The organism is Bradyrhizobium canariense, from assembly GCF_018130465.1.
Taxonomy (GTDB): Bacteria; Pseudomonadota; Alphaproteobacteria; order Rhizobiales; family Xanthobacteraceae; genus Bradyrhizobium; species Bradyrhizobium canariense_C.
In genome coordinates this window covers 1-188,350 of record NZ_JAFCKJ010000016.1, presented here as the reverse complement: position 1 = coordinate 188,350, position 188,350 = coordinate 1, and the positions used below count along the sequence as shown (strand labels likewise).

The window sequence follows — 188,350 nt, the reverse complement described above, 5'->3', positions numbered from 1 at the left end:
ATGTTTCCTCCGGTTGGCTCTATTAGAATTAGGACCATCGCTTTCCATATCGGACTAGTCGTAGTTTCAGGCGCCCTAGAGTTCAGGGCACCTGACCGTTGATGATCCATTAGTTGGGTTTCAGAAGGACTTTCCCGCCTTTTTGCGCATGCGCCATGGCCTGAGTTGCCTGCTCGAGCGAATAAACGCCGGCGACCGGAACGTGCAGTTTGCCTTCGGCGATCAGTCGCTCGGCTGTCCGAGTATGAGCCGCAAGCTTTTCGTGTGCACCTCGAAAGCGCGGATATCCCAGCCAAAACCCTTCCAGGGTCACCTGCTTGAAAATAATGATCAGAGGACTCATGGCCGCGGGCTTTCCGCTGATGCCGCCATAGGCAACCATCTTGGCGTTCGACGTTAGGCAAGACGCAACCGAGTGCGAGGAGTCGCCACCCACGCCGTCGATGCCCAGCTTGATTCCAGCCTTGCCGGTCGCCGCTGCGACCTGCTTCGCAACGTCCGGTCCATCGACAAGCACGATGTCAGCTCCGGCTGACTTGAGCTCATCCACGAGTTCGGATCTGCGCACGAGGCTTACCGAGCGCAGTCCGAACTCCCGTGCAAACGCAATGACGCTGCGCCCCACACCGGAATTGCCGGCGTTCTGGATGATCCAGTCGTCCTTGCCGAGTTCGACATACTCGGTTAAGAGCAATGCCGCTGTCAGCGGATTGATCCGAAGCATTGACAGCTGTTGGGGATCGGCTTGCTCAGACAAGACGATGAGATCGGCGGCCGCGACCGTTATGGCCTGCCTCCACACGGGAAGTCCGGTCGGAATGGCGACACGATCGCCAGTCTTTACATTTTTAACCGAGGCTCCAACGGCGACAACGCGTCCAATAGCTTCGTTGCCGAGCGGCGCCGGCGGCTGTGGCCTGATCCCATACCTGCCACGGATCATCAGAAGTTCAGCGGGACCGATCGCTGAGTATTCGACTGCGACCGTGGCTTCATTTGCTGCGGGCGGTGGGGGTGGATCGCTTTCGACAACTTCAACCACCTCTGTGGGATTGCCAAACTTCGCCATTTGCAAAAACTTCATTGTTCCTCCGCGAGAGCCGTATGGCTTATTCCGCCAATTATTCTCATGGGTTCGCCGACGGCTCGACACAAAACCATGCTAGGTTCGTAATGAACTGTCGGAAATGGTTGGCGCTTGCGTTCGGTAACTCTAATAATAAGAGTGGCAAAAAGACAAGTGAATTCTTGCATGAAGTCCTGGTCGGGCCGTTGGATAGCGGGCCATGCGATTTTACTCTAGTAATAAGAGTTATTCGGAGGTCCACGCAGATGCGCTCGAAGAGTTTTGAGGGAATGGCTTGTTCGATCGCCGGGGTGCTCGATGCCGTCGGCGATCGCTGGGCAATTCTGATCCTGCGCGACCTGTCGCTGGGTTTGAGCAAATACGAGGATTTGAGAAAGTCGACTGATGTTACCCATGCCACCTTGTCCGACCGCCTCAAGCACCTTGAGGAAAATGAACTGATCGAGCGGCGGCAGTATCAGTCGGGTCCCGATCGTTACGAGTACCTCCTGACCCAAAAGGGCAGGGACGTCATCCTAGTCGTTCGGGCGCTTGCCCAGGTCGGGGACAAATGGGGAATTACCGGGGACGCCGGCCCCCCTCTCAAGTTCATCAACAAGAACAGCGGACGCCAAGTGAAGCTGGCGCTCGTGGATGAGAAGTCAGGGGAGGTGGTCCGTATGAGGGATGTTCGGCCTCAGGCCGGCCCAGGCGCCGACGATCTGGTGAGGTGGCGACTGACCAAGTTCGATCAACGATGATTTCTTTCCCACTGCATGGGAAAAGCGCGACGAGGTATGAGGGGGCCCTCTCCCGGCTACAGCCATCAGGACGGGAACTTAGGTCAATTCTAGTTGGAATTGATTTTCTCGAGGATCGACTTCTTGGTTCGGGGTGTTAGCACCGGCGAGAACGCCAACCGATATCTTGTCCAAAGTGACTGCTGACATTGAGCGGGTTCTGTAGAGCCCGAGCGTACGAAAAAGCTTCAAAGTGACAGGCGCGGAAGTAGGTACACGGTGCGGTCCGGATTTCGGATTATTCATGAAGCATGAAAATGAAAAGTGGGGAGACGTAACAAGAGCCCTGGCGCGGCAATCATAGAGTAGACGACGCAAGTCACCTGCCTGGCCGATGTCGATGTTCTCTGCCACAAGTGGCGAGCAGGGCATGTCCACACGCGATTGGATGCGAGGGCTTCGGCGGTTGGCAGGCCGAATTCGGGCTCCCTCACTGCCGCCGGTCAAAGTCGTTTTCAGGGGCGCTGTCTGGCCCGATCGATTGTTCGAGCCCGATGTGCGGGCGGGCGGAGGGTCATTGCCGTCGCTTCCGCATCCTTGATTCGGCCTGTTGAGGCGGGCCGGAGATCGTTGTGACGCGATTGGGGAGAGCATATTGCGTTAGGAATAAGCGCTCCAGAGGCCGTGCATCTTTCCTAAAGATGCTCCGACCAGGAGTCGGTGATCCATGGCTCGAGCCGTTCAGGCTGCAAGTCCAGTCCCGTTCCAGAGGCTTCCGGTATCGCGAGCATGCCATGCCGGCTGACGTACGGTGTGCCGGCAAGGCGCAGGAGCGGGTTGTCCATCATGTCGCACTCTACAAATGGATACGCGGCGCAGGCTCCGCCACGGCGCGGTTCAAGCACCGCCGACATTTGAAGCGAGGCGTGGAAGTTCACAGTCGTGCCAAACACATGGGGCATGATGGGCAGGTCATAGGCCTGCGCGAGCGCCCAAATTTGGCGAAAGCCGCTGTAGCCTCCGCATATCGAAAGGTCGGGTTGAAGAATATCGAGGGTGCCTGCGGCGAGAAAATCGCGAAAGGCGCGCACGCTTCCGAGCGCTTCTCCTCCAGCCGTTGCGACCTTGGCGGCCCGCACAAAGGTTTGATAGCCCGGGAGGTCCTCCGGCTGTACTGGTTCTTCAATCCAGAGCAGGTCGGCATCTTCCATGAACTTGGCCGCGCGGATGGCGGCGGCCGCGGTATAGCTCTGGTTGATATCGACCATGATACCGATGTCAGGGCCCACCTGCTTGCGAAGCGCGTTTGCCATGATGCCGTCGGCTCTCGGCTCAACGCCACCCCGGGGCTTTATGGCTTTGAAGTTAAGCGAAAGATACTGATCGACCTCGCGCTGATACTCCCGGTAGGGATCAGGCTGCATTCGCACGAAGGGTCCGCTTGCGTAAGCAAACACTTCGTTGCGCACCGCTCCACCCATCAGTGCTGCTACGCTGATTCCATGCATTTGCGCAGCAAGATCGTGCAAGGCCATGTCGACGGCCGATATCGCCATCATCGCCGCGCCGCGCCGATCATACCCGACCGAGCCGCACATCGATTGAAAATGGCGGCCATACTCGGCGGGCGACTTGCCCAGGATGAGTCCAGCCAACCGGGCGCGGATGAACGCGCCGGCGGCGTGCGGGGAGTTGCCTGCCTCTCCCCAGCCGGAAAGCCCGCTATCTGTGCGTATCTGGATAAGCAACGCGTCCCGCTTGCGGAACACGTTGAGTGCGTTTCCCATGGGCTCGGCCAGCGGAAAGCTAAGATTGAAACCATGAATTTCGATGATTTTCATAGCGGATCACTGGGTGCAAGCGAGGGCAGGGGTCAGCCCGGCTGAATATTTCCGTTCTCGACGATACGGGCCCATTTGGCGATCTCGTCATCGATGCGTGCTGCAAATTCCGACGGCGAGCTGCCAACGGAAATAAAGCCGAGTTCCGTCATCCTGAGCCGCAGTGCCTCACCCTTGAAGGCCTTCCCGGCAACCTCCGCAAGCTTGTCGATGATGACAGGCGGCAGCGCGGCCGGTCCGACCAGGCCGAAGATTGGCGTGGCGTCGACGGCCGGCAAGCCGGCCTCGGCCATCGTGGGGACGTCCGGCAACTGTGCGACGCGGCCGTCTCCTGTAACGGCCAGGGCACGGACCACGCCCTGACGGACCTGCTGTCCAATCGCTGCAACGGTGGCAAACGTCATTTGGACCTGACCGCCAATCAGATCGGTAATGGCCGGTGCTCCGCCTCGATAGGGCACATGAAGAATATCGATCTCGGCGGCTTGTCGCAGTTGCTCTCCGGCCAAATGAATGGCGGTTCCAAGCCCCGCCGAGGCGAAGTTGATCTTGCCCGGCTGAGCTTTGGCGAGCGCGACAAACTCCCGCAGGCTATTGGCGGCCACAGAGGGATGTACGACGAGAACGAGTGGGGAAGCTGCCAGGAGCGAGATCGGCGCAAAGTCGCTCTTGGTGTTGTAGGGAAGCTTCGCGCGAAACAGCCCGGGGTTAATGACAAAGGCGCTATCGATCATTCCGATCGTCTGGCCGTCGGGGGAGGCGGTCGCGACCGCCTGCGTGCCGACCATGCTGGCGCCGCCACCGCGATTATCGACAATGAAGGGCTGGCCCAGGGCACGTTCCATTTCCGATGAAATCAGCCGCGCGATGATGTCCGAGGCACCTCCCGCGGCATAGGGGACGATGAGTTTCACGGGTCGTTGCGGGTAAGTCTGCGCCTTGGCTGCTCGCAGCAACGGCGAAGCAGAAAGCGCGGTTGCCAGCCCCGACCCGACGATCGTTCTTCGCGTCAATGAGGACATGGCTCAATCGTTGAATTTGAAACCGGGCAAGGGCTCGCCGACCGGCCCTGGATCGGCAATCGAAGCGCAATTGGACTGCATCGGCTTCCCCGCCAGGGCGGCCTGAACGAATGCAAGCTCGTCAGCATAGGCTGCGTGCACCGTTCCGTTATGGCTCACGCCGGCATAGGTCTTCCAAACCACATGGCTCCTTGCAGCGCACAGTGCGACAACCGCAGCATATTGGCGCTGTGGTAGGATCGACTTGTCGGCTAGGCCTGTCGCGAGAAAGACCGGTACCGGCATTTGCACCGGGCTCATGTCTATCACGGCGCTGAGACGGTCCGTGATCTCCGGATCCTTCAGGCTGTTTGCCAGAGTGAGGCCATTGTTGCGAACGACCTGAGCAAGCTCCGCGTTACATCCCTCTCGGGCGGCTTGCAGCAGGGGCTTCCCCGGCTCAGTCACGAGGTCGTCCGGCTTCTTTGCATCGTCCCCAAGAGCGCCGCCGATCATCATGAGAAGGCTGAGTTGCGGCGGAACGGTACGTGCAAAACTTGGCTCGCCTGAAGGCTTCTGGTCTGCCGCGGGAAACCGAGAAACGATGCCGGTTGCGATCGATGCCTTGATGTTGAGCTCTGGCGCGTATGAAGGTGCGAGGCGCGTTGCCCCGAGGGAGGCACCGGAGCCCTGCGACTGACCCGTGATGATGATGGTGTTGGCGATCTGACCGTTCCCTTGCTCGAGCGCGGCCCTTGAGGCATCGAGCACCGAGCGTCCTTCTGCCTCCCAGTTCAGATAAGGATGCGGGCCGGGTCCGCCGAGACCTTGATAGTCGGTCGCAACGACGGCGAACCCTTGTTCCAGCCAGTTGTTGATGTACTCGCCGTCCCTCGGTCGATGCCTGCTCCAGGACGGGGCACACCTGTCGGAGGCGCCGAGCGTGCCATGCGCCCAGGCAATAAGCGGCCATCCGCCCTGTGGCGCGGCTCGCTTTGGAAGATAAAGCGTGCCGCTAACTGGAATGATGCCGGATCGCCACCTTGCGTCCGTCGAGGTGTACAGGATTCTCTTCGCCGTTGCGGCCGCAACGATCTCAGACTGATCGGGTATGCCCTCCTCGCGTAGCATGACACCTGGCTTCTCCGGCAAAGCACCGCTCCAGCGGTAGAACGGCGACAGATCCTGGTCACCAACGAGCGGTCCCTGAGGTAACGACTCCGCTGCGGCGTGAAGCACGCCCGCATAAGGCGTGGCGTGGAGAGCGAGTACGGCGACGCTCATTCTTGCAAGTGCTTTCATTGCTTTCCTTCCTACGTTTTTTTTGCGCAGCTCCCGAAGCAGCGTTCGTTTGTGACCCATCGCATTCATTTGCTACGGCGCGGTCCTGCCGACGTCGCGAGGTAGGCGTGTTTCCGCACTCGAAAGCCGCGATGGCAGCCAATCGAGAATCCTATTCAACCTGCAGCCCGATCCGACGGATGACATCTCCCCACTTCTCCGATTCCGCGCTCAGCAGCGCAGCCGCTTGATCCGGGCTCGTAGCCCGCGGCTCGAGGCCAACCTTGGCGAACTGAGCCACCGCGTCGGGCTCCTGCAGCACAGCATTGAGTGCCGTGTTGATCTTGCCGATGGTTTCGTCCGAAATCGCTGCCGGACCATAGAGCGCGAACCATGTTTCGACTTGATAGTTGGGCAAGCCTGCCTCGGCCGAACTCGGCACGTCCGGCAGCAGCCGCGTACGATGCTGCGATGGGACGACCAAGGGTCGCAATTTTCCCTCGGCGATGTAGGGCGACGAGTTGCCGACAGCGTCGATCATCACCTGCAGTCTTCCGCCGAGCACATCTGTCAGCGCCGGTCCGTTGCCGCTATAGGGAACATGCAACATCTCGAAGCCGGCCATGTTCTTCAGCAACTCGCCGGCGAGATGCAGGATGACGCCGGTCGCAGAACCGTAGGCGAGCTTGGTCGGGTTCGCTTTGCCATAGGCGATCAGTTCCTGCAGGCTGTTCACGGGCATGCCAGGATTGACCGAGACCACCAGAGGTCCGGTGCCGATCAGCCCCAGCGAAGTGAAGTCGTTGATCCCGTCATAGGGGAGGAGCTTACGCAGATGCGGATTCACCGCGTGGGTGGATACGCCGCCGAGCAGCAGCGTGTAGCCGTCGGATACGGATTTTGCGACGAATTGCGACCCGATGATCGCGCCCGCGCCAGGCCGGTTCTCGATAACGATCGACTGCCTCAGCCGCTCGCGCATGCGCTCTGCGATGAAACGCGCGACCACGTCGCTGCTCCCGCCAGCCGCGTAGGGCACGATGAGCTTGATGATCCGGTTGGGATAATCGCTCTGCGCGCGGGCCAGCCAGGGAGTTGCGAGCGCGCCGAGCAGGCCTAGGCTAACCCGCCGCGTCAGCCCTCTCGCCCTTGTCATCCTGTCTCTCCCGCTCTTTCGGCGGCCGCAAGCCGCGCGGCGTTATTTTTCTGCCTTCGAGCATGCCCGCTGTTTCTGCCTTGAGCAGGCCGAAACCGCCCGCGATCGACCACCACATGTGATCGGCGCGATGGACGATCAGGCATTCGAGGCTGCGCTGCATCAGGTCGCCCTCGTAGGAATGGCCGAGTGCGATGTGCACGATTTCTTCTGGTAGCCCCACCGCAATGCAGACGTGGGCGCCGTAGACCGGATGCCGCAGTGCGGGCGAGCCGGCCTGCGACTTGTCTGCCTCCCATCGCCTTCGGTTGGCGGGATCGAACTCCCAGGCTTTGCCGACATCGTGCAGCAGTGCACCCGCAAGAACGATGTCGCGGTCGACAACGGCTTCGGGGAATTCCTGGGCAAACTCGTCTGCGATCGCCATCGAGATTCGGGCCACGCTGCGCAGATGCACCGCCTGGCTGCCCCGCTTCAGCGCGAAGACCCCCGGCGTCGCCTCTCCGGGAATGGCGGTGAGCCGCGGAAAATCGGTTTCGGCCAATGCATAGGCCCAAGCCTCGATGGCCTTGTGGCGCAGTTCTTCATCCCGAATGTGCGCAAGTTCCGGCAGGTCTTCGAGCACCGTCGCGCGCAGGGCGTCTGTGATAGGGCGGGGCGGGCGTCGATCAAGGAAATACATGGAGAACCACTATTCGTCTCGATCCATGTTGCCGCCGCCCATAACATAGTTTCAAATACCGATTTGATCATAATTCATGCTCTGGAGTTATATATGGCAATCAGCGTACGCGAGATGGACGTGTTCCGATGCGTGATGCAATCAGGCTCGGTGACCAACGCGGCCATCACCTTGAATATTTCGCAGCCGGCGGTCAGCCGCATGCTGCAGCAGGCGGAGGAGCGTCTCGGCTTCAGGCTGTTCGTACGCCAGAAGAAGCGACTGAAACCGACGAGCGAGGCGCAGAGCCTTTTCGCAGAGGTTATGAACGTGTTCGCGGCGATCGAGCACACCCAACGGCTGGCGCTTGAGCTTCGCGACGGTCGGGCGGGGCTCCTGACGGTTGCGACCGTGACCGGCTTCGGTCACACCATTGTGCCGCAAGCGGTCCGGCGCTTTCGCGCCGAACGGCCGGACGTCTCGGTTGTCATTCAAACGATGACAGGGCCGGAGGTCGTCACCCGCGTCGCCCAAGGGCGAGCTGATCTCGGCCTGACCGTCGGCCCGATCGGTGATCCGTCCCTTGAGAGCACTATTCTCTGCACGACGAACCTCGGCTGCGTGCTGCCGGTCGGCCACCGGCTTTCAGCTAAAGATGCATTGAGTGCGCCCGATCTTGCCGACGAGCCGGTGATCTGTCCTGGTCCGCATTTGTCGATCGGGGCTGCAATCGTTATTGCCTTTGCCGAGGCGAATCTACGCTTACGCATCGCCGTGGAGGCGTCGCAGTCGAATATCGCCTGCGAGCTGGTCCGTGCCGGTGCTGGCATCGCGATCCTGGACGGGCTCGGGCTGCTCGGTGCCAGAACCAATGATCTCGTCACGCGTCCGTTCGCGCCAAGCCTGCAAAGTGTCGCGCGGTTGCTGAAAGGAACAAAACGGCCGGCTTCTCGTCTCGTGGAAGAGTTTTCCGGCGTGGTGCAGAGGGTTACGGCTGACAGCGGTTTGACATGAGCGTTCGCATCCTCGGTTCTTGATCGAACCCGCGGCGCATTATACTGACGCGGCCAATCGCGCAAAGCGGGTGCGGTGAGCCAAGGCGGACCCGTACTGGTTTGCAACCGCAAGCGCTTTGCGCACGAACAGACCGATATCACATTCGTCGGCCCAGCCGATCGCCCCATGCATTTGCAAGGCTTCCCGCGTCATTGGGAGGGCTGTGTCGCTTGCTCTTGCTTTGGCCCGCGAGACCGCCAGGATGCGCGTCATCGGGTCGGAGCTTCGCTTTGCTTGAATTGGCGCACCCTCGATGCTGACCCGGGTCAGGGCAAGTTGGATCATCAGGGCGGCTGCCCGATGCTGCAAGGCCTGGTACGCCGCAAGCGGCTGGCCGACTGCTGCCTTTGTTTGAGGTAATCGAGGGTGATCTCGAAGGCTCGCTGTGCGAGCCCGAGCAGATACGCGGCAGTGGCCAGGGCAGCTTCATCAAGCGCCTGCATCAGTCCGTCCTTCACGTTGCCTGACACCACGCGGCCGCGACCCACGGGAATTTGAACAGCCGCAACTGTCGTTCCATCCTGTTGCAGGTGTGGAAGGATAGACAGTTCGTTCGGATTGAACAGCAGGAGATGAATACCACCTTTTTGGGCGACCGGGACGAGGTAGAGCTCCGCGGCCCCGGTCATAGGAGCGAATAGCCTGGAGTGTGCAATCCCGTCGCCCAGCCCCGGTCCGTCCGGCACTTCTTGCCAAGCGAGCGCCAGCAAGTGTCGCCTGCGGTGACTCGCTCCAGCAGCCGATGTTCGTTAGTGAGAGCCAGCGCCTGAGCTGCCAGGCTCCCGGCGATCAGGGATTCGGCAACGGGCCCCCGGCCGAGCTCCTCGTGTAGCGCGACGCTCTCCATCAGGCCCATTCCGACTCCACCCTGGCTTTCAGGAATGCGGAGCCCAATCCAGCCCATTCAGCCATCCGTCTCCAGACCGCGGGGTCGAAGCCAAGTGGCGCAAAGCGCAATTTACACACACGCTCAAGTGTACCCTCGCGAGCCACCGCGGCCGCACTCTCGCGGATCGCTTGTACTTGCTCCAGTCTGTGTTCATCCATCGCGAGTCAACTCTGGTCTATTTCTCAGATGAGCCCAGCCAATCGGGCAGAACGTTCCGGGTATACTCGCCAAGGGATGGCAGCAGACGATCGTACTGGGCCGGCGTTTCGGAGAGACGCACGGGGGTTGGCAATGAAGCGGAACGCGCCGACCTCCGGATCCGGATTCTCACGGACCATCTCTCGGTGCAGGACTTGCGGATCCGAGAGCGCCGAGTACGCGAACGTCCTCGAAGAATATCTCCGCGAACTCGTCGTGCATGTCGAGATTGGTGATGCCGCGAACCGCAAGACCGGCGCTGTCAACGGGCACAAGGAGGAAATGAGATACCCTCTTGCTTCTTGCCCTCGTTGCTGGTGCGGGCGAGCACAAAAGCCCAGTTCGCGTCCGATCCCAGCGTGATCCAGGTCTTTTGCCCATTGAGCACCCGATGGTCCCAGTGATCGCTGGCGGCGAGGCGCAACGAGGCGAGATCCGATCCGGCGCCGGCTCGGAATATGCCTGCGCCCAGACGTGCTCTCCGGACAGAATTCGCGGCAGGAAAAACCTCTTCTGTTCGTCGCTCCCATTTTGGATCAGCAGCGGGCTAAGCATGACGAGACCCTGATCGTTGACGCGCCCCGCGCCGAAACGCTCCATTTCCTCGATCATGATGAGCTGGCGCGTGCCCGACAGCCCCATGCCGCCATGCTCACGTGGCCAACTCGGCGCCAATCCAGCCCTTTGCCGACAACCGCACGAACCATTCGCGGTTCTCGCGCCAGAACAGGCGCCGCGAGGGATAGCGGACCATCCCGGGCGGATAATTGGCCTCGATCCAGTCGCGCAGCTCGAGCCGGAAGGCCTCGTCGCTCAAGGCTTCGAGGCGATCCAGCTCTCGCGCCTTCGTATCCTGCGGCATGATCTCACCGGCCCTTGAAGACCGGCTTTCGCTTTTCGCGGAACGCCGCCAGCGCCTCCTTGGTGTCCTCGGTTTCCGCCAAAGCGGCGGTCTGGCCCTGCTCATAACGATAGCCATCGCGGAGCGGCATTTCCTCGGTAAGGCCGAACGAGCGTTTCGCGGCAATCACGGCGAGCGGAACCTTGTCGGCAATGGTCCGTGCAATGGAGCTGGCTTCTTCGAGCAGCTTCGCCCTCGGCGCGCACAGGGATGCAGCGTTCATTCGCAGCAGCTCCGGTCCGTAGACGCGCTTGGCCGTGTAGATCATCAGGCGTGCATCGGAAGGGCTGAAGGCGCGCAGCACGTGACGGACGCCGCCGGCAAGACCGTAGTCGACCTCGGTCATGGACAAGAACGCCTCCTCGGCGACGACGAGGATGTCGCACACGAGCGCAAGGACGCAGCCCGCGCCGATCGCGGCGCCGTTGACCGCGGCAATCACCGGCTTCGGACATTCAAGCACGCAATCAAAAGACGCACGAACCAGCCGGTTGTGCCGCGAGTACCCGCCGGGCTCGGCCAGGATTCCGGGGCGCTCGGAAAGATCCGCACCTGCGGAAAATGTCTTGCCGTCGCCCGTCAGGACGATTGCGCGGACGTCAACGTCAGCTCCGAGCACGTCAAAGACGCGAATGCATTCCTCGCGGAAACGACGGTCCTGCGCATTCACCGGTGGCGCGGTGATCGTGACGGTCGCAACATGAGCCTCGACCGCGATACGAAAACGCTCGATATCTTCTAACCCTCTCATGCTTTTTCCTCCTCATTGAAGTCGTAGAGTTTGGCCGGGTTCGCGACCAGGATGCGCCGGATGAGCTCGTCGTCTTGGACCCAATCCTGAGCGACGTCGGCGAGATATCCGGCGTCCGGCGTGGGCTGGATGCGGACATAGGGCCAGTCGGAGCCCCACACGAGCCGGTGCGGGGCGCGCTCGACAAGGCGATCGTGAAGGGGCCGGATGCGCGCGTAGTCCGATCCGCCGGCAGAGAGCCGGCAGATCACCAGCTTCATCCACAGCGCGCCGTCCGCGAGCAGATCGACAATCCCAGCAAAGGCCGGCCCGTCCGGACCTTGCCGCGGATCCGGGCACCCCATGTGGTCGATCACGAGCGGCACGCCAAGCCGAAGCAATGCGGGCAAATGCTCCGCGAGCTGAGATGCGCTGGCCCAGAGCTGGGCATGCATGCCGATCTCGCGCATACGCGGCGCGAGGGCTTCAAGCGCCGCAAAGCCGACGCTGCCGGGATAGCGTTCGCCGGACGGCGTGCGCATTTCGGTGAAGCGCAATCCGACTATGCCGCCCGTGCGCCAGCGCTCCAGCGTCGAATCGTCGACGGAGGCGTCCGTCACCGCGACTCCACGCAAGGCCCTCGGGGCGCCGGCGATGGCCGCCAGCATGGCGTTTGGATCGTTGGCATAGGGCGCCGGTTGCGTCAGCACGCCGCGCGCCACACCGAGCGTGTTGCGAACGGCGAAATGAATCTCGGGCGCTGCCTCCGGAAGCGCGTAAACGGACCGTTCGATCGGCGGAAAGCGATCGAAAGGTCCGAAGACGTGGCTATGTGCGTCGCAGGCTCCCGGGGGAAGGGCGCGTGAGGGCGCAGAGGCGAGCGGGGCAGGGATGGTCATGACCGACCTGCCGGTCACGACGCCGCTCCGAGCCGTCCCGGTGGAAGGATAACGAGATCGCTTTCCAATGGCAGCTCATCGATGCCCTCGGGCAGCGGCAATCGGTGTGCGTTCAGCGTGATCGAGACCATCGTGTAGTAGCCGATCACGGCGGTCAGCTCGACCACGCCGCGGGTGGCCCAGCGTCGCTGAATTGCGTTGTATGTCTCCTGTCCGACTTGACCGGTCTGCTGCAGCATCCGCGCAAATTCGTAAACCTCAAGATCCGCCTCTTCGGTGAAGACGGGCGCGCGTTTGGCGCCGATTGCTTCGATCACCGTTTCAGGCATTCCGGCCGTAGCGCAGGCTCGGGCATGCACCCACCATTCGACCTGACTGGTCCAGCGTCGCGCGGTGACGAGGATGGCAAGCTCGTTCAATCGCGGCGGCAGACATGTGCGGTAGCGCAGAAACTCTCCGAATTCGGACCAGAGCGCGGCGAGCTCCGGACTGTGGATTGCGGCACGGAGCGGACCGATCATCTGGCCGCGTGGTCCCGACACCACCTGATCATAGATCTGCCGCTGCGCGGGACTCATCTCGCCGACGCTGAGGAGCGGAATGCGCGCCTCGTCGCAGGACGCTCTCTTGCTGCCGATGCTCATACAATGCCCTCGGCCGCGAGCGCCGCGATCTCGGTTTCGCTGAGACCGATCTCTGCGAGGACCGACCGTGTATGCTGACCGAGGATAGGAGGCGCACGGTCGAAGCGGAGTGAAGCGTCCTGCATCCGGATCGGGCTGACGATCTGGGGCAAGCTTCCGGCGATGGGGTGAGACAGCTGCTGAAGCATCCCTCTGTGCCGGATCTGGTCGTCGGCCAGGACCTGGTCGACCGTATTGATTGGCGCCGCGGGGACGCCGGCCTCGTCGAGAGCGGTGACGATCTCACGTCGTGTGCGCCCGGCGAACTGCGCGCCGAGCAATTCGGTCAGTACGGCGTTGTTCGTGACGCGCGCGGCGTTGGTTCTGAACCGCGGATCGTTGGCCCATTCGGGATTGCCGAGAACCGAACAAAGCTTGGCAAACTGGCCGTCATTGCCGACCGCGAGGACGAACGTCCCGTCCGCGCACGCAAACACGTCTTGCGGCTGGATATTCGGGTGCTGGTTGCCGCCGCGCGTCGGAATCCGGCCGGTGAGCAGATGGTTCATCGCCTGGTTTGCGAGGATCGCGGCCGAAACGTCCAGCATCGCAAGATCGATGGTTTCGCCCTGGCGCGTCTCCGCGGCGCGCGTCAATGCGGCCAGGATCGCGACCGCCGCGTACATGCCTGTCATGAGATCGATGATGGGGATGCCCACCTTCTGCGGACCCGATCCCGGGCGGCCGTCGCGCTCTCCGGTAATGCTCATGAGCCCGCCCATCGCCTGGATAGCGAAGTCATAGGCGGCCTGATCGCGGCGCGGTCCGTCCTGACCGAAGCCCGTCACCGAGCAGTAGATCAGCGCGGGATTGAGCGCACGAAGCGAACTCGCATCCAATCCGTAGCGAGCGAGCGCGCCGGTCTTGAAGTTCTCGATGACGACGTCGGCCGTCGCCGCGAGCTGCCGCACGATCGCCTGTCCCTTCGGCTGCGAGATGTCCACGGTTATCGACCGCTTGCCGCGATTGACCGCGAGGAAGTAGCCGGCATCCTTGGTGGTCCGGCCCTCCGGGTCTTTCAGGAAGGGTGGGCCCCAACTGCGCGTATCGTCGCCGCACTCCGGCCGCTCGACCTTGATCACGTCCGCACCGAGATCGGCCAGAATCTGCGTGGCCCAGGGCGCAGCCATGATGCGGCTGAGATCCAGCACGCGGATATGGCTGAGCGGCCCGGTGCGTTCGGCCGGTCGAGTGTCGTCAGCCATCGACGGCCTCCGTGGCTTGCGCGGACGGACGGATGGCGAAGCTTTCATGCCATCTGGAAAGATGCGGACGTCCGGCTCGCCAATCGAGCTCGGCAAAACGGAAGTCGGCGTAAGACAACGCGCAGCCGAGCGCGATCTCTCCGATACCGAAACTCGACGTCGGGGTATCCGCGGCCTGCTGTTCGAACCGATCGAATGTCGCGTTGACTTTGGTCGCGAACGCTTCGAGCCACGCCTCTGTCTGTCGCTCCGCCGGTTTGGTGCGCTCGTTTCGCCACAGGATCAGCAGGTCGAGCAGGCCGTCCGCGAGGGCCTGCCGGCTGAGAGCGCGCCAGCGCGCTGGCCCTTCAAGCGGCACCAGCACGCCCGGTCCTGCCAAACTGTCCAGATATTCGACGATCGTCCGCGAATCGAGCAGGACATCTCCGTTATCCAGGATCAGGGTCGGGATCTTGCTCAGGGGATTGTCCGCCATGATGATAGGATTGGGCGTCGGCAGGGCTGCAACGCTGCGCACACAGGTAATGCGCTCGGCGAGTCCGAGCTCATGTGCGGCAACCATCACCTTGCGGACGTAGGGCGAACGAGGCGACCAATGAAGCTTCACGGCCGGCCTCGTCGGAAATGGACATGAGACACACGAGCGTTTCCTGTCTTGCAGCGTTATGATGCCTCTCGCCTTAGAAGGAAAAAGATCATATGTCTAGTTTATTGATCATTGCTGTCTCGCAGTCCTGTCATGCCTAATCGCACCATGTCCCTGGCCAAGCCGGACCTCTCACGCAGCAATGTTGCCCGCTACGTCCAGCTGGCGACACTGTTTCGCCGTCACATCGAGTCCGGCCATTGGCCGGCAGGTGGTCAGATCCCGACCGTCGACGAATTGGCTGCGCAACATGGCGTGGCGCGCGCCACCATTCGCCAGGCGCTCGGCATCCTGGAAAGCGATGCCCTCATCAGCCGCTTCAGGGCGAAGGGGACTTTCGTCAACGCGCAGAAGCGTCAACATCTTTGGCTCGACATGACCACGGATTGGCGCGGGCTTCTCAATGCGCGAGAGGGCGCCGTCATCGAGGTGCTGGAAGAGGAGGATGTAAGCCATTTACCGCTGCGTTTTCATGATATCGGCACGCCGACATCACGATATCGCCGGCTGAGACGGCGTCATTCGCGCGAGGGGCAGATATTCCTGGTGGCCGACGTGTTCATCGATGCGGAGTTCTTTCCCCTCATCCCCCGCGAAGCTCTGAGCAGTACGACGGCGATGCGTCTGGCGACTTTCTTTCCACGTAACATCAGCCACGCCCATCAGACGATCGTCATCAGCGCCGCCGATCTCGAAATGTCCGCGCTGCTCGAGCTTCCGCTGAACGCGCCGGTCTGCCTCGTCGATCGATCGGCCGTTGATGATCGCGAACGCCTCATTCTCCTGTCCAAGGGCGTCTATCGGGGGGACCTCGTTCGTCTGGACATGCGTCTGTAACAACGCGCCGCTAGACAAGCTTAGCCCTATAATCCATATTTATGTCACAACGATATAACGGCGCGCCATGAGCGCGGCCGAACGGGAGGGCGCGGGTGACCGACAGAACCATCGATATGCCGGATCGCCAGGAGGTCGATGCGACGTTTCGCAAAGTGGCCTGGCGCCTCGTTCCGATCCTGATGCTGGCCTATGTGCTTGCCTTCATCGATCGCGGCAATGTCGGGTTCGCGAAGCTGCAGTTCATGGGTGATCTGCATTTCAGCGAGGCGACGTTCGGACTTGGCGGCGGCCTTTTCTATCTCGGCTACAGCGTCTTCGAGATACCCAGCAATCTGTGGCTCGCCCGCATCGGAGCGCGGACCACGCTGCTGCGCATCATGATCTGCTGGGGGCTTTGCTCGGCGGCGCTGGCCTTCATGACTGCGCCTTCTCATTACTACATTCTTCGTTTTCTGCTGGGTGCAGCTGAGGCCGGCCTGTTTCCAGGGGTGCTGTTCTATCTCACCACGTGGATTCCTCCGTCGCGCCGCAGCCAGTTCACCGCGCTGTTCATGTCTGCGATTGCCATCTCCGGCATCGTCAGCGGGCCCTTGTCAGGCGCGATTCTCGGCGCGACCGACGGCCTGCTCGGCCTGAAGGGCTGGCAATGGCTGTTCCTCATCGAGGGGCTGCCGTCGGCCCTGACGGGCATCGTCATCTACCTCGTGCTCGCTGACAGCCCTCAGACGGCGAAGTGGCTCTCCGCACGCGAGCTTGGGATCATCACTGGAGAATTGCAGAGCGAAGCGAATACAGGCCAGCAACAGCGCCAGCATCATTTTGCGGCGGCTCTGCGCGACAAGCGCCTCTATCTCCTTGCCGGCATGTCGGTCGGTCTGATCGCCGGCGGTGCCGGCATTCCACTCTGGCTTCCGACCATTCTCCGGGGGACCGGAATTCGCGACTCGTTCACAATCGGTCTGCTCTCTGCCATCCCCTACATCATCGCCGTGGTCGTGCAGCAACTCGTTGCGCGAAGCTCAGACCGCTTGCGCGAGCGCCGCTGGCACGCCGCGGTGCCGACACTGCTTTGCGCGTTCTGCTGGATGTTGCTTCCGCAGGCGATGAGCCATCCCTGGATGGCCGTAAGTTTGCTCACGGTGATGACAGCCGGATATCTCGGTGCGACCGGTCCGTTCTGGACGATGCCCAGCCTCTATCTGTCAGGGTCGGCGGCGGCCGGCGGAATCGCCTTGATCACGACCTGCGGCGGTATCGGCGCGTTCTTCGCGCCGACGCTGGTCGGCTGGATGACCACGGCGACGGGGTCGTTGACTTACGGATTATACGCCTACGGAGCGATCATGGCGCTCGGCGCCGTGGTGATGCTCGTGGGAACGAGACCGAACGGATCTGCGACCGCGACGGCGCAGCCTCACGAGGGCGAGCTTCGATTGGCCGCAAAGCAGCGCGTTGACGTCTGACGGAGTCCCGTATGACCAGAGCTGTTCTCGGCTGCGTTGGGATCGCGATGGGTCTTGTTCTTCATCTCACCATCACATCCGCGGCCGAAGGCCCATCGCGGCATGTCGTCGACGTCGGCGGAGCCAGGATCGAGATAATCGCCGAGGGGCAGGGACCTCTGATCGTCCTGCTCCCATCCACCGGTCGCGGTCCGGACGACTTCGACGTGCTCGCTGGAGGACTCGCGCAGGCGGGGTTCCGGGTGCTACGCCCTCAACCGCGCGGCATCGGCGGCAGTGTCGGGCCGATGACGGGCGTCAGCTTCCACGATTTCGCCAAGGACATCGCAGGGATCATCAGGCACGAAGGCGGTGGTCCGGCCGTCATTGCGGGCCACGCCTACGGCAATTGGATCGCCCGCACGATGGCAAGCGACCATCCGCAGCTTGTCCGCGGAGTCGTGTTGATGGCGGCGGGTGCGAAGACTTGGCCGCGCGAGCTCAGCGATGCCATCACCACGATCAACGATCGCAGCCAGCCAAGGGCATTACGGTTGAAGGCGTTGGAATTGGCCTTCTTCGCTCCGGGTAACGATGCGTCGCCCTGGCTCGAAGGGTGGTACAAGGATGTCACCGAGAGCCAGCGGGCCGCGGGCCTCAACACCAAACGAGAATCCTGGTGGGCGGGCGGCATGGCGCCGATACTCGATCTGCAAGCGGCAGATGACCCATTTCGGCCGCGTGACACGACTGACGAATTGAAGAACGATTTCGGCGACCGCGTGAGCGTGGTCGTGTTGCCAAACGCCAGCCACGCTCTTCCCTGTGAACAGCCCGCGGCCGTCGTTCAGGCCATCGTTGCGTGGGCGCGGAGCCACTAAAGCGTGGCACTTCGACCAAGCGGTGTCGGGCTTGAAGGCGAGGCGACCGCGCGACGCTGTGGCCGCAGCGCATTGGTTCGATGGTTCTTTAAGACCAGGTAGCGAGACTAGCCATACCGACTTGTTCAGGCGGAGCTAGGCGTGCATCCAGCGTGGTGCTGAACGCGCGTGCGGAAATCGGATGATGGCGTAAAAATGGGACAGGTCGAACACAAGGCGCGGAAGAATTGAGGTGGTCGACCGGGGCCTTTGCGGCTCGAACGAAATCAATGGCTCGTTGGCGATTCGCAACACGGCTACCTGCTTTCATCCGGTATCGCAGTCAGCGCTGCGTCGAGTTCGTCGACCATTTGGGGAGAGAGCCGATTTTACGGGGGATTTGTTCAGGGCAATGGTGGCGATGCCATTCTCGAGGGAATGCGTCAGGTGCGGCATAAATTCTCTTTCTTCAGGCCAGATGCTCTTTGAACCAGGCGAGCGCAGCGGCGCTCGATTTTGAAAACTGGCCGAGATAGGGGTCGAAGTGACCGCCGGGGATCGTGACCAGCCGCTTCGGCTCCAGCGCCCGCTCATAGGCCGTCAGCGCCAAATCGGTGACAGTGATCGCGTCGTTTAGCGCGACGATCATCAACAACGGCGTCGGAGAAATTCTGGGAACCCAGGCGCCGGGTACATGCGCGCGGCCCGTGTGGAGCGGACCGTGACGCTGTTCTGCCAGACCCCTTCGGGGATCGGCTGGAGGTAGAAGTCGATCGCGTCCTTGGACCGATAGGACGCCGGCGCCGACTGGTCCGCGCTCACGATCGCCTGGCGGCGAGGTGCTTCGCCGCGAAGCTGCGCGCGTTCGTCCTCCGAAAAGGCGTTCTCGATTCCCGCCACCGCATCGGGTGGAATTCGCCGCAGCCCTTGCTCGTATCCGCTGATCGTTGGCACCTGGGCGACGACGGCGCGAACGCGCCGGTCGGTCGCGCCGAGGACGAGGACATGGCCTCCCGCGTAGCTCGTGCCCCAGGTGCCGATCCGCGACGCGTCCACTTCCGGCTGGCTCTCGAGGAACGAAATGGCACGGCGCCAATCGGCGATCCGCCGCCACGGATCGACATCCTGGCGCAGGGCGCCGTCGCTGGTGCCAAAGTTGGGGTGATCGTGCAGGAGCACCACGAAACTTGAATCGGCAAAGGCTTTGGCGAAAGGCTCGATGCCATGCTCCTTAACGCCGGCATATCCATGGGCCATCGATATGGCGGGCTTCGGACCGTCGGCACCCGCCGCCGGAACGTATAGGCGGTTGGCGAGCAATTGAAGAAAAATCCGAATGCCGATTTTTTCTCCGTAATGACCGAAGCCGCGCTTCGAGCTAACGGTGTGTACGAGAGAGCGCAGAGAGCGACAACGTCTGTTGCTACGTTCACCGTCCAGCCTTCGAACAGCAAACCCTTCGCCGTCGAAGTGACTGATACATCGCTACCCGGAGAGTAACATGGGCTTACGCCAAAGCCGTCTGCAATGAACTCTACTGTCCTTCTGCTATCGTCGGGGACACACGACGCCATGATTCATAGCTGCTGACAGCCCGCTAGTGTCCCCAGAGCCGAAGGGAAAATAATACCTTCGCCAGAAAATGTATCGCTGTTGGAAAGAACCTCTATCGAAAGGCTCTCGGCATGCCGCAACATCAGCAATGTCGCCGTCACGATCATCTACAAAGCCGACATCGATCAGCGTGCCGTGCCGCTGAGGTGGCGGTCTCTATGCGCCGGCACTGACGGTCCCGGTCATCAGGCTCGGCTCTTGCCTCGCTAAGGCAGGCTGCCCTTGCATAACAACGGAGATACCCATTTGTTTGCGTGCTTCCTGCCGTCTCAATGCTTTTCTTAAGTCAAGGTTATTGCAGAGATATCAATACCGACGAGGACAGATTCAGTATTTAGAGTTCCGTCCGGGTTTCTCCTGAACGCGCCGTTTGGTTTGCATCATAATCCCTTGAATGTTCTTGTACTCGGACACGTAGTGCGCGGCTGGAGCGCCACCTGCCACCAGCGCGGTATAATCCAAACGAGCGATGAGCCCGTTTTCATCGACGTGGAATATCTGGTCCGGACAGTGAGTCCCGACCTTCTCGGGAAAAGTGATCTTCAGCCGCCGGCGTAGCGTGCCTTGGTCGGACGCCGGGTCTATTTCTTCCGCTTTGGCACTCTCAGTGACAAACATAAATGGAGTATTCAGATAATTCCAGAGTGCATACCCGGTAAAGTAAGCCAGATGGAGCCTATCCCACGTAGTCTGAAGGGTGTGTCCTTCAAACGCTTTTCTTGGATGTACGCGCTCCTCAATAAGCTTCCCGTCGATTGTCTCTAGCCGAACACGATCCGGCTCGTAGATACTTTGCACGCCTTGTTCGGTAAAGTGCGCATAGCAAGTTCGCTGTTCTTTCGTTTGCGCCTTCAATTGAACATTTTTGAAGACACCGTCCCATCCCTTCTAGTCCAGTGCGAACCATGTATTGAAAGGTTCACATCGATCGCGTTGAATTTTCGCCATCGTTCAAGAGTTCCGTGAGACTCAAGCACCAGATCTAAAAGAGCAGTTATGTTTCCTCCGGTTGGCTCTATTAGAATTAGGACCATCGCTTTCCATATCGGACTAGTCGTAGTTTCAGGCGCCCTAGAGTTCAGGGCACCTGACCGTTGATGATCCATTAGTTGGGTTTCAGAAGGACTTTCCAGCCTTTTTGCGCATGCGCCATGGCCTGAGTTGCCTGCTCGAGCGAATACACCCCGGCGACCGGAACATGCAGTTTGCCTTCGGTCGGAGCGGGTCGGGTTGCGGAGACGGGCGAGCGCGGCTGGTAGATCGATAGCCAGCTCGGTAATCGTGGGCCGATTAGCCGTTACCCAAATCTCAATGCGATCAGCTGCCCGTCGCTGAGGTCATGGTCCTTTCCGAGGTCGCAAGCGCCTCATCGTTTGCAACGGTGTGCAGGTGAGCCGCCGCCAGCCGATTGACCGAGGTCACCACGACCACGCATCGCCCTCAGATGCTGGCGTGCCAACTACAATAATGCACGACCACACCCGCAACTCGGGTGGAAGACGCCATCCGAGTTAGCCGCAACCTGCAATCCGCGCCGGGATCTGGCGCTGCGCTACGCCGAAGGCTCCGCGCCAGCTCCCGCCGCCCACACGGGCACATCCAACAGCCCGAACGAACTCAGGCGTGGATAAAACTTGGGGGCAAGGTCAGTGAAGACGTTTCAAGGCATTTAGCGGCGTACAGGCGCTCGCCGCCGCACTTCACGATGAAGACGCAGCAGGCGTTCAAAATATCTGCCTGTGCGTTACTGGCTCGTCCAAGTTCATGCCCGATCGAGTTTCGCGCGGTTGGCATCGAACTTGGATATGCTGGTATCAGCGGCGAACGGCGCGAACGCCTTCTGGAACGCTTTCGTGCCGATTTCTTGGTCCAGTTTCTGGACGATGATTCCAAATCCTCCGCATCCAAGGACTAGGCCGACCAGTGCCGCAAAGAGCAAGGGCACGACGAAATCGCCGGTCAAGGAGACGAGAAAGCCAGTCAAAAGCGGGGCGAGCGCCCCGCCGATGTTGCCGCCGAAGTTCTGGATCGACACGCATGACGAAACCAGATGCGCCGGTGCGACATCGATCGGCATGGCGTTGGCAGATGACGTCGTCATGCTGATGGATGACAAGGCGAGAGTGAAGGCCACAACTGCAATCCATGCGACCGGCGCAAAGGCCGCCACGACCGTGAAGATCGTCGCGCCCAGCATGCCGCCGACAGCGAACGATTTGCGCACAGCCGAAACGCTGTATCCCTTTGCGATGCATCGATCGGCTGCCCAACCGCCGAACAGCGTGAACGCGATGCCGGAAATGAAGGGAAGCATCGAAAGAATGCCCGTGCGCATGATTGGAAGATCGTACCGAAGCGTAAGATAGCCGGGAAGCCAACTGGCGAAGACGTAGTAGACGTAGAGATAACCGGCTTGCCCAAGTACCATTCCCCAAACGGAACGGACCTTCAGCAGGGTCGACCATCGGACATTGGACGTCTTCTCCGTTGGTGCGGCCGCCGTCGCGGCCTCGGACTTGCGATAAACGAGGAGCCAGGCCGCAACCCAGATGGCTCCCAGCAATCCGGTCGCATAGAATACGGCAGGTCGGCCGAACTCGCTCAGCAGAAATGCTGACAACGGAATACCGACCGCGAGACCGATCTTCGTGCCGGAAAACTGGCAACTGACGGCAAAACCACGCTCCGTCTTCTCGAACGCCTGCTTGATGATTTGGGACCCTGAAGGGATATTAGGGGACTCGCCGATGCCAACCAAGGCACGCAAGAACGCCAAGGGCAAAAATGCGGAAGTGAGGGCACACATGGCGGTGAACGCGGACCAAGCTCCGACCGCAACAGGAAAGACGATGCGAGCGCCGAGACGATCGGTCAACGGACCGGCAACGATGATCGCCGCAACATAGGAAAAGTTCAGGATCGACATCAGGAGCCCCGCGAGGGTCGCAGAGTACGAATGATCCTTAATCAGCTCCGGCAAAACGACCGAAAGATTGACTCTGTCGATAAAGCTGAGGCTCTGAGACGCCGCCAGCAGCAGCAATAACCCAATTTTGTATCCGCTGAGCTTCTTCAAGTTGCTCCCTCCGCGTCCGCTTGATTTTTTGTTGCGCGCAAGCTTCGCGGATAAGCTGCGGAGGAAGTATAAGCTTCCGTAGTCAGGCGCTTCCAATAAAGTCGCAGTGCCAAATAAATAAGGATGGCTTATAAACGTCATCCAATAGCGTCGACGCATAAGTGCGCGGCAGTCGGAAGTGAAGCGGATGGTATCTTCTCCATCTGAAAACGACCCGGGGGACATGACCAATGGACTTGAAGCGGCTCAAATCAATGACAGTCCTGGCAGAGGAGCTGCACTTTGGCCGCGCTGCAGAGCGACTTGGGATTGCCCAGCCGGCCTTGACGCAGCAGATTCAATCTCTCGAGCGGGAGATCGGTGTGCAATTATTCTCCCGAACAAAGCGGTCGGTAAGGCTTACCATTTCGGGTCAGGTCATGCTGGGCGAAGCCGTGCGGACCTTGCAACAGGTCGAGCGAACCGTGCTGGTGGTCAAGCAGGCCGGGCGAGGTCAACTTGGTCACATCGAAATCGGATTTGTGGGATCGGCTGTATTTGCCGGCGTTCTCTCGCGTGCGATCGCGCGCTACCGCGCGGCCAATCCCCTGGTCGAGTTCCGGTTGAACGAGCTGGGAATCCTGCCGCAGCTTCAGGACGTTGCAAGCGGCCGGCTGGACATAGGCATCATACGCTTGCCAGTGAAATCGCTGGTACCTGAGCTGGCAGTTACCGCCATTTATCGAGATCCGATCATCCTGGCGATACCCGCACGGCATCCGTTGGCGAAACTGAAGGCCGTGCCTGCCGGTCGGCTCCGGAGCGAGCCGTTTGTCGCCGTTCAAATTCAGGAGGGGGTTGGATTCAACGCACAGGTTGCCGAACTTTGCGCGATAGCTGGATTAACGCCGCAGATCACCCAGCGGGCAGGACAGTTCACGGCTCTTGCCGGCATGGTGGCCGGCGGACTTGGACTGGCGTTCGTTCCTAGCTCCGTGAAGAACCTGAAGATCCCCGATGTTGTCTATCGCCCGGTAGCTAACTCCGATCATAAATCAGACCTGGCTATGGTTCACAGGAAGTCCGAGCGGGCGCCTGTCCTGCTTTCATTCATCAAGGAATTGAAGCACGCCGCGCGTCCCGGCTGATGAGTTGTTGGCGCGGAGATCCCTGATACGCGCGGCTTATTAATAACGTGAAATTATGTATTGGAGACCCTGCATAACCGACGAGTAATATCTTGCAAGACGTCCCCCCTGAGCGGGAGGGAATTTGCGGGAGCCTCGTTATGTCGCCTTCAAGCCAAGCGTTACGATCGGAAGTCACCAAATTTACCTGGCCGCCACAAGGCGTGACGCGCGCGCCCTATCAGCTCTTTACGGACCCGGAAATCTACAAGCTCGAACAGGAGCGGATCTTCAGAGGCAAGACGTGGAATTTCCTGTGTCTCGATATCGAGATCAAGAACGCCGGCGATTATCGGACGACGACCGTCGGCGAAACGCCGATCATCGTTACGCGAGACCGGGACGGCAGCGTTCATGCGATGGTCAACCGCTGCGCTCACAAGGGCGCGTTGGTTTGTCTGAAGAAGAAAGACAATGTTCCGAGCCTGACCTGTGTCTATCACGCGTGGAATTACGAGCTCGACGGCAAGCTGAAAGGCGTGGCATTCCGCAACGGCCTGCGCGGCCATGGCGGTATGCCAGATGATTTCGACCCGACGCAGCATCGGCTGCAGCCGCTCAGGGTCGAGTCGTTTTGCGGCATGATCTTTGGAACGTTCTCGGACGAAGTTGAGGACGTCGAAACCTATCTGGGCCCCGAGATGGCGTCGTTCATCAAGCGCAATCTGGGACGGCCGTTGCGCGTTCTCGGAACGCACAGCCAGATGATCCACAACAACTGGAAACTCTATGCCGAGAATTTGCGTGACTCCTATCACGCAACACTGCTGCACACGTTCTACACCACCTTCAAGGTCAATCGTCTCGACATGGATGGCGGCATCACGCTGTCGGAGCGCAAATGGCATCACCTGAGCTACGCTCGCCGCGCGAAGATAGACGAGGCCGCGGAATACGCCGAGGCAAAGGTGCATTCCGCCAATTATGAATCCGCGCTCGACGGACCGGGTCTGCTCGAGGCCTGGGAAGAGTTCGACGACGGCATTACCCATAGCATCCAGACCGTGTTTCCCAACATGTGTGTTCAGTTCACGCTGAATTCACTGGCCATTCGCTTCTTCGCCCCGCGCGGCGTCGATCAGACCGAACTGTTCTGGATCTACCTCGGCTATGAGCGGGACACCGAGGAACAGGCGAAAATGCGCGTCATGCAAAGCAATCTGACGGGGGCGGCGGGTCTGGTTTCCCTGGAAGACGGCTGCATCAACGAGTTTGTCCAGCGCGGGACGCGGGCGGATCCCGGTCAGGCCTCTTTCATGGAAATGGGGGGGCGCCAGGTCGAGTCCGAGCGAAACTCCCGTGCGACCGAAACCGCGGTTCGCGGCTTCTGGTATGGCTATCGCAACATCATGGGCTTTTAGGCAGACGACGATGCATAATATTCTCGAAAAGCCCGCCAAGAGCATGGACGCGCCCGCCCACGATCTGGCTGCAGAGTTGGTCGCCGCCTATGCGCACGCGCTCGATGATATGCAGATGGACGCGTGGCCGGAATTTTTCACGGCCGACGCACTGTATCATGTGACGACGCGTGAAAACCATGAAGCGGGCCTTCCGATTGGAATCGTCCGTTGTCTGGGCAGGGGTATGATGACGGATCGGGTGAAGGCATTCCATTCCGCCAACATCTTCGAACCTCATGTCTATAACCACGTCATCGGCCGTCCGGCCTTTTCGGACACGCAGTCGCCCGGTGTTCTGTCCGTCCGTTCCAATTTCCAGATCGTTCGGACCATGGAAAGCGGGCGGATGGACCTATTCGCCGTCGGCAAATACCTTGACGAGGTCGTGCTGGATGAGGGTCGCGCACGCTTCCAGAAGCGCGTCGTTGTTCTCGACTCGCGCTATGTCGACATCCTCATCGTCATTCCGTTGTGAAGCCCATGGAAGCAGAGATTTCGCCGGGGCAGGCCTGGGATATGCTGGGAAGCGACAAGAGCGCACAGCTCGTCGATGTGCGGACGGAGCCCGAATGGCTTTATGTCGGCGAGCCGCTTCTCGCTGACATGGGTAAGGAACTCGTCAAGATCTCCTGGCACGTCTTTCCCGAGATGAACGTCAATGTGGAGTTCGTGCCGGAACTGCGGTCAGCGATGAGGCTCGAACATCCCGTCATCTTCATCTGCCGCAGCGGCGGGCGGAGTCTTGCGGCCGCAAAGGCGGCGTTCAATGCCGGCTTTGACCGATCATACAGTCTTGCCGATGGTTTCGAAGGCGGAGTCGACCGGCAGGGGCATCGCGGTACCACGACCGGTTGGAAAGCCGAGGGGCTGCCCTGGAAGCAGCCGTGAGCATCGTTTTCGGAACACGCGGAAGCGGATTTTCAGATCGAGGCGACAAGAAGAACGAGGATGACGGTTCAAGACATCGTAGTTGGCCGTGAAGCGGGATGGATCGAGATCAGGATCAACCGGCCAGACAAACTCAATTCGCTGCGCGAGCAAACCGCTGAGGAGATACTCGGCGTTCTAGCAGAAGCCGAGCACGACAGGGACGTGCGAGCGGTGATTCTGAGCGGGAGTGAAAAGGCCTTTTGTACCGGAATCGATACCAGCGAATTTCAGGTAGCCGAAGGCGGCTACTTCGATTTCTATCGTTTTCGCAAGCGATCGCGAATGGTGAACCGTCTGTTCAAGGACGTGCTCGGCTACACCAAACCCGTGATTTCGGCAGTCGAAGGCTTCGCGCTCGGCGGTGGGCTGGAGCTGGCTCTCGCGGGCGATATTCTCATTGCTGGCGAGAAAGCAAGTTTCGGCCTGCCGGAAATCAAGCTTGGCATTATGCCGGGTGGCGGTGGCACGCAGACGTTGCCGCGCCTGATCGGAAAGCCTCTGGCGAAAGAACTGATGTGGACCGGCCGCCGGATCGGCGCGACCGATGCTGAGCGCTATCGGCTGGTCAACCACATCGTGCCGGCTGGCGAAGCCCTGACCAAGGCTCGGGAGGTCGCCGGGAGTATTGCCGGCAATGCGCCCATCCCTGTCATGATGTCCAAATCAGTCATTGATCGCGGTGTCGACATGTCGCTTGCCGACGGCTTCGAGGCGGAGGGGGATGCATCCTTCCTGCTCTATTTCACGACGGATCGCGAAGAGGGCCTCAAGGCCTTCCGCGAAAAGCGGCAACCGCAGTTTCGAGGAGAGTGAGATTGTCGAAGAAGCGTGACATCGTCATTGCGGGCTATTCGGAAACGCCTGTCGTCTTCAAGTCAGGCCGCAGCGCCTATGATTTCGGGGGTGAAGCCTTCGCAAAACTGCTGCAGTCGACTGGCGTGCCGAAGTCTGAGATTGACGGGATGGCTGTTGCAGCACCACTCAGTGAGTGCACGAACCCATTCTTTCCGGTTTACATGGCCGAGGCGCTCGGCCTCTCACCAAAATGGCTGAACTATAGCGGCACGGGTGGATGTTCGGCGACCGGCGGCGTCGCGCGCGCCGCTTCTGCGATCCGCGATGGGCAGTGCGAAGTCGCGGTCGTGCTTTCTGCCGACTCACCCAGTACGGCATGGCGGGCAAATTACGGAGCCTACCGGAGCGAATTCCAGGATCCGGTCGGCGTGCAGGGTCCGCCCGCGACGTTCGGCTTGCTGATGAGCCGATATCATCATCAATATGGAATCAAGCCCGAGGCGCTCGGCAAGATCGCGATCACCCAGCGCGAACACACGTTGCACAATGAAAACGCGCTCGCCAAGTTCAAGACGCCGCTCACGATGGACGACTATATGAAGTCGCGCGTGATTGCTGATCCGCTTCGGCTGTTGGATTGCGTCATGTTCTGCGACGGCGCCAATGCGTTCCTGGTGACCTCGGAAAAGCGTAGCCGGGAACTGGGCCTGACCAAGATGGTCCATCCCACGGCCTACGCGGAAATCACTAATCTCCATGGGGATCAATCATGCCCCGATATCACGGAGACCGGCTTCTCGGCGGTCGCTCCGTTGATCTACAAACATTCCGGCCTGAGAGCAAAGGACATCAAGATGTTCCAGCCTTACGACGACTTCACCATTGCGGTTATGATGCAGTTCGAGGATTTCGGATTCTGCGAGCGCGGACAGGGCGGCGATTTTACGCTTGGAACTGACCTTTCTTTCAAGGGCTCGCTGCCTTTGAATACCGGGGGCGGCCAGATTTCTGCTGGACAACCGGGACTGGCGAGTGGCGGTCTCAATCTGGCGGAAGCTGTGCGGCAGATGTTCGGCGAGGGCGGGGAGCGCCAAGTGAAAGACGCGAGCAACGCGCTGGTCACAGGCATCGGCGTAATTCCCTTTGCGCGCAATTGGGGCACGAGTGCCGCCCTGATCCTAGAGGCATGACGATGAGCGAGCAAAAGAGCACGCGTTCTATCCCCAGCGCTTCGGTTTATGTCGATACCACGCCGTTCTGGGACGCGGCGAGGCAGGGAAAGCTCGTCCTTCAGTTCTGCAAGGACACCAACCAGTTCCAGCATTATCCGCGTCCGGTCAGCATTTTCACCGGAAGCCGTAATCTGGAGTGGCGCGAGGTGTCCGGGCGAGGCGTGGTCTATGCCTGCACGGTTATACGCGTGCCTGGACCTGGCCTCGATGAGCGCCTGCCACTTTCCGTCGTCACCGTCGAACTCGACGAAGGCGTGCGCATCCTTGGCAACGTCGTGAATGTCGAGGCCGACAAGGTCGTGATCGGCCAGCGCGTCGAATTGGCGTGGGATCGCCTCTCCGACGACGTTCAGTACCCGTCATTCCGGACTGTCTGAGGACGCCGATGCGGCTCGATACTGTTTTCCGGGCGCAAGCCGTTCGATATCCCGAGAAGACCGCCGTGGTCTGCGGGAGCGACCGCATCACCTATGGTGAGCTCGATACGCGCGTGCGGCGCGTTGCCGAAGGATTGATGCGGCTCGGGGCGCAGCCGGGGGACAGGATCGTCGTCTATTTGGGAAATGGAGCCGAGCTGGTAGAGCTTCTCTATGCGGCCTTCTCGATAGGGGCGATCGTCGTTCCCGTATCCACCCGCCTCACGCTTCCCGAACTGCAGCATATCTGCCGGGACAGCCAGCCATTTGCCATTGCCCTGGCGGGTGATCCCGCAACCTGTGCGGCGCTCGCAAAGGACCTCCCTCGGGCTCTGTTCATCACGACGGAAGCGCGGGAAGGACGCTCGGTCGACTTCACCGAACTGCGGTCAACCGAAGCCGGGATCCTGGGCGCACTGCCGACCGACGACGATGCGCTCGTCATGTACACTTCGGGCACGACCGGAGCTCCCAAAGGAGCGATCATCACCCATTCGAATATGGTTGTGCAGAATTACTTCGTGCATGCGGTCGAATGGGGAATCTCGAACGAGGACCGCTATCTGGTAACGACGCCGCTGGCGCACCGCGCGGGGCTCGCCCGGCTGGTGAATGCACTGAGCCTCGGCGGCACGCTTGTGATCATGAAGTCGTTCGATGCGAAAGTTGCGGTCAAAACCGTGGAGACGGAAGGAATAACGGTCGCCGGAATGGTCCCGACTGTTTGCCGCATGATGCTGCCCGCGATCCAGGAAGATCCATCCCGATGTGCATCGCTAAAGTGCATCGTCGTCACGGGTGAAGCGTTTCCCGTCGAACTCAAGCGCAAGTTCATGGCGCTTCTTCCTGATGTGCGGCTCGTGTCGTTCTTTGCCATGACGGAAGCCGGCGCCGTGACCTCGCTCTCCCACGAAGAGCAGTTTGTTCACCCGGACTCCATCGGGCGCCCGACGCCGGGTGTCGAGATCAGGATTGTCGATGACCGCGGCATCGCGGTGGCGCCGGGCGAACCCGGTGAGTTGCTGGTCCGCGCCGGCGAACCTGGCCGTTTCACGGTAATGCGCGGTTACTACAATCGACCGGACGAAACCGCGAAGGTATTGCGCGACGGTTGGCTTTGCACCGGTGACATCGCGAAGGCCGACGCGCACGGATATCTCTACATCGTCGATCGCAAGAAGGACGTGGTTCTGAGCGGTGGACTGAATATCTACACCAAAGAGGTCGAGCAGGCGCTGCTAGCTCATCCAGGTGTCAGGGACGCGGCGGTGATCGGCGTACCTGATGAGATCTTCGGTGAGTCCGTCGTTGCGTTCATCGAACGTCAGGACACGATGCTCTTGACCGCTGCCGACTTGATCGCCAGCGTTCAAGAACGGATCGCCGGCTACAAGAAACCCAAACATGTTTTCATCGTGGACAGCTTGCCAAGAAACGGCACCGGCAAGGTTCTGAAGCAGGAATTGCGGACGCGTGCCCTGCAATCGCTCCAGCAATCTTCCGGAACGGTGCCTGTCTGACGACGGTCAGACCACGTAAAGGGGAATATGTGGTGATTTGCAAAATTCGGCTCTATGAGCCGCCTGCCGGCAAAGCAGAAGGGATGCGCGAGCGTTTCAAGGCACCCGTCGCTCCGCGGCTTGCTCGACATGGGATCGAGCTGATCGGCGTTTTCGAGCCGACCAAAAACGATGGAAACCTCACTTACATCTCGCGATTTCATGGCAAAGAGCAGCGCGGTAAGGGATGAGCTTCGTTCGGTGCAGATCGGGAATGGCGCGCCATCGAGGCCGCGTCGGAAGCCGAGGGTCCGTTGCTAGGCCCAGGCCGTCTCGGTCCTGTCGACGGCGCTGGCGGGTGGCCTTCTCAAATAAAAATAAGCGATTGAAGGTGCGGCAATGCAAAACCCAAGGAGAAACTTGATGCCTGGACCGTTGAATGGCGTGCGCGTCGTCGATTTGACGAGCGTGGTTTCGGGTCCGTTCGCGACCATGTTCCTCGCCGATCAGGGGGCGGATGTCATCAAGATTGAGCCGATCGGTGGAGATATTACCCGCCGGAGCCGCGCCACGATCGACAAGGCTGGAGAGTTTTCCGCGCTCTTCATTTCCTCAAATCGGGGCAAGCGCTCACTGTCCATCGATATCAAAGACGATGCCGGCCGCGACATCTTGGGACGTCTGCTCGACCGGGCCGACGTCGTGGTTCAGAACTTTCGTCCCGGCACGATGGAGCGGCTCGGATTTGGCCCTGACGAAATGCGTGCCAGGAACCCAAGGCTGATTTTCGTGTCTATCAGCGGCGTCGGCGATAGCGGTCCCTACGTCAAGAAGCGCGTTTACGATCCGATTGTTCAGGGACTGTCAGGGTTCGCCGACATCCAATCCCAGCCGGTGACCAACAGGCCGCAAATGATCCGAACCATCGTGGCGGACAAGACCACGGCCGTCTTCACCGCTCAGGCGGTGGCTGCCGCCCTTTATGCACGAGAGAAAACCGGTCTCGGTGATCATATTCACGTCGCGATGCTTGATGCCATGATCTCCTATCTTTGGCCAGAAGGCATGATGCAATACACGGTCGTCGGGAAGGAAGATGCGGTCAGCGACCCGAACGATCGGCCCGATCTCGTCTTTAAGACGCAGGATGGCTATCTCACCTGCGGTACCATCTCCGACTCCGAATGGCAGGGATTTTGCCGGGCAAGCGGTGATCCCGAACTCGGCAGCGACGAGCGATTCGCCACGCCCGGTGGCCGGTTCATCAATGCGACCGCACGCATCAACAAGATGCAGGAATATATCGGTCAGCATACGACGGCCGTCTGGCTTGAAAGGCTCGATGCGGCAGATGTGCCCTGCGCACCGATCTTGCGACGCGGCGAAGTCATCAACAACGAGCAGGTCGTGGCGCGCGGCCTGATCGAAGAATTGGAGCAACCGACCGTCGGGACGGTGCGGCAGCCGACACCGGCCGCGAAATTCAAGGTCAACCAAGCGAGGATCGCCGGGCCCGCGCCCCGCGTCGGAGAGCACTCACGCGAGATCCTCCGGGAAATCGGCTACGCCGATGCCTCGATCAACGACATGATCGCCAGGAAAGCCGTTCGGGTCGTTTCAACTTGATGGTCGAAAGGAAGTGATCGTGAGCGCAGATCCCGGAGTTGCCTTGCTGGTCGGAGCAGGAGACGCAATCGGAGCCGCTGTTGTGCGCCGATTTGCAGCAGAAAAGTACAAGGTATGTATAGCACGAAGAGATGCATCGAGATCTACGGCGCTGGTCGATGAACTCACGAACATCGGCCAACGTGTCTGTGCAAAGAGCATGGATGTCCGAAAGGAGAACGAAGTTCAAGCGCTGTTTGCGAGTGTTGAGGCGGAGCTCGGTCCGATCGAACTCTGTCTGTTCAATGCCGGAGCCAATGTCGCGAAGCCGGTGCTCGAGACGAGCGAGAAGTTGTTCTTCAAGGCCTGGGAACTTGCCTGCTACGGAGGCTTTCTGGTGGGTCGGGAGGCCGCGAAATACATGGTGCCCCGCGAACGCGGCACGATTCTATTCACGGGCGCAACCGCCAGCCTAAGGGGCAGCAAAAACTTTACCGCATTCGCGTCTGCGAAATTTGGTCTGAGAGCCGTCGCCCAATCGGCTGCGCGCGAACTGGGACCGAAAAACATTCATGTCGCCCACCTGATCATCGATGGCGGCATCAATAGCCCAGAAATACACCGGCGGCTCAAGGAGAGGGGTGTCGATGCCGAAGGTCTGCCTGCCGGTTCGCTGGCCGAGCCATCCTCTATCGCGAACGCGTACTGGTTTCTCCATCGGCAGGCTCGTGACGCCTGGACTCACGAACTTGACTTGCGGCCGTCGGTTGAGACCTGGTGATGAACTCCGAACTCACTCTATGGGGCGTTGGGACCAGCCGGACAATCCGGCCGCATTGGGCGTTGCATGAGCTCGGACTCGCATACGGGTGCAAGCCAATTCTGGCGCGATCGGGCGAAACCAAGACCCCCGAATATACCGTACTGAATCCCAGACAGAAAATTCCGCTACTCCAGGATGGAGCATTCACGATCGGAGAGAGCGCGGCCATCGTGGCCTATCTGGCTCGCAAATACGGCGGAGCAAGCCATCTCATTCCGGTCGATGACGCTGGACATGCCAGGTGGCTGGAATGGTGCTTTTTCATTGTGACTGAACTCGATGCGACGAGTCTCTATGTCATGCGCCGGCATAGTACGGGCAAAGGTCTCGCGCACATTTATGGCGAATCGCCATCGGTCGTTGCCAAGGCCGGTGAATACTTCATGGTGCAGCTCAAACATGTCGAGCTCGCATTGACCGACGATCGCAGATATCTTTTGGGCGATCAGTTTACCACAGCGGACATCCTGCTGACGACTTGCCTCACCTGGGCGCTGGATTATCGATTAAACCTTCCCGATGGATTGATGCAGTACCTCGGCCGGACGACCAGCAGAGACGGCTACCGAGTGGCCCGGGAAGCCAACAGGCAACAAGCATTTCAGATTGCCTCGCAGGCATGCATGAGCTAGTTCGCAATAACGCGAGGTTACAAAGGGTCGCGTCCTGGACCCCCGCCGGCGTCGACTTGCGATGCGAGACAGCACTTCGCGAAATCATCTGCGAGGGCGACGACATCGTCGTAAATGCCGCCAAGTGGTGACGCCGCGGCCCCTCTCTAGTGACGGCAAGACCGCGGTTGGACAGGTCGATTACTTCGCTCAAGATCGGGGCCTGGTGCGCAACTGCCATGGCGGCGGCGACGGCGGCGTCATCATGAAAGGTGAGGGGGTAGCGACGAGATCGATTCCCGCAACGAAGCTGCTGTTGTCAGGTGTGACGAGTTGAGGCGGTAGTGTGCGTTACACTTCCGGACCGATGTCGACCGCACCCACCTTGCGGTCCCACGGGAAATGGAGAATGTTTACCTTTTCGGAGACAGGCGTCGAAGACCGGTGCGATCCCGACTGGCGCGGGTGGCTGCGGCGGAGTTTGCTACCTCTGTTCAGTCAGCAAGCGGCCAAATCGGCATCGGGCCTAATTCAGCGTTGATCAGCTCGGCTTACATGACGATTCGGTATAACCCGGTTATGTCGCCAGAGGGACCGTTATCCCTACGAAAGCCCTCGAGGTCTCCGGCACGGCGAGCGCGATCCGTTTATGGCCGCCCATCGCGAGCAACGGTTTTGGAAAATCCAAAAATCGCATGCGGCGGGCCGAGCATCAGGATCCTAGACTGCGCTTGCCGGCTCACCATTGTCCCGGAGCAAATTGCCGATTTGTTGAAACGGGGGGCGCGAAGGGAGGTAAGATCTTGCGGGCGGAGATGTAAAAAGCTTCCGCAATAGAGGAGATCCGTCTATGATGCGCCACCTTTGGTTGTTCATTAAGCGCATCATCCATCCTCGTCCAACTTCGGATGAAGCTTCAGAAGCAGTCTCCGAAGGTGCGCGATCGCAGCGTGGGGTAGGTCACTGACGCTGAAACCGCTAACGACATTCCTATCTGGAAATGTTTGACTGATCAGTAAGTTAAACCTATAACCTTTTGCGTGCGAGTTGCCGAATATACGTTTGTGGGCATGAAGAAGCGCAAGAAACGCCTGACAAACTCCGAACATCGCGAACTAAGCATGGCTGCAGTTCTGGCTGCCGCCGAGTTTCTTTTTGTAACTCAAGGTTACACTGGCACAACGACCGAGAGAATCGGTGAATTCGCGGGTCTGACGAAAGGCAGCGTGTATTTCTACTATGGCACCAAGGAGGGGGTTCTCCTTGCTTTGCTCAATCGGGTCCAGGCCAACGTTCTGATCCCATACGTCCAGCTGCTGCGAGACGAAAGTTGCACCCCGGTAGAGCGCATGAGAAGGCTGCTGGAAAGAACCGGTAAGATTGCCCTTGAACATCCGGGCTCGATGCTACTGCCGATCGTCGTGTCGCTTGAGGCTGAAGCCGGATCCGAACCTGCGCGCAGAGTCGCCGCTGGTTATAACCGGCTCGCAGAGGAGATCCGGAAGGTTTTGGAGCTTGGGCAGGCTTCCGGCGCATTCCGCTCCGACTTGAGCAGTGGTGATATGGCCGGGATTATCATCGCGTCTGCCGACGGAATGATGCTCGAATGTCTGCGTCAGAATCACCGTATGGGCGTCCACCGCCTCGTTCGTGCCCTGCAGGCGGTCATTATTTCTGGTCTGCAATTCGCATCGGAGTCCCCTCGAGACATTGAAGTCGCGGAGGGGCCATCGGTCATTGAAGTCTTGCGCAGCAATCTAAAGAACCACAAATAACCGCTCAGATGTAAACCGGGGTCACGAAGGAACGATGCCGGTCCCCGCACCAATCAGATCCGATTCCAGAAGATTTCCGATCTCCGGCGGACGGCATCATAAAGTCGGATGCCGAATAGCTGGACCTCTTCCGCCGCATTATTGCGCGCATTGAGCTCATCGAAGATTCGTCCGCGCGCCTGAGTGCAATCATGTGGTCGGCAGAGCTCGTCTTAAAAAGCGCCAGAGGGTTGCCACATGATCGGGTCAACCACCTGAGGTTCCAGGCTGCCGAATAACTTCGTTGCGCCGAGGGTACTCCAAAATTGATCGCCACAATCGGCCCAAGATGGAAATAACGAGATCAATACGCCAAAGTTGGGGTTGAGCTCGCAGCCGAGGCGCTCAGTGCGATCTTCGGCATGCAATCGAGGAGGGCGCCCCCTCGCCGGTGGCCACTATCAGTCCCATGACGCCTATTGGCCAGATGATGGTCGCCGACGCGTCTGCCTCAAGCTGCTCGAGTTGCGATTGGGGGACTTAGCTGTATGGGATTCCGAAGTCGAATAGAGTTCAGTTTCCTTACTCGTCCTTGATCCTTTCGCGGCAGCGGACCGCGCGCGACCTTGGGATTTTTCATCGAGCGCGCGCTTACGCGAGGTGGTGCCTTCGTATATGTCGCTGATATCTAGAATAAAAATGACGTTTCTCCATCCGTTAACAAAGATATTGACTGGACAGTAAGTTATTTGTAGGTTGCCTCTCAGTCAACTAAATGTCCGATGGCGTCTTGCGAAAATCCGAAATTAATCACCGCCTTTCGTTCAGCGAGGTGGCGCGGGTTTCGGCTTTTGAGAAGGTTTAGAGCATTGCTCTCGAGTGTTTGGGAGGGGACGTTCTTCTCCTGACATGAATGTCGTGGGTGTCTCTCCACACTCGCTCTCGAGTGGGAAGAGGGTTGGCATAACGTGTCGCGATTGTAACGGCAGAGGATCAACCATGGGTCAAACGGCGCTCGCGCGTGAGAGCACGGAAGAGGCAAACGAGATTGCCTTGCAAACGAGAGTCAAAGCTGGCGGAACTCTGGAAGATGTCAGCGAGATGACGCCTCGCTATCGGAGCGTGCTCGTCGACACCATGAGGATCGCCGCCGATCTGGAAATCATGACGTTGCCTCTCGATTTTCCTGCAATAATGATGGCGCCTGGTCTCAACGATCGAATCGCCATCACATCTGCTCTTCAGGATGAAATGGGGCATGCCCAGGTTATGTTTCGCATGCTCGGGGACTTCGGTATCGATGCCTATCAGGCAGTGTTCGAGCGCGAGCCAGAAAAATTCAAGACCTTCTTCATGCTGGAATTCGCGCCCCAGGATGCGATCGACACGGGAATGGCGCACCTGTGTGGCGATCAGGCAGGATACATCACGACCTGCGATCTAGAGGCGAACTGCTCGTTCGGGCCATACAGCCGCTCGTTGCGAAAGGTGAACTTCGAGGAGAATTTTCACGTCAAGCGCGGCGAGTACATGATTCGCCACTATATGCAGCAAGGACCGGAAATAAGAGCTCGAGTTCAGGAAGCTCTGGACTTCTGGTTTCCGCTGGCCGCTGAATGGTTCGGGACGACGGACAACGTAAAGTCGAGGACGGATCAGCTCCACTATCGCATCCGCGGAAGCAGCAATGATCAGCTTAGGCAGATCTGGATGCAGCGCCTCGTGCCCTTCTGTGAGCAGCTTGGATTGAAGGTGCCGGCTCATTTCGACCGCGAAAAGGGCATCTACGTCCTGGATTACGAAATGCCCATTCTGCTCAACCTGGAAACCATGAAGTGGGATTACCGCACGGTGACGTGGGAGGAGAAGCTCGCGCAATGGAAGAAGGGCGGGCCGATCAAACTGCCAGGTCTCCGGCGCATGCAGACGGAGCTCTGGGGGCAAGATCTATGGTAACCGAGGAGGAAGTCCGCGAGGCGCTCCTCGCAGTGAACGACCCGCATATTCCCACAAGCATCGAAAGCATGGGGATGTTGCGCGGCATTGAAATCTCAGAAACCGGTGTAGTTGATGTCGAGCTTGCAATTCCGTGCCTGGCTTGCCCAGGGGTGTCGATGTTGAAGCAATCGATCAACGACGCAGTTGGTAGGCTGGAAGGGGTCCGCAAGGTCAACATCCTTGAAGGATGGCATCATGAATGGACGACAGAAGCTATCGACCCGGGTGCACGCCAGCTCATGCGCCGCTTCGGAATACAAGTCTAGAGGTGCGACAATGAAGAAGGTTATCGATAGACAAGTGGAGCTCGGCGGAGACAAGCTCGACTTATACGAAGTATTTGCACGCCGCAACTCGGAAGAACCGCTCACTCACATCGGTTCGATCGACGCCCCCAATGCAGAACTCGCGGAAGCCCGCGCCTGGTTCGTTTACGATCACGATACCTGGAAGGAAATGTGCATCGTTCCGCTCTCGGCCATCGTTACGATTACCGAACGCGGAAGCAATGCAAAGGTCAAGGTGGTGTAATGATGACCATTACCATTCCGACCGGTTCTCTCTCTGAAGCCGACCAATTCCTGAGGGACGAGCTGTACTGCATCGCAGACGCCAAGGTCGTCCTGGCAGGCTGGTACATGTTGGTGCTGCAGAACGGCCGCTCGATCTCCGACTTTACATCCATTTGCGCAATGATGCAGGGCCAATACGGGCATGCCCGCGCGATCTATCAACATCTCGCTCGCTTTGGTGTTACTCGCGAAGAGGCCGAGTGGACGCGTGGTGCAAAGGATATTCGTTCGCCCAAGCTGCTCGACCGGCCGCCGCAGTCGTGGTCCGACTTCATCGCGACGTTATTCATGGCTGAACAAGCCATCTCAACTCAATTGAGCGCCTACAGGACAAACGCGGCGGACAGGACGTTGGCTCGCCTGGCCGACAAGATACTGAAGGAATCGCGATTCCATCTCAGTTATTCCATCGGCTGGATCAAGGCGCTCCGCAAGAGTCCCGAGTCGACGGTCGATGAAGATGCCCGTCGGCGCTTGGTCGAGGCCTTGGATTGGTGGGGTGATTTTGAACAGTCCGACATACTCTTTTCGAGTGGTTGCCGTGATACGTCGGAATCGGAGCTCCGCAAGCGCTTCCTCGCGGCGGTCAGCGAGACCTTCGACGCTTCAGACGTGATCGTCAGTTCCGCAAAGTCATGGAAGCGAGCCATTCGTCGCGGCGGCAGTCCGGGAATTCCGGAGAAGCTATTCGAGCAAATCCGCTTCAAGAACCGCGAACTGGCGCTTCCGTGAAGCCGACCGAGCCAAGTTTCGAGCTGCCGCTTGATGCCTCCAACGTCACTTGCCCGCATTGTGACAGCCGCAACGTGAAGGTCGACTCGCCGTTTGGCGGCAGCGTTTCGGAGGTACTTTTCCGATGCGGGCAATGCAAGTCGTTCTTTCACTGGGTGAAGTGGCAGCCTGAGCTGCCACCGCGTTGAACCAACAAATTAAGAACAGCATAAGCTGCAATAACCGAAATATAGGGGAGGTTATCGTGCTGGATCGCGCTATTTCCGTTTCAGATATCCTGCGGGCTACGTCGCGTGCGATGCCGCAAAGGAAGGCGATCGTAGATGAAGCGGGCTCACTGAGCTACCTCGAGCTCGACGCGGACGTAGATCGCTTTTCTCGTGCACTGTGCAGACTCGGAATCGGAGAGGGGGACAGAGTTGCCTATCTTCTCTGGAATCAGCGAGAGCTCCTTATCTCCTACTTCGCGATCGTGCGGATCGGTGCTCTGACTGTTTCTCTGAACTTTCGCCTGACCCCCGAGGAGCTAGCGTATCAGTTTGCGGAGGCGGACTGCAAAGCGATCATCGTCGACAAAGATCTCGCCGAACTGGCCTCCAAAGCGATTTCAATCTCCGATCTCCCCATTCTACAAATCGTGGTCGGGGGAGAGGCCGTGCCTGGTCAGCTTGCCTTCGCCGACACGATGCGACCCCAGGCCGACGACATCGTGAACCTTCCAGCGGTCAGCGCCGATGCCGATAGCGGCATTTGGTTCACCTCTGGCACAACGGGCCGGCCAAAAGGCGCGGTAGTTAAGCATCGATCGGCGGTTGCCTCTGCGATGCTCTGCAATATTGTATTCGGCTTCCCCGACGGAATCAGAGCGTTGGGGGCTGCTCCTCTCTTTCATCGCGCAGCGGTCGAAAATTTTGCGCTGCCTGTTATCATGCGCGGCGGAACGAATTTTCTCTTCAAGAAGCTCAACGCGGCCCAAACGTTGGCGCACCTGGAAGAGTACAGGATCAATTGCGCGTTCATCGTTCCCACTCTGGCTTGGCAGCTTATCCAAGAGCCATTCGTCGGAAGAAAGCCGTTACCGCACCTCACGCACTGGGTTTCCGCTTCGGCACCTCTGCCGCCGGTTCTTTCAGAACGCATCCAGCAACGGTTCGACCTGCCAAATGGTGTCATAAATGCCTATGGCATTACGGAGATGTTGCTTGTCTCGTCGTGCCCGCCAGCGATGCTGGCCAAAAAGCCCGGTACCGTCGGGCTGCCCGCGCCGCAGACGCAGGTGATCATCCATGACGAAGCACGTGGCGTGCTTCCGGTCGGTGAAGCAGGCGAAATTCTGATCAGCGGACCGACGGCGTTCTCTCGCTATTTGAATAACGAACAAGCGAGCCGCGAAGCGATCGTCAATCTGAACGGAACTGCCTGGTACCGAAGCGGCGATATCGGGCTTATCGACGCCGACGGATATCTCGCGATAAAGGACCGCAAGAAAGATATGATCATTTCTGGCGGCGAGAACATCTATTGCGCCGAGGTCGAACAGGCGCTGATTGAGAATCCCGCGATCCGAGAAGTTGCAGTCTTAGGAATGCCTGATGAGAAATGGGGCGAAATCGTTGTCGCCGCCATCGTCGGCAACTCTAATGGCGTCGTTGATTTGGACGCCATCATAAAAGGTTGCGGAGCGCTCGCAAGCTACAAGCGGCCCCGTGAAATTGTTGTTCTCGATCAGCTGCCGCGAAACTCCTTCGGCAAGGTTCAAAAGGACGCGCTTCGCGCACTCGTACGAGAGAAACTCGAACTGATCCGAGGACAACAACGGCAAGAGGCCTAGCCTCTCGCTGTTCGCACAAGTGAAATACTTACTTGCGGCCGAGCGATCGGCGCGCGGCATCTTGACTGCTGCTCGAAGGGAGTTTCAGAATGAGTATTTGGCGCCCGCTGCGAACCCACCGCACTGCAATCGTGGCAGCTGTTTCAGCATCTTGTTTGGCTATTGCAACGCCCAGTTTGAGCGGCGAAATCGTAGTTGGCAATACCGCCCCATACAGCGGCCCAGCGTCAGGCTACGCCATGGTCGGAAAGTCTCTCGCTGCCTATTTCGACATGCTCAATGCGAACGGCGGAGTTGGCGGTCGCACGATCAAATTCCTTTCCTATGATGACTCATACAGTCCGCCCAAGACCGTCGAGCAGGTTCGCCGTTTGGTGGAATCCGACGAAGTCGAGCTTGTGTTGGGGCTTCTTGGAACTCCAACGAACGCTGCCGTTCAAAAGTATCTAAACGCGAAAAAGGTCCCGCAACTGTTCTCGGTCGCTGCGAGCGGGAAGTTCAGTAATCCAGGAAAATATCCTTGGACCATGGGATGGATTCCCACCAACGTACTCGAGGCCAAGATCTTCGGCAAATACATCCTGGACACGAAGCCGAACGCAAAGATCGGGGTGCTTTATCAGAACGATGATTTTGGGCGCGACGCTCTCGAAACTCTAAAGTCCTCTCTTGGTGCCCGGGCCGGTGAGATGATCGTGTCGGCCCAAAAGTACGAGGTTACCGATCCGACGGTCGATTCCCAGGTGGTTTCGATGAAGTCGGCCGGAGCCGACGTCTTCTACAATGCCGCGACCGTCAAGTTTGCCGCTCAGGCCATCAAGACGGCCCATGCTATCGGCTGGAAGCCTCTTCAGCTTCTGACCTCACCTTCATCGAGCATAAATACTGTCCTCAAGCCAGCCGGCATCGACGCGTCGAAAGACGTCGTCTCTGCGCTTTATCTGAAGGAGCCGTCCGATCCGCAGTGGTCCAACGATCCGGCTATGGGCGAGTATCGGGCTTGGATGAAGAAGTACTACGCCAATGGCGACCCCGACAATTTCTTCAACGTTGTTGGCTACAGCGTTGGTCAATCCTTCCGAGCCGTTTTGGAGGCATGCGGAAATGACGTCTCGAGGGCCAATATTATGGCAAAAGCCTCGGCGCTCAATGTCGAACTGCCAATGCTTCTACCGGGAATAAAGCTCAAGACTTCAAAGACCGATTACTTTCCAATTCAGCAGCTGCAGCTTGCCCGATTCAACGGTGAGCGGTGGATTCTATTCGGTGAAATCATCCAGGACGAGTCCGAAGATGTCTCGGCCAAGGATTGAACGATCGCGTTGAATGATCCTCGACTCATAAGTCATGCGGACGCCTTAACCGTGGCGGGAAGCAGATCGTTCTCGTAGAGGACATCAAACCGCGAGACGATCGGCGAGAACGACGAAACTCTACCTTCCTCAAGAGGGGAGGGCATAGAAAAGGAGAAAACCAATGCCGGAGGCATTTATCTACGATCACGTCCGCACGCCGCGCGGCAAAGGCAAGTCCGACGGCGCCCTGCATGAGGTCACGGCGCTGGCGCTGGCAACGGCGCCCCTGAAGGTCCTCAGGGAACGCAATGATCTGGCCCCTGACAGCATTGACGACGTGGTCCTCGGTGTTGTCGACCCGGTCGGCGAGGCCGGTGGCGACATCGCGCGCTTCGCGGCCCTGAACTCGGGTTTCGACACCTCGGTCCCAGGAATTCAGATCAATCGCTTTTGCGCGTCGGGCCTCGATGCTGTTAACTTCGCCGCGGCGCAGGTGATCTCCGGCCAGCACGAGCTCACCATCGGTGGCGGAGCGGAATCCATGAGCCGAGTCGGCATCCTATCGTCGGGTACGCCCTGGCCGATGGATCCCTCTGTTGCGCTGCCATTGTACTTCATGCCGCAGGGTGTGGCGGCGGATCTGATCGCTACGAAGTACGGCTTCTCCCGCGACAAAGTCGACGCCTACGCGGTTCAGAGCCAGCAGCGCGCCGCAAGGGCTTGGGACGAAGGCCGCTTCGACAAGTCCGTGATCCCAGTGAAAGACGTCAACGGAATCACCATTCTCGACAAGGATGAACACATCCGCCCCGGGACAACGATGCAGTCGCTCGCACAGTTGCAACCGTCATTTGCCGCCATGAGTGCGATGGGCGGGTTCGATGGGGTCGCGGTGCAATCGCATCCTGAAATCGAGGCTTTGAACTACGTGCATCATGCGGGGAACTCATCTGGCATCGTAGACGGCGCGGGCGCCGTTCTGCTGGGCAGTGCGGAAGCCGGAAAGAAGCGCGGTCTCAAGCCGCGAGCGAAGATCCGGGCTTTCGCTAATATCGGCTCGGAGCCCGCAATGATGCTCACTGGTCCTGTCGACGTGACGAAGAAGGTGCTTGATCGGTCCGGCATGAATTTGGAAGACATCGATCTTTTCGAGCTGAACGAGGCGTTCGCTTCGGTGGTGTTGCGCTACATTCAGGCGTTCGAACTCGATGAAGCCAAGATCAACGTCAATGGTGGCGCTATCGCGATGGGCCACCCACTCGGCGCCACGGGCGCGATGATTCTCGGCACGGTGCTCGACGAACTCGAACGCACCGCCAAATCGACCGCTCTCGTCACGCTGTGCATCGGTGGCGGCATGGGCACTGCGACCATCATCGAGCGGGTTTGAGCTTCACGTTCGCGTTGCTGGCGGGATGAAGCAGACGAACCAGGGTTGCCGACCCCTTAGGGGCACGGCGGAGCGTTGGAGACACCATGGCCTATAAAAACTTTAAAGTTGAAACCGACATCGACGGGATCGTCCTGGTGACGTGGGACATTCCCGGAAGGTCTATGAACGTGCTGGACGAGACTACGGGTACCGAACTCGCCGCGATCGTGGAGGCGACAGCGAAGGATTCCGCGGTGAAGGGGGTCGTCATCACCTCCGGTAAGGACGCATTCTCCGGCGGGGCTGATCTCACCATGCTCGAGCGCATCAATCGCGCGCACAGCGAGTTGCTGATGAGCAAGGGCGAGGAAGTTGCCAACAAGCACGTCTTCGACGAGGTCCGCAAGCTGTCGCAGACGCTCCGCGAAATCGAAATCAGCGGGAAGCCCTGGGTCGCCGCGATCAACGGGCTCGCGCTCGGAGGTGCATTCGAAATCACGTTGGCGTGTCATCACCGGGTCGCATCCGACAATCCGAAAACACGTCTTGGCTTGCCTGAGGTAAAGGTGGGGGTCTTCCCCGGCGGTGGCGGTACGCAACGTCTTTCGCGCATGCTTCAGCCGAAGGATGCGATGCGGATGTTGCTGAAGGGCGATGCGATCGATCTGAAGCAGGCGGTGGCTTGGGGCATCGTCGCCGCAGTGGTGCCGCCGGCGGATCTGATCAATAGCGCGAAGGATTGGATTAAGGCAGGCGGCAAGCCCGTTGCGCCGTGGGATGAGAAGGGCTTCAAGCTGCCCGGCGGCCCCGTATATTCGAAAGCGGGCACGCAGTTCTTCCCGCCGACAAACGCGTTCTTGCGGCGAGATACCTACGACAACTATCCGGCCGCGCGCGCGATCGTACAATGCGTTTATGAGGGCCTCCAGCTCCCGATAGACGCAGCGCTGCGCGTCGAGTCGCGCTACTTCGCAAAGATCCTGCGCTCAAAGGAGGCGGCCGCGATGATCCGGTCACTCTTCTTATCGATCCAGGATTTGAACAAGGGCGCACGTCGTCCGAAAACGGTACCGCCCACGAAGGTCAAGAAGCTGGCCGTCATCGGCGCTGGCTTCATGGGGGCGAGCGTCGGCTTCGTCTCGGCCCAAGCCGGCATCGACGTAGTGTTGATCGATCTCGATCAGGAGAGCGCCGATAAAGGCAAGGCTTACACCAAGGCGGCCATCGATGCGGCAGTTTCCAAGAACCGGATGATGGCTTCCGATGGCGAAAGCATCCTGTCGCGCATCACCGCCACAGCCGATTACGCCATGATTGGAGATTGCGACCTCGTCATCGAAGCGGTGTTTGAGGACCGAGCGGTCAAGGCGCAGACCTATGCCAAGGCGAAGCCGTTCGTTCGTGATGGTGCAATATTCGCCTCGAATACGTCGACGCTGCCCATAACTTCCTTGGCAGAAGAATGGAAAGATCACTCGAATTTCATCGGAATTCACTTCTTCTCGCCTGTCGAAAAGATGATGCTGGTGGAGATCATCGTCGGGAAGAACACGGGCGAGACAGCTCTGGCCACCGCTTTCGACTACGTACGCCAGATAAAAAAGACACCCATCGTCGTCAACGATTCGCGCGGCTTCTACGCCAACCGTTGTGTCATGCTTTATCTCTTCGAGGCGTACGAGATGCTTCTGGAAGGCATACCGCCGGTGATGATCGAGAATGTCGGCAAGATGGCCGGCATGCCGGTCGGACCGCTGGCGCTTAGCGACGAGGCTGCCATCGATCTTGCGCTGAAGATCCTAAAGGCGGCCGAGGCCGACCTGGGTCCGCAAGCTGTAAATCAAGAACACAAGAAGCTGTTGGTCGAGATGGTTGAGAAGCGTGGACGCTTCGGCCGCAAGAACGGCAAGGGCTTCTACGATTATCCCGAGAATGGTAAGGGCCAGAAGAAGCTGTGGCCCGACCTGTCAATGCTGCAGCCGAAGCATCTCGATCCGGATACGCTGGATGTCGAGGAGTTGAAGCAACGATTTCTCGTCGTGCAGGCGGTAGAAGCGGCGCGTACTGTGGAGGATCAGGTGATCACCGATCCGCGCGAGGCGGACGTCGGATCTATACTCGGGTTCGGCTTCGCGCCCTTCACCGGCGGTACGCTGTCCTACATCGACTTCATGGGCACGAAGAACTTCGTTGATCTCTGTCTGAAGCTCGAAAAAAGCTTCGGCTCGCGGTTCACCCCGCCGAAGCTGTTGATCGAGATGGCGGCGAAGAACGAGACGTTTTACGGTCGCTTCCCACCGATGAAGGTGGCTGCGGCTTAGCAGGAGATCTGATGATGAACAGTCGGCGATCGTGTCAAATAAGTTCCGGGGTAGCGCATTGTTACGTGGGCCGGCCTCCCGCATCGATGGAGGGAGAACATGGCACGCGATAGCGCCTGCGATCTGGTTGTCTTTGGCGCCAGCGGCTTCACCGGGCGGCTCGTGGCCGAATACATCGCAGCGAAGTACGGAAACAAGATAAAATGGGGGATGGCGGGCCGCAATCTCGAGAAGCTCGCCGCTATCCGCGCCGAAATCTCAGCGCCCAACGATACACTGCTGATCGAAGCTGACTCTGGCGACGATGCCTCCCTGCAACGGCTGGCTCGGACGACACGCACCGTTATCTCTACGGTCGGCCCGTTCCAGCTTTTCGGATCGAAGTTGGTGGAGGCGTGTGCTCGCGCAGGAACGGACTACCTCGACTTGAGCGGGGAGGCCGTGTGGATGAGGAGCATGATCGACGCTCACGAGCAGGACGCACGATCCAGCGGAGCGCGTATCATCTTCTCGTGCGGCTTCGATTCCGTCCCGTTCGAACTCGGCGTGTTCTTCCTGCAGAACGCTGCGCGAAAGGCATGGGGAGGAACGGCGGCTACGCACGTAAAGGGCAGGGTCCGGCTGATGAAGGGCACGTTTTCCGGCGGAACTGCCGCCAGTTCACGGGCGACCATTGCCGCCGCAAGCGATCCGCAGGTGCTCGATCAGCTGAAGAACCCCTTTCTTCTGACTCCCGGTTTTGCTGGTCCAAAGCAGCCACACGGTATGAAGATTGAGTTCGACGAGGACCTTGGCGCCTGGGTGGCACCTTTCATCATGTCGCCGATAAACACACGCAACGTCCATCGATCCAACGCGCTTATGGGTCACCCCTACGGGACCGACTTCGTCTACGACGAGATGATTGTAGCGGGACGGGACAAGCAGGGTGAGATTGCGGCCGCCAAGATTGTGGAAGAAAACAGATCATTCGGCGGCGAAGGCAGCCCGAAGCCGGGGGAAGGACCATCGAAGGCCGAGCGCGAGGCCGGTTGTTACGACATTCTGTTCATCGGGAGCAGCAAGGACCACGGCAAGATTTCGGTAGCGGTGAGAGGTGACAGGGACCCCGGTTACGGATCGACGTCCAAAATAGTCACCGAATGCGCGATCTGCCTGCTTCAGGACGCGAGCGACGTTGCTGCAGGCATCTGGACCCCCGGCGCGGCCATGGGCGAGAAGCTGATTTCGCGGCTGGTTCGAAACGCCGGGCTCACATTCGAGATCGAACGTTGAGGGGCGCAAGTGCAGGAAAATCGTCTCTGAGAAAAGACGCGCATGGCCGTAGAATCGGATGGGCATGGAATGCGCTCTACTAGCGATCGAGTTCGTTCCAGATATAACTCCCACGAAGTCAGATGAGGTCAGCTCCTCGCGCCGACGTTCGAGTTGCATTTGCAATCATCGTCTAGCCCGTTCTTTGGATTGCACTGACGGGTGCGAACCTCCCAGACTGGTCCGGGATCTCCGATCTCGGGCCGCTTTTTTGCGGATTGCCCAATTAGCATGTGAGGCTTGCATCAGAGCCGTAACCGTCACGTCGGACGCAGGTGAACGACGACAGCCGCTTGTGCTCAATAAAACAGCTTGATGCAAACCATAGTGAACACCGCTATGAAAACGGAGGCAAGTAAGCCAAGCAGCGCGGGACGAAAGCCGCGGCTTCCCAGTTTGGACAGGTCGGTATGCATTCCCATTGCGGCAAGCGCGGCCGTCAGCAGGAAGGTCGTCAGCCATGCCAAATTCGATTTCATCTCTGCCGGGATGGTGACGATGCTGTTGATGCAGGTAGCTGCGATGAAGCCAAAGACGAACCATGGGGCCGTCGGTACGCGTCCTGCCGGTTCTTTCCCTTCTTCGTCGCGGCCACGCGAAAGCAGACCCATCGCAAGTACGAGCGGGGCGAGCATCATGACCCGAGACAATTTTGAGATCGTGCCCGTTTCGCCGGCGATCTGCCCGTATTGAAACGAAGCCGCAACTACCTGAGCAACCTCGTGAACGGAAGCGCCGGTCCAAAGCCCGAACTCCCGTGCATTCAGATGGAGAAGCTCAGGCAGCAACGGAAAAAGGAACATGGCGACTGTCCCGAAGATGGTGACGCATGCGACCGCATAGGTCACGTCCTCTTCCGTTCCGCGCAAGACGGCGTTCGCCGCGACCACGGCTGACGCGCCGCATACGCACGTGCCCGCGGCTATCAGCTTGGCGACCTTTTCTTCGACGCGCAATAATCGTGCAGCGCACACGGTGAAGACGAAGGTCGACGCCAGTGCTGCAACCAGAATGGCTAAGCCCGTTGGGCCCAACCTCGATATCTCGGCGAAAGTGAGCTGAAGCCCGAGCAGTACGATGGCGATCCGGAGTAACCGCCGCTGACTGAACAGAATGCCGTCTCTAAGCCAGGCTGGTTGGCCTGCGACATTGCCGAGGATTATCCCTATCAGCATCGCCAACATCATAGGGCTGACGACGGACAAGTACGGCAGCGTCCGCAAGTAACCAGCCAAGACCGAAATCACAGACGCAGCCACCAAGCCTGGCGCCAGAACGGCGGTTCGGACGAGCCATGACCTAATTGCCGAAGATTTGGCTATCCAAAACGATAAGCGCCGGCTCCCATTCGTCTGTCTTGTGTACAGCAATAAGCCCCCGCTGAAATGCAAACAAATCTGTTAGAGGATCGACGCCGCCTGCCAACCTTCGGGGGCTCTATGCGTCTCGTAATCCGCGTGTCCCGGGGATCGTATTATCTTCGGCCACTTGGTCGCTGGCCGGCGCTCTGACGTCGTCGGCAGCTGAAGAGCCGGACGAGTCGAACAATACGGGCACACGTCCGGCGTCTTTGGTCCAGGGTCTATTGAGAGATGAAACGATCGAAGGGGTTCACCATTTCTCGCCGTAGGGGCGGAGTTCGTAATTGAACGACCATGCGGAGCGAGGCTGATGGCATATATGCCAAATCTCATCCGCAATCGTTGCCGGCTGAGCAAAGAACTCTTCCGGCTTGTCCTGGAACATCTTGCGGGCCCATGGCACGTTGATGACTGCGTCGATCATCAGAAAGGCGACATGGACGCCCTTTGGCCCTAGATGCCGCGCCATCGATTCGGCCAGGATGCGTTCCGCGGCCTTCGACGGCGCAAAAGCGGCGTAGCTTTCGACTCCCCGATAGGCGGAGGTGTTGCCAGTCGCGACGATGGCACCTTTTTGCGCTTTGATCATCGCGGGAGCGACCGCTCTGGCGAGGTAAAGCAGCCCCATCGTGTTCACTTTGAAGTTCGTCTCGAGAGCCGCCGGATCCACTTCCAGAAAATTACCAAAGGTCCCGCCTACTGCATTGTGGATGGCGATCGCGGGCGCACCGTAGTCGCGAGTGATTTTAGCGACGGTTTCGCTCACCTGATATTCCTGCGTGACGTCGCAGATATATGCGGATGCGTCCGGCAGCTCAGCCTGCAGCTTCGGAATGCGCTTCTCGGAGCGCGCCAGAAGAGCGACATGATAGTCGCCTCCAGAAAAGCGACGCGCGAGTGCGCTGCCCGTACCTGGACCAACGCCGGTGATAACACAAACTGGCTTTGTCATGGTCATGCCTGCGTCTTTGCTGCGGCTTCGACGAATGAGAGCCGATCGTTGCCGAAGAAAATCTCCTCTCCAACCCGAAACGTAGGCGTGCCGAACAGACCGGCATCTTCGGCGGCCTTGTTGCGAGCCTTGAGTTCATCGAAAATCTCTGGCCGCGCCATCATCTCGATGATGTTGTCTGCGGGAAGCTCGTTCTTGTTCAGGAAGTCCGTGAGGATTCCGACATCACCGAGATCGAGCGCTTGAGCGTAAAGACCGTCGAACACTTTCGATACGAAGTGGGCGCCCACCCCTAGCTTGATCGCCGCGATCGCTCCGCGAAGCAGAAAGTTGAGGTCTATGTGCCGGAAGTTGTGGTTGGGCTCCCAACCGATGCCGTACTTCTTCACCCAGCGCTGCAGATCGTTCTTGGCGTATTTCCTCTTCGACTTGCACTCAAGCGTCGTGGGCGTGTTTCCCGTCGCCTTCATCAATTCCAGGACGTTTATTGGCATGTAGACGATGGTGGCCTTCGTATCTGCCGCCAGTTTGTTGAACTGCGTCTGTGCGAGGTAGCTGTAGGGGCTACCGAAGTCGAAATAGAACTCAATTTGCTTGCTCATCTTCGCTTTCTCCCCACGGCGGTCGGTCGCGTCCATCAGTCAGCTCCGATAGCCGCCGAACACAGGAGCGCATCCTATAATAGATATTGACTGGTCAGTAAGTTAAATGCGGTATCCTACCATGTCAAGCGGCGTCCGAAATGCAATGCAAGGGCTCGTGCCGCCTGTTCCCCACCTTGCCGGGAGGGCGAATGCGCGTTGCGAATGCGCGTTGCGAATGCGCGAGCAAGCGCGAGCGAACACCTCATGGAGCATTTCGCTGATGACGCGGAAGCAGGTTGGGGACGAAAAGCTGGCGAGGCTCCTGCGGACGCATTGGCAGGCAGCGGCCGAGGTTCAACGAGCCTCGGGCGGGGAAACTCACGAGATAGCAAAAGCTTTGGATTGACTATGGAAGGCCGGTTACTTGGATCGAGATGCGGCCTTCACATGTCGCGTTTCGAGCAGGACTGCCTCGAGCCCCGCTTGTCTCAAGCCAGCATGCAGCCATTGCGACAGCGGCGCCGCTGCCAGCCCAATTTACTTCAGCCTCCATGCAAGTCAGGATCTGTCCGGCGATCTTGCCGCCGCCGATGGCATCGAAGGCCAATGTTGCTCCGGTCGCGGTCAAGGCTTCCGTAAGATCGGAGAAAAAGCTCGGCAGCGTAGAATCGCAGATATAGCTCGCGCCGATTGATTTCAGCAACTTCGCCTGTTTCCGGTTGCGAACGATATTGACCAGGCCGATGCCGTCGCGCATGCAGATCCTGTTGAGCATTTGTCCGAGATTGGATGCCGCGGCGGTGTGCACGAGCGCCGTGCGCCCTTCGCTTCGCATCGTTTCGGCCATGCCAAGTGCGGTCAAGGAATTGATGTGGGCCGATGCTCCATCCTCCTCTGGCGCTCCGTCAGAAAGCGCAACGCCGACGCGCGCAGCAAGCGCGCGCATGGCGGGCGGTGATATCGGGGCGGCGACTGCGGGTTGACCAGAAATCCCGCTTTGTGTTGCCGAGCTCAAGTCGGCAGCTCCAAACAGAAGGCCGACGTCGGATGGATTGATGGGGGTTGCGTTGATGCGCACAACGACGTCGTCGGCATCGGGTTTCCGAACAGGCTCCGAGGCCAGCAACAGTTCAAGCTCGCGGTCCGTTTGATCAGTGATTGCAGCTGTGAGGTCGCGTCCGCATAACGCTTTATCTCTCATATCAAATAGATAGTCGGCATCGTTGCCATGCAATACAGCCGTGATTGACAACATACTGAATAGTACGTAACTAAATAAATTGAATCCGACTGCCCTGAACCTGAATCGGGGCAGAGCACTGCCAGTGAAACCGCAAGGAGGAGGCATGGGTAGCTTACGGACTGCATTTGATCTGAGCGGCAGGACCGTGCTCGTCACCGGAGGATCGCGCGGATTGGGACTTCAGATTGCGGAGGCTCTCGGTGAATATGGCGCGAAGGTCATCATCTCGTCGCGCAAAGCCGCCGATCTCGAGAAGGCGCAAGCTCACCTTGCGAATGCTGGAATCCAGTCAGACTGGATTGCCGCAGACAACGCAAAGGACGAGGACGTCAAGCGGCTGGCGGACGAAGCCATGGCAAGGCACGGGCGTGTGGACATTCTTGTCAACAATGCTGGTGCGACTTGGGGAGCGCTTACCGAAGATCATCCGATGGAGGCTTGGGACAAGGTGATGAATCTGAACGTGCGTGCGCTGTTTCTACTCAGCCAGCAGATCGGCAAACGATCCATGATTCCGAACCGATATGGCCGCATCATCAACCTTGCATCAATAGCCGGACTGCGCGGCAGTGTCGGAGCGATGCAGACGATTGCCTATAATACCAGCAAAGGTGCCGTCGTGAATTTTACTCGCGCGCTGGCGGGAAGCTGGGGCCGTCACGGCATCACGGTCAATGCACTTGCTCCGGGATTCTTTCCATCCAAGATGACCAACGGTACGCTGGAATCGGTTGGAATGGAAAAACTAATCTCGGGCGTTCCGCTCCAGCGGATCGGCGACGACGATGATCTGAAAGGTGCCGCGCTGCTTTTCGCAAGCGACGCGGGGAAGCATATCACGGGTCAGATACTTGCCGTGGACGGTGGCACTACCGCCGTCATGCCTTCAGCCTAAGGTGGTGGTGTTTACGCGTCGGCGCCGCGGGTCAGCACTGAATTCCGGGCCGGCATTCCAGCTCCGCGCAATCAGGCTTGCCGGTTTACCGCCGCATTTGCCGACGCCGAGCGTCGTGCCAGCGAAGCGCTCGGCTTGCTAGCTCCATCCGGCCGTGAGCATTGAGCATGATAAGCAACGAGACCCGATCGCGAATTGGATATCCCCTTGCGGGGGCAGTTATCATCGTCGCCACCTGGGCGATGCTGTGTGTGCTGTTCAAGATTCCTGAGGCGGTGCTGCCGTCGCCCGACGCGGTGATCGTTGCGTTCGCCGACAGCTTCGGACTTTTGCTGCGTGAAGGGTGGGTGACACTGACGGAAACTTTGCTCGGCTTCGCGCTTGCGATGGCCGTTGGGCTGCCGCTGGCTGTGGCGATAGCCAACTCGCGACCGCTCAATCTGATGTTCTATCCCCTTCTGGTGGCGCTACAGTCCGTACCCAAGGTCGCGTTGGCCGCTATCGTTTTGGTTTGGCTCGGTACCGGGCTGGAATCGAAGCTCGCTATCGTCTGGCTGGTCGCGTTCTTTCCGATCATCATCGACACGGCCGCCGGGCTGCGCTCAACGCCGCCGCAACTGATCGACCTGGCACGCAGTCTTAAGGCATCGCCGTGGCAAACCTTCTATAAAGTGTAGTTTCCTGCCGCATTGCCCTTTGTGCTGACGGGGGCGAAAGTGGCAGTCACACTCGCCGTTATCGGCGCAGTGATCGGTGAGTTCATGGGCTCGAGCAAAGGCCTTGGCTATCTGCTGCTCAGTGCAACTTCGCAACTCAACACGCCGCTCGCCTTTGCAGCCTTGTTTGCACTCTCATTTCTCGGTCTGGGCGTCTACGCGGCAGTCGAGCTGGCCGAAGTTGCGCTCACGCGTTGGCTGCCGCTACGCCGGACCAGCCATTGAGGGTCATTGCTTTGCCGGCTCTTCGAGCACACGTTGCGTCGTGTCAGGGGGAGTGACCTCGATTGTCGCCAGGACTTACGACGATGGGTCCTCGCGGTATGTCGTCAGTAGCCTCGATGAAATTCTGGCGGTGAAGCTCCGCTCGGTAATGCGGGCAATGCGACACCGTCGGAGCCGCTGATTGGCGTTGGATATGACGAAGATCGGCTGATCTCGAAGATATTGGTGCTACCTTGAAAGTCATCGAAAATATCTTCCAAGAATTCGTGGATGCGATTCAGACCGCGACTGACGCGGAAGCATTTGAACGTGTCGGAATGCGATTAACCCAGCGGCTCGGCTTTCAGCGTTTTGCCTATCTGCGCCTGAACGGCGATACGTCGATGCTGATCTCGTCCTACCCGAAATCCTGGACCGGCGAAGCCTACCAGTTCGACTGGAGCCACGAGGTGGTCTTGCTGAGCGGCACCACGGTGATGGAGGAAAAGCTTTGCTATCTTTTTGTTGGCCGCGCTGCGTACAAGGGCAGGGACTCGCTCAACCCTCAACCTTGGCAACTCCCCTCGGTATTCGTGATTAGGTTTGCCGCAAGCAGGCTTGATCGTCTAAGAGGCAGCTAACGTCGCCATGAATTCTTCCATCGACGGCTGCTGGGCGTACTGCAGCTTGATAAGATCTTCGACTTTGAGGTTGGTATAGCGCTGGAGCTGCCGCCAATCCTTGTGGCCGGTGACCAGTGCCACCTTTTCGATTGGAAGTCCCGCTTCGAACAGACGGCTCGTCCCCTCGTGACGTAGATCGTGGAAGTGCAGATCTTCGATCTTGAGTTCATCGCACGCCCGGGTGAATGCCGCACTTACGGATCTATGGTTATGGGGAAAGACTCGCCCATACCCTCGAGTCACAATTCGCTGCTGAAGCACGACTTCCCACGCGTCATAGCCCGTTAGGTTGAGCAAAGGCACTTTCTGGTCATTTCCATCCTTATTCCTCGGGTCCTTTCTGTCCTGAATGACCACCAGCCGCTTTTTCATGTCGACCAGCGGCCACTCGGGCTTGCAAATCTCTTCCTGGCGCAATGTCGTTGCGACGGCAAATCTGACGATCCGCCCCATCGGTATGAATTGCCGACGGTTCGTCTCAAAGTATTCAATTAGCTCGTCGAGCTCGTCTTGCGTGGGCCGTCGGTCACGCTCCTTGCTCTTTCCGACCAAATTGAGGTGGCTTAACGCGACGCGCGCGAGGCGGGCTTCCTCGGCTGAAACCTCGATGCCATGGACCGCAGCGGCATGCGTTATGATTGTCCGGATGAACGACAAATCGATTGCCAACGTTGCGGGACCAGCGCCTTGTTTGGCGCGCTTCCTTCCGAACTCGATCAGCCGCTCTCGATTGAGCGCGGGAAGTTTCACACTGCCGAGCTCGGCCTTGAGCGACGCCATCACAGCAGCTTTTGAACGGCGAGGGGGCTTTCCAACTTCGTGCATGTCGTCGTCATGTACGTCGATGAGGTCGCCAAACGTGCGAACGTTCCGTGCGGCGCGTGGCTTAGCCGAACCGTTGCGGTCGATGTTGCGCTCCATTTCGAGGGCCCACTCTTCGCCATCCTTGCGTCTCCGGAACGTCTCGGCCACATAGCGGGTCTTGCGGCGGACCTGGACGCGCCAATTTCCGGATGCCATTTGTGTGAAGGTCGCCACGCGTGTGCACTCCGACTTTCGTGTGCACTATGTGTGCACTGAGAGGTCAAAACGGGTACAAACGTGTGCAATTTCGTCTAGTTTGGAGTGCACACGTTCGCTGTTCATCCCATTGAAGAGTAAGATAAACTGTTGAAATATCAAGACTATCGCTTTTCCGTGGCGCCCATGATGGATTGGACCGACCGGCATTGCCGGGTGTTCCACCGTCACCTGACGAGGCGGGCGCTGCTCTATACGGAGATGCTGACCCCGGGTGCCATCATTCATGGTGACCGGAAGCGGCTGCTTGGGTTCGACGTGGTCGAGCACCCGGTGGCGCTTCAGCTCGGCGGGTCGGGTCCGGGCGAGCTCGCGCTGGCGGCGCGGATCGGCGAGGAGTTCGGTTATGACGAGATCAACCTCAATGTCGGCTGCCCCTCCGACCGCGTGAAGGACGGCCGTTTCGGGGCTTGCCTCATGGCAGAGCCTGATCTCGTGGCGAGGTGCGTCGAGGCGATGAAGCGTGCGGTTGCCGTGCCCGTCACCGTGAAGTGCCGCATCGGCATCGACGACCAGGATCCGGAAGTCGCGCTCGACAAGCTTGCGCGCGCGGTCGTCGCCTCCGGCTGCGATGCGCTTATCGTTCATGCCCGGAAAGCATGGCTCAACGGTTTGTCACCGAAGGAGAATCGCGACATCCCGCCGCTCGACTATGATCGCGTCTATCGCCTCAAGCGCGCGATGCCCGATGTGCCTGTCATCATCAACGGCGGCATCCCCGGCATTGACGAGGCAAAAGCACATCTCGATCACGTCGACGGCGCGATGCTCGGACGGGCCGCCTATCAGGAGCCATGGCGGCTGCTCTCGGTCGATACCGACATTTTCGGCGATGCGGCGCCGCATGCCTCGATGCAGGATGCGCTCGAGGCGATGATGCCCTATATCGAACAGCAACTCGCGCGCGGCACGCGGTTGCACTCCATGACGAGGCATTTCGTCGGCGCATTCCACGCCGTGCCCGGCGCGCGCGCCTTCCGCCGCCATCTTGCCGAGCAGGGGGTGAAGCCGGGCGCCGGCCTCGAAGTGCTGCGCGATGCGATTGCGCATGTCGGTGCGCGCGCGCCGGCGGAGGCGGCGGCCTAGCCGTAGCCGCATGAAGAGCCGGATTGCAAAAATCCGGCTCGTCCGCGATCCGCCTCAGCGGAACAGATCGAAATGATAGTTCACGCCGACGCGGAAGGTGTGGAACTTGGCAGCGTTCCAGTCCGGCAAATCGTCGTGTTTGAACTCGGTGTAGAGATACTCGGCCTTGGCCGACCATTTCGGCAGGAATGCCCATTCGACGCCGCCGCCCGCGGCCCAGCCCATCTTCATCTTGTTGATCGGGCCATCCTTCAACTCACCAGCGGCAAGACCCGCGGTCCCGAAAAACAGCAGGCGTGAATCCATCGTCGCGATGCCGGCGCGGGCGCGGCCGGTCATGTACCAGGGCAGACTCACCGCGGCGCTGTTGAGCGCATCGTGATTTTTGATGTCTCCGCCTTCGAAGTCGTTCTCGATGCCGACCACGAACATCGGCGAGAGCTGGTAGTTGTAGCCGACCTGCGCGCCGCCGAAGGCGCCCTTGACCTTGCCGCCGCTCGTGCCGTCGAGATTGTTGAAAGCGTCGTCGCCGCTCTCGGCATAGCCGGCGTTCAGGCCGGCATAGAGGCCGGTCCAGGAATAGACTGGCTGCGGTGCCGTGTAGGTGGAGGAGGGCGCTGCGTAGCGCGGTGACAGGTCCGCAGCGCAAGCGTCGCCTGCGGCGAACGCCGCGGCAAAGGGCAGGGCACGCATCGTGCAGCGTAAGGCGGCTCTGGCAATCATGATTCTCAGTCTCCCACTTGGCCACCTCCCTCAAGGGAGCAGCGCTCGTCCAAACCCGATCCGGGAATGGATCGGTTATAAACCGACCGGTTGGTTTGTAAATAGCGCGAATGCCACACCTGCGCGCTTTCGCAGCGCGCCGCCTGATGTTGAGGCCGTGATGGATGGCAGCCCGCGTGATCGCGTCTGTCGGCCGTGGCGGCGGAGCTCTCGTGAGGAGTCTAGTCGACTGCCAGGCGCGGGCGGCGGCGACTGGTCTGGAGCTCCGGATAACCGGTGAGCATCAGCCTGTCGGCGCGCACGCCCCAGCTCTCCAGGCGGTCCAGGAAGCTCATGCCGAGCAGGTTGGTCTTCATCTGCCCGCGCTGCACGACGAGGGCCGGCACCGATTTCTCGACGAGGTGGCCGACGGAGAGGCGGTCGATCGTGAGGCGGGCCGCCTTGGTGTGGCCGCCCGCGGTTTCGAGATCGACGTCGTATTCGAGCATCTCGAGCGGCAGCCCGATCGCTTTCGCGGTTTCCCAGGTTAGCACCACCGAGGTCGCGCCGGTGTCGATGACCATCGGTGCGGCCACGCCGTTGATCTTCGCGCGCAGCGCGAATTCGCCGCCCTGGCCGCGCGGGATCTGCACGGCGGGGGCGGGCGATGCGGTCTGTGTGCGAAAGATATGCGAGACCTTGCTGCTCGCGCGCGCGATCTGGTCGGAATCGCCATAGGCGACGACGGCACCTGCCGTGCAGGCAAGCATGATGAGAACGAGCAGGAAGCGGATCATTGCGCATCTCCAGATGCGCGCCGACCGGTCAGGCGCGTTTCGGCGATCCTGCGATGGGCGCAAGTCCAGCCTGATTCATGCGCGCCGGCAACAGCGCCATGACCGCCAGTCGTTCCGCGCTCTCCATGGCGTGCCAGCGCGCGATCTCCGGCAATGTGCGTCCGCAGCCGAAGCACAGCCTGGTCTTGGGATCGATCATGCAGACGGCCACGCACGGCGTTTCTTTGTTCATTAGGGCATAGTGGCGGATGGTCGGGCATGTCTGCAAGCATCTCGTTACGAGCCCGTACCTGCGCTCATGATCGGCTTGCGACGGGGCCGGCGCTTTTCGTCTGCTACCGCGGAACTCTCGGGCTGGAGCGGCGGAGAATCATCCGACATCGGCGCCAGCGCGCTCATCACGCGCTCCGGCGGGAAGGTGACGATCACTTCGGTGCCGATGCGCAGCTTCGATTTCAGCGTGAACGTACCGCCATGCAGGTCGATCAGATTCTTGGCGATCGGCAGGCCGAGACCGGCGCCCTGTTCGGCCGACTTGATCGAGTTGGAGCCTTGGCCGAACGAGGCGAGCACGATCGGGATCTCGTCCTCGGGGATTCCAGAGCCGGAATCCTTCACCGAGAAATATTGTCCGCCTGAGGCCGTCCAGCCGGCCTTGAGCCAGATCTCGCCGCCCTGCGGGGTAAACTTGATCGAGTTGGAAAGCAGATTGAGCACGACCTGGCGGATCGCGCGCTCGTCGGCCCAGAGCCGCGGCATTGCCTGCTCGAACACTTCGTGGATGGTGATGCCGCGGCTCGAGGCGCGCAACTTCATCAAATGATGGCAGTCGGCGACAATGCCGACCAGCGAGACCGCTTCCTCGTTGAGCTCGTAACGGCCGGCCTCGATCCGCGACAGATCGAGGATCTCGTTGATGAGGTTGAGCAGGTGGACGCCGGAATTGTGGATGTCCCCGGAGTACTCCTTGTAGACCGGAACGGCATGCGCGCCGAAAATCTCGCTCTTCATCACCTCGGAGAAGCCGAGAATCGCGTTCAGCGGCGTACGCAGTTCGTGGCTCATCTGCGCGAGAAAGCGCGACTTGGCGACGTTGGCGGATTCGGCGCGGTGGCGCGCTTCGTCCGAGATCGCCTTGGCCTGTTCCAGCTCGCCGATCAGCGCGTCCTTCTCGGCGCGTGCCTCGAGCGTGGCGAAGGTCGAAGAGTGCAGGCGGTGCGCCAGCAGCACGAAATAGCCTTCGGCGGCGAGCGCGAGCGCGGCCAGGATGTAATTGTCCAGCGAGCCGGTCATTACAAAGCTCAGCGCCATCGCGACCGCGACCGGCGCGGTGGCGGCAAGGGCGGCGATCGGCAGATTGGCCGCCAGCATGCTCGATACTGCGATCACCAGCAGCATCAGGAACATCATCAGCGTTTCCGTGATCATGTCGAGCACGGGATGGATCAGGATCGCCATCCAGCAAAGGCCATAGAGCAGGTCGAGCACGACGAAGCGCGTCTGCCATGCGCGCGTTGCCGCGGGCGAGGCGGGCTCGGCCAGGAAGCGGTGGCAGCTGCGGATCATCGCGGCATGGATGCAGAGCATGCCGGCGGTCCAGGCCGCGGCCGGGATCGGCTGCATCCACAGCCCGAACAGCACGCCGGTCGCGACCACCAGCAGCATCACGACATAGGAGGCCGACAGCCGCGTCTGGGCATATTGGCGCAGCATTTCGGCGTCGAAAGCCGGCCGGGTTCCGCTGGTCGACGTTAACTTGTCGCGCGCCTCGCGCACCCGCTGCGCCGCAGCCCTTCGGCTGCTCGCCGACGGCGCGCTCACCGGCTCGGCCGGAAGCTGCACAACCTCGGGCTTTTCAGCGGGTTTACTCATCGCACAACAACAATTCCTGCCCGCGCGAGACGGGCCTTCTGCATTGTCTATCTCTGGCAAGAAATCCTTAAGAGGTGACTTAAGGAGCTAAAGAATTACGTTAACCCGGCGTTAATTTTGGTCCCGTCCGCGCCGTTCATTGCAGCGCCGCGTGCTGCGCGATGTACGCCACTGCTCCGGCCAGATAGCCGGCCAGCGCCGGGACGGCGATGCGGCGGGCGTACCAGAGGAACTCGATGCGCTCGAGCCCCATGGCGGCGACGCCTGCGGCCGAGCCGATGATCAGGATCGAGCCGCCGGTGCCGGCGCAATAGGCGATGAACTCCCAGATGAAGCTGTCGGCCGGATAATGCGCCAGGTCGTACATGCCCATGGTCGCGGCGACCAGCGGCACGTTGTCGATGACGGCGCTGAGCAGCCCGAGCACGATCACGATGATGTCTTGGCGGCCAATCGCGGTGTCCAGCCATTTGGCCAGCATGGAGAGCAGGCCGGCATGTTCGAGGCTGGCGACCGCGAGCAGGATGCCAAGGAAGAACACGATCGAGCCCATGTCGATCCGCGTCAGCGCATTCGCAAGCGTGAGCGGACCACGGACATGCTCATCCTTGTCGCGATGAACGATCTCGCCGACCAACCACACGATGCCGAGCCCGAGCAGGACGCCCATGAAGGGCGGCAGGTGCGTGACCGTCTTGAAGGCGGGCACCGCGATCAGGACGCCGAGTCCGAGATAGAACATCACGTTCCGCTCGAACGGATCGACGCCCTGCAATCCGTCCTCTTTCGGCGGCGGTGCGATGGTCTTGCCCTTGAGCGAAAAGCTGATGAAAGCGAGCGGCACCAGCAGGTTGAGCAGCGAGGGCAGGAACACCGCGCCCATGATTTTCAGGGGTGAAATCTGTCCGCCGATCCACAGCATGGTCGTGGTGACGTCGCCGATTACGGTCCATGCACCGCCGGCATTTGCGGCGATGACGATGAGGGAGGCGAACAGCAGGCGGTCGTCGCGCTTGGCGATCAGCCGCTGGATCAGCGAGATCATGACGATGGTGGTGGTCAGATTGTCGAGGATCGCACTGAGGAAGAAGGTCACGAAGCCAATCAGCCATATCAGGCGGACCTGGCTGGTCGTGCTGATGCGGGAGGTGATGACTTCGAAACCGTCATGGGCGTCGATGACCTCGACGATGGTCATCGCGCCGATCAGGAAGAACACGATCTGCGCGGTGGAGGCGACGGACTCATCAAGCTGACGGCCGACCAGCGTGTGGTCGCCGGTCGCGAGCGCGTAGATGGTCCAAAGCACGCCCGCGCCGAGTAGCGCAGACGCGCTCTTGTTCACCCCGATCGGATGCTCAAGCGCGATCGCCGCATAGGCGAGGACGAAGATTGCGGCGAGTGCGGTCAGCAAGGCAGGATCACTTCGTCAGGTGTCAGCGATTAAGGCGCGCGAGCAGGCTCGACGTATCCCAGCGCTTCCCGCCCATCTTCTCGACCTCGGAGTAGAACTGGTCGACCAGCGCGGTCACCGGCAGGTTGGCGCCATTGCGGCGGGCTTCGGCCAGCGAGATCGAGAGATCCTTGCGCATCCATTCGACCGCAAAGCCGAAATCGTATTTGTCGTCGTTCATGGTCTTGTAGCGGTTCTCCATCTGCCAGGACTGCGCAGCGCCCTTTGAGATGGTTTCGATCACGGCCGCGACGTCAAGGCCACTTTTCTTGGCGAAGTGAATACCCTCGGAGAGGCCCTGGACAAGGCCGGCGATGCAGATCTGGTTGACCATTTTGGTCAGCTGGCCGGAGCCGGCGGGCCCCAGCAATTTGCACATCCGCGCATAGGCGCCTGTGATGATCGGCTCGGCGCCGGCATAGGCGTCCTGCGCGCCGCCGCACATCACGGTCAGCACGCCGTTCTCGGCGCCGGCCTGGCCGCCGGAGACCGGGGCGTCGATGAATTTGAAGCCGGCCTTGGTGGCGGCCGCATCGAGTTCACGCGCGACCTCGGCGGAAGCGGTGGTGTGGTCGACGAAGGTCGCACCCTTCTTCATGCCGGCAAACGCGCCGTCGGCACCGATCGTGACCGCGCGCAGATCGTTGTCGTTGCCGACGCAGCACATCACGAAGTCCTGGCCCTCGGCTGCAGCCTTCGGGGTTGCCGCGCTCTTGCCGCCGAACTTGTCCGCCCACTCCTTCGCCTTGGCCGCGGTGCGGTTGTAGACGGTGACCTCATGGCCCCCTTTTTTCACGAGGTGTCCGGCCATGGGGAAGCCCATCACGCCGAGACCGAGGAAAGCGACTTTAGCCATCTGTGGTACCTTGTCCGTAGTTTGGGTTTTACGGTTCTTGCCCGGCGGGGGGCGCCGGGTTCCGCCATTGCGGCAGATCGGGCGCACCATAAACCCTTGAGGCCGGAGGGCAACGGCTTCGTTTGGCCCCCGCCTGTGCTAGGGTGGCTGACCTAAGGACTTCAAAAAAAGGGAGCGAAGGCATGGGCGGGATAAGCGTGGGCGTGCTCGATCATTTCAACATCCGGACCCGGAATCTGGCCGAGACGGTCCGCTTCTACGAGGACGTGCTGGGCCTGAAAAATGGCGCCCGGCCGAATTTCGCCTTCCCCGGCGCCTGGATGTACAGCGAGGGCAAGCCGGTGGTGCACCTCGTCGATATTTCTCCGACTGCCGAGCCACAAAAGCCGGATTCCGGCGTTGTCCACCACGTCGCCTTCGCCAGCCACGGGTTTGACGGCATGAAGCAGCGGCTGGCCTCAAAGGGGATGAAGTTCGACTCCCGCCAGGTGCCCGGCGGCGAACTCTGGCAGATCTTCGTCCACGACCCCAACGGGGTCATGATCGAGCTGAATTACGAGGCAGCCCGGGAGCAGGGGGCGGCGCCCGCCGAGATGGCTGACGATATCGGCAGGCAGTAGCCTTTTGGGCGTTTCCGCTCTAATGGGGCATCCTAACGCCTTGAGCATGATCTGGTCGGAAAACCGCTCCACACTTTTCCGGATCATGCTCTGTTCAGGAGATGCGCTTTGAGCGTGACGCAGCAACAGGTTCTCGACAGCCTCGCCAGGATCAAGTCGCCCCGCGGGGTCGCGCTCACCAATGCCGATGTGCTGAGCGCGATCAGCGCGGCCGACGGCAAGGTGTTCTTCTCGATCAATGTCGATGCCGCCGAGGCGCGAGCCTGGGAATCCGTCCGGGCCGAGGCCGAGGCCGCGGTGCGTGCCATTCCCGGCGTCACCACCGTCATGGTGGCGCTGACCGCCGAGCGCAAGGCCGGCGCGGCGCCACCACCGCCGCCAACTCCCAGCCGCGGCACGCCGGGCGTGCAGCCGGTCCATGCCCACAAGCCGCCGCCACAGGGCGGCGCCCAATCGCCGATGGCGCGGCAGTCCGAGATTCCAGGCGTCGCCGCCGTGATCGCAGTCGCCTCCGGCAAGGGTGGTGTCGGCAAGTCCACCACCGCGCTCAATCTGGCGCTGGGCCTGCGCGATCTCGGCCTCAAGGTCGGGCTGCTCGATGCCGACATCTACGGCCCCTCGGTGCCGCGGCTGACCGGCCTCCACCAGAAGCCGGAGCTGGACGGCGAGCGCAAGATGATTCCGCTCAAGCGCTATGGCCTGGCCATCATGTCGATCGGCTTCCTGGTCGAGGAAGAGACCGCGATGATCTGGCGTGGGCCGATGGTGATGTCGGCGGTGACGCAGATGCTGCGCGACGTCGCATGGGGCCAGCTCGACGTCCTCGTCGTCGACATGCCGCCAGGCACCGGTGATGCCCAGCTCACGCTGGCGCAGAACGTCCCCTTGAAGGGCGCCGTGATCGTCTCGACCCCGCAGGACCTGTCCCTGATCGACGCAAGGCGGGGGCTTGCGATGTTCAAGAAGGTCAACGTGCCCGTGCTCGGCATCGTCGAGAACATGAGCTATTTCCAGTGCCCGCAATGCGGCACGAAATCCGACATTTTCGGCCATGGCGGCGCGCGCCACGAGGCCGAGAAGCTCGGGGTACCGTTCCTGGGCGAGATCCCGCTGCACATGGCGATTCGCGCCACCTCGGACGCCGGCACGCCCGTGGTGGACAGCGAGCCGGACGGTCCCCATGCGGCGATCTACCGCGCCATTGCGGGACAGGTCCGGGACCAGCTCAAGGGCGTCATCGCCGCGGCCTGAGCGGGTCCAAGGCAATCCCTTCAAACCAATACCCTGGCGACATGCGACTTTTGTAGAGCCCCGTCATGCCAATGTCGCGTTTCGAAAGCAGGGCTTCCGTGTTAAAGGCCCACGGCAGTCAAGCCCCTTCGGTTCGACGCGGCCCAAAAACGCGTCGCTGGAATGAGCGGCAGCAAAGAGGAAGTTAGGGGAAACGCCCCAACAAGGAGAGACTGAAGATGAAGCGTCGTGATTTCCTGAAAGTGTCGGCAGCCGGCGCGGCGGCGACCGCCGCGGTGGCCTCGCCGGCGATCGCGCAGTCCTCGCCCGAGATCAAGTGGCGCCTGACGTCGAGCTTCCCGAAGTCGCTCGACACCATCTATGGCGGTGCCGAGCAGATGGCGAAGTACGTCGCCGAGATGACCGACAACAAGTTTCAGATCCAGGTCTTCCAGGCGGGTGAAATCGTTCCGGGCCTGCAGGCGCTGGATGCGACGCAGAAGGGCACCGTCGAGATGTGCCACACGGTGTCGTACTATTACGTCGGCAAAGACCCGACCTTCGCAATCTTCGCGTCGGTGCCTTTCGGCCTGAACGCACGCCAGCAGAATTCCTGGCTCTACCAGGGCGGCGGCAACGAGCTTGCCAACGAGTTCTTCAAGAAGTCGAACGTGATGGGCTTCCCGTGCGGCAACACCGGCACCCAGATGGGCGGCTGGTTCCGCAAGGAGATCAAGACCGTTGCCGACCTCTCGGGCCTCAAGATGCGCATCGGCGGCATTGCCGGCCAGGTGCTTCAGAAGGTCGGCGTGGTGCCGCAGCAGCTCGCCGGCGGCGACATCTATCCGTCGCTGGAGAAGGGCACCATCGACGCGGCCGAATGGGTCGGCCCCTACGATGACGAGAAGCTCGGCTTCGCCAAGGTCGCCAAGTACTACTATTACCCGGGTTTCTGGGAAGGTGGTCCGACCGTTCACGCCTTCGCCAACATCGACAAGTGGAACGAGCTGCCGAAGAACTACCAGGCGATCCTCACCAACGCGACCGTCAACACCAACACCTGGATGGCCGCGCGCTACGACATGGTGAACCCCGGCGCCCTGAAGCGTCTGGTGGCCGGCGGTACGCAGCTTCGCCCGTTCACCAATGAGGTCCTGGAAGCCTGTCTCAAAGCGACCAACGAATTGTGGGGCGAGATCTCGGCCAAGAATCCCGACTTCAAGAAGTCGATCGACGCCATGCAGGCCTACCGCTCCGACGAATATCTGTGGTGGCAGGTTGCCGAATACACCTACGACAGCTTCATGATCCGCTCGCGCACCCGCGGCTGATCTTTCGAAACGTCGCACAACGACAGAGCCCGGCCTCGCTCGCGAGGCCGGGTTTTTCTTTGCTGCCGGCAGGTGCTCAAAGCAAAAATAAGAAAAACAACCCCATGCACAGTAGAAACGGGGTGAGGGCAGGTTAGCCGGCGGATGCGGCCAACCGCCTGACGCGTCGGGGCAAATCGGCGGACGGCGCAATCATCGCGCGATTGAGGCGGAAATGGGATTTCGAGGCCGAGCGTCGGGCTTCGCTTCTGCTTCTAAGCTGTCATTGCGAGCCAACGGCTCCGCGCGAAGCGCGGCCGTTGGCTCGCAATGACGAGGGGATGGAGTTGGGCTCATTGGAGCAGTTTGACTCGTCGGGCAAAACAGGGCTAAAAATCGATAATCGAATAATCCGAAATTTGCCTGTGGCGCCGATTCCCGGAGGTGATGATGAGCTTCGATCCCGACGAGGTTCAGCGCGCGCTGCGCAAGGCCTGGTCGTTGTCGACGGCTCGACGGCCAGCCAATGGACGGCGGACAATCCTGCGGCAGGGCAATGCAACGTGACGTCGCTGCTGATCCACGAACTCTTCGGCGGCGATTTTCTGAAGACGCCGCTGCCGGCCGGCGATCATTTCTACAATCGGATCGAGGGCAAGAGGTACGACTTCACGGCGAGCCAGTTCGACGAGCCGATCGCCTACATGGACGTGCCTGCAAGTCGTGCCGATGCGGCACTGGGAGCGACAAACGATGAACTGGCCGAACTCAGAGCCGCGTTTGAGGAGCATCGTACGAAGTCAGCTTAGGGCCAATCGCAGACACGGGAGACATGATGTGCACGCGAAATCAGCTGAACATCAACTCGCAAGACGGACTTTACTCATTCGCAGGATGACCACCAAACCCTCTTCCGACCAGTCAAAAGTTATAGCCCCGCCAAGCTGGGCGGCCATGCTTCGGTGCACCAACTTGCTTCCAAAGCCTTCGAGCTTTGCTGGAGCGACAACAGGGGGACCACCCCGCTCCGTCCACTTGACCAGGACCTCGTCCTCGTGGGCGTTGCACGATACGTCCAAGGTGCCACTTGAAAGCGACAGCGCACCGTATTTGGCAGAGTTGGTTGCCAGTTCATGCATCACCAAGGCGAGCGCTGTGCTGGAAGCCTCTCCCACGTTCATCTTGGGGACCGAGACGCGAATACGAACGCTGGCTCCCTTCTCGTCGTACGGCGCAAGCAGAACAGAGATGAGGTCTCCAAGAAGCGTCCCCTCTCTATTTCGTCCTGGGACCGGGCGAACAAGGTCCTGAGCACGTCCAAGAGCGATCAGGCGACTGGTCAGTTCCTGGGCCATATCTTCTTTTGATGCTGCCGAGCGTGAGCTCATTCGAGTAAGCGCCGTTGCGATGGTTAGAAGGTTTTTCAGCCGGTGGCTCATCTCGCCCGCTAGTAGCTCGTTGGCTTCCTCAGCTTGTTTGCGTTGGGTTACATCCAGGAAAATACCGAACATAGTTCGATCCGCTATGTCGGCGTCGTCGCCTTGGCCCCGAGCGGAAATCCATCGGATGTCGCTTCCGGTTAGAATACGAAAATCGATCTCGTAAGAGCCTACGACTGCGCGCGTGGCCGCAAATGCCGATCTGACCCTCTCAAGATCGGCTGGGTGGATATTTTTGGAGAGTATCTCGAACGTAATTATCCGCTCGTCCTTGGACACCTCCCAAAGGTCGTACGCGGCCTCATCCATGGTGATGGCGTCAGTATCAACGTTCCAGGACCATAGAGCGACACCGGCGGCGCGAGTTGCAGCCCGGAGGTGCTTTTCGTGCCACAACGGCATGGTCACGTGGCTAGGAAACATTGCGCTTTGCTTTCCTGCTTATCTAACCAAATCGGCAGCTCTGCCGTCCGGCGATAGACGATACCATAACCGGTCGGGAAGGTCTCGGTTCGATCGAAAGGGCGGGTTGAAGTGTGGTTCCGCGCGCGAGTTGGCTCGGAAGCCGTCCTCAGCAAACGAGCCATGAAGGTGAGGTGGGCGTTTCGAAGGATGATCGCAGGCGAGCTTCCCGCCACGTTTTTCTTCATGTGCGATAGCCCTGCCGGCGGAGGCGCTCGAGGCGGCAAACTTCCGTACCATCCGCGACCTTATCCGCACGTGCCCCGATTGGCTTACAGGAACCTGACGGAAGGGGGTGACAGGGCCGCTGCTGCTTTTTCGCTGGCCGAGATGCCCCGAATGATGGAAGACAGCGAAGATGCGGTGCGAGCCGTGCGGGTAGCACCGGAACATCCCGCGGGAAAATGTGATGCGCCTTCTGATCGTCGAGGACAATGCGGAGCTGTCGCGGCTCGTTGCAGGCGGACTGTCGGCGGCCGGCTATGAGAGCGACATCGTCGGCAGTGCCGCTGAAGCGCGCGAGGCGGTGAGCAGTGTCAGCTATGCCGCGATGATCCTCGACCTCGGCCTGCCCGACGGCGATGGCCTGTCGGTGCTGCGCGAGCTGCGCCGACAGATGGAGCCGTTGCCGGTGCTGGTGCTGACCGCGCGCGGCGGCTTGCAGGATCGCGTCAGCGGCCTGCGCAGCGGCGCCGACGACTATCTGGCAAAACCGTTCGCGATGGAGGAACTGGTGGCGCGGCTGGAGGCGATCCTGCGCCGTCCGGGCCAGTTGCTCGGCCGCTCGCTGCGCCTCGCCAACCTCGTCTATGACACCGAAAGCCGCCAGATCTTCGTCGACGACCAGCCGCGCATCATCTCCGCGCGCGAAACCTCGGTGCTTGAGATCCTGCTGCGCCGGCAGGGGCGCGTGGTGCCGAAGAAGAACGTCGAGGACCACATCTTCGGGCTCGACGGCGAGGTCGCCTCCAACGCGGTCGAGGTCTACGTCTCGCGGTTGCGCAAGCAGCTCACCGAGCACGGCGCCAAGGTCGTGATCCACACCATCCGCGGCGTCGGCTATCTCATGGCCGAGGAGAAGTAGAGTGGCCCAGATCGGATCTCACGCCGGATTCCGCGCCGGGATCCATGCGAGGTCGCCGACCTTCAAATCGCTGATCTGGCGCATCGTGTTCCTGCACATCGTGGCGGTCGCGGTGGTCGCGATCTTCCTGCCGCTGGTGCTGTTCTGGCTGCTCAATTCCGAGATCGACCAGTTGCATCGCGATGCCATGCGCGCGCAGGCCGAGGTGTTGGCCGAGCGCATCGTCGCCCAGCCCGACGGCCTGTTGACGTTCAACCTGCCCGACAGCCTCAGGGGCCTCTATTCGGAGGCCTATGGTCGCTACCAATACGATATTCGCGATGCCGAGGGACATCTGCTGTTCTCGTCGCGCCGCAAGACCGGCACTGCCACGGCCGCGCCACCGCCGCTCTCCGAGACGATTTCCGGCGCCGGCGTCACCCGCACCATCGACGGCAAGGTGATACGCATTCGCGTCGCGGAGGACCTCGCGCACCGCGACGTCATCATCGACGACATCGTGTCGAACTTCTTCCGGCGGGTCGGATGGATCACCATTCCGATCCTGCTGGTCCTGCTCGCCATCGACATCATCATCTTTCGCCGCGCTGTCGCACCGCTGTGGAAGGCCTCCGAGGAGGCGAGCAATATCGGCCCGGCGCGCACCGACATCCGCCTGCCGACGGGGCAGATTCCGCGCGAGATCATGCCGCTCGTCACCGCCGTCAACCAGGCGCTCGACCGCCTCGAGGACGGCTTTCGGGTGCAGCGGCAGTTCACCGCCGACGCCGCGCACCAATTGCGCACGCCGCTCGCGATCCTGCGCACGCGGATCGAGACGCTCGGCGACGGCGCGGCAAGGCAGGCGCTGCATGCCGACATCGAGGGCATGAGCCGCATCGTCGCGCAGCTGCTGGAGATCGCCGAACTCGACACGCTGGTGCTCGATCCCGGCGAGACCGCGGATTTGCGCGCGGTGTGCGCCGAGGTGGTCGGTTCGATCGCACCGCTCGCGATCGCGCAGCACAAGGATATCGCGCTGCGGGGCACCGAGGCGCCGGTGCTGATCCACGGCAATTCCGTGATGCTCCAGCGCGCGATCTTCAACCTCGCCGAAAACGCCATCAAGTTCACCGCGGAGGGCACGTCGGTCGATGTCGATGTGAGCGGGGACGGTGCGGTGCGCGTGCGCGATTGCGGCCCGGGAATTGCGGAAGCCGAGCGTGAATTGATCTTTCACCGCTTCTGGCGTGCCGACCGCCAGCGCAGCGACGGCGCCGGCCTCGGGCTGTCGATCGTACGCGCCGTAGCGGATGATCACGCAGCGACGGTTGCGGTGGAGAATCTTCCGGGCGGCGGCGCGCAGTTCACACTGCGGTTCAGGCTGGCGGAGAAGACAGGCGGCGTTGATTTGAAAGCGGTGCGGCACTGACGCTGCACCCTCGCCCCTTGTGGGAGAGGGGGCTCGCCGCGGTAGCGGCGAGACGGGTGAGGGGGCTCCCTCCGCGAGTCCGACCGCGAGTTGAATGCGCGGAGGCAACCCCTGATCCGGCGCCATAGCCGAAGCTTCGCTTCGGCGTTCTTGAAACGGCGGTCCAAGGCCGCCTATGCCACCTTCTCCCACAAAGGGAGAAGGAAGAGCGGAGCGGCTATTTCAGCTTGCCGGTGGACAGATCCATGATCATGCGCGTGGTCAAATAAAGCCGCGGCACGATGCTGCCCAGCTGCACATATTCGGCATCGTTGGAATGCGCGCCGAAGCCCGACAGGCCCATGCCTTCCACCACGGCTCCGTTGGTCTTGAGCGCGGCAAACGCGGCGTCGGTGCCGCCGCCGGTCGCCTTCTCGTCGACCTTGAGAGACAGTCCGAGCTCCTGATAGATCGTCTTGCCGTAAGCTGCGACGCGGCGTGAGGCGTCGTTGGCTTCGAGGGGCGGGCGGCGCACCTCGAATTTCAGGTCGACCTTGGAATCGGGCAGCAGGTGGTTCTTGATCTTCTCCTGCAGTGTCTTCTCGAGCTCGTCGAAATCCGCGACCTTGAGCGCACGGGCGTCGGCCTGGGCGGTGGCCTCGGCGGGGATCACGTTGCGGTTGGTGCCGGCCTTGGAGACCGTCCAGTTCAGTTTCAGGCCCTGCTCTGGTTTGGACAGGTCCTTCATCTGCAGCACCTGGTGCGAGAGTTCGTACAGCGCGTTGACGCCGCCCTCGGGCCGTGAACCTGCATGCGACGACTTGCCCTGCACCGTGAGATAGGCCGAGCCGATGCCGCTGGTGGCGAGGCGCAGCGTGCCGTCGGTGCCGCCGCCTTCAAACGAGAACACCACGTCCTGATCGCCGGCGAACCTGGTGATGGTGCTGCGCCAGCCCGGCGAGGAGATCTCCTCGTCGCCATTGGTGAGCACGGTGAGCGTACCGTAATCGCTGAAGCTCAGCTTCTGCAGCAACGCCACGGTATGGAGAATGAGCGCGACGCCCTGCTTGTCGTCGGCAATGCCAAGGCCGTAGGCTTTGTCGCCGTCGATGCGGAACGGTTGATCCTTCAGCATGCCCTTCAGGTACACCGTGTCCATGTGGGCGATCAGCATGATCTTCTTGCTGCCTGTGCCCTTGAATACGGCGTGTACGGCCGGGCCGATCTTCTCGGGCGTGTCGTCGAGGCGATAGACGTCGGTGGGCTGCAGGATCTCCACCGTGCCGCCGAGCTGCTTGAGCTGGCCGGCAACTCGCTCGGCGATCCGGTTCAGGCCTTCGACGTCCTTGCTGCCGGATTCGATGCTGACGAGATCGCGTAGCGTGTCGAGCAGCGGCTGCTGCTCCTTTTGTGCCAGCGCATGGATGTCGGCCACGACGTTCGCACTGGGCTCGGCATGCGCCGTGGTTGCGGCACATGCCAGCCAGAGCGACGCGATCAACGGACCAACGAGCGATGGAACAGGGTGCGATCGAGGCATGCGCGGCGGCCCCTAGGTTGGAGGATGGCGCGGTATGCCCGTGTTTCCGGCGCTTGTCACGGGCCCGGCGCACGCGTCATGCACCGCTGGGGCGGAACATGATGTGGCGGCCATGGCAGCTGGCCGCCTAAGCCTAAAGTCGTAGGATGGCGCGGGAGCTGGGCATTTTTGTCCCTCACCATCGTGGGGATGGAAATCGGCGTCGCAATGTTCCATGCTGGCCTCCAAGCCTCGGCAAGAAGGCCCACAATCACAATCCATCAGGGTAGGAAATCATGAAAAGAAGAGACTTCATCAAAGTCACCGGACTTGGTGCGGCGGGTGCCGCGACGCTCGCCGCTCCAGCGATCGCGCAGACGATGCCCGAGATCAAATGGCGCATGCCGACGAGCTGGCCGAAATCACTCGATACGCTCTATGGCGGCGCCGAGATGATGGCCAAGATGGTCGCGGAAGCGACCGACAACAAATTCCAGATTCAGACATTTGCCGGCGGCGAGATCGTGCCGGGCCTTCAGGTGCTCGATGCCGTGCAGAACGGCACCTGCGAAATCGGCCACACCGCGTCCTACTATTATTTCGGCAAGGACCCGACCTTCACCTTCGGATCGTCGGTGCCATTCGGACCGAACATGCGCATCAACCAAGCCTGGTACACGCTCGGCGGCGGCAGGGACATCCTCAACGAGTTCTACAAGAAGTACAACGTCGTCTCGCTGCTTGCCGGCAACACCGGCTGTCAGATGGGTGGCTGGTTCCGCAAGGAGGTCAAGACGCCTCAGGACTTCAGCGGGCTGAAATTCCGCATCGGCGGCTTCGCAGGAAAGGTGATGGCCAAACTCGGCGCGGTGCCGCAGCAGATCGCCGGAGGGGACATCTATCCGGCGCTGGAGAAGGGCACCATCGACGCCGCCGAATGGGTCGGACCGTATGACGACGAGAAGCTCGGCTTCGTCAAGGTTGCGCCGCATTATTACTTCCCGGGCTGGTGGGAAGGCGGGCCCATGCTTCTCGCCTTCGTCAACCAGGACAAGTGGAATGCGCTGCCGAAGCACTATCAGAGCATTCTCGAGCAGGCGGGGCACTACGCCAACAACTGGATGATGGCGAAATATGACCAGGCCAATCCTCAGGCGTTGCGGCGCCTGCTCGCGGCCGGCGCCAAGCTGCATCCGTTCTCGCCGGAGGTCATGCAGGCCTGCTTCAAGGCGGCAAAGGAGCTGCACACCGAAGTCTCGGCCAGCAACGCGGACTTCAAGAAGGTCTACGAATCGCTGACCGCGTTCTCGAACAACGGATATCAGTGGTTCCAGGTCGCCGAAGTCGGCTATGACAACTTCATGGCGCGCAACTCGCAGAGCTGATCGCGGAGCGCGATCGGCCAAACGAAAAAACCCGGAGCGAAAGCTCCGGGTTCTTTTTTGCGGGCGGGCCGGGCGCTATTGCTTCGGCTGGCCGAAGTCGAGCGGCGGCAGATCGATCTGGGGAATCTCGATCTTGATGCTGTTGGGGTCGACCGTGGACTGCACGCCCTTGTAGTGCATCACCATCGACGGGAACATGATCACGAGCAGCACCATGACGAGCTGGATGACCACGAACGGCACCGCGCCCCAATAGATCTGTCCCGTCGTGACCGGCTCCATGCGTTTGCCGGTGACACGATCGGTATAACGTTCCTTTGGCGCGACCGAGCGCAAATAGAACAGCGCAAATCCGAACGGCGGATGCATGAACGACGTCTGCATGTTGACGCCGAGGATGACGCCGAACCAGATCAGGTCGATGCCGAGATGCTCCGCCGCGGGCCCGAGCAGCGGGATCACGATGAAGGCGAGTTCGAAGAAATCGAGGAAGAACGCCAGCACGAACACGAAGGCGTTGACGAAGATCAGGAAGCCGATCTGGCCGCCGGGCAGGGAGGTCAGCAGGTGCTCGACCCAGACGTGGCCGCTGACGCCGTAGAAGGTGAGCGAGAATACGCGTGCCCCGACCAGGATAAAGACGACGAAGGCGGAGAGCTTTGCCGTCGATTCGGTCGCCTGACGAACGAGGTCCCAGGTCAGCCGCCGTTTCATGGCGCCGAGAATGAGGGCGCCGGCCGCGCCCATCGCGCCGCCTTCGGTGGGCGTCGCGACACCGATGAAGATCGTGCCCAGCACCAGGAAGATCAGGAACAGCGGCGGCACCATGACGAAGGTGGTCTGTTGCGCCATCTTCGAGAGGAAACGGAAGCCCGTCAGCTTGTCGATGGCCCAGTTCGCGACGGCGACGAAGAACGCGAAGAGGATGCCGAAGAACATGCTGAGCACGACGAAGTCGGCGCCGTGGGTCTCCGAATTCCGCATCATGAACCAGCCGAACACGCAGCTGGCCAGGAACAGCACGCCGAGCGATCTGAGGCCGCGGTCGCCGCTCTCCTCGCGAAAGCCGATGGCCTCCTTCGGCAGGCCCGGGGCGGCGTTCGGGAAAATCAGGGTCACAAGGAACGCGTAGCCTGCATAGAGGCCTGCGAGCACCAGGCCCGGAATGAACGCGCCCTCGTACATGTCGCCGACCGACTTGCCGAGCTGGTCGGCCATCACGATCAGGACGAGCGAGGGCGGAATGATCTGCGCCAGCGTGCCGGAGGCCGCGATGATGCCGGTCGCCATGCGACGGTCATAGCCGTAGCGCAGCATGATCGGCAGCGAGATCAGGCCCATCGAGATCACCGACGCCGCCACGACGCCGGTCGTCGCCGCAAGCAGGGCGCCGACGAACACCACGGCGTAGGCGAGGCCGCCGCGGATGGTACCGAACAACTGGCCGATGGTGTCGAGCAGATCCTCGGCCATGCCGGAGCGCTCGAGCACCAGTCCCATGAAGGTGAAGAAGGGAATGGCGAGCAGCGTGTCGTTGTTCATGACTCCATAGACGCGCTCCGGCAGGGCCTGGAGAAAGTCCGGGTGGAATTGCCCGAGCTCAACGCCGATGATGGCGAAGAAGAGGCCGACGGCGCCGAGCGAAAATGCCGCCGGATAGCCGAGCAGCAGCACGATCACCAGCGTGCCGAACATGATTGGCGCCATATTGGCGATGAGAAACGCGGTCATTGAATCCCCCTACGATGCCGCTTGGCGATCACTTCTGTTCGATCGCTTCAACGAGGTGCTCGACTTCGGCCTCCAGCGCCGAAATCTGCGACTCGTGGGGATCCGGAATCATGCCGCGCATGATGGCGATCCGCTTGATCAGTTCGGAGACGCCTTGAACAAGCAGGAGCGCGAAGCCGATCATGATGAGCGACTTGGCCGGCCATTGCGGCAGGCCGCCCGCATTGCCGGATTGCTCGTTGATCTGGAGCGAGCGCAGGAAGAACGGTACCCCGGTCACGATCATGACAACGGTCAGCGGTATCAGGAAGAAGACGTGCCCGATGATGTCGATGACGTTGCGAACCCGCTTCGGCATCATGCTGTTGAAGATGTCGATCCGGATGTGCTCGTTATCGAGCAGCGTCCAGGACGAGCACAGCAGGAACACGATGCTGAAAAGCACCCATTGCAGCTCGAGCCACGAGTTGGAGGACGTGTCCAACGTCTTTCGAATAATCGCATTCAGCGCCGAGATGACGACGGCGACCAGGATCAGCCACGCCAGACGCTTGCCGGTCCAACGTGTGAACGCGTCAATTCCATTGCTCAGCTTCAGGAGCGCTTGCAAGATTGGTCCTCCCCGATTTGCCCCGGCCGTCTTGACTGCGCCGAGTGGCGCGTTGGCTTGTCTCGCCGCGCAGGCATGAGGCTGCCGCACCAAACCAGCGAGTGTGCCGCCAGTCAATCGGAAGTTTGTTGATAGTTAAGGGGAATAAGCCGCGGCCGGCCAGCCGACGCTAGCCGCCGGTGACGCTCATATGCCGGGAGACGCTGGGGCGGTTATGGCGCCGGTCGATGATGAAGTCGTGGCCCTTGGGCTTCAGGCCAATGGCGCGGTCGATCGCATCCGCAAGCAGCGAATCGTCGCCCGATGCACGCAGAGGTTTGCGCAAATCGGAGGCATCCTCGTGGCCGAGGCAGGTGTGCAACGTTCCCGTGCAGGTGACGCGCACGCGGTTGCAGGATTCGCAGAAATTATGGGTCATCGGCGTGATGAAGCCGAGCTTGCCGCCGGTCTCGGCGACGCTGACATAGCGCGCCGGGCCGCCGGTGCTCTCGGCCAGATCCGTCAGCGTGAAGTGCTGGGTGAGGCGCGCGCGCACCAGCGACAGCGGCAGATACTGATCGATTCGTCCCGATCCGATCTCGCCCATCGGCATGACCTCGATCAGCGTCAGCCCCATGCCCTTGCCGTGGGCCCAGCGCATCAGGTCGGGAAGTTCGTCCTCGTTGAGGTTCTTCAGCGCCACGGCGTTGATCTTGACCGCGAGGCCCGCAGCGCGTGCCGCCTCGATGCCTTCCAGCACCTTGTCGATCTCGCCCCACCGGGTGATCTCGCGAAACTTTTGCGGGTCGAGCGTGTCGAGCGAGACGTTGATGCGGCGGACGCCGCAATCGGCGAGCTCGCTTGCGTATTTCGCAAGCTGGGTGCCGTTGGTGGTCAGCGTCAGCTCGTTCAACGCGCCGCTCGAAAGATGCCGCGACAGCGAGCGCACCAGCGTCATCACGTTGCGGCGGACCAGCGGCTCGCCGCCGGTGAGCCGCAGCTTCTTCACGCCCTTGGCAATGAAGGCCGAGCAGAGCCGGTCGAGTTCCTCCAGCGTCAGCAGGTCCGCCTTGGGCAGGAACGTCATGTCTTCCGACATGCAGTAGAAGCAGCGCAGGTCGCAGCGGTCGGTGACGGACACCCGCAGATACGAGATGGTCCGTCCGAACGGATCGGTCATCGCGCTCGACAGCGCGTCGCGGGGGCTCGCGGAAAGTCCGTTCATACCAAATGCCTTGTCACTTGCGGCGACGGGCGCAGCTTTGCTTCAGCGGTGCTCTGAAAGCAATGTAAGCATCGGAGGCGTCAGAGACAATTGGGGGGATAACGGAGGTCAGCGCTTGCCCGCGTTCGGATCGGGGAACGGCGAGCCTGAGGCCGGTGCGGCAGCAGCAGCTGGGGCAGCGGCGGGCGCCGCCGGTTTCGGCTTCCTCGGCCGATGCGGCTTGCGGACCGGTTTTGGCGGAGTGGCCGGCTGAAGTTCCGCGAAAACCGGGTTGGGGTCAGTGGTGACCGAGGCGGGCGTAGTGAAATCGCCGGGATTCTTGATGACGTTCACCGGCACGCTCGCCGGCTGGTATTTTGGCAGCGCGAAAGTGACAGTGAAGGGGGCGTTGGGGGCGGGAACCGAGACGGAGCAGGGGGTCTTGCAGCCTGCGCCTAGTGAGGTCGTGGCGTCAGCGCCCGGGGGATTGGATTCGAGCCGGACCTGGTCGGCGGGGCCGATTTGAACATGTCCCAGGACATCGAGGAGCAGCCGGCAAGGCTCGTTGCTCCCAGGAGGCTTACCCCAGCTAACGCAATCGCGATGACACGACGCATGACCATCCACTTCTACTGCGACGAACCGCCACATCCCCGCCCAAACTTAGGAGCGTCGTTCCAAGCAAGCAATTGGCGGGCCGCGCATAGTTAGTAGATGGTTAACGCAGGCGCCTGCAAAATACCAAGCGATATCAGTTACTTGATAGGCGCCGGGGCAGTCATCAGGCTGTGGGCTGCGGCCGGCAGGTCGCGCATGTGATGGATCAGCCGGTCCGGCTTCAGTTCGGCGATCGGCACGTCTGTGTAGCCGAAGCTGACCCCGATCACGGGAACTCCGGCGCGTCGGGCCACGCCGACATCGGGTCCGGCGTCGCCGACCATGATGCTGGCTTTGACCTCGCCGCCGGCCCGCGCCACCGTTTCGCGGAAAATGGTCGGATCTGGCTTCTGGACGCCAAAAGTGTCGGCGCCGCAGATCGCCGCAAAGCGCCGGCTCAGGTCGAGCTGGTCCAGCAGCCGCTTCGACAGCCATTCCAGCTTGTTGGTGCAGACCGCCAGGCGATGGCCTTGGGCCGCAAAATGGTCGAGCGCGGCCTCCAGCCCCTCGAAGGGTCGGGATTCGACGGCGATATTGTCGGCGTAATAGGCGATGAAATCGGCCGTCAGCCGGTCCATGTCGGCGGGCGTGACGCTGCGGCCCTCGGCCTCCAGCCCCCGCTCGATCAGCTTGCGGGCGCCGGCGCCGATCATGTTGCGGGCCGAGGCCATCGGCACGGGCGGCAGCCCTTCGCGGTCGAGCACGTAATTGAGCGCGGTGATCAGGTCGGGCGCCGTATCCACAAGCGTGCCGTCGAGATCGAAGACGATGGTGTGGGAGGAGGTCATGGTCCAGCGCTACCGGCCCGGCCCCGCCCGCGCAAGGGCCGAAGCCATAAGATCACCTTATAAGATCGGCCCAGAGGCCTGTTCCCCCAGACCCTGTTCTCCGAGGGAAAACGAGGGTACACAGGCCGCCGCGAGCCTATCCGGCAGCACACTCTTAATTCAGGGGCGGGCGCATCGTGAACATGGACCAGTTGAAGCGGCAGGCTGCGGCGCGCGCCCTCGAGGAGGTGCGTGACGGCATGCAGCTCGGGCTCGGCACCGGCTCGACCGCAAAACATTTCGTCGAGCTGCTCGGCGAGCGGGTCCGCGCCGGGCTGAAAGTGATCGGTGTGCCGACCTCCGAGGCGACGCGCCTCGATGCGATGCGATGCGGCGTGCCGCTGACCACGCTGGACGAGATCGACCATCTCGACATCACCGTCGACGGCGCCGACGAGATCGATCCCGAACTCAATCTGATCAAGGGTGGCGGCGGCGCGCTTTTGCGCGAGAAAATCGTGGCGGCCGCCTCGGATCGCATGATCGTGATTGCCGACGACACCAAATGGGTGCCGACGCTCGGCCGCTTTCCGCTGCCGGTCGAGGTCATTCCGTTCGGGCTCGGCGCAACGCGTCGCGCGATCGAGAAGGCGTTTGCGGAATGCGGCGTTTCCGGGCAGATGGCGGTCCGCAAGGACAAGGACGGCCACGTTTTCGTCACCGATGGCGGCCACTGGATCGTCGATGCCCAGCTCGAAAAGATTGCGGATCCCGCGCGCCTCGCCACGGCGTTGAGCGCGATCCCCGGCGTCGTCGAGCATGGTTTGTTCATCGGCTTGGCCAGCTCGGCTGTTTTGGCGGGTGGCGAGGGAATCCGCGTGATTGAACGGCGAAAGCCGAAAGGAGACTGGGAATGAAGAGTGTTTTGAGATTCTTGCCGGCCGCGACCCTCGCTGTGGGACTGGCCTTTTGCGCGGTCCCGGCCGCGGCTCAGCAGGCAGCCCCGCCGAAATCGTCGCCTGCGGCCGTCGCGGCCGCCAAGGAGATCCTGGCGATCAAGAACGCCGGTGCGATGTACGCCAACGCCGTGCCCGGCCTGGTCGATAAGACCAAGATCGCGCTGATCCAGCAGAACCTCAACTATCAGAAGGATCTCACCGAGGTCGCCGGGGTCGTCAACCAGCAGTTGGCCGGCCGCGAAAAGGAAATCGGAGAAGGCATGGCGCAGGTCTATGCCAGCGAGTTCACCGAGCAGGAGTTGAAGGATCTCGTCACCTTCTACAAGTCGCCGCTGGGCAAGAAGCTGATCGAGGCCGAGCCGCGCGCCATCGGGCTGAGCATGGCCTTCATGAACTCCTGGGCCCAGAACTTCTCCGAGACCGTGATGGGTGCCTTCCGCGCCGAGATGCGCAAGCGTGGCAAGGAGATCTGACAGTTCCTATCTGATCAGAATCCGGATCATGTTCTGAAAGAGGTCGGAGTGGATAATGGCTGAATTCGACGTCGACCTCTTTGTCATCGGTGGTGGTTCGGGCGGCGTGCGTGCCGCCCGCATCGCAGCCGGTTACGGCGCCCGCGTCATGATCGCGGAAGAGTACCGCATGGGCGGGACCTGCGTGATCCGCGGCTGCGTGCCGAAGAAGCTGTTCGTCATCGGCTCGCATTTCCGCCATGAGATCGAGGACGCCGCCGGTTTTGGCTGGACCGTTCCGCCTGCGACCTTCGATTGGCCGACGCTGATCGCCAACAAGGACAAGGAGATCGCGCGTCTGGAGGCGGCTTACACCGCCAATGTCGAGAAGTCGGGCGCGCAGATCGTCAAGAGCCGCGCGGTGATCGAGGACAAGCACACCGTCCGCCTGCTCGAGAACGACAGGAAGATCACCGCAAGATACATTTTGATTGCCACCGGCGGCGCGCCCAATCACGGCGCTTCGATTCCCGGCATCGAGCACGTGATCTCCTCCAACGAGGCGTTTCACCTGACCAAGCTGCCGAAGCGGATCGTGATCCAGGGTGGCGGTTACATCGCGCTGGAGTTCGCCGGCATCTTCGCCGGCTTCGGCTCCGACGTCACCGTGATCTATCGCGGCGACAACATTCTTCGCGGTTTTGACGAGGATGTTCGCGCCCACGTCCGTGCCGAGATGGAGAAGCAGGGCATCACCATCCTCACTGGCTGCACGGTCGCGAAGGTCGATCGCCACGGCGAGGAATTCACCACGCATCTGTCGAACGGCTCGAGCCTTGCCTCCGACCAGGTGATGTTCGCGATCGGCCGCCATCCCGCCGTCGCCAATCTCGGCCTGGAGAAGGCCGGCGTCGCCATCAATCCGAGGAACGGCGGCATCGCAGTCGACCATTTCTCGAAGAGTTCAGTCGACAGCATCTATGCGATCGGCGACGTTACCCATCGCTTCAACCTGACGCCGGTCGCGATCCGCGAGGGCCATGCGTTCGCCGACACCGTGTTCGGCAAGCGTGAGGTGCAGGTCGATCACGCCAACATTCCGACCGCCGTGTTCTCGCAGCCGGAGGTCGGCACGGTCGGCCTCACCGAGACCGAGGCGCGTGCGCAATTCAGCCATGTCGACATTTACAAGACGACGTTCCGCCCCATCAAGGCGACGATGTCGGGCCGCGATACCCGCGTGCTGATGAAGCTCGTGGTCGACGGCTCGACCGACCGCGTGCTCGGCTGTCACATCGTCGGCGATGCCGCGGCCGAGATCACGCAGGCGGTCGCGATTGCGGTGAAGATGAAGGCGACCAAGGCGGACTTCGACGCGACGATCGCGCTGCATCCGACCGCGGCCGAAGAGCTCGTCACCATGCGCACCCCGACCGCACGCCACGTGCGCCAGGCGGCGGAATAGAGGGCCTCGCTTGCGGGGGCTCTTCACTCGGCCTCGGTAATCTTTCCCTTGCCTTTGCAGGCCTCGCATTTGACCGGATAGACTTTGCGGCCCGGCGAAGCCGGTTGCCTGGACAGGGGAAAGCCCGTCCCGCTGCATGCCGGGCAGGTCCGCTCTTTGATTTTCGTGGGCATAGTCATTCCTTTCCGACAGCTTCTGGCATTCCCAATCAGTGCAACGTTTCCGCCGCCGCCTCGTCGACTGCGGCCATCAAGTCGGCCGTATCCGATTGCTGGATCATATGACCCGCTCGCGGGACGCGGCGCATCTTGCTGTGCTTGATTTCGTCATGCAGGCGGCTGGACTGCTCGTCGATGTCGATGAGGCGATCCTCTTCGCCGGCCAGGATGAACACCGGCATGGCCAGTTCGCCGTAGGTTTTCGCCGACAGAATTGCCGCAGGGACCATTAATGCTGCCTCGGCGGCGGCGGCGCGAAGTTGCGATGGACGCACGGCCAGTGATTTCGGAAAGCCGTCGAATTTTTGAGGGACGGATTTGGGCCCGAAGAGCTGCCGCAGCATGGACGGCCACATCAGACGACTGAGGATCGGGGAAATCGTGTGGCTGAGGATATCGCCGAATCCAGGTATCGCCGGCCCGGCCATCGCCATCATCGCGTCGGTGCGGGCTGTCGGGAAATAGTATCCCGACGCCAGTATCAAGGCCTCAACCATCGAGGGGTGCTTGCTGGCCAAGGCAATCGCAACCGACGCTCCCCAGGAATGCCCGAGCACGATCGCCTTTTCGACGCCAAGGTGCGCAAGTGCATCCCTGAAGAGGTCGGCTTGGGCCGCAGGCGTCCATATGACGTTTCGGGGTCTCAGGCTGTGGCCGAAGCCCGGACGATCAAACACGATGACGCGATAGTCCTTGGCGGCGAGATCGATCAGTCCACTCGACTCGAAATCCTGGATCATGCTGCCATTGCCGTGAAGCAAGACCAGCGGGCGGCCCGATCCCCGCTCCACATAGTGCAAACGAACACCGTCGATGTCGACGAAGCGTCCCTGTGGCGGGTTCTCGCGTTGGGCCTTGTCGGCGAGCCGGCGATTGACGACAGCGGCCGCAGCCATCAAGCCGACTGTCGCGACAACGGCGGACGCCACCGGATATTCCGCGAGAGCGTGACGGGCCGTGGCCGCCAACGACGGCGAACGTTTTTTCAAAATGCGCATCTGAGACTTTCGGCTGGATGAGAGGAGTGCACCCCGTGACCCAATCTCCGTTTGTGGGGGACGGCATGCGCATCCACGGGTGCTATCGGCAGAGGCAACAGGAGAGGTAGAGATAAGTTCCAAATTCGACGGGATCGGTACGGCAGGGAGGCTGTCGTTCAAGCAATGACGATGGCGGGGTCATCGTTTATCGCGCGACACGCGAAGTGTGGTGGGGCATGGCCGCTCGCCGGATGCCAAGCAGGGTTTTCTCGGCACGGCGCTCTGGCGAATGTCGGTTGAGACACCATATTCAAGGCATCACCGGCACGCACGTGACAGGCGCTGGTGACCGAGAGACGTTACCGCGCTCCCGCCACAACAGGAGGCGCGCATGAACGTTTTGCTCTATCCCCTGCATCTTTGCCGCAAGTTCGAACGCCGCTGGAGCGGGAAAGTGGTTCAGGGCGCCGGCCAACGGCCCGCATCGCAGGCGACGGACGGCTGCACCGTGTGCGGGCGGCTCGCTGCGGCCCCGATGCACTCGACCTACCTGCCCACGGGCAAGTTCGTCCATCAGTGGCGGTGTTCTGCGTGCCGAAACTCCTGGCAGACTTCCGCCGATCCCGCGAGCAGCGCGGATATCCGGCTGAGTCGGTCCCGGCGTCTTCGGGAGAACGCCGGACACTGCCTGACCCTGGAAGGCTCCGCCCTCAGCGACGCGGCGCGCAAGCGGTACAGGCGGATGGGTGATGCCTGGCTCGCTCTCGCGGAGACGCAGGACTGGCTCGACGGCCTGACCTCGCCGATCCTGCGACCTTTGTCCCAGAATGCGCAGGCTTGATCTGCGTCGCCCCATCCCAACGCACCGCAAGGACATTTGTCATGGCCGAGAAGCGTAGTCGCATCCATCAGGAGGGTTCACTTGCCGCGCGTCTTGTGGCCGATGCACTGAGGTTGCGCGAACAGGCCTCGCTCCTGGAACCCGGTACAGAGCGAGATGCGCTCTTGAACAAGGCACACCGCAACAAGATGGCTGTCGATATCAATGCCTGTCTGACCTCTCCGGGCCGCCAGCTTCCGGAATAGACAACGCGGGCCTTCTGCGCTCAGCCGTACAGATATCCGACAGGCTTACCTTCGGTACGCAGGGGACGAACGTCCTTCTGCGTGATGATCTGACCGGCGAGGCCGTCGATCTCATCGCGCTGCGTCGGCGTCCAGCTGCGAAGGTCGTTCATGCCTTTGAGAAGGCCAAGCCGCAGCACTTGCGTGTTCTCACCGATGCTTGAGAGACTGATTGCGTTCTTGCCCGCCGTCACCACATCGCCGGCCGAAAGCTCGAAGGTCTCGCCGGCCTTGTTCCTGAACTCGGCCGTGCCGCGAATGACGCGATAGATCGCAACCTCGCCCTTAGCAAAACAGCTGGCGTCCGCGGCGGCCGACGTGCTCTTCGGCAAAAGCGACTGGCCGCGGGGGTCGGTCGCGATGATGTGGCCGGTGACGAGATGGCCGCTCGGAACCTCGATCCCGATATCGCGCACAAAGACCGGCATGGACGATTTGACCGGGCTGTCGGTGAGCGGCTTGAACAGCGCGTCCAGCGCCAAGGGGTCCTGAAGCCAGAAGCCTGCATCGACCGGGCGGTCGTGCAGAGCGTGGCTCCAGGCCACACGCGGCGTCTCGGCTTCGTTGATCTGGTCCGGACCGACGATGGTCGGGTTCGGAAAGGTCGTCGGATCGGTCACGAAGGCTTCGAGGAATTTGCCCGAATAGCCCATGGAAATCGGATCCGGCACCACCGTCTGCGGCGTCTTCAGGTTCTCTTCGGTCGACAGTCCCGACCAGGTGTAGAACAGCTGGCGATGCACGATCGCGCTTTGCAGCATCACCGCGCCGGGGCCGACATTGTAGAAGCGCCCGTCATAGTCGAAGGTGAACGCACCCGAAGTGACCAGCACCAGCTGAAAGCCGCCCGGCGGAAGGTGTAGATGGAAATCGGTCGGGCCGGTGTCCGGACGGTAGATCGGCAGATTGGTCGCGACTTCGTGCAGCAGGAAGGTTTCGTTGTTGGCGTGAAAGCCCTCGTTGGCGCGATTGTAGAGTGCTTGCGGCCGGTACGTCGCCTCGAACTTCGCGTTTCGGTCGCGATCGATCGCCACGAAATCCCGAGCGTTGAGACGAAGGGGCGCACCGTCCGGGTGGGTGAGGCCGGTGAATTTGAGATCGCCGGCGGCATGCACGTTCATGGCATTCTCCGATCTGGGCCGCTCATCCGGTCTCTCGGCGCACGCATCTTGCTGCTCCAATTCGCGGGAGAGCAGGGAATCAGGCCTGATGCTGCCTTGCGAATTTTGGGCCAGTCGAGGTGTCGCGCGGCACGCAGGCTCTCCGGCTCGCCGCCACCCGAAGAAAAATCGAGGTTGCACCTGAGGTTAGATGACACGCGTCACCAGCCTGCATGGCCATATTCGCCAAGTCTGCAAGCCTGGTGACGAGACGTGTCTTGTCTAATTTGTCGGCATTCTGGCGCGGACGTGCAGCCGCGCCGTTCAGTCAACGCCGGCGGATGGGGGTCTGAAGCCGTTCATTCGAAGGATCGACGGACGGTCCGCTCGGGCTTGCCGTACGGGCTGTCAGCCCACTTCGCCATGTCCACTGCGCGCGCGTCGATGAGCTCGCACCACAGGCAGCTGAGCTCCGCGCGACCTTTGGCCGAGAGCATCGGAATGAGTCCATGGCCGCAGCCAGCGCAACACGTGACGCGATCCATGCTTCTCTCCGCGACCTTCCGAATTCAGGAACGACATTGTTGCTCCCGAAGCTTGCGCGGGGGCTATGAGGGCGCAGTGGCGCCTGCGGCCGGGGCGCTCGTCCCCGAGATTGTCGCGTGTGCGATCCAGCGCGACACGGCGGCGATGTCCTCCCCATTGTCGCGGAAGGCGCGAAGCTGGAATTCAGCCGAGCTGCCACGCTCGACGATGGTGCGGCAGTGTTCGACCTCGTCGGCGCAGTTCAGCGCGGCCGCGTCCCCGGCGATGTCGTCAATCACACGGGAGAGCAGCTCGGAGATCGTGACCGGCCCGTCCTTGGAGGCAAAGATGCAATCGGTACCGTAGCGCTGGGCGCGCCATTTGTTCTCCACCGCGATCGCGCGTTCGACCACGGTGACCTCTTTCGACAGATGAGGTCGCAGGTAGAGATAGCGGGTCAGGCAGCGATAGAGCGAGGCAATGGCAACGGCGTCGTCGACGAAGGTGCAGGTATCGGGCGCACGCAGCTCGAGGGTCGGGTGCTTCATGGAGGGGCGCATGGCCCACCAGATGTGGCTTTCATCGGGGATCACGCCGGAGCGCTGCAACGCGCCGACATATTCGTCGTAGTCCTGCCTGCTCTCGAACAATTCGGGCAGGCCGGTGCGCGGCAGCTCGGAATAGGCGGCGAGCCGGTAGCCCTTCAGTCCGGTCTTGTGGGAATTCCAGAACGGGGAGGAGGCCGACAGGGCGATGAACAGCGGCAGATGCGGCAGCATCGCTCGCATCACCGCCATGCGCTTTTCGGGATCGGGCAACTGGACGTGCACATGCATGCCGCACATCAGGTTGCGGTGGCCGATGCTGCGCAGATCCTCGATCATCTCTTCGTAGCGCGGCTTGGGGCTCGGCTGCGACATGCGCCAGACCGCGGTCGGATGCGTGCCGCAGGCCATGATCGCGAAGCCGTATTGTGCCGCGACGTTCGCGACTTCGCGGCGCAGGAAGCGAAGCTCTTCGCGCGCGTCGGTGACGTCGACGTGAACGTTGGTGGCGACCTCGAGCTGGGACTGCAACATCTCCCGCATCGCCTGGCCGCCGGTCGACCAGTTCGCCGATTCGAACAGGGCATTTGGAGTTTCGATCGCAACGTCCAAAGTTTGCCGGTCGGCGAGGAAATATTCCTCCTCGATGCCGAACGAATATTCCGCGGCCTTGCCGCGTCCGCCGGCCGAGCGAATGACGAGGTGCTGCCTGTCCTCGGAGGAATCGAGCCGCAGCAGTTTCAAGACGTCTGAAGCAAATGTCATGGTGCCACCCGGCCAAGGTATTTACCTGCGGGCGATAATCCTTCTGGCAGGGGCGGGTTCCGCGTCGAATCCACTGGAAATTGCAAGGTCGAACGGAACAATTTTCGCGCTTTCGGACGCGCGCGCGACCAGCGCGTGATTCACAGGCACTTCCGTCCAGTCCGTTTCCTTGTCGAACGGCTCGGACACGACGATGACCTGGCCGCCGGCCTCGCGGAAATAGAGCGTGTTGGCGGCATCGTTGACCGCAACCCGGAAGGCATAGAGATCCCGGCCATTCGCGATGGCGCTGGTGAAGCGTAGCCGCTCACGAAGCTCGCCTTCCTGGACGAGGCCGACAAGGGCTCGCAGCACGCGATGCGTTGCGCCGAGCGGATCGCTATCGAGACCCGCGCCCATCATGGCGAGGAACACGGCTTCCGAATCCGTCGTGCCTGTCCGCGAGGGATAGTAGGCATCGGGGATCAGCGCCTCGACCTTGCGCCGCAGGCGATTCCAGCTTCCGACGAAGCCGTTGTGCATGAACATCCACTGGCCGCAGGCAAAGGGATGACAATTCTGCCGCGTCACCGCCGTGCCGGTGGCGGCGCGCACATGGGCGAAGAACAAATGCGAGCGCAGATGGCGGCAGAGGTAGCGGAGATTCTCGTCCGACCAGGCCGGGCGTGTTTCACGATAAAGACCAGGCTCCGGATGCTCGCCGTACCAGCCGAGACCAAAGCCGTCGCCATTCGAGCCGGCCGTCGACTGGAGCGAGCGGATGCTCTGCGCGATCAGCGAATGCTCGGGCTCGGTGACGTAGGGCTCGAAAGACGTGGTCTCGCCCCGGTATGCGATCCAGCGGCACATAGGAATCCTGTCAGGAGATGCTTGCTGAAATGTATCAACGAACCTGACAGGACGATGGTTCCCGACAGCGAATGTCGGGAACCAGGTGGCCACTACACCGGAACCGGAATCAACCGCGCAACCTCGCGATCATGCGCGTTCTCGCTCGCTGCGAGACCTTGTGCGACGCCGAGGCGGTCGGCCTCGGGACGGTTCTGACTCATCTTGCGCTTGCCCTCGAACCGCATGACGGGAATGCGCACGCCGACGATTCCGCGCAGCTGCGCCGCGATGAAATCGGCGGGGGCATCCGTAACGGCCCACGGCTTGGCGCGCGATCCTTCGTGTCTGTTCGTGAGCCGGGTCACGGCGTCGAGCAGGCGCTCGGGCTCCTGGAAGAATTCGACCGGGCCGTAGGCATGCACCGCGACATAGTTCCAGGTCGGTACGACCTTTTCGGTCTCCTGCTTGGTCGCGTACCAAGACGGTGTCACATAGGCGTCGGGACCGCTGAAGATTGCCAGCGCATCTCCGATCGGCGGCAATTTCCATTGCGGGTTGGCCTTCGCCACATGTCCGTACAGCACGCCGTGCTCGCCTTCACTCTCGTCGAGAAAGAGCGGCAGCGGCGTAGCGACCGGGCCTTCGGTGGTGGCCGTTACCAGGCTGGCGAGGCGGGCGCCGCGAATGGTCGCCCGGATGCTCTCGATGTCGTCCTTGAAGGCGGGAGGGATGTACATGGGCTATCTCCGGTGTGGTCTGGAGATAGCCGTAATCTGGTCTGTAAGAAACTGCCAGTTATCGTCCATTATATCAGACCAGTTCGGCGACGGCCTGTGCGAGAAGCCTGCAGCCGCGCTCGATCTGTGCGACCTCCAGTGCCGAATAGCCCATGACGAGGCCGACTGTCTTCCGCGGTCGGCGAGGTCCGACGAACAGTGCCGAGACGGGATAGATGCCAACGCCCTTGGCATGGGCTGCCTTGATCAAGGCGTCCTCGCGCTTCTGCGGCAGATCATCGAACCACGCCACGATGTGCAGGCCGGCGGCCGTGCCCTCGATCCGGACGCGATCCCCGAACCGGCGCCGAAGCGCGTCGAGCAGCGCCTGCTGGCGTTCGGCGTTGCGCCGGCGCACGCGCCTGACGTGGCCGTCATAGGCGCCGCTTTCGAGCATCGAAGCGAGAGCGTCCTGTTCGATCAGCGGCGTGTGCCGGTCCATGATCTGCTTGGCGGCGGCGAACAGGGATCGCAGGGCGGCGGGCACCACCAGATAGCCGATCCGCAAGGTCGGGGAGAGCGTCTTGGAGACGGTGCCGAGATAGATCACGTTGTCGCCGCCTTCCAGCGCATGCAGCGGCGGGATCGGCCTGGTGTCGTAGCGATACTCGCTGTCGTAATCGTCCTCGATCACGTACGCGTCGTTTGCCCTGGCCCAGGCGAGCAATTGGTGCCGGCGTCCGATCGGCATGACGCCGCCGAGCGGATATTGGTGCGACGGCGTGACATAGGCGAGGCGGGCTTCGATGCCGTCGAGCCGCGCTGTCTCCAGTCCATCCGCATCGACGGGGATCGGGATCGTCTCGGCGCCCGCCGCCGCAAAAGTATGCCGCGCCATCTGGTAGCCGGGATCCTCCATCACGAAGCGGTCGCCGGCGTCGAGCAGCAGGCGCGCGCAGATGTCGAGGCCCTGCTGCGAGCCGTTCACGACGACGATCTGATCGACCTCGCAGCGGACGCTGCGCGACCGCCACAGATAGCCTTGAAGCGCGGTCCGCAGCCGCAGCGCGCCGCAGGGATTGTCGTAGGCCAGCCGCTCGGGCTTGCGCGCCATCGCAGCAGTCACGGCCTTTTTCCATGCCAGCACCGGGAAATCCGACGGCGCGAGCTCGCCATATCGGAAATTCGCGACGAGCCCGCGCGGCGGCTCGGTCCACCGCGGCGGGTCCTGAAGCAGCCGCTCGCCGAAGGCCGACAGCCGCACCTTCCGCGCCGACGGCCGCGACGCTACGCGCGGACGTCCCCGCTCGACGACGGCGCCAGCCACACGCGGCCGCGCGCCATGGCGTGTTTCGATGAAGCCTTCGGCGGCGAGCTGTTCGTAGGCGATGGTGACGGTCGAGCGCGCCACGCCCATCTCGCCGGCAAGCGCGCGCGAGGACGGCAGCAGCCCGTCGATCCCGTACACCCGCGCCATGATCTGATCCCTCAGGGCTTCGTAGATCTGGCGCGCGCCCATGCGGCCGGCACGGGGAGCGGGATTGGTCTTCATCCGGATCATCCACATTCGAAGTCGGCATTCGCCCGAGCGGACGATGTCGGAATGTGGTTCTAATCCCGTTCGCCGAGAGTTTCGACGTAAGCCTTGCCGTAGGGATGAAAATGCTCCTTGCGGCCCTGGTCCCACAGCGCCCGCAGGCCGGGCGCCGCGATGTCCCAATCCGGTCGGCACTTCATGCCGACCGCCCTGAGGTCCTGGCGGAGCTCTTCGACTGTCGGGCGGCCGAAGAACCAGTAGCCGTTGTAGATCTTGTGAACGACGAGGCCGGGCTCCAGCACGATCACGTGCGGGATCATCGGATTGTGGACGGGGTCGGTGTATTCGGCGATGTCGAGATCCTTCTGAACGAGGCGTCGCGAATCCGAGAGGAAGGGCCAGTGCGCTCCGACGCCGCTGCGATATTCGCTGGTCTGGGTGATGTTGTCGGTGGTGATCGTGACCATCCGGCAATAGCCCACCTCCATTTCGCGATGCAGTTGCAGCAAGCCTTCGGCCTGGCGGCGATCCTTCGGACAAAATCCGCCGCGGCCGAGCACGAGCACCATCGGGTCGCCACCCTGCAGCTCGGAGAGCTTTCGGTGCTTGCCGGTGTGGTCGCTGAGCTCGTAATCCGGGAAGGTTGCTCCCGGCATCATGTCAGCTCGCATAAGACTCTCCCACTTTCACAGATCAATCACGACATCGCTTCGGGGCCGCGAGCAGCAGATCAGGACGTTGCCGTCCCCCGGTGCGTCGATCGGATCCGGCGCATAGCTGACCTCTCCCGCGATCAGCCCGCTCTCGCAATTGTGGCAGACGCCGGTCCGGCACGACCAGCGCACGGGAACGTCGCACGCTTCGGCCAGCTCCAGCAGGCTGGTATAGGATGGTCCCCAGCAGACATTGAGGCCGCTGCGGGCGAACGAAACCATCGGGCCGGGGCCGGGGGCGCCGACCGGCACATGTGCGGGCGTCGGCGGCGAAGCCACGATGCCGGGCGTCAGGGATGGCCTGGCGCCGAACAATTCGGTGTGGATCTGGTCGGGCGAGACGCCCCAATTTGCCAGGCCCGCCGTGAGATCGCTCATGAACGCGGACGGTCCACAGAGATAGAAGTCCGCATCGCGCGGCACGTCGAGCTTCTGGAGCAGGCGCGCATCCAGATGACCGGCGGTGTCGAAATCCGCCTCCGGGCGATCGCCCGGATCGGGTGCGCTGTAGCAGAGATGGCTGTGATGGCGAGCGAGCCGGGCCAACAGCCCGCGCGCCTCGGCGGCGAACGCATGTTCGCGGCCGTTGCGGGTGCCGTGCAGCCACCAGACGTCCCGCGTCGTCGCTTCCGCGGCGAGCGCGTGAAGCATTGCGAGCACCGGGGTGACGCCGATGCCGGCGCTCAGCAGGACGACGGGCCGGGCCCCTGGTCGTAGCGTGAAACTGCCGCGTGGTGCACCGAGCTGCACGGGAGCGCCGGGCAGCAACTCGTCGGCGATGTAGTGGCTGGCGGCGCCGCGTGCTTCGCGCTTGATGCTGATGCGATAGGACGCGTCATCGGAGCCGCTCGACAGCGAATAGCTGCGCGTCATCACTTGCGCAGCGGAAGGATCGAGCCTGATGACGACGAACTGACCGGGCAGGGCGGTCGCCACGGGATGTCCGTCGACGGGTTCGAGGATCAGCGACGTCACGTTGCCGCTTTCGGCGATCTTGCGCGCCACGCGAAACGGCCGGAATCCGCGCCAGGCCGGAGGTGGGCTCGCCGCCGGTCCAAGCCCGGCGTTTCCCGCGGCCTTGCCCTCCTTGCGCTGCTGCTCGAGCAGCGCCTCGAAGGAGCGGTGCCAACCGCGGCTCAGCGCGGGAATCCGCAGCGCGCGCTCCAGGCGTTCGCGCGGATGAGGCGGCATGTAGAGCAGTGCATTGATCTCGAACACGCTCATGCGCTCGGGCCCGGCTGCGACCTGCATGATCTCGTCACCGGCCTCGACGTCGCCTTCCTCGATGATACGAAAATAGAACCCGGGCCGGCCGTGCCTGACCAGCAGCGCAGCCATGTCGGGCTCGTCCATGCGAATGCCGAGCCGGTAGCAGGTGACGCGCGGCTGCGTCACTTCGAACAGGGCAGAGCCGATCCTGTAGCGGTCTCCGATGCACACGTTGGTGTCGGCGAGGCCCTCGACCGTGAAGTTCTCACCGAACTGGCCATGGACGAGGTTCGACCGACCCAGATGCTCCTGCCAGTATCGATAGGAATCGTCCTGATAGACGAATACGGCACGATGTTCGCCGCCATGACCGGCCGTATCGCCCTGGCCGTCGCCATCGATGTTGAGCCGGCGCACCCTGCGCGGGCCTTTGACCTGCGCCTTCCAGATGCCGGTGTGGACGGTCCGACCCTGCCAGGCGACGTCGCGGGGCAGGCCGACATTGACCGAAAGCAGACGTGCCATTGCGTGTTCCCGATCGTGATTGCGCGGCTCTGCCGTCATCCTTGCATCCGGACCAGGTTTTTGGCTCGTTAGTCGTTGTTAGACGTTGCGAGCACGCCTTGTCACCGGCTGCCTGCACGCCAATCTGAGATGGCGTAATGCAGTCGGCAAAGACGGGAGATCACGATGGATGATCAGGGCAAGCTGGCCGCGCTCCGGCGCCATTGGGACGCTTCGGACGCGAACGATTTCGAGGCCGAGCACGACATCTATCGCGAGGACGCGGTGCTCGACTATCCGCAATCCGGCGAGCGCATCCGCGGTCGCAGAAACATCCAGGAGAGCCGCTTCGTGCAGCCGAACAAGAAGCGCTTCACGGTTCGGCGAATCGTCGGCGGCAACGATCTCTGGGTGAGCGAATTCGTGCTGACCTATGACGGGGTGCCGTCTTACGTCGTGAGCATCATGGAGTTCCGCGACGGCCTGGTGGCGCACGAGACGCAGTATTTCGGCGACAGGTTCGAGCCGTCGTCCTCGCGGGCGCATCTTGTCGAGCGGGTGGGGTAACACGCTCCGTCGCAACGACGGTGCGTGTGCCAAATGGACCAACACGGAACCCGATGCGGCGGCTGGTCGCAGTCTCATCGCCTTGATTCCGACAGGCCCATCTTTATTTGTGGAAGGAACAAGAATCCGGGCCCCTCTGGCGAGGAAGCCGACGTTGTCGGCAAAACCTCGTGATGTCGGATGACCTGTCCCGCGCGAATGCGATGGATCGGCCGATCGTCGGGTCTTCTTGAGAGCCTCTCCGACTCAATCGTCCCCATCGCTGCTCCGTGCGGTCATTTCGCAAGATTAAGGGAGCTACGATGCCTGACGCCAAGCATTCAAATCCGATCGAAATCGAGATCACCGAGCCGTCCAGCCTGAACGAGCAGGCTGCGGTGGCGCTGGTGATCGTCGGCGCGCTGGTTGCCGTCGCCGACCGGCAGGTTTCGCCGGTCGAACGCGACGAGGTCGTCCGGTTTATCCGGGATCGCAAGCTGGCGCCGCACATCCCGGAGGACCGGCTCTACGCGATGTTCGACGAGCTTGCCGAACGCCTCGAGGAACCGGATTTCGCCAATGTGGTGATCGACCATCTGCGACCGGTTTCGGACCTGCCGCTGTCGTCTCACCTGATGGAACTGTCGGAGCGCGTCGCAGCGGCGGACGAGGACGTGCATCCCCATGAAGTGCAGGCGATCAAGCTGTTGCGCCTGCTGACGCTGGTGCTGCCGCGCGCAAAGCCGGTGGCGCCCGGCGCAGTGCGCGCCGAACAGCGCACAGCCGCAGTGGAGTGAGCATGAGCGCAGCTTCGGACGAGGATACGACAGGGACTGCGGGCGCTGCCGGCCAGATGGCCGGCGGCGATCCGCGCCTCGACAAGCTTGTCCGTCGCTTGCCGCCGCGCATGGGCGACACTGTCACCTATCTGCTCAAGCCGTCCAGCCGCTGGGTGAGAATCCCTTCGGGCGCGCTGCTCATTGTCGGCGGCGTGCTCTCCTTCCTGCCGGTGCTCGGCGTCTGGATGCTGCCGCTCGGCCTCGCTTTGCTCGCAGAGGACGTGTCCGCGTTGCGATCCTCGCGCGCCAAGGTCCTGGATTGGGTCGAGCGGAAGAAGCCGCAATGGCTCGATCCGTCCGCACCGAAAAATGATCAATCATGACTGAATTCATCACCACCGATGCGCTGACCGCGCTTCTTCAGGTCGTCCTGATCGACCTCGTGCTCGCCGGCGACAACGCCGTCGTCATCGGTCTTGCCGCAGCCGGCCTGCCGGCCGAGCAGCGCCGGCGTGCCATCGTCGTCGGCATCATTGCCGCCACCGCATTGCGCATCGTCTTTGCCGGCGTCGCGACCCAGCTTCTGCAAGTGATCGGCCTCTTGCTCGCCGGCGGCGTGCTGCTGCTCTGGGTCTGCTGGAAGATGTGGCGGGAGCTGCGCGAGCAGGCCGCGCATGCGAACGAGCTCGCGTTCAGCCATGGCGGCGGCGGGAGCGCTGCTCCTGCCCCGCGCAAGACCTTCAGACAGGCGGCCGTGCAGATCGTCGCCGCCGACGTCTCGATGTCGCTCGACAATGTGCTCGCGGTCGCGGGCGCCGCGCGCGAGCATCCCTACATCCTCGCCTTCGGCCTGTTATTGTCTGTCGCTCTGATGGGCGTTGCCGCCGATTTGCTCGGCCGCGTGCTCCAGAAGCAGCGCTGGATCGGTTATGTCGGCCTCGCCATCATCGTTTACGTCGCCTTCGAGATGATCTATCGCGGGTCGCTCGAGCTCGCGCCTGTGATCGCGAGTCTCTAAGGCAACGCGCCTGTCTATCATCCGGAGCGATCAATGACGTCCGAACCCAAAGCACCTTCGGTGGCGCCTGTGCCGCCTCCGCCGATCGGCCTGTTTGCGCAGGTCATCTTTGGCTCGCGGTGGCTGCAGGTACCGCTCTATGTCGGCCTCATCATCGCGCAAGCCGTCTATGTGCTGCTGTTCCTGAAGGAGCTCTGGCATCTGGTCGTCCACTCGTTCGACGCCAGCGAGCAGCAGATCATGCTGGTCGTGCTCGGGCTGATCGACGTCGTGATGATCTCAAACCTTCTGATCATGGTGATCGTCGGCGGCTACGAGACCTTCGTCTCGCGCCTGAATCTGAGCGGTCATCCGGACGAGCCGGAATGGCTCAGCCACGTCAATGCCAGCGTGCTCAAGATCAAGCTTGCGATGGCGATCATCGGCATCTCCTCGATCTCGCTGCTCAGGACCTTCATCGAGGCGGGCAATCTCGGCACGACGCGCAGCAATTTCACCGAGAGCGGCGTGATGTGGCAGGTGCTGATCCACCTGACCTTCATCGTCTCCGCGATCGGCATCGCCTGGGTCGACCGCCTCAGCGAGAGCGGCCAGCGCAAGGGAGCCGGCCACGGCTGAGCGTGGCTCTCAAAGGCCGAAGGCTGCGCTCAGGGACGCCGGCCCCGCGCCAGCGTCTCGGAGGGTGTCTCGCCGAACGCCAATCTGTAGCCGCGCGAGAAGTCACCAAGGTGCCAGAAGCCGTTGCCGAGTGCCGCGGCCTTGACGCTCATGCCGTCGCTTCCGACCATGAGCTGGATGCGGGTGGACCACAGCCGCTTGAGACGCAGATAGTGGTGCAGGCTCACGCCGTGCACCGCCTGCGTGGCGGTCTGGAGCGTGCGCACGGACACGCCAAGCGCAGAGGCGAGGTCGTCACTGTAGAGCGCCTTGCTGCCGGACCACATGACCATTTCGTCGAGGCGCGCGACCAGCTTGCGGTGCTTGGCGAACGATCCGCGTCGCGCGGCCAGCCCGCCTGCCGGCGCCAGGGCGTCGTCGAGGCAGGCGAGCAGCGTCTCCTGGATGGGTCGGTTGAGCGCCTCGAACTGCCGGGGATCGTTGCACGCCGAGGCCAGCGAGAACATCTCCAGGATGGCGGCCCGCAAGCGCGCCATCGGATCGTCCTGCGCGCGAACATAGACGAGGCCCGTGTCGAAATCCGTCCAGCCGCGATGACGCATGTCCGAGTTGAAGCGCAGCATCAGGTAAGTGTTGGGATGATGCTCGATCGCGGTTACGGGGGCTTTGCCGCGCATGACGGCAATCGTTGAACTATCGACCTCGCGGCCATTGGCTATGGAATGAAAGGTGAGGGGGACAACGAGGCCGACGCCGTTGTCCGTACCGATCTCGGCCTCAAATAGCCGCGCAAAGGAGCGTTGGAGCACCAAGAGCCCGTCCTGAAGCGGCAGGATGGCGCGCGACAGCGAGAATTCCCGCGGACGGAGCGGCGTGCTGGTGCCGAGGCCGAGCACCTCGTTGGCGCGAAATTCGCCGAAGTCCGAGAAACGCTCGATACCGAGGACTCGCGAAGGCTTCAGCCGAGCTAGCGGCATTTGGGATCCTGGCGTGAGGGATGGGCCGCAAATACAAAGGGTATCAGATGGCCGACCATCGGCCCTATCCCGGGAAACTACTGCGACGCTTGATCACGCAACTTGCGGATAGGCCGCGCTTTCCCGCCGCTCGCGCTCGCCCAATTCGCGCACCAGCTCCTGGAGGAAGGATTCCGTGTAGGCGGGCAGGGTGCGCTCGGCGCGAACGTAGATGCCGAGGTCGGACCATACCGGGCTGCCGGCATTGTCGAGCGGCAGGAAGACGAGCCGGCTGTCGCGTGACAGCCTGCCGATGCCGAGCTGGGTCTGGAAGGCGACGCCGACTCCGCGCGCGGCGAGCTCGCGCATCAGGTCGATCGAGTTGGCCTGGATGGCCGGCTCCGGCGTCTCGGAGAGCTGCGCGATCAGCGGCTGGAGCAGATGATAGATCGACAGCTCCGGCAGCGCGTGGATGACGGGAAAGGCGAGACATTGGGGCAGCGTGACCGTCTTGCGGCGCGCCAGTGGATGATCGTGCGCCACGACCGCACCAAGGCGAAACCTTTTCAAGGCGACCTGGCGCAGGTCCGGCGGATGCCGCAGCGCCATGGCGATGCCGATGTCGGCCTCGCCGCGGCTCAGAGCCTCCAGCACATCGGACGATCCCTTCACCTCGGTGGTGAAGCTGACACGCCTGGCCCGGCCGCGATGGGAGGCGATCAGGTCCGGCAGCACCGACTCCGTGAGCGACTCGATACAGGCGATGCTGACGGTGCCGTGCCACGCCCCCGACAGAGACGCGACGTCCGAGCGGAAGCGGTCGAGGTCCTGGAGCACGTTCATGACGTGCCGGGCCAGCATCTCGCCGACCGTCGTCAGCGTCAGGCCGCGCGCCGAGCGCTCGAACAACGGTGACCCAACCTCTTGTTCAAGCTTGATAATCTGGCGGCTTACGGCCGACGAGGCAACGTTCAGCACGCGTGCCGCGGCCCGGATCGAGCCGGTGCGGCGGACGGCGTGGAAGTACTGAATGGCCGGTGAGTGAAATCGCATGGGACCCCCGGCCGGACTATAGCTGTTGCCGAAACGGCATCAACATGTACGAAATTCTGTGCTTTTCGAGCGCGCTCCTCCCACCTAGGTTCGCCGCCGGGTTGGCCGGTCCCGCCGGACCGCCATGCCATGCGCAACGAGGCGCCAGGGGATCCGGGGTGGACGAGAACATTGTTTGCGAGCCCGAGGTCGTGCGGGACGTCCGGCTGGTCGATCGCCGTCGCGCCGCTGCCTATGTTGGGGTGACCGCCGGCCGCTTCGAGCAGTTGGTGCGCGACAACGTCGTCCCGCCGCCGGTCATCGTGGACAACAAGCGACGTTGGCCGCTCGCGTTGCTCGACGGCGTGAAGGACGCGGTTGTCAGCAGCAGCATGCCGTACCTGCCGCAGGTTACGGTCGAGATTGCGCAGGACGCGCGTCCCTGCGAGCGGGCCCCGGCACCGACTTCGCACGAACTGCCGGACCATGCCTGGTTCGAGCAGCGCGCGCGGTTCGTTCAGCGCGTGCGCCGGTCGCTGCTATCGGGTAACGAGATACGTCTCTTGCGCGAGTTCAAGCTGCTCAGACAGAACCAGATCAGCATGTTCGGCTACTACGGCAGCTTCGAAGCCCTGATGGTGCGCGGCTACATCGTCGAGCTCGCGCGAAAACCGCCGTCGAGCCGTCCGCTGGTGACGTATCGCCTGACCGCGCAGGGCGAGCAGGTCATGTCGGCACTGAAGGACGAGCCGGCGATCTGACCGGCGCGGAGTGACGGCATCCTTCGGCATCATCGCACGGCGTGCATCTCCAGAAACGCCTTCACGCCGGTGACAGTGCCCGTGTCCGACGGCACATAGCCGGGCAGGGTGGCGACGGCCGCGCGAAAATCGGCGCTGCGGATGATCTCGAGAATGCGCTGCATCGGCCCGGTGTCCAGGAACGCGCGCTTGCAGACGAAGAAATAATCCTCGGTGAGGAGGCGGATGAAATCGAGGCCGAAATGCCGGGCGGCCGCCTCGACGCCGAAGCTCGCATCAGCCATGCCGCTCGCGACATAGGCTGCGACCGCGGCGTGGGTGAATTCGATCTGCTGCGCGCCGTTGATGCGGCTCTCGTCAATTCCGTTTGCCGCAAGCAGTTGGTCGAACAAAAGCCGCGTGCCGGAATCGTGGTCGCGGTTGACGAAGCGGACTTTTGGTCCGGTGAGATCATCAAGCGAAGCGATGCGCAGCGGATTGCCGCGCGCGACCATCAATCCCATTTCGCGTGTGACGAAGCTGATGATGCGATCCTCGCGTGGATCGAGCCATTCGCGCGCCGCCTTGATGCCCTGGGCCCGCAGCGCACCGTGCGGCAGATGCAGGCCGGAGAGGTCGCAGGCCCCTTGCGCCAGCGAAACCAGCGAATGCTGATTGCTGACATAGCGCAGATCGACGCCGATGCCGGGCTCACGGTCGAGGAATTCGCGTAGTTTTGCAACAGCAAAGCCGTGGCTGGCATGAACGCGGATCACCGTCGGGCGTTGCTCGAGGAATGGCTTGATCTCGCTCGCCAGTTCCTGCGCCAGATTCTCAAGCTGAGGTCCGAGCCGGGCCTGCATGCGCTCGCCCGCCCACACCAGTCGCTCGCCGAACGGTGTGAGTTTTGAGCCCTTGCCGCGCTGGGTTTCGACCAGCGGCGTGCCAAAGAACTCCGACCATTGCTCGATCAGATTCCAGACGTGGCGATAGGAGAGGTGCGCGTCCCTGGCCGCGCTGGTGATCTTCCCGGTCCTCCGGATCTCGTTGAGGACGCCGAGCATGATGATGGCGGTGCGCGGATTGCCCTCGCGGCGAAACCGCCAGACGACCTCGATCTCGATCTGAAGCATTGATCCTCCTTATGAACTGTCCTTCATATGGTGGCTGTCCATTTGCAATCCATATCATATTTACTCCGGCCTATAGGCGCCTATTCTGGTATACCAGAACTGAAGGAAATATGATGTCTATTGCATATGACTTTGCGCATTCGCCAGCCACCGAGTTCATGTCCCGGCCGCAGCATCTGCTGATCGATGGCCGCCGCGTCCCCCCGAGCTCCGGGCGCACCTTCAAATCGCTCAATCCCGCCACCGGGCAGGTCATCGCCATCGTCGCCGAAGGTAACGAGGCCGATGTCGACCATGCGGTCGCGGCCGCGCGCCGGGCCTTCGAAGGCCCCTGGCGCACGATGCGGGCGTCCGAGCGCGGCCTGATCCTGCTGCGCTGGGCAGATCTGCTAAAGGCCAATGCCGACGAGATCATCGAACTCGAGTCGATTGATGCGGGCAAGCCGATTGCTGCGACATCGCGGCAGGATTTTCCGGCCGCCGTCGACACGCTGATCTACTACGCCGGTTGGGCCGACAAGATCAGCGGCGACGTCGTGCCCGTGCGCGATGATGCCCTGACCTACACCGTGCGCGAGCCGGTCGGCGTGGTCGCGGCGATCGTGCCCTGGAATTTCCCGCTGATGATCGGGATGTGGAAGCTCGCGCCGGCGCTGGCCTGCGGCTGCACCATCGTGATGAAGCCGGCCGAGCTGACCTCGCTGTCGGCACTGCGCATCGCCGAACTCGCGCTTGAGGCTGGCCTGCCGGCGGGCGTCTTCAACGTCGTCACTGGCCCCGGCCGCGTCGTCGGCGACGCGCTGGTCAATCACCCTGACGTCGACAAGGTCACCTTCACCGGTTCGCCCGGTGTAGGCCGTGGAATCATGAAGGGCGCTGCCAGCAACTTCAAGCGCGTCTCGCTCGAGCTCGGCGGCAAGTCGGCCAACGTCATTTTCGACGATGCCGATCTCGAAGCGGCGTCCAGGGCTGCGGCCTCCGGCATCTTCTTCAATGCGGGCCAGGTGTGCTCGGCAGGCTCCCGCGTGCTGGTGCAGGAGAAGGCCTATGACGAGGTCGTCGAGCGGCTGGCGGCGCGCGCAAAGTCGCTCAGGATCGGCGACCCGCTCGACCGCAAGACGGTGCTCGGTCCCGTCATCTCCGAGAAGCAGATGAAGTCGATCCTCGACTATGTCGACATCGGTCGGAAGGAGGGCGCGACCCTCGTCACCGGTGGCGAGAAGGTCGGTGATCGCGGCTACTTCATCAGCCCCACCGTGTTCGCCGATGTCGCGCACGAGATGCGGATCTCGCAGGAGGAGATTTTTGGCCCCGTCGTCAGCGTCATCAAGTTCAAGGACGAGGCCGACGCTTTGCGGATTGCCAACGGCACGGCTTACAGCCTCGCCGCCGGCGTCTGGAGCCGCGACATCGGCAAGCTGCAGCGCTTCGCCAAGCGGGCGCGCGCGGGCACGGTCTGGATGAACACCTATGGCTATACCGACGTGCGCCTGCCCTGGGGCGGCGAGCGCGACTCCGGCCTCGGCCGCGAGCACGGCACCGCCGCGCTCGACAATTTCACCGAACCCAAGGCTGTCTGGATGAATTTGGCCGTCTGATACCTCCCGAACGGCCAAGCCTGGAGCCCGCCTGATCACCCGTGCAGGCGGGCTCTTTTTCGAAATCGATAAAATTGTCTGCATTCCGCTCAGCGGCGGCAAACCCTGCGGATAAGAACCACGCGGCCTTAAACCCCGGCTTTGGAACTGACGTGCATCCTGCCTGCAACAGGGTGGGGCATCAGCATGTCAGTTCTCAGGGAGGTCGTCGTCGCGGTCGCGGGAGTCTACGCGCTTCTGTTCGCGTGCGACGCAATGTTCGGGATCGGCGAGGCGCGCTTCGACGACGCCTACTACCGCGCCAGCTTCTACGCGCCGCGGCCGAAGGAGTTTCGTTTCGCCGGCGATACGCCGCCGGCCGTCCGCGTCAGCGAGGCCTTTGCGCAATTCTCGCCGGGCGAGGCCAAGCCGAACAGGCGCTATTCGTCTTTGACGACGATCATCCGCTAAGCGCCCGTCAACTCTCCCTGGATCCATTCCGCGACGCCACGCCACAGTGTGTCGCGGTGTTCGGGGCGGAAGAAGCCGAAATGGCCGATCGCCTTGGCGCCGACGTCGGACGGCTTCACGTTGAGCACCTCCGGCTTGATCGCGGTGAATCCGCTCGCAAGCAGTTCGACCGCGGGCCGCGTCGCCCAGGGATCGTCGGAGAAGCAGAGTGTGCGCAGCTCGCCCTTGAACTTGGCGAAATTCTCCAGCGCCGGCAGCTTTGAATCGAAGAGATAGCGGGGGCTCGAGACCCAATCGGCCCATTGCAGGAAGACGCCCTTGGGCAAATCCTCGCCGATGCCGGCCCAGCCCGGCGCGTAACCGAGCGCGTGGACGAGCGGCACGCCGACAAAATTCATGAAGGCGAAGACGCGGTATTTTTCCGGCGACGTCATCAGCCGCCAGGTCGCCGCCTGCGAGGCCACGAACGCGGCGCGCGAGATGTCCGTGTTGTTCGCGATCAGCCCGAGCGCCTGGCCACCGAAGGAGTGGCCGACATAGGCCAGGGGCAGGGTATTGTAGCGCTCGCGCATCCAGTGCACTGCGGCGGTGACGTCGAGCGCGGCCCAGTCCGACATCGAGGCCTTGAAGCCGACCAGCGATTTCGGCTGGTTGTAGCCGACCATCGCCGGCAGCCGGGAGTCGCCGATGCCGCGATAGTCGTAGGTCAGGACCGCGCAGCCGCGATGGGCGAGATAGGAGGCAAAGCCGCGATAGATTTTTCGCGGGACGGCGGTCGCCGAATTGACCAACACGGCATGACGTTTGGTGCCGCGCGGCAGGAATAGCGTACCGGTCAGCGCATACCCGTCGGTCGCCGGGAAGCTGATCTCGTCGATGAAAACGTCGTCCAGTGCCGCGTCCATGGGCAGAAGGTATCCTGCCAGTTCCTCGCCGTTTCCCAGCAAATGCGAATTTGGCTTTCCCCGCAAGGCTTTGCAGTGCCAAATGGATTTACAACTGGCGGCCGGTGGCCAGCCTGTGTATAAGGCGACCCTCGCAACCCACAGATCAGGTTGTGCTTTTTGCTTCACGGAGAGATTGCGATGTCCGAGCGGTGGACGCCCGAGTCCTGGCGCAGCAAGCCGGTGCTACAGGTGCCCGATTATCCCGACGCCAAGGCCCTGGCCGACGTCGAGGCGCAGCTTGCGACCTTTCCGCCGCTGGTGTTCGCGGGCGAGGCGCGCAATCTGAAGAAGGCGCTGGCGCGGGTCGCGGCCGGCGAGGCCTTCCTGCTGCAGGGCGGCGACTGCGCCGAGAGCTTTGCCGAGCACGGCGCCAACAACATCCGCGACTTCTTTCGCGTGCTGCTCCAGATGGCGGTGGTGCTGACCTATGCCGGCGCCGTCCCGGTGGTGAAGGTCGGGCGCGTCGCCGGCCAGTTCGCAAAACCCCGCTCCTCGTCGACCGAGAAGATCGACGGCGTCGAGCTGCCGAGCTATCGCGGCGACATCGTCAACGACATCGCCTTCACCAAGCAAGCGCGCGTCCCTGATCCGCAGCGCCAGCTGATGGCCTATCGCCAGTCGGCCGCGACGCTGAACCTGCTGCGTGCGTTCGCCACCGGCGGCTATGCCAATCTCGGCAGCGTGCATCAGTGGATGCTCGGCTTCCTCAAGGACTCGCCGCAGTCCCGCCGCTACAAGGAATTGGCCGACCGCATTTCCGATGCGCTCAACTTCATGCGCGCCTGCGGCCTCGATCTCGAGGCCCACCCCGAGCTGCGCGCGACCGATTTCTACACCAGCCACGAGGCGCTGCTGCTCGGCTACGAGCAGGCCATGACCCGGGTCGATTCCACCACCGGCGACTGGTACGCGACCTCCGGCCACATGATCTGGATCGGCGACCGCACCCGCCAGCTCGACCACGGCCATATCGAATATTTCCGCGGCATCAAGAACCCGATCGGGCTCAAATGCGGCCCGTCGCTCAAGCCCGACGAACTGCTGAAGCTGATCGACGTGCTCAATCCAGATAACGAGCCGGGCCGGCTGACGCTGATCGGCCGCTTCGGCTCCGACAAGATCGGCGAGCACCTGCCGAACATGATCCGCGCCGTGAAGCGCGAGGGCAAAGTGGTGGTCTGGTCGTGCGATCCCATGCACGGCAACACCATCACCTCGACGTCGGGTTACAAGACGCGGCCCTTCGACCGCATCCTGTCCGAGGTGAAGTCGTTCTTCGCGATCCACGCCGCGGAAGGTACCCATGCCGGCGGCGTGCATCTGGAGATGACCGGCCAGGACGTCACCGAGTGCCTCGGCGGCGCCCGCGCGATCACGGACGAGGATCTCAACGACCGCTATCACACGGTCTGCGATCCCCGGCTCAATGCCGAGCAATCGATCGACATGGCTTTCCTGGTCGCAGAGCTCCTCAAGCAGGAACGCGCCGGCAAGGTCAGGCCGATGCCGGTCGCAGCGGGGCTCTAAGACCTTGCTGCGGATCTGGAAGGCCACGATCAATTCCCGTAACGGTCTGGCCTTTGCGTTCCGCTCGGAGCAGGCCGTCCGCGAGGAGATCGTTGCGCTCCTCTTGTCGCTGCCGCTTGCCTGGTTCGTCGGCGCGACCGCGATGCGCGCGGTCGAGCTGGTGTGTTCAGTCGCGTTCGTGCTGGTGGTCGAGCTGCTCAATACTGCGATCGAGAAGCTTGCCGACCGGCTGACCATGGATCACGACAAGCAGATCGGGCGGGTCAAGGACATGGGCTCGGCCGCGGTCGGTGTTGCGCTCCTGATGGCCGGCGCGTTCTGGATCATCGCCATCGTCGAGCGATTGGGATTTCTCTAAAGCGCGCATCGCGCTTTAGACTGTTTTTTTGAGCATGGTCTTTTCGGAAAACCGCTTCACACTTTTCCGGATCATGCTCTGATCGGAGCGCGGCGGCCATGACCGAACGTCTCAACGAATTCGCGGTCACGCTCGCCCAGCTCAATCCGACCATGGGCGACATCGACGGCAATGCCGCCAAGGCGCGCGCAGCGCGCGTGCAGGCAGCCGCCGACGGCGCCGATCTCGTGCTGTTTCCGGAATTGTTCATCGCCGGCTACCCGCCGGAAGATCTCGTGCAGAAGCCTTCCTTTCAGGCCGCCTGCCGCGCTGCGATCGAAGCGCTGGCGCGCGAGACCGCCGATGGCGGGCCGGCCATGCTGGTCGGCACGCCATGGGTCGAGGAGGGCAGGCTCTACAATGCCTGCGCGCTGCTCGACGGCGGCCGTATCGCTGGCTTGCGCTTCAAATGCAATCTGCCGAATTACGGCGTGTTCGACGAGAAGCGGCTGTTTTCGCGTGGCCCTGCAGCCGGCCCCGTCACCGTGCGCGGCGTGCGCATCGGTGTGCCGATCTGCGAGGACATCTGGCTGGAGGAGTCCGAAGACTACGAGAACGTGGTCGAGACGCTGGCCGAGACCGGCGCCGAGATCATCCTTGTGCCGAACGGATCTCCTTACGCCCGCAACAAGGCCGACGTGCGTTTGTCGGTCGCGGTCGCGCGCGTCACCGAGAGCGGCCTGCCGCTGGTCTATCTCAACCAGGTTTGCGGCCAGGACGAGCTCGTGTTCGACGGTGCTTCCTTCGCGCTCAACGGCGACCTTTCGCTGGCGGCGCAATTGCCGGCGTTCGCGGAGAGCGTCACCACACTGCGGTTCACGAGGAACGGCGACGATTGGCGCTGCACCGGTCCGATCGCCGCGCAGCCCGAGGGCGACTATGCCGACTACGCGGCCTGCGTGCTGGGCTTGCGCGACTACGTCGCCAAGAATGGTTTTCCCGGGGTGCTACTCGGCATTTCCGGCGGCATCGACTCTGCCCTCTGCGCAGCGATTGCGGTCGATGCCCTGGGTGCCGATCAGGTGCACGGCGTGATGCTGCCTTATCGCTACACCGCGCCGAGCTCGATTGCGGACGCCGGCGAGCTCGCCGGCCATCTCGGCATCCGCTACGAGGTGCTGCCGATCGCGGAAGCGGTGAACGGGTTCGAGACCATCCTGTCCGGCGTCTTCAAGAATCTGCCGCCCGATGTCACCGAGGAGAACCTCCAGGCCCGGACTCGCGGCACGCTGCTGATGGCGATCTCCAACAAGACAGGGCTGATGGTGGTGACCACCGGCAACAAGTCGGAAATGTCGGTCGGCTACGCCACGCTCTATGGCGACATGAACGGCGGCTACAACCCGATCAAGGACATCTACAAGACGCAGGTGTTTCGGTTGGCAAGCTTGCGCAATTCGTGGAAGCCCGAGGGGGCGCTAGGGCCCGCGGGTGAGATCATTCCGCCCGACATCATCACGCGTCCACCGACGGCGGAGTTGCGTGAGAACCAGGCCGACCAGGATTCGTTGCCGCCCTACGACGTGCTTGATGCCATCCTGGAGCGTCTGATCGAGCGCGAAGAGCCGCTCGACAACATCATCGCCGCCGGCTTTGACCGCGAGACGGTCACCCGCATCGACCATCTCCTCAACGTCGCCGAATACAAGCGCCGCCAGGCCGCGCCCGGCGTCAAGGTGACGGCCAGGAATTTTGGCCGCGACCGCCGCTATCCCATCACGAACCGATTTCGCGACAAGGGCGAGCAGCTGGCCGCCCCGGACGAGACGCTGGTGTCGCGTGGGAGTAGGGCGTCGATTGATGCGTTCGAGGGGTGAGGCTGGGGTAAGTTCGTGGGATGGACGGTGTCACCACGTACGACGCTGTCATCATCCGCGAAGGCGGATGATCCAGTACTCCGCGGCCGTCATTGTGAAAACCAATTGCCGCCGCGGAGTACTGGATGCCCCGCCTTCGCGGGGCATGACACTGAGTGTGAGGCGGCGGCCTGCCGCTACAACTACTTCTGCTGCTGCGGCAGGAAGCTCGGGCCGACCGAACGGATCGGCTTGTTCTCGGAAGGCGTCGCAGGGGTGCCCGTATCCGCCGGCGGCGTTGCTGCCGGCGCGCCAGCAGTCGTCGGTGCCGGAGCCGCGCCCTTCTTGGCATTCGCAGGCGTGCCCTTGTTGAGCTGCCGCTGCTGCATCTTCTTGGCGCTCTCCTCGGTGACGATGATGTCACCCTGCTGCTCGGCCGATGCTTTGTCGTCGGCGGATTTGAGCGCGTCGGCCCAGGTCTGGCCCGCGGCCTTGCAGGAGCAGGACGGGTTGAACTCGCTGCGGAATTTGAACGCAGTCGGCAGCGCCGTGTAGGGCTGGCCGCTGGTGGAGACCGCGGAGTTCATGTCTTCGCCGGGATTGCGATGGGTGTAGAGCACGGCTTCGGCGGCCGGGCACAGCGCCTTGCAGGTCTTCTCGTCGTCGGGGAAGCGCGCCGGCACGGTCGCAAACGAGACCGGGAAGTAAGCGCCGTCGCAGGTGCGCACGCACACGGTGCGGTAGGTGCCTGATTGCGGGCCGAGATCGGAAGGCGGCACGCCTTGTGGATTATTGTTGGGGTTGTTGCCGCCGAACAGATTGCTCAGGAAGTTGCCGCCGCCCTGCGACTGCGCGGCGTTGGCATATTGCGGGCCGCAATTGTTCTGCGCCAGCGCGGCCAGCACCGAGCGGCGCTGGTTGTCACGTTCGGGGCTGAAGCCGCCGGGGCCGCCGCTGCGCAGGCGTTCGAGATTGCCGGTGATCTGGTCCAGATTGGCCCGCATCTGCTGGATCTGGGTGTTGACCGGACCGCATTGCGCCGACTGGCCGTTGAACAGCGAGAAGAAGCCGGAGGAATCGCAACCCATGCGCTTGGCCTGCATGGTGACGCGGTCGAGCTCGGACTGCTGCTTGGTCTGGGATTCCTGATAGCGGCGGATCTGGTCTTCGCGCGCGGGATCACCACCGCCGCCGCCACGGTCGAGACCGGCGAGCTGGCCCTCCAGGCGCGCGCACATCGGGTTGGGTCCAAGCCCGTTCTGGCCGGGCTGAGGCGGCGGCCCCGGCGGGCCGGCCTGCGCGAAAGCACCATTGGCGAGCGCGACCGTGCTCAAGAGCACGGCGCAGGCAAGGATCGAGCGAGCACGGGAGAGAGACAAAAATTCAGGCATATCCGCCATTCTAGCGAGGTCACGGCCACGCGTGATTTGGGGGGCCGAAGCGCGCCCTCCCATAGCCGCTTCCTGCGGCATCGTCACGTCGTTTCAGAGGCCAAGGATTGGGCCTAAGGTACGCCAGTTCCGAGCGAATTCAGCGCTGGCAGGTGATTGCGACATATTCATCGCAATGGCCATGGGAGCAGTTTGCGCCGGATTTGGGGACAGAGCCGGTAATTTCGTCGGGATCGACCCGGCGATAGGCGGAAGCCTGGGCAAAATCGCGTGACTGGCAGTAGGTGCGGGCGACCTGCGCGCCGCATTTGTCGCCCTTGGCCAGGCACTGGTCGACGCCGTAGCCATCCGCCTGGTTGGGGATGATGAAGACGCGGGTCTCGGCGAGAGCGCTGGATGCCGCAAGGACGGAGGCGCAGGAAATGAGCGCGAGCAATGATCGCATGAAAACACCGGGGGCAAAAAAGAAGGAACTGCCGGTTCCAGAATGGGCTCAAATGGTTAAGGATGATGAACCATCAAGGCGGGGCGGCTGGCATTGCGGAGATAAAGCGGCATTTCCGCGGCTCTCTTGACGCAAGGGGCCTTCGTGGCCCATATGTCGCCGCATGAACGGTCTCCTCGTCATTTGCGCCATTTGCCGCGAGATTACGAGCTAGCGATTCGCTGGCTGGAGCCGTCTTTTCTCAAAACCATTGAGAGCACTGGACGCCCGGCCAACAGCCGACGGGTGTCATATGGAATTGCGTCTTTACGATACGCTGAGCCGGGAAAAGCGCACCTTCGTGCCGCTCGATGCGAAGGACGTCCGCATGTATGTCTGCGGACCGACCGTCTATGACTTCGCCCATATCGGCAATGCCCGGCCGGTGATCGTGTTCGACGTGCTGTTCCGGCTACTGCGCCATCTCTATGGCGCGGCGCACGTCAGATATGTCCGCAACATCACCGACGTCGACGACAAGATCAACGACCGCGCCGCGCGTGATTTCCCCGGCCTGCCGCTGAACGAGGCGATCCGGAAAGTCACCGAGCAAACCGGCAAGCAGTTTCACGCCGACGTCGATGCGCTCGGCGCACTTCGGCCGAGCGTCGAGCCGCGCGCGACCGAGCACATCAGCGAGATGCGCGAGATCATCGAGCGGTTGGTTGCCGGCGGCTTTGCCTATGTCGCCGAAGATCACGTGCTGTTCTCGCCGCAGGCGATGAACGCGGCCGATTCCGGGCTGCCGCGCTATGGCGCGCTGTCCAATCGCTCGCTGGACGAGATGGTCGCCGGCGCCCGCGTCGATGTCGCGCCCTACAAGAAGGGCAACACCGACTTCGTGCTGTGGAAGCCGTCCAAGCCCGGCGAGCCGTCATGGCCGTCACCGGCCGGCATCGGCGCGCGGGGGCGTCCGGGCTGGCATGTCGAGTGCTCGGCCATGGCCTGGAAGCATCTCGGCGAGCACTTTGACATCCATGGCGGCGGCATCGATCTCGTGTTTCCGCATCACGAGAACGAGGTCGCGCAGACCTGCTGCGCCTTCCACCGGGAGCGCATGGCGAACTACTGGATGCACAACGGCTTCCTGCAGGTCGAGAGCGAGAAGATGTCGAAATCGCTCGGCAACTTCGTCACGATTCACGAGCTGCTCGCGGACTGGCCGGGCGAAGTGCTGCGCCTGAATATGCTCAAGACGCATTACCGCTCGCCGATCGACTGGACGATGAAGTCGCTGGAGGAGAGCGTCAAGACGCTCGACGACTGGTATCGGGTCGCGGCTGACGTCGCGCCCGGCAATCCTGCCCAGTCAGTGGTCGAGCCGCTGCTCGACGACCTCAACACGCCGCTGGCGATCGCGGCGCTGCATGGCCTGCGCGGCAATGATGTCGGTGCCCTCGCAGGTTCGTTGCGTCTGCTCGGCTTTCTCTCCGAGAGCGGTGCGCAGTGGGAAGGGCGCAAGCAGCAGGCGAGCGGCGTCGATGCCAAGGAAGTCGAGCGCCTGATCTCGGAGCGGACGGCGGCGCGTGCGCGCAAGGACTTTGCGGAGTCCGATCGTATCCGTGATCTGCTTGCCGCGATGGGCGTTGCGATCAAGGACTCCAAGGAAGGGACGACGTGGGAGGTCGCACGATGAAGCGGCCCGACACGCCTTTTCCGCGGCACTGGCTCTATTACATCGCGCTGAAGATCCTGCTGCTTGCTGCTGCCGTGGCGCTGGCGTTGAAACTCTATGGGATGTGGTGAAGACGATGGGACAGACTTTGCCAAAGCCCGGCTTGCGGCCCTTCCTGCCGGACGACGTGCCGGTTCTCGCCGCGATCTTCACGGCCAGCATCGAAGAACTGACCGGCGACGACTATAACGAGGCGCAGCAGCAAGCCTGGATGGCTGCGGCGGAAAGCGAAGAGTTCGGCACTCGGCTGGCCTCCGACCTGACGCTGATCGCAACGCTGGAGGGATCACCAGTGGGCTTTGCGTCACTGCGCGGCAAGGATCATATCCGCATGCTCTATGTGCATCCGGCCGTGGCCGGGCAGGGCCTGGCGACGATACTCGTCGATGCGCTGGAAAAGCTTGCGGGCGGCCGCGGCGCCGACAAGCTGACGGTCGACGCCAGCGACAACGCGCAGGGCTTTTTCGCCAAGCGCGGCTATGTCGCCATGCAACGCAACAGCATTACCGTCAACGACGAGTGGCTGGCCAACACCACCATGCAGAAGACGCTGGGCACCGGACCCGCGTCGGGAGCGCTGCAATGAGCAAGGAGCGTCTCTATCTGTTCGACACCACGCTGCGCGATGGCGCGCAGACCAATGGCGTCGATTTCACGCTGACCGACAAGCAGATCATCGCCCAGATGCTCGATGAACTCGGCATCGACTATGTCGAGGGCGGCTATCCCGGCGCCAATCCGACCGACACCGAGTTTTTCGGCACCAAGCCGACGCTCGCCCATGCGCGCTTCACTGCGTTCGGCATGACGCGCCGGGCGGGGCGGTCGGTCTCCAACGATCCCGGCGTCGCCGGGCTGCTGGAAGCCAAAGCCGACGCGATCTGCTTCGTGGCGAAGGCGTCGGCCTATCAGGTGCGCGTTGCGCTGGAGACGACGAAGGAAGAGAACCTCGCCTCGATCCGCGACAGCGTCGCGGCGGCCAAGGCCGCCGGCCGGGAAGTGATGCTCGACTGCGAGCATTTCTTCGACGGTTACAAGGAGGACGCCAGTTTCGCGCTCGCATGCGCGAAAGCTGCTTATGAAGCCGGCGCGCGCTGGGTGGTGTTGTGCGACACCAACGGCGGCACCATGCCGAACGAGGTCGAGGCCATCGTCTCCGAGGTGACAAAGCACATCCCCGGCGATCATCTCGGCATCCACGCCCATAACGACACCGAGCAGGCGGTGGCCAATTCGCTCGCCGCGGTGCGCGCCGGGGCGCGGCAGATCCAGGGCACGCTGAACGGCCTCGGCGAGCGCTGCGGCAATGCCAATCTCTGCTCGCTGATCCCGACCTTGAAGCTGAAGCAGGAATTTGCCGACGCCTTCGAGATCGGCGTCACGGCGGAGAAGCTCGCAACCCTCGTCAAGGTGTCGCGCACGCTCGACGACATGCTCAACCGCGTGCCGAACCGGCATGCAGCCTATGTCGGCGAGAGCGCCTTCGTCACCAAGACCGGCATCCATGCCTCCGCCGTGCTGAAGGATCCGCAGACCTATGAGCACGTGCTGCCGGAATTGGTCGGCAATCACCGCAAGGTGCTGGTGTCCGACCAGGCCGGCCGCTCCAATGTCATCGCCGAACTCGACCGCGCCGGCATCGTCTATGAGAAGAGCGATCCGAAGCTGTCGCGGCTGGTCGAGGAATTGAAGGAGCGAGAGGCGCAAGGCTACGCCTATGAATCCGCCAACGCCTCGTTTGAGCTGCTGGCGCGGCGCACGCTCGGCAAGGTGCCGCATTATTTCGAGGTCGAGCAGTTCGACGTCAATGTCGAGCAGCGTTACAATTCGCATGGCGAGCGCGTCACCGTGGCGCTGGCGGTGGTCAAGGTCGACGTCGCCGGCGAGCATCTGATCTCGGCGGCCGAAGGCAACGGTCCCGTCAACGCGCTCGACGTGGCGCTGCGCAAGGATCTCGGCAAGTACCAAAAATATATCGAAGGCCTGACGCTGATCGACTACCGCGTCCGTATCCTCAACGGCGGCACCGGCGCGGTCACGCGTGTCTTGATCGAGAGCGAGGACGAGAACGGCGATGTCTGGACTACGGTCGGCGTGTCCCCGAATATCATCGACGCCTCATTCCAGGCGCTGATGGATTCGGTGATCTACAAGCTGGTGAAGTCGGGGGCGCCGGCTTAGGACCCACAATGGCTGTCATACCCCGCGAAAGCGGGGTATCCAGTACACCGTGGCTTTTCGGTAGCTCTCTGGCATCTCGGAATACTGGATCGCCCGGTCAAGCCGGGCGATGACAGCTGGGGTGAGAGGGACCAAGGCATGATCGACCACATCTCCGTCGGCGTCAGCAATCTCGATCGCTCCGCAAGGTTCTACGAGGCGACCCTCGCCGCCCTCGGGCTCGCGCGCCTCGTCACGCGGCCGCGGACAGTCGGCTTCGGCAAGGCCTATCCCGAATTCTGGATCAATCTGCGCGAGGGCATGCCGCACGTCACGCCGGAGAGCGGCGTGCACATCTGCCTGCGGGCGAAAGCGACGAGCGAAGTCGATGCGTTTCACGCTGCAGCGCTGTCCGCCGGCGGCGCGTCCGACGGCGCGCCGGGTATCCGCCCGCACGACCGCGTGCGCTATTACGCGGCCTTCGTCGTCGACCCCGACGGCAACCGGATCGAGGCGGTGACGTTTCCTGCTGACTAAAGCTTGCGCGCGACTTCTGGGGCGAGCTGCTTTTCCGCGTCAGCGAGCTGTGCCACGGCGGCCTTCAGCTTCGGCAAGATCTCCTCGATGCGATCGGCCTTGAGGATGTCGACCGAGAGGCCGGCGCGGATGAACTCGGTCTGGCGCATGTGCGACAGCAGCGAGAACAGTGGCTCCCAGAAATTGTCGATATTGGCGAGCAGCACCGGCTTGGCGTGACGGCCGAGCTGTTTCCAGGTCAGCTGCTCCACCAGCTCCTCAAGCGTGCCGACGCCGCCCGGCAGCGCCACGAAGGCGTCGGAGCGCTCGAACATCAGCCGCTTGCGCTCGTGCATGTCGGGGGTGACGATCATCTCCTGCACGCGGGTCAGCGCGTTCTCGCGCTTCCGGAGGAATTCGGGAATGATGCCGGTGACGGTGCCGCCGTGATCGAGCACGGAGGTCGCGACCGAGCCCATCAGGCCGAGCGAGCCGCCGCCATAGACGAGGCGAATGTTGTTCTCGGCGAGCGCCTTGCCGAACGCCTTGGCGCCTTCGGTGAAGCGGGGATTGGTTCCAGGGCCGGAGCCGCAATAGACACAGACGGTTTTGATCGTGCTCATTGGTGCCATGATGCATTGCAGCGAAGAGGCGTCAAGCCCAATCGGTGATTCGGGTCACCCGGAAATCTACCGGTAAATGGCGGCAAACAATCGAAGATTCGCCATTTGGCGGGGTGCGCTGGCATCGGGAAGGCTCTATATCACGAGCGAAAATCGCAGATCGTACCGCGTCCGCATCCGGCGGGCCTTCAGGCTTTTTGATGGACCAACCTCAATCGTTCGACGGCGCCAACGTTCCTGATCCTCCCGCCGGGGGGCCTCTGGAACGGGCCACGCTGATGGGCACGCTGGCGCATCTGTGGCCCTATATCTGGCCGGGCGACCGTTTCGACCTGAAGATGCGCGTGGTCTGGTCGATGGTGCTGCTGCTGGCCGCCAAGCTGATCACGCTGACGGTTCCTTTCAGCTTCAAATGGGCGACCGACGCGCTGACCGGCGCCAACACCGCGCCGGTTCAGGCCGACAATTGGCACCTCTGGGTGATCGCCTCGCCGCTGCTGCTGACCGCCAGCTACGGCGTGATGCGCATCGTGATGGCGGTGCTGACGCAATGGCGCGACGGCATTTTCGCGCGCGTTGCCATGCACGCGGTGCGCAAGCTCGCCACCATCACCTTCATCCACATGCACGAGCTGTCGCTGCGGTTCCACCTGGAGCGCAAGACCGGCGGCCTGACGCGCGTGCTCGAGCGCGGCCGCGAGGGCATCGAGGTCATCGTGCGCATGGTGATCCTGCAGCTGATCCCGACCATCGTCGAGGTCTCGCTGCTGATGGCCGTGCTGCTGTGGCAGTTCGACTGGCGCTACGTGCTCGCGACCCTCGTCACGGTCGCGGTCTACATGTACTACACCTACATCGCGACCGAGTGGCGGATCGGCATCCGCCGCAAGATGAACGATGCCGACACCGAGGCGAACACCAAGGCGATCGACTCGCTGCTCAACTACGAGACCGTCAAATATTTCAGCGCCGAGACCCGCGAGTCGCAGCGCTACGACCGATCGGTCGCGCGTTACGAGGAGTCGAGCGTGCAGGCTTATACTTCGCTTGCCGTGCTCAACACCGGGCAAGCCGTGATCTTCACGCTGGGGCTGACCGCGACCATGCTGATGTGCGCCATCGGCGTGCGCAACGGCACCAACACGGTCGGCGATTTCGTGCTGGTCAACGCCATGATGATCCAGCTCTACCAGCCCTTGAACTTCATGGGCATGGTCTATCGCGAGATCAAGCAGGCGATCATCGACATCGAGAAGATGTTCAACGTGCTGGCACGCGAGGCCGAGATCAAGGACGGGCCGGACGCGAAGCCGCTGGTGGTCTCCGCAGGCAATGTGCGTTTCGAGGACGTGCGCTTTGCCTATGAGCCTGCGCGCCCGATCCTCAAGGGCATCAGCTTCGAGGTGCCGGCCGGCAAGACGGTCGCGATCGTCGGCCCGTCAGGTGCGGGCAAGTCGACCATCTCGCGCCTTTTGTTTCGCCTCTACGACATCTCCGGCGGCAAGATACTGATCGACGGCCAGGACATTCGCGAAGTCACGCAGGCCTCGCTGCGCGCGTCGATCGGCATGGTGCCGCAGGACACCGTGCTGTTCAACGACACCATCCGCTATAACATCCGCTACGGCCGCTGGGACGCCAGCGATGCCGAGGTGGAAGAAGCGGCGCGGCTGGCGCAGATCGACCATTTCATCCGGATGGCGCCGAAGGGCTACGAGACCCAGGTTGGCGAGCGCGGCCTGAAACTATCCGGCGGCGAGAAGCAGCGCGTCGCGATTGCGCGCACCGTGTTGAAGGCGCCGCCGATCCTGGTGCTGGACGAGGCGACCTCCGCGCTGGACACCCACACCGAGCACGAGATCCAGGGCGCGCTCGAGCGCGTGGCGAAGAACCGTACCTCGCTGGTGATCGCCCATCGGCTCTCGACCATCGTCGGTGCCGACGAGATCATCGTGCTGGACCAGGGCCGTATCGCCGAGCGCGGCACCCACGCAAAGCTGCTCGGGGAGGGGGGGCTTTACGCCAGCATGTGGAACAGGCAGCGCGAGGCCGAGGCGGCGCGCGAGAAACTGGCCAGGATGGCCGACTCCGGCGAGGCACCCAACCGGGAGCCACCGCCGGTCGCCGATGTCCTGACGACGCCTGCGGCGGCGGAGTGACCTTGTCTCCGGTCCCAACTCTGGCCTAAACAACACCACCGCGCGGGACGACCTGCGCCATCAACCCTGAGCGGCAGATAGCGATGTCCATTCTCGATTCGATCCAGCGTCAGATCCCGCCGATCCACAAGGAGGGTTATCCCTTTATCGGAGGCTTTGCGCTGGCAAGTCTCATCCTGTTCTGGCTGTGGTCGCCTTTGGGGTGGATCGGCACCATCCTGACCGTGTGGTGCGCGCTGTTCTTCCGCGACCCCGTCAGGGTGACGCCGGTGCGCGAGGGGCTCGTGGTGTCGCCGGCCGACGGCCGCGTCTCGATGATCACCATGGCGCTGCCGCCGGCCGAGCTCGGGCTCGGCGACCGGCCGCTGCCGCGCATTTCGGTGTTCATGAGCGTGTTCAACTGCCACGTGAACCGCAGCCCGATCGCGGGCCGGGTCGACCGTATCGCCTACCGCCCCGGCCTGTTCATCAATGCCGAGCTGGACAAGGCGAGCGAGGACAATGAGCGCAACTCGCTGGTGATCACGACGCCGACGGCGCGGATCGGCGTGATCCAAATCGCGGGCCTGGTCGCCAAGCGCATCGTCTGCTTCGTCAAAGAGGGGCAGGCGATCGGCGCCGGCGAGCGTTTCGGCCTGATCCGCTTCGGCTCGCGGCTCGACGTCTATCTGCCGCTGGGCACCAAGGCGCTGGTCTCGGAAGGGCAGACCTCGATCGCCGGCGAGACGATTCTGGCCGATCTCGCCGGAGACGACCCGAGTCGCGCCTACCGCGCCAATTAACCATCAAGTCGGCCTGAGGGGCCTTCCGACGCAATGGCGGAGGGGAACACGGCTTGCTATATCTCGCCCCAAGGTGAGGACGAGCCATGACGCCCTATGACTTCAAAGATCCTGATGTGCGCCGCCGGCGGTTCCGCCCGATCCCGGTGCGCATGCTGGTGCCCAACGTCATCACGCTGCTGGCGATCTGCGCCGGCCTGACCTCGATCCGGCTCTCGATCGAGGGGCGGATGTCGCTCGCGGTCTACGCCATCGTGTTCGCGGCGGCGCTCGACGGCATCGACGGCCGCATCGCGCGCATGATCAAGGGGCAGTCCAAGTTCGGCGCCGAGCTCGACAGCCTCGCCGACTTCGTCAATTTCGGCGTGGCGCCCGGCCTGATGCTGTATTTCTGGCAGCTGCACGAGCTCGGCAATGCCGGCTGGATCGCCGCCATGGTGTTTGCGATCTCCGGTGGCCTCAGGCTGGCGCGCTTCAATGCCACCATGGACGATCCCAACAAGCCGGCCTTCGCCGCCAATTTCTTCACCGGCGTGCCGGCGCCGGCCGGCGCGATCACGGTGCTGCTGCCGATCTATGTCGCGTTCCTCGATCTCGGCCGGCTGCCCGCGGCGGTGACGGCTGCGTATACGCTGCTGATCGCCTTCCTGATGGTGTCGCGCCTGCCGGTGTTCTCCGGCAAGACCAAGCGCATGCGCGTGCCGCCCGAATTGGTGCTGCCTGCATTCGTCGCGGTGATCGTCTTCATCGCGCTGCTGATCGCTTATCCCTGGCACGTGCTGTCGATCGGCACGGTGCTGTATCTCCTCGCTTTGCCGCTCGGCTACAAATCCTATCGCGACCAGGCGCGCGCGATGGAAGCCACCGCGCCGGCGGGAGGCGAGGTCTCGTCGCCGCCGTCGGCACCGACGCTGGCAAACCTGTCGGAGCCGCCGCGCGACGACGACCGGCCCGACCGGTTGCACTGAACGGCAAGGCACTGAAGCGATACTTGGATATCTGCCATGAGGCGCCCTGAGTTGGGTTGAGGCCCGATCTCGGCTATATCGCCCGATGCCGGCGGCACCGCGCCAACAGCGGCCGCCAATCTGGGAGAGAACGCCGTGACTGATACCGCGACCGGGCCGCTGCCCGCTTCCGTCCTCGAAGCGCTGGGCCGCTATGACACCCCGACGATCTGCAATGCCATGGAGATCGTGGCGCCCGAGCGCCGGCTGATCGGCTACACCACCAAGCCACTGGTCTGCCCGTTCCCCGATCTGCCGCCGATCGTCGGCTACGCCCGCACGGTCGCGATCCGCTCGGTGCTGAAAAATTCGCTCCCGCCGGAAGAGCAGTCAAAGCGCCGCATCGAATATTACGAATATGTCGGTACCGGTCACGGTCCGCGCATCTCGGTGATCCAGGACATCGACGGTCCCGACGTCGGCTACGGTGCGTTCTGGGGCGAGGTGCAGAGCAACGTGCACAAGGCGCTCGGCTGCCTCGGCGTGATCACCGACGGTTCGATCCGCGACATTCCGCAATGGGCGCCGGGCTTCCAGGCGCTGGCCGGCTCGATCGGCCCCTCGCATGCCTGGGTGCATGCCGAGAGCTTTGGCGGCGAGGTGCGCGTTGCCGGCATGACCGTGAAGTCGGACGACTTGATCCACGCCGACCAGCACGGCGCCATCGTGATCCCGCGCGACATCGCCGCAAAGCTGCCCGAGGCCGCCGAGCTCTGCGGCCGCCGCGAGACGCCGATCCTCGAGATCGCCCGCAGCCCCGACTTCTCGCTGGAGAAGCTGAAGGCTGCGCTGAAGCGCTCGGCGGAGATTCACTAGCGGCGGGACCGGAACGATCTACGGCTGCGACGCCGCTCGCGGGCTGCCCTGTTCCGTCAGGAACAGGGCAGCCTGATCCGGCTCGCCGAACACCGCGGCAGCGCATCCGATCAAGGTGAAGCCGCCGGCAAAATCCCACAGGGTGATATCTTCCGCATTGTCCGGGATGTGGATCAAGCGCGCTGCGATCACGGCCAGGGCCGCCTCGATAAAGAGCAGCACGCTGAACGCCGGCAGGACGAGCTGGGGTTCGAGCATGTGGAGCGCCAGCACTGCGGGAAGCGCGGTGAGAAGACTGAACAGCGTCACCATTGCAATGCCTTCCGCCAAGAGCGTGCCGCCATGAGCGTGCTGGCCCGCGCCAGAATACCAACTGATCCGTCGCCCCCGATGTGGCGCAGGGCCGCAGCCAAAGGGTTCGCGCGCGGAGCCTTGAGTGATGGGGCGCGCGAGCCCTATGGTTAGCAAAACGTTGAAATTGCCGTCGGCAGTCGGCAAAGCCGGCGCCTTTCAGCGCGCTGCGTCCGCCAGGCGCGTCGGTTCAACTTAACCTTTACGCGTCTTTAATCGCGGCTCACTAGGGTTTCCGATGCGGTTCGGGGTTGGGCCGCGCCATCGGCCAGGACGGCCGTTGTTGCGTTCGCGTTGGAGTCTCCCATGGATATCATGACGAGCATCGGGCTCGTGGCGGGTATTGTCGTCATCGCGACGATGATGCTGCTGGGCGGCGATCTCCACATGTTCGTTTCCGAGCATGCGATGATCATCATCTTCGGCGGCTCGACGGCTGCGACCATGATCCGCTTTCCGCTCTCGACGCTGATCCACGGCCTGCCGCTCGGCGCCAAGTTCGCCTTCACGATGAGCCGTCTGTCGGCGCACGATCTGGTCGACGAGCTCGCCCGGATCGCCGAGATCGCCCGCAAGCAGGGCCCGGTGGGGCTGGAAAAAGTGGAGACCGACGAGCCGTTCCTCGCCAAGGGCATCCGCTACGTCGCCGACGGCTACGACCTCGATTTCATTCGCGACAATCTCGAGCGCGACCGCGACAATTTCCTGATGCATCTGGACGAAGGCAGCAAGATCTACCGCGCCATCGGCGACTGCGCCCCGGCCTTCGGCATGGTCGGCACGCTGATCGGCATGGTGCAGATGTTCGCCAACATGACCGACCCGTCAAAGCTCGGCCCGTTCATGGCGACCGCGCTGCTCGCGACGCTGTACGGCGCGCTGGTCGCCAACCTGTTCTGTACCCCGATCGCCGACAAGCTGCATGGCAAGCTCCTGGACGAAGAGACCAACCGCACGCTGATCATCGACGGCATCCTGATGATCCGCGACTCCAAGAGCCCGACGCTGGTCCGCGAAATGCTGCTGGCCTATCTGCCCGAGAAGCACCGCCACGCTGAAGGCGAGCCGGTTCCGGCCTAATGCTGCCCGCCGGGATTTGAGATATGGCCAAGAAGAAGCGCGGCGATTCACACGGGGGCGGTCACGGCTGGTTCGTGACCTTCGCCGACCTGATGGGCCTGATGATGAGCTTCTTCGTGATGCTCGTCGCGTTCTCGACCCAGGATGCCAACAAGCTGAAGGTCGTCGCAGGCTCCATGCGCGACGCCTTCGGGGTCCAGACCGAAGCGCGCTACGCCGGCATCGTCGAGTCCGACGGCCTGCCGACCCGCCCGCGGCTGAAGAACGTCGATCACATTCAGCCTGAAGACTCCTCCAACACGCCGACGCCGGACCAGGAGGATCGTGACCGCACGTCGGGGGCGAAGATCAAGGTCGATCGCAATTTTGCGCTGGCGGCGGCCTCGCTGCGCCAGGCTCTGCAGGACATGCCGGAACTGACCGAGATGTCCAAGCACATCATGTTCGAGGAGACCAAGCAGGGCCTCAACCTCGAGATCGTGGACCAGGACGGCCGCTCGATGTTCGCCGACGGCTCCAAGGTGCCCTATGACCGCACCCGCCGCTTGATCGAGAAGCTCGCTGTCCCGCTCAAGGCGACGCCGCTGCGCGTCTCCATCGCCGGCCACACCGCGGCCGGATTCGTGCCGAACCGCAGCGACTACGGCGCCTTCGATCTGTCGGCCGACCGCGCCAATGCCGTGCGTCAGATCCTCGAACGCGAGGGCTTGCCGGCCGCCCATGTCTTCGCCGTCGCCGGCAAGGCGGACACCCAGCCGCTGTTTCCGGACGATCCCTCGCTCGCAGCCAACCGGCGGGTGACCATCACCCTGATGCGCGAAGATCCGCCGCTGCCGCCGAATCTGAAGCCCTAGAGCGTCTTCGAGCGAAGTGGACGCCGTTTCGCGTGAAGAAACGCGACAAAACAAGAATGTAGAGCCCGTTCCGCTTCAATCGGAACGGAAAGGCTCAGGCTCTTGTGCTACCATTTTACCTGAGGCATGTCGTCGCGTTGGCGACGACCGTTGCCGCGCCGTCACAGCATCTGCCTCGGTGCCTGCTATGGTGGTGGGCTGATTGACAGGCGCGCCGGAACCGTCAAAAGGCGCCGGATCAATTCTCGGGCAGAAGCGTTTCCAGTTTCACATGACGGCGAGCATCACATCGACCGAAGCTCAGGACGGGCCGGTCACCTCGGGTTTCTGGGGCCTGACGCTCGGGAGCATCGGCGTCGTCTTCGGCGACATCGGCACCTCGCCGCTCTACGCCTTCCACGAGGCGGTCCGGGGCGCGGCCCATGGCGAGGCCGTCACGCGGGGCATGGTGCTCGGCGTGCTGTCGCTGATCCTGTGGGCGCTCTTCATCGTCGTCACCGCCAAATACGTGCTGTTGCTGCTGCGGGCCGACAACAACGGGGAGGGCGGCACGCTCTCGCTGATGGCGCTCGGCCAGCGTGCGCTCGGACGGCGAAGCTGGTTTCTGATGGCGCTCGGCGTGATCGGCGCCTCCATGTTCATCGGCGATTCCATGATCACGCCGGCGATCTCGGTGTTGTCGGCGGTCGAAGGCATGAAGCTCGTGACCCCGGCCTTCGAGCACTATGTCGTGCCAATCACGGTCATCATCCTGGTGTTGCTGTTCGCGGTCCAGAGCAAGGGCACGGCGCTGGTGGCCGCCGCTTTCGGGCCGGTCATGGTGGTCTGGTTCACGGCTCTTGCGGTGATGGGTGCCGTCCATATCGCCGACGATCCCTCGGTGCTCGCCGCCATCAATCCCTATTACGCGCTGCAATTCCTGCTGTCGCACGGCACGATCGGCCTCGTGACGCTGGGCGCTGTGTTTCTGGCGGTGACCGGCGGCGAGGCGCTCTACGCCGATCTCGGCCATTTCGGCCGCAAGCCGATCCAGTCGGCCTGGATGTTCTTCGTGCTGCCCTCGCTGCTGATCAACTATTTCGGGCAGGGCGCGCTGGTGCTGTCCGATCCCAGCGCGATCGAGCATTCGTTCTATCGCATGGTGCCCGAATATCTGGTGCTGCCGCTGGTCGGGCTTGCGACCGCGGCGACCGTGATCGCGAGCCAGGCGGTGATCACCGGGGCCTATTCCCTGGTCTATCAGGCCGTGCAGCTCGGCCTCCTGCCGCGCTTCGAGGTGCGCTTCACCTCGGAAACTCACGCCGGCCAGATCTATCTGCCGCGTGTAAACCGGCTGCTCCTGATCGGTGTGATGCTGCTGGTGCTGCTGTTCCACACCCCCAGCAATCTGGCTTCGGCCTACGGCATCGCGGTCTCCACCACCATGGTTGCCGACGGCATCATGGGCTTCATCGTGATCTGGAAATTGTGGAACTGGCGCGCCGCGACGGCCGCAGCCGTGATCATGCCCTTCGTCGTGGTCGACATCAGCTTCTTCAGCGCGAACCTTCTGAAGCTGCTCGAAGGCGCCTGGGTGCCGCTGCTGTTCGGCGCGGTCATGGCCGGGACAATCTGGACCTGGCGGCGAGGGTCCGGGATCCTGATCCAGAAAACGCGCCGGATCGAGGTGCCGCTGGACGATCTGATCCGCAGCCTGGAGAAGCGGCCGCCGCACATCGTCAAGGGCACGGCGGTGTTCCTGACCAGCGATCCCTCCTTCGTGCCGACCGCGCTTCTGCACAATCTCAAGCACAACAAGGTGCTGCACGAGCACAACGTGATCCTGACCATCGAGACCGCGCATACGCCGCGGGTCGATCTATCGGAGCGTTTCCGGATGGAGAAGATCAGCGACAAGTTCTTCAAGGTCCGTCTGCGCTTCGGCTACATGGAGCAGCCGAACGTGCCGAAGGCGCTCGCGATCGCGCGCAAGCAGGGCTGGCAGTTCGACATCATGTCGACGTCGTTCTTCGTGTCGCGGCGCTCGCTGAAGGCTTCGGCGCAGTCCGGCATGCCGCTTTGGCAGGACCATTTGTTCATCGCGCTGAGCCGGTCCGCCAACGACGCCACCGACTATTTCCAGATTCCCACCGGACGGGTGGTTGAAGTTGGAACCCAGGTCACCATCTAAACGACGATTGACGGGGTCATGCAAAATTGCATGTCTAAGCCCCGAAATCGGGCTAGGCTATGCCGGCAGCGCAGGCCTATAAGCCGCGCGCTCCTCCGCCGTTGTGCAGTGAAGCATTTTTAGAGGCCATCAGGCTCTCCCATGACAAGTGACGTAGCGATTTCCGCCCCGGAAACGGCGGCGGCCAATGGGCATGGCGATGCCCACACCACCGCCGGTTTCGGTGCGCTGACGCTTGGCAGCATCGGCGTCGTCTACGGCGATATCGGCACCAGCCCGCTCTACGCGTTCCGCGAGGCGGTGATGGCGGCTTCTGGCGCGGAGGGGGTGCCAACGCCGGCGGCCGTGCTCGGCGTGCTCTCGCTGATCCTGTGGGCGCTCATCGTCGTGGTGACGCTCAAATACGTCGTGATCCTGCTCCGTGCCGACAACAACGGTGAGGGCGGCACGCTGGCGCTGATGGCGCTGGCCCAGCGCGCAGTCGGCACCCGCGGAACAACCATCGTCCTGCTCGGCATCATTTCCGGCGCCCTGTTCTACGGCGACGCCGTGATCACGCCGGCGCTCTCGGTGCTGTCGGCGATCGAAGGCATGAAGGACGTCACCCTGCACTTCGAGCCCTACATCGTGCCGCTGACCGTGATCATCCTGGTCGGTCTGTTTGCCGTGCAGTCCCGCGGCACGGCTCGCGTCGCCGCCTTCTTCGGCCCGATCATGTGCGTCTGGTTCGCTGTGATCGCGATCGCGGCGATTCACCCGATCATCCAGCAGCCGCAGGTGCTGTTCGCGCTGAACCCGCTCTACGCCGTGTCCTTCATGATCCACCACGGCATCATCGGCTTCGTGACGCTCGGCGCGGTGTTCCTGGCGGTCACCGGTGCCGAGGCGCTCTATGCCGACCTCGGCCATTTCGGCAAGCGGCCGATCCAGACCGCTTGGCTGTTCATCGTGGTGCCGTCGCTGGCACTGAACTATCTGGGGCAGGGCGCCCTCGTGCTCGGCGATCCCGGCGCGATCGTGAGCCCGTTCTTCCAGCTCTTTCCGCAAGGCTTTTTCCGCGGCTGCATGGTCGTGCTGGCGACCGCCGCAACGGTTATCGCGAGCCAGGCGGTCATCACCGGTGCCTATTCGCTGACGCGTCAGGCGATCCAGCTCGGTCTGTTGCCGCGCTTTGAAATTCGCCATACGTCCGAAGCCCATTCGGGCCAGATCTTCATCCCGCGTATCAACCAGCTCCTGCTGGTCGCGGTGGTCCTGCTGGTGCTCTTGTTCCGCTCCTCCAGCGCGCTGGCCTCGGCCTATGGCATCTCCGTCACCGGGACCATGGTGGTCACGGCGATGATGGGCTTCGTGGTGATCTGGAAGGTCTGGCGGTGGTCGCCGTTCACGGCTGCCGCCCTGATCGCGCCGTTCCTGTTCCTCGACCTCACCTTCCTGGCCGCCAATCTGCTCAAGGTGTTCGAGGGCGGCTGGGTACCGCTGGCGCTCGGCGCGCTCATGATCATCCTGATGTATACGTGGCGGCGCGGCAGCCGGCTGCTGTTCGAGAAGTCGCGCAAGCTCGAATTCCCGCTCGCCGACCTCGTGGCGATGCTGGAGAAACGGCCGCCGCAACGCGTGCCCGGCACGGCCGTGTTCCTGACCAGCGACCCCCTCAGCGCCCCGACCGCCCTGATGCATAGTCTGAAGCACTACAAGGTGCTGCACGAGAAGAACGTCATTCTCACCATCGAGACCGCACAGACCCCGCGCATCGATCCGGCCGAGCGGGTGAGGTTGGAGCAGATCAGCCCGACCTTCTCCAAGGTGACGCTGAAGTTCGGCTTCATGGAATCGCCCAACGTGCCGAAGGCGCTGGCGATCGCCCGCAAGCTCGGCTGGCAGTTCGACATCATGTCGACCTCGTTCTTCCTGTCGCGGAGAGCGCTCAAGCCGGCCGCCCATTCCGGCATGCCGCGCTGGCAGGACCGGCTGTTCATCTCGCTCAGCCGTTCCGCCAACGACGCCACCGACTATTTCCAGATCCCCAGCGGCCGCGTCGTCGAGGTCGGCACCCAGGTCACGATCTAAAGCGACGAGCTAAAGCGACGACCTGGAGTAACGATCCAAAGTGACGGTCTGGTCCTCCATTTGAAGGTCGCACTTCAAGTCGCTGCAATTTAGCTTTAACTTGCAGGGCTGAGCCCAAGCCTTTGTAGCGCTTGATTTTCGCTCACTGAGAGGCGAGGTTGCCGCCCGCCGGGGTCGCCCCGGCATGCGGCCCGCGACGTTGGAGGATGATATGGCAAACCAGGTACAGGATCTGACCCCGGACGAGGTCTCCAAGGGTGTCGCGGAGGGCCGCTATCTCCTCGTCGACGTCCGCGAGCCGAACGAGGTCGAAGCCGAGGCCTATCCCTACGGTGTCGTCGTGCCGCTCTCGACCTTCGATCCCAAGGCAATCCCCGATCCCGCCGGCAAGGAGGTCGTGTTCGCCTGCCGCTCAGGTAAGCGCTCGGTGACGGCCTCGCTCGCGGCGCAGGCGGCAGGCCTGCCGTATGACAAGCATTTGGCCGGCGGCATGCTGGGCTGGAAGGCGGCGGGTCTTCCCAGCAAAGTCGGTGGCTGACCCGGCCGATGTCCAAAAGCTCTTCCCTGAACAAGGTCTTCGCTGACCTTCCCGTCACCATCTTCGAGGCGATGTCGCAGGCCGCGCGCGACAATGCCGCCATCAATCTCGGGCAGGGCTTTCCCGACGATCCCGGTCCTGAGGACATCCGCCGCGCCGCGGCCGATGCCTCGCTGAACGGCTACAACCAGTACCCGTCGATGATGGGCCTGCCGGAGCTGCGCCAGGCGATCGCGACCCATTACGGCCATTGGCACGGCCTCGAGCTCGATCCGATGAGCGAGGTGATGGTGACCTCCGGCGGTACGGAGGCCCTGACCTCGGCCATCCTCGCCGTCGTCCAGCCCGGTGACGAGGTGGTGTGCTTCCAGCCGGTGTACGATTCCTATCTGCCGATCATCCGCCAGGCCGGCGGCATTCCACGCCTGGTCCGGCTCGAGCCGCCGCATTGGCGGCTGAACGAGGACATGCTGAAAAGCGTCTTCAATTCAAAGACCAAGGCGGTGCTCTTCAACAATCCCCTGAATCCGTCCGCGGTGGTGTTTCCGCGCGAGGACCTCGAACTGCTGGCGCGCTACTGCCAAGAGTTCGACGTCATCGCGATCTGCGACGAGGTCTGGGAGCACGTCACCTTCGACGAGCACAAGCACATCCCGCTGATCACCATCCCCGGCATGCGGGAGCGCACCATCAAGGTCGGCTCGGCCGGCAAGATCTTCTCGCTGACGGGCTGGAAGATCGGCTTCGTCTGCGCCGCGCCGCCGCTGCTGCGCGTTGCCGCCAAGGTGCACCAGTTCCTGACCTTCACCACCGCGCCGAACCTCCAGGCCGCCGTCGCCTATGGTCTCGGCAAGCCGGACGAGTATTTCCTGTCGATGCGCAAGGACCTGACGCGGAGCAGGGACCGCCTCGCCAAGGGACTGGAGAGCCTCGGCTTCCCCGTGCTGAAGTCGCAAGGCACCTACTTCCTCACCGTCGACCTGTCGCCGCTCGGGCTCAACGAGAGCGACACCGAGTTCTGCTGGCGGATCGTAAAGGACTACAAGGTCGCGGCAATCCCGGTGTCGGCCTTCTACGAGCAGGACCCTGTGACCTCGGTGGTGCGCTTCTGCTTTGCCAAGAAGGACGAGACGCTCGACACCGCGCTGGAGCGGCTGTCCGACGCGGTGCGTGGGCGCAAGAGGTAGGGGAGATGACGAACGTCAGCCGCTCAGGGGCTCGCCTTGGTCTCGCGTTCGCCGTGGCGCTGACGTTGCTCCCGGGTCCCGCCGGGGCCGAGGAGCGGGTCGTCAACTTCTACAACTGGTCGAACTACGTGGCGCCTGACGTCCTCGAGGCCTTCACCAAGGAGACCGGCATCAAGGTGGTCTACGACACTTTCGACGCCAACGAGACGCTGGAGACGCGCCTGATGGCCGGCAAGTCCGGCTATGACGTGGTGGTGCCCACGGCCTATTTCCTCCAGCGCCAGATCAAGGCCAACATCTTCCAGAAGCTCGACAAGTCGAAGCTGCCGAACCTTGGCAATGCCTGGCCTGTGGTGACTGAGCGCCTTGGCATCTACGACCCCGGCAACGTCTACGCCGCCAATTACATGTGGGGCACGACGGGCATCGGCTACAACGTCGCCAAGCTGAAGCAGATCCTCGGGCCTGACGCCAAGATCGACAGCTGGGACATCGTGTTCAAGCCGGAGAATTTGGCCAAGTTCAAGGACTGCGGCGTCCACATGCTGGATTCCGCCGACGACATCTTTCCGGCGGCGCTGAGCTGGCTCGGGCTCGATCCGAACTCGACCAAGCAGGCGGACCTCGAGAAGGCCGCCGATGTCGTGGCCAAGGTTCGGCCCTCCGTGCGAAAATTTCACTCCTCCGAATATCTGAGCGCGCTCGCCACCGGCGAGATCTGCTTCGTGGTCGGCTGGTCCGGCGACATCATGCAGGCGCGCGCCCGCGCGGCCGAGGCCAAGAGCGGCATCGAGATCGGCTACACCATTCCGAAAGAGGGTGCGCAGATGTTCTTCGACAATCTGGCGATCCCCGCGGATGCCAAGAACGTCAAGGAAGCCTACGAGCTGATCAACTATCTCTACCGCCCTGACGTTGCCGCCAAGAACTCGGACTTCCTGTCCTACGCCAACGGCAACCTAGCCAGCCAGAAGCTGGTCGATCCGAATATCCTGAACGACAAGAACATCTATCCGGACGACGCGAAACTCTCAAAACTGTTCGTCATCACGGCGCGAGAGCCGGCGACGCAGCGGATCATCAACAGGCTCTGGACCAAGGTGAAGACGGGGCGGTAAGACGCTGAGACGAAGCGGACGCACGCCTCGCTCGGTCGTCATGCCCGGGCTTGTCCCGGGCATCCACGTCTTTCCTGCTGTGTGGTGCGTGGATGGCCGGGACAAGCCCGGCCATGACGGCAAGAGTTGCGCCCGCGACCGCTACCGCCACCTTCGGTGCAGCCACAGCCACTGCTCGGGATGCTCGCGCACCCAACTCTCCACCACGTTGGTGACCGCCTGGGTCGTGCCCTGGATGTCGATCTTGCCGTCGGCGTCGCGCACCGGCTGGACTTCCTCCGTCAGTTCGGCGGCGAAGCGGTTGCCGGGCAGGCGGATGACGCGGACGCCGTGGATCGGGCATTCGACCTGGCGCAACAGGCGCGCCAGCATCGGATTGGCGCGGGTCTTGCGGCCGAAGAAGGTGACCTCGACGCCGCCGGTCAGATACTGGTCGATCAGCATGGCGACGTGCTTGCCGTCCTTCAGAGCCTGCGCGAGCCGCAGCGGCGCGTCGCGCCCCGCAGGGATCAGCGTACCCATGTTGACCTGGCGCATCTCCTGGATGATGCGGTCGGCTGAGGCGATGTTCGGCCGGCGGTAGAGGATCGCGGTGTCCAGCCCATGCGCGACGGCGGCGAGCGCCGGCAGTTCCCAATTGGAAAGGTGTGCGGCGAAGATCAGCGCCGGCTTGCCGTCGTCACGGATGTGGTCGAACAGCTCGATGCTGCGCGGCGACAATTCGATCCGGCTCTTCTCCGGATGGGCGCGGTCGTAATCCCAGACACGGTCCATATGGGCGAACTCGGCGCCGACGCGGCCGAGATTGTCCCATACGCCCATCAGGATCTGTTCGATCTCTTCCGGCGACTTCTCGGGAAAGGCGGCGGTGAGGTTGGCGCGGCCGATGCGGTGTTCGCGCAGGCGCGGGCCGATCAGCTTGGTCGCGCGCGCGAAGAAATCCGAGGTCTTGACCGGATCGAAATGGCGCGTGGTGCGCAGCATGCCGACGGTGGCGGCGCCGATCAGGCTTCCGCCGATGAATTTGGCGGCTTCCCGCGCGCGGGCCTTCATGCTCGCAGGAAGCAGCGCCATGCGTCCGGTCAGGCCGGTTCGCGGGTCAGGATCAGCGAGGCGTTCTGGCCGCCGAAGCCGAACGAGTTCGACATCACCGCTGTGACGCGAGCATCGCGCGCCTTGTTGCCGACGACGTTGAACAGGATCGTGGGATCCGGCGTCTCGTAGTTGATCGTCGGCGGGATGCGCTGATGCTCGAGCGTCAGCAGCGAGAAGATCGCCTCGACCGCGCCGGCGGCGGAGATGGTGTGGCCGACCATCGACTTGTTCGAGGTAACCGGAATCTTCTGCGCCAGCTCGCCGAACACGGCCGATGTCGTGTTGAATTCCATCTTGTCGTTTTCGGGCGTCGCGGTGCCGTGCGCGTTGATGTGGTCGATCTGGTCCGGCGTCATGCCGGCATCGGCCAGGGTCTTGTTCATGCAGCCGATGATCGGCTTGCCGTCGGGCGACGAGCGAGTGCGATGGAAAGAGTCCGTGAGCTCGCCGCAGCCGGCGATCACGCCGAGGATTTTTGCGCCGCGCGCAGTGGCGGCCTCATAACTTTCGAGCACGAGGGCGCCGGCGCCTTCGGCCATGACAAAGCCGTCGCGGTTCTTGGAGAAGGGGCGGGAGGCCGCCTGCGGCGGATCGTTCTGGGTCGACAGCGCCGAGAGCAGCGAGAATCGCACTAGGGCCTCCGGGTTCACGGTGCCGTCGGTCGCGACGCACAGCGCGGCATCGGTCTCGCCACGGCGGATCGCTTCGACACCGAGCTGGATCGAGGTCGCGCCCGAGGCGCAGGCCGTCGACAGCGAGATCGGCGAACCCTTGGTGCCGAACGTCTCGGCGAGGTGAGCGGCGACCGAGCCGAACATGAAGCGGTGATGATAGGCGCTGTATTTGCCGCCGCCGGAGATGCGCAGGAGGTCGTCATAGGTGAAGTCGGGCGCGCCGACGGCGCGGCCGAGCTCGCGGCGCTGCGGCCACTCGACCTCGACCGGTGCAACCGCAAGGAAGAGGGGACCGGGGAAGTCGCCCTTGGCGCCGATGCCGGCCTGGTCCAGCGCTTCCTCTGTTACCAGCTCTGCCATCCGCTCGGACAGGCCGGTGGAGGAGAACGGATCAACGCTGACGAAATCGACCGTGCCGGCCATTGTGGTCCTGAGGCCGTCGACCGGAAAGCGCGTGATGGTGCGGATGCCGGATTCGCCGGCGACGAGCTTCGCCCAATTGTCGGTCTTGCCGTTGCCGAGCGAGGTCATGATGCCCATGCCGGTGACGACGACGACGGGACGCCCGAGTTTGTCGCGTGGTGCAGTCATGTCGATCCCCCGCTTGAGCTAGAGCCTGATCCGGAAAAGTGTGACGCCGTTTTCCGAGAAGATCATGCCCAAACAATAACCTGCCAAAGCGCAACGCGCTTTAGCTTACTGCCTCGACCAGCGCCATGCCTTCGCCGCGCCAGTGTCCGGCCCCCACCACCACAATCTGGGTGGGCGCTCCCTGCATTTCAATCTCGGTCCCCGTGGAATCGTTCGGCGGAAACAGCGCGCCGCGCGAGATCGACAGCGCGGCGAGCGCGATGCCGAGCGGGAATTGCGTCTCCATGGTGTGGCCGAACATCGTACCGGTCGAGCGCACCGGGAACTCGGCGTGGCCCTTCAGGAAGCCGCGCTCTTCTGATGTCGCCGGCTCCGCGCCGGTCGCACCGGATATGATCGCGCCCTTGCCGTCGCGCTTCGGCAACTTCGCCCAAAGCTTCTCCAGTGTCGCCGCCATGTCGCCCGGGCTCTTGCGCCGAGCAAGGTCGGCAACGACGCTCGACAGCTTTGCGAACGGCTTTGCGCCGCGCGCTTCCGCATGCGCCTTCGATTCCAGCACCAGAAACGCGCCGGCCGAGCCGAGCGCGAAGCCGGCGTGGTCCTTGCGCGCCCACACGGGTGCGAACTTGTCCTTCAAATTGAAGTCGCCGAATTCATAGAGGACCATCAGGTCCTTGCGCTCGCCATTGTGCGAGCCGCCGATCAGCGCAATGTCGCTCTCGCCCGAGGCGATGCGCGACAACGCAATGCGGGCGGCATCGGCGCCGGCAACCTCTTCGCCCATGAAAGTGCGCGAGGTGCCGCCAAGGCCGTGCACGATGGCGATGTTGCCGGCGAGCAGGTTGGAGAGCTGGGCGAGGAACAGCGTCGGCCTGAGATCGCTCATCAGCCGCTCGTTGAGGAAGCCGGGCGCGTTGGCGCCCTTGGCCTCGGCCGTGAGCACGCCGGTGTCGACGTTGAGATCGCGCTCGCCGCCGCCGGCGGCGACCACCATGTCGATCTTCGACAGGATGTCCTTGTTGCCCTTGATCCCGGCGGAGTCGAGCGCAAGGCCGGCCGCATAGGTGCCGATGCGCTGCCAGGCTTCCATCTGGCGCTGATCGCCCTTCTTCGGGATCTGGCTGTCGAAGGTAACAGGCATCAGGGGATGCACGATGTAGGGCGCAAAGCCCTTCTCGTCGACATTGATGCGCTTCTCCTGAAGCGCGGCCCAGTTGGCGTCCAGGCCCTCGCCGAGCGAGGTGGCCAGGCCAATGCCGGTGATCCAGACTTCCGTCTGGCCGGGCTTCGAAGCAGTCTCGGTCATGGCGATACGGCCTGTTGCGGAAAGCCGACGCGTTTGGCAACCGCGTCCATGAAGCTACGCATATCCGGATTGGGGAAGGGGATCTGCGTGAAGGTGAGCGTCGAGTTCGCGCGCAGCTTGCCGCCGACCTTGATCTTGGCTTCGGTCACGGCATAGCCCGAGCCCTGATGCGACAGGGTTGCCTCGATGCTCATGAGATCGCCGGGGAAGACCGAGCCGCGAACCTTGGCTTCCTTCACGGCGGCCAGGATCGGCATGCGCTCGAATTTGAGCACGCCAAGCTGAAGCCAGCCCGAGGCCTGCGCCATCGATTCGATCAGGAGCACGCCCGGCATCAGGGGATAGCCCGGGAAGTGCCCCTCGAAGATGGTGCTCTCCATCGGGACCTGAGCCTCGACGACAATCGTCTTCGCGTCGACGTTGAGGTCGACGACGCGATCTATCATGTGGAAGTATTCGAGTTGCATGACCGCGCGCTTAGGCGCTCGCGCCCTTGGCCGCAACCAGTTCGTCGATGCGGGCGCACAGGTTTTTCAGCACGAAATACTGCTCGGTGGTCGCTTTGCCGTCGTTGACCTCCTGGGTCCACTTTTCCAGCGGCAGCTTGATACCGAATTGCTTGTCGATCGCGAACGCGATGTCCAGGAAATCGAGGCTGTCGATGCCGAGGTCATCGATGGCATGGCTATCCGGCGTGATCGTGTCGCGCGGGATGTCGCAGGTTTCAGCGATGATCGTAGCGACCTGATCGAATGTGGAGGACATCACTAAGCCTTTGATATATTGCGGATATTTGTCAGATTGTCCAGAGTGGAACGGTGGGTGGGCATCGCGCCCCGATGACGCCCTCAACCCCCCTCTGGCCGGGTCGAAAGCCCGTATATCGGAGCGCCGCCCTGAGTTCAATGGAGCCGGACGGGGTGGGGCAGGGCTGGGGATGCCCGGCTGAGCCGTTTCCGCCGAAGAACCGTCGGCGGGCCTCGCCGGATGTCTTGCCAACTAGATGTCTGGTCTAGATGTGCGGCGTCGTGATCTTGACGCAGTCGCGGCGGCCCATCAGCACGCAATCCTGGGTCCGGCGCAGGTCGGCGATGCTCACCGCGAGCCAGATCCCGATCGCTGTCAGCGCGATGGTGAAGGCCAGCGCCGCGATATTGGCGAGCATACGATGGCGGAAATCGTCCGGTTCAGTGCGGGGCTGCTCGTAGCGCGACAGGTCGAGCGGCTCGGGCGCGGCGCGCAATTGCTGCACGGTACCGTTGCCGCGGTAGCCCGTCGGGGAAGGCGCGGTGCGCGGCCTGAACTGGAGCACCCGGTGCTCGTCATCCGAGCTTATGGGCCGCTGGGTTTTCATGGTGCAGGGATCACTCCGAAGCAGCGATTTTTAGATAGCATACGTGGTGAACGCGTTGCAGAAAATCTTCTCAACGCGCTCGTGCATTGCGCGTTCGCACTATCCTGCAGGGCTGCGAATGAATGCGCGCGGAACCGTCGTCGTCCGGCATGCAGAGGGTGCGATGCAATAACGTCCGCCCAGCCGAATGCATTTTGCCGTCGCGGTGCCCATGGCATAATCCTGGGAACCTGACTACGCAGCTGCAACCATGTGAAGGGCTCTTCGACCATGACCAATACGCGCGAGCCGAGAGTGCATCCGGTGTCGATCCTGTCGCTGCGGCCGACGCAGATGACGGTCGGGATGCGTGAGGTCAAGGAGAAGCGCAAGCGCTGGCGCGAGCACGACAAGAAGAAGCAGGCCGATCTGCTCGGCAAGCACATGATCCCCGTCGTGCACGGCCCCGACGAGCGCTATTACGTGATCGACCATCATCATCTCGGCCGCGCGCTGCACGACGAGGGCGTCAAGGAGGTGCTGGTCACCATCGTCGGCGACCTCAGGATGGTCGAGCGCGAAGCGTTCTGGGGCGTGATGGACAACAAGCGCTGGGTCTATCCCTACGACGCCAAGGGCGAAAGGCGACCGTTCCGCGATTTGCCGAAATCCGTCGTCGATCTCAAGGACGATCCCTTCCGGAGCCTTGCCGGCGAGCTGCGCCGCATGGGCGGCTTCGCCAAGGACACCACGCCGTTCTCCGAATTCCTGTGGGCCGATTATCTGCGCCGCAAGCTGTCGCGCAAGGCTGTGGATGCCAATTTCGACAAGGCGCTCGAGAAGGCGATGTCCTCAGCCAAGAGCAAGGATGCGATCTATCTGCCCGGCTGGTGCGGACCGGCGGAGGATGATTAGGCCAACGCTCACATCAGTACGGCCTGCGGCTCCACAAACCGGATCTGATCACAGCCTCTTGAGCGAAACCATCTTCCGTCCGCGCGAAGCGGTGCTGAAACAAAGCCGTGCCATCTGTTGGAGTGGTTGAGCTCACACAGGAGGCAGAAATGCGCCGTCTGGTTTTCGTCCTTGCACTGCTCGTGGTCGCTTCAGCAGGGATATCGGCATCGTTTGCTGCGGTTCACCATGCCAAGACATCGACGTTTTCCGAGCGCTTCGCCCCGGCGCTGGAGTTGATGGCGAAGCGCTAGTCCAGCGCCACAGTGCTTCGCAGCCGCAGGCAGCGCAGTTGTGATACCGCCACTGCGTGCGTTGGGCGGTGCGAGACCTGCTGCCTAACGGCGTAGCGCGCTTGACGTATCGCAAACAGACTTTGGTGCCGGCCGCTAAGGTCCGCCGGCATGACTGCCGAACCAGCGTTGCGCTCCCGCGTCGCCGGGTGGCTCCAGATCATGCCGTCTGGAGACATGATGATGAGCTTGATTCTTCGCATTCTGTTTGTGTTCGCCGGAGCTGTCACCGCGCTGTTCGTCGCGCGTGACGCCCTGAATTTCACGATCATCCAAACCTTCGTCGCCATCCTGCTCATGACCGCCGTCGTGGCTCTCGGGAGCCTTTGGAGCCTGCGGCGAAAGGTGTGAGCGAGGCCCGTCAATTCAACCAGCAGCGTCGCGATCGATTTTGCGCAACCGCACAAAGGCGGCCCAGGCCCGCGGATAATCCTTGTCCGAGGGATCTATCGTAAGCAGCGCGCGGCATGCTTCCTTGATCTCCTCAGGCGAAGGACGCTTGGCCGGAACGCCGGATGATTTGGCTTCCTCCGAGCGAGCCTCGATCTCTTTCGCGAAAGCCAGGGCCTCGGTGCTCGTCCGCTTCTGCGTCGATTTCGCCAGCGCATGGTTCGAGGGGAACGTCGGCCATGCGGCCGGCGGCTGGTCGACACGCCACGTCAGTTCATCTGCTTGTCGCGCCTCCACGCCCGAACTTAAATGCTGTGCTGCTGGCGCCCATCCTGCCCCTGCTGAGGCTGCCGAACCCGATGAGCCGGCCGATCTCCGCGGGACCGCCGAACCTGGCGCGACCGCCGCTGTCTGTCCGGCCAGTTGGCCAAGCTGTTGTTCCATCGTTCCGCCGCTGGACTTGGGGATGATTTTTTCGACGGTCTTGATCATCGACAGCGCGCCTGGCGATATCAGCGTGTTCTGGTCGGCAATTTTGTCATCGGCCGCGCCTGGGCAGGGCTTGTAAGTAGAGCGCTGCGAGGTCATCCGGCCGTCGTCGTCGATACGGGCATAATCGATCGCGACGGTGTAAACGAACGCGGCCTCGACATACTGCCTCTCCTTATCCATCGCCTTTACGGAGCCGCATACGTATCTTGCCTGGTCTGCATCGATCGTTCGCAGGCCGTTGAAGTGAGCTGAATTCGGTGCAACGAGGACGCGTAAGACGGCAGCCCGCGCCTTGCCATGCTCCGATTCGAACATGCTCCATATCTCGTTCGCGTTGATGATCTCGGGCTGATAGTTCCATGCGTATCCGGCCGCGAAGAATGCCGTGCCAATACAGGTCGCGATAACAAATGCCCGTACGTTCATGAGAAGCCCCTCAACAGGCACGACTCATCAGCGTCTCCGGTGACGGAAACTGCGCAAGTTGTGCCAAAGCGTTTATGCTAGTTGAGGGCGAGATTCTTAATTAAACGTGTGCGATTGCGAAAACACAGAGTTCCCGTCAAGCGGGAACTCATCCCCCTGCATTTGTCGGCGGCGGTTCCCTCCGCGCTCGCGGCGGGCGGTCATTTCTTCGGCAGGCGTCCCATCAGATAGAATTCGTCATTCGGCCGCATGCCGGTAAAATTCGCCAGCCGGTTCGACAGCGCGAAGAAGGCGGAGATTGCGGCGATGTCCCAGATGTCGTCGTCGCTGAAGCCATGCGGCGCGAGCGCGGTGAAATCGTCCTCGGAAATCCGCTGCGCATCGGCCGAGACCTTCATCGCGAAGTCGAGCATCGCCTTCTGCCGCGGCGTGATGTCGGCCTTGCGGTAATTCGTAGCGATCTGGTCGGCGATCAGCGGGTTCTTGGCGCGGATACGCAGGATCGCGCCATGCGCGATCACGCAATACTGGCACTGATTGGCCGCCGAGGTCGCGACCACGATCATCTCGCGCTCGGCCTTGGTGAGGCCGCCGTCCTTCTCCATGAGCGCGTCGTGATAGGCGAAGAAGGCGCGGAACTCGTCCGGGCGGTAGGCCAGCGTCAAAAACACGTTCGGCACGAAGCCGCTCTTCTCCTGGACAGCGAGAAGGCGCGTGCGGATGTCGTCGGGAAGAGTGTCGAGGGCGGGGGCGGGGAAGCGTTGCGCGGGCTTTGTCATGGGCATGGATTCCGGCTTGGGGCCGGCAACCATAGTCGATGCCGGTGCCATGCTCAACGTGACGCCACGCTCGCAATGACGAGGCTGGAGAACGAGCGTTGCTTTACCGCAGCGGCTTCTTCAGCAGCGAGAAGCGGTCCGGATCCAGCCCCATCGACGGTTGCAGCATCGGGGCTTCGACGTTGGAGAGCGTCTTCGCGGGCGCCGCCGAGAATACCGGATCGTTCGGCACGTCGCGCTGCGAGGTGGCACCACGCCAGCGCTCGAGCACGGCGCCGACGAAATGCATGTCGTGACCGGAGGTGACGGAGGGCACGCTGCTGATGGTGGCTTCGCCGCGCGGCAATTGATGCGGCGGCACCTCCTTGAAGCGCAGCCGCGTCGGCAGCGCGACACCTTCGCCGAACGCCAGCACTTCGCGGGTGCCGAGCGAGGGCACGAACGAGAGCAGGTTCGCGGCCGCATCCGACACCGCGGCGCGCAGCAGCGCCTGGTCGCGCTCGTTGGCAAGACGCATCGTGAACAGCGTGTTGCACTGGGAGATGATGGTGGCGTCGAGTTCGGCCGGACGCTGGGTGATGAGGCCGAGATAGACGCCGTATTTGCGGCCTTCCTTGGCGATGCGCGACACCGCCTTGCGGGTCGGCCCGAAGCCGACATTGCGATCGGCGGAGGCGTAGCGGTGAGCCTCTTCGCAGACGAACAGCATGGGCGAAACGCCGTCGCTCCACAGGCCGAAGTCGAAGGCCATGCGGCAGAGCACCGAGACGACGGAATCGATGACCTCGGCCGGGAAGCCGGCGAGCTGCATCACCGTCATCGGCTTGCCGTTGGCCGGCAGGCGGAACAGATGACTGATCACCTCGGCCATGGTGTCACCGCCGACATTGGCGTTGTCGAACATGAAGGCGTAGCGCGGGTCGTTGCGGACCGCCTCGATGCGGGAGATCAGCTTGTGATAGATGATGCGCGAGGAGCGGTTCTCGAGCTTGCCCATGCGCTCGTCGATCAGCGACATCAGATCGACCAGGCGATAGGGCACCGGCGTGTCGACGGTGTAGCCGATCTGCTTGGGATCGAAGCGCTTCAGGCCAATGCGGTCGGCGTTCTGGTACTGGGTGTAGACGCCCTTGGCGAGCGGAATGACCTCGGCGAGGACGTCGAGCTCCTCGGGTACGCCGGCGCGGCCGCCGAACAGCACGTCGACGATTTCCTCGAAATTGAACAGCCAGAATGGCAGTTTCAGATTGCGCGGGTTGAGCACCAGCGCCCGGTCGCCGAAGCAGCGGCCATATTCGTTGTGCACATCGAGCAGGAAGATGCGCAGGTTCGGGCGTGCCTTGAGGATCTCGTTGAGCAGCAGCGACACACCGGTCGATTTGCCGACGCCGGTCGATCCCAGCACCGCAAAGTGCTTGGAGAGCATTTCCTCGATGTCGACATAGGCGACGACGGACGGGTCCTGCTGAAGGAACCCGACATTGATCTGGTCGGAGCCGGTCGGCGCGTAGATCGTGCGCAGCTCCTGGCTCGTGATCAGGTCGACGGAATCCCCGATGGTCGGATAGTTGGTGACGCCGCGCTGGAATTTGGCCTTGCCGGTGGCATTGAGGATTTCGCCCAACAGGTCGACCGAGGCGATGGCGATCAAATTGTCGGTGCTCGAGAGGTTCTCGCAGGACACCTCGGTGATCATCGCGACGATGACCGAGCTGGCGCAGCGGATGCTGACGAAACGGCCGACGGTGGCCCGAACTTCCGAGACTGGCATCCGGCTTTCAGCCAGCAACCCGACCCGGGCGAGCGATCCGCGAACCGAAATCACGCGTCCAAAGGATGTCACAATGAATGAACCTGGCAAGAGCGAGGGCTTTGTCCCGAACTATGCGCGGCCGTCGCTGGACAAACGGTTAAACGGCAGCCGCGGGCGCTTCCTTAAATCCGCGACAATTCGGCCGTGAGGTTTGTTCCTAATGCATACTTGTGGGCAGAAACGGCCGGAAATGCTGCTTTCCTAGGCCGGTTGGGGTGCGGGTGGGTTAAGGAATAGTTTACCATACGCCAAGAGGCAGTGTGGAATCCGGCGCAGCCCGAAGCGGCCGTCGAGGGAGACGCGGCGGATGTCGGAAAAGATCGTGAAGCAGCGGGTTGGCCCGGGCATTTACCTGCTTCGCTTCAAGACACAATATGAGCTGACGTCGACCTTTCTGCGCGTACAGGAGCACTACGAGTCGCCGAAGTTCCACGGGCGCGTCTTCTCGCTCGAGCAGTACATGGACTGGTATGCGGAACAACACGGCAATTTCACCTACTATCAGGACTGGTCCGGCTTCAACGTGCCTTCGACGGCGTTCGCTCCGTTCTATGCCGGCGCGTTCGATCCGCTCACGCGGAAGGAGAGGCGTCTGCTTCGCCTTTTCGAACGGTTGCGCGGACGCTTCTACGTGATCGGGATCTACCAGGGCCACGGCAGCACCCTGACGCACGAACTCGCGCATGCGCTGTTCTTCATCGATGCCGGCTACCGCAAGGGAGTTCGCGAGGCGATGCGCTCATACGATACGCGTGCGCTGGAGCGGCAGATTGCAAAGGCCGGTTACGCGCAACACGTCATCGAGGACGAGGCACAGGCCTATCTGATTGCGCCGTCGGGCGAGCTCGGTGCCGCGTCGAAGCCGCTGGTGCCGCTGCGCCGGCAATTGCGTGCGTTGTTCCGCGAGCACGCGACGAAGCTGTCGGTCCCCGCGGATTAGGCCAAGCTGCGCTGGATGAAGCCGATCGTTCTGGTCTGGCGGAAATAGTTGCAGTGCCAAACGTCGGGCGAGTTGCCGAAATCCTCGATGCCCTGGATGGCGAGCGGGAAGCCCGTCGCTCCCAGGTCCGACATCGAGACTGTATCGACCACGAGATCGTTCTTGCTGGGAAAGATTTCGTCGGCGGCCAGGTCGCCGATCCGCAGTGCCCTGAAATTCTTCCAGAACTGCCAGCCGGGATTCTCGGTCTCGAAGTTCGACTGGACGACGAAGTAGGCGGGCTGCGTCGTACAAGGACCGAGCCGCAGCAGATTGAGCTCGTAATTGTTTTCGATCATGGATTGTCCGAACAACCCCGGAACGAGCGCGACCAGCCCGTCAAGGAGCGGCGTGTGTGCAAGCGTGCCGGTGACGGTCATCACCACCTCGACCAGCTTGCCGGCGACCCACAGGAACGGATTGGCGCCACCGGCGAGCTGTAACGTCTTCTCGGCGAAGGTGCCGATATTGGAAAGCAGGCTCAGTGCGTGCTGGAGCTTGTCGGGCGCGGCGAGCGAGGTGCCGTGGAGCGGCGAGCCCGCAAAGACGACGCGTGTCGTGGCGGCGAGCGAGCGGCCGAACGCCTCCAGCCACCACCGCACGATCAAGCCGCCGCGGCTATGGGCGATGACGTCGATTTGTCCGGTTGCATCGACGAATGCGCGCCCAAGCTCGAGCGCATTTAAAACCGGGCTTACGGCAAGGGTCGCGTGCTCGAAAACGAGAACCTGATCGTACTTGTTGGGTCCGTTCAAGGCGGCGCCGAGAAACGCCTGGCCGTCGGCAGTCGCCTGGAACTCGCCGATCATGTTGACCGCGTTCGAGAAGGTCCCGTGGACCAGCAGCAGGGTCCGCCCCTTGAAGGGCCCGTGGGCATCGGCAACGTCGATGACGAAGTTGGACGGACCGCCCCGCAACTGGCGTATGTGTGAGCGCAGCGAGACATCGATTGCGGAGTTGAGGCGCATGTCGATGGCGCCGATGGCTGCTGCAGCCCTGTTCGGCTGGAGCCTTGGAAATTCCTTGGTCAGTATCACCGTCTGATCGGGAAGCGGCGGCGGCCCACCGGCCCGCCGTGCGCGACGACGGCGCTGCGGCGCTTCCGCGCGTGCCGGAACGCCGTCATACCAGCGCAGGACACCGTTTTCCTCGACCAGGGAAGCTGCGAGGATGTTGTCGTCGGGTGTGTTGGACGCGCGCCGTCTGCGTCGGCGCAGGCCGGCTACGGAGTCCATCCGGTCGTCATGGTCGACATAAAGAGGTACGAACAGGTCGTCATTGTCCTCGGCCGCCTTGATCTGCGACAGGAAACGTCCGGGGTCTTCCGCAACAAACTGTGACATGTTCGATTCCGTCATTCATTGATGATCGGAAGCGGGGTGACGTTCAGGCTTCGTGCGTGCTGGATATCGAGCATGCTGTCGAATTCCTTTTGGCTGCGCAGATTGGCCCGTCCTTCGGTTTGCGCGTCCTTGAAGCTGTAGGCCCCGGTCAGGTAAGTGGCTTCCAGCATCACGAGATCGCCCGACGTCACATAGGCCCTGATCTCGGTGTAACTCATCTTGGTGAGCCTCCAGCCGTAGGGGTCGACGTAGCACAGGCCCGCATCGCGGGTCGCGGCATCGCCGACGGTCGGCACCGTGACGGGCACCTTCGTCACTCCCACGAAGTCGTCGTGCGCCTCCTCGGACCGCCAATAACCGACGAAGGCATGACCAGTGAGCAACACCACGACCGGAAAGATGCCGACATATTCGAGGCATGAGGCGAGCAGCAGCGCCAGGTCGATGCAGGTGCCGGTGTTGGAAGCGACGATCTCGCTGGGGGTGCGCAGCCGCTGCGTCTGTTCCGAGTAGGCGGGGGGAGGGTTGATGTACTGGAGACGGTACTCGTTGACGAGCGCGGTCCATATGGCCTGAACCTGCTGATCGACGGCGCGCTGTTCGCCCTGCTGGTAGCCGTCGAACCCTGCGCCGGGATCGTCCAGGATGCCGATCAGGTAACGCCGGGAGGCGTGGATGATCGCAAGGATCGCCGGATCTCTGGGCAGCACGAAGGACGGCAGCCAGGGATTGTTCTTGGTGTCGTCGAGCCATTCGTCCACGGGTATCAACGTGACGCGTTTGGTGTCTTCGAATACCGTCCGTCCCCCACAGGTCACCTTGACGTAAACGGCGGACTGCACCCGTTCGTGCAGCGAACGGCTCAAGCCGGCGGTGAGAGGAATGATCACGTCGGAGGACAGCGGCAGCTGCAACTCCTCCATGAGCGGGATCGTGTAACGGTAGGGGTAGTTGTCGGCGCCGACACAGAGTTCGACCCGAATCGTGATCGCTTCGACGGGCTGCTGGGTCAGCCGTGTCAGCGTCAATTTGTCGAGCAAGGGCCTGTTGTTGTGCAGGAGGGAATAGTTGATTGCCTCCGCCACTTCCAGGTCGACCTGGATCGGGATCATCTGTCTGCCCTCTTCTTCCGGGGAGACGCCTTCTTCACGGAACGCGATCTCGCCGCCGGCTTCTTGATAGACTCGCTGCCTGGCGCGAAGATGCTTCGTCCCATCCAGATCACGATTGACGTGCCGTGTGCCTTGTCCGAAGGCATCGCCTCCCAAGCCTCCAGGAATGCATCCGGGATCGAAAGGATCAGTCCGTCCTTTCCGTGAAACCAGTTCCAGTAGAATGCCTGGAAGAACAGCTCCGCCACCTCGTCGTCGATCTCGTCGAGAAACCCCAGAGCGACGTGGGCCTTGTTTCTGACCAGCTCACGCGCGACGCGGGCGCCGGAATAGTAGAGATTGAGTGTCACGATCCGGGGCGGCGTCGGACCCACGAGGATCTTTGCAAGGTCGCCGTAGGGAACGGGAAGCTCGCTCTCGTGACCCTCGCGAAGGATCATTCCGTCTGGCAGCCGTCCGGTGGAGTCGATGAGCGTGTCGAACAGCGGCTTGTTCTTCGTCTTCATGTCCACGTAGAAGTCTTCGACGATCCAGGCGGCCTGATGGGTATCTATGCCTGTGACGTGGATCGCCTCCCACTTCGAGCCGTGGATCGTCTTGGCGAGCTCGCTTGTCTGAGGCGTACGGAGGATCGTCCGGTATTTGTCGTTATCCGGTTTGTCGGTCGCACCGATCGCGACGCTGATGCGGTTTTCCTCGTCCGCGAAATCGTACTTGTCCCAGAAGCGTCCGGGCGCGCTCTCGACGAAGAGCATGCCCGTCGGCGGGTGTGGCGTGACCTGCGCGAGCCCGTTGTCGAACAGGCGCGAGATCAAGGTGCTGTGGTAACGGCCTGCCGCGCGCGTGCCGGCGCTGAGCAGGTATTCCCAGGGGATTTCACAGGCCGCCTCATGGATCGCACAGATCCGTGCATCCGCGCGGTCCCAATCGTGCACCTCGATCTCGATACGTTTGGCCGTCGCCAATTCGCGCAAACGCTTGGTCGACACGCCCACGCCTGCGAGGTCCTTGACGGCGCGCTCGGCGATGGATTTGCGCAACTCGACATCGAAGGCCCAGCGCGAGCGCACCCGCAGGAGATACGTCCATTCCTGCGCGAGGCGCGCGAGCCGTTCGGGATTGGTGACGGGCGTATCGGGGACTCCGGCCGCGCGAATCGTCGCGATACCCGGCGTCGAACTGGCGGCCGGACCTGTGCTCCCTGATTGCTTGGCCATCGAGCTTCCCTCAACTCCCGGCGCACCGAGCGCTTGGCTGCCGCTCGGGTTCCCGGCAATACAGCTTGAGATAGCGTGCGCCGTCAAGCTAAACCGGGACAGGACGGCAAATCAACCGCGTGCGCTGCCCCTGACCCGGCGCGGATAGGCCGTAGGGGCTGACGCAGAACCGGGGATTCGATGGCCCCCGATCGAGCAGTATCGGGGTAGGCCACGGGGAGTTTGTTGACGGGACCTAATCATTTGTACATTAGTACAAATGAGCCGGCGGCCTCAGTGTCGCCCACCGGCGCGTGAGCGGATTGCAGCCTGCGCCAGCTCGCGGAATCCGGTCCAGCGATCGCAAGCCACGCCTTGGAGGAAACCATGCAGCCCGAACCGATCCTTGATCTCGCTCATCTCGGCCATATGGAGTTGCTGACGCCGAAGCCGGACGAGAGCCTGAAATTCTTCGTCGACGTGATGGGCATGACCGTCAGCGGACAGAAGGGCGAGTCGGTCTATTTGCGCGGTTGGGACGATTACGAGCGCTATTCGCTCAAACTGACGGCGTCGAAGACATCTGGCATGGAGCACATGGCGCTGCGCGCGCGCAGCCAGCAGGCGCTGGAGCGCCGCGTCGCGGCGCTGAAAGGCTCCGGCTTCGACATCGGCTGGGTCGACGGCGACATGGGGCAGGGGCCGACCTTCCGCTGCCGCGATCCCGATGGACATATCGTCGAGCTCTATTACGAGACCGAATGGTATCAGGCGCCGCCCGAGCTGAAGCCCGCATTGAAGAACCAGGCCCAGCGCTTTCCCGCGCGCGGCGTCAACGTCCGGCGCCTCGACCATCTCAACTGCCTCGCCACTGACATCAAGGCGAACCGCGAGTTCTTCGAGAATTATCTCGGCTGCCGCCTCACCGAGCAGATCGTGCTGAACGACGGCCGCGAAGCGGCGATGTGGCTGACGATGTCGAACAAGAGCTACGATTTCGCCTATTCGCTCGACCATTCCGGCACGCCCGGCCGCTTCCATCACGTCACCTACGCGCTCGACAGCCGCGAGGAGATTCTGCGCGCCGCCGACATTTTCCTGGAGAACGGCATCCACATCGAGACCGGCCCGCACAAGCACGCGATCCAGCAGACCTTCTTCCTCTACGTCTACGAGCCCGGCGGCAATCGCGTCGAGGTCGCCAACGCCGGCGCGCGCCTCATCCTCGCGCCCGACTGGAAGCCGATCGTGTGGACGGAAGAGGAGCGCAAGAAGGGGCAGGCGTGGGGCTTGAAGACGATCGAGTCGTTCCATACGCACGGCACGCCGCCGGTGGAAGTAAAGAAGCACGGCTGAGCATGACCCGGAAAAGTGTGAAGCGGTTTTCCGATAAGGTCATGCTCAAGACAATCTAGTGAGTGGAGGTGCGCACGCGCGCGATCGTCTCACGCACGCCGGTCCATGCCGGCCTGTCCGGTGCGAACTGCTTGCGCAGGAAGGTGATCAGTTCCTCGATCTGCGCATCGCTCATGCTGTTCTTGAATGCCGGCATGTAGCCGAGATCGCTCGACACCGGCTCGGTGATGCCGTGCATGATGATTTGCACGAGATTGTCCGATGTGGCGCTGTGCAGATTGCTGTTGAGCGCGAGCGAGGGGCGGCTGCCGAACAGCGGCAGGCCGCCGACCTCGTGGCAGACGGCGCAGGCGCCCTGATAGAGTCGCGCGCCGGTGGAGGAAGCGACCGTCACTTGCGTTGAAGCTTCGAGCCTGGTCGCGAGTGCGTACTGCATCGGCGTCCCGGTCGCGATTTCGTTGAACGAGTTGAGATAGACGGCCATGGCGCGAATGTCCTGGTCGGGCAGGGCCACGAGATCCCTGACGATCGGCGCCATCGGCCCGGCGGCGACGCCATGGTATCGCGAATTGCCCGTGCGCAGATAGGCGAACAGCTCGTCCTCGCTCCATGGGATCGGCGCGTGCGAGAGCGAGGTCAGCGGCGGCGCCTCCCAGCCCTCGGCAAAGCCGCCGGCGAGATAGGCGTCACGCTGCTCGGCGCCGAGTGCGTTGCGCGGCGAATGGCAGGCGCTGCAATGGCCGAGCCCCTCGACAAGATAAGCGCCGCGATTCCAGACTTCGGACTTGGCAGGATCGAGCTTGAACTCGCGCGTCTGATGGAACAGCGCATTCCATCCGGCAAGTAGCGGGCGAAGATTGAACGGGAAGGCGAGCGCATTCGCCGGCGCCGGCGCGCGCACCGCCGGCTGCGCCATCAGGTAGGCATAGAGCGCCTGCATGTCGGCGTCGCTGGTCTTCGAAAAGTGCGTGTACGGGAAGGCGGGATAGAGCTGCCGTCCGTCGCGATGCAGTCCGTCGCGCATCGCGCGTTCGAACGCTGGATAGGACCAGGCGCCGATGCCGGTTTCAGCGTCTGGCGTGATGTTGGTCGCGTAGATCGTGCCGAACGGCGTCTCCAGGGCACGGCCGCCGGCGTTGAGCGCACCGCCGATCGTGGTGTGGCACTCCGCGCAATTGCCGAGTGCGGCCAGTTGTTGCCCGCGCGCGATCGTCGCGGCGGAATAGACCGATGCGTCAGGCCGCGCGATCGGCGCAATCGCGCGCCCCGGAAGAAGCGCCGCGCCGATGCCGATTGCGGCGGTGCAGATGGCCGCGATCGTCGCGAAGATGCCGGCGCGTTTGGCGAACGGATTCTCCCAGATACGGGATGGCTGTGGCGTAGCGGGAGCGGGCAGCGCCTGCGGCGTGGCCGGTGCGCCGCCGTGCAATCCTCTCAGGATGCGTTCGGGCGTGAACGGCGGCTCGCGAAAGCGCACGCCGGTGGCATCGAAGATCGCGTTCGCAATCGCAGCCGCACTCGGGACCGAGGCGGACTCGCCGACGCCGAGCGGCGGCTGGTCCGGCCGCGGCAGCAGCAACACGTCGATCTTGGGCACGTCAGGGAAGGGGATGATCGGATAGGCGCCCCATTCCCGCGCCGTGACTGCGCCGCGCTCGAACGAGACCTCCTCCATCAGCGCGCGGCTGGTGGACTGGATGACGTTGCCATGGATCTGGTGGCGTACGCCGTCCGGGTTGATCATCAATCCAGAGTCCTGCCCGGCGACCACGCGCGTCACGTTGACGTCGCCGGTCGACTTGTTCACGGCAACGTCGGCGACCCAGGCCGACCACGCCGCGCCATAGCCGGGAAATTTGCTGTGAACGTAGAGCGCATAGGCAAAGCCGCGCCCATGCACGATCTCGCCGTTTTTCTCTTCGCGCACCGGCCGCGGCGTCCAGCCCGCGCGCTCGGCCACCGCATGGACGAGATCGACGGCGCGCTGGTCCTTCAGGTAACGCAGCCGGTATTCGATGGGGTCGACGCTGGCCTCGGTCGCGGCTTCGTCGATATAGGATTCATGCGCAAAGGTGTTCGGCAGGGCTGAGACGCCGCGAAACCAGGACGCGCGCACGATCGGCGCCATGTCGTGGGCGACGACGCGCATATGGTCGTAATCGTAAGGCGGGATCGCGGTGCGGTCGCCCATCTGGAGGACGTCCGGCTTCGGCGATATCCGCCCCGTCAGCAACAGCGCCAACGTCGGCGCGGCATTCGATGGGTAGCGCGTGGCGAGATCGTAAGCGGCGACGCCGCCGTCCGCATCCAGGCCACCATTGACGTCGATGAGTTGCGCGGTGCCTTTCGGCTCCCAGGCGTGCTCCTGTTCGCGCGTCAACTGTACGCGCACGGGCCGGCCGACCGCGCGCGAGAGCAACAGCGCGTCCGCGGTGACATCGTCGGCGCAGTTGCGGCCGTAGCAGCCCGCCGCCTCCAACCTGATGACCTCGATCTCGCTCTCGGGACGCTCAATCAGCAGCGATAGGTCTCCGCGCAGCACGTGCGGATTCTGCGTGCCCGACCAGACGCGGATGTTGCCGTCCTGGAAGTCCGCGACCGCGCAGGACGGTCCGATCGAGGCATGCATCTGATAGGGCCAGACGTAAGTGCGCTGCATCGGCTTGGCCGCGCCGGCAATGGCAGCTTCGACGTCGCCCTTGTCGATCAGCGTGCGCGGCGTGGACGAGTTGGCACGAAGCGCGGTCTCGACATCGGAGAGATCGGTCAGATCAGGCGTCGGCCTCCAGCTCACCGCAAGCTGCTCCGCCGCGCGGATCGCGTTCTCCTCGCGCTCCGCGACGATGCCGACGAAATCGCCGATGCGCACGACGGCTATGATGCCGGGAATATCGCGCACCGAGGATTCATCAACCGAAATCAGGCTGGTGCCGACGAACGGGCCGGCGTCGACGCCGGCATAGGGCGGGCGCACCACGCGGCCGTGCAGCATGCCGGGCACACGGATGTCGTGCACGAAGGTCAGCTCGCCCGTGGCCTTGGCCGGCAGGTCGACGCGGGGCATCGATTGGCCGACAATGGTGTAATCGCCGACGAGCTTGACGGAGACGTCGTCGGCAAGCTCGAGACGAATGGTCTCTCCGCCGATCAATTCGCCATAGCTGACGCTGCGATTGTCGTGCCCGCGCACAAGGCCGTCTTCAATCCTAAGATCGGCTGCCGGCAGTTCCAGTCGCTCGGCCGCACGTGCGATCAGGAAGTGTCGCGCCTGCGCGGCGGCCTTGCGCAGGGGAACGGCGGTGATCTGGATGGTTTCGCTGGCAATCGTCGCGCCCTGGTTCGGGACAACCGCGGTGTCGCCGAGCACCACGACGACGCGGGCAAAGGAGACGTCGAGCTCTTCGGCGACGATCTGGCCGAGCGCGGTGCGGATGCCGGTGCCGAGATCGACATGGCCGTTATAGGCTGTGATCGAACCGTCCGCGGTGATGCGGACGAAGGTCTCGGATGTGCACTCGTCCACGGTGCGGACGACGACGAGCGAGCCGGATTGCAGCTCAGCTCCGTTCGAGACAGGGGAGGCCATCAATCACCGGCCTCGGCGAACTGGCGAGACGCACGCATCACGGCGCGCAGGATTTCGACATGCGTTCCGCAACGACAGAGGTTGTAGCGCAGCGCCGCCAGCGCCTCCTGTTCGGTGGGCCGCGGGTTGATCGCAAGCAGCGCCTTGGTGGTCATGATCATGCCGTTGAGGCAATAGCCGCATTGCGCGGCCTGCTCGTCGATGAAGGCCTGCTGCACCACATCCGGCTTGTCGCGGGTGCCGAGCCCTTCGAGCGTCACGATGTCGCGGCCGGCGCAGCCACTGATCGGAATAACGCAGGAGCGCGCCGCCGCGCCATCGATCAGGACAGTGCAGGTGCCGCATTCACCGAGGCCGCAACCGTATTTCGGACCGTTGAGCGCGAGATCGTTGCGCAGCACGTACAGCAGCGGGGTGTCTCGCGCCGCAGTGATCTCATGGACCCTGCCGTTCACGGTGAGGCGGATCGGTGTCTGCGTCATCCTCGTTCCCAAGTCGACTCGTTGAGCGCCACGGCCAAAGCTTCGCAAAAATTCCAAGCCCGCTCAAAATCTACGTTGCGACGATACCGTTTGTACACAAACGTGCAAGCCGTGCATGCCGCAGTGCAGCGCGAATGCCTTCTTTGTGGACAGGGCGGATAGGCAAATGAGGTTTTATGCGGCAGGCGCATCTTTTGCGCCGCACCGCCGCTTGACAGCCTTCCGGAGCGCGCGCAACATCGTTCGTATACGAATGATAACCGCGGTGTCCGCCGGCTTTGACATGGTGATGGAAACAACCAACTCTGCCATCGACAAGATCCGCTGCGATGCCTGTCCGGTGATGTGCTACATCAAGCCGGGCGCGGCGGGCGCCTGCGACCGCTATGCCAACCACGACGGCAAGCTCGTCCGCGTCGATCCGCATGTGATCCTGGAGCGCACGGTCTCGCATGGCGGCAAGCTCGTCCCGTTCAGCCGCACCGAAGATTGGGACGGCAAGATCGTCCACGAGCCTTCAACCTTTGTGACGGCGATCGGGGCGGGCACGACCTATCCCGACTACAAGCCGGCGCCGTTCATCGTCTCCGCGGAGGTCGACGGCGTCGATATGGTGACTGTCGTCACCGAGGGCATCTTCTCCTATTGCGGCATCAAGGTGAAGATCGACACCGATCGGTATCTCGGGCCGGAGACCGCGGCCGTCCGCGCACAAGGCGAGGCGGTCGGTCATGTCACCACAAGCGAATACGGTTCCCAGATGCTGTCGCTCGGCGGCGTGCATCATCTGACCGGCGGCTCCAAGAAGGAAGGCCGCGTCACCTGCGACACGCTGATGGATCTCGCCAATTGCAAGGCGGTCGAGCTCACCATCGACGGCGGCGCGAGCGTGGTGGTGCAGGCCGGCCAACCGCCGATCGTCAACGGCATGAAAGAAGAGCGCATGCGCGTTGGCTGCGGCTCGGCGACGATCGGCATGTTCGCCAAGCAGTGGCACGGCAAGGTCGACGAGGTCGTCGTGGTCGACGATCACATTACCGGCGTGCTCTCAGAGCACCAGGCCGGCAAGCTGCTCGACATCGCCGACACCGGCATCAAGATGAAAGGGCGCCGCTCGACGCCCGGCCGTTATTTCCAGGTCGCCGATCCCGGCACGGGTTGGGGCGGCACCAATATCTCCGATCCGCTCGCAATCCTCGGACCGTTCGACGCCAAGGAAGCCAGGGTTGGTCTCTCCATGCTGATGGTCTCCACGACCGGCGAGCATTCGTCCTATTACGTGCTCGACGAGGCCTTGAAGCCGGTCGAGACCGAGATGCCTGATGACCTCAAGTTTTCGGTCGAGCGCATTCAGGAGAATTGCGAGCCGGCGCTGTGCACGGTGCTGTTCATGGCGGGTGCCGGTGGTTCTTTGCGGGCGGGCGTGACCGACAATCCGGTGCGGCTGACGCGCTCGGTGAAGGACGCGCTGACGCGTGTCACCAGTGGCGGCGCGCCGGTCTATGTCTGGCCGGGCGGTGGCATCACCTACATGGTCGACGTGACCCAGATGCCGGCGGGGGCGTTCGGTTACGTGCCGACACCGGCGCTGGTCGCCCCGATCGAATTCACGATGAAGCTGTCGGACTACGCGGCGCTCGGCGGACACATGGACTATGTCAAGCCGCTGTCCGAGGTGCAGGGCGGCGACGATGTCCGCCAATTGCCCTGGCAGAACCCGATTCCGGGACCTCGGGCATGACAAGGCTCCCGCAAATCGCTTTGCTGTCTGATGGCCGGCGGCTGCATTTGCAGGATGGACCGATTGATCTGATCGTCGAAGCGGGGGGAGAGCCGAGCGAGGTGCGTGCGGCCTATGAGGCGGCGACGCGGCGCTTCACGGGGCTGCTCGACGAGCTCTGCGCGGAACTGCCTGGACTGCGGGCGGCGGCTGAGCCGAAGCGGACATCGCTGGTCGGCGTCGTGGCGCGCCGCATGCACGCTGCGGTCGCGCCTTATGCCGCCGGTGATTTCATTACACCGATGGCGGCTGTTGCCGGCAGTGTGGCGGAGGAGATTCTCGGCGCATTGCTGAATGCAGCGGCGCTCGATCGAGTCTATGTCAACAATGGCGGCGACATCGCCCTGCATCTCGGCGAGGGCGAGCATTTTTCGGTCGGCCTGATGGACCGGCCCGATCGCGACGGCGTGATGCGCACGATGAGAATCGATTCGGATGACCCCGTGCGCGGCATCGCCACCAGCGGACGGCACGGCCGCAGTTTTTCGCTCGGCATCGCCGATGCGGTGACCGTGCTGGCGGGAACGGCGTCGCAAGCCGATGCGGCTGCGACGATCATCGCGAACGCCGTTGATCTGCCGGGGCATCCCGCCATCATCCGAAAGCCTGCGAGTGAGCTTCAGCCCGACAGCGATCTCGGCGCGCGGCTCGTGACCCGCGACGTCAGTGGATTGTCGCAGAACGAGATCATGACTGCGCTCGAATCTGGCGCGGAATGTGCACGGCAATTATTCGATCGCGGATTGATCGAGGGTGCCGTGTTGCAGCTTTGTGGTGATATGCTTGTCATCGGGACCAGGGATATTGAACGGCAACGATCGCGCCCGCTTGTGCTGGAGAACGCGGTTCATGCCTGAACAGGGAAGAGTCTAAGGAAACAATCATGAGCGCGATCATCCGCAAGATCGTCACCGTCGTCGAAGAGACGCAGATGGAGATGGGCCGCCAGGTCTCGCCGCCGACGCGGCGTGCGGCGGCAATCGCCGTGATCGAGAATCCGTTTGCTGGAAAGTATGTCGAGGATCTCTCGCCCCTGATCGCGATTGGCGAGGAGCTCGGCGAGCTGCTGTCAAAGCGTGCGGTGGCGGCGCTCGGCATCGACGGTTCCAAGGCGCAGAGCTATGGCAAGGCGGCGGCCGTCGGCGAGAACGGCGAGCTGGAGCATGCAGCCGCCATCCTTCACCCGAAAATGGGCGCGCCGGTGCGCAAAGTGCTGAGCAAGGGCGCTGCGCTGATCCCGTCGTCGAAGAAGCGCAGTGGACCCGGCACGACGCTGGACATTCCGCTGGGCCACAAGGATGCAGCCTTCGTGCGCAGTCATTTCGACGGCATGGAAGTGCAGATCAACGACGCGCCGCGCGCCAACGAGATCATGGTCGCGGTCGCCGTCACCGACAGCGGCCGTCCGCTGCCGCGCGTCGGCGGGCTGACGGCCGCGGAGATCAAGGGCGAAGACGGTCTGCGATAATTTTAACGGTGGAGGTTGGGATGCGAGCAAAGAACTATTTTGTCGGCGCGGCGTTTGCGCTGTTGGCAAGCGGCATGGCTCATTCGGCCCTGGCGCAGGAGATCAAGATCGGCGAGATCAACAGTTATTCGTTGCTTCCCGCGTTCACCGAGCCCTATCGCAAGGGCTGGCAGCTCGCGGTCGAAGAGATCAACGCAGCCGGTGGCATCAACGGCAAGAAGCTCATCGTCGTATCCAAGGACGACGGCGGCAAGCCGGCGGATGCGCAGACCGCGGCCAACGAGCTGGTGTCGAGCGAGGGCGTGGCGATGCTGACGGGTACGTTCCTGTCGAACATCGGTCTTGCGGTCAGCGACTTCGCCAACCAGAAGAAGGTGTTCTTCCTGGCGGCCGAGCCGCTGACGGACGCCGTCACCTGGTCGAAGGGCAACAAGTACACTTTCCGGCTGCGCCCCTCCAATTACATGCAGGCGGCGATGCTGGTGGAAGCAGCCAGCAAGCTGCCGGCAAAGCGTTGGGCGACGATCGCGCCGAATTATGAATACGGCCAGTCCGCGGTCGCGGTGTTCAAGAAGCTGATGTCGGAGAAGCGGCCTGACATCCAGTGGGTCGACGAGCAGTGGCCGCCGCAGGGCAAGATCGACGCGGGTCCGGTGGTGCAGGCCGTTGCCGCGGCCAATCCCGAAGCGATCCTCAACGTCACGTTCGGCGCCGATCTCGTGAAGCTCGTGCGTGAAGGCAACACCCGCGGCCTGTTCAAGGGACGCGAGGTCGTCTCGTTCCTCACCGGCGAGCCGGAATATCTCGACCCGCTCAAGGAGGAGACGCCCGAGGGCTGGATCGTCACAGGCTATCCCTGGTACTCGATCAAGACGCCCGAGCACGACGCGTTCCTGAAGGCCTATCAGGCCAAGTACAACGACTATCCGCGGCTCGGCTCGATCGTCGGCTACCAGACCATCAAGTCTGCAGCGGCGATCCTGGCGAAGGCGGGCTCCACCGATCCCGAGAAGCTGATTGCTGCCGCGGAGGGCCTGTCGATGCCGTCGCCGTTCGGCGAGATCACCTTCCGCAAGATCGATCACCAGTCCACGCTGGGTGCCTATGTCGGCAAGACCGCGCTGAAGGACGGCAAGGGCGTGATGGTGGACTCGTCCTACAAGAAGGGCGCGGACTATCTGCCCAGCGACGCCGAAGTCGAGAAGCTGCGTCCGAAGGATTGATCTCTTTCTTCTCCCTCTCCCCGCAAGCGGGGAGAGGGATGCAACACCAACCCGGACCGCAGATGGCCTTTTACGTCGTACAGTTTCTGACCGGTCTCGCCAGCGCAGCGTCGCTGTTCCTGGTGGCGTCGGGCCTGTCGATCATCTTTGGCGTGACGCGGATCGTGAATTTTGCGCATGGCGCCTTTTACATGATTGGCGCCTATGTCGCCTTCACGCTGACGGAACGCCTGTCGGGTGCGTTCGGCTTCTGGGGCGCGATCGTCATAGCGGCGTTCGCGGTGGCGCTGATCGGCGTGCTGGTCGAGATGGTCCTGCTTCGGCGCATCTATCACGCGCCCGAGCTGTTCCAGCTGCTCGCGACCTTCGGCCTGACCTTGATGGTCGAGGACCTCGTCGTCCTGATCTGGGGGCCGGACGATCTGGTCGGGCGCCGTGCGCCTGGCTTCAAGGGGGCGATCGACTTCTTCGGCCAGAACATCCCGAGCTATGATTTGTTCCTGATCGTGCTCGGGCCGGTCGTGCTCGGCATTCTCTGGCTCCTGTTCCAGCGCACACGCTGGGGCGTGCTGGTGCGCGCAGCGACGCAGGACCGCGACATGGTCGCGGCGCTGGGCGTCAATCAGAAATGGCTGTTCACGAGCGTGTTCGCGGTCGGCGTTTTCCTCGCCGCTCTCGGCGGCGCGCTCCAGATCCCGCGCGACGCCGTGCATCACGCGATGGATTTGCGCATCATCGTCGAGGTCTTCGTCGTCGTCGTGATCGGAGGCCTCGGCAGCATCATCGGCGCTTTCGTCGCGGCGGTGCTGGTCTCCGAGCTCAACGCCTTCGGCATCCTGATCTTTCCAAAAATCTCCATCATCCTGGTCTTCCTGGTGATGGCGGCGGTTCTGATCGTGCGGCCCTGGGGCCTGTTCGGCAGGCCCGAGGCGCCGGCGCGCAAGACGCCGGGTCTCACCGTCAATCCCTGGCGACCGCTGACGTCGAATGAGCGGCTGGCCTCGCTTGCAGCGTTCGTCATCGCGGCGACGCTGCCGCTGTTCGCCGGCAATTATGCGCTGACCGTTGGCTCTGAGATCGCGATCTTCGTGATCTTCGCTGTCAGCCTGCACTTCCTGATGTCGGTCGGCGGGCTCGCGTCCTTTGGCCACGCCGCCTATTTCGGCCTCGGCGCTTACGGCGTCGCTTTCCTCGCCAAGATGGCGGGACTGCCGATGATCGTCTGCCTGTTGCTCGGTCCGCTGCTCGGCTGCATGGGCGCTGCCGTGTTCGGCTTCTTCGCGGTACAGCTCTCCGGCGTCTATTTTGCGATGCTGACGCTCGCCTTCGCGCAGATCGTCTGGTCGATCGCGTTCCAGTGGGTGAGCGTCACCGGCGGGGATAACGGCATCCTGGGCGTTTGGCCCTCAAGCTGGGCGGCGAGCCCATCGCATTTCTATTGGCTTGCGCTGGGCGTTGCGGCGCTCGTCACGATCGCGCTGCGGGCCATGGTGTTCTCGCCGTTCGGCTATGCGCTGAGGGCGACGCGCGACTCGCTGCTGCGCAGCGAAGCGGTCGGCATCAACGCCAAGCGCATCCAGTGGACGGCCTTCGTGATCGCGGGCACGACCGCCGGCATCGGCGGCGCGCTGTTCGCCTATCTCAAGGGCAGCGTCTTCCCGGACAATCTCGGCATCTCGCTCTCGGTCGATGCGCTGGTCATGGTGCTGCTCGGCGGCGTCGAGACGGTGTCGGGCGCAGTGATCGGCGCCATCGTCTACAAGGCTTTGAACATCTGGCTGGTCAGCCAGACCGACCTGTCAAAACTCGTGCTCGGGGGCTTCATCGTTCTGATCGTCGTCGTCTTCCCCAAGGGAATCGTCGGCATGCTGGAGATGCTGGCGCAGCGCCGCAGGAAGACATCGCCGCCGGGATCACCCTTGCTTGCCAAGCCGATCGAGTCCGCCGAATGAGCGTCGCCCCCCCACTTCTCGCGGTCGAAGGACTGACCAAATCCTATGGCGGCGTCCACGCCGTGCGCGGCGTCTCGTTCTCGCTGCGCGCCGGCGAAATCCTGGCGCTGATCGGACCGAACGGCGCGGGCAAGAGCACCTGTTTCGACATGCTCAACGGCCAGAACAAGCCTGATACCGGTCACGTCCGCCTGCTCGGCGAGGACACGACCGGCCGGAAGCCGCGCGAGATCTGGCGGATGGGCGTGGGCCGCACCTTCCAGATCACCGCGACCTTCGCGACCATGACGGTGCGTGAGAACGTGCAGGTCGCGCTGATCTCGCACGGCAAGCAATTGTACAATCTTTGGGGCTCGGCGCCGAACTTCGACCGTGGTGAAGCCGGGCGACTGCTCGAGCTGGTCGGCATGGGCGGTTACGCGGATCGCCCTTGCGGCGAGCTTGCCTATGGCGATCTCAAGCGGCTCGAGCTCGCCGTCGCGCTGGCCAACCAGCCAAAGCTGCTGCTGATGGACGAGCCGACCGCCGGCATGGCGCCGCGCGAGCGCGTCGATTTGATGCGGCTGACCGCGCAGATCGCCCGGGAAAAATCGATCGGCGTTCTCTTCACCGAGCACGACATGGACGTGGTGTTCGAGCACGCCGATCGCATCATCGTGCTCAACCGCGGCACGCTGATCGCCGAGGGCTCGCCGGCCGAGGTCCGGGGCAATCCGCAGGTGCAGGCGGTCTACCTCGGCGAGGGCCTCCTTTACGATGCCCAGCATCGCGAGGGAGCCTCGGCATGAAGCTCACGGTACAAGACCTCAACAGTCATTACGGCCCGGCGCATATCCTGTTCGACATCGGATTCGAGGTCGGCGAGGGGGAGGTCGTGGCGTTGCTCGGCCGCAATGGCGCCGGCAAGTCGACGACGTTCCGCTCGATCGTCGGGCTCGTCGCGCAGCGCTCGGGACGGATCATGTTCGAAGGCAAGGATGTCTCTGCACGTCCCACGCATGAGATCGTGCGGGATGGGCTTGGCTATGTGCCGGAGGAGCGGCGCATCTTCACTGATTTGACGGTGGAAGAGAATCTCGAAGTCGGCCGCCAACCGAAGCGCCCGAACGCGCCGCACTGGACCCGCGACAAGCTGTTTTCGCTGTTCCCAAACCTGGGCGAGATGAAAAATCGACCGGGCGGCCGCATGAGCGGCGGCGAGCAGCAGATGCTCACCATCGCACGCACGCTGATGGGCAATCCGTCGCTGGTGCTGCTCGACGAGCCCTCGGAAGGCCTGTCGCCGAAGATCGTGGAGCAGATGGTCGATGCCATCCTGACCATGAAGAAGGAGGGCGTCAGCATCGTCGTCTCCGAGCAGAATCTGCATTTTGCGCGGCTGATCTCCGACCGCGCCTATATCATCGAGCGCGGCCGTATCTGTTTCGGCGGCACCATGGCCGAGCTCGACGCGCGTCCGGATATCCGCGACGCGCATTTGTCGTTGTAAGGGGGCGGGGAGCGGATGGCGAGAAGCGTCGCGGCGAAGAAAAGCGTCAAACCGGCAAAGCCTCCTTACGTACTCGACGAGCAGGTTGGCTTCATCCTTCGCCAGGTCTGGCAGCGCCACAGCGCGATCTTCTCTCGCGAGATCGGCACCAACATTACGCCGACGCAATGGGCGGCGCTGTCGAAGCTCGCCGAGGCCGGCCCATGCTCGCAGAACCAACTCGGGCGCCTGACGGCGATGGATGTGGCGACCATCAAGGGCGTGATCGATCGTTTGACGGCGCGCGGCCTCACCGAGACCAGCCAGGATCCCGAGGACGGACGGCGGCTTTTGGTCAGCCTGACGCGCGCGGGGCAGCAGCTGGCGGAAAAGGTCGCGCCGAATGCGCTCGCGATCACACGGGAGACGTTGGCGCCGCTCGAGGCAAAGGAGCGCGAGATGCTGATGGCGCTGTTGAACAAGCTACGGTGAAGCGCGACTAACCTCGGTGAAGGTCTTATCGAGGTTTTTGATATGAGAGCGGCGACCCGGTTTGCGATGGCTCTGAGTATGAGTGCGGTGCTGGCGGGCCAGTGTGCTCCCGCCCTGGCGGCGCCAGCCTATGAGGGGTTCTGGGCGTCAACCAGAAAGGATTGCCGCGACCAGGACAGTGCCAACCGCATGAGCATCGAGGGCGGCAACCGTCTCTATTGGTACGAGACCCGGTGCCGCGCCACTGAGATCATTGCCGACGGGAAGCTGAGCTGGAAAATGAAGCTCTCCTGCGAAGGCGAGGGCGACAAGTATCGCTCCAGTCCCCGGGTTTCCATTGCCGCGGATGGCAAGCTGGTGATGGACAACAGCCCGGTCGGCCAAGGGAAGCGCCAGACCTATGTGCGTTGCGAGATCGCCAAGCCGCGCTGATCCCCTTACGTCTTTCCCGGCCATTTCGCGCGGTAGCGGATTTCGCTGCCGTCGGCGAGCCGTCGCCACGTGCCGAACTCCGGCGTATGCGGAGCCCAGGCCGTCAATCCGATCGGATAGACTCGGCTGGGCTGTCCCTGGATGTTGACGGCGAGCTGCCGATGCGAGGTTCGGAACGCCAGTTCGACTTCGCCTGTGATAACGGGCTGATCGCCATCACTACGGAAGCCGGCTGGGTTCAATTCGCCCGGCATGGTGTTGAGGTCGGTCTGCAATCCGATGGTGATGCCTTGCGGTGATTTCGGCACCGTTGCGCCGGCCGGAAGGCGAACTTCGAACACGAGCAGGGGAGTGCTGCCGTTCCGGTTGAGCCAAGGCGTTGCGGTCGCATAGGCGTAGGCCATGTAGACGCCGATACCGGCGGCGCAGAGCAAGACGAGGATGCCGAGCGACTTCAGGCTGTTGCGCGCGACGCCGCATTGCCTGCGTCCTTGCCCGAACGCGTCACCAGCCAACTGGCGAGCATGGCGCCTGCGATCGCGCCGATGGGGGAGTAGAAGAACAGCCCCAGCAGACCCGATGTGATCGGGTCTGCGCGGTTGCCGAAATCGAGCAGGGAGAACAGCACAAAGGTCGCGACATAGCCCGCTGCCGCGCCAGCAACGCCGACTGCTATTCGCGATGAGTTTTTCATGTCTCCCTCGATGGTCCAGCAATGAACTGCCGCCGCCGAGGGCTGCCTGCGTTAGACGCCGCAGGCAGCAGACTTGTTCAAAGCCTGTAGAGCTGCGTCACTTCGCCATCACCTCCGGCACCCTGCCGGCGGGCGGGGTGTTGCGGCTGCGCTGGGTGCGCACGATGCCATCGATGATGGTCATGCCAATGCCCGGGAGGTCGCCGAGCTGGACGCTGTCCAAGATGTTCTTGCCGGCCGAGTGCTGCGCCTTGTCCATGATGACGAAGTCGGCGGAACGGCCTACTTCGATCAGTCCGCAATCCAATTCGCGCATCCGCGCCGTGTTGCCGGTGGCCAGGCAAAACGCGATCTCGGCCGGCAGGTCGCCAAGCGAGGACAGCATCGACACCATGCGCAGAATGCCGAGCGGCTGCACGCCGGAGCCGGCCGGCGCATCGGTGCCGAGGATGACGCGGTGCAGATCGCCCATCTCGCGCGCGATGCGCAACGTGAACAGCGCCGAGCGCTCATTGCCATTGTGCACGAGCTCGAGGCCGCGCTTGCAGCCCTCGCAGATGCAGCGGATCTGGTCGTCGGGGAGCGCCGTGTGGCCGCCATTGATGTGGCCAACCACATCGGTGTCAGCCTCCAGCACCACGTCTTTGTCGATCAATCCGGAGCCGGGGATCGAGGGCCCGCCGGTGTGAATCGTGCTCTGGATGCCGTATTTGCGGGCCCAGCCGACCATTTTTCGCGCGGTAGGGCCGTCCTTGACGCCGCCCAAGCCGACTTCGCCGAGCAGCTTGACGCCAGCTGCGGCCAATTCCTTGAAGTCCTCCTCGACCATCTCGCATTCGATCACGGGCGCGCCGGCGTGAACCTTCACGCCGCCGGGCCGCAGATTCCAGAATGCGCGCTGGGCGAAGACTGCCATCGCCTTCAACCCGACGACGTCGCGCGGGCGGCCGGGCATGTGCACTTCGCCGGCGGAGATCATGGTGGTGACGCCGCCATGCAAATTGCTGTCGATCCAGCCGATCTGGTTCTGGCGAGGCGTCCAGTCGCCCGCAACAGGGTGGACGTGGCTGTCGATCAGGCCGGGCGCCACCGTGGTGCCGTTGGCCTCGACGATGGTGGTCGCGCCTTCGGTGTTGAGGTCCTTGAAGCGGCCGATCGCGGTGATCTTGCCGTTCTCGGCGACGATGGTGTCGCCATCCAGGATCGGCTTTTCCAGCGCGCCGGACAGGATCAGGCCGATATTGCGGATCACGAGCTTCGAGGGTCCGGTGGCCTGGGGTGCGTCATGCGCCATGGAATGGGTCCTTATCCTTAACTGCAACGCTTCCGATCTTGGGCAGCCTTGACCGCGGGATCAAGCCGGATTATTCGTTTGTATACGAATGATCGTATACAAACGACGCATAGCTGACCGCCTCGGAACCGCACAGACGCGACACGGAAGGGTGAGATGAGCAATTTCAATCAGGAAGCCGTTTTGAGCGTCCATCACTGGACCGATACGCTGTTCTCTTTCAAGACCACCCGCAGCCCGACCTTCCGCTTCCGCAACGGCGAGTTCACCATGATCGGGCTCAAGGTCGGCGAGAAGCCGCTGCTGCGGGCCTACAGCGTCGCCAGCGCCAATTACGAGGACACGCTGGAGTTCTTCTCGATCAAGGTGCCGGACGGCCCGCTCACCTCACGGCTCCAGCATCTGAAGGAAGGCGACGAGATCATCGTCAGCCGCAAGGCCACCGGCACGCTGGTCATCGACAATCTGGAGGACGGACGTAACCTCTACCTGATCGGCACCGGTACGGGCCTTGCGCCGTTCCTGAGCGTGATCAAGGACCCCGAAACGTATGAGCGGTTCGAGAAGGTCGTGCTGCTGCACGGTTGCCGGCACGTGAAGGAGCTCGCCTATGGCGAGATGATCACCGAGACGCTGCCCAAGGACGAGCTGATCGGCGAGTACATCCGCAATCAGTTGATCTACTATCCGACCGTGACGCGCGATCCCTTCCGCAATCGCGGCCGCATCACCGACCTCATCACCTCGGGCAAGCTGTTTTCCGATATCGGCCTGCCGGCACTGGAAGCTGCCCACGACCGCGTCATGATCTGCGGCAGCCCGGCGCTGGTGGCGGATACCCGCGTGCTCCTTGGCGAGCGGGGTCTTGTCGAGGGTAATCACGGCGAGCCGGCCCAATTCGTGGTCGAAAAGGCCTTCGCCGAGCGCTAGGCCCGGAACTCCCGCGCAATAAGACCGTATTTTCGCCGCCGGGTGCCCGTTGCGGCGCCGATTCGGCACGCGATACACTGTGGGAGCGAATCAGCGGAGTTCCCACATGGTTGCGGACAGCGACAGCAACATCGCCTGGCACCGGGTTCAGTTGAAAAAGAACCGCGCCGAGTTGAAGGCGCGCGAGACCGCGCGCTTCACGATGGGCGAGATCGCATCTTCGAAGCGGAACGGCCAGACCCAGACGGCGATCGGGGAACTCAAGCGTAAGATCGCGCAGTCCGAGCGCGCCATCGCCGATCACGACAAGCGCACACGCCGTCCGCTCACCACCGACCTGCAAAGCCTCAGCAACGGCAGCTGGAGCAATTGGGACGCCTACACCAATCAGCAGCAGCGCAAGATCGGTCCGCGTTCGCCGGGGCGGGGATAGACTCGTCTCTCTACGCCTGTACCCGAAGCGAAGGTTCCGTACCCCTTGCGCTGGCGGCGTCGTGCACCATGTCGGTGAGAAACAGTCAACCGCTTCGGTGATCACATGGCACCACGCCTCGATTTCACCAGCGAGGCCTTCTTTCGCGATCCGCCCAGGGCGATCGCAACGTTGCGCATGTCCGGTCCTGTGGTCGCGGCGCGATTTCCTATCGTCGGCGATGTCTGGATCACCACGACCCACGAGGCCACGGCACACGTCCTGAAGGACGGCAGCAATTTCACGCTGCGCAAGGAGGATGGCGACGTCGCAGGCCTGCGCTGGTGGATGCCGAACTACGTCAGAACCATCGCCAACAACATGCTGACGATGGACGAGCCGGACCACACAAGGCTGCGTAGCATCGTGGACGAGGCCTTCCGCCGCCGCGCGATCGTCGCGATGGAGCCGCGCATCCGCGTCATCGCGGACGGTCTCGCCGAGGAGCTGTTCTTGGCAGGAAGCCCGGCCGATCTCGTCCAGCGCTATGCCCGCATCCTGCCGCTCGCGGTGATCTCCGAGCTGCTTGGGTTGCCGTTGGCCGATCGCCCTCGGTTCATCGCCTGGGCCAATACGATGTCCTCGCTCACGAACGTCGTCAGCTTCTTCCGCCTGCTGTTCGCGTTCCGCAAGATGCGAGCCTACCTCGAACGGCAGTTGCAGCTTGCGCGCGTGCGGGGCGGCGAGGGCCTGATCGCGGAGCTGGTCCAGGTCGAGCGAGAGGGCGGCCAGATTACGCCGGACGAAATGGTGTCGATGGTGTTCCTGCTGCTCGCTGCCGGCTCCGAGACCACGACGCATCTCATCAGCGGTTCTGTCTACGAGCTCCTCAGAAATCCCGGCGTCCGCGACTGGCTGGCGCAGGACTGGAGCCGCGTTGGGCTCGCGTTGGAGGAGTTCCTGCGCTTCGTGTCGCCGGTGCAGTTCTCCAAGCCGCGCTATGTGAGGCGGGATATCGAGCTCGCGGGCGTGCGTCTGAAGCAGGGCGATCGCGTCATGGTGATGCTCGCCGCCGCAAACATGGACCCGGCAGTCCACGACCTGCCTGAGCAGCTCGACCTCACGCGCAAGCCAAATCGCCACATGTCGTTCGGAACAGGAATTCATTTCTGCCTCGGCCACCAGCTCGCACGGATCGAGGCGAGTTGCGCATTGCAGGCGCTGTTTGCGCGATGGCCGAAACTCGAGCTCGCCGTCGACCCCGCGCAAATTCACTGGCGAAAGCGGCCGGGTATGCGTGCGATCGCGATATTGTCTGTCGTTGCCGCCGAGAACCGCCAGCCGAGCCGTGGTACGGCAGCCGCCGAACCGTTGCTGGCGGATTGACATCGCGCACGCGGTGCCCGGAGCAATCCGCGCGTATCATCTGCGTGAGATGCGAAACAATCTCCATTGCGCGGGCGTTGCCCCAATGCACGCAACAGCAAGGGAGCAGTCCATGCCCAACGGCGGCAAGACGCATATCGGATCCGGAACGCATGGCAAGGGCGCGGGGACGGGCGCACTCACGGACATCCCGAAAGACAAGGTCGGCGACAACATGATCCTGTCGAACCGCGACAAGGCGCAACATTCCGAGATTCGCGGCATGGATGGAAAGTTCATCCAGACGGAGCAGTACCAGGATCATTCGGCCAACCGGCTGCTCGACGACGAGGAGGCTGAAGACTAGGCAATAGTCCAAGCCACAGCTTCAGGAGCCGGTCGACTTCTTCGAAGCGATGAGATCGCGCTCCCAGCCGAACACGGAGCGGCCGTCGAGATCGGGCGAGGCCGCACGCTCTCCGGCGATATAGAACTCGACCGATGGCCCGCGCGCGGTGCGCTCCAGCCGTCGCGCCTGGTCGTCGAGGCGCTTGATCGCCTGCATCTCTTCCTCGCGCCCGAGCTTTGCGTGCTGAATCGCACCTTTCAGCACGCGAATGGTTTCGTCATAGACCTTGATCGGAACTGGGTAGGGATGCCGGTCCTTGCCGCCATGGGCGAGCGAGAAGCGAGCGGGATCGTTGAAACGATAGGGCGCGCCATGCACCACTTCGGCGACCATCGCCAGCGAGCGCACGGTACGCGCGCCGACGCCGGGCGTCAGCAGCAGGTCCGGAAAGTCGACCGGGCCGCGCTCGGCCGCGGCCGCGAGTGTGCCGTGCAGGCGGCGCGCGAACACGTCCTTGGGCCGGACGTCGTGATGCGCGGGCATGATCAGGTGCGGCAGCATCGCCTGCGCGGGCTCGGGCGCAGTCCCGGTGAGCCGCTCGAATTCGGAAAGGATGCGATCCGGGCCGAGATCGCTCAGAAGCTCGAGCTGCGCGGTGCGCGAGATAGCGGCACGATGGTCGGTGAGATTGACGATCTCGCCTTGCAGCGGCCCGTCGATCGCGCTGTGCGGCGTATCGACAAAACTCTTCAGCGCCTCGGAATGCCAGTGATAGCGGCGAGCCTGCCGCTTGTCGCCGTTCATGCCCTGCTGCACCACGGTCCATTTGGCGTCGGCCGTGACGAAGAAGCCGTGGAGGTAAAGGTCAAAGCCGTCCTGGACCGCGGCGCTGTCAACCTTCGCCACGAGGCGACTCGCACGCGTGAGCCTTGCGCCGTCGAAGCCGACGCGGTCGCCGAGCTGCATCAGTTCGTCCGGGGTCTTGCGCGAGTGCTGGCCACGCCCGCCGCAGACGTAGATTCCGAGCTCGTCCTGGAGCGGGCCCAGCCCCCGCTTCAGCGCGCCAATCACCGATGTCGTGATGCCGGAAGAGTGCCAGTCCATCCCCATCACGGCACCAAACGACTGGAACCAGAACGGATGCGAGAGGCGCTGGAGGAATGCGTCGCGGCCATAATGATGCACGATCGCCTGCGTGACGATCGCGCCCAGCGAAGCCATGCGGGTCGCGAGCCAGGGTGGAACCCGGCCGGTGTGAAGGGGGAGGTCGGCGCTGCCGGTCCGTCGAGTCATGATCGTCCACAGATAGCGCAATTCGACGACGGTTGCACCAGAGGGATGGTGCATTGCACTGAGCGGGGGGAGCGAAGCCGCTGTGAACGCGTTGAGCGCGGACGCCAATGCAACGCGGGGACACGGATGAATCTGCAAGCAATTATGGCCGACATCGACGAGATGCTCGGCTGGGTGCCTTCGTGGTTCGTCGGTCTCGGCCTGATCGCCGTCGCGATCCTGCTCGCATTGTTCCTGTATCGGGTCGCGGTATGGCTCCTCAACCGTGCCTTCGGAACCCGCCTCCCTCTGCTGGCTGTGTTCATCGAGCGTACGGCCGGTCCGGCTCGGCTGGCCCTGTGTCTTGCTGCGGTCGCACTGGTCCTGCCGCTTGCGCCGCTCGACGACACCATCCGCACGCCGCTGATGCGCGTGTTCGTCGTGGCCTTCATCGCCCTGATCGGCTGGATCTCGATCCGGATCGTGGACATGAGCGCGGCGCGCTATCTCCAGAATTTTCGCGACGTCACCGAGAATCTCGTTGCGCGCAAGCACGTCACGCAGGTCCGCGTCTTCAAGCGCGTCACGGACACCATCATCGTCATCATCACGGTCTCCACCGCGCTGATGACGTTCGACTCAGTGAAGCAATATGGCGTCAGCCTGTTCGCCTCGGCCGGCGCAGCCGGCATCATCGTTGGTCTTGCCGCCCGGCCGCTGCTGAGCAATCTGATCGCGGGTATGCAGATCGCGATCACCCAGCCGATCCGCATCGAGGATGCCGTGATCATCGAGAACGAGTGGGGCTGGGTCGAGGACATCGCCTCGACCTATGTGGTGATCCGGCTGTGGGACTGGCGCCGCATGGTGGTGCCGCTGTCCTATTTCATCGAAAAGCCATTCCAGAACTGGACCCGCGACACCGCGTCCCTGATCGGCGTGATCGCGCTCCACGTCGATTATCGCGCCGACGTGCCGCGGATCCGGCGCTGGTTGGAGGAGGCGGTGAAACAGTCCAAGCTTTGGGACGGCGCAGTGGTCAATCTCCAGGTGATCGACGCGGATTCGCGAACCATCGAGCTTCGCGCCCTCGTCAGCGCCAGGAATGCGCCGCAGTCCTGGGACCTGCGCTGCGAGATGAGAGAGAAGCTGATCGCCTTCATCCGTGACGAGATGCCGGAGGCCCTGCCGCGCGAGCGCGCGATCCTGATCCCGTCGGGAGGAGGCGACGATGATGCCGATTTCCTGCGGCGGCCGGCCGCGCCGGAAAAGATGCGGGCGAGCGCACGCAATTGACCTACTCGCGCGTCGCCTTGGTCGCGCCGCGCAAGCCGGCCTGCTGCCGGATCGTGTCCAGCGCGCCGGAGGACTGCTCCTCCGTCACGAAGCGGTTGAGCAGGGGGAGCGCGTCCTCGCGTCCTTTGGGGATCGCGATGGCCATGTGCTCCAGACCCCAATTGCCATCGAGGATCCGCGCGCCCGGCATCTGGTCGGACATCTCGAACAACGTCGGCTTGTTGGTAGCGTAGAGATCGATCTCGCCGCGGCCGAACATGCCGATGGCAACCTTGACGCTTTCGGCAGGAACGATGGTCGCATTCTTGAACTTCGCTGGCAGCGTGCGCTCCGAGGTCGAGCCTTTGGTGACGCCGATCTTCACGCCGGACTTGTCGATGTCCTCGACCTTGCCGATTGGCGAGTTGGCCGGCACCAAGAAGCCGAGCTCGATCGCCAGCACGGGCTGGCTGAAGCTGACCTCGCTGGCGCGAGCCGGCGTGGCATTGGTCACGGTGAAGTCGACCTGGCCGTGGTGGATCGCGGTGACGATGTCGGCGACGCGCTCAAACTTGACGTAATCGACGTTCACGGCGAGCCGTTTTGCAAGCTCGCCACCGAGATCGTAGGCGAGGCCGTGCGGCTTGCCGGCTGCATCTGTGACCATGGAGGTCGGGCTGCCCGGATAGATGCCCACGCGCAGAGTCCCGCCCGGTGCCAGGAGCTTTGCTTCACCATCGGCCTTCGCGAACGAACCGGAGAAGCCGACGGTGGCAATCGCGAGCAGGACGGCGAGCGCAGGGTGCCTCCAGGAAGATATCCTCATGAGATGATCCGCCTCACTGTGCGCGGATGTCGGCGGCCTTCAGCACCGGCTCCCATTTGGTCGCCTCGGCGTGCATGTAGGCGTCAAAATCCTTGGCGGAGGAACCGACTGGCGCGGCGCCGATCTTGCCGAGCGTCGACAGCACGTTCGGATCCTGCAACGCCGCCTTCAAATCGGTTTCGAGCTTCGCCACGATCTCCGGCGGCATTTTTGCCGGGCCCAGCACGCCCCACCAGACCGAGACGTCATAGCCGGGGACGCCGGACTCCGCGATGGTCGGAACGTTTGGCAGCGCCTTGGAGCGTTCGGCCGAGGTCACCGCGAGCGCGCGCACGGGGCCGCCTTCGAGCTGACTGATCGCCTCCGCAAGCGGGTTGATGCTGAGCGGGATGTCGCCGGCGATCACGGCGGTCAGCGCCGGCGCGCCGCCCTTGTAGGGGATCGCGACGATCTTGGTGCCGGACATGTATTTCAACAACTCACCGGCGAGATGCGCCGAGGTGCCGTTGCCGGACATGCCGTAGGAGAGCTTGTCAGGGTCCTTCTTCGCCGCAGCGAGGAGATCGCCGAGCGTCTTGTAGGGGCTGTCTTTGGCAACCACGATCGCGAGCGGCGAGGAGGCGACTTCGGTGATCGCGGTAAAGTCCTTGAACGTGTCGTAGGGTACGCTCGGATAGATGAACTGGTTCAGGGGATGACCGCTGGCGACCAGGATCAGCGTGTAGCCGTCGGGGGCGGCCTGCGTCAGTGCCTGCGAGGCGACGATGCCGCCGGCGCCGGGGCGGTTGTCGATCACCGGCTGCTGGCCCCAGGTCTTCGCCAATGCCTGCCCGAGCGTGCGCGCGAGCACGTCGACCGCGCCGCCGGCGGCGTAGGGCACCAGGATGTGAACCGGCTTGCTCGGATAGTTGTCGGCGGCCTGCGCGGCGCCGCCCGCAAGCAGCAGACCGGCACCTAGCATCAAGCCGCCGATCTTCTTGTTCAAACCCAGCATTTTCCGGCACTCCTTGCGGGCGTTTGCGCGCGGACCGTCGGTCTTGCGAGCCGTCCGGACGTCGCCCATGGTTTTTGTTGACGAGACCTGATCTTTTGTACGATAGTACAAATCACATGGTACGCAAGCCCACCAGCAAGGAAACGGCCCGCAAGCCGAACATGCGCGAGGCGATCCTCGCCGCGGCCGAGGAGCTGTTCGCCACCAACGGCTTCAACGCCGTGTCGGTGCGCGATATCGCACATGCCGCCGGCGCCAATCCCGGCAGCGTCACCTATCATTTCAAGACCAAGGACGGCCTGCTGCTGGAGATCTACCGGCGCCATTGCGGGCCAATGAATTTGCGCCGTTCCGAGCTGCTCGCGGCCGCCAAGCGCGTGCGCGATCTCCAGGATCGGCTCGAGGCAGTGGTGCGGGCCTATGTCGCGCCGGCCTTCACCTCGGGCAGTGATCTTGCCGGGGGCGGGGCGCGGTTCACGCGGCTGCGTGCGGTGATGTCTGCGGAGGGCAATGAGGTCGCGCGAAAAATCATCGCGCAGACTTTTGACGACACCAGCCACGCCTTCATCGACGCGATCCACGACAGCCTTCCGCACGTTCCGCGCACCGACATCGTCTGGCGCAGCCACTTCCTGCTTGGCGCGCTCTATTACTCCCTGGTGACGCCGGATCGCGTCTCGCGCCTGTCGCGCGGCGAGGCCGATGGTAGCGATGCCGCAAGCGCGATCGAGCAATTGGTGCAAGCCACCGTGGCCGCGTTCCAGGCGCCGGCGCTCGATCAGGCTGCGCCGGCACGGCGGCGGCCCGTCGTCAGCAGCAAGACTTGAAAGAAGCCGTCCGATAGGAGCGCGGCTTCGCGCTTCCGCTCGCAAGCGGACCAGTTGACGGGGTGTCGAGGACATGAACAGGCGGGAGTGCTTGCATCTCTTGAGCGGACTGGCCGGCGCGGCGCTCGCGAGCGAGACGCATGCGCAAGGGGCCGAGCAGAAGGCGATGCCGACGATCGCGCCGCCGGATCCAAATCCGAAGACGCCGTCGTTCAAGCTGCCGGCAAAATCCTGCGACAGCCATACCCATATATTCGGTCCGGCGTCCCGCTATCCGTTCTCGGAGAAGCGGCCGTACAACACGGCTGACGCGCCGCTGGAGGCGTTTCGCAGCGTGCACGAGAAGATCGGCGTCGAACGCTGCGTGATCGTGAATGCCACCGTGCACGGCACGGACAATCGCGTCGTCACCGACGCCATCGCCCAGAGCGAGGGCGCCTATAAGGGCATTGCCAACGTCAACGACGAGATGACCGAGAAGGAGCTGGCGGCGCTCGACAAGGGCGGCATCTGCGGCTGCCGCTTCGCCTTCCTCAAGCGCCTTGGCGGCGTCGGCGACATGACCAAGTTCCAGCGGATCGTGCATCGCGTCGCCGAGCTCGGCTGGCACATCGACGTCTATTTCGAGCCGGGCACGATCGCCGAATTCGCAGCCCTCTTCACCGCGCTGCCGACGCCTTACGTGATCGATCACATGGGAACGGTTCAGGCCGCGAAGGGGCTCGACGATGCCGGCTTCACCGCGCTGCTCGACCTCCAGAAGAAGGACGAGAAGTGCTGGGTCAAGATCACGGGCCTCGAGCGAGCATCCGCGGCCGGCAAGCCGTTCCACGACGCGGTGCCGTTCGCAAAGGCGCTGATCGACAATGCGCCCGATCGAGTCATCTGGGGCACCGACTGGCCGCACCCCAACGTCAAGATCATGCCGAATGACGGCGATCTCGTCGACCTGATCCCCCTCTACGCGCCTGATGAGAAGGTCCGGCAAAAACTGCTGGTCGACAATCCGGCCCGCCTGTTCAAGTTCACCTGATGAGCATGATGTACACGCCGACCATTCCGCCGCCCGATCCGGACACGCGTACGCCGAAGTTCAAGCTGCCGAAGCTGTCTTGCGATGCGCATTGCCACATCTTCGGGCCCGGCGCGAAATACCCTTACGCGCCGGACCGGTCCTACACGCCGCCCGACGCGCCGCTGGAGGATTTCCGTGCGCTGCACGCCAAGCTCGGGGTGGAGCGGGCGGTCATCGTCAATGCCAGCGTCCATGGCACCGACAACACGGTGGCGCTCGATGCCATCGCGCAAAGCAATGGTGCCTATCGCGCAGTCGCCAATATCGACGACACCATCACCGAGCGCGGGCTTCGCGTGCTGCACGAGGGCGGCTTCCGCGGCTGCCGCTTCAATTTCGTTCGCCATCTCGGCGGCGTTCCCGACAAGAGCATGTTCAATCGGGTCATCGCGATGGTCGCGCCGCTCGGCTGGCACATCGACCTGCATTTCGACGCGATCGACCTGCCCGAATATGCCGACATGCTGGCAAAGCTGCCGCTGAGCTACACGATCGACCATATGGGACGTGTGAAGGCGTCCGAAGGGCTCGATCAGCTTCCGTTCAAGATCCTGATCGAGCTCATGCAGCGCGACGAGAAGTGCTGGGTCAAGATCTGCGGCTCGGAGCGGGTGTCGTCGGCCGGTCCGCCGTTCATCGACGCCGTGCCGTTCGCGCGAAGGATCGTCGAGACCGCGCCCGACCGGGTCATCTGGGGCACCGATTGGCCGCATCCCAACGTCAAGGCGATGCCGAATGACGGCGATCTCGTCGACCTGATCCCGCTGTTCGCGCCGGAGCCGGAGTATCAGCAGAAGATCCTCGTCGATAATCCTGCGCGCCTGTTCGAGTTCGACCAATGACGGCGCTTGCGATCGACAAGCCGCGCGGCCGCGCCTGGTGGAAGGAGCTCTGGATCCAGGTGCTCATCGCCATGGCTGCCGGCATCGCGCTTGGGATCGTCAATCCCGAGGCGGGCGCCAAGATGCAGCCGCTTGGGGACGCCTTCATCAAGGCGATCCGGATGCTGATCGCGCCGATCATCTTCTGCACGGTCGTCCATGGCATCGCGCATATGGCCGACATGGCCCGTGTCGGGCGCGTCGCCGTCAAGGCGATCGTCTATTTCGAAATCATGACAACGATCGCGCTGATCATCGGTCTCGTTGCGGTGAACTTGCTCAAGCCCGGCGTCGGCATGAACATCGATCCCGCCAGCATCAATGCCAGCGCGATCGAGCCCTATGTCAAGCAGACCGGCGTGATCGGGTTCGTGCCGTTCCTGATGAACATCGTGCCCGCGACGTTCATCGGCGCCTTTGCCGAGGGCAACATCCTCCAGGTGTTGTTCATCTCGGTGCTATCAGGTTTTGCGCTGGTGCAGCTCGGTGAGCGGGCTGCGCCGCTGGTCAATCTCATCGACATCGCCGCCAAGATGGTGTTCGCCGTCGTCGGCTTCGTGATGTGGGCGGCGCCGATCGGCGCCTTCGGCGCCATCGCCTTTACGGTCGGCAAGTTCGGCGTCGGCTCGCTGGCCTCGCTCGGCAAGCTTCTCGGCGGCTTCTATCTCACCTGCGTGATCTTCATCATCGTGGCGCTCGGCCCGGTCGCGCGGCTGTGTGGCTTCTCGCTGCTCAAGCTGATCCGCTACATCTGGGAAGAGTTGCTGATCTGCATCGCCACGACATCGTCCGAGACGGTGCTGCCGCGGATGCTGACCAAGCTGGAGAAGGCCGGCTGCGAGAAGAGCGTCGTTGGGCTGGTGATCCCGACCGGCTATTCCTTCAATCTCGACGGCACCTGCCTCTACCTTGCCGCCGCCTCGGTGTTCCTGGCGCAGGCGACCAACACGCCGCTCGGGCTCGCCGAGCAGATCGAGCTGCTTTTGATCCTGCTCGTGACCTCCAAGGGTGCGGCGGGTATCGCGGGCGCCGCCTTTGTCGTGCTGGCGGCAACGCTGTCCGCCACCGGCAGCATTCCGGTGACGAGCGTGGCGCTCGTGCTCGGCATCCACCGCCTGATGTCGCAGGGGCTGACGCCGACCAATCTGATCGGGAACGCGGTCGCGACCATCGCGATTGCCAAATGGGAAGGCGCGCTCGATGGCGACCGCCTGAAGCGCGTGCTCGACGGCGAGGAACCCGCCGCCGCGGCTTGATGAACTTATGACGCTTACGAACAAAGAGGGGAGTTTGTCCCATGAAAACAGGTCTCGTGGTCACCGCCCATCCGGGCGACTTCGTCTGGCGCGCCGGCGGCGCCATCGCGCTGCATGCGAAGAAGGGCTTTCGCATGAAGATCGTCTGCATGTCCTTCGGCGAGCGCGGCGAGAGCCAGTTCGCCTGGAAGGAAAAGGGCGCGACGCTGGAATCGGTCAAGGCCGGCCGCAAGGATGAGGCGGAGCGTGCCGCAAAGCTGCTCGGTGCCGAGATCGAGTTCTTCGACTGCGGCGACTATCCGCTGAAGCTGACCGAGGCGCATTTCGACCGGATGGTCGACATCTACCGCGAGCTGAACCCGAGCTTCGTGCTGACGCACGCGCTGGAAGACCCTTATAATTTCGACCATCCGAACGCGTCGCATTTCGCGCAGGAGACACGCGTGGTCGCGCAGGCCATGGGCCACAAGCCCGGCGCGCAGTACCAATATTCGGCGCCGCCGGTGTTCCTGTTCGAGCCACACCAGCCCGAGCAGTGCAATTACAAGCCGGATGTGCTGCTCAAGATCGACGAGGTCTGGAAGGAGAAGTACGAGGCGTTCCAGATCCTCGCCGCGCAAAAGCATCTCTGGGGCTATTACGAGCGCGTCGCGCTCAACCGCGGCATCCAGGGCAGCCGCAACACCGGCGTGCCCATGACTTATGGCGAGGCCTATCAGCGGCTGTTCCCGACGGTCGCGGAGGTGCTGGCATGAAGCCGGTCGTCGTTCGCAACATCAAGCGCGCCGATCCCGCCGGAATGGCGGAGTACGGCGTCTCGACCGTGCACGAGGCTTATGGCCGCATCGGCCTGATGAAGCCTTATCTGCGGCCGGTGTGGCCGGGCGCGGCGATCGCCGGTCCCGCCGTCACCGTGCTGGCGCAGCCCGGCGACAATTGGATGATCCATGTCGCGGTCGAGCAGTGCAAAAAGGGCGACGTTCTCGTCGTCGGCTGTACCACTGACAATACCGACGGCATGTTCGGCGAGCTGCTTGCGACCTCGCTGCAAGCACGCGGCGTGCGGGGGCTGATTATCGATGCCGGCTGCCGCGACGTCAGAGCGCTGCACGCGATGAACTTTCCGGTGTGGTCGCGCGCGGTCTCGGCCAAGGGCACGGTCAAGGCGACGCTCGGCTCGGTCAATGTCCCCGTGGTCTGCGCCGGCGTCAACGTCGATCCCGGCGACATCATCGTGGCCGATGACGACGGCGTCGTGGTAGTGTCGAAGCGCTACGCGGCCGAGGTCGCCGAGAAGGCGAAGAAGCGCAACGCGGACGAAGGCGGCAAGCGCAAGCGGCTGGCTTCGGGCGAGCTGGGCCTCGACATGTACAGCATGCGCGAGGCCTTGGCGAAGGCCGGGCTGGTCTATGTCGACAATCCCGAGGATGTCTAAAGCAATCAGCGGAGTGGGCCGATGGATCGTCTCGAGCTGAAGGCCGTGCTCGGCAGTCACCCCCATGTCCAGGCGGTCAAGAGCGGTGAGCTCCGCTCCGACCTGTTTGATCTCGATTTCATCGAGTACACGCCGACCAATACGGCGTTCAAGCCGATGGTGCGCGAGCAGGCCTTCGACGTCTGCGAGATGGCGATCGTCACCTATCTGATGGCGAAGGCGCATGGCAAGCCGCTGGTGCTGCTACCTGCCACCATGCTCGGCCGCTTCCAGCATTCCTACGCGCTCTATAATCCTGCGCATGGCACGCTCGGGCCGTCCAATCTCGAAGGCAAGCGCGTCGGCATCCGCTCGTTCACGACCACGACCGGCGCCTGGATCAGGGGCATCCTCGCCAACGACTACGGCGTCAACCTCGACAGGATCCGCTGGATCACGTTCGAGGACCCGCATGTGGCCGAATATGTCGACACCACCGAGCGCGCGCCGAAGGACAAGAAGGTTTTGCAGATGCTGATCGATGGCGAGCTCGACGCGGTCCTCGGTGAGACCTCGAACGATCCGAAGCTGAAGACGCTCTTCTCCGATCCGGCCGCGGAAGCCGCCAAATGGTACGCCCGTCGCGGCGTCGTGCCGGTCAACCATCTCGTGGTCGTGACCGAGAAGCTCGCGAAATCGCGCCCCGATGTGGTTGCGGGCGTTTATGATCTGCTCAAGCGGAACAAGGCGCAGGCGGGACCGGCGGCAACGCCCGATCTCGTGCCGTTCGGGATCGAGGCGAACAAAAAGCCGCTGGAGCTGATCGTCGACTATGCGTTCCAGCAGGCGCTGATTCCACGCCGCTATGCGGTCGAGGAGCTGTTCGACGAGACGACGCGAGGACTGAACTGATGGCGGGTGATCCGAGGCGATGGCAGGTCGGGCTGGTCGGTTACGGCGAGGTCGGAAGGATCCTGGCCGAGGATTTGCGCCAGCAGGACATCAAGGTCTCTGCCTATGACATCAAGCTCGGAGGCGAGCAGGGCGGTTCGCTGAAGGAGCATGCTGAGAAATTCGGTGTCGGGCTCGCAGCCTCGCACGCCGAACTGACAGCCAAATCCGATTTCATCATCTCCGCGGTCACCGCGAGCCAGGCCGTGCCGGTGGCAAAGGCCTGCGCGGCCGCGATCAATCAGGGCACCTGGTTCCTGGATTTCAATTCGGCGTCTCCCGGCGCCAAGCAGCGCGCCGCCGCGCTGATCGATGGCGCCGCCGGACGCTATGTCGAGGGCGCGGTTATGACGTCGGTGCCGCCTTATCGCATCAAGGTGCCGCTGCTGCTCGGTGGTCCAGGCGCCAAGGAGCTGGAGCCGCTTTTGAACGCGATCGGTTTTGCGGCCAAGGTTGCGAGCGACAAACTCGGTGTTTCATCTGCGGTGAAGATGTGCCGCAGCATCATGATCAAGGGCCTGGAGGCGATGGTCATCGAAAGCTTCACCACCGCGCGCGCCTATGGCGTCGAGGATGCGGTGCTGGCTTCACTGGCGGAGACCTTTCCCACGATCAACTGGGAGAAGCAGGGTGCTTATTTCTTCCAGCGCGTGATCGAGCATGGCCGCCGCCGCGCCGAGGAAGTGCGCGAGGTCGCCGAGACCGTGCGTGAAGCGGGGCTGACGCCGTGGTCCGCGCAGGGCACCGCCGAGCGGCAGGCCTGGGTGGCGGACCTCGCCGATGAGGGCCTGTTCGGAACGAAGGGGACCAAGGAGTTCGCCCGCAGCGCCGACTGGCGCACCGAGGCGGACCGAATTCTGGCGAAGATCAGTCGCGAGAAATAAAGCGGCTCCTGCTCAGGACCTTGTCGTGCGACAGCCAGTGAGCTCGTCGCGCGCGCGTTCGATCAGCGTCATGAGGTCGTCGGCCTTGCGGGCCAGCCGATCGCTCGCGGCTTCGGTACGGAATTCTGCGCGGATCGATCGGATACATTTGTCGGCGGTATCGAGCGTCAGGAGCATGCGCGTCAGGTCATCCTGTGTCTGGACGCCCGCCAGATCGAGGTCCGACAGGACGTGCCCGATGCCGTCGAGCCGCTTCGCGGCGGCCTCGCTGGGTGTTCTGGCTCGAATGGAATGGTAGTCGATGCCGCTGAATGCGCTGAACATGTCGATGCTTCCCCGTTGAATGCAGACATCAGTGCAGGTCGTACTATGACCGGCACCGCGGGACTTGCAATGCGCGCAGCTATCGAGAATCAGCAGGAATCTACTATCCGGGAATCTACCGGATTCGGAATTGTGGAATGATGGGCGGTAACATCGAACGGAAGCTGCGCGGCAATCAGCCGCCCTTCAATGCAGATATGCATGGAGAGCAGATCAGGAGCCGGGGCCAAATAGAGTGGGCCGTTGCCTCGCAAAAGTCTGCCGGCCGCTCTTGAAGCCCATCACAATATCCGGCAGCTCGGCGATGGCGAAGCGGCTGTCCTGCGTATCGAGCACGACGAGATCGGCGGGGTTTCCGACCTTGATGCCGTAATCCCCGAGGTTCATCAGTCGTGCCGGCAGCTCGGTCACGAGATCAAGACAGGTCTCGAAGTCGTTGACCGAGGCATGCGCGACGTTGGCGTAGAAATTCGCCATTCGCAGCAGCGAGGCATCGCCGAACGGCGTGAAGGGATTGAGCACGTTGTTGGTCGCGACCGAGCACACCACGCCTTCGCCGGCGAGCTTGTGGGCGAGCGTCAGCCCGCGTGGCGCATTGTGGGTCGCCTCGCGCCCCATCAGATAGAGATCGGTTGCCGGCAACACGGTGACCGCAACGCCGGCCTTCACCAATTGCGCGGTGGCGGCCCTCAGCCGTTCCGGTGGCAGTGCGGAGAGTTTCGTCGCATGGCCGATTGCCACGCGCCCTCCGTAGTTGCGCCGTTCGGTCTGCCGACAGACTTCGTCGAGGTGCCACCAGGAGGGATCGAGATCGAAATCAAGATGGAGGTCGACGTCCACGTCGAATTCCTGTGCGAGGTCGAAGATGCGTGCGAGATGGGCGTTGGGATCGGTGTCCGTGTAGGGACAGCCACCGATCACCTTGCCGCCGTCGCGCAGCGCCTGGATCAGCAGCTCCTCGCTGCCGGGATCGTTGGTGAGGCCTTCCTGCGGAAAGACGCAGAGCGACAGGTCGATCGCCCAGGCATAGTCACGCTTCAGCGCCTTCACCGCTTCGAAGCCGCGCAAGCCGATGCGCGGATCGATCTCGACGTGGGTTCGCATCCGCGTGGTGCCGTGGACGATGGCACGTTCGAGCACCCGGGCGCCGCGCGCGTAGACGTCCTCGACCGTGAAATCCTTCTTCATCCCGGCGACGGCGCGGATCGCGTCGGAGACGCTGCCGTAATCGTGCCCGCAGCGGCCGAGCAGGCAGGCCTTGTCGAGATGGATGTGGCTGTCGACGAAGCCGGGCAGGACGAGGCGCCCGCCGACATCGACTTCGACGGCCTCGCAGGCGAGCGTCGGTTCGATGGCGGTGATCCGGCCGCGCGTTACACCGATATCCATTGGGCCGGCGGCACCGCGCAACACGGCATTGCGAAAAATCAGGTCAAAGGCGGATTGCGTGGTCATGGCTCTTGCGGAAGGAATTTAATGCAGTCAGCCGCGGTTGGCGGCTCCAGATTGTCGGCAGTGTAGCGGCGGAAATGTTCAAAATATATGCACGTATTCCCCGAGAGCGGCGTTAGTATTCCGCAAACCCGGGAGAATAAGCCATGTCCGTTGCCGCAAGAGCCGAAACCGGTTCGTCGTCCGACGCCGAGATCGTGGAAGCCTATCTCACGGCTTCGATGATCCCCGATCCTGACGCCGCGGCTGCCTACATGGCGCCGGGCACGGTGATCACCTTTACCGGTGGGCGCGAGTTCGATCATCCGCGCGGCCCGACCGCTTTCAACGCCAATCGCTACCGCTGGGTCAAGAAGAAGATGGACCGGTTCGACGTCTGCCCCGGCGACGGCGAAACTGTGGTCTATAGTGTGGGCACGCTCTACGGCGAATGGAAGGATGGGACCCCGTTCGAGGGCAACCGTTACGTCGACCGCTTCGTGGTGCGGAATGGCCAGATCACCAAGATGGACGTCTGGAACGACAGCGCCGAGCGCATCCTGGTCCAGCGCGGTATCGACGCGTAACAGCCATCCCGGCGCTTGAGCCGCCCCGATTCCATGGAGACAAACGGCCGGTCGCCATATCGCAAGCCGCGATAGCTGATAGATGCAAGCTCGTCTGGCGGCTGCCGCGCGCCTGCGCTATCAACGGTGCGATTGCTGCGCCCGGCATGGAGGCGCAAGCCTCCTTGAGGAGTCCCCGATGCGTTTCCCCACTGTTGTCCTGGCCCTCACATGCCTTGCAACTGCTGCCTCCGCCGAAGACCTGTCGGGTACGCTTCAGAAGGTGAAGGAGACGAAGAAGATCACGCTGGGCTATCAGGAGGCCTCGGTTCCATTCAGCTATCTCGATGGCAACCAGAAGCCGGTGGGCTTTGCCATGGATATCTGCCTTAGAATCGTGGATGCGGTGAAGAAGCAACTCGGCATGCCCGACATCGCCGTCGACACGCTCGCCGTGACGTCGTCGAACCGGATTCCGCTGATGGTCAACGGGACGCTCGACCTGCATTGCTCGGCGACCACCAACAATGCCGATCGCCAGAAGCAGGTCGCCTTCACCAACACGCACTTCCTCAGCGCAACGCGATTTGCGGCCAAGAAAGCCGCAAAGATCAACACCATCGACGATCTCAAGGGCAAAGCGGTGACGGCGGTGGCCGGCTCCGTCAACCTGACGCAGCTCGCCAAGGTCAACACGGAGCGCAATCTCGGCATCAATGTGATGCCGGCCAAGGACCAGGCCGAAGCCTTCCTGTTGCTGGAAACCGACCGCGCGCAGGCCTACGCGCTCGACGACGTGCAGCTCGCGGTTGCGATTGCGCGCTCGAAGGAGCCGCAGCTCTTCATGATCAGCGAAGAAACGTTCTCGAAGCCCGAGCCTTACGGGATCATGCTGCGGCGGGAGGACGCGTCCTTCAAGGCGCTCGCCGACCGCGCGACCGCGGAGCTATACGCGAGCCAGGAGATCGAGGTCCTCTACAAGAAGTGGCTGGAATCGCCGACGCCGCCGAGCGGCCTCAACTACAACGTCCCGATGTCGGGCGCCTTGCGCAACGCCTTCAAGAAGCCGAGCTCGAGCGCAGATCCTGACGTCTACGTGGTGAACTGAGGCGAGGGACGAAGAGCGCCGCGCCCTCTGACGAACGCTTCTCTCAAGCGTTCGAGTACTTCTTCAGCTCGAACCGCGCGATCTGGTTCCTGTGGACCTCGTCCGGGCCGTCGGCGAGACGTAGCAGACGCGCGGTCGCGTAGGCCTGCGTCAAGCCGAAATCATTCGACGTGCCGCCGCCGCCATGGGCCTGGATCGCCCAGTCGATGATCTGGCAGGCCATGTTGGGCACGGCGACCTTGATCATCGCGATCTCGGCTTTCGCCACCTTGTTGCCGACGATGTCCATCGCGTAGGCGGCGTTGAGCGTCAGGAGCCGGGCCTGCTCGATCATGATGCGGGCTTCTGCGATGCGCTCCTGCGTCACCGTCTGCTCGGACACCGGCTTGCCGAAGGCGACGCGGCTGCGCACCCGGCGGCACATCTTCTCCAGCGTGCGTTCGGAGAGCCCGATCAGCCGCATGCAGTGGTGGATACGGCCGGGGCCGAGGCGTCCCTGCGCGATCTCGAAGCCGCGGCCCTCGCCGAGCAGCATGTTCTCCTTGGGCACGCGCACATCGGTGAAGACGACCTCGGAGGCACGGTCGGGCACGCCGTAGAAGCCGAACACGGGCAGGGGACGCTTGACCTCGACGCCCGCTGTGTCCATCGGCACCAGGATCATGGATTGCTGCTTGTGGCGGTCCGCATTATCAGGATCGGTCTTGCCCATGAAGATGCAGATCTTGCAGCGCGGGTCGGTCGCGTTGGTCGTGTACCATTTGCGGCCGTTGATGACGTAATGGTCGCCGTCGCGGACGATCGAGCTTTCGATGTTAGTCGCGTCGGACGAGGCGACGGCAGGCTCGGTCATGGCGAAGCAGGAGCGGATTTCGCCTGCGAGCAGCGGCTTCAGCCAGCGCTCCTTGTCCTTCTCCGTGCCATAGCGCTCCAGCACCTCCATGTTGCCGGTGTCGGGCGCCGAACAGTTGAACACTTCGGGTGCGAGATGCGAGCGGCCCATGACCTCGCAGAGCGGGGCATATTCGAGATTGGTCAGGCCTGCACCGTGGCTGGATTCCGGCAGGAACAGGTTCCAGAGGCCTTCGGCGCGCGCCAGCGGCTTCAGCTCCTCGACGACCGGATAGACCTTCCAGGGCCCCAGCTCCTCCGCCTCGCGATAAAGGCGTTCCTCGTTCGGATAGATATGCCGGTCCATGAAACTTTCGAGCGTGCGCTTGAGCTCGACGACTTTGGGCGACATTGGGTAGAGCATCTTTGGTCTCCTTGATCGATGGACAGGCCGGTGCGCGATCGGCTCACGCGACGCGATACTCTCTGAATTTCTCGCGCAGCGCCGATTTGAGCACCTTGCCGGTGCCGGTCATCGGGAATTCGTCCAAAAATTCGACGGCGTCGGGCATCCACCAGCTCGCGATCTTCGGGCGCATGTGGTCGAGCAGCGTCTTGCCGTCGACGGTCGCGCCCTTCTTGCGGACGACGAGGAGCAGGGGCCGCTCCTGCCATTTCTCATGGTTGATCGCGACCACGGCGGCTTGCAGCACATCGGGGTGAGACAAGGCGACGTCCTCGAGCTGGATCGAGGAGATCCATTCGCCGCCGGACTTGATCACGTCCTTGGAACGGTCGGTCAGCGTGACGTGGCCTTGGGGGTCGATCACGGCCATGTCGCCGGTGATCAGCCAGCCGTCGCGATCGAGGCCTTCGTCGAGCTTCATGTAGCCGGACGCAACCCACGGGCCCCGCGCGCGCAGATGACCGACGCTCTTGCCGTCGCGCGGCAGCTCGTTGCCGCCGTCGTCGACGATACGCAAGGCGGTGCCGAAACAGGCGCGGCCGGACACCTGGCGGCGGTCGAACTTCTCCTTGTCGCCGAGATGCTCGGAGCCCGGCCGCAAGCCCGGCATCGAGCAGCCCAAGGCTTCGGTCATGCCCCAGGCCTGGATGTAGTCGATGTCATACTCGCGCTTGAGCTTCTCGACCATCGCGCGCGGGGGCGCCGAGCCTGATGACAATGTTGCACGAAGTGTCGAGAACCTGTTGCCGGTGCGTCCGAGCCAGTCGAGCAGGATCAGCCAGAAGCTCGGCACGCCCGCCGACAGCGTCACCTTCTCGCCCTCGAGCAGTTCATAGAGCTTGTCGGGCTCGTAATTGCGGCCGGGCAGCACCAGCTTCGAGCCGGTATAGGGCGCGGTGAACGGCATGTTCCAGCCGTTGCCGTGGAATAGCGGCGCCATCGGCATCATCACCTCGCGCACGCCTTCCAGGTGCCCGGGCAGGAAGTCGAAATTGCAGGAGACCATGGTCTGCAGGATCGCGGCGCGGTGCGAATAGATCACGCCCTTCGGATTGCCCGTCGTGCCCGAGGTGTAGCAGATGGTGGACGCCGATTTTTCGTCGAACTCGGGCCAGGCGAAGCCGGCGTCGTGCACGTTCTCCAGCAGGTCCTCGTAGCAATGGACGTTGGCAAGCTTGGTCTCCGGCATCCGCTCGCGCGAGGACATCACGACATAGGCTTCGATCGATTTGAGCTGCGGCGCGATCGCCTCCACGATCGGCAGCGTGGCGCGGTCGATGAACAGCAGGCGGTCCTCGGCGTGATTGATGATGTAGACGAGCTGCTCGGGGAAAAGCCGCGGGTTGATGGTGTGCAGTACATAGCCCATGCCCGGCGCGGCGTAGAACATCTCGAAATGCCGGTGGGTATTCCAGGCCAGCGTGCCGACGCGGTCGCCGGGCATCATGCCGAGCCTCTTGAGCGCCAATGCCATGCGCTTGATGCGCGGATGGGCGTCAGCATAGGTGTAGCGGTGGATGTCTCCTTCGATCTCGCGGGCGACGACCTCGGCCTCGCCGTGATAATCGGCGGCATATTGGATCAGGCCGCTGATCAGGAGCGGCATGTCCATCATCAATCCCTGCATCGTCTCCTCCGGACCGCCATGTCGTTGCATGACGTACGCTTGTGATGTGCGCTTGAGGTTAGCGGAACGCCACGCGACGTTCACGCAAAAAGCGCGGGACGTGATTGCATGCGTCACTTTTTCAGGGCTAAGTGATGCGAGCTGCCGGCGACGCAGTATCCGCCGGGGAGGAAACGGATGTCAGCGCAAAGACACAAGACCGGTGCAGCCGGCGAATCTACAATCGAAATTGCCGCACTCCGTGCGCGCTATCGCGATGAGCGCGATCGCCGCTTGCGCACCGAAGGCAAGGCGCAATATGTCGAGGTAACCGGCGAATTCGGGCGCTATCTCGACGATCCCTGGGCCAGTTCCGGATTTGCGCGCGAGGCTGTCAGCGAAGAGACCGAGGTGCTCATCGTCGGCGGCGGCTTCGGCGGCCTTCTGTGCGGCGCGCGACTGCGCGCGGCCGGCATCGATGATTTCCGGATGGTGGAAAAGGCCGCTGATTTCGGTGGCACCTGGTACTGGAATCGCTACCCTGGTGCGGCCTGCGATACCGAGAGCTACATCTACCTGCCGTTGCTGGAAGAGACCGGCTATATGCCGGTGCGCAAATATGCGCGGGCACCCGAGATCTACGAACATTCGCGCCGCATCGGCCGTCACTTCGGTCTCTATGAGCGCGCGCTGTTTCAGACCGTCATCGCGCGTATGGAATGGCGGGAGCAGGAGGCGCGTTGGCTGGTCGAGTCCGATCGCGGTGATTGCATCCGCGCGCGCTTCGTCATCCTTGCTGGAGGCCCGCTGAGCCGTCCGAAGCTGCCGGGCATTCCCGGTATCGAAAGCTTCAAGGGACACAACTTCCACACCAGCCGCTGGGATTATGCCTACACCGGAGGCACGGCCGAAGGTGGTCTGAGCGGTCTTGCCGACAAACGAGTCGGCATCATCGGCACCGGCGCCACCGCCGTGCAATGCGTGCCGCATCTCGGCCGCTCGGCCAAGGAGCTCTACGTCTTCCAGCGTACGCCGTCGGCGATTGGCGTGCGCGACGACCGCCCGACGGATCAGAGCTGGGCGCAGAGGCTCAGGCCTGGCTGGCAGCGCGAGCGCATGGACAATTTCACCGCGGTGATCTCGGGCGAGCCGTTCGAGCAGGATCTGGTGCAGGACGGCTGGACCGGCCTGCTCGGCGAGATCCTGCTGGCGCCGCGCCGCCAGAAGCAGCCGGTGACCTCGATCGAGGAGGCGCTCAAGGTCATCGAGCAGGCCGATTATCGCAAGATGGAAGAGATCCGCGCGCGCGTCGATGCCGTGGTGAAGGACGAGGCGGCCGCGGCAGCACTCAAACCCTGGTACAAGGCGTTCTGCAAGCGCCCGTGCTTTCACGACGAATATCTCGACACTTTTAATCGATCCAACGTGCATCTCGTCGACACCAAAGGGCAGGGCGTCGAGCGGATCACCGAGAACGCCGTCGTGGTCGACGGCAAAGCCTATGAGCTCGACTGCCTGATCTATGCCAGCGGCTTTGAGGTCGGCACCGACTACGCCCGCCGCATGGGCTTTGAGGTCTATGGCCGAGGCGGGGTAAGCCTGTCCGAGCGGTGGCGCGACGGCGTCAAGACGATGCACGGCTTCTACAGCCGCGGCTTCCCGAACTGCTTCCTGATCGTCACGGTGCAGGCCGGCCAGAGCGCCAACTTCCCGCATATCATCGACGAGCAGTCGCAGCACATCGCCTATGTCATCGATCAGGCGCGCAAGCGCGGCGCCAGGACGCTGGAGCCGACGCACGCTGCCGAGAACGCCTGGGTCGAGGAGGTCGTCAAGGCCGCGCTCGGCCGCCAGACCTATCTCGCCGAATGCACGCCAGGCTACTACAACAACGAGGGCGTGTTCGATCCGATCGCGGCAAGGAACAGCCAGTACTGGCGCGGGCCCATGGCGTTCCTGCGGCTGCTCGACAGATGGCGCAAGGAGGGCAATCTGGACGGGCTGGAATTGACCTACGGGACTGCCGCGGAGGCGAGCGGCTCCCCGGTCCCGGTTTGAGCGGCATGATCCCGGCACCATCTGGCGCAACACGGCTTTACGTCATCGTCGGCGATCCCATCGCGCAGGTGCGCTCGCCGGCAGGCGTGAGCAGCGCCTTCGCCGCACGTGGCCACGATGGCGTGCTTATGCCGGTTCAGGTCGCGCCAGTGGATTTGCCCGATTTTCTCTCGGTGGCAACGCGATTGAAAAATCTCGACGGCATCGTCGTGACCATTCCGCATAAATTTGCCTGCTACCGGGCCTGCACGCGAGCGACGGAGCGCGCGCATTTCCTGCGCACCGTAAGCCTGATGCGCAGGCGCGCCGACGGCTCATGGCATGGCGACATGGTGGACGGTCTCGGCTTCGTCGGTGCGGCGCGAGCGAAGGGGATCGATCCGAAGGGGATGCGAGCGCTCCTCGTCGGCGCCGGCGGCGCGGGATCGGCGGTCGCGCTTGCGCTGGTCGAGGCCGGCGTCGGTGAACTCGCCATTCATGACAGCACCACTGAGCGCCGCGACGCGTTGATCGGCCGGCTCAACGGGCTCGGCAAAGCGCCTGTTCGGGTCGGCAGCATCGATCCCACGGGCTTCGATTTCGTCGCCAATGCGACACCTGCGGGGATGATGGATGGCGACCCGCTGCCGGTCGATGTCACGCGGCTTGCGCCGTCGGCCTATTGCGGCTGCGTGATCACCAAGCCGGAAATCTCACCTTTTATCGCAGCGGCCCGAAAGCTCGGCTGCGTGACGGGAACCGGAACGGACATGTACGAGCAGCACCAGGGCATCATGGTGGATTTCCTGCTCGGCCGCGACGGCCAGGGGTAGGTGACCACCCGGGTGTCAAGGGGCCTTGCGGCGCCGGTTGCCCTCTGTGGGACTTGACGATCGGGGCCGACATAGGATCATGCGCCCGCGCGAGCCGGTCGCGCACGTCAAGTGAGAGGAACGAGGAATGATCAAGGGCAGGACCGTTGCGACGGCCATGATTGGCGCGGCTGCGCTGCTTCTCTCTCTGGCGCCCGCCGCCCACGCCGCCACATGCGGCAGTTCGCCGGCGGGTTTTGAGGCCTGGAAGCGCGAGTTCAGCGCGGAGGCGCAGGGCAAGGGCGTCGGCCAGACCGCGCTCTCGGCGCTGATGCAGACCAATTATGCGAGTGCCACCATCGCAGCCGACCGCGGCCAGCGCAGCTTCTCGCTGTCGCTCGACCAATTCCTCGTCAAGCGCGGCGCCACCACCATCGTTGCCAAGGGGCGCCAGCTCAAGCAGTCGCAGGCCGCCTTGTTCGCCTCGATTCAGCAGCGCTATGGCGTCCCGCCGGGGCCGCTGATCGCGATCTGGGGCATGGAGACCGGCTTCGGCAGCCAGCGCGGCAACCAGAACATGCTCTCCTCGATCGCGACGCTCGCCTATGACTGCCGCCGTCCCGAATTCTTCACCGATCAGCTCTATGCGGCGCTGAAGCTGGTCGATCGCGGCACGCTGTCGGGGGCAACCCGCGGCTCGATGCACGGCGAGGTCGGCCAGACTCAGTTCATGCCCAAGAACATCCTGGCCTATGGCACCGGCAATCTCGAAGTTGCCGCCAATGCGCTGAACTCGACGGCGAATTTCCTCAAGGCCCATGGCTGGCGCGCAGGAGCCGGTTACCAGCCGGGCGAGCCGAATTTCGTCGCCATCGAGGCCTGGAATGCCGCCGGCGTCTATCAGAAGGCAATCGCCCTGATGGGACGGCAGATCGACGAGGGAGGAGGAGCGGCCGCCTCGCGTTGACGCGAGCCCCGTTTCGAACGGGGCTCTCGATTCTTGTTTTGATGCGTTTTCTTGACGCGAACCGGCATCCACTTCGCTCGAAAACGCTCTTGCTCAGCAAGGCGTGATGGGCCGACAAGAGAAAGTTGTTGCCAACGGGAACCGACGGCACGAGGTTTGCTTTGATCGGACAGGGCTGGGCATGAGGAGACTCAACATGGCAACCCAGATCGTGATGGACCAGACTGGCGACACGCGCCACGAGTTTGATCCTGGCAATGCCGAAGCGCTGGCGCGGGCCGAACGGCGCTTTCGGGAGCTGACTGGAGCGGGCTTCACCGCCGCGCTGCGAACCGGACCTGGCGAAGTCACCCGGATCCGATCGTTCGACCCGACCGTGGAGGAAACGCTGTTCTATCCCCGCCTGGTCGGCGGTTGATCTGAGCTGCTCATGATCGCGGCAGTCTGGCTCCGCGCGCCGGCGCGTGCGCGTCTGCATGCGCTACGCGAACTCTATCGGCGCTTCTTCGGCGAGAACACGCCGGATGCCCGCGGCCGCCGGCTTCTGGCCGAATGGCTGTCGCCGGCGCAGCGCACGCAATTCGAGCAGCACCGGTATTTCGATGTCGTCGGCTGCGATACCGGCAAGACCTATCGCATCCATTATGGCACGGCCGCCAATGTCCATGAGATCGACGAGGCCGGAAATGCGACGATGGGGTGGTGCTTCGTCCCGTCAGGCTTTCTCGTCCCGGGCGACGTGATGCTCGCACAGAAGATCGCGCTCGAGACGGATGAGAGGGGCGCGCTCGCACTCGCCAACAGGTTTCCGCCGGCAACGCATTCGGAGCACTTCTACCGGCGGCCGTTCTAGGGCGAGGCGTTCAGTGTGTGGTGCGATAGGCATCCACCGCGTGCGCCGCAAAAACGCCGATGCTGCAAAGCGCGAGCAGGGCCGAGATCAGCTCGATCATAGCTCGTCCTCCTGCGGCGGCAGGGCGACGAGGTGCTGACAGCAGGAATAATCCCAGATCAGGTCGAGGAAGAATTGCATGGTGGCCGTCCCTGTATGATTTTGACGACCAGTTAACCGACCATCTGTTTCAGGCGTGTTTCGTCGCATCGGGAAACGGGTTTCGTGGAGGCCCCCCGGGCTGGTTTGTGCGCTGCGGAGCCGCTACATCCCGCTCTTGCTCAATCCTGTGAGCCGCGAGGCGGCGCATCACATTGCGAGGCGAAATCATGGCGCAGGTCGAGTGGTTCGACGATCTCACCATTGGAATGCAGTTCAAATCCCCCGAAGTTCACGTCACCGAGGCCGACATCAAGCGGTTCGCGGCCGAGTTCGATCCGCAGCCGATGCATCTCGACCACGAAGCCGCCAAGCAGACCCTTTTCAGGGGGCTCGCTGCCTCGGGATGGCACACCGCCGCGATCGCCATGAACCTTGCGATCCAGACCCGCCCCTTCGGCCCGCATCCGCTGATCGGTGCCGGCGTCGACGGGCTGCGCTGGACCATCCCGGTACGGCCCGATGACCGCCTGCATCTGGTCGGGGAGGTCATGAGCTTGACGCCGTCGAAGTCGAAGCCGCAAGGCATCGCACTGGTGAAATGGACGATGTTCAACCAGAGCGGCGAGGAGGTTTACACCTTCACCCCGATCGCGATCGTGCCGCGGCGGGAGTAGGGCCGGCGGAGCTCTACACAGGCGCCTGAAGCTCTTGCGGGTCACCGGCAGAGGTGGTCATCTCGGCCCGGGGAACACGCTGGAGGCTGACATGAAACGATCTCTTCTCGCCGCCGGGTTGCTGGCCGGCGCCTTGAGCGCAGTCGCTTTGACCGCGAGACCGGTGCAGGCGCAACAATCCAAGGTCGGCGACTGGACCATCGAGAAGCGCACGCAGGACGCGCATTGCAACGCGAGCCGTGGCTACAAGGACAAGGAAGACGAGAACCGGGACTACGTCATCGTCATCACCTATTCCGAAAAGGCTATCGTCATTGTGATGATCTATGACGGCTGGGAGTGGGACAAGGTCGGCGAGATCCTCCGGGCCGATGTCGGCACCGATGACGCCGATATCATGAAGAAGGCGAAGTGGGAGGTCATGGACAAGACCACCGTGCGGGGCATCTTCGAATACGATCAGTCCATGATGGACCGGCTGTCCAAGGCCAAGCGTCTCTCGCTCGATTTCGAGGACGATGACGACGACAGCATCGAGATGCAGGTGCCGCGTGCCGGCGAAGCGCTGGCGGCGCTGAAATTCTGCGAGGAGAATCGCAAGTAAGTTGCCGGAGCAAGCTGCGAGGCCGGCGGGATCGGTGGTGACAAGATTCCGCAGCGCGCCGTCGCCTGACTCATCGCACGCGTGACTCATCGCACACAGTCCGCGCGCTGTTCGCATTTATCCTAGTCTTTGGCGAAAACGTCCAAGCCGCATCCTGCGGTTGACGTTACGCAAGGACGATGTTCGATATTCCAGCATTTCGTTGCAACGTTTTCTCCGCGTCGAAGGGGGCGATTGACCGGCCCGTCTCCTCCGCCATTTCCCGGATCGCAATCTCTGGCGCGCGCGCGGGCCATACGCAGATAGCGTCGTCCGGCCAATGACGATCCTCCACGCAAATCGGTTCTCGTCCCTCGTCGGCGATATCTACGACGCGGCGGTCGATCCCGCGCTGCGCAGCGGGGCGCTGGAGCAGGTTTCGCATTTCGTCGGCGGATGTGCCGCGACCATCCTGTCCAGGGACTCAGCCAGGCTCTCGATCGAGATCCATCAGCATTTTGGCACCGAATCCCGCTTCCGCCAGCTTTATCGCGACCGATATGTGGAGCTCGACCCTCTGCTCGATCGTCATCTCACGCTCGCGGCGGAGCAGACGATCGGCGTAGCCGACATCATGCCTCGTGCGGATTTCCTGGCAACGAGCTTCTATCGCGAGTGGGTGGAACCGCAAGGGGCGATAGACCTTGCAACCGTTGCACTCGAGAAGTCGGACGCGCGCACCACGATCCTGCAGGTGTTGCGCCACCGATCGCGCGGAACCGTTGACGAGCCGATGCGTGAGCGCATGCGGCTGCTTGCTCCGCACCTCCAGCGCTCCAGGATCATGGGCCGGCAGATCAGGGCACGCTCGCATACCGTGGACGACCTTGCCGATGTCCTCGATGGGCTGAGCACGGCGATCTGCCTGCTCGACGCAGATGGCAGGGTCGTGCATGCGAACGCAGCATGCCGCGGGCTGTTCGCCGATGGCAACCTGCTCGCGATGGTCGGCGATCGGATCGTGGCCCGAAACACCCAGACCGACAAAATATTCCGCGGTCTGTGCGAAATCGATGCAGGCAGCGAAACTCGTTCCACTGCCCGCCGTCAGATCGAGCTTGCGACGTCAGTTGATGGGCAGCACTATCTGCTCCACGCTTTTCCCCTGAAGCGCGATCGCAGTCTATCGCGAGATGCTGCAGCTACGGTGCTCTTCGTTCAGAAGGCCTCGGCGGCGACATGGCTGGCAGCCGATGCGATCGCAGCGGCCTTCAGGCTGACACCGTCCGAACTGCGCGTATTGATGGCCATTGTCGAGATTGGCGGCGTTCCCGACATTGCGGCAAAGCTCGGCATCGCTGAAACGACGGTGAAGACGCATCTCGGCCGCCTGTTCGAGAAGACCGGCGCCGGCAGGCAGGCCGATCTGGTCAAGATCGCCACCGGCTTTGCCGTTCCATTCGCGCGGCGAACGAACGGCGGTGACGACGCCGTGTGATCCATTTCACATGGTTCGCCGGTATGTGCCGCAATCTCAATCCATTGTGATGAGCCAAGCTCTCGTGTCCTCCGAATGCAGGACGCGAGTCATTTGATACTTTCGTATATCGCGTCCCAGATAAAGTGAAGAGCAGCAAGCGCCGCGAAGCGATGCCGCGACGGCATCGACCGCGAGTGTGAGGAAACGACAGCGTGTGGCCGGACCTGCTCGTCGGTTGGAGGGATTGCAGTGAACCAGTTTGATTTTTCCGTTCTCAACGTTTCAACGAACGACATTCCCGAAAACGAGCGTGTCCCGCTGCTTCGCGATTTCTATTGCCGCGGGGTGTTGAAGGCGGAGGTCGAGGCGAGGGAAGGCAAGCCGTTCGCAGCGAGCTTCACGTCCCACGTCTTGCCGGAAGCCCAGTTGCTGATCGGAGGATTGTGCGGCGCGCGGGTCATTCGCACCAAGCAGCTGGTTGCCGATGGCGACGACAGCCTGGCCCTGATCGTGAATCGATCTGGCGTGCTTGGGATATCCGAGCGAGGACACGATCTGAACCTTCATGCAGGACAGGCGGTCCTGACGAGCGCGGAGGACGTCACGACGTTCGAGCGATTGTCGCTGGGCAGCTGTTTCTCGCTGCGCGTGCCGAGACGCGTGCTGGCGCCGATGATCGTGGACGTCGATGACGCCGTGATGCGTGTCATGCCCGAGAGCTCAACGGGACTTCGATTGCTGGTCAACTACGCGGAGACCATGGTGCGAGAGAAGGCGTTCGAGACGCCCAATTTGCGGCAGCTCGGGGTCGGACATCTGCACGATCTTCTGGCAATCGTCCTCGGTGCCACCAACGAGCCGCGGGAGCTGGCCGGGCGGCGCGGCGTCAAGGCGGCACGGCTGCAAAAGGCGAAAGTCTCCATCGCCAACAATTGCTGGCGGCAGGACCTGTCGGTGGCCACGGTCGCCCAGGAACTCGGCGTGACGCCGCGCTATCTCCAGCGCCTGTTCGAGGCCGACGGCAAGACGTTCTCGTCCTTCCTGATCGAACAACGCGTCAAGCGCGCCCATCGCATGTTGCGGGAACCCGGATACGCCGAGCGAACGGTGAGCTCGATCGCCTACGATGTCGGCTTCGGCGATCTCTCTTATTTCAACCGCTGCTTCCGGCGAACCTATGGCGCGACGCCGAGTGATGTCAGGAGTGGTGACATGCCGTGACCGTGCGCGACTGAATTTCAACCATCGGCCGATTTCACCAGGAAACGGGGATTTGACATTGATCCTTGATTGCGAAGCCATGACCAAGGCGTTGTGCCGCGGCTTCATTGTTGCGGGCCTATATGGCTCTTCGGCCCTCGCGGGAATGCCCGACGAGATCAGGGTTCCCGGGGAGATCCCCGGCACCTCGCTCCATGCCGAGGGCGCCCAGATCTACGAATGCCAGGCCGCCGGCGCGAACCAGCTGGCTTGGCAGCCGCGAGAGCCGGTGGCGACCTTGATCGACGGTGGTAACTCGGTCGGCCGCCACTATGCAGCGTTGCATTGGGAGACCGTCGACGCCAGCACACTGGTCTGGGAGCACAAGGACGGCAGCCTGGTGAAGGCCAGGATCGTCGCCCGCATCGCCGGCCGCACCACGGACGATCTTCCGTGGCTGAAGTTCAAGGTGCTCGCGCAGACCGGCAATGGCCTGCTCGACGGCGTCACTCATGTCCAGCGCATCAACACGCAAGGTGGCTTGGTGCGCGGTCCGTGCGAACAGGCCGGCGCCTATCGCAGCGCGCCGTATTCGGCCGACTACGTCTTCTGGCGCGCGGAGTAGATCATGATGCAGCGCTGCGTGCGTCGTCGTCAGCCGGAGTGTTGAATGCGTCGCTTTTTCTTCGACCTCATGGTCGACAATGTCGTGAAGATCGACCCCGGCGGCATGGTGTTCGAATGCGCGGAAGCAACATTCGTGGTGGCCAACGAGATGGCGAGCCATCTGTTCGTCTGGCGCAACGATCTGCGTGATCGCGACGCCTGGATCCGCGTGCGGGACAATAGCGGGCGCGAGATCTATCGCGCCGCCGTCTGGTCGGAGAATGCGGAGAGGGTCGGCTGGGACCAGGCGTGAGCGTCCCGGTGACAATGTCGCAACGCTGCATCAGTACTGCACGAAACAGCATCGGTTCGTTCTGAGCCGCGACCCGGTCGCTGCCGTCCAAGTCGGAAGCGACGATCCTTTCTACCTTGGCGTCCAGCGAATCCAATTCGCGTCAGCCAACCTCCTCCGATTGGAGGAGGCTGGCGATTATTTGCCTGTGCGCCGGTGGGGCGTGACGACGGCGACCGAGGAACTGGGAATGAGTGTGACGGGTCTGGGTGAAGTTGCGCGATGGAGTTTCGCGTGGCGGTCGATGCGCATTCTTGTGCCGGCGATTTTGGTTGCGCCGCTGCTCACGGTCGAGCGCGCCGAGGCCGCTTGCACGCCGGTGGCGCCTGTCAGCAACGCGACGATCGTCTGCTCGGGCGACGTCGACACGCAGCAGGGCAATAGCGCCGGCTACGGTACCCACAACGATAACAGCAATACTTATAGGATTGAGGCCGGTGCCAACGTTCACGGAAGCGACTTCGGCATTGCGACCGGGAACGATGGCGACTTCGCCAATATGGGCAAGATCGACGGATCCGGATCTGCGGGCATCTCCGGAGTAACAATGACCGTCTCCAATCTCAGCGGTGCCACGATCACGGGATTTCACGCCATCGCGGCGCAAGGACTTGTTCTCACCAACGCAGGCACGATCGTGAGTAATGGCCGCGGTAGCAATAGCAGCAGCATCTTGGCTGCCACCGCTGACGTGAGCAATTCCGGCACGATCGCCGGGGTCGGCGCTGGCACCATCGGAATCGCAGCAACCACGCTGAATCTAAGCTCGAATACCGGCGTCATCACGGGAGAAGCGGCGGGGATCTCGGTGGAAAGCGAGGCGACCATCGTCAACGGCCTTGGCGGCAGAATATTCGCGACGGATGCGAGCGGCGTAGCCATCTCCTCCAATGCGTCGGGCAAGGTCCAGATCGACAACGCGGGTGAAATTTCAGCCGCGGCGACCGGGATTGCTGCTGGCCAGGTCGTTCTGACGAACCTCGCCGGCGGCACCGTGATCGCACACAATAGCGCAGTCTTCGGTGCGTCCGCAGTCGTCGACAATGCCGGGATCATCGCCGCCGACGGAAGTACCGGCGTTGGCGTCGATGCCGATTCCGGCAACGCGACCGTTCGCAACAGCGGCACGATCTCCGGAACTGATGCCGGCATCCGCGCAAACCGCACCGCAAATGTGGTCAACAGCGGCAGGATCTCCAGCACGGGAGTCGCGATCTTTGCGGAGACGGTCAACGTAACCAATACGGGACTGATTTCGTCGCCGATCGGTTTCGCCCTGAGTGGCGCCACCGTCAACCTCGACAACGCCGGGACCGTTACCGGCGGCCGCGGGGTCAATGCGAGCCTTGGGAACGTCAATAATTCAGGCACGATCATCGGGATTAGCGCCGCAATCAACGCGAGCATAGCCAACGTGACCAATACGGGCCTTGTCCAAGCCACGGCGAGCAATGGCGCGGGTATTCTGGCATTCAATGCCAACGTCAACAATTCCGGAACAATCACTGGCAACTTCGGCATTACGTCAGCGGGCGCGGCGGCGATCACGAACTCCGGCACGATTACCGGCACTGGCGGCACGGCGATCAAGCTGTCGAGTGCGGCTGACACGCTGACACTGCTACCCGGCTCGAAGATCAACGGCGTGGTCGATTTCGGGTTCGGCAATGACGTTGTGAACGTGAGCCTTTCGCCGATCAACGCCAGGGTCTCCTCGCTGACGACGGTCAATCTGCCGACTTTCATCAACTTCAATGGTACCATCAACACCAATGTCTCGGGCGGCAGCTTCAACGGTCCCTCGGTCGTTTCCGGCACCACACTCGCAACATTCGATCCCACCGCGTTGGCGCAGACGGATCGTACGCTGATGGATTTTACCAGCGGCGTGTCCTCGCTGGTGCAAGGCAGGCTGAGCGGTGGCGGCACGGCCGGCAGCAACATGATGGCGATAGCCTATGCGCCCGAGACGGCGCAGGCCGGACCCTTCACCAAGGCACCACACAGTCTCTGGACCGATCCCGCGCCGATCACGGTCTGGGCCAACAGCTTCGGCGGCCAGCGCATCCAGGACGAGACGACCTCCACCCTGCGTGCGACCTCGACGGCGTG

The 188,350-nt window shown here is 62.7% G+C and carries 187 protein-coding genes and 4 pseudogenes; 112 read left to right on the top strand and 79 right to left on the bottom strand.

Annotated features, from left to right (window positions below):
* Positions 1-109: 109 nt before the first annotated feature.
* On the bottom strand, positions 110-1,084 hold the full coding sequence (locus tag JQ591_RS31355; RefSeq protein ID WP_211399822.1) for a zinc-dependent alcohol dehydrogenase family protein: 975 nt from the start codon (positions 1,082-1,084) through the stop codon (positions 110-112).
* A gap of 248 nt (positions 1,085-1,332) precedes the next feature.
* On the opposite strand from JQ591_RS31355, the gene JQ591_RS31350 reads away from it, so the two are divergent.
* Positions 1,333-1,827 carry a winged helix-turn-helix transcriptional regulator gene (locus JQ591_RS31350; protein ID WP_211399821.1) on the top strand — a complete coding sequence of 165 codons (495 nt, stop codon included), beginning with the start codon at positions 1,333-1,335 and terminating at the stop codon, positions 1,825-1,827.
* Between the two features lie 674 nt (positions 1,828-2,501).
* Here JQ591_RS31350 and JQ591_RS31345 read toward each other — a convergent pair.
* The 5 genes from JQ591_RS31345 to JQ591_RS31325 form a co-directional block, all read right to left on the bottom strand.
* A complete protein-coding gene (locus tag JQ591_RS31345) occupies positions 2,502-3,647 on the bottom strand; it encodes a mandelate racemase/muconate lactonizing enzyme family protein (RefSeq protein ID WP_211399820.1) in 1,146 nt (381 codons plus the stop codon).
* A gap of 32 nt (positions 3,648-3,679) precedes the next feature.
* Positions 3,680-4,669 (bottom strand): Bug family tripartite tricarboxylate transporter substrate binding protein, encoded by a 990-nt coding sequence (locus JQ591_RS31340; protein WP_211399819.1) that lies wholly within the window; start codon positions 4,667-4,669, stop codon positions 3,680-3,682.
* Positions 4,670-4,672: 3 nt separating this feature from the next.
* The gene (locus tag JQ591_RS31335) at positions 4,673-5,950 is read right to left on the bottom strand and encodes a lipase family protein (RefSeq protein WP_249137923.1); all 1,278 of its coding nucleotides are present in this window, start codon (positions 5,948-5,950) and stop codon (positions 4,673-4,675) included.
* Between the two features lie 151 nt (positions 5,951-6,101).
* Positions 6,102-6,938, bottom strand: a complete 837-nt coding sequence (locus tag JQ591_RS31330) for a Bug family tripartite tricarboxylate transporter substrate binding protein (RefSeq protein ID WP_211399818.1) — start codon at positions 6,936-6,938, stop codon at positions 6,102-6,104.
* 112 nt (positions 6,939-7,050) lie between these two features.
* The gene (locus JQ591_RS31325; RefSeq protein ID WP_211399817.1) at positions 7,051-7,767 is read right to left on the bottom strand and encodes an HD domain-containing protein; all 717 of its coding nucleotides are present in this window, start codon (positions 7,765-7,767) and stop codon (positions 7,051-7,053) included.
* A gap of 93 nt (positions 7,768-7,860) precedes the next feature.
* On the opposite strand from JQ591_RS31325, the gene JQ591_RS31320 reads away from it, so the two are divergent.
* On the top strand, positions 7,861-8,760 hold the full coding sequence (locus JQ591_RS31320; protein ID WP_211399816.1) for a LysR substrate-binding domain-containing protein: 900 nt from the start codon (positions 7,861-7,863) through the stop codon (positions 8,758-8,760).
* A gap of 39 nt (positions 8,761-8,799) precedes the next feature.
* On the opposite strand, the gene JQ591_RS31315 is transcribed toward JQ591_RS31320, so the two are convergent.
* The 10 genes from JQ591_RS31315 to JQ591_RS31270 form a co-directional block, all read right to left on the bottom strand.
* Positions 8,800-9,111 (bottom strand): acyl-CoA dehydrogenase family protein, encoded by a 312-nt coding sequence (locus JQ591_RS31315; RefSeq protein ID WP_211399833.1) that lies wholly within the window; start codon positions 9,109-9,111, stop codon positions 8,800-8,802.
* Positions 9,087-9,512: an acyl-CoA dehydrogenase family protein gene (locus JQ591_RS35775; protein ID WP_211399837.1), complete on the bottom strand. Its 426-nt coding sequence runs from the start codon at positions 9,510-9,512 to the stop codon at positions 9,087-9,089. Before JQ591_RS35775 ends, JQ591_RS31315 begins: the two co-directional genes overlap by 25 nt.
* Positions 9,428-9,706: an acyl-CoA dehydrogenase family protein gene (locus JQ591_RS35770; RefSeq protein ID WP_211399815.1), complete on the bottom strand. Its 279-nt coding sequence runs from the start codon at positions 9,704-9,706 to the stop codon at positions 9,428-9,430. The genes JQ591_RS35775 and JQ591_RS35770 overlap by 85 nt, the downstream gene beginning before the upstream one ends.
* 312 nt (positions 9,707-10,018) lie before the next feature.
* Positions 10,019-10,531 carry an acyl-CoA dehydrogenase family protein gene (locus JQ591_RS31300; RefSeq protein WP_211399814.1) on the bottom strand — a complete coding sequence of 171 codons (513 nt, stop codon included), beginning with the start codon at positions 10,529-10,531 and terminating at the stop codon, positions 10,019-10,021.
* A gap of 10 nt (positions 10,532-10,541) precedes the next feature.
* Positions 10,542-10,751, bottom strand: a complete 210-nt coding sequence (locus JQ591_RS31295) for a hypothetical protein (protein ID WP_211399813.1) — start codon at positions 10,749-10,751, stop codon at positions 10,542-10,544.
* A gap of 4 nt (positions 10,752-10,755) precedes the next feature.
* Entirely contained in the window at positions 10,756-11,541 is a 786-nt protein-coding gene (locus JQ591_RS31290; RefSeq protein WP_095425844.1) for an enoyl-CoA hydratase/isomerase family protein, read from the bottom strand.
* Positions 11,538-12,419, bottom strand: a complete 882-nt coding sequence (locus JQ591_RS31285; RefSeq protein ID WP_211399812.1) for an amidohydrolase family protein — start codon at positions 12,417-12,419, stop codon at positions 11,538-11,540. Before JQ591_RS31285 ends, JQ591_RS31290 begins: the two co-directional genes overlap by 4 nt.
* Before the next feature lie 14 nt (positions 12,420-12,433).
* Positions 12,434-13,063: a carboxymuconolactone decarboxylase family protein gene (locus JQ591_RS31280; RefSeq protein WP_211399811.1), complete on the bottom strand. Its 630-nt coding sequence runs from the start codon at positions 13,061-13,063 to the stop codon at positions 12,434-12,436.
* Entirely contained in the window at positions 13,060-14,307 is a 1,248-nt protein-coding gene (locus JQ591_RS31275; RefSeq protein ID WP_211399810.1) for a CaiB/BaiF CoA transferase family protein, read from the bottom strand. The genes JQ591_RS31280 and JQ591_RS31275 overlap by 4 nt, the downstream gene beginning before the upstream one ends.
* Positions 14,300-14,914 (bottom strand): glutathione S-transferase family protein, encoded by a 615-nt coding sequence (locus JQ591_RS31270; protein ID WP_211399809.1) that lies wholly within the window; start codon positions 14,912-14,914, stop codon positions 14,300-14,302. The genes JQ591_RS31275 and JQ591_RS31270 overlap by 8 nt, the downstream gene beginning before the upstream one ends.
* Positions 14,915-15,046: 132 nt before the next feature.
* On the opposite strand from JQ591_RS31270, the gene JQ591_RS31265 reads away from it, so the two are divergent.
* The 3 genes from JQ591_RS31265 (at position 15,047) to JQ591_RS31255 (ending at position 18,116) form a co-directional block, all read left to right on the top strand.
* Entirely contained in the window at positions 15,047-15,790 is a 744-nt protein-coding gene (locus JQ591_RS31265) for a GntR family transcriptional regulator (RefSeq protein WP_211399808.1), read from the top strand.
* Positions 15,791-15,885: 95 nt separating this feature from the next.
* Entirely contained in the window at positions 15,886-17,256 is a 1,371-nt protein-coding gene (locus tag JQ591_RS31260) for an MFS transporter (protein ID WP_211399807.1), read from the top strand.
* Between the two features lie 11 nt (positions 17,257-17,267).
* On the top strand, positions 17,268-18,116 hold the full coding sequence (locus JQ591_RS31255; RefSeq protein ID WP_211399806.1) for an alpha/beta fold hydrolase: 849 nt from the start codon (positions 17,268-17,270) through the stop codon (positions 18,114-18,116).
* Between the two features lie 448 nt (positions 18,117-18,564).
* On the opposite strand, the gene JQ591_RS31250 is transcribed toward JQ591_RS31255, so the two are convergent.
* The 3 genes from JQ591_RS31250 to JQ591_RS31240 all read right to left on the bottom strand — a co-directional run bounded on the left by JQ591_RS31250 (position 18,565) and on the right by JQ591_RS31240 (position 20,564).
* On the bottom strand, positions 18,565-18,747 hold the full coding sequence (locus tag JQ591_RS31250) for a hypothetical protein (protein ID WP_211399805.1): 183 nt from the start codon (positions 18,745-18,747) through the stop codon (positions 18,565-18,567).
* Positions 18,744-19,415 carry an alpha/beta hydrolase gene (locus tag JQ591_RS31245; RefSeq protein WP_211399804.1) on the bottom strand — a complete coding sequence of 224 codons (672 nt, stop codon included), beginning with the start codon at positions 19,413-19,415 and terminating at the stop codon, positions 18,744-18,746. Before JQ591_RS31245 ends, JQ591_RS31250 begins: the two co-directional genes overlap by 4 nt.
* Before the next feature lie 621 nt (positions 19,416-20,036).
* Positions 20,037-20,564, bottom strand: coding sequence for a hypothetical protein (locus JQ591_RS31240; RefSeq protein ID WP_211399803.1), 528 nt, complete (start codon positions 20,562-20,564; stop codon positions 20,037-20,039).
* A gap of 575 nt (positions 20,565-21,139) precedes the next feature.
* On the opposite strand from JQ591_RS31240, the pseudogene JQ591_RS31235 reads away from it, so the two are divergent.
* Positions 21,140-21,340: pseudogene (locus JQ591_RS31235) on the top strand (integrase core domain-containing protein); the annotation flags it as partial.
* 131 nt (positions 21,341-21,471) lie between these two features.
* Here the strand turns inward: JQ591_RS31235 and JQ591_RS31230 are convergent.
* Positions 21,472-22,785: an MFS transporter gene (locus JQ591_RS31230; RefSeq protein ID WP_211399802.1), complete on the bottom strand. Its 1,314-nt coding sequence runs from the start codon at positions 22,783-22,785 to the stop codon at positions 21,472-21,474.
* A gap of 230 nt (positions 22,786-23,015) precedes the next feature.
* Here JQ591_RS31230 and JQ591_RS31225 point away from each other — a divergent pair, with 230 nt between their 5' ends.
* The 23 genes from JQ591_RS31225 (at position 23,016) to JQ591_RS31120 (ending at position 46,415) form a co-directional block, all read left to right on the top strand.
* Positions 23,016-23,912: a LysR substrate-binding domain-containing protein gene (locus tag JQ591_RS31225; protein WP_211399801.1), complete on the top strand. Its 897-nt coding sequence runs from the start codon at positions 23,016-23,018 to the stop codon at positions 23,910-23,912.
* A gap of 92 nt (positions 23,913-24,004) precedes the next feature.
* Entirely contained in the window at positions 24,005-25,312 is a 1,308-nt protein-coding gene (locus JQ591_RS31220; protein WP_211399800.1) for a Rieske 2Fe-2S domain-containing protein, read from the top strand.
* A 10-nt stretch (positions 25,313-25,322) separates the two neighbouring features.
* On the top strand, positions 25,323-25,829 hold the full coding sequence (locus JQ591_RS31215) for an aromatic-ring-hydroxylating dioxygenase subunit beta (RefSeq protein ID WP_211399799.1): 507 nt from the start codon (positions 25,323-25,325) through the stop codon (positions 25,827-25,829).
* A 5-nt stretch (positions 25,830-25,834) separates the two neighbouring features.
* Positions 25,835-26,242, top strand: a complete 408-nt coding sequence (locus JQ591_RS31210; protein ID WP_249137933.1) for a rhodanese-like domain-containing protein — start codon at positions 25,835-25,837, stop codon at positions 26,240-26,242.
* A 60-nt stretch (positions 26,243-26,302) separates the two neighbouring features.
* Positions 26,303-27,097 carry an enoyl-CoA hydratase/isomerase family protein gene (locus JQ591_RS31205; RefSeq protein WP_211399797.1) on the top strand — a complete coding sequence of 265 codons (795 nt, stop codon included), beginning with the start codon at positions 26,303-26,305 and terminating at the stop codon, positions 27,095-27,097.
* A 2-nt stretch (positions 27,098-27,099) separates the two neighbouring features.
* Positions 27,100-28,269, top strand: a complete 1,170-nt coding sequence (locus tag JQ591_RS31200) for a thiolase family protein (RefSeq protein ID WP_211399796.1) — start codon at positions 27,100-27,102, stop codon at positions 28,267-28,269.
* 2 nt (positions 28,270-28,271) lie between these two features.
* Positions 28,272-28,688: a Zn-ribbon domain-containing OB-fold protein gene (locus tag JQ591_RS31195; protein ID WP_211399795.1), complete on the top strand. Its 417-nt coding sequence runs from the start codon at positions 28,272-28,274 to the stop codon at positions 28,686-28,688.
* Between the two features lie 8 nt (positions 28,689-28,696).
* Positions 28,697-30,247 (top strand): class I adenylate-forming enzyme family protein, encoded by a 1,551-nt coding sequence (locus JQ591_RS31190; RefSeq protein ID WP_211399794.1) that lies wholly within the window; start codon positions 28,697-28,699, stop codon positions 30,245-30,247.
* Between the two features lie 32 nt (positions 30,248-30,279).
* On the top strand, positions 30,280-30,477 hold the full coding sequence (locus tag JQ591_RS31185; protein ID WP_211399793.1) for a hypothetical protein: 198 nt from the start codon (positions 30,280-30,282) through the stop codon (positions 30,475-30,477).
* A 172-nt stretch (positions 30,478-30,649) separates the two neighbouring features.
* Entirely contained in the window at positions 30,650-31,852 is a 1,203-nt protein-coding gene (locus tag JQ591_RS31180) for a CaiB/BaiF CoA transferase family protein (RefSeq protein ID WP_211399792.1), read from the top strand.
* 19 nt (positions 31,853-31,871) lie between these two features.
* A complete protein-coding gene (locus JQ591_RS31175; protein WP_211399791.1) occupies positions 31,872-32,612 on the top strand; it encodes an SDR family NAD(P)-dependent oxidoreductase in 741 nt (246 codons plus the stop codon).
* Complete coding sequence (locus JQ591_RS31170; protein ID WP_211399790.1) at positions 32,612-33,286, top strand: glutathione S-transferase family protein; 675 nt, start codon at positions 32,612-32,614, stop codon at positions 33,284-33,286. The genes JQ591_RS31175 and JQ591_RS31170 overlap by 1 nt, the downstream gene beginning before the upstream one ends.
* 1,049 nt (positions 33,287-34,335) lie before the next feature.
* Positions 34,336-35,040, top strand: a complete 705-nt coding sequence (locus JQ591_RS31165) for a TetR/AcrR family transcriptional regulator (protein WP_211399789.1) — start codon at positions 34,336-34,338, stop codon at positions 35,038-35,040.
* A gap of 978 nt (positions 35,041-36,018) precedes the next feature.
* Positions 36,019-36,975, top strand: a complete 957-nt coding sequence (locus JQ591_RS31160) for a 1,2-phenylacetyl-CoA epoxidase subunit PaaC (RefSeq protein WP_211399788.1) — start codon at positions 36,019-36,021, stop codon at positions 36,973-36,975.
* Positions 36,969-37,283: a metal-sulfur cluster assembly factor gene (locus JQ591_RS31155; RefSeq protein ID WP_211399787.1), complete on the top strand. Its 315-nt coding sequence runs from the start codon at positions 36,969-36,971 to the stop codon at positions 37,281-37,283. The genes JQ591_RS31160 and JQ591_RS31155 overlap by 7 nt, the downstream gene beginning before the upstream one ends.
* A 10-nt stretch (positions 37,284-37,293) precedes the next feature.
* On the top strand, positions 37,294-37,548 hold the full coding sequence (locus tag JQ591_RS31150; protein WP_211399786.1) for a phenylacetic acid degradation b: 255 nt from the start codon (positions 37,294-37,296) through the stop codon (positions 37,546-37,548).
* Complete coding sequence (locus tag JQ591_RS31145; protein WP_211399785.1) at positions 37,548-38,321, top strand: Phenylacetic acid catabolic protein; 774 nt, start codon at positions 37,548-37,550, stop codon at positions 38,319-38,321. The genes JQ591_RS31150 and JQ591_RS31145 overlap by 1 nt, the downstream gene beginning before the upstream one ends.
* Positions 38,225-38,509 (top strand): PaaD-like zinc ribbon domain-containing protein, encoded by a 285-nt coding sequence (locus JQ591_RS35765; protein ID WP_433995223.1) that lies wholly within the window; start codon positions 38,225-38,227, stop codon positions 38,507-38,509. Before JQ591_RS31145 ends, JQ591_RS35765 begins: the two co-directional genes overlap by 97 nt.
* Before the next feature lie 56 nt (positions 38,510-38,565).
* Entirely contained in the window at positions 38,566-40,152 is a 1,587-nt protein-coding gene (locus JQ591_RS31140; RefSeq protein ID WP_211399784.1) for a class I adenylate-forming enzyme family protein, read from the top strand.
* 89 nt (positions 40,153-40,241) lie between these two features.
* A complete protein-coding gene (locus JQ591_RS31135; protein ID WP_249137921.1) occupies positions 40,242-41,465 on the top strand; it encodes an ABC transporter substrate-binding protein in 1,224 nt (407 codons plus the stop codon).
* Between the two features lie 163 nt (positions 41,466-41,628).
* The gene (locus JQ591_RS31130) at positions 41,629-42,837 is read left to right on the top strand and encodes an acetyl-CoA C-acetyltransferase (protein WP_211399783.1); all 1,209 of its coding nucleotides are present in this window, start codon (positions 41,629-41,631) and stop codon (positions 42,835-42,837) included.
* An 86-nt stretch (positions 42,838-42,923) separates the two neighbouring features.
* Positions 42,924-45,140 (top strand): 3-hydroxyacyl-CoA dehydrogenase NAD-binding domain-containing protein, encoded by a 2,217-nt coding sequence (locus JQ591_RS31125; protein ID WP_211399782.1) that lies wholly within the window; start codon positions 42,924-42,926, stop codon positions 45,138-45,140.
* 99 nt (positions 45,141-45,239) lie between these two features.
* Positions 45,240-46,415: a saccharopine dehydrogenase family protein gene (locus tag JQ591_RS31120; RefSeq protein WP_211399781.1), complete on the top strand. Its 1,176-nt coding sequence runs from the start codon at positions 45,240-45,242 to the stop codon at positions 46,413-46,415.
* A 338-nt stretch (positions 46,416-46,753) separates the two neighbouring features.
* Here JQ591_RS31120 and JQ591_RS31115 read toward each other — a convergent pair whose 3' ends face one another.
* The 4 genes and pseudogenes from JQ591_RS31115 to JQ591_RS35515 all read right to left on the bottom strand — a co-directional run.
* Entirely contained in the window at positions 46,754-47,713 is a 960-nt protein-coding gene (locus JQ591_RS31115; protein WP_349630421.1) for a YeiH family protein, read from the bottom strand.
* 352 nt (positions 47,714-48,065) lie between these two features.
* The gene (locus JQ591_RS31110) at positions 48,066-48,773 is read right to left on the bottom strand and encodes an SDR family NAD(P)-dependent oxidoreductase (RefSeq protein WP_249137920.1); all 708 of its coding nucleotides are present in this window, start codon (positions 48,771-48,773) and stop codon (positions 48,066-48,068) included.
* Positions 48,770-49,405, bottom strand: a complete 636-nt coding sequence (locus tag JQ591_RS31105; RefSeq protein ID WP_211399780.1) for a 2-hydroxychromene-2-carboxylate isomerase — start codon at positions 49,403-49,405, stop codon at positions 48,770-48,772. The genes JQ591_RS31110 and JQ591_RS31105 overlap by 4 nt, the downstream gene beginning before the upstream one ends.
* Positions 49,406-49,886: 481 nt before the next feature.
* Positions 49,887-50,515: pseudogene (locus tag JQ591_RS35515) on the bottom strand (NADH oxidase); the annotation flags it as partial.
* Positions 50,516-50,697: 182 nt separating this feature from the next.
* On the opposite strand from JQ591_RS35515, the gene JQ591_RS31095 reads away from it, so the two are divergent.
* The 3 genes and pseudogenes from JQ591_RS31095 (at position 50,698) to JQ591_RS31080 (ending at position 53,050) form a co-directional block, all read left to right on the top strand.
* Positions 50,698-51,489 carry an SDR family oxidoreductase gene (locus JQ591_RS31095; RefSeq protein WP_211399779.1) on the top strand — a complete coding sequence of 264 codons (792 nt, stop codon included), beginning with the start codon at positions 50,698-50,700 and terminating at the stop codon, positions 51,487-51,489.
* A 167-nt stretch (positions 51,490-51,656) separates the two neighbouring features.
* Positions 51,657-52,430: pseudogene (locus JQ591_RS35510) on the top strand (ABC transporter permease).
* 233 nt (positions 52,431-52,663) lie between these two features.
* Positions 52,664-53,050, top strand: coding sequence for a hypothetical protein (locus JQ591_RS31080; RefSeq protein ID WP_211399836.1), 387 nt, complete (start codon positions 52,664-52,666; stop codon positions 53,048-53,050).
* On the opposite strand, the gene JQ591_RS31075 is transcribed toward JQ591_RS31080, so the two are convergent.
* Positions 53,036-54,130, bottom strand: coding sequence for a site-specific integrase (locus tag JQ591_RS31075; RefSeq protein WP_211399776.1), 1,095 nt, complete (start codon positions 54,128-54,130; stop codon positions 53,036-53,038). The two genes, JQ591_RS31080 and JQ591_RS31075, sit on opposite strands and share 15 nt — an antisense overlap.
* 132 nt (positions 54,131-54,262) lie before the next feature.
* On the opposite strand from JQ591_RS31075, the gene dusA reads away from it, so the two are divergent.
* Positions 54,263-55,258, top strand: coding sequence for a tRNA dihydrouridine(20/20a) synthase DusA (dusA, locus tag JQ591_RS31070; RefSeq protein WP_211399775.1), 996 nt, complete (start codon positions 54,263-54,265; stop codon positions 55,256-55,258).
* Between the two features lie 54 nt (positions 55,259-55,312).
* Here the strand turns inward: dusA and JQ591_RS31065 are convergent, their stop codons facing one another.
* The 6 genes from JQ591_RS31065 to JQ591_RS31040 form a co-directional block, all read right to left on the bottom strand.
* A complete protein-coding gene (locus JQ591_RS31065) occupies positions 55,313-55,981 on the bottom strand; it encodes an outer membrane protein (RefSeq protein ID WP_211399774.1) in 669 nt (222 codons plus the stop codon).
* Positions 55,982-56,202: 221 nt separating this feature from the next.
* Positions 56,203-56,757 (bottom strand): TIGR02281 family clan AA aspartic protease, encoded by a 555-nt coding sequence (locus JQ591_RS31060; RefSeq protein WP_211399773.1) that lies wholly within the window; start codon positions 56,755-56,757, stop codon positions 56,203-56,205.
* Positions 56,758-56,785: 28 nt separating this feature from the next.
* Complete coding sequence (locus JQ591_RS31055; protein WP_211399772.1) at positions 56,786-56,989, bottom strand: DUF1289 domain-containing protein; 204 nt, start codon at positions 56,987-56,989, stop codon at positions 56,786-56,788.
* A 44-nt stretch (positions 56,990-57,033) separates the two neighbouring features.
* Positions 57,034-58,629 (bottom strand): sensor histidine kinase, encoded by a 1,596-nt coding sequence (locus JQ591_RS31050; protein WP_211399771.1) that lies wholly within the window; start codon positions 58,627-58,629, stop codon positions 57,034-57,036.
* Between the two features lie 136 nt (positions 58,630-58,765).
* A complete protein-coding gene (nhaD, locus tag JQ591_RS31045) occupies positions 58,766-60,043 on the bottom strand; it encodes a sodium:proton antiporter NhaD (RefSeq protein WP_211399770.1) in 1,278 nt (425 codons plus the stop codon).
* 22 nt (positions 60,044-60,065) lie between these two features.
* Positions 60,066-60,938 carry an NAD(P)-dependent oxidoreductase gene (locus tag JQ591_RS31040; RefSeq protein ID WP_211399769.1) on the bottom strand — a complete coding sequence of 291 codons (873 nt, stop codon included), beginning with the start codon at positions 60,936-60,938 and terminating at the stop codon, positions 60,066-60,068.
* A gap of 182 nt (positions 60,939-61,120) precedes the next feature.
* Here JQ591_RS31040 and JQ591_RS31035 point away from each other — a divergent pair, with 182 nt between their 5' ends.
* From JQ591_RS31035 to JQ591_RS31020, 4 genes are all read left to right on the top strand, one after another.
* Entirely contained in the window at positions 61,121-61,558 is a 438-nt protein-coding gene (locus JQ591_RS31035) for a VOC family protein (RefSeq protein ID WP_211399768.1), read from the top strand.
* 108 nt (positions 61,559-61,666) lie between these two features.
* Entirely contained in the window at positions 61,667-62,809 is a 1,143-nt protein-coding gene (locus tag JQ591_RS31030) for an Mrp/NBP35 family ATP-binding protein (RefSeq protein ID WP_211399767.1), read from the top strand.
* 218 nt (positions 62,810-63,027) lie between these two features.
* Positions 63,028-64,119, top strand: a complete 1,092-nt coding sequence (locus JQ591_RS31025) for a TRAP transporter substrate-binding protein (protein WP_007592593.1) — start codon at positions 63,028-63,030, stop codon at positions 64,117-64,119.
* A gap of 335 nt (positions 64,120-64,454) precedes the next feature.
* Positions 64,455-64,907: a YunG family protein gene (locus tag JQ591_RS31020; RefSeq protein ID WP_433995222.1), complete on the top strand. Its 453-nt coding sequence runs from the start codon at positions 64,455-64,457 to the stop codon at positions 64,905-64,907.
* A 51-nt stretch (positions 64,908-64,958) separates the two neighbouring features.
* On the opposite strand, the gene JQ591_RS31015 is transcribed toward JQ591_RS31020, so the two are convergent.
* On the bottom strand, positions 64,959-65,960 hold the full coding sequence (locus JQ591_RS31015) for a sensor histidine kinase (RefSeq protein ID WP_249137919.1): 1,002 nt from the start codon (positions 65,958-65,960) through the stop codon (positions 64,959-64,961).
* Positions 65,961-66,408: 448 nt separating this feature from the next.
* On the opposite strand from JQ591_RS31015, the gene JQ591_RS31010 reads away from it, so the two are divergent.
* Positions 66,409-67,083 carry a response regulator transcription factor gene (locus JQ591_RS31010; protein WP_027517249.1) on the top strand — a complete coding sequence of 225 codons (675 nt, stop codon included), beginning with the start codon at positions 66,409-66,411 and terminating at the stop codon, positions 67,081-67,083.
* Between the two features lies 1 nt (position 67,084).
* Positions 67,085-68,494: a sensor histidine kinase gene (locus JQ591_RS31005; RefSeq protein WP_211399766.1), complete on the top strand. Its 1,410-nt coding sequence runs from the start codon at positions 67,085-67,087 to the stop codon at positions 68,492-68,494.
* Positions 68,495-68,711: 217 nt separating this feature from the next.
* Here the strand turns inward: JQ591_RS31005 and JQ591_RS31000 are convergent, their stop codons facing one another.
* Complete coding sequence (locus JQ591_RS31000) at positions 68,712-70,013, bottom strand: M20/M25/M40 family metallo-hydrolase (protein ID WP_211399765.1); 1,302 nt, start codon at positions 70,011-70,013, stop codon at positions 68,712-68,714.
* 275 nt (positions 70,014-70,288) lie between these two features.
* Between JQ591_RS31000 and JQ591_RS30995 the strand changes: the two genes are divergently transcribed.
* A complete protein-coding gene (locus JQ591_RS30995) occupies positions 70,289-71,377 on the top strand; it encodes a TRAP transporter substrate-binding protein (RefSeq protein WP_211399764.1) in 1,089 nt (362 codons plus the stop codon).
* A 75-nt stretch (positions 71,378-71,452) separates the two neighbouring features.
* On the opposite strand, the gene JQ591_RS30990 is transcribed toward JQ591_RS30995, so the two are convergent.
* The 5 genes and pseudogenes from JQ591_RS30990 to JQ591_RS30970 all read right to left on the bottom strand — a co-directional run bounded on the left by JQ591_RS30990 (position 71,453) and on the right by JQ591_RS30970 (position 76,346).
* The gene (locus tag JQ591_RS30990; protein WP_211399763.1) at positions 71,453-73,108 is read right to left on the bottom strand and encodes a TRAP transporter large permease; all 1,656 of its coding nucleotides are present in this window, start codon (positions 73,106-73,108) and stop codon (positions 71,453-71,455) included.
* Positions 73,109-73,136: 28 nt separating this feature from the next.
* Positions 73,137-73,718 (bottom strand): TRAP transporter small permease subunit, encoded by a 582-nt coding sequence (locus JQ591_RS30985; RefSeq protein ID WP_211399762.1) that lies wholly within the window; start codon positions 73,716-73,718, stop codon positions 73,137-73,139.
* A gap of 169 nt (positions 73,719-73,887) precedes the next feature.
* On the bottom strand, positions 73,888-74,922 hold the full coding sequence (moaA, locus tag JQ591_RS30980) for a GTP 3',8-cyclase MoaA (protein WP_211399761.1): 1,035 nt from the start codon (positions 74,920-74,922) through the stop codon (positions 73,888-73,890).
* 108 nt (positions 74,923-75,030) lie between these two features.
* Positions 75,031-75,518: pseudogene (locus tag JQ591_RS30975) on the bottom strand (hypothetical protein).
* 138 nt (positions 75,519-75,656) lie between these two features.
* Positions 75,657-76,346, bottom strand: a complete 690-nt coding sequence (locus tag JQ591_RS30970) for an HAD family hydrolase (RefSeq protein ID WP_211399760.1) — start codon at positions 76,344-76,346, stop codon at positions 75,657-75,659.
* Between the two features lie 176 nt (positions 76,347-76,522).
* Here JQ591_RS30970 and rpiA point away from each other — a divergent pair, with 176 nt between their 5' ends.
* The 3 genes from rpiA to gor are packed head-to-tail and all read left to right on the top strand — an operon-like array spanning position 76,523 to position 79,201.
* Complete coding sequence (rpiA, locus tag JQ591_RS30965) at positions 76,523-77,242, top strand: ribose-5-phosphate isomerase RpiA (RefSeq protein WP_211399759.1); 720 nt, start codon at positions 76,523-76,525, stop codon at positions 77,240-77,242.
* Positions 77,239-77,757 carry a DUF2059 domain-containing protein gene (locus JQ591_RS30960; RefSeq protein WP_211399758.1) on the top strand — a complete coding sequence of 173 codons (519 nt, stop codon included), beginning with the start codon at positions 77,239-77,241 and terminating at the stop codon, positions 77,755-77,757. The genes rpiA and JQ591_RS30960 overlap by 4 nt, the downstream gene beginning before the upstream one ends.
* 55 nt (positions 77,758-77,812) lie before the next feature.
* The gene (gene gor / locus JQ591_RS30955; RefSeq protein WP_211399757.1) at positions 77,813-79,201 is read left to right on the top strand and encodes a glutathione-disulfide reductase; all 1,389 of its coding nucleotides are present in this window, start codon (positions 77,813-77,815) and stop codon (positions 79,199-79,201) included.
* 208 nt (positions 79,202-79,409) lie between these two features.
* Here gor and JQ591_RS30950 read toward each other — a convergent pair whose 3' ends face one another.
* A complete protein-coding gene (locus JQ591_RS30950; RefSeq protein WP_211399756.1) occupies positions 79,410-80,417 on the bottom strand; it encodes an alpha/beta fold hydrolase in 1,008 nt (335 codons plus the stop codon).
* A 373-nt stretch (positions 80,418-80,790) separates the two neighbouring features.
* On the opposite strand from JQ591_RS30950, the gene JQ591_RS35705 reads away from it, so the two are divergent.
* Positions 80,791-81,240, top strand: coding sequence for a hypothetical protein (locus JQ591_RS35705; RefSeq protein WP_349630420.1), 450 nt, complete (start codon positions 80,791-80,793; stop codon positions 81,238-81,240).
* 41 nt (positions 81,241-81,281) lie between these two features.
* Positions 81,282-81,485 carry a hypothetical protein gene (locus JQ591_RS30940; protein WP_211399755.1) on the top strand — a complete coding sequence of 68 codons (204 nt, stop codon included), beginning with the start codon at positions 81,282-81,284 and terminating at the stop codon, positions 81,483-81,485.
* A gap of 20 nt (positions 81,486-81,505) precedes the next feature.
* Here JQ591_RS30940 and JQ591_RS30935 read toward each other — a convergent pair whose 3' ends face one another.
* From JQ591_RS30935 to JQ591_RS30900, 8 genes are all read right to left on the bottom strand, one after another.
* Positions 81,506-82,645: a hypothetical protein gene (locus JQ591_RS30935; protein WP_211399754.1), complete on the bottom strand. Its 1,140-nt coding sequence runs from the start codon at positions 82,643-82,645 to the stop codon at positions 81,506-81,508.
* A gap of 338 nt (positions 82,646-82,983) precedes the next feature.
* Positions 82,984-83,169 (bottom strand): hypothetical protein, encoded by a 186-nt coding sequence (locus JQ591_RS30930; protein ID WP_211399753.1) that lies wholly within the window; start codon positions 83,167-83,169, stop codon positions 82,984-82,986.
* Positions 83,170-83,232: 63 nt separating this feature from the next.
* Complete coding sequence (locus JQ591_RS30925) at positions 83,233-84,459, bottom strand: carboxylate-amine ligase (protein ID WP_211399752.1); 1,227 nt, start codon at positions 84,457-84,459, stop codon at positions 83,233-83,235.
* A gap of 21 nt (positions 84,460-84,480) precedes the next feature.
* On the bottom strand, positions 84,481-85,308 hold the full coding sequence (locus JQ591_RS30920) for a class II glutamine amidotransferase (RefSeq protein ID WP_211399751.1): 828 nt from the start codon (positions 85,306-85,308) through the stop codon (positions 84,481-84,483).
* A gap of 92 nt (positions 85,309-85,400) precedes the next feature.
* On the bottom strand, positions 85,401-86,027 hold the full coding sequence (locus JQ591_RS30915; protein WP_211399750.1) for an FMN-binding negative transcriptional regulator: 627 nt from the start codon (positions 86,025-86,027) through the stop codon (positions 85,401-85,403).
* Between the two features lie 73 nt (positions 86,028-86,100).
* The gene (locus JQ591_RS30910) at positions 86,101-87,567 is read right to left on the bottom strand and encodes a PLP-dependent aminotransferase family protein (protein ID WP_211399749.1); all 1,467 of its coding nucleotides are present in this window, start codon (positions 87,565-87,567) and stop codon (positions 86,101-86,103) included.
* A 50-nt stretch (positions 87,568-87,617) separates the two neighbouring features.
* A complete protein-coding gene (locus JQ591_RS30905) occupies positions 87,618-88,214 on the bottom strand; it encodes a redoxin domain-containing protein (protein ID WP_211399748.1) in 597 nt (198 codons plus the stop codon).
* A 15-nt stretch (positions 88,215-88,229) separates the two neighbouring features.
* Positions 88,230-89,990, bottom strand: coding sequence for an MOSC and FAD-binding oxidoreductase domain-containing protein (locus tag JQ591_RS30900; protein WP_211399747.1), 1,761 nt, complete (start codon positions 89,988-89,990; stop codon positions 88,230-88,232).
* Between the two features lie 165 nt (positions 89,991-90,155).
* Between JQ591_RS30900 and JQ591_RS30895 the strand changes: the two genes are divergently transcribed.
* From JQ591_RS30895 to JQ591_RS30875, 5 genes are all read left to right on the top strand, one after another.
* On the top strand, positions 90,156-90,536 hold the full coding sequence (locus JQ591_RS30895; protein ID WP_211399746.1) for a nuclear transport factor 2 family protein: 381 nt from the start codon (positions 90,156-90,158) through the stop codon (positions 90,534-90,536).
* Positions 90,537-90,838: 302 nt separating this feature from the next.
* On the top strand, positions 90,839-91,312 hold the full coding sequence (locus tag JQ591_RS30890) for a TerB family tellurite resistance protein (RefSeq protein ID WP_211399745.1): 474 nt from the start codon (positions 90,839-90,841) through the stop codon (positions 91,310-91,312).
* Between the two features lie 2 nt (positions 91,313-91,314).
* Positions 91,315-91,677 carry a hypothetical protein gene (locus JQ591_RS30885; RefSeq protein WP_211399744.1) on the top strand — a complete coding sequence of 121 codons (363 nt, stop codon included), beginning with the start codon at positions 91,315-91,317 and terminating at the stop codon, positions 91,675-91,677.
* On the top strand, positions 91,674-92,312 hold the full coding sequence (locus JQ591_RS30880; protein ID WP_211399743.1) for a TerC family protein: 639 nt from the start codon (positions 91,674-91,676) through the stop codon (positions 92,310-92,312). Before JQ591_RS30885 ends, JQ591_RS30880 begins: the two co-directional genes overlap by 4 nt.
* Before the next feature lie 33 nt (positions 92,313-92,345).
* Entirely contained in the window at positions 92,346-92,930 is a 585-nt protein-coding gene (locus JQ591_RS30875) for a TIGR00645 family protein (protein WP_211399742.1), read from the top strand.
* Between the two features lie 29 nt (positions 92,931-92,959).
* Here the strand turns inward: JQ591_RS30875 and JQ591_RS30870 are convergent, their stop codons facing one another.
* A complete protein-coding gene (locus JQ591_RS30870; RefSeq protein WP_211399741.1) occupies positions 92,960-93,907 on the bottom strand; it encodes an AraC family transcriptional regulator in 948 nt (315 codons plus the stop codon).
* A gap of 93 nt (positions 93,908-94,000) precedes the next feature.
* On the bottom strand, positions 94,001-94,939 hold the full coding sequence (locus JQ591_RS30865) for a LysR family transcriptional regulator (protein ID WP_211399740.1): 939 nt from the start codon (positions 94,937-94,939) through the stop codon (positions 94,001-94,003).
* 158 nt (positions 94,940-95,097) lie between these two features.
* Here JQ591_RS30865 and JQ591_RS30860 point away from each other — a divergent pair, with 158 nt between their 5' ends.
* A complete protein-coding gene (locus JQ591_RS30860) occupies positions 95,098-95,679 on the top strand; it encodes a hypothetical protein (protein WP_211399739.1) in 582 nt (193 codons plus the stop codon).
* 29 nt (positions 95,680-95,708) lie between these two features.
* Here the strand turns inward: JQ591_RS30860 and JQ591_RS30855 are convergent, their stop codons facing one another.
* Positions 95,709-96,791: a substrate-binding domain-containing protein gene (locus tag JQ591_RS30855; protein ID WP_211399738.1), complete on the bottom strand. Its 1,083-nt coding sequence runs from the start codon at positions 96,789-96,791 to the stop codon at positions 95,709-95,711.
* Between the two features lie 113 nt (positions 96,792-96,904).
* On the opposite strand from JQ591_RS30855, the gene JQ591_RS30850 reads away from it, so the two are divergent.
* The gene (locus JQ591_RS30850) at positions 96,905-98,389 is read left to right on the top strand and encodes an aldehyde dehydrogenase family protein (RefSeq protein WP_211399827.1); all 1,485 of its coding nucleotides are present in this window, start codon (positions 96,905-96,907) and stop codon (positions 98,387-98,389) included.
* A 186-nt stretch (positions 98,390-98,575) separates the two neighbouring features.
* Positions 98,576-98,839: a hypothetical protein gene (locus JQ591_RS30845; protein WP_211399737.1), complete on the top strand. Its 264-nt coding sequence runs from the start codon at positions 98,576-98,578 to the stop codon at positions 98,837-98,839.
* Here JQ591_RS30845 and JQ591_RS30840 read toward each other — a convergent pair.
* Positions 98,836-99,744, bottom strand: a complete 909-nt coding sequence (locus JQ591_RS30840) for an alpha/beta hydrolase family protein (RefSeq protein WP_211399736.1) — start codon at positions 99,742-99,744, stop codon at positions 98,836-98,838. The genes JQ591_RS30845 and JQ591_RS30840 overlap by 4 nt on opposite strands.
* A gap of 180 nt (positions 99,745-99,924) precedes the next feature.
* Between JQ591_RS30840 and JQ591_RS30835 the strand changes: the two genes are divergently transcribed.
* From JQ591_RS30835 to JQ591_RS30825, 3 genes are all read left to right on the top strand, one after another.
* On the top strand, positions 99,925-101,313 hold the full coding sequence (locus JQ591_RS30835) for a class II 3-deoxy-7-phosphoheptulonate synthase (protein WP_211399735.1): 1,389 nt from the start codon (positions 99,925-99,927) through the stop codon (positions 101,311-101,313).
* Positions 101,314-101,317: 4 nt separating this feature from the next.
* Positions 101,318-101,671, top strand: a complete 354-nt coding sequence (locus tag JQ591_RS30830; protein WP_211399734.1) for a diacylglycerol kinase — start codon at positions 101,318-101,320, stop codon at positions 101,669-101,671.
* A 98-nt stretch (positions 101,672-101,769) separates the two neighbouring features.
* Positions 101,770-103,527: an NAD+ synthase gene (locus tag JQ591_RS30825; RefSeq protein ID WP_211399733.1), complete on the top strand. Its 1,758-nt coding sequence runs from the start codon at positions 101,770-101,772 to the stop codon at positions 103,525-103,527.
* A 182-nt stretch (positions 103,528-103,709) separates the two neighbouring features.
* Here JQ591_RS30825 and JQ591_RS30820 read toward each other — a convergent pair whose 3' ends face one another.
* Positions 103,710-104,906, bottom strand: coding sequence for a DUF2865 domain-containing protein (locus JQ591_RS30820; RefSeq protein ID WP_211399732.1), 1,197 nt, complete (start codon positions 104,904-104,906; stop codon positions 103,710-103,712).
* 130 nt (positions 104,907-105,036) lie between these two features.
* Positions 105,037-105,342 (bottom strand): hypothetical protein, encoded by a 306-nt coding sequence (locus tag JQ591_RS30815; protein ID WP_211399731.1) that lies wholly within the window; start codon positions 105,340-105,342, stop codon positions 105,037-105,039.
* A gap of 292 nt (positions 105,343-105,634) precedes the next feature.
* Between JQ591_RS30815 and cysS the strand changes: the two genes are divergently transcribed.
* From cysS to JQ591_RS30795, 4 genes are all read left to right on the top strand, one after another.
* Complete coding sequence (cysS, locus tag JQ591_RS30810; RefSeq protein ID WP_211399730.1) at positions 105,635-107,017, top strand: cysteine--tRNA ligase; 1,383 nt, start codon at positions 105,635-105,637, stop codon at positions 107,015-107,017.
* Positions 107,018-107,132: 115 nt separating this feature from the next.
* Positions 107,133-107,642, top strand: coding sequence for a GNAT family N-acetyltransferase (locus JQ591_RS30805; RefSeq protein ID WP_211399729.1), 510 nt, complete (start codon positions 107,133-107,135; stop codon positions 107,640-107,642).
* Positions 107,639-109,237, top strand: a complete 1,599-nt coding sequence (gene cimA, locus JQ591_RS30800; RefSeq protein WP_211399728.1) for a citramalate synthase — start codon at positions 107,639-107,641, stop codon at positions 109,235-109,237. The genes JQ591_RS30805 and cimA overlap by 4 nt, the downstream gene beginning before the upstream one ends.
* A 138-nt stretch (positions 109,238-109,375) precedes the next feature.
* Positions 109,376-109,753, top strand: a complete 378-nt coding sequence (locus tag JQ591_RS30795; protein WP_211399727.1) for a VOC family protein — start codon at positions 109,376-109,378, stop codon at positions 109,751-109,753.
* Here JQ591_RS30795 and JQ591_RS30790 read toward each other — a convergent pair.
* Complete coding sequence (locus JQ591_RS30790; RefSeq protein ID WP_007608828.1) at positions 109,750-110,355, bottom strand: TIGR00730 family Rossman fold protein; 606 nt, start codon at positions 110,353-110,355, stop codon at positions 109,750-109,752. The two genes, JQ591_RS30795 and JQ591_RS30790, sit on opposite strands and share 4 nt — an antisense overlap.
* A 200-nt stretch (positions 110,356-110,555) precedes the next feature.
* Here JQ591_RS30790 and JQ591_RS30785 point away from each other — a divergent pair, with 200 nt between their 5' ends.
* The 4 genes from JQ591_RS30785 (at position 110,556) to JQ591_RS30770 (ending at position 115,119) form a co-directional block, all read left to right on the top strand.
* On the top strand, positions 110,556-112,514 hold the full coding sequence (locus JQ591_RS30785) for an ABCB family ABC transporter ATP-binding protein/permease (protein ID WP_211399726.1): 1,959 nt from the start codon (positions 110,556-110,558) through the stop codon (positions 112,512-112,514).
* 77 nt (positions 112,515-112,591) lie between these two features.
* Complete coding sequence (locus JQ591_RS30780; protein ID WP_349630422.1) at positions 112,592-113,296, top strand: phosphatidylserine decarboxylase; 705 nt, start codon at positions 112,592-112,594, stop codon at positions 113,294-113,296.
* A gap of 86 nt (positions 113,297-113,382) precedes the next feature.
* The gene (locus JQ591_RS30775) at positions 113,383-114,264 is read left to right on the top strand and encodes a CDP-alcohol phosphatidyltransferase family protein (RefSeq protein WP_211399724.1); all 882 of its coding nucleotides are present in this window, start codon (positions 113,383-113,385) and stop codon (positions 114,262-114,264) included.
* Positions 114,265-114,399: 135 nt separating this feature from the next.
* On the top strand, positions 114,400-115,119 hold the full coding sequence (locus JQ591_RS30770; protein WP_211399723.1) for an RraA family protein: 720 nt from the start codon (positions 114,400-114,402) through the stop codon (positions 115,117-115,119).
* Between the two features lie 18 nt (positions 115,120-115,137).
* Here the strand turns inward: JQ591_RS30770 and JQ591_RS30765 are convergent, their stop codons facing one another.
* The gene (locus tag JQ591_RS30765) at positions 115,138-115,431 is read right to left on the bottom strand and encodes a hypothetical protein (RefSeq protein WP_211399722.1); all 294 of its coding nucleotides are present in this window, start codon (positions 115,429-115,431) and stop codon (positions 115,138-115,140) included.
* Between the two features lie 345 nt (positions 115,432-115,776).
* Here JQ591_RS30765 and JQ591_RS30760 point away from each other — a divergent pair, with 345 nt between their 5' ends.
* The 7 genes from JQ591_RS30760 (at position 115,777) to JQ591_RS30730 (ending at position 124,487) form a co-directional block, all read left to right on the top strand.
* On the top strand, positions 115,777-116,550 hold the full coding sequence (locus JQ591_RS30760) for a motility protein A (protein ID WP_018459340.1): 774 nt from the start codon (positions 115,777-115,779) through the stop codon (positions 116,548-116,550).
* A gap of 23 nt (positions 116,551-116,573) precedes the next feature.
* Entirely contained in the window at positions 116,574-117,404 is an 831-nt protein-coding gene (locus JQ591_RS30755) for an OmpA/MotB family protein (RefSeq protein ID WP_211399721.1), read from the top strand.
* 271 nt (positions 117,405-117,675) lie between these two features.
* Positions 117,676-119,574, top strand: coding sequence for a potassium transporter Kup (locus tag JQ591_RS30750; RefSeq protein WP_211399720.1), 1,899 nt, complete (start codon positions 117,676-117,678; stop codon positions 119,572-119,574).
* 141 nt (positions 119,575-119,715) lie between these two features.
* Entirely contained in the window at positions 119,716-121,644 is a 1,929-nt protein-coding gene (locus tag JQ591_RS30745; RefSeq protein WP_211399719.1) for a potassium transporter Kup, read from the top strand.
* Positions 121,645-121,855: 211 nt separating this feature from the next.
* Positions 121,856-122,182: a rhodanese-like domain-containing protein gene (locus tag JQ591_RS30740; RefSeq protein WP_015686918.1), complete on the top strand. Its 327-nt coding sequence runs from the start codon at positions 121,856-121,858 to the stop codon at positions 122,180-122,182.
* An 8-nt stretch (positions 122,183-122,190) separates the two neighbouring features.
* Positions 122,191-123,369: an aminotransferase gene (locus JQ591_RS30735; protein ID WP_211399718.1), complete on the top strand. Its 1,179-nt coding sequence runs from the start codon at positions 122,191-122,193 to the stop codon at positions 123,367-123,369.
* 5 nt (positions 123,370-123,374) lie between these two features.
* Positions 123,375-124,487 carry a polyamine ABC transporter substrate-binding protein gene (locus JQ591_RS30730; RefSeq protein WP_211399717.1) on the top strand — a complete coding sequence of 371 codons (1,113 nt, stop codon included), beginning with the start codon at positions 123,375-123,377 and terminating at the stop codon, positions 124,485-124,487.
* Positions 124,488-124,628: 141 nt separating this feature from the next.
* On the opposite strand, the gene JQ591_RS30725 is transcribed toward JQ591_RS30730, so the two are convergent.
* The 6 genes from JQ591_RS30725 to JQ591_RS30700 form a co-directional block, all read right to left on the bottom strand.
* Positions 124,629-125,561 (bottom strand): lipid A biosynthesis lauroyl acyltransferase, encoded by a 933-nt coding sequence (locus JQ591_RS30725; protein WP_211399716.1) that lies wholly within the window; start codon positions 125,559-125,561, stop codon positions 124,629-124,631.
* Positions 125,562-125,569: 8 nt separating this feature from the next.
* Complete coding sequence (locus tag JQ591_RS30720; RefSeq protein WP_211399715.1) at positions 125,570-126,847, bottom strand: beta-ketoacyl-ACP synthase; 1,278 nt, start codon at positions 126,845-126,847, stop codon at positions 125,570-125,572.
* A 100-nt stretch (positions 126,848-126,947) separates the two neighbouring features.
* Positions 126,948-128,153 (bottom strand): beta-ketoacyl-ACP synthase, encoded by a 1,206-nt coding sequence (locus JQ591_RS30715; protein ID WP_211399714.1) that lies wholly within the window; start codon positions 128,151-128,153, stop codon positions 126,948-126,950.
* Positions 128,150-128,620 carry a 3-hydroxyacyl-ACP dehydratase FabZ family protein gene (locus JQ591_RS30710; RefSeq protein ID WP_211399713.1) on the bottom strand — a complete coding sequence of 157 codons (471 nt, stop codon included), beginning with the start codon at positions 128,618-128,620 and terminating at the stop codon, positions 128,150-128,152. The genes JQ591_RS30715 and JQ591_RS30710 overlap by 4 nt, the downstream gene beginning before the upstream one ends.
* 10 nt (positions 128,621-128,630) lie before the next feature.
* Positions 128,631-128,918 carry an acyl carrier protein gene (locus tag JQ591_RS30705; RefSeq protein WP_007592476.1) on the bottom strand — a complete coding sequence of 96 codons (288 nt, stop codon included), beginning with the start codon at positions 128,916-128,918 and terminating at the stop codon, positions 128,631-128,633.
* Between the two features lie 247 nt (positions 128,919-129,165).
* A complete protein-coding gene (locus JQ591_RS30700; RefSeq protein ID WP_211399712.1) occupies positions 129,166-129,507 on the bottom strand; it encodes a hypothetical protein in 342 nt (113 codons plus the stop codon).
* A 270-nt stretch (positions 129,508-129,777) separates the two neighbouring features.
* On the opposite strand from JQ591_RS30700, the gene JQ591_RS30695 reads away from it, so the two are divergent.
* The 3 genes from JQ591_RS30695 to JQ591_RS30685 all read left to right on the top strand — a co-directional run bounded on the left by JQ591_RS30695 (position 129,778) and on the right by JQ591_RS30685 (position 131,084).
* Positions 129,778-130,401, top strand: coding sequence for a ParB-like protein (locus JQ591_RS30695; protein WP_211399711.1), 624 nt, complete (start codon positions 129,778-129,780; stop codon positions 130,399-130,401).
* Positions 130,402-130,550: 149 nt separating this feature from the next.
* The gene (locus JQ591_RS30690) at positions 130,551-130,694 is read left to right on the top strand and encodes a hypothetical protein (protein ID WP_211399710.1); all 144 of its coding nucleotides are present in this window, start codon (positions 130,551-130,553) and stop codon (positions 130,692-130,694) included.
* A gap of 216 nt (positions 130,695-130,910) precedes the next feature.
* Positions 130,911-131,084: a hypothetical protein gene (locus JQ591_RS30685; protein WP_211399835.1), complete on the top strand. Its 174-nt coding sequence runs from the start codon at positions 130,911-130,913 to the stop codon at positions 131,082-131,084.
* 15 nt (positions 131,085-131,099) lie between these two features.
* On the opposite strand, the gene JQ591_RS30680 is transcribed toward JQ591_RS30685, so the two are convergent.
* The 3 genes from JQ591_RS30680 to JQ591_RS30670 form a co-directional block, all read right to left on the bottom strand.
* A complete protein-coding gene (locus tag JQ591_RS30680) occupies positions 131,100-132,041 on the bottom strand; it encodes a hypothetical protein (RefSeq protein ID WP_211399709.1) in 942 nt (313 codons plus the stop codon).
* Between the two features lie 200 nt (positions 132,042-132,241).
* Complete coding sequence (locus JQ591_RS30675; RefSeq protein WP_211399708.1) at positions 132,242-132,820, bottom strand: peroxidase-related enzyme; 579 nt, start codon at positions 132,818-132,820, stop codon at positions 132,242-132,244.
* 103 nt (positions 132,821-132,923) lie between these two features.
* Positions 132,924-134,663 (bottom strand): ATP-binding protein, encoded by a 1,740-nt coding sequence (locus JQ591_RS30670; RefSeq protein ID WP_211399707.1) that lies wholly within the window; start codon positions 134,661-134,663, stop codon positions 132,924-132,926.
* A gap of 277 nt (positions 134,664-134,940) precedes the next feature.
* On the opposite strand from JQ591_RS30670, the gene JQ591_RS30665 reads away from it, so the two are divergent.
* Positions 134,941-135,573 carry an ABC transporter ATP-binding protein gene (locus tag JQ591_RS30665; protein WP_211399706.1) on the top strand — a complete coding sequence of 211 codons (633 nt, stop codon included), beginning with the start codon at positions 134,941-134,943 and terminating at the stop codon, positions 135,571-135,573.
* On the opposite strand, the gene JQ591_RS30660 is transcribed toward JQ591_RS30665, so the two are convergent.
* Genes JQ591_RS30660 through JQ591_RS30650 form a run of 3 tightly spaced genes read right to left on the bottom strand, consistent with a single transcriptional unit; the run spans position 135,570 to position 139,371 of the window.
* Positions 135,570-136,955: an esterase/lipase family protein gene (locus JQ591_RS30660; RefSeq protein ID WP_249137917.1), complete on the bottom strand. Its 1,386-nt coding sequence runs from the start codon at positions 136,953-136,955 to the stop codon at positions 135,570-135,572. The genes JQ591_RS30665 and JQ591_RS30660 overlap by 4 nt on opposite strands.
* A gap of 11 nt (positions 136,956-136,966) precedes the next feature.
* Entirely contained in the window at positions 136,967-138,067 is a 1,101-nt protein-coding gene (locus JQ591_RS30655; protein WP_211399704.1) for a hypothetical protein, read from the bottom strand.
* Positions 138,064-139,371 carry a hypothetical protein gene (locus tag JQ591_RS30650; protein ID WP_249137916.1) on the bottom strand — a complete coding sequence of 436 codons (1,308 nt, stop codon included), beginning with the start codon at positions 139,369-139,371 and terminating at the stop codon, positions 138,064-138,066. The genes JQ591_RS30655 and JQ591_RS30650 overlap by 4 nt, the downstream gene beginning before the upstream one ends.
* A 279-nt stretch (positions 139,372-139,650) precedes the next feature.
* On the opposite strand from JQ591_RS30650, the gene JQ591_RS30645 reads away from it, so the two are divergent.
* Complete coding sequence (locus tag JQ591_RS30645) at positions 139,651-140,619, top strand: catechol 2,3-dioxygenase (RefSeq protein WP_211399703.1); 969 nt, start codon at positions 139,651-139,653, stop codon at positions 140,617-140,619.
* A gap of 55 nt (positions 140,620-140,674) precedes the next feature.
* Here JQ591_RS30645 and JQ591_RS30640 read toward each other — a convergent pair whose 3' ends face one another.
* Together JQ591_RS30640 and JQ591_RS30635 are read right to left on the bottom strand one after the other, a co-directional pair.
* A complete protein-coding gene (locus JQ591_RS30640; RefSeq protein WP_211399702.1) occupies positions 140,675-144,205 on the bottom strand; it encodes a molybdopterin cofactor-binding domain-containing protein in 3,531 nt (1,176 codons plus the stop codon).
* Positions 144,205-144,687, bottom strand: coding sequence for a (2Fe-2S)-binding protein (locus JQ591_RS30635; protein WP_211399701.1), 483 nt, complete (start codon positions 144,685-144,687; stop codon positions 144,205-144,207). The genes JQ591_RS30640 and JQ591_RS30635 overlap by 1 nt, the downstream gene beginning before the upstream one ends.
* 283 nt (positions 144,688-144,970) lie before the next feature.
* On the opposite strand from JQ591_RS30635, the gene JQ591_RS30630 reads away from it, so the two are divergent.
* The 9 genes from JQ591_RS30630 (at position 144,971) to JQ591_RS30590 (ending at position 153,502) form a co-directional block, all read left to right on the top strand.
* Entirely contained in the window at positions 144,971-146,428 is a 1,458-nt protein-coding gene (locus JQ591_RS30630; RefSeq protein ID WP_211399825.1) for a 6-hydroxynicotinate reductase, read from the top strand.
* Positions 146,425-147,324: a UPF0280 family protein gene (locus JQ591_RS30625; protein WP_211399700.1), complete on the top strand. Its 900-nt coding sequence runs from the start codon at positions 146,425-146,427 to the stop codon at positions 147,322-147,324. The genes JQ591_RS30630 and JQ591_RS30625 overlap by 4 nt, the downstream gene beginning before the upstream one ends.
* Positions 147,325-147,350: 26 nt before the next feature.
* Positions 147,351-147,935 (top strand): amino acid synthesis family protein, encoded by a 585-nt coding sequence (locus tag JQ591_RS30620; RefSeq protein WP_211399699.1) that lies wholly within the window; start codon positions 147,351-147,353, stop codon positions 147,933-147,935.
* Between the two features lie 20 nt (positions 147,936-147,955).
* Positions 147,956-149,158 carry an ABC transporter substrate-binding protein gene (locus JQ591_RS30615; protein WP_211399698.1) on the top strand — a complete coding sequence of 401 codons (1,203 nt, stop codon included), beginning with the start codon at positions 147,956-147,958 and terminating at the stop codon, positions 149,156-149,158.
* 62 nt (positions 149,159-149,220) lie between these two features.
* Positions 149,221-151,110 (top strand): ABC transporter permease, encoded by a 1,890-nt coding sequence (locus JQ591_RS30610; RefSeq protein WP_211399824.1) that lies wholly within the window; start codon positions 149,221-149,223, stop codon positions 151,108-151,110.
* On the top strand, positions 151,107-151,898 hold the full coding sequence (locus tag JQ591_RS30605) for an ABC transporter ATP-binding protein (RefSeq protein ID WP_211399697.1): 792 nt from the start codon (positions 151,107-151,109) through the stop codon (positions 151,896-151,898). Before JQ591_RS30610 ends, JQ591_RS30605 begins: the two co-directional genes overlap by 4 nt.
* Positions 151,895-152,599: an ABC transporter ATP-binding protein gene (locus JQ591_RS30600; protein WP_027569464.1), complete on the top strand. Its 705-nt coding sequence runs from the start codon at positions 151,895-151,897 to the stop codon at positions 152,597-152,599. The genes JQ591_RS30605 and JQ591_RS30600 overlap by 4 nt, the downstream gene beginning before the upstream one ends.
* Before the next feature lie 15 nt (positions 152,600-152,614).
* Positions 152,615-153,070, top strand: coding sequence for a MarR family winged helix-turn-helix transcriptional regulator (locus tag JQ591_RS30595; protein WP_007592445.1), 456 nt, complete (start codon positions 152,615-152,617; stop codon positions 153,068-153,070).
* 42 nt (positions 153,071-153,112) lie between these two features.
* Positions 153,113-153,502: a hypothetical protein gene (locus JQ591_RS30590; protein ID WP_211399696.1), complete on the top strand. Its 390-nt coding sequence runs from the start codon at positions 153,113-153,115 to the stop codon at positions 153,500-153,502.
* A 5-nt stretch (positions 153,503-153,507) separates the two neighbouring features.
* On the opposite strand, the gene JQ591_RS30585 is transcribed toward JQ591_RS30590, so the two are convergent.
* The 3 genes from JQ591_RS30585 to JQ591_RS30580 form a co-directional block, all read right to left on the bottom strand.
* The gene (locus JQ591_RS30585; protein WP_249137914.1) at positions 153,508-154,017 is read right to left on the bottom strand and encodes a hypothetical protein; all 510 of its coding nucleotides are present in this window, start codon (positions 154,015-154,017) and stop codon (positions 153,508-153,510) included.
* Positions 153,957-154,196 carry a hypothetical protein gene (locus JQ591_RS35505; protein WP_249137913.1) on the bottom strand — a complete coding sequence of 80 codons (240 nt, stop codon included), beginning with the start codon at positions 154,194-154,196 and terminating at the stop codon, positions 153,957-153,959. The genes JQ591_RS30585 and JQ591_RS35505 overlap by 61 nt, the downstream gene beginning before the upstream one ends.
* 97 nt (positions 154,197-154,293) lie before the next feature.
* Positions 154,294-155,490 carry an amidohydrolase family protein gene (locus JQ591_RS30580; protein WP_211399695.1) on the bottom strand — a complete coding sequence of 399 codons (1,197 nt, stop codon included), beginning with the start codon at positions 155,488-155,490 and terminating at the stop codon, positions 154,294-154,296.
* 156 nt (positions 155,491-155,646) lie between these two features.
* Between JQ591_RS30580 and JQ591_RS30575 the strand changes: the two genes are divergently transcribed.
* The 4 genes from JQ591_RS30575 to JQ591_RS30560 all read left to right on the top strand — a co-directional run bounded on the left by JQ591_RS30575 (position 155,647) and on the right by JQ591_RS30560 (position 158,564).
* On the top strand, positions 155,647-156,420 hold the full coding sequence (locus JQ591_RS30575) for a ferredoxin--NADP reductase (RefSeq protein WP_106943076.1): 774 nt from the start codon (positions 155,647-155,649) through the stop codon (positions 156,418-156,420).
* Between the two features lie 106 nt (positions 156,421-156,526).
* Entirely contained in the window at positions 156,527-156,853 is a 327-nt protein-coding gene (locus JQ591_RS30570; RefSeq protein ID WP_211399694.1) for a hypothetical protein, read from the top strand.
* A gap of 105 nt (positions 156,854-156,958) precedes the next feature.
* Positions 156,959-158,218 (top strand): cytochrome P450, encoded by a 1,260-nt coding sequence (locus tag JQ591_RS30565; protein ID WP_211399693.1) that lies wholly within the window; start codon positions 156,959-156,961, stop codon positions 158,216-158,218.
* A 112-nt stretch (positions 158,219-158,330) separates the two neighbouring features.
* Positions 158,331-158,564: a hypothetical protein gene (locus JQ591_RS30560; RefSeq protein WP_211399692.1), complete on the top strand. Its 234-nt coding sequence runs from the start codon at positions 158,331-158,333 to the stop codon at positions 158,562-158,564.
* 21 nt (positions 158,565-158,585) lie between these two features.
* Here the strand turns inward: JQ591_RS30560 and JQ591_RS30555 are convergent, their stop codons facing one another.
* A complete protein-coding gene (locus JQ591_RS30555) occupies positions 158,586-159,839 on the bottom strand; it encodes a DUF763 domain-containing protein (RefSeq protein WP_211399691.1) in 1,254 nt (417 codons plus the stop codon).
* Between the two features lie 126 nt (positions 159,840-159,965).
* Between JQ591_RS30555 and JQ591_RS30550 the strand changes: the two genes are divergently transcribed.
* The gene (locus JQ591_RS30550) at positions 159,966-161,114 is read left to right on the top strand and encodes a mechanosensitive ion channel family protein (protein ID WP_211399690.1); all 1,149 of its coding nucleotides are present in this window, start codon (positions 159,966-159,968) and stop codon (positions 161,112-161,114) included.
* 1 nt (position 161,115) lies between these two features.
* Here JQ591_RS30550 and JQ591_RS30545 read toward each other — a convergent pair whose 3' ends face one another.
* Together JQ591_RS30545 and JQ591_RS30540 are read right to left on the bottom strand one after the other, a co-directional pair.
* On the bottom strand, positions 161,116-161,919 hold the full coding sequence (locus JQ591_RS30545) for an ABC transporter substrate-binding protein (RefSeq protein WP_211399689.1): 804 nt from the start codon (positions 161,917-161,919) through the stop codon (positions 161,116-161,118).
* A 13-nt stretch (positions 161,920-161,932) separates the two neighbouring features.
* A complete protein-coding gene (locus tag JQ591_RS30540) occupies positions 161,933-162,913 on the bottom strand; it encodes a tripartite tricarboxylate transporter substrate binding protein (protein ID WP_211399688.1) in 981 nt (326 codons plus the stop codon).
* 116 nt (positions 162,914-163,029) lie between these two features.
* On the opposite strand from JQ591_RS30540, the gene JQ591_RS30535 reads away from it, so the two are divergent.
* The 8 genes from JQ591_RS30535 (at position 163,030) to JQ591_RS30500 (ending at position 170,201) form a co-directional block, all read left to right on the top strand.
* Positions 163,030-163,740, top strand: coding sequence for a TetR/AcrR family transcriptional regulator (locus JQ591_RS30535; RefSeq protein WP_211399687.1), 711 nt, complete (start codon positions 163,030-163,032; stop codon positions 163,738-163,740).
* A gap of 73 nt (positions 163,741-163,813) precedes the next feature.
* Positions 163,814-164,773: an amidohydrolase family protein gene (locus tag JQ591_RS30530; protein ID WP_211399686.1), complete on the top strand. Its 960-nt coding sequence runs from the start codon at positions 163,814-163,816 to the stop codon at positions 164,771-164,773.
* Positions 164,773-165,657: an amidohydrolase family protein gene (locus JQ591_RS30525; RefSeq protein WP_211399685.1), complete on the top strand. Its 885-nt coding sequence runs from the start codon at positions 164,773-164,775 to the stop codon at positions 165,655-165,657. Before JQ591_RS30530 ends, JQ591_RS30525 begins: the two co-directional genes overlap by 1 nt.
* Positions 165,654-166,952, top strand: a complete 1,299-nt coding sequence (gene dctA, locus JQ591_RS30520) for a C4-dicarboxylate transporter DctA (protein WP_211399684.1) — start codon at positions 165,654-165,656, stop codon at positions 166,950-166,952. Before JQ591_RS30525 ends, dctA begins: the two co-directional genes overlap by 4 nt.
* A 41-nt stretch (positions 166,953-166,993) precedes the next feature.
* On the top strand, positions 166,994-167,707 hold the full coding sequence (locus JQ591_RS30515) for a PIG-L deacetylase family protein (RefSeq protein ID WP_211399683.1): 714 nt from the start codon (positions 166,994-166,996) through the stop codon (positions 167,705-167,707).
* Positions 167,704-168,387, top strand: a complete 684-nt coding sequence (locus tag JQ591_RS30510; protein ID WP_211399682.1) for a 4-carboxy-4-hydroxy-2-oxoadipate aldolase/oxaloacetate decarboxylase — start codon at positions 167,704-167,706, stop codon at positions 168,385-168,387. Before JQ591_RS30515 ends, JQ591_RS30510 begins: the two co-directional genes overlap by 4 nt.
* Positions 168,388-168,408: 21 nt before the next feature.
* Positions 168,409-169,278 carry a hypothetical protein gene (locus JQ591_RS30505; RefSeq protein WP_211399681.1) on the top strand — a complete coding sequence of 290 codons (870 nt, stop codon included), beginning with the start codon at positions 168,409-168,411 and terminating at the stop codon, positions 169,276-169,278.
* Positions 169,278-170,201, top strand: a complete 924-nt coding sequence (locus tag JQ591_RS30500) for a DUF1932 domain-containing protein (RefSeq protein WP_211399680.1) — start codon at positions 169,278-169,280, stop codon at positions 170,199-170,201. The genes JQ591_RS30505 and JQ591_RS30500 overlap by 1 nt, the downstream gene beginning before the upstream one ends.
* Before the next feature lie 12 nt (positions 170,202-170,213).
* Here the strand turns inward: JQ591_RS30500 and JQ591_RS30495 are convergent, their stop codons facing one another.
* The gene (locus JQ591_RS30495) at positions 170,214-170,525 is read right to left on the bottom strand and encodes a hypothetical protein (protein ID WP_211399679.1); all 312 of its coding nucleotides are present in this window, start codon (positions 170,523-170,525) and stop codon (positions 170,214-170,216) included.
* A gap of 213 nt (positions 170,526-170,738) precedes the next feature.
* Positions 170,739-171,980: an amidohydrolase family protein gene (locus tag JQ591_RS30490; protein ID WP_211399678.1), complete on the bottom strand. Its 1,242-nt coding sequence runs from the start codon at positions 171,978-171,980 to the stop codon at positions 170,739-170,741.
* A gap of 143 nt (positions 171,981-172,123) precedes the next feature.
* Here JQ591_RS30490 and JQ591_RS30485 point away from each other — a divergent pair, with 143 nt between their 5' ends.
* Together JQ591_RS30485 and JQ591_RS30480 are read left to right on the top strand one after the other, a co-directional pair.
* Entirely contained in the window at positions 172,124-172,543 is a 420-nt protein-coding gene (locus JQ591_RS30485; protein ID WP_211399677.1) for a nuclear transport factor 2 family protein, read from the top strand.
* A 178-nt stretch (positions 172,544-172,721) separates the two neighbouring features.
* Positions 172,722-173,630, top strand: coding sequence for an amino acid ABC transporter substrate-binding protein (locus tag JQ591_RS30480; protein WP_211399676.1), 909 nt, complete (start codon positions 172,722-172,724; stop codon positions 173,628-173,630).
* Positions 173,631-173,673: 43 nt separating this feature from the next.
* Here the strand turns inward: JQ591_RS30480 and JQ591_RS30475 are convergent, their stop codons facing one another.
* Both JQ591_RS30475 and JQ591_RS30470 read right to left on the bottom strand, forming a co-directional pair.
* A complete protein-coding gene (locus tag JQ591_RS30475) occupies positions 173,674-174,885 on the bottom strand; it encodes an acyl-CoA dehydrogenase family protein (protein ID WP_211399675.1) in 1,212 nt (403 codons plus the stop codon).
* 43 nt (positions 174,886-174,928) lie between these two features.
* Positions 174,929-176,554, bottom strand: a complete 1,626-nt coding sequence (locus JQ591_RS30470) for a long-chain fatty acid--CoA ligase (RefSeq protein ID WP_211399674.1) — start codon at positions 176,552-176,554, stop codon at positions 174,929-174,931.
* A gap of 177 nt (positions 176,555-176,731) precedes the next feature.
* Here JQ591_RS30470 and JQ591_RS30465 point away from each other — a divergent pair, with 177 nt between their 5' ends.
* The 12 genes from JQ591_RS30465 to JQ591_RS30410 all read left to right on the top strand — a co-directional run.
* Positions 176,732-178,591, top strand: a complete 1,860-nt coding sequence (locus JQ591_RS30465) for a flavin-containing monooxygenase (RefSeq protein ID WP_211399673.1) — start codon at positions 176,732-176,734, stop codon at positions 178,589-178,591.
* A gap of 5 nt (positions 178,592-178,596) precedes the next feature.
* Entirely contained in the window at positions 178,597-179,403 is an 807-nt protein-coding gene (locus tag JQ591_RS30460) for a shikimate dehydrogenase family protein (protein ID WP_211399672.1), read from the top strand.
* Between the two features lie 127 nt (positions 179,404-179,530).
* The gene (locus JQ591_RS30455) at positions 179,531-180,349 is read left to right on the top strand and encodes a lytic murein transglycosylase (protein ID WP_211399671.1); all 819 of its coding nucleotides are present in this window, start codon (positions 179,531-179,533) and stop codon (positions 180,347-180,349) included.
* A 196-nt stretch (positions 180,350-180,545) separates the two neighbouring features.
* Positions 180,546-180,767, top strand: a complete 222-nt coding sequence (locus tag JQ591_RS30450) for a hypothetical protein (protein WP_211399670.1) — start codon at positions 180,546-180,548, stop codon at positions 180,765-180,767.
* Positions 180,768-180,779: 12 nt separating this feature from the next.
* Positions 180,780-181,202, top strand: coding sequence for a hypothetical protein (locus JQ591_RS30445; protein ID WP_211399669.1), 423 nt, complete (start codon positions 180,780-180,782; stop codon positions 181,200-181,202).
* Between the two features lie 368 nt (positions 181,203-181,570).
* Positions 181,571-182,017 (top strand): MaoC family dehydratase, encoded by a 447-nt coding sequence (locus tag JQ591_RS30440; RefSeq protein WP_211399668.1) that lies wholly within the window; start codon positions 181,571-181,573, stop codon positions 182,015-182,017.
* A 91-nt stretch (positions 182,018-182,108) separates the two neighbouring features.
* Positions 182,109-182,621, top strand: a complete 513-nt coding sequence (locus tag JQ591_RS30435; RefSeq protein ID WP_211399667.1) for a hypothetical protein — start codon at positions 182,109-182,111, stop codon at positions 182,619-182,621.
* A 319-nt stretch (positions 182,622-182,940) separates the two neighbouring features.
* Positions 182,941-184,098, top strand: a complete 1,158-nt coding sequence (locus JQ591_RS30430; protein WP_211399666.1) for a helix-turn-helix transcriptional regulator — start codon at positions 182,941-182,943, stop codon at positions 184,096-184,098.
* A 231-nt stretch (positions 184,099-184,329) separates the two neighbouring features.
* Positions 184,330-185,301, top strand: a complete 972-nt coding sequence (locus tag JQ591_RS30425; RefSeq protein WP_211399665.1) for a helix-turn-helix transcriptional regulator — start codon at positions 184,330-184,332, stop codon at positions 185,299-185,301.
* Between the two features lie 52 nt (positions 185,302-185,353).
* Positions 185,354-185,905, top strand: coding sequence for a DUF3455 domain-containing protein (locus JQ591_RS30420; protein ID WP_349630419.1), 552 nt, complete (start codon positions 185,354-185,356; stop codon positions 185,903-185,905).
* A gap of 45 nt (positions 185,906-185,950) precedes the next feature.
* Complete coding sequence (locus JQ591_RS30415) at positions 185,951-186,199, top strand: DUF6894 family protein (protein ID WP_211399664.1); 249 nt, start codon at positions 185,951-185,953, stop codon at positions 186,197-186,199.
* A gap of 202 nt (positions 186,200-186,401) precedes the next feature.
* Positions 186,402-188,350: beta strand repeat-containing protein (locus JQ591_RS30410; RefSeq protein WP_433995221.1), on the top strand; the 1,949-nt coding region annotated here is incomplete at its 3' end.

Excerpts from the sequence above, each read along its gene's own strand:
- JQ591_RS31355 (WP_211399822.1), bottom strand. The coding sequence starts at position 1,084 with ATGAAGTTTTTGCAAATGGCGAAGTTTGGCAATCCCACAGAGGTGGTT.
- JQ591_RS31350 (WP_211399821.1), top strand. The coding sequence starts at position 1,333 with ATGCGCTCGAAGAGTTTTGAGGGAATGGCTTGTTCGATCGCCGGGGTG.
- JQ591_RS31345 (WP_211399820.1), bottom strand. The coding sequence starts at position 3,647 with ATGAAAATCATCGAAATTCATGGTTTCAATCTTAGCTTTCCGCTGGCC.
- JQ591_RS31340 (WP_211399819.1), bottom strand. The coding sequence starts at position 4,669 with ATGTCCTCATTGACGCGAAGAACGATCGTCGGGTCGGGGCTGGCAACC.
- JQ591_RS31335 (WP_249137923.1), bottom strand. The coding sequence starts at position 5,950 with ATGAAAGCACTTGCAAGAATGAGCGTCGCCGTACTCGCTCTCCACGCC.
- JQ591_RS31325 (WP_211399817.1), bottom strand. The coding sequence starts at position 7,767 with ATGTATTTCCTTGATCGACGCCCGCCCCGCCCTATCACAGACGCCCTG.
- JQ591_RS31320 (WP_211399816.1), top strand. The coding sequence starts at position 7,861 with ATGGCAATCAGCGTACGCGAGATGGACGTGTTCCGATGCGTGATGCAA.
- JQ591_RS35770 (WP_211399815.1), bottom strand. The coding sequence starts at position 9,706 with ATGGGCTGGATTGGGCTCCGCATTCCTGAAAGCCAGGGTGGAGTCGGA.
- JQ591_RS31300 (WP_211399814.1), bottom strand. The coding sequence starts at position 10,531 with ATGGGGCTGTCGGGCACGCGCCAGCTCATCATGATCGAGGAAATGGAG.
- JQ591_RS31295 (WP_211399813.1), bottom strand. The coding sequence starts at position 10,751 with ATGCCGCAGGATACGAAGGCGCGAGAGCTGGATCGCCTCGAAGCCTTG.
- JQ591_RS31290 (WP_095425844.1), bottom strand. The coding sequence starts at position 11,541 with ATGAGAGGGTTAGAAGATATCGAGCGTTTTCGTATCGCGGTCGAGGCT.
- JQ591_RS31285 (WP_211399812.1), bottom strand. The coding sequence starts at position 12,419 with ATGACCATCCCTGCCCCGCTCGCCTCTGCGCCCTCACGCGCCCTTCCC.
- JQ591_RS31280 (WP_211399811.1), bottom strand. The coding sequence starts at position 13,063 with ATGAGCATCGGCAGCAAGAGAGCGTCCTGCGACGAGGCGCGCATTCCG.
- JQ591_RS31275 (WP_211399810.1), bottom strand. The coding sequence starts at position 14,307 with ATGGCTGACGACACTCGACCGGCCGAACGCACCGGGCCGCTCAGCCAT.
- JQ591_RS31265 (WP_211399808.1), top strand. The coding sequence starts at position 15,047 with ATGCCTAATCGCACCATGTCCCTGGCCAAGCCGGACCTCTCACGCAGC.
- JQ591_RS31255 (WP_211399806.1), top strand. The coding sequence starts at position 17,268 with ATGACCAGAGCTGTTCTCGGCTGCGTTGGGATCGCGATGGGTCTTGTT.
- JQ591_RS31225 (WP_211399801.1), top strand. The coding sequence starts at position 23,016 with ATGGACTTGAAGCGGCTCAAATCAATGACAGTCCTGGCAGAGGAGCTG.
- JQ591_RS31215 (WP_211399799.1), top strand. The coding sequence starts at position 25,323 with ATGCATAATATTCTCGAAAAGCCCGCCAAGAGCATGGACGCGCCCGCC.
- JQ591_RS31210 (WP_249137933.1), top strand. The coding sequence starts at position 25,835 with ATGGAAGCAGAGATTTCGCCGGGGCAGGCCTGGGATATGCTGGGAAGC.
- JQ591_RS31205 (WP_211399797.1), top strand. The coding sequence starts at position 26,303 with ATGACGGTTCAAGACATCGTAGTTGGCCGTGAAGCGGGATGGATCGAG.
- JQ591_RS31195 (WP_211399795.1), top strand. The coding sequence starts at position 28,272 with ATGAGCGAGCAAAAGAGCACGCGTTCTATCCCCAGCGCTTCGGTTTAT.
- JQ591_RS31190 (WP_211399794.1), top strand. The coding sequence starts at position 28,697 with ATGCGGCTCGATACTGTTTTCCGGGCGCAAGCCGTTCGATATCCCGAG.
- JQ591_RS31180 (WP_211399792.1), top strand. The coding sequence starts at position 30,650 with ATGCCTGGACCGTTGAATGGCGTGCGCGTCGTCGATTTGACGAGCGTG.
- JQ591_RS31170 (WP_211399790.1), top strand. The coding sequence starts at position 32,612 with ATGAACTCCGAACTCACTCTATGGGGCGTTGGGACCAGCCGGACAATC.
- JQ591_RS31165 (WP_211399789.1), top strand. The coding sequence starts at position 34,336 with ATGAAGAAGCGCAAGAAACGCCTGACAAACTCCGAACATCGCGAACTA.
- JQ591_RS31160 (WP_211399788.1), top strand. The coding sequence starts at position 36,019 with ATGGGTCAAACGGCGCTCGCGCGTGAGAGCACGGAAGAGGCAAACGAG.
- JQ591_RS31155 (WP_211399787.1), top strand. The coding sequence starts at position 36,969 with ATGGTAACCGAGGAGGAAGTCCGCGAGGCGCTCCTCGCAGTGAACGAC.
- JQ591_RS31150 (WP_211399786.1), top strand. The coding sequence starts at position 37,294 with ATGAAGAAGGTTATCGATAGACAAGTGGAGCTCGGCGGAGACAAGCTC.
- JQ591_RS31145 (WP_211399785.1), top strand. The coding sequence starts at position 37,548 with ATGATGACCATTACCATTCCGACCGGTTCTCTCTCTGAAGCCGACCAA.
- JQ591_RS35765 (WP_433995223.1), top strand. The coding sequence starts at position 38,225 with ATGGAAGCGAGCCATTCGTCGCGGCGGCAGTCCGGGAATTCCGGAGAA.
- JQ591_RS31135 (WP_249137921.1), top strand. The coding sequence starts at position 40,242 with ATGAGTATTTGGCGCCCGCTGCGAACCCACCGCACTGCAATCGTGGCA.
- JQ591_RS31130 (WP_211399783.1), top strand. The coding sequence starts at position 41,629 with ATGCCGGAGGCATTTATCTACGATCACGTCCGCACGCCGCGCGGCAAA.
- JQ591_RS31125 (WP_211399782.1), top strand. The coding sequence starts at position 42,924 with ATGGCCTATAAAAACTTTAAAGTTGAAACCGACATCGACGGGATCGTC.
- JQ591_RS31120 (WP_211399781.1), top strand. The coding sequence starts at position 45,240 with ATGGCACGCGATAGCGCCTGCGATCTGGTTGTCTTTGGCGCCAGCGGC.
- JQ591_RS31110 (WP_249137920.1), bottom strand. The coding sequence starts at position 48,773 with ATGACCATGACAAAGCCAGTTTGTGTTATCACCGGCGTTGGTCCAGGT.
- JQ591_RS31105 (WP_211399780.1), bottom strand. The coding sequence starts at position 49,405 with ATGGACGCGACCGACCGCCGTGGGGAGAAAGCGAAGATGAGCAAGCAA.
- JQ591_RS31095 (WP_211399779.1), top strand. The coding sequence starts at position 50,698 with ATGGGTAGCTTACGGACTGCATTTGATCTGAGCGGCAGGACCGTGCTC.
- JQ591_RS31065 (WP_211399774.1), bottom strand. The coding sequence starts at position 55,981 with ATGATTGCCAGAGCCGCCTTACGCTGCACGATGCGTGCCCTGCCCTTT.
- JQ591_RS31060 (WP_211399773.1), bottom strand. The coding sequence starts at position 56,757 with ATGATCCGCTTCCTGCTCGTTCTCATCATGCTTGCCTGCACGGCAGGT.
- JQ591_RS31055 (WP_211399772.1), bottom strand. The coding sequence starts at position 56,989 with ATGAACAAAGAAACGCCGTGCGTGGCCGTCTGCATGATCGATCCCAAG.
- JQ591_RS31050 (WP_211399771.1), bottom strand. The coding sequence starts at position 58,629 with ATGAGTAAACCCGCTGAAAAGCCCGAGGTTGTGCAGCTTCCGGCCGAG.
- JQ591_RS31040 (WP_211399769.1), bottom strand. The coding sequence starts at position 60,938 with ATGGCTAAAGTCGCTTTCCTCGGTCTCGGCGTGATGGGCTTCCCCATG.
- JQ591_RS31035 (WP_211399768.1), top strand. The coding sequence starts at position 61,121 with ATGGGCGGGATAAGCGTGGGCGTGCTCGATCATTTCAACATCCGGACC.
- JQ591_RS31025 (WP_007592593.1), top strand. The coding sequence starts at position 63,028 with ATGAAGCGTCGTGATTTCCTGAAAGTGTCGGCAGCCGGCGCGGCGGCG.
- JQ591_RS31015 (WP_249137919.1), bottom strand. The coding sequence starts at position 65,960 with ATGTTTCCTAGCCACGTGACCATGCCGTTGTGGCACGAAAAGCACCTC.
- JQ591_RS31010 (WP_027517249.1), top strand. The coding sequence starts at position 66,409 with ATGCGCCTTCTGATCGTCGAGGACAATGCGGAGCTGTCGCGGCTCGTT.
- JQ591_RS31000 (WP_211399765.1), bottom strand. The coding sequence starts at position 70,013 with ATGCCTCGATCGCACCCTGTTCCATCGCTCGTTGGTCCGTTGATCGCG.
- JQ591_RS30995 (WP_211399764.1), top strand. The coding sequence starts at position 70,289 with ATGAAAAGAAGAGACTTCATCAAAGTCACCGGACTTGGTGCGGCGGGT.
- JQ591_RS30990 (WP_211399763.1), bottom strand. The coding sequence starts at position 73,108 with ATGACCGCGTTTCTCATCGCCAATATGGCGCCAATCATGTTCGGCACG.
- moaA (WP_211399761.1), bottom strand. The coding sequence starts at position 74,922 with ATGAACGGACTTTCCGCGAGCCCCCGCGACGCGCTGTCGAGCGCGATG.
- JQ591_RS30970 (WP_211399760.1), bottom strand. The coding sequence starts at position 76,346 with ATGACCTCCTCCCACACCATCGTCTTCGATCTCGACGGCACGCTTGTG.
- JQ591_RS30960 (WP_211399758.1), top strand. The coding sequence starts at position 77,239 with ATGAAGAGTGTTTTGAGATTCTTGCCGGCCGCGACCCTCGCTGTGGGA.
- gor (WP_211399757.1), top strand. The coding sequence starts at position 77,813 with ATGGCTGAATTCGACGTCGACCTCTTTGTCATCGGTGGTGGTTCGGGC.
- JQ591_RS30950 (WP_211399756.1), bottom strand. The coding sequence starts at position 80,417 with ATGCGCATTTTGAAAAAACGTTCGCCGTCGTTGGCGGCCACGGCCCGT.
- JQ591_RS35705 (WP_349630420.1), top strand. The coding sequence starts at position 80,791 with ATGAACGTTTTGCTCTATCCCCTGCATCTTTGCCGCAAGTTCGAACGC.
- JQ591_RS30940 (WP_211399755.1), top strand. The coding sequence starts at position 81,282 with ATGGCCGAGAAGCGTAGTCGCATCCATCAGGAGGGTTCACTTGCCGCG.
- JQ591_RS30935 (WP_211399754.1), bottom strand. The coding sequence starts at position 82,645 with ATGAACGTGCATGCCGCCGGCGATCTCAAATTCACCGGCCTCACCCAC.
- JQ591_RS30930 (WP_211399753.1), bottom strand. The coding sequence starts at position 83,169 with ATGGATCGCGTCACGTGTTGCGCTGGCTGCGGCCATGGACTCATTCCG.
- JQ591_RS30925 (WP_211399752.1), bottom strand. The coding sequence starts at position 84,459 with ATGACATTTGCTTCAGACGTCTTGAAACTGCTGCGGCTCGATTCCTCC.
- JQ591_RS30920 (WP_211399751.1), bottom strand. The coding sequence starts at position 85,308 with ATGTGCCGCTGGATCGCATACCGGGGCGAGACCACGTCTTTCGAGCCC.
- JQ591_RS30915 (WP_211399750.1), bottom strand. The coding sequence starts at position 86,027 with ATGTACATCCCTCCCGCCTTCAAGGACGACATCGAGAGCATCCGGGCG.
- JQ591_RS30910 (WP_211399749.1), bottom strand. The coding sequence starts at position 87,567 with ATGATCCGGATGAAGACCAATCCCGCTCCCCGTGCCGGCCGCATGGGC.
- JQ591_RS30905 (WP_211399748.1), bottom strand. The coding sequence starts at position 88,214 with ATGCGAGCTGACATGATGCCGGGAGCAACCTTCCCGGATTACGAGCTC.
- JQ591_RS30900 (WP_211399747.1), bottom strand. The coding sequence starts at position 89,990 with ATGGCACGTCTGCTTTCGGTCAATGTCGGCCTGCCCCGCGACGTCGCC.
- JQ591_RS30895 (WP_211399746.1), top strand. The coding sequence starts at position 90,156 with ATGGATGATCAGGGCAAGCTGGCCGCGCTCCGGCGCCATTGGGACGCT.
- JQ591_RS30890 (WP_211399745.1), top strand. The coding sequence starts at position 90,839 with ATGCCTGACGCCAAGCATTCAAATCCGATCGAAATCGAGATCACCGAG.
- JQ591_RS30885 (WP_211399744.1), top strand. The coding sequence starts at position 91,315 with ATGAGCGCAGCTTCGGACGAGGATACGACAGGGACTGCGGGCGCTGCC.
- JQ591_RS30880 (WP_211399743.1), top strand. The coding sequence starts at position 91,674 with ATGACTGAATTCATCACCACCGATGCGCTGACCGCGCTTCTTCAGGTC.
- JQ591_RS30875 (WP_211399742.1), top strand. The coding sequence starts at position 92,346 with ATGACGTCCGAACCCAAAGCACCTTCGGTGGCGCCTGTGCCGCCTCCG.
- JQ591_RS30870 (WP_211399741.1), bottom strand. The coding sequence starts at position 93,907 with ATGCCGCTAGCTCGGCTGAAGCCTTCGCGAGTCCTCGGTATCGAGCGT.
- JQ591_RS30865 (WP_211399740.1), bottom strand. The coding sequence starts at position 94,939 with ATGCGATTTCACTCACCGGCCATTCAGTACTTCCACGCCGTCCGCCGC.
- JQ591_RS30855 (WP_211399738.1), bottom strand. The coding sequence starts at position 96,791 with ATGCTTCAGATCGAGATCGAGGTCGTCTGGCGGTTTCGCCGCGAGGGC.
- JQ591_RS30850 (WP_211399827.1), top strand. The coding sequence starts at position 96,905 with ATGTCTATTGCATATGACTTTGCGCATTCGCCAGCCACCGAGTTCATG.
- JQ591_RS30845 (WP_211399737.1), top strand. The coding sequence starts at position 98,576 with ATGTCAGTTCTCAGGGAGGTCGTCGTCGCGGTCGCGGGAGTCTACGCG.
- JQ591_RS30840 (WP_211399736.1), bottom strand. The coding sequence starts at position 99,744 with ATGGACGCGGCACTGGACGACGTTTTCATCGACGAGATCAGCTTCCCG.
- JQ591_RS30835 (WP_211399735.1), top strand. The coding sequence starts at position 99,925 with ATGTCCGAGCGGTGGACGCCCGAGTCCTGGCGCAGCAAGCCGGTGCTA.
- JQ591_RS30825 (WP_211399733.1), top strand. The coding sequence starts at position 101,770 with ATGACCGAACGTCTCAACGAATTCGCGGTCACGCTCGCCCAGCTCAAT.
- JQ591_RS30820 (WP_211399732.1), bottom strand. The coding sequence starts at position 104,906 with ATGGCGGATATGCCTGAATTTTTGTCTCTCTCCCGTGCTCGCTCGATC.
- JQ591_RS30815 (WP_211399731.1), bottom strand. The coding sequence starts at position 105,342 with ATGCGATCATTGCTCGCGCTCATTTCCTGCGCCTCCGTCCTTGCGGCA.
- cysS (WP_211399730.1), top strand. The coding sequence starts at position 105,635 with ATGGAATTGCGTCTTTACGATACGCTGAGCCGGGAAAAGCGCACCTTC.
- JQ591_RS30805 (WP_211399729.1), top strand. The coding sequence starts at position 107,133 with ATGGGACAGACTTTGCCAAAGCCCGGCTTGCGGCCCTTCCTGCCGGAC.
- cimA (WP_211399728.1), top strand. The coding sequence starts at position 107,639 with ATGAGCAAGGAGCGTCTCTATCTGTTCGACACCACGCTGCGCGATGGC.
- JQ591_RS30795 (WP_211399727.1), top strand. The coding sequence starts at position 109,376 with ATGATCGACCACATCTCCGTCGGCGTCAGCAATCTCGATCGCTCCGCA.
- JQ591_RS30790 (WP_007608828.1), bottom strand. The coding sequence starts at position 110,355 with ATGAGCACGATCAAAACCGTCTGTGTCTATTGCGGCTCCGGCCCTGGA.
- JQ591_RS30785 (WP_211399726.1), top strand. The coding sequence starts at position 110,556 with ATGGACCAACCTCAATCGTTCGACGGCGCCAACGTTCCTGATCCTCCC.
- JQ591_RS30775 (WP_211399724.1), top strand. The coding sequence starts at position 113,383 with ATGACGCCCTATGACTTCAAAGATCCTGATGTGCGCCGCCGGCGGTTC.
- JQ591_RS30765 (WP_211399722.1), bottom strand. The coding sequence starts at position 115,431 with ATGGTGACGCTGTTCAGTCTTCTCACCGCGCTTCCCGCAGTGCTGGCG.
- JQ591_RS30760 (WP_018459340.1), top strand. The coding sequence starts at position 115,777 with ATGGATATCATGACGAGCATCGGGCTCGTGGCGGGTATTGTCGTCATC.
- JQ591_RS30755 (WP_211399721.1), top strand. The coding sequence starts at position 116,574 with ATGGCCAAGAAGAAGCGCGGCGATTCACACGGGGGCGGTCACGGCTGG.
- JQ591_RS30750 (WP_211399720.1), top strand. The coding sequence starts at position 117,676 with ATGACGGCGAGCATCACATCGACCGAAGCTCAGGACGGGCCGGTCACC.
- JQ591_RS30745 (WP_211399719.1), top strand. The coding sequence starts at position 119,716 with ATGACAAGTGACGTAGCGATTTCCGCCCCGGAAACGGCGGCGGCCAAT.
- JQ591_RS30740 (WP_015686918.1), top strand. The coding sequence starts at position 121,856 with ATGGCAAACCAGGTACAGGATCTGACCCCGGACGAGGTCTCCAAGGGT.
- JQ591_RS30735 (WP_211399718.1), top strand. The coding sequence starts at position 122,191 with ATGTCCAAAAGCTCTTCCCTGAACAAGGTCTTCGCTGACCTTCCCGTC.
- JQ591_RS30730 (WP_211399717.1), top strand. The coding sequence starts at position 123,375 with ATGACGAACGTCAGCCGCTCAGGGGCTCGCCTTGGTCTCGCGTTCGCC.
- JQ591_RS30725 (WP_211399716.1), bottom strand. The coding sequence starts at position 125,561 with ATGGCGCTGCTTCCTGCGAGCATGAAGGCCCGCGCGCGGGAAGCCGCC.
- JQ591_RS30720 (WP_211399715.1), bottom strand. The coding sequence starts at position 126,847 with ATGACTGCACCACGCGACAAACTCGGGCGTCCCGTCGTCGTCGTCACC.
- JQ591_RS30715 (WP_211399714.1), bottom strand. The coding sequence starts at position 128,153 with ATGACCGAGACTGCTTCGAAGCCCGGCCAGACGGAAGTCTGGATCACC.
- JQ591_RS30710 (WP_211399713.1), bottom strand. The coding sequence starts at position 128,620 with ATGCAACTCGAATACTTCCACATGATAGATCGCGTCGTCGACCTCAAC.
- JQ591_RS30705 (WP_007592476.1), bottom strand. The coding sequence starts at position 128,918 with ATGTCCTCCACATTCGATCAGGTCGCTACGATCATCGCTGAAACCTGC.
- JQ591_RS30700 (WP_211399712.1), bottom strand. The coding sequence starts at position 129,507 with ATGAAAACCCAGCGGCCCATAAGCTCGGATGACGAGCACCGGGTGCTC.
- JQ591_RS30695 (WP_211399711.1), top strand. The coding sequence starts at position 129,778 with ATGACCAATACGCGCGAGCCGAGAGTGCATCCGGTGTCGATCCTGTCG.
- JQ591_RS30690 (WP_211399710.1), top strand. The coding sequence starts at position 130,551 with ATGCGCCGTCTGGTTTTCGTCCTTGCACTGCTCGTGGTCGCTTCAGCA.
- JQ591_RS30685 (WP_211399835.1), top strand. The coding sequence starts at position 130,911 with ATGATGATGAGCTTGATTCTTCGCATTCTGTTTGTGTTCGCCGGAGCT.
- JQ591_RS30680 (WP_211399709.1), bottom strand. The coding sequence starts at position 132,041 with ATGAACGTACGGGCATTTGTTATCGCGACCTGTATTGGCACGGCATTC.
- JQ591_RS30675 (WP_211399708.1), bottom strand. The coding sequence starts at position 132,820 with ATGACAAAGCCCGCGCAACGCTTCCCCGCCCCCGCCCTCGACACTCTT.
- JQ591_RS30665 (WP_211399706.1), top strand. The coding sequence starts at position 134,941 with ATGTCGGAAAAGATCGTGAAGCAGCGGGTTGGCCCGGGCATTTACCTG.
- JQ591_RS30660 (WP_249137917.1), bottom strand. The coding sequence starts at position 136,955 with ATGTCACAGTTTGTTGCGGAAGACCCCGGACGTTTCCTGTCGCAGATC.
- JQ591_RS30655 (WP_211399704.1), bottom strand. The coding sequence starts at position 138,067 with ATGATCCCGATCCAGGTCGACCTGGAAGTGGCGGAGGCAATCAACTAT.
- JQ591_RS30645 (WP_211399703.1), top strand. The coding sequence starts at position 139,651 with ATGCAGCCCGAACCGATCCTTGATCTCGCTCATCTCGGCCATATGGAG.
- JQ591_RS30640 (WP_211399702.1), bottom strand. The coding sequence starts at position 144,205 with ATGGCCTCCCCTGTCTCGAACGGAGCTGAGCTGCAATCCGGCTCGCTC.
- JQ591_RS30635 (WP_211399701.1), bottom strand. The coding sequence starts at position 144,687 with ATGACGCAGACACCGATCCGCCTCACCGTGAACGGCAGGGTCCATGAG.
- JQ591_RS30630 (WP_211399825.1), top strand. The coding sequence starts at position 144,971 with ATGGTGATGGAAACAACCAACTCTGCCATCGACAAGATCCGCTGCGAT.
- JQ591_RS30625 (WP_211399700.1), top strand. The coding sequence starts at position 146,425 with ATGACAAGGCTCCCGCAAATCGCTTTGCTGTCTGATGGCCGGCGGCTG.
- JQ591_RS30620 (WP_211399699.1), top strand. The coding sequence starts at position 147,351 with ATGAGCGCGATCATCCGCAAGATCGTCACCGTCGTCGAAGAGACGCAG.
- JQ591_RS30615 (WP_211399698.1), top strand. The coding sequence starts at position 147,956 with ATGCGAGCAAAGAACTATTTTGTCGGCGCGGCGTTTGCGCTGTTGGCA.
- JQ591_RS30610 (WP_211399824.1), top strand. The coding sequence starts at position 149,221 with ATGGCCTTTTACGTCGTACAGTTTCTGACCGGTCTCGCCAGCGCAGCG.
- JQ591_RS30605 (WP_211399697.1), top strand. The coding sequence starts at position 151,107 with ATGAGCGTCGCCCCCCCACTTCTCGCGGTCGAAGGACTGACCAAATCC.
- JQ591_RS30600 (WP_027569464.1), top strand. The coding sequence starts at position 151,895 with ATGAAGCTCACGGTACAAGACCTCAACAGTCATTACGGCCCGGCGCAT.
- JQ591_RS30595 (WP_007592445.1), top strand. The coding sequence starts at position 152,615 with ATGGCGAGAAGCGTCGCGGCGAAGAAAAGCGTCAAACCGGCAAAGCCT.
- JQ591_RS30590 (WP_211399696.1), top strand. The coding sequence starts at position 153,113 with ATGAGAGCGGCGACCCGGTTTGCGATGGCTCTGAGTATGAGTGCGGTG.
- JQ591_RS35505 (WP_249137913.1), bottom strand. The coding sequence starts at position 154,196 with ATGAAAAACTCATCGCGAATAGCAGTCGGCGTTGCTGGCGCGGCAGCG.
- JQ591_RS30580 (WP_211399695.1), bottom strand. The coding sequence starts at position 155,490 with ATGGCGCATGACGCACCCCAGGCCACCGGACCCTCGAAGCTCGTGATC.
- JQ591_RS30575 (WP_106943076.1), top strand. The coding sequence starts at position 155,647 with ATGAGCAATTTCAATCAGGAAGCCGTTTTGAGCGTCCATCACTGGACC.
- JQ591_RS30570 (WP_211399694.1), top strand. The coding sequence starts at position 156,527 with ATGGTTGCGGACAGCGACAGCAACATCGCCTGGCACCGGGTTCAGTTG.
- JQ591_RS30565 (WP_211399693.1), top strand. The coding sequence starts at position 156,959 with ATGGCACCACGCCTCGATTTCACCAGCGAGGCCTTCTTTCGCGATCCG.
- JQ591_RS30560 (WP_211399692.1), top strand. The coding sequence starts at position 158,331 with ATGCCCAACGGCGGCAAGACGCATATCGGATCCGGAACGCATGGCAAG.
- JQ591_RS30555 (WP_211399691.1), bottom strand. The coding sequence starts at position 159,839 with ATGACTCGACGGACCGGCAGCGCCGACCTCCCCCTTCACACCGGCCGG.
- JQ591_RS30550 (WP_211399690.1), top strand. The coding sequence starts at position 159,966 with ATGAATCTGCAAGCAATTATGGCCGACATCGACGAGATGCTCGGCTGG.
- JQ591_RS30545 (WP_211399689.1), bottom strand. The coding sequence starts at position 161,919 with ATGAGGATATCTTCCTGGAGGCACCCTGCGCTCGCCGTCCTGCTCGCG.
- JQ591_RS30540 (WP_211399688.1), bottom strand. The coding sequence starts at position 162,913 with ATGCTGGGTTTGAACAAGAAGATCGGCGGCTTGATGCTAGGTGCCGGT.
- JQ591_RS30535 (WP_211399687.1), top strand. The coding sequence starts at position 163,030 with ATGGTACGCAAGCCCACCAGCAAGGAAACGGCCCGCAAGCCGAACATG.
- JQ591_RS30530 (WP_211399686.1), top strand. The coding sequence starts at position 163,814 with ATGAACAGGCGGGAGTGCTTGCATCTCTTGAGCGGACTGGCCGGCGCG.
- JQ591_RS30525 (WP_211399685.1), top strand. The coding sequence starts at position 164,773 with ATGAGCATGATGTACACGCCGACCATTCCGCCGCCCGATCCGGACACG.
- dctA (WP_211399684.1), top strand. The coding sequence starts at position 165,654 with ATGACGGCGCTTGCGATCGACAAGCCGCGCGGCCGCGCCTGGTGGAAG.
- JQ591_RS30515 (WP_211399683.1), top strand. The coding sequence starts at position 166,994 with ATGAAAACAGGTCTCGTGGTCACCGCCCATCCGGGCGACTTCGTCTGG.
- JQ591_RS30510 (WP_211399682.1), top strand. The coding sequence starts at position 167,704 with ATGAAGCCGGTCGTCGTTCGCAACATCAAGCGCGCCGATCCCGCCGGA.
- JQ591_RS30505 (WP_211399681.1), top strand. The coding sequence starts at position 168,409 with ATGGATCGTCTCGAGCTGAAGGCCGTGCTCGGCAGTCACCCCCATGTC.
- JQ591_RS30500 (WP_211399680.1), top strand. The coding sequence starts at position 169,278 with ATGGCGGGTGATCCGAGGCGATGGCAGGTCGGGCTGGTCGGTTACGGC.
- JQ591_RS30495 (WP_211399679.1), bottom strand. The coding sequence starts at position 170,525 with ATGTTCAGCGCATTCAGCGGCATCGACTACCATTCCATTCGAGCCAGA.
- JQ591_RS30490 (WP_211399678.1), bottom strand. The coding sequence starts at position 171,980 with ATGACCACGCAATCCGCCTTTGACCTGATTTTTCGCAATGCCGTGTTG.
- JQ591_RS30485 (WP_211399677.1), top strand. The coding sequence starts at position 172,124 with ATGTCCGTTGCCGCAAGAGCCGAAACCGGTTCGTCGTCCGACGCCGAG.
- JQ591_RS30480 (WP_211399676.1), top strand. The coding sequence starts at position 172,722 with ATGCGTTTCCCCACTGTTGTCCTGGCCCTCACATGCCTTGCAACTGCT.
- JQ591_RS30475 (WP_211399675.1), bottom strand. The coding sequence starts at position 174,885 with ATGCTCTACCCAATGTCGCCCAAAGTCGTCGAGCTCAAGCGCACGCTC.
- JQ591_RS30470 (WP_211399674.1), bottom strand. The coding sequence starts at position 176,554 with ATGCAGGGATTGATGATGGACATGCCGCTCCTGATCAGCGGCCTGATC.
- JQ591_RS30465 (WP_211399673.1), top strand. The coding sequence starts at position 176,732 with ATGTCAGCGCAAAGACACAAGACCGGTGCAGCCGGCGAATCTACAATC.
- JQ591_RS30460 (WP_211399672.1), top strand. The coding sequence starts at position 178,597 with ATGATCCCGGCACCATCTGGCGCAACACGGCTTTACGTCATCGTCGGC.
- JQ591_RS30455 (WP_211399671.1), top strand. The coding sequence starts at position 179,531 with ATGATCAAGGGCAGGACCGTTGCGACGGCCATGATTGGCGCGGCTGCG.
- JQ591_RS30450 (WP_211399670.1), top strand. The coding sequence starts at position 180,546 with ATGGCAACCCAGATCGTGATGGACCAGACTGGCGACACGCGCCACGAG.
- JQ591_RS30445 (WP_211399669.1), top strand. The coding sequence starts at position 180,780 with ATGATCGCGGCAGTCTGGCTCCGCGCGCCGGCGCGTGCGCGTCTGCAT.
- JQ591_RS30440 (WP_211399668.1), top strand. The coding sequence starts at position 181,571 with ATGGCGCAGGTCGAGTGGTTCGACGATCTCACCATTGGAATGCAGTTC.
- JQ591_RS30435 (WP_211399667.1), top strand. The coding sequence starts at position 182,109 with ATGAAACGATCTCTTCTCGCCGCCGGGTTGCTGGCCGGCGCCTTGAGC.
- JQ591_RS30430 (WP_211399666.1), top strand. The coding sequence starts at position 182,941 with ATGACGATCCTCCACGCAAATCGGTTCTCGTCCCTCGTCGGCGATATC.
- JQ591_RS30415 (WP_211399664.1), top strand. The coding sequence starts at position 185,951 with ATGCGTCGCTTTTTCTTCGACCTCATGGTCGACAATGTCGTGAAGATC.